We start from the raw sequence: 223,523 nt of genomic DNA on the forward strand, positions 1-223,523 counted from the left end.
GGTTTCTGCGTGGATGAGCCGGCGCAGCTCAACGTCACCAACATATTTCAGCAGGAACATGGTTCGGACTACCTTGCCGAGTTCCTTAAAGGCGAAATACAGCTTGTTCTTTCGGCTGTAAGTACCGAGGCGGCGCAGGATAGCCGATGCTGAAATCTTTCCAAGCTTGATCGAGACAGCCACGCGCAGCATGTCTGGCAGATGGGTTTCGATCATCTGCCAGTTGATGTCGTCGCTGAAAAGACGATCGATATGGACGAACCTCTTGTTACTCTCGGGCCGATGAAACACCAGATCCTTGATGCCACGGATGCGCGGCATCAGCTTAATGCCTAAGAGATGGGAAAGCGCAAACACCGTGTAGCTCTGGGCCTGGGTGTCGCCATGGATGGTATCCGGCCGGACATCTGAGGTGTTGGTCATCAACCCATCGAGGATGTGCGTACCCTCGTAGGTGCCGCAGGAAATGAAGTGACTGAACAGCGCGATGAACTTGTCGGAGACATGGTAGTAGCCGATGCCGCCATAGCCGCCGTAGCGGATGTGGTGCTCGGAAATCAGGTTCTGCTCGTAGAGGTTCCATTTCGTGCCGTCGGCCGAGGCATGCTTGCCTGAACCCCAGTAGCTGGGCAATTCGAACTTGTTATAGGCGTTGATAACCTTGACGATGGCCTTTTCCAGTACCTCTTCCGTGATGTACTTGATGTTGAGCCAGGCAATCTGCTTGCGGCTCATCCCTCGAATTGAACGTGCTGTCTGAGTGGGCCCAAGGTTACAGCCATAACAGAACAAGGTACTGATTACTCTTGGACGCAATTCCTCGATCCGACTCTCTGTTCCCATTAAGGGACGGAATAGCTTGTGCAGTTGCAGCCAGCGCTCCGTGTCGATCAGTACGTCAACAATGCTGATGTTCTCCAGATGCTCAGTGATCAGCAGGTCGATTGTCCTGATGCCAGGCGGTAGTTCGCTGGCTGGTGGCTTCTTCAGGATTAGCCGACCATCGACGATTTCGGCATAGGCGTTGTCCGGAAACTCTGCATCGACGGCTTCGGCGGTCTCCAACAAAGCCGCCTTCAAGGTCTCCGTAAAGGCTCTGGGGTCGGTTTCGACACCGGTCACTTCGCCGTACTGGGCCAACTCAGAATTCAGAGTATCGTCGTCAACCAGTTGCTCCCGGTAGTCGTCGTAGCGCTCGCCATGCTGGATGAACAGATCACCCGATTTCAATTCATCACGGATCGCATACAGGACCGCCAGCTCAAAGTAACGGCGGTTGAGGGCAACGATCTGCCCATCGGCACGTTCAGAGACGACCAGTTTTCGCCAAGCCGTAGGTAGCCATAGGAAATCTTCCTCAGCATTCAGCCCAACTAAGGACAGTGGGACGATTTCATGGCGGGTGCCACGCAGCGCCTGCAACGCTGCCATCATCCGGATCAAGGTGTCATCCTCGCTGCTGCTCTGGGGATTGACGATCTCGATGCAGTTTAGCAACTGGGCACGAACAACCTTATAGGGTTGGACGAGGAACGGCAGATGATTACGCCCCGCATAAGCCATGTGCTCATCACAGATGGCTACCAGGTCATCGACATTGGCTATCAGGCTGCCACCGATGGCCTCCACGCGTTGATGATCCGTACCGTCGATCCGATAGGCCAGCAACATCTCTTTCAATTGCCCGATCAGGCGGTCGGTCCGCTGCTGGTGTTCCTGCTGGTATTCGCCTAGCTTGTTGCGTGCCTGGTTATCCAGGTTCTGAAGCATACGGACGAATAGGTCGGCAGCATCGTCGAGCGTCTGGGCAAATTGCGAACGGATATAGATGACGGCCAGTGCGTAGCGTTTCTGTGGCCTCAGTTCCGCCATTTCCGTCGCATCCAACGACCGGGCGATATAGCGATACTGCTTGAGCTTTGGGACGGGGATATCCGGCTTTGGCAGTTGGTCGACCAGTAGCTGGAGCCGACGGATATGCTGAAGGTAGGAGCGGGTTTCCTTATTGGTCGGTTTCTTCGGTTCCCGCTTGAGTAGGTTCCAGGTGCTGCTGGTATCGCCCGACTTGACCTTGAACAGGCTGTCGATCAAGGCTTTTACCTTGGCATCAAGTTGATCGGTAATACTCGCAAAATGGACATCGTGGATTTTCTCCCGGGCCTGGATGGCTAGCCGATCAAGCGTGGAGAAACCAGGTAATTCGTAGCGATGATGAACCAGTTCTTCAAGCATTACGTTGACGATGTCTGCTACAACATGCCGGCTGTCTGCTGCTGTTTCAGCGATATGCCGCAACCAGGCACGCCCTTGGTCGTCCAGAGGACGAACATTCAGGTAGCGTCGAAGTGCTGCGATCAATGCTGTGCGCGTTGTCGTACGGTCGAACTGTCGGAGTTCGTCAAACCTTGCTGGTCGGTGCCCCGTTTGGGCCACAATATGCTGGCGAATCGCCGCCGGCACATCCTTGATATGGACAAAGTACCCAAGGCGCTGAAACAGTTTCAGGTAGATGAAGACTGCTGCGCGGGCAACGGGCCGCTTTACGGTCTTGTCGATGAAAGCGATTTCATCGGGCGTCAGGGTATAAATCTCGGCGAGATCCTGTGCCGATGGATCAGCTTTCAAGCGGGGATATGCGGTCTCGTGAAGCTGGGTCATGTAGCATCAATCCCAGTGCCTGCCAGTAGCCGGATCGCGGCAGACTACCTCCAGAAAGCACTCACGGGTGTCGGCAATACGATGGAGTTCATCGAGCAATGCGTAGAGATGATCGTCCAGGACATCTGTCGATGGGGTCGGGACGGAGATTTGATATCGATGACCATCCTGGTCCAGCGGTTGCGCCTGAAATCGGGCAAGGCAGGTACTCGCCATGTCCCGTAAGGCATTGGCGACACCGCGTCGACCGCCGTTGAAGGCGGACAGATCGATGGAAACCTCGATCGTTGTGAGGGCGACCTTGGGTAGGCTTGGCAGTTGCGGGGGCAAAACAGGCTGCTTTTCTGGGAGCACCCGATCCAAGCCCTGCTCGAAACGCGCCTTCTGATCGGTGCTGACCCCATCCAGATAGCGCATGGCAGCCTTCACATCACGCCAGCCCACGTAATTCATCAGCTCCCGGAGGTCCCAGCCGCTCATGCCCGCCCACTGGGCGAAGCCACGGCGCAGCGAGTGGCTGCTGAAGGCGTCGGCATCGGCCACACCTGCCTGGCTCAATAACCTTCGAAGTATAGGAATGATGCTGCTCGGGGTCAGTTCGGCCTCGGATAGGTGCCCCCAGCGATCAATCTTGCGGAATAGCGGCCCTGCTATCAGTTGGGACAAGGCCAGCCAGTCTTTGACCGCCTCGACTGGACACAGCCGGGACAAGGCTGGGCAAGAGTAGCTCCGGCCTTCCAGGTTGCGATCCCCCTTGCTGCGGGGCAAAAAGCAGGTCAGCCCCTCACCGGGTTTGATTTCGATGAATTCAATGCGAAGGTTGGCCAGTTCATCGGAGCGGAACCCGCGCCAGAACCCGAGGAGAACCAGGGCCCGATCCCGCATAAGTCGCAGGGTGCCGGCAGTATCTCCTTGGCGGACAGCTGCAGCCGTGGCCGTCGTCAGCCAGTCGGTAACACCGTGGAGGATTTCCAGTTCCAGCGGCTTGGCCCGTTTTTCCTGGGCCGGATGCAGGGTCCGAATGCCCTTCAAGAGTTGCCGAATCTTCGGAGCCTTGGTCGGGTCCGGAAAGCCATGATCCTGGTGCCAGCGGGACAGCGCCGCAAGGCGGTGCTTCAGTGTGTTCAGTGATAGTGATTCGGCATACGCAGCCAGGTAGCGGGCAATCGAGTCGATAGTTGCCGGTAACAAGCCTCCCCACTCAATCTCGAAGTGCTGGATGGCTGATGCATAGCTGCGCCGGGTATTGGCCCGTTCGGCCGCGCCAAGGTAGAGATCGACCTGGCTCATCCCTCTATACCTTGGGGGACTTTAATGCGGTACCGTGTACGCCGGATATGTGATTTCCCGTCGGCTCCACGCCGATTCCTGATTGAGACAGTCCTTCAAGAATCCCGCAAGTTGAGGGGCGATGGTCGTCGGGACAACGGCTGCGCAGCTCAAGAAGCTGCTTTTCCAGCACTTGGAGTTCACCAATTCGACGGACGACATGCCCGATATGCTCATCCAGTAAGCGGTTTACCTCACCACAGTTTTCTTCTGGCGATTCCTTGAAGTGCAGCAGTGTTCGAATCTCATCAAGTGTCATGTCCAAGCCACGACAATGCCGAATGAACGTCAGTCGCTCCAGGTGCATTGACCCATAGATACGGTAATTCCCCTCGCTCCGCCCAGGCTCTGCTAGCAATCCTTCGCGCTCATAGTAGCGGATTGTGTCCACATTACTTCTCGCCAAACGCGCCAGTTCGCCAATTTTCATTGCAGCCTCCCTAGTTCGCCTATCAAGCCCTGCTCGGCTGTAGCGCGATGATAGCCACCGACGATTTCAGCCAGCGCGGTGACGATGAAAAGACTCAATATCTTCAGGAACTCCAACATGCCCTTCTCCTTGGCCCTTTTTATTGTAGCCGCTTGACCTTGTAGTGACTCAAGGGTTTTTAATGGCATCAACAACTAGGAGATTGTCATGCTCACCCATGCCGAAAAACACCGATCCAATGAATCTGAACGTTGCGCATGTTCAGGTAACTGTGCAGCCGGCACGACCTCTATTCAGGATATGTCGGATGTCGCCATATCCACCTCTTTGGGGAATACGCGAGTTTTTCGGATTCCCGCCATGGACTGCCCGAATGAAGAAAACGATATCCGCAAGGTATTAGCAGGAATCGAGGGGATTCGGTCACTACGCTTCGAACTGGAGGCCCGGACCCTGACCATCGACGGAGAGCAGCCTCCCCTGGAAAGCGCCCTACAGGCTATCCGCCAGCTTGGTTTCGAAGTGCAGCCCATCGGAATGGAGCAGAAGACCGAAACACCAACGGGCCTCGGCGAGATCGGTAAGGCGCTCATCGCCTTGGTATTGGCTATCGGTGCCGAGGCGTTGGATTTCTTCGCACCCGATACCCTGCCGTTCAAAGGACTGGGGATGGCGTTGGCCGCGGCTGCCATAGCTTTCTCCGGATTTTCCACCTATCGCAAAGGACTGGCCGCATTGCGCCGGGGGCAATTGAACATGAACGCCCTAATGGGTGTCGCTGTGACCGGTGCATTCCTAATCGGTCAATGGCCGGAGGCTGCCATGGTCATGGCGCTCTACTCTATCGCCGAATTAATTGAGGCCCGTTCCGTTGATCGGGCACGCAACGCCATCACAGGGTTGCTCGCCTTGACCCCGGAAACCGCTGAGATTCGCCAGAGCGACGGCTCCTGGCTGGAAACTCTGGCCGACAAGGTTGTCATCGGAGCGCAGGCGCGGGTAAAGCCTGGTGCCCGCATTCCGCTGGATGGACGGGTAACGGGAGGCAGTAGCGCAGTCAATCAGGCGCCGGTTACCGGCGAAAGCATTCCGGTAGACAAATCCACCGGCGATTCTGTTTTTGCCGGCACCATCAACGAGACCGGCACGCTGGAATTTGAGGTGACGGCTGCCGCCAATAACACAACATTGGCACGCATCATCCATGCCGTGGAGGCAGCTCAGGGCACGCGGGCCCCCACCCAGAGATTTGTTGATCGCTTTGCCGCCATCTATACGCCGACAATCTTTGTGATAGCCGTAGCAGTGGCCACCGGAGGTCCCTGGCTGCTCGACTGGACGTGGACACAGGCGCTCTACAAAGCGCTGGTTCTCCTGGTGATTGCCTGTCCCTGTGCGCTGGTCATCGCTACGCCGGTTACAGTTGTCGGCGGACTAGCCGCAGCCGCTCAGCGCGGTATCCTGATCAAAGGTGGCGTCTATCTGGAAGAGGCCCGCAAACTGCGTGCAATCGCTCTCGACAAGACAGGCACTATCACTGAAGGCAAGCCTCGGCTAGTGGCTAAGGAGGTGCTGACCTCCTCTGAACCGGAGATGAAGGTTCTTTCCTGGGCCGCCAGCTTGGCTGGTCATTCGGATCATCCTGTGTCAAAGGCTATCGCTGCCGGCCTAAAGCTGCCCGAAAATGGCCTTACTGACTTCACAGCTCTTCCCGGGCGCGGCATAGAAGCCCGCCTGGATGGATATACCTTGATACTGGGCAACCACCGTCTTATCGAGGATCGCGGGTTGTGCAGCCCGGAGATTGAGGCGCGTCTAGCCGTTCATGAAAACCAAGGGCGAACGGCTACCCTGCTGGCTACCGAGGATCGGGTCCTGGCCATCTTTGCGGTAGCCGACACCATCAAGGAGAGTTCTCGGGAAGCGATCACTGATCTGCATCGCCTTGGTGTCACATCGGTCATGCTCACCGGCGACAACGTGGCGACTGCGGCCAGTATTGCCCGCCAGGCTGGCATCGATGATGCACGAGGAAATCTGCTTCCGGAAGACAAGCTGGCCGCGATTGAGGAACTGCAGGTCCGCCTTGGGCCGACTGCGATGACCGGCGACGGTATCAACGATGCGCCCGCCTTGGCTCGAGCCGATATCGGTGTTGCCATGGGGGCCGCCGGAACGGATACGGCCATGGAAGCTGCCGACGTGGTGATCATGAATGACGATTTGCGGCGGATTCCGGAAACGATTCGGTTGTCGCGACGTACGCATGCCGTACTCTGGCAGAACATCTCCTTGGCGTTAGGAATCAAGGTTGTATTTCTGGGATTGGCACTCTTTGGAAGTGCAACCATGTGGATGGCTGTGTTTGCCGACATGGGAGCCAGCCTACTGGTCGTTGCGAACGGTTTACGTATGTTACGAACCTCAGTGCCGCAAACCAAAGACTAAAGCCCCTTTGGTGGTCGACAGCGGGATCCCATTAGCAGGCCAGCCGTACGCCTATTTCAGTCTTGCCGTGGGAGGATTCTGCAAAAGCCTTCCCATCATGCATCCGGGCAATTGCGCTAACGATGGAGAGGCCCAGTCCATGATTCTGATGGCCTTGGCTACGCGATGCATCTACGCGGAAAAAACGATCAAAGATATGAGCCAGGCTCATAGCTGGAATTGGCTCACCTCGGTTGATCACCGAGAGCTTGACCTGTCCGTTATTTTCCATAGCAATACGAATCACGATTGAACTTCCGTGATCGGCATGCCGGGCCGCATTATTCAGAAGATTGGATACAACTCGCCGCAGCAGTGCCGTGTCGTACTGTCCTGATGCATCACCTTCGATAGACCATTTGAGGTCGGAATCGAGCAGTACGGCTTCGTAGTAGTCAGCTACTTCGGTGCAGAGTTGGGCAAGGCTTGGAACAGGAACCCGCCGGGCTTTGGCACCCCGGTCGGCATGTGACAGGAATAGCATGTCATTTACGATGCCCGACAGCCTGTGCATTTCTTCGAGATTCGAACCGATGCAATCGCGCAGGTGCTCGTCCTTGTCGTTGCCACGCAAGGCCAACTCGCTACTGGCGATGATGTTCGCCAATGGGGTTCTCAATTCGTGCGCCACATCGGCATTGAACCCTTCAAGCTGTTGATAAGCTTTTTCCAATCGGTTCAGCAAATCGTTGAATTGATCGACGAGGATTTGTAGCTCGGCAGGAATCCCTTCTGTCTCTAGCCGCTTGTCGAGGGAAAGGACCGCGAGGCTGTGCGTTTGCTCAGCCAGCGTCCGAATGGGGGCCAGTCCCAAATAAACGATCAGGTAGCCACCTAGTGTGATTGCGGTACTTCCGATTAATGCAGCACCCCAGAGGATGGCTGCGAGGCGATCCAGAATCGCCTCATCGGGTGCGATATCGAGCGCCAACTCGGCAACAGAGAAATTTGTCCTCTGGGCTTTGTCGGGGAGCGCAAGCGAATAAAAACGAGCTTTTGATGGCCATGCACTCGGCATCGAAATGAAGCGGGCCCCACCCTGCCGATCGATTAACTTGAGATGGGAGTCCCGATTGATTTTCAGAAGGTCTTCTAGGCCGTGCTCAAGCGCCCCTGGTTGCCGGTGTGCCGGTGTTTCTTCAAACAGGTGATGAATCGCCGTACTTAGCTTTTCAAGACGCAGATCCTGTTGTGCTTCAAGGTTGGCTTTGACCGAGAAATAAACGCCGAGGCACAAACATCCCAGGACCCCCAAACTCAGCGAAGCGAGCCAGCGTATGAGGCGACCACTCAGCGTTGGGTTGCTCATCCTTTTAGTCTCATTCGCGTAGTTCGAGGATGTAACCCATGCCGCGTACGGTGTGCAGCAACGGCGTCTCGAAAGGTGTATCCATTTTGGCGCGAAGTCGCTTGATTGAAACTTCGACTACGTTGGTGTTGCTGTCAAAATTCATATCCCAAACCTGCTCGGCAATCTCGGTTCGCGACAGCACCTCGCCTTGTTTCCTGAGAAATAGAGAAAGCAGCAGAAACTCCTTGGCGCTCAGGTCGATACGCTGACCGTTCCTGAGAACCTTACGACGAACCAGGTCCATTTCAAGATCGTGCAATATCAGACGGTTCGACTGGGCGTCCGGCTGCTGCGGCGCAGACCGGCGTAGCAGCCCCTGGATTCGGGCAATCAGCTCAGAAAAGGCAAATGGCTTAACCAGATAATCATCGGCACCGGCCTGCAAACCGGTAACCCGGTCTTCCACTTTACCCAGCGCGGTCAGCATCAAGACCGGTGTTTGTTTCTTGGTGCGTAAAGCGGCCAATATTGAAAGCCCATCCATGCCGGGTAGCATGGAGTCGAGGATGATGGCCGCGTAATCGAACTCTAGACTCATGTGAAGCCCAGTAATGCCATCGTGAGCAAGGTCCACGACGAAGCCGGCGGTACTCAATCCCTTCTGCAGATACTGGGCAAGCTTTTTCTCATCTTCGATAACCAGTAGTTTCATTTCTTCACGAATCGAATGATGTCAATTTTGTAAACTTCCTGTTGGGCTTCTGTCAGAGGTCATTTCATATAGTTGAGCCATGCCAGCTAACTGACTGGCATGGCAAAAATCTATTGAAACGACATTTGGTAAAAGGAGACCTGACATGAAAACCAAACAAGTACTTTCCATCACCATTCTTTGCGCCGGCTTTGGCGCATCGGGAATGGCATCTGCGGAGTCCGTGATCCACAGTGGTGCTGGTGGTTCTACTGCGTTCTACCCGTCGCACAGTGCTGGTGGCCAAGCGACTCAACAAGTCCAGAAGGAACTGGATGAGTTCAAACGCAATCCTGTCAGTGCTGATGGTCAATATCGCTATGTGGGTGGTGAACTGGGGTGGGTGCTTATTCAGCACGAATATGCCTATCGTGATGGTAAATGGCAAGATGTTGATAAATTCGACCACAAGACGCCGAAACCCTCTCTGGAGATGAGCCCGGAAGAGCGGAAGCAGCGTGACGAATTGTATCGCTCTTAAGATTCAGGGCTGTGCTCAAGTGATGGCCAAGAGGCAATCTTATCTTGGCCATCAACTTTTTTAATAGCGCCCTCTGCGCTCGGGCTGGCCATCAAACTCTCTTCGATACTTCGCTTCTGGGGTACTCCCGGTTCTGTTAAGATTTCTTCCATGCGCCGCTGGTTCTCCATCTTTCTCCTGGTGTTCCTACCGCTCCAATTCAGTTGGACGATGGCGGCTTCCTATTGTCTGCATGAAACCGATCAGACCGCTCAGCATTTTGGTCACCATGAGCACAAGCATCAGGCCAATGATGTTGCCAAAGATGCCAAGGGATCGCTTGTCAACGCCGACAATGATTGTGCGGTGTGCCATGCAGGTTGTCTTGCGGCTATGACAAGTACGACCACGGTCGTACCGATAGCTGAGATTGTGACAGAACACCTGCAGCACCTTCATTACCAGGTGTCGCTATACGGCGACCAACCTGAACGTCCCAACTGGTTCTTCCCCGCCTAATCGGCGGGGCTGGGTTGTTGTTGCCCACCTGTCTGTAGCAGCATCAGCTGCTACTTTCGCCATGCCGCTTACCGGATGGCGCCCCGCCGATTCCCTATGTGTCTTTCGTCACTGGAGAATCGGATGTACCCAAGAGTCACAATTACCGCATTACTGGTCCGAGGCCTGTTCGGAGTTATGGTGCTTACTAGCACCCATCTCTGGGCGCAGACGGAGAAATCACCGTCATTGAGTGCCGCCGCGCCAACTCCTCTCAAGGAACCAACAGGTACCTTGAATCTCGCTGCTGCAATTAATCTTGCCCTGGCATTCAATCCCGAATTATCTGCCGCGGCCAACGAATTGCGTGCCGTAGAAGGGACTGTGGTTCAAGCCGGCATACTGCCAAACCCAGATATTTCAACCTTAGTTGAAGATACCCAAAACAAGACAACCCGTACCACTACTGTTCAGATCAATCAATTGATTGAATTAGGTGGCAAGCGTGCAGCTCGAATTGCCTCTGCTGAACGGGGAAGGGATGTGGCGACAGCTGACTTAGCTGCCAAGCGCTTGGATGTCAGAGCGACCGTGGTTGGATCATTCTTTGACGTTTTGGTCGCACAAGAGCGAGTCCGACAAGTTGAGGATTTGCTCAATCTCGCTCAGCGAGCTACTCAGGCTGCATCACGGCGGGTTATCGCTGGGAAAATCTCTCCGGTAGAAGAAACCAAGGCCCGTGTTGCAGAGGCAGCCGCTCGGGTTGAGATGAATCAAGCCAAAGGTGACCTGATCACTGCGCGCAACCGCTTAGCAGCAACATGGGGAAGCACAGCACCGCGCTTTGAGCAGGCTGAAGGGAAAACTGACATCTTGCCGGAAGTATTTCCAGCCGAAGAGATCGGGCAGCGTCTGAATAATTCTCCCGTACTTGTCAGAGCCCGCCATGAGGCTGATCGCTTCGCGGCACTTGCCGACGTTGAGCGATCCCGCCAGATACCCAATGTCACTATTAGCGTGGGCTCAAAGCGAGCTGAAGATCTTGGGCGTGATCAGACTATTGTTGGCGTTTCAATCCCATTCCCGATATTTGATCGCAATCAGGGCAACCTGCTCGAAGCGCTTCGACGAGCCGACAAGGCACGAGACGACCTCAGTGCTACAGAAATCCGCTTAAGCACCGCGATTGCGCAAAACCAGGAGCGTCTAAAGGCACTCGTCGTCGAAGCGCAAACCCTGCAAAGCGAAATCCTACCTGGTGCTCGCAGTGCTTATGAGGCTGCCAGCAAGGGTTTCGAGCTTGGGAAATTTAGCTTTCTGGAAGTCCTGGATGCTCAACGGACCTTTTTCCAGGCGAGAGCTCAGTACCTGAGAAGCTTATCCGAGGCCCACCGGACTGCCGCAGAGCTGGAGCGTGTCCTTGGTTCCACCAATTCAATATCGCCCGTCGTACCTAGCCGTCCGTAGGAGCCAGTTGTGAAGATCAATTTTAAAAAGAACGCGTTGAATATCCCTAAAAAGCAGGGTGTCACCATTGCTGTGATTGTGGCCCTGGGCTTGATTACCGGTGGATGGATCCTGGTATCCGGTCCGTCCAAGCCGGCCGGAGAACAGCATGAGCATAACAACCATGAGGAATCCAAGGGGCATGCCGATGCCGAGCACCATGGTGAAAAGGCTGGCGATAGCCATGACCACGCCAAGGAGCACGGCGATGCAGAACATCATGAAGGCAGCCCAAAAACTGGAGTCCATGGGGGTAAGTTGTTTACCGAGGATGGATTCGGTTTGGAATTGCTATTGGCTGAAGAGGGGGGAGAGCCGCATTTCCGGGTTTGGCTGTTCAAACAAGACAAGCCGTTGGTACCAACTGCCACTAACGTTTCAGTGACTCTGACACGGCCAGATGGGGAAAAGCAGGAGATCACTTTCCAGTCAGAAAAGGACTACCTGAAAAGCACAAGCCCGATCGCAGAACCTCATGTATTTGAGGCAGCAATTGTTGCTAGGCTAGGAAATGCTCCGTTCCGGTTTATGTATACACAGGAAGAAGGAAAAATCGAACTGACGGAAGAGCAGGTTAGATCTGCCGGTATTTCTATTCAGAAGGCAGCCCCTGCAAAAATTAGAACCTCTGCGAAATTGCCGGGAGAGATTCGCTTCAATGAAGATAGGACTGCGCACGTCGTACCGCGGTTAGCCGGTGTTGTAGAGAGCGTTCCTGCCAATCTTGGGCAACCAGTCAAGCGTGGACAAGTGCTAGCCGTAATCGCGAGCACGGGACTCTCCGAGCAACGTAGCGAGTTGTTAGCTGCTCAGAAACGCCTAACTCTGGCTAAGTCCACCTATGAGCGGGAAAAGAAGCTCTGGGAGGAAAAGATTTCGGCGGAGCAAGACTACCTTCAAGCACAGCAAGTACTGCGGGAAGCTGAAATTTCCGTAGCGAACAGCCAGCAGAAGCTGGTTGCCCTGGGAGCCGGCTCAAGCGTATCGGGGAGCCTCAATCGCTATGAAATCCGGGCTCCTTTTGATGGCATGGTCGTCGAGAAGCACATCGCACTCGGCGAGGCCGTCAAGGAAGATGCCAGTATTTTTACGGTCTCTGACCTATCTTCCGTCTGGGCAGAAATCGTGGTTCCGGCCAAGGATCTGAACATAGTTCGTGTTGGTGAAAAGGTCATAGTCAAGGCCACTGCCTTCGACTCAAAAGCCGAAGGCAGCATCTCCTATGTGGGAGCTCTACTTGGGCAGGATACCCGTACAGCCAAGGCGCGTGTGACCCTGTCCAATCCAAATATGGCGTGGCGCCCAGGCCTATTTGTCAATGTGGAAGTCGTTTCAGGTGAGGCGGATGTTCCGGTGAGTGTTCTGGCTGATGCAGTTCAGATGATCGGAGACAAATCCATCATCTTCACCAGAGTTGCGGATGGCTTTATTGCACAACCTGTCACCTTGGGACGCTCTGACGGCAAGTTGGTGGAGGTGCTTAGTGGCCTAAAGGCGGGGACCCCATATGCAGGATCCGGTAGCTTTGTATTGAAGTCTGAACTCGGCAAGGGCAGTGCCGAACATAGCCACTGAGCCGGGAGAAGACAACATGTTTGAACGCATCATTCGACTTGCCATTGAGAACCGGTGGCTGGTCCTCTTAGCCGTGCTTGGGATAGCTGGACTTGGAATCTACAACTATCAGCGTCTCCCAATCGATGCGGTACCGGACATCACCAACGTCCAGGTTCAGATCAACACTTCTGCTCCCGGCTATTCGCCGCTAGAGGTGGAACAACGGGTGACCTACCCGGTCGAGACCGTCATGGCCGGGTTGCCTCATCTGGAGCAGACCCGTTCCATGTCACGTTATGGATTGTCTCAAGTAACCGTGATCTTTAAAGATGGGACGGATATCTATTTTGCCCGCCAACTGGTCAATCAGCGCATTCAAGAGGCCAAGGAGAAGTTGCCGGCTGGAATTGCTCCAGCCATGGGGCCCATCTCAACTGGCCTTGGGGAAATCTATCTTTGGACTGTTGAAGCCGAAGATGCTGCAAAGAAAGCAGATGGCACGCCTTATACGCCGACTGATTTGCGCGAAATCCAAGACTGGATCATCAAGCCGCAATTGCGCAATGTTCCAGGGGTTACCGAAATCAACTCGATTGGCGGTTTTGCCAAGGAATACCAGGTTGCCCCCAGCCCAGAGAAGCTGGCTTCCTATGGGCTGACGTTTCAAGACGTAGTTACAGCTCTTGACCGCAACAACGGCAACGTCGGGGCTGGCTATATAGAGAAGCGTGGTGAGCAATACTTGATTCGAGCACCAGGACAAGTACGAACCATTGAGGATATCCGGAACGTCATTCTCGGCAATGTTCAGGGAGTCCCGATCCGCATTCGTGATGTAGCGGAAGTCGGTATCGGCCGAGAGCTCCGTACAGGTGCTGCAACGGATAACGGCCGGGAAATTGTACTTGGCACCGTATTCATGCTGATTGGTGAGAACAGCCGGACGGTATCACGAGCTGTCGATCAGAAGATGGCTGAAATCAACCGCAGCTTGCCTGAAGGTGTCCATGCAGTAACCGTCTATGACCGGACTGTTCTGGTAGACAAAGCGATTAATACCGTCAAGAAGAACCTTCTGGAGGGAGCAATCCTGGTTATCGCCATCCTGTTCCTGTTCTTGGGGAACATTAGGGCGGCAGTGATCACAGCAATGGTGATTCCGCTCTCCATGCTGTTCACCTTTTCAGGCATGGTGTCCTACCACGTCAGTGCCAATCTGATGAGCCTAGGGGCTCTCGACTTCGGGATCATCATCGATGGCGCAGTTGTGATCGTGGAAAACTGCGTTCGTCGCCTAGCTCATGCACAGGAACGTCACGGGCGGCCGCTAACTCGGACGGAGCGCTTCCATGAGGTCTTTGCCGCATCTCAGGAAGCACGCCGAGCGCTGTTATTTGGCCAGCTCATCATCATGATCGTATATCTGCCGATATTTGCCCTCACCGGTGTCGAAGGAAAGATGTTCCATCCTATGGCGTTCACCGTAGTGACTGCTCTGGTTGGCGCCATGATCCTATCCGTCACATTCATTCCGGCAGCGGTTGCATTGTTCATCGGCACGAAGGTCGCGGAGAAGGAGAACATCCTGATGCGGATGGCCAAGCGTTGGTATGAGCCTGCTCTGGCCTATGTCATGGAAAACAAGCCGGTCGTTTTGGTCTTTACCACCGTAATGGTGATTCTCTCCAGTCTGCTTGCAACCCGCATGGGGAGTGAATTTGTTCCCAGCCTTAATGAAGGCGACTTCGCAATCCAGGCACTACGCATCCCGGGAACCAGCCTATCTCAATCAGTTGCAATGCAGCAGCAACTGGAAAAGCAGCTAAAGACAGACTTCCCGGAAATCGAGCGTGTATTTGCTCGATCCGGGACGGCTGAAATTGCCTCTGACCCAATGCCACCTAATATCTCAGATGGCTACATCATGTTAAAGCCTGAAGCTCAGTGGCCAGAACCTAAAAAAACCAGAGATGAACTGCTGGCCGCCATTCAAAAGAGCGTAGGCCAGTTACCAGGCAATACCTATGAGTTTTCTCAACCCATCCAGTTGCGTTTTAACGAATTAATCTCAGGGGTCCGCAGTGACGTTGCCATCAAGGTCTTTGGTGACGATATGGAGGTCATGAACGATACGGCAGGAAAAATTGCCGCCATCCTCGAAAAGCTTCCCGGTGCCTCCGAAGTCAAGGTTGAGCAGACCACGGGTTTGCCCATGCTGACGGTGAATATTGATCGGGACAAGACCGCTCGCTATGGACTCAACATCGGTGATGTCCAAGATGCGATTTCTACTGCCATAGGTGGTCGAGAAGCCGGAACGATGTTTGAAGGAGATCGTCGCTTCGACATTGTTGTTCGTTTGCCTGACACGCTGCGATCAGACCTCGAGTCGTTGAAACGTCTTCCAATTGCCCTACCGAGAGTGAGTGCCGGTGTAAGTGGAATGGAAGGGCGTACGACGTACATCCCCTTGGGGGAGGTGGCTAGCTTAGATTTAGCACCGGGCCCCAATCAGGTTAGTCGCGAGAATGGCAAGCGCCGTGTGGTCGTCAGCGCCAACGTTCGCGGGCGAGATATCGGCTCATTTGTTTCCGAGGCACAAAGCCGTTTGTCCGAGGTAAAAATACCGGCTGGCTATTGGACCGTTTGGGGTGGAACCTTCGAGCAACTGGAATCGGCCTCCCAACGCCTAAAAATTGTGGTCCCTGTCGCATTGCTGCTGGTTTTCACACTGTTGTTCGCCATGTTTGGCAATGTGAAGGATGGACTACTGGTGTTTACCGGCATTCCATTCGCGCTAACTGGCGGGGTTGTGGCGCTGTGGTTGAGGGATATCCCGCTTTCAATCTCTGCAGGAATCGGCTTCATTGCGCTGTCCGGTGTGGCGGTATTGAACGGCCTAGTGATGATTTCCTTTATTCGAAACCTGCGAGAGGAGGGGCGAACTCTAGATGAAGCAATTCATGAAGGCGCATTGACCCGCTTGCGTCCTGTGTTGATGACAGCCCTGGTTGCCTCTCTTGGCTTTGTTCCAATGGCAATTGCCACAGGAACTGGTGCAGAGGTCCAGCGTCCGCTTGCGACTGTAGTGATTGGTGGAATTCTATCGTCGACTGCTTTGACGCTTCTTGTGTTGCCTCTCCTCTATCGCCTTGTCCATGGAAAAGATGCCGAAGAAATTGACTTCGCATCTGTTCCTGACAGTTCGAAAAATTAACTACTCATTTTAGTGGAATCTGTGTCCAGTTCGTCATGTGGCTAGCTGGACACTATTCCATCTAATCAACCTTTATCTGCAAAGACGTAGTGCTAAAGCATGACTATAAAAAGCGTTTGGCATTTTTCTGAATAGGGCTAGGCTAGTCATAAGATGCTTCATAATTCCCATTCTGAATTATTCCACGACGGCCCTTTAATTTTTGTGGCGTTGGTGCTTTTATTTTTTGTCAGTCGTTTTTTAATAGAGAGGCATCTAGAGAAAAGAAACAAAAGAAAGTCATATGCAAAAAGCCTCCCTAACCGATTGAAAAGGCATCCAAGGAAGCATAGAAATCCTAACAGTAAAAATGAGGCATAACAAAGATGGCTTGTTATGAACATTCCACATTTAGGAGAAATAATTGCATATGGTGGATATTCCAAATTTAAATTCTATTGCACTCCCTCTTAGAGGTACAACTACCAAAGAGGGGAGTAATGAGAAATACAATACTCACCAAAGCTTTTCAAAAATATTAGAGCATTATCACTTAATAAATAATCCTAGTGATACACAAAAATTGAAAAACAACACTCCTGATTCTACGCGCCTTTTAAGCAATAATAACGCACGTGGCGGAAAATCTGACTTTCAGGAGAATATGCTGAGTATACGAGCCTATCGGCAACAATTAATTGCTTCAAACATTGCTAATTCCGATACCCCTGGGTATAAGGCTCAAGATATTGAAATTAATGAGTCAATTGGTGTAATGAATCGCGATTCAATGGCGTTAGCAAAATCAAGCGCTAGCCACATGTCAGGAGTCACCTTAAATAAGGTTAATACTTTTAATTTAAAATATCGCGTTCCATATCAAAGCAGTGCTGATGGCAATACTGTTGAAATGGATATTGAACGACAACACTTTGCTGAAAATGCTGTTATGTACCAATTCACTTTGGATCGTGTCGGAGGTGAGTTCAAGGATATGGCTGAGTTGCTTAGGAATCTGAAATAGTAATTTAGTGAATTTATTTCTGGCGAAAGAGAGTAAATCGATTGCATCGAAGTATTTGTCACATGCTCAACCATATGCGGCAGGATGATGGTTTTTTGCTGATTGTCGTAGGGGTTCTAGCACTGCTCATATTTTTGTTGTTATTGATTTTTGCTACTTGGCGGGAAGAGCGATGGATTCGCATTGTCAAATTTTTTAACTCGCTATTTCGGTTATAAATTTAGTTTTAAAATCTATTTTAGAGTAGCGGGTGAACTTTTTTTGGGGGCGCAGTTAATGATGGCGGATATAGGCTACTCATCAGGGACCTGCACCTGCCATCTGAAGACCACTGATCGGGAGCAATCCTGATGAAGCAGGTCGACATGGGGGGTATCGCCACAGCTCTGATCGCGGCGCTCCTTTTCGGTGCCAGCCCCCCATTGGCCAAGCTGCTGTTGGTCCATACCAACCCCTGGCTACTCGCGGCCCTGCTGTACCTAGGCTCAGGTCTTGGTCTCCTTCTGCTTCGCCGCCTCTGGCGGGTGCCGGCGGTGTCCCTGCCAGGACTCGAGTGGGGCTGGCTAGCCGGAGCCATCCTGGCCGGCGGCGTGGTGGCCCCGGTCTTGCTGCTACTCGGCCTAGCGCGGATGCCGGCCTCCGGTGCTTCCCTGTTGCTCAATGCCGAGGGAGTATTCACCGCCTTCCTGGCCTGGTTTGTCTTCCATGAGAACTTTGACCGTCGGGTTGCCCTTGGTATGGTGACCATCGTTGCCGGCGCCCTGGTCCTGTCCTGGCCAGGGGAGGCCAGCTTCGCCGGCAGCCAGGCCGCCTTGCTGGTCTTGAGTGCCTGCCTGGCCTGGGCGGTGGACAACAACCTGACGCGCAAGGTGTCCCTAGCCGATGCTTCCTTTATCGCCATGACCAAGGGGCTGGCAGCAGGTGCCACCAACCTAGCGCTAGCCCTGGCGCTCCATGCTCCGTGGCCGGCTCCTGGCATTGTTACGGGAGCCCTGTTCCTGGGACTGGCCAGCTACGGCGCCAGCCTCATCTTGTTCGTGGTGGCCCTACGCCACCTGGGGACGGCACGTACTGGTGCCTACTTCTCGGTAGCCCCCTTTCTCGGCACGCTGCTGGCCATCGCCCTGCTGCAGGAGCCTGTCACTCCCCAACTCGCCCTGGCCGGTGCCCTGATGCTGCTGGGGGTATGGCTGCACCTGACCGAGCGCCATGAGCACCCCCATGTGCACAAGTCTGGCAGCCACGAGCACACCCACTACCATGGCGACGATCCCCATCACGACCATCCCCATGACCCGCCTGTGGCGGCCGGTACCCGCCATCGTCACAGCCATGTCCACAGGACACTGCAGCACAGCCACCCGCATTTTCCTGACATGCACCACGAACACCGTCACTGAGCCGGAGTGCATGTGGAGCACCTCGCTCCACAAACTTGCGGTTCCTGTACTTATGATGGTTTTTTGTGTTCAGCCCCGAGGACTTATTGACCTCCTTAAGCAGTCGCAAGTGAGTATTCGCATAAATCTTGCCTCCTAGTGGCGCCAGAAGGCGCATCCCAACATTGCCATTGAATGGCGTATCAGACTGCCAGCGAGCTAGAGAATGAGCATTACAAACTAAGGATAGGTGCGACATATCCATCTCGAACATCGCGAAAAAGTCCGGACCATGAATCCAGGCCTTGCCCTAAACCATCTATGTACTAAATCCCAAATGCGTTTCCTGCACCCAACAACGTAGCCACTCCCAAGATGGCAAAAATGACTGCTGCAATGCCATGAACCAGGCGTACAGGGATTCGATGAGCTACACGGTCTCCCAGGAGTACTGCAGGCACATTCGCTATCATCATCCCAAGGGTCGTTCCAGCCACAACGAGAGCGAGACTCTGGAACTGGGCAGCCAAAGCGACCGTAGCGATCTGGGTTTTATCGCCCATTTCGGCTAAGAAGAAAGCGACAAGGGTAGTGCCAAAGACACTCATCTTGGCCAGTTGGGTTTCTTCCTCATCCAGCTTGTCCGGAATGAGGGTCCAGATTGCCATAGCGATAAACGAGACTCCCAGCACCCAGCGAAGTGCTTGGGGGGGCATCAAAGTGGTAATCCAGGTACCAACCGCGCCGGCAAACGCATGATTGGCGAGGGTTGCCGCCAGAATGCCCAGGACGATAGGGATTGGCCGCCGGAACTTGGCTGCCAGGAGAAATGCGAGAAGTTGGGTTTTGTCGCCGATTTCGGCCAGGGCTACGATGCCCGTTGAGACGAGGAATGCTTCCAAAATGACTCCCTGGCCGGACAAATACCAATGACCACACCGCTCCCGGCCATTCCGAGTCGATGTGGTCAAAGGTCTTGCCAAGTTCAGGAACCGCCCGCACCACGGCCAGAAGACCGAGTCTGTTGATACGGGCCCCTCCAATAGATGGAGGGAGGCTACTCCCCAATGACGGGGGCGATACTAGAATGAAAGACATCATCTGTCTATCTCGGGCATGTTACTTAGTGGTATTGGGGCCTGGAAAGTACTTGTTGGATAGGTGCCAAATATCTCTGGAAAGCACTGAGTAGGCAGGGTGGCTGCCTTGTTGCGTCACTGGGTGGTAGGTTTGGTGAGAATACTCACGCAGGCACAGCCTGAGCTAAGCCACTCGAGAGCGAGGGGGGCTGAATAGCAACTGTTTCCTCTGCTTCGTACGGTTTCCGAGTCATGGTTTCCTAAAAAACACGATCACACCAAATAACAAACCATTATCAATTCATATATTTCGTAAATTTCTCACCTTGCGCCATGGCAATTCAGTATGTACTATCGTATTACGTAATACGGTACGAAATTCGAGGATGCCATGGCCAGAGCCGGAATCTACAAATCAGAAGTCGTCAGAGCGCGTAACAACCTGTTGGCGATGGGGCGTTATCCATCGATTGACGCCATCCGTGGCGAACTGGGCAACACGGGCTCCAAAGGTACGATTCACCGCTACCTCAAGGAGATCGAGGAAGAGGAAAGCGGGAATACCGGTACCCAGGTTGCGGTCAGTGATGCCATTCAAGACCTGTCAGCCAGACTGGCCGAACGTCTGCATTTGGAAGCAGATCAGCGCATGGCGGCGCTGACCGATAAGCACAAGGCGGAAATTTCAGCACTGAACGACACCATCATCGCGTTACGCAATGAAGTCGATTCCTTCCGCAGCCAGTCTGAGCGTCAGGTATTGGAGTTGTCGGCAGAGAAGACCGCCCACAGCGAAACCCGGAGCACGCTTCAGGAAGAGAGAATCGTTCGGGCGCAAATGATGCAGCGTATCGAGGATATGGAGGGGCAACTGGCAAAGGAAGAAACGCACCGCGTATCGCTGGAAGAAAAGCATCAGCATGCCCGGGAGGCGTTGGAGCATTTCCGCACAGCGGCGAAGGAGCAACGTGAGCAGGATCAGCGGCAGTTCGAACAGCAGATTCAGTTCTTGCAGGGCGAACTGCGTGGAGCTAAGGAAACGGTGAATGCGAAACAGCAGGAACTCATCCGCAGCCATGAGGACAATGCCCGTCTTTCCAGCGAGCAGACCCATTTTCGTAGCGAGTTGCATCGCCTGGAAACCGAAATTCGACCGCTACGTACCGCCCGGGAACAATTGGCGGTCTTCGAACTGAAGAATCAACAGCTGGAAGAGCGTCTGGCCCAGAGCACTACCCACCTTGATCAACTGAAAGCGGAAAACCAAAGCTACACAGAGAAATTGCAGGATACACATCAAGCCGGACTCCGCCTGGAGGCTGAACTGACTGCAGCAAAAGCTGTGTTAGCCAGCCAAGAACAAATCCTGCAAAGGATCACTATCAGCCAGCCCCCCGCAACGAAAGGCAGCGGACAGCGCAAGGGAAGTGCAGAGAACCAAGAATCGCTCTTTGAACCGAAAAAGTAATAGGAGGATCAGTTGTCGAGCAGCAGTTTGGCACCTCGTCACATGCTTTCAACGATACTATGCTCATAAGTAAAGCGGACTACAGAGGGTGGCATGGATTCCAACGAGTGCATTCGACCGCCGGGAACCTACTACGACGTCATCGCTCATCCGGTCGATCGGAAGCGTGCCATCGAGGTGGCGATCGTTCAGGACCATCGCTTCGCTTTCTTCTATTGGCTCAAATGGCGAAACAAACAAGCTGATCAGCCCAATCCGCCAGCCTTGATTTCTTTGGATTGGCATCAAGATCTTGTTCCGCCCTGTGACCTCGAATGCGAGTGGCTCAGCGCACTTGATGCAGATGACTATAAGGCTGTCGGTTACTTTTGCTGGGATAAGCTACATGTCTTAAACGATGGTCACATCCTGGCCGCGGCTTACCTCAACTTGATTGGTGACATTCACGTTGTGCAGAAGCAGCGTGATGAATGCCCGGAGGACTTCGTGGATGTCGACGGACGGAAGCACCTGGTCTGCTGCTATGACTCTGTGGAGCAATTAACAGAGGCGGTTTCAGGGCTGAAATATGATTCGGCTATCCTCGATATCGATCTGGATTACTTCACCGAAAGTCCAGACTCATGCGGAGGAGGCGACCAGCTTCAACTGGTCGGCCAAGATGAAATCCAAGCATGCCTTGATCCAACAAGTCCGTTCATGTCGTGGATTTTCCCGCGAATGACGGGAATAACTATTGCGACTGAGCCTGAATTCTGTGGTGGGTTAATGAACTCAAATCAATTGTTCAACGTAGTGTGCGGTACGTTATTTGATCCGCCGCTGTTGAGCCACAGGCCTGGCTGGCGCCACCAGTTGAAGTAGTTGACGCCAAAAATTTCTAAATCAAATCCGTCGGTTAAAAGCGATTTTCGAGGATTTCGTATGAATCCCGGCCGACCCTCTACACCCGCCGGCAGCGCGGCGACGAGCAATTCCTAGCGCGTCAGCGCATGGATTTCCTGCTGATGCTGGAGCAGGGCATGCGCATCGTGATCGAGATCGATGGCCGCCAGCACTATGCCGAACCCGATCCCCTGATGCCGGATCGTTTTATCGCAAATGCGCAGCGCTATGCCGAGATGGTTGCGGAAGATCGTCGGCTGCGACTGGCGGGATATGAGGTCTACCGGTTCGGCGGGCACGAGTTTTTGGACGTCGACTTCGAGCAGCGCAAGATTGGGCCGCTCGCTCAACAATGCGTTGCAGAATTTTTCGACCGACTGCTGTCAATACATGGCGTGCTCAATAGAGAACCCCAGGCACCCTGATGTAGAGAATGCGTTGATGCCCCGAACAACCATGCAGCAGATATTGAAAGACCGCTAACGAGCGGTCCGGTAGCGCGCCCTTGGCGAGTAAAGTGCCCTGCCAATCTCTAGTGCGTCATCCGGGGCAGCGGGTACGGGGCACATAATTTTATAGGCGTCGACGCGGAAGTAGTATCTAGGATCGGCGCGATAGATAGTCATCGGATGGCCCAAAATCAGCTATCGCCTTTACCATCGTATGCGATGCTTTTCTTCCGTTTCTTTGTGCCGCCGGTCATCGTCCACATGAAGGTATTGGCTTGTCGTACTCAACGATTCGTGGCCCAGATTGTCTCGGACCAGGCGCAAGTCGATCTGCTGATCAGCCATATGCGAACCGGCAGTATGACGCAACCAGTGTGCCGATGCGCGCTCAAGTAAATTCGCTCGGACGACATACTCATCACCTCGCTGACGCAAGCGCTCCGCTGCTCCCTCGAAAATCTTCTTGACGATCGAATGCAGCGCCGCCCGGGTCAATGGATCCCGCGATTTTCCAATCGGCAGCAGCAAGGGGGTATCCTCATTAGGGCTAGGGAAGGGCGCCAAGCCTATCTCACGCCGATAACGGGCCAGTTCAACCATCAATTCACTGGTCGCCGGCACCAAGCGTTCCTTGTCGCCTTTGCCCAGAACCTCCAGCCACCAGCGCTCATCGCCCTCGCGGTCGCGCCGGCAAAAGAAACTGCCCATGGTGTTTTCAGCGACTTCCGAGATCCGAAGGCCGCCTAGATAGAGGAGGGTGAATAGCCACCGTACGCGAAAATAGTGGGCCCGTTGGCGATCGGTTTCTCGGGGCATGCTATCAATGAAGACTTTCAATTCCTGCCAAAGGTCTGGGTCGAGATAGCGTGTAATTCGGGGTTTGGCCCGACGTGCCCGGTGCCGCGATAAGGACAAGGGATTGCCGGCCAGGTAGCCAGCATCGACCAACCAGGAAAACATCACATTCAAGATGATCATGGCCTGGCGTTGACTGGCCGTCGAGAGCGGCCCATAGAACGGCCGCCAACGAGGATCATCCCGAGGATGCTTGCGACCACCGCCAGCTACCCATTTTTCACGCGGTTGGGGATCCAAGAGGAATTGCTGGTACACCAGGAAATCCTCATGGGTCAGGGAGGAGAGGGGTTTGCCCAATTGGAGCGTTGACCACAGCAATAAGCGCTCAGCTTCCTTCCGGTAGTTGTCGAACGTCGTCTTGGTTTCGATGAAACGCGCCAACCAGGCGTGAATGGCCTGCAGATCATTGGAGGCGGCAATCTGAGCGACCCAACCAACGGCACGATTACGTCCTTGGCTGCCGTCGAGGTCAGCTGGCAACAGAATCTGCTCAACAGGAATCGGCGCGAGCGCGGTATCAGTCATTTTCGGCCTGAAAACGTGGATTAAGGTCTCAGTATTTCCTCAACGCCATCACGTCGCAATAATTCGACATTATAGTCGTAATGTCAAATAAAATGCCGATTGTGCAATATATACAACGTTATACGTTGTATTATTAAAGATTGGCTGGGTATTGTTGCCTGACGACAGTCATAGGAGTCATCAAGATTAGCACCGAAGCCCAAATCCACGCCGACGTCGAAGCCCTCCGCGAGCGGACGCCTGAAACGCAGGATCTGTACCGCGAAGTGTGCACTGTCCTTTTCTTCCGGTATGGCATCACGCCAACCGCCAACAAACTGTATCAGTATGTCCGGAAGGGCAGCATGTCAGCCCCCGCGGAAGCTCTGGCGAATTTCTGGGAGGACTTGCGCGAGAAAAGCCGAGTTCGCATTGAGCACCCCGATCTGCCTGAGGCCGTGAAAGCAGCCGCCGGCGATCTTGTGGCCAGCCTGTGGACACAGGCCCAAGCGGCTGCCCAGGACGGACTGGCTGGTTTCCGCAACGAAGCGCAAGCCGCGGTCCTAGAAGCCCAAAATGGGAAAGCAGCGGCGGAATCCGACCGGGCTACAGCACTGGCAGAATTAGGGCTGGCTCACCACACGATTCAGGTGGCTACGGAGCGTGCCCTGCAATTGGAACGCGACCTGGCAGCAGAGCAAGCTGGTAAGGCATCTTTGGCGGAACAGTTGGCGGCAGCCGTACGTCAACAAATGGTCCTCGAGGCTGCGCTGGCCGAATCCCGGCGAGATTTTGCGGTGGAACTAGAAAAGCTGCGCCAAGCCCTGCAAAAATCAGAAGAACGTCACGAGGCTGGCGAGAAACGAGCGATGCTGGAGATTGACCGCGAACGAACAGCATCCGCTAAGCTCCAGACGGAATTAGCACAACTCCGTAAAAATCAGATGGAAGCCGCAGAACGGCATCGGAGCGAAGCGGGACTCCTTCAGAAGGAACTCGCAGAAGCCCGTCAAGTTGCAGGAATAGCCGAAGGCACGCTTCAGGAAATGCGGGCGATCTATCAGCGGCAGACCGAGCAGACGCAATCCTTGCAAGCAGCCATGGCAGAAGGCGAAGTCCAGAAGACCTTGATGGAACGAGACCTAAAGGCTTGTCAGGAGAAAGTCAGTTCCCTGGAGAAGGAGCGTCAGCAGTTGAACCCCACACCGGCAGGCGAGAGCGAAGTTGCTAAACCACGTAGAAAAAGCAGGAAACCTCTTGGTGGCTGAGTCTTGTAGGTGAAGCCTTCGTTTCATTAACCCAAGTAGTCAGCAGTGCATATGTACAACAGAGTTAGCAATGAGTCTAAGGGTGGACCGCTGAATACACTAAAGGCTGGCTTCGAATGACCAGACAGACAATGACCGCCACTAATTCTTTGGTGCAGGTGGCCAAGAGCAGTATTATTTTGAAATTCGCTGTTTTCACTAGGAAAGCATCTAGCAATTAGTGGGGCGGACTCCGGTTTCCTTCTCTCCAGGTCAATCTATGAATCGCATAATTTAGGATTCTGTCATGGGGAGTTATCCCCAAATCCTGTGCATAACCCCGGGTCTCCCCGGGGTTTTTTATTGTGCATACAGGGGAAAGTCGGTCGCGCTGAAAAAGCAGGCGCTGGTAACCCGAAACCCATCACAGCAGAACCGCCACAGCGCCCCCCTGGGCTCGCCGGGATACGCCCCACGGACGGGAACCGGGGCCAGTCGATAGGAGAGCGAGTAACACGCCCGCGAGGGCTACCGGCTCGGCCCCTTCGGGGCTACCCCGGGTAGGGGGGAGATGTGCACCGAGGGAACGGACCGGAAAACTCAGGTTTCAAGAGGGAGGTATGCCGGGGGCGCCTGAAAAGCAGGCCGGGCCTGGGGAAACCCGGGGATGCTCCGTTGCCACTACGCGACCCCTTGAGGTTAGAGCGCCTGCACTTCCAGCAATAGCAGAGTTTGACGCTTGGTGTCGGCCTGGGAACGGCCAAGCGGGATGCCGAAGAAGGAACGGCCGCCGCCGGTTTCCTCTTCACTATCCAGGCCGGCCAGGACAACCACATCACCGGGCCGAACCGTCAAGGCAGTCTCCAGCTCGCGCTTGTTCAGCGTCGGGCTGTTGAGCTGGGAAGTCTCAGTGGTCTGGAAGCTACTGATGGTCTGCTTTATCTCCAGATCAACACCACCATCCCGCACCTCGGGCGTGACGTCGAAAATCACCCCGGCAGACCGATAGACAATGGCCTGGGTAGCGCCGCCGACGTTCGTTGTCACACCGCCCAGGGTCGGCACTTCCTGGCCCACGGAGAAGCGGGCATGGCCGCCTGAGCGGACACGCACGGCGGGCCTGGACATGGTGCGGAACCGCGAGTCTGAATCCAGCACCTTAGCCACGGCATCCACCGTGGCATTTTTGAAGGTCACGGCCTGGGCAGACTTGGCCAGGACGCCGCCGGAGAGTTGCAGCCCGAGCTTGATGCCGACCAGGGAGAGCGCCAGATCAACACTGGTGCCGGTGGCCTTGTCGGTGGAAACGTCATAGGCCACGGCGCGGATGTACAGCTGCTGCGCCGGGGTATCCACCAGGGGGAACAACTCCCGGGCGGCGCGGGCCTGGGCCGGGGGCAGACGCAACACCAGGACACCCAGGCCGCCGGCCTTCGTCGTGGCCTGGGGGCGGGTGATGGGTTTGACGGCCTCCCCGCCATTGACGGGCTCAGAATCCTGGGTTTCCGTCGTCACGCCCACAGAATGCCCCGTCATCAACGAGGCAGACGGGAACGCCTGCCTAACCAGTTCGAGCAGATCCGCAACGGGACGATACCGGGGCCGGTAGATCACCAGTTCGTCAGACCGGCGCGGACCGATGAAATAGATCCCGGAATCCTCGCGCACTTCAATGTCCGACGCCTCCAGGACGCGGGCCAGGGTCAGGGCCACGGACGAACGCGGCACATCCTGGAGCTGGACCGAAACCGTTTTTTTAGCGATGCCATCCTCGATCACATAGGGCCGCTGGATCACCTCAGAGAACATGGATTTAGCCAGGGCATCCACACGGACGGAATCAAACCGCAATGACACGTTATCGGCCCAGGCCAGGGGCATGAGCAGGAGCAAGAACAGGGCGCGAATCATCGGCGGACCTCTTTGTGGGGACTGTCGTCAAAATCTCGGAAGTAGCCAGTACGGGCAATGCCAGCGCATAAGTCAGAAGAAACGCTCAAAACAGTGCCTTGGTCCGACCAACAGCGGCACGAATCAGCGAAGACGGCACAACCCACCGGAGCCGGGGCCTTTACCGGAGTCGTGACTTGATCGTAAGCAGGGGCCGTATGCGGCAGGCCAGGAAGGCGGGGAGAACGGGCAGCGAACCAATCCGAGGGCTTGGAGGGGGACGGTTCAGCAGCGGACGGCGAAGAAGCAGCAGCGGGCGCCTGGGTAGGCTTCGGATCGGCCTTGCGCTGAAACCATGTCACCGCAATCCAGACCAGCACCAAGAGCGCCACAGGGCCGAGAATAAGCAAAATGGCGCGAAGCGGAGGGCGGAATTTAACCGTATGAGCCTCGGCGCTTTTGTACCACTTGTAGATATGCTTCGGGAACAGCCAGGGCTTTTGCTGGCTGTTGGCGCGGATGTTCTCCGGATCGTTTTTAACCTGGGTCCATTCATGCACGTTACTGGCCTGGGCACCGAACACGCGGACCATATGAATGTGACGGTTCGTCAGACGGCGAATGTTGGAATCAAGCAGCATGGGATGCTGCGTTATCAGAAAAAAATCTATCCCTTCATGCCGGTGAGTCTCAAATGCAGCCACGTGGTCAGGCACAGCAGATGACGACGACCGAGGCCGGAACACCTTTTGCGCTTCATCCAACAGAATGACGGCACCAACGGGGAACGTAAAACACGGCACAAGAACAGATTCGTCCTCAGGTGACGGACGCTTTTCAGTCCATTGCACAACGGGCGGAACGGCTTGCCAGGGATAGGGGAAATCCTCAGTAAGCGGAACGCCCATCACGAAGAGGGGCCGGTTGTCTTTGCGGCATAGTTCCTCAACGATCTGCAAAGCGCGAAGGGTTTTGCCATTACCAGGCAAACCGGTCAAAAGGGTAATCACTTGACCCGCCCGTAAATAATCTTCATGCCAAGCAGCGAACCAGCTGCCATGTAACCGCTCAGAATGATGTTCACCGCGTCAAAAAGACCAACATACGCGGCGACCTGAATAGCCAAGGCGCCCAGGTTAGAACCGCTACCGCCGCCACCAGACGGCAAACTGGACACGATCAACTGAATGTCGGACACGACAAAGCCGAGAAAAGCCTCAAAGCTTTTCACGCCGATGATGGTCAAACCGAGGCCGGCGAGAATGGTTCCGGCCCGAGTGGCGAAGAACTGGACAAGGCCGGCGACTAGGCCACCAGCAAACGAGGCGCCGATACCGGCGAGAGCGACGGGAATAGGCATTACGTCATCGTCCTTTGAATGATGCGGATCACGATCAGGTAGGCACAGAGGTGGAGAATCAGACGGATGAAGCGCCCGAACTCACACACAGCACCGGAATCCAGCGTTATGGACTGGGAGAAAACCTGGATGGTTTGCAAACCGGGACAAGCAGAGGCGTAATTGAAATAGGCCTGACGATGCTTTTGAAAACTATCGAGAACGTCCCAATCCAGAAGGCCGTCCTTATTAAGCGCCTTATTACCAGCTGCAATGTCCGCAGCCGAACCACCGGGAACAGCGCCATCCATTAGGGCGTCGTACGCCCCCTTCTGGTGGATTTCACCGAGCTTGCAATGAGTGCGCCACGCTTCAAGGGAAATGCCGCATTGCACGGCGTCGCCGCTACAGATGGGAGAAACGCCGCAATCGACGGAGTTGTAACTGCCGGTGCCGGGGTCCGTACCAGTGCCAGTACCAGTGCCGCCAGTGCCAGTACCTCCCGTACCCGGATCAGTACCGCCCCCGCCGTTGTCCGTTCCGGTTCCAGTGCCACCAGTACCCGTACCACCTGTGCCAGTGCCGGTACCGCCAGTGCCCGTACCTGTGCCGCCAGTGCCGGTACCTGTGCCGGTAGAAGGGGCGCAAGTGACTTGTGTTGAGGTCCCCACCGTAATGGAGCCAGCAGTGTAGCCAGCCGGGCAAGAGCAGCTAGAGCCATTGGGAACAGCAGGGGAAAGGCATTGAGTGGCAGAACCAGCGGGCGGGGTTATTTCTTCGGACTCGCAGGTATTGCCCGTATAGCGGGAGCCGTAATTGATGCAGTTGTAATTCCCGGTGCCATCGGGCGGAGTGCAAACGGCGCCGTCATAGCTGAATTCCCACCCACCCACGCAACCAGTGCCGCCGGGCAAATTCTGATTAGACGTTACGCCGCTGTTGTCGCTGCCCAACTCACCAGGGCGACCGTTATCGGCATTACTAGGAACCATGGAACCGGCAGTGGGGGGGGTGTCGGCTACACAGGCACCGGAAGCATCTTTCGACTGACGAAGAGGACATTCAGGAACGCATTTATTTGTAGAAGCATCCACTTTCTGAGTGGGTTTACATTTAGGCGGGGGAGGAACGCATTTGCCAGAGGCATTAGCAATTTCGCCAGCCGGGCAGCTAGACACTTCCACGCACATAGCCATGCCGGAATAAGTCGGATAGCCAGGAATGGACGAAATGAATTTCTTACCCTTGGCAGTACCCCAAGGGGTCCAGTCATAGGCGCTTTGACCACAAGCAGCCCTAGCTGCGTCACCAGTGGTGTATCGACCCTCAAGCACACAGTAATAACCATTGCCGCATTGATCAGGCAGGGCCTGGGCAAAGGTGGAAAAAACAACAAGAACCAGGACGATTAGGGCGCGAAGATGATCCATGCGGCCCCCAGAATTGCGATTAATACCCATAGACCCATGGTCCGACCTCCAGTAAACGAAGCGGGGGGGAGGCAGCCGGGGCGCGTTGCGCTCCCGGCATACCTCCCCCCCTTGCTGTTACAGTGCGCGACGAACCCACTTGTAAACAGCGGCGGTGACCAGGATCACCAGCACAGCACCACCGATGGCGGCAATGGGAGCAGCAGCGCCGGAAATTTCAGTGGTAACGGCGGTCACATCGACGACGGCGTGAGCGGAACCGACGGACAGCAGGGAACCGGCGAGAGCGGACAGAGCAACGAGCTTCTTTTTCATGGTTGAGACTCCTTTTCGGGTTGATGAGAAGAATTGAGCATTCCGGCAAGAATGCGGAACACCCACGCGAGAGCCCACAGAACGAGGATTGCGCCCCCGATCTGAGAACCTTGCTCCGGGGTCAGATTCCAGGGACTAGCCTGGGCACTGACGAATTCAGAGCCAGACATGACAACCAGGGAACAGGCGGTCAGGTCGGCGGGTTGAGTAGCGACCAGCTGAAGCTGGCCGGCTTGATTGAGTTCAACGCAGAGGGCCATTACCGGCGAACCTCGAGAAGTGCGGCAGGGTTGTAGCCAGTACGTTGGCCGGCGGAAGAAATAGGAGCCACGACAAGCCAGTAAAGAAGGCCAGAAAGGGCCACGGCCAAGAGGGCTGGGCGGAGCATTACGCGACCTCGCGGAGGGCCCGGATAGGAGTCACTTCCACGGTGCGGGTCCGCTGCACCAGGGCAACCACGTTGCAGGGGGCGCCAACGTCGATGCCGTACTCCAGCAGCTTGCCGCGTACCCGGTAATAAGTTGCCGTACTCATTTTGGTCCGTAGGTCCTTGCCTTCACGCCACAGAGTGGCCCAGTGCTGCAGCCTGGGCGGAAGGTCATCCCACTCCGTCACCGGGAGAGCTTCCCGGAATACTTGGTCCGCGAACCGTCCGTATACGATCTGTGCCATGTCTTCACCTTTCCACGCGCTCACTTGGTCTAACTTGTGCCGCTTCAAATATTCGCTACCTAGTTGCACCTCGAAGCGGCCTTCCGTCTCGCCGCCATCACTTCGCCGCTTCCCCGCCAGTTCGGCGGTCTTGTCGTAAATCTTTGCCCGCCACCAGTTCGAACGCTTGGCGTCATAGCCCCAAGTGGGGCCGTACTTGCCCAGGATCGGCAGCTTCTGATCAATGCGGCGCACCATGGCGCCATGGCAAAGGGCTGAAAAGTCATCCGTGTGAAAGTTGCCGGCCAGGTCAATGCGGGTAATGAAGGTCCCGCATTCGGCAGGAGTGCCTTGCCGCCAACGGGTGCCAAAGCCGGTCAAATCAAAGCCGCAGACCCGGAGGACTTCGGCCCAGCGTTCCACACACTGGATCACCGTCAGCCCTTCGCGGTTGTCCCGTTGCATGAAGCGCCCGATGTTGGCGGAACCGTACAGGCGCTTGCCGTCACACTTCACGCGGATGCTAGTATCGCTGGAAGGGCAGCGAATTGACTCCCACGACGCAGTTTCCCATTCGATTTGCCCGTCAGGGTCGATCTTCATCACGAGGCCGCCGTTGCGCGGTTCTACCGGCTCCAGGTACTCATGGCGGAAGCTCAACCAGTCGCAGCACACAGAATCGAACATGGGAGATTTTTCTTATCTGTGAGAATTAGTTGCAGTGGTACTAGCACTGCAACTCGAAAACCCCTCGCCCCGTTCCGCATCGTGAAAACGGAAAGCCTCGCTTTCGGGGGTGTAGAACTGGCAGAACTCGCCCAGCTTGCGCACACCGAAAACGAAGCAGGCCAGCGAACCAGCCTTCGGCCCGGATGCGATGATCCGGGAGCTTGAGCAGGTTTCGCAGACGCGGGAGGGGGGGAGGGGAGTCATGCTTAATTTCCGTTACGAGTGACGGAAATTGCCGCCTTCTTCTGGCGGGCACGGTAACGACGTTGGCGCTCGGCGCCGGACAGGGCCTTGCCGGTAGGCGGACGCCCGGGACGCCGGGGAATGCCCGGCAGTTCCAGAGTCAGGCCGTTGTCCTTGCGGGCCATTACGCGGGGGCCTTTTCGACTTCAGAAATAAAGGAGCGAAAGCCAAGAATATGCAAGCCGTTACGTTCCGCGTAATCGGTAAGCACCTTCAAAGCCTTCAGCACTTCATCACGTTGAAGTCGAGCGTTATCCCGCTGCGCCATCATGTTGTCGCGGTCTTGCTCCAACAACTCGATATATGCGCTGTGGTCCATGGTCAGGCCGCAGCCTTTTCAGCCTTGAAGCCGCTGACCAGAACGCGGATGCCGCTACGGCCCGGTTCCTGGATGGTTTCCAGCTCCAGGTGGGCCGGGAACGCCACCCGCGAAAACTTGGAAACGGCAGCAAGCTCCATATCCAGCTTGGCAACCTCGTAGCCATACCCGGCCAGTTGGAAGGTTTCCTTGGCTGTCGGCTCAATCGGCCGCAGGTAAAACAGTTGGGCAAAGTCGTAGGGCTTCTTCGACTCCTTGCCAATACCGGACATCCGGATCACACCGATCGCTTGAACTTTCATGGACACAACCTTTCGGAATCGTGGTAAAAGGCGGAACTATTCCGCCGTTGAGTACTCCTCATGCGAGTAGCACGGCGGAACATACTCCTCAGGTGAGGAGCGTGTAAATATGACTTTTGGGATAGGAGCGCCCGAAATGACCCCGGCAGAGATCATCGACAAGGCTAAAGAAGCGACCGGCGCGCGGTCCTACTACGACCTGGCGCACAAGCTGGAAGTCTCAGAGCAGGCAATCAGTTCTTACCGAAAAGGCGAACGGACGCCCGACTTCTACGCCTGCACGAAGCTGGCAATCAGCCTAGGAATGGACCCGGCGCAGTTGATGGCCGAGTTTGAATTGCAGAAGGAAAAGAATGAGAAGAAACGGGCCTTCTATCGGGATTTCTTGCAGCGTGCGAAGAGAGCCGCCGTAATCACCCTGGTGTGCGGCTGTATCGGTTTCTACTGGAGCGGACTCGCCGCCAGTGGTGGGCCGGATCAAGCGGCTAAGGTCGCCGCAGCACTGGCCGCCTCGGCGGCTTTTTTCCGGTTTCGGAAACTCGCATAATTTGTATTATGTAAAATAATATGTATGAAAGAAAAGAGGCCCGCAGGCCTCTTTCGGGATCAGCCCACCGCGGAGCTGAGGTTGCTGACGGTGATACGGGGACGGCAGTTGCCGATCACCTTCTGCAGACCGAGCCGGGTCTTGACGTTGATCAGCAGCGGTGCGCGCACGTTGGCGCCCAGTTGCTTGGCCGTCTCCTGTTTGAACAGCAGCAGCATCACGGCTACGTCTTCGGGTTGATCGACCTTGAGGGCGACGCGTTCGGCATCGGACAGTTCCAGTTCGTACTGGAAACCGATGGCGGTCGGATCGATGATCTGGAAAGCCACGGAAGGATTGTCCACCGACTGCAGGGTGAAGCTGACCGGCTCCCCTTCTGCTGCCTCATGCACCAGCTTGTAGCGCACGCTGGATTCGAAACCCGTCAGGCCGGCCGGGAAGGAAATGACGGTGTCGGGATCCACTTCGATGGTGCCGAACAGATGGGTTTGTACTTGCATGGGCTCGCTCCTCTTGGAATCGTTGTTGGTTGGCTGAATTGACGGTTGTTCCGACCGATTATGCCATTGGCGCCGGGGCCCGGGTGGCCGAATTGAAGAAGCGGCAAACCTCGGCGGCCGGTACCGGCGGGCTGAACAGATAACCCTGGACTTCGCCGCACTGGTGCAGGGCCAGGTAGTCCAGCTGGGACTGGTTTTCCACCCCTTCGGCAATGACGCCCAGTTCCAGCTTGGCGGCAATGGCGATGATGGCCTGGATGATGGCGGCGTCGCCCGAATCCTTGATCATGTCGCGCACGAAGGACTGGTCGATCTTGATCTTGTCCAGGGGGAAACGCTTCAGGTAGCTGAGGCTGGAATAGCCGGTGCCGAAATCGTCCAGGGACAGACGGATGCCCAGGGACTTCAGTTCGTGCAGCACCTCGACGGCCCGTTCGGTGTCGTCCATGAGCAGGCTTTCGGTGATTTCCAGCTCCAGCTGGGCGGCCGGCAGGCCCGTTTCGGCCAGCACCCGCTGCACCAAGGAGACCAGATTGCGCTGCCGGAACTGCACCGGGGAAAGATTCACTGCCACCGTGGTGGCCGGCTGCCCTGCCCTCTGCCAGGCCATCTGCTGCCGGCAGGCCTCGGCCAGGACCCATTCGCCGATGGGCAGGATCAGGTTGGTTTCCTCGGCGATGGGAATGAAGCGGGCCGGCGGCACCAGGCCCAGTTCGGGATGGCGCCAGCGCAAGAGGGCCTCGAAACCGATGGGATCGCCGCCGCCGACCCGGTATTGGGGCTGGTAGTAGAGCATCAGTTCCTGGCGCGGCAGGGCCTTGCGCAGGCTGTTTTCCAGGGACAGGCGTTCGAATACCCGGGCGTTCATTTCCGGCGTGAAGAACTGGTAGGTATTGCGACCGGCAGCCTTGGCCGAATACATGGCGGCATCGGCGTTCTTCAGCAGGGCGCCGAGATCGGTGCCGTCGTGGGGATACATGCTGATGCCGACGGAGGCTGACAGCACCAGTTCATGCCCGTCCACATTGAAGGGCTGGGCCATGGTTTCCAGCAGGCGCTGGGCGATGCGCCCGATCATGGGGGCGCCGCTGCATTCGGTGAGGAGGATGGCGAATTCGTCGCCGCCGGAACGGCTCAGGGTGTCCGCCGCGTCCAGGGTGTGGCGCAGGCGCTCCGCCGCCAGTTGGAGCAGCTTGTCGCCGACCTCATGGCCGAGGGAATCGTTGATGTTCTTGAAATGGTCCAGATCCAGGAGCAGCAGGGCCATGGGCGCCTGGCTGCCGACCGAGCGGTTGATGGCATCGGCCATGCGGGAACTGAGCAGGCTGCGGTTGGGCAGGTCGGTCAGGGCGTCGTGCTCCGCCAGATGGCGGATGCGGGCTTCGGCTTCCTTGCGCTCCGTGATGTCCCGGGCGATGCCGGCCATGCCGACGACCTCGCCCTCCTCGTTGTGCACCGGCACCCGGATGTAGTCCAGGGTACGCGGCTGCCCTTCCCCATTGGTTACCAGGACTTCGAAGTGGCCCGGCTTGCCGCTGGCCAGCACGGCTTCGTCGTGATTCTGGAAGGTCCGCGCCAGGGCTTCGGGCCAGACCTGGAACACGGTCTTGCCGACGATTTCCTCAGCCGGCTTGCCGCACATGCGGGCGTAGGCCTCGTTGACGGCGTGGAAGCGGAAGGCGTTGTCCTTGATCCAGGCCAGGTCGGGAATGCTGTCCAGCAGGGCCCGGATGCGGGAGGAGCTTTCGTCGTAGGCATTGGTCATGGTGTGGGCCATGGACACCGCCCGCACGTAACTGCGCTGCCACACCAGGATCAGGCCCAGCAGGGCCAGGGCCAGCACCACGGCAGTGGCGCCGTAATAGGTGAGCTTGCGATACCACTCGGACAGCACCTCGTCCCGGGAGAGGCCGACGAAAACCACGAAGGGCAGGTTTTCCAGGCGCCGAAAGCCGAACACGCGGCGAATGCCGTCCTGATGCGAGAGGGCCTCGAAGGCCCCCTTCTCCCGGCTGCGGATGTTGTCGCTGATTTCCGTGTTGAGGATGCTCTTGCCCAGCCGGTTGGGCAGGGGCGGGGTGCGGGCGATGAGGCGCAGTTCGGCGTCGTACAGGGCCACCACGCCACCCTCCCCCACGTTCAGGGTCTGGAAGTGCTGCTGCAGGCTGTCCGCATTGACGGCGGCCTGGACCAGGCCGAGGAAGCGCCCGTCCTTGTCCCGCAGGCTGCGGCTGAGGGTGATGACCCAGTTCTGGGTGATGCGGGCGAAAATCGGCTCGGAAAAGACCAGGCCCGCCTTGGGATCGTTCTTGTTGCGCTGGAAATAGGCCCGGTCGCCGATGCTCTGGCTGGATATCTTGCCGCTGGCGTCGTAGCGGAAGGTGCCGGTGGCGTCGGCCACCCGCAGGCTCTGGGACTCGGGAATGCGGGAGAGCAGCCGGGCCAGTTCCGCATTGACGGCCTGGGGCGAAACGGGGCCCTTGGCCAGGCGCTGCTGCATGGAATACTGGACTTCCAGCAGCACCAGGTCGATCTTCTCCACAGCGCCCCGGGTGCGGCCTTCCAGGCTGTCCGCTAGGTTTTCCACATTGCGCCGGGCAAAGGCCATTTCCGTGTCGTAGGAATGGTTCAGTTCCAGACCCAGCAAGGCGCAAAAGCCCGCCAAGGCCAGCAAGGCGATGACGACATAGACGAACTGTCGCGAGGAAATGCCGTTTTGCTTGGTCAAAAAGGGTGTCTCGGCGTTGGGTTCCGGGGCATGGCAGCCGCCAAGTCCCGCCAGACAAGGAAGAATTGGGGCTGTCGCTGAAAAACCGCGCCAGCATTCATTCTCAGCCCGACAGAACGGGAAAGGTGTCATCTTACCTCAGTTGCGCCGGCACTTATATGCCATATCCCCGAGCGGGCCCCGCTGCCTTGTCTTATGCGGCGGCTTTGGTGCATAGTTCGCCCTCTTTTTCCCCTTTCCCCCGAGTCTCATGCTGCCTCCCATCGAACATCGCATCGCCGAGGAACTGGGCGCCCGCCCGCAACAGGTCATGGCCGCCGTGGCCCTGCTGGACGAAGGCGCCACCGTGCCCTTCATCGCCCGCTACCGGAAGGAAGTCACCGGCGGCCTGGACGACACCCAGCTGCGCAACCTGGAAGAGCGCCTGACCTATCTGCGGGAACTGGAAGACCGCCGCGCCGCCGTCCTCGCCAGCATCGACGAACAGGGCAAGCTGACCCCCGAGCTGAAGGCCGCCGTGGACATGGCGGACACCAAGCAGCGCCTGGAAGACCTCTACCTGCCCTACAAGCAGAAGCGCCGCACCAAGGCCCAGATAGCCCGGGAAGCCGGCCTGCAGCCGCTGGCCGATGCCCTGCTGGCCGATCCGACCCTGGTGCCGGAAAGCGAGGCGGAAAAATACTTCAACGCCGAAGCCGGTTTTGCCGACACCAAGGCCGTGCTGGACGGCGCCCGCCAGATCCTCATGGAGCAGTTCGCCGAGGACGCGGAGCTGCTGGGCAGCCTGCGCACCTACCTGGACGAACATGGCATCCTCAAGTCCACCCTGATCGCTGGCCAGGAAGAAGCCGGCGCCAAGTTCCGCGACTATTTCGAATACTCGGAAGCCATCAGCGACATTCCCTCCCACCGGGCCCTGGCCCTCTTCCGCGGCCGCAACGAGGGCGCCATTTCCCTGGCCCTGGTGCTCGATTCCGAACTGGACGAGGAGAACAAGCCCCTCGGCCCCAATCCCTGCGAACTGCGCATCGCCAAGCGCTTCGGCATCAAGGACCAGGGCCGTCCCGCCGACAAGTGGCTGGCCGACACGGTGCGCTGGGCCTGGCGGGTGAAGATGGCCCTGCACCTGGAAACCGAACTGATGACCGTGTTGCGGGAAAAGGCCGAGGAAGAAGCCATCCGCGTCTTCGGCCGCAACCTGAAGGACCTCCTGCTGGCGGCCCCGGCCGGCCAGAAAGCCACCATGGGCCTGGATCCGGGCCTGCGTACCGGGGTCAAGGTGGCCGTGGTGGACCAGACCGGCAAGCTGCTGGACACCGCCACCATCTATCCCCACGAGCCCCGGCGCGACTGGGAAGGCTCCCTGCACACCCTGGCCGTGCTGGCCCAGAAACACAATGTGAACCTGATCGCCATCGGCAACGGCACCGCTTCCCGGGAAACGGACAAGCTGGCCGCCGACCTGATCCGCATCGCCTCGCCCCACATGGCCCTGGCCAAGGTGGTGGTGTCCGAAGCCGGCGCCTCGGTCTATTCCGCCTCCGAATTCGCGGCCCGGGAATTCCCGGAACTGGACGTTTCCCTGCGCGGCGCCGTCTCCATCGCCCGCCGCCTGCAGGACCCCCTGGCCGAACTGGTAAAAATCGAGCCCAAGTCCATCGGTGTCGGCCAGTACCAGCATGACGTCTCCCAGACCAAGCTGGCCCGGGCCCTGGACGGGGTGGTGGAAGACTGCGTGAACGCCGTCGGCGTCGATGTGAACACCGCCTCCATTCCGCTGCTGGCCCGCATTTCCGGCCTCAACCAGACCCTGGCGGCCAACATCGTCGCCTACCGGGACCAGCACGGCCCCTTCCCCAACCGACTGGCCCTGAAGAACGTGCCCCGCCTGGGCGACAAGACCTTCGAGCAGGCCGCCGGCTTCCTGCGGGTGCCCAGCAGCGACAACCCCCTGGATGCCTCCGCCGTGCACCCGGAAGCCTATCCGGTGGTGGAGCGCATCCTGGCCGACATCAAGAAGGGCATCAAGGAAGTGATCGGCGACGCCCGCCTGGTGAAGAGCCTGCAGCCCGTCAAATACACCGACGAGAAGTTCGGCCTGCCGACGGTGCAGGACATCCTCAAGGAACTGGAAAAGCCGGGCCGGGATCCCCGCCCCGAGTTCAAGACCGCCGTCTTCAAGGACGGTGTCGAGGAAATGCGCGACCTGCAGCCCGGCATGATCTTGGAAGGCGTGGTCACCAACGTGGCCGCCTTCGGCGCCTTCGTGGACATCGGCGTGCACCAGGACGGCCTGGTGCACGTTTCCGCCCTGTCCACCAAGTTCGTCAAGGACCCCCACGAGGTGGTCAAGGCCGGCGACATCGTCAAGGTCAAGGTGCTGGAAGTGGACATGGCCCGCAAGCGCATCGCCCTCACCATGCGGCTGGACGATGCCTTCGGCAAGAGCACCGGCGGCGGCAAGCCGGCCGGCGCCCCCATGACCGCCAAGGCCCGCCAGCGGGAAGATGCCCAGCCCGCCGGCCAGAACGCCATGGCCGCCGCCTTCGCCAAGCTGAAGCGGTAAAATGGCGTTTTGAATTAGGAAGTTGCCATGCTCAAGGTATACGGCATCAAGAACTGCGACACCATGAAGAAGGCCTTCGTCTGGCTGGAAGCCAACGGTGTCGCCTACGAATTCATCGACTACAAGAAGGCCGGCGTGGCGGCAGGCAAGCTGCCCGAGTGGTGCCGCAAGGCCGGCTGGCAGGTCCTGCTCAACACCCGGGGCCTGATGTGGAAGAAACTCAGCGAGGCGCAGCGGGCCGACGTGGATGAGACCAAGGCCATCGCCCTCATGGGTGAGTATCCGAGCCTGATCAAGCGCCCCCTCATCGAACACGGCGACCAGGTCAGCGTGGGTTTCGATGCGGAACGCTTCGCCCAAACCTTCAAGTCATAAGGCCTCCCCGTCCCATGCAAGATTCCGTACAACGCCTGCTTTTCGAAGACCTGGACATCCGCGGCGCCATCGTCCGCCTCGGTCCCTCCTGGCAGGCCATGCAGGCCAGCCGCGGCTATCCGGAGGCGGTGGCCCGCCTGCTGGGCGAGATGACCGCCGTCACCACCATCATTGCGGCCCAGCTGAAGCAGCCGGGCCGGCTGACCTTCCAGCTGCGGGGCGACGGCCCCCTTTCTCTGCTGGTGATCGACTGCAACGAAAACCTGGAATTCCGTGGCATGGCCCGGGCCGACGGCCTGGCAGCCGGCGACCTGCCCCTGGAGCGCCTGTGGGGCCATGGCCAGCTGATGCTGACCCTGGACCTGCCCCAGGCCAAGGACCCGTACCAGAGCTTCGTGCCCCTGGAAGGCAATACCATCGCCGAGGTCTTCGAGCATTACCTGCAGCAGTCCGAACAGCAGCCCTCCCGCCTCTATCTGGCGGCTTCCGAGCAGGGCGTCACCGGCCTCTTCCTGCAAACCCTGCCGGGCGCCCACGACAAGGACGCTGACGGCTGGAACCGCCTGCAGCAGCTGGCCGCCACCCTGCGCCCGGAAGAACTGCTGGGCCTGGAAACGGAAGTGCTGCTGTCCCGGGTCTTTGCCGAGGAAACCCTGCGCCTCTATCCGCCCCGGAGCGTGACCTACTCCTGCCCCGAGGACTGGGAAAAGGTGCGCAGCATGCTGCGGGCCGTCGGACGGGAAGAGGCCGAATCCATCCTGCAGGAGCACGGCGAAATCCTCATCCGGGACGACATCTGCAACCGGGAATACCGCTTCGATGCGGCCGCCGTGGCCGAGCTGTTCTCCGCCAATCCGCCGACGCTGCACTGAGTCTTTGGCGGGGGACGCAATGTCCCCCGTCTTGCCCCGTGCCCCAGTCATATGATCTTGGGCATAGGCCGGGCGGATTTAGCACCTTTGGCCGATTCCAGTGGCTGGTGCGGTGCAGCATAATGGGATTCACCCAAGCCCGGGAGGACTCCCATGCAACCCCATCCCCTCTCTGCCGTTGTCAGCGACATCGACCGTCAATACCTGGCCAACATCCATCACCTGCGGCACAAGATTGCCCGGGTGCAGCACGACCAACGGGAAATAAGCCTATGCCTGGAGCGCATCCGCAGCAGGGTGCGGTTGCTTATCGTGGAAATGCAGCGGGTACGGCCAGCGGCCGGCTACCGTAGCTGAATCAGAGTGAATCAGAGAATTTTTCCCGGATTCATCAGGCCCCGGGGGTCCAGACTGGACTTGATGCAGCGCATCAAATCCAGTCCCACCGGGTCCTTGTAACGCACCAACTCCTCCCGCTTCAACTGGCCGATGCCGTGCTCCGCCGAGATGGAACCGCCCAGGCGGGCCACCAGGTCGTGCACGATGCGGTTGGCCTGGGGCGTGGCGGCGATGAAGGTGTCGTTGTCCTGGCGTTGCGCCTTGGACAGGTTGTAATGCAGGTTGCCGTCCCCGGCATGGCCGAAGGCCACCACCCGCACGCCGGGAAAGGCGGCGGCCAGCGCCGTGCCAGCCAGGTCGAGAAATTCCGGGATGCGGGAGACGGGCACCGAGATGTCGTGCTTGATGCTGAGGCCCTCGATTTTCTGGGCCTCGGAGATATTCTCCCGCAGGGCCCACAACTGCCGCGCCTGGGTTTCGTTCTGGGCCAGCACTCCGTCCTGGACCCGTCCATCCGCCATTTCCCCGCCGATAAAATCTTCCAGGTCGGCCTGCAAGTCCGCCCATGCGCCGCCGTCGGCAAGCTCCAGCAAGACCTGCCAGGGGGCCGGAGCCGCCAGGGGCTGGCGACTGCCGGGAATATGCTGCAGCACCAGATCGAGGGACTGCCGTGAAATCAGCTCGAAGGCCGTCAAACGGGCATCGAAGCGGGCCTGGGCCCGCCCCAGCAGGGCAATGGCGGCGGCCCCGTCGGCCACCGCCAGCCAGGCCGTGACCACCGCCCGGGGACGGGGAAAAAGCTTGAGCACGGCGGCGGTGATGATGCCCAGGGTGCCTTCGGCACCGATGAAAAGGTCCTTCAGGTCGTAACCCGTGTTGTCCTTGCGCAGGGCGGTGAGACCGTTCCACAGGCGCCCGTCGGGCAGCACCACTTCCAGCCCCAGAGTCAGTTCCCGGGTGTTGCCGTAGCGCAGCACCTGGACCCCGCCCGCATTGGTGGAGAGATTGCCGCCGATCTGGCACGAGCCTTCCGAGGCCAGGGCCAGGGGAAAGAGGCGCCCTGCCGCGGCGGCCGCTTCCTGCACCTGGGCCAGGAGGCAGCCGGCTTCCACCGTAATGGCATTGTTGGCGGCATCGATCTGGCGGATGCGGTTGAGACGGGAGAGATTGACCAGCACCGAGCACCCGCCCTGGTCCGGCGTGGCGGCCCCGCACAGGCTGGTGTTGCCGCCCTGGGGCACCATGGGCACGCCGGCGGCGGCGCAGGCCCGCACCACTGCGGCGACCTCGTCCGTCGAGCCGGGCTTGACCAGGGCCAGGGCACGGCCCCGGTAGCGGCCGCGCCAGTCGGTCAGATAGGGCGCCAGCTCGGCCTCTCCGGTCAGTACGTGGACCGGGCCGACGATGGCGGCCAGTTGCTGCTGCAGGTCGTTCATGCCGGCATTTCCAGGACGCTGCGCAACATGGGCAGCATCAGTTCGGTGGCCACCCGGCCTTCGGCGATGGCCTCGTTGGCCCGATGGAAATCCAGCAGGCCCAGATCGGCCACCCGGGGGGAAATCAGGGTGTCGGCGGGTTCGCCGGCAAGCCGGCTGCGGGCGATGCGCACCTGCATGATGTTGATGCTGCTGGCCATGACGTCGAGCATGGACGGGCTGTTGCCGCCCTCCTCCACCCCCAGCCAGCGCTTCAGGGTGCCGCGCCAGCCGTCCACGGAAGGCGGCGTCTCGCCCCGGTTGCGCAGGCGTCGGCCCAGCATGTCGGAGCCCAGGTCCACGGCGATGACGATATCGGCCCCCATGGCCCGGCACAGGGACACCGGCACCGGATTGACCAGTCCCCCATCCACCAGAAAGCCGCCATCCCGGGGTATCGGGGCGAACAGGCCAGGCAGGGCAATGGAGGCCCGTACCGCATGGGCCACGCTGCCTTCCTTGAGCCAGATTTCCCGGCCGCTGCCCAGGTCGGTGGCGACGCAGGCGAAAGGCAGGGGCAGGTCGTGGAAATCCCGGTCGGTGAAGTGCCGGGTGAAGAAATCGAGGAGCTTTTCGCCCTTGATCAGGCCGCCGTTGAGGCCCACGTCGAAGAAGCCCAGGACTTCCTTCCAGGACAGGCTACGCACCCAGTGTTCCAGCTTGTCCAGGTCGCCGCAGGCAGTGGCGGCGCCGACGAAGGCGCCGATGGAGGAACCGCAGATGATGTCGGGCTCGATGCCGGCATCCCGCAGGGCGCGGATGACGCCGATGTGGGCCCAGCCCCGGGCGGAGCCGCTGCCGAGGGCGAGCCCGATCCTAGGTTTCACACCCGCTCGGCGTAAAGGTCGTGGGCGTCGCTGTCCACCACCCGGACCTTGACGAAGTCGCCCGGCTCCACGTCGAAGACGCCGTCCAGATAGACGACGCCGTCGATTTCCGGCGCATCGGCGCTGGAGCGGGCGATGGCGCCCTCCTCGTCCACCGCGTCCACCAGGACCGTGATTTCCTTGTCGATCTTGGCGGCCAGGAGGTCGGCGGAAATGTCTTCCTGCAGCTCCATGACGTAGCGGCGGCGTTCCTCCCGCACCTCGTCCGGCAGGGCGCCGGGCAGGTCGTTGGCGGTGGCACCGTCCACCGGGGAGTAGGCGAAGCAGCCGACCCGGTCCAGACGGGCCTCTTCCAGGAACTGCAGCAGTTCCTCGAATTCGGCCTCGGTCTCGCCGGGGAAGCCGGCGATGAAGGTGGAACGGATGGTGATGTCCGGGCAGATGGCGCGCCAGGCACGGATCCGCTCCAGGTTGTTCTCGGCGCTGGCCGGGCGTTTCATGGCCTTGAGGATGCGCGGGCTGGCGTGCTGGAAGGGCACGTCCAGATAAGGCAGAATCTTGCCCTCGGCCATCAGGGGAATCAGGTCGTCCACGCTGGGATAGGGATAGACGTAGTGCAGGCGCACCCAGATGCCGAACTCGGCCAGGGCCTCGCACAGCTCCTTGAGCCGGGTCTTGACCGGGCGGCCGCCGACGAAGCCGGTGCGGTATTTCAGATCCACGCCGTAGGCGCTGGTGTCCTGGGAAATGACCAGCAGTTCCTTCACCCCGGCCTCGGCCAGGGCCTTGGCTTCCTGCAGCACGTCGCCGATGGGGCGGGAGACCAGGGGGCCGCGCAGGCTGGGAATGATGCAGAAGGTGCAACTGTGGTTGCAGCCTTCGGAAATCTTCAGGTAGGCGAAATGCTGGGGCGTCAGGCGGATGCCGGCCTCCGGCACCAGGTCCATGAAGGGGTCGTGGGGCTTGGGCAGGTGGCTGTGCACATGGCCCATCACCTCCTCCGCCGCATGGGGGCCGGTGACGGCCAGCACGGACGGGTGGGTGCTTTGGACGATGTCGCCCTTGGCGCCCAGGCAACCGGTGACGATGACCTTGCCGTTTTCGGTGAGGGCCTCGCCGATGGCGTCCAGGGATTCCTCCACCGCGGCGTCGATGAAGCCGCAGGTATTGACGATGACCAGGTCGGCGCCGTCGTAGGAGGAGGAGATTTCATAGCCTTCTGCCCGCAGCTGGGTCAGGATGCGCTCCGCATCGGAAGAGGCTTTGGGGCAACCCAGACTGACGAAGCCGACAGTCGGGGTTTGCAGGGGGCTACGGGTGGGAGTATTGCCGGATGACACTTAAGCTTGCTTTCCTTGATCGATTCACTCGCCCTTCCGGTCGTCCGGCTGGGCGCCGGGGAACTGGAAGCCGGTGAACATGTTGCGGGTCTGGCTCTGCAGTTGGTCCTGCATCTGCTGGAACATCTTTTTGCTCTGGTCCACATAGGCGGACATCATGCTTTGCATGGCCGGCCCCTGGAAATTCAGGAACTGGGCCCACAGGTCCGTCTGGGCCTGAACCTGGTTGGCTTCGCCGTAGAGGGAGCGGGACTGCTCCTGCAGCTTGGCCTGCACGTCGGCGAAGGCCTTGATGTTGGTTTCCAGGTACTTGCCCAGCATGCCCTGCATGGCATTGCCGTAGTAACGAATGATCTGGGCCAGCAATTCGGAGGAGAACAGGGGCATGCCGCCGGATTCCTCTTCCAGGATGATCTGCAGCAGGATGCTGCGGGTCAGGTCCTCGCCGCTCTTGGCATCCACCACCTTGAAGTCTTCGAAGCGCAGCACCAGTTCCTTCACATCCGCCAGGGTGATGTAGGCACTGGTTTTGGTGTCGTAGAGTCGGCGGTTGGGATACTTCTTGATGAGGCGGGCTGGTTCCGTCATGGGGCGGGCTCCGGTGCGTTGAGTGCCAAAAAGAGGTCTGGCCGATATTTTTATATTCAACCCGGGCGTCCCGGATCGGCTATCTGGCGGATTATACAGAAAAAACAAGCCCCGCCGGGGCGGGGCTCCAGGTGCAGCCTTGCGGCCAGACGATTACTGGTAGTACAGGCCACCGTTGATGTTGAGGGTGGCACCGGTGACGAAGCCGGCCAGTTCGGAGGTCAGGTACACCACGGCGGCGCCGATTTCCTCGGGCTTGGCCAGGCGCTTCATGGGCACGGAGTCGATGATGCCCTTGAGGATGTCCTCGCGGATGGCGGTCACCATCTTGGTGGCCACGTAGCCCGGGGCGATGGCGTTCACGGTGACGCCCTTGGCGGCGAATTCCTGGGCCAGGGCCTTGGTGAAGCCGATGACGCCGGCCTTGGCGGCGGAATAGTTGGTCTGGCCAGCCTGACCCTTGACGCCATTCACGGAGGAAATGTTCACGATGCGACCCCAGCCCCGCTCGCCCATCTTGGCGGCGACGTGGTGGGTGACGTTGAACAGGCTGTTCAGGTTGGTGTTGATGACCGCATCCCACTGGCCCTTGTCCATCTTGACGAAGAACTTGTCGCGGGTAATGCCGGCGTTGTTCACCAGGATGTCGATGGGGCCGGCCTTGGCTTCGGCTTCGGCGATCATGGCCTTGGCGGACTCATAATCGGAAACGTCGCCCGGCACCAGGACGAAGTCCTTGAAACCGGCTGCTTCCTGCTCGGCCAGCCACTCTTCCTTTTTGTCGAATTCGGGGTGGTAGGCGGCAACGACCTTGTAGCCTTCCTTGGCCAGGGCCTGGCTGATGGCGGTACCCAGGCCGCCCAGGGCGCCGGTGACGAGTGCAACTTTGCTCATAGCTCATCCTTCCTTGTAGTCATGGGGTAAAAGTTGTCAGGACGGGAGCCCCCTCCCCCGCCCCGCTGCATTTCTTGCGGTTGTATCAGATGTAGGTGTCAGGCCGCCTCAGACGGCCTTTTCCTTGACGTAACGGCCGGGGGCCGGTTCCAGCGGCTTGTAGCGGGCATTGCCCAGTTTGCTGCGGGCCGCCACCTCGCCGCCGGCGAACTGCTGCAGCCAGGCGCTCCAGTCGGACCACCAGCTGCCCTTGTGTTCGGTGGCGGCGGCCAGCCAGGAATCTGCATCCAGCTTCTGGTCGCTGCCGCTCCAGAAACTGCGCTTGTTCTTGGCGGCCGGATTGACGACGCCGGCGATATGGCCGGAGGCGCCGAGAACGAAGCGGGACGGGCCGCCCAGCAGGCGGGTGGATTGGTAGGCGGTCTGCCAGGGCACGATGTGGTCTTCCCGGGCTGCCAGGATGTAGCTGGGCATGACCACCCGGCCCAGATCCACGCGCACGCCGCACATTTCCAGCTTGCCCGGGATGCGCAGGCTGTTGTTCTGGTACAGGTTGCGCATGTACCAGCAGGCGAAGGGACCCGGCAGATTGGTGCTGTCGCAGTTCCAGTACAGCAGGTCGAAGGCGTCCGGCTTCTTGCCCTTCAGGTAGTTGTTGGCGACGTAGTTCCACACCAGGTCGTTGGCGCGCAGGGCGGAGAAGGTGGAGGACAGCTCCTTGGCCGACAGCAGGCCGCCCTGGCCGATCTGGCTTTCCTTCAGGGCGAGGAAGTTGTCGTCGATGAGCAGGCCGATCTCGCCCGTGTCGGAAAAATCCAGCAGGGTGGTGAGCAGGGTCAGGCTGGCCACCGGGTCCTCGCCGCGGGCGGCCAGCACCGCCAGGGCGCTGGAGAGGATGGTGCCGCCGACGCAGAAGCCGAGGGCGTTGATCTGATCCACCTTGCAGACGCTGCGCACGACCTCGATGGCGGTGATGGCGGCCTTCTCCAGGTAGTCCTCCCAGGTGTATTTCTCCAGGTCGGCCTTGGGGTTGCGCCAGGAAACGAGGAACACCGTGTTGCCCTGCTCCACCGCATAGCGGACCAGGGAATTCTCCGGCTGCAGGTCGAGGATGTAGAACTTGTTGATGCAGGGCGGCACGATCAGCAGGGGCCGCTTGGCCACCTTGGGCGTCAGGGGCTCGTACTGGATCAGCTGCATCAGCTCGTTTTCAAAGATCACCTGGCCGGCGCTGGTGGCAATGTTCTTGCCGACTTCGAAGACGCTTTCGTCGGTCATGGAGATACGGCCCTTCTCCATGTCGGCGATCAGGTTCTGGATGCCGGCGGTGATGCTCTGGCCCTTGCTTTCCACGGCCTGCTTGATGAATTCCGGATTGGTGGCGGCGAAATTGGCGGGAGAGAGGGCGTCGATGTACTGGCGGGCCATGAAGCGCAGGCGGTTCTTGGCCTTGTCGTCCTCCTCCGGCACCGCTTCGACCACCTGGCGCAGGAAGCTGGAATTGAGCAGGTAGGCCTGGCGGATGTAATCGAACATCGGCGTTTCCGACCACTCGGGGGCATTGAAGCGGCGGTCGCCCGGCTGCGGCTGGACGGCGAAGCCGGGTTCCTGGCCCTGGCGTTTGGCCAGCATGGCGGCCCACAGGGCGGCATGCTGCTTCAGGTATTCCTGGTGCAGGGCCTGCATTTCCTCGGGGCTGGGCAGCTTGAGGGGCGGCAGGGTGCCGGCGGGCGGCGGCGTCATGCCGGGTTGTTTCGCCAGGAAGGCGAAGAAATTCTGGGCCAGGGTCTGTCCGGCAGAAACGAAATTTTGCATCGCAGGAAGGAGGTTTTCCGGCTGGCTGACCATCTTGTATGAAACTCCTGAGGGGCGCGGAATGGCTCGGCGCGCGGAGGACGGGGAAGGAGCGTTTGATTCTGCTTGGCTGCCTGATCCCTGTCAATGACCAGGGGATAGCGAGGATCGCGGGAGGGCTTCCGGGAGAAGTTAAGCCCCCGCGCTGACAGGCGACTTACAGACAGATGAAGGATTGGTTGCAGCGGGCCGGGAAGCGATGGCCGGGCCCGCTATAATGGCGCCCATGTACATCATCGCCATTGGCTGGCTCTACGTCATTTTCATGATGGCCCTCACCGAGGCCAGCATCGTGGCGGGAGTCGCAACCTTCTTTTTCTACGGGCTGCTGCCCACCGCCCTCATCCTCTATCTGGGCGGCTCCAAGGTCAGGCGGCAGCGCCGGGCCTGGCAGGAGTTGCAGGAGGCAAAGCGCCAGGAGGCCCTGGCCGGGCAGCCGTCCGCCTCAGGCGTGGCCGGCGATCAGCTCCCGGGCCAGCCAGATGGAAAGGATGCCCAGGCCGATCAGTGACACCTGCTGCAGGGTGGCCTTGAGTTCGGGCCGCTTGTGCAGGCCGGGAATGAGGTCGGCCACGGCCACATAGAGCATGCTGGCAGCAGCCAGGCCGAGCAGGGACGGCACCCACTCCTGCAGGGACGACAGGGCGAAGTAGGCCAGCAGGGCCCCCACCAGGGTGGCCAGGCTGGACAGCAGGTTGAAGGCCAGGGCCTTGGCCCGGGAATAGCCGGAATGCAGCAGCACCAGGAAATCACCCAGCTCCTGGGGAATTTCGTGGGCGATGATGGCCAGGGCGGTGACGATGCCCAGCTGGGTGTCTTCCAGGAAGGCGGCGGCGATGAGGATGCCGTCCACGAAATTGTGGAAGGTGTCGCCGATCAGGATCAGCAGGCCGGAACGGCCGTGGTCGTGGGCCGGCGGATGGGCGTCGTGGGCTTCGCAGTGATGGTCGTGGCAGTGGCGCCACAGCACCAGTTTTTCCAGGACGAAGAAAATCAGGATGCCGCCCAGGATGGTGGCCGCCATGGTGTGGGGATCGCCATGTTCCAGGGCATGGGGCAGGATTTCCAGGAACACCGCCCCCAGCAGGGCGCCGATGGCGTAGGAAATCAGGTGGGAGACGCTGCCTGCCCCCAGGGTGAAGGTCACCAGACCGGCGGCAATGACGCTGAGGGCGCCGCCGAGGAAGCTGGCGGTGATGATCCAGCCAAGGGTACTCATGGTTTTCCAGGCAAGGGAAGAAGGTGGGGAAAATTCGGGGAGGGGCGGATTATACGCCCTCCCCTCCGCCGAATCTTATTGATACCCCAGATATCGGGGAATGCCGGTGGCCAGTTCGGGAACAAAGGTCACCAGCAGCAGGGCCGAGAGCATGGCGCCCACCATCCACAGCACCCAGGGCACCGTATCCTCGATGCGGATGCCGGCAATGCGGCTGGTGACCATCAGGTTGATGGCCATGGGCGGCGTGAACTGGCCGATGGCCACGTTCATGGTGAGGATGACGCCGAACCACACCGGGTCCCAGCCAAAGTGCAGGATCACCGGCAGCAGGAAGGGCATGAAAATGAAGAGGATGGAAACGGCGTCGAGGAACATGCCGGCGATCAGCAACAACAGGGTCACCGCCAGCAGGATGGCCGTCTCGTTGCCGGAAAGCCCCACCAGCCAGCCGCCCAGGGCCTCGAAGGTGCCCAGGGTGCTGCCGGCCCAGGCGAAGACGCTGGCCAGGGCGATGATGAGCATGACCACGGCGGAAACCTCCGCCGACTCCACCAGCACTTCGTAGATGTTCTTCCAGTTGAGGGTGCGGTAGATCACCAGGCCGACGAACAGGCCGTAGAACACCGCCACAACCGCCGCTTCCGTCGGCGTGAAGGCGCCGGAACGCATGCCGCCGAGAATGATCACCGGGGCCAGCAGGCCCCAGCTGGCCTCCTTCAGGGCCGACCAGAAGGACTGGCGCGCCTCTCCGTCCTGCAGGCCGGCGACGCCGAAGCCGTGGCGCACCGACAGCCACCAGGCCGGCAGCATCAGGGCCAGGCCGGCCAGGAGGCCCGGGATCAGGCCGGCGGCGAAGAGGGCCGGCACCGAGGCCTGGGGCACCAGGACGCTGTAGAGGATGAAGACGATGGAAGGCGGGATGAGAATGGCCGTGGAGCCGGCCGCAGCAATGACGCTGGCGGAAAAGGCGGCCGGGTAGCCGGCCCGGGCCATGCTGGGAATCATCACCGTGGCCACCGCCGCCGCATCCGCCGGGCCGGAGCCGGAAATGCCGCCCAGCACCATGCACACCAGAATGGCGGCCAGGGCCAGGCCGCCGCGCCGCTGGCCCACCAGGGCCACGGCAAAACGCACCAGGCGCAGGGCCACGCCGGAGCGCTCGAAAATCATCCCGGCCAGCACGAAGACCGGAATGGCCAGCAGCGGATATTTGGCGATGCCGGTATAGACGCTGGTGGGCAGGGACATCAGGCCCAGGTCGCCGAAGAACACCACCGCCAGGCCCGCCAGGCCCATGGCCGTGCCCAGGGGCACGCCCAGGAGCATCAGGGCGAAGAAGGAAAGAAAGAGCAGCCAGCTCATGCCCGCCCTCCCCGCCGGCGCCACAGCAATAGGAACAGGCGCAGCACGATCAGGGCCGACAGCAGGGGCAGCCAGGCGCTGTACCACCACTGGGGCAGGCCCAGGCCGGGAGAGGTGACCTCGAATTCGAAATCGTCGTAGGCCATGCCGTAACCCAGCCAGGCCAGGAGGCCGAACATGGCCACATTGGCCAGCCACTCCAGGGCCGAACAAAGCCGGCGTCCGTTGGCGGAAAGTCTGTCCACCAGCAGGGTGATGCGGATGTGGCGGCCGTCGGCGAAGGCGCCGGCCGAACCGAGCAGGGTCAGAACCAGCAGCAGGAAAACGGAAAACTCCTCGGTGAAGGCGAAGGAGGCGTTGGTCAGGTAGCGCACCAGCACATTGGCGAAGGTGATCAGGCACAGCAGGGCCATGCAGCCCGCCGCCAGGGCCCGTTCGATGCGGGCAGTGGGGCGGGAGGGGGGATTCTGTTGGTCATCCATCTTGTTGTTCTCGTCAAAAACAAGATCGCCGGCCCGGGCCGGCGATCTTGCAGGCACAGGGGAAAAGGACCTACTTGCCGGCAGCGATGGCGGCCTCGGCCTTTTTCACCAGATCCTTGCCCACGGTTTCGGCCCACTTGTCGTACACCGGACGGGTCAGGTCCTTGAAGGCCTTGCGCTGCTCGGCCGTCAGCCGGGTGATGGTGACGCCGTTCTTCTCGATGTCCTTGAGCAGGGCATCGTCGCCGGGGCTGACGCCCTTGCGCGCCGCCACCAGGTTCTCCGCCGCCGCCTGTTCCGCCGCCTCGCGCACCGCCTTGCGGTCCGCTTCGCTCCAGTTGTTCCAGACGTTGCGGTTCACCACGAAAATCAGGGGATCCGTCATGTAGCCCCACAGGGTCAGGTGTTGCTGGCCCAGGGTGTGCAGCTTGGCCGCATTGAACACGGAGAGGGGATTTTCCTGGCCGTCCACGGCCTTGGTGGCCAGGGCCGGCTGGGCATCGGCCCAGCTCATCTGGGTGGGATTGGCGCCGAGGGCGGAGAAGGCATCGATGAAAATGGGGGAACCGACGACGCGGATCTTCATGCCCTTCAGGTCCGCCGGGGTACGGATGGGGTGCCGGGAATTGGAAAGCTCGCGGAAGCCATTCTCGCCGTAGGCCAGGGGCACCACGCCCTGCTTTTCCAGCACGGCGAAGAGGTCCTTGCCCACCGGCCCCTTGATCAGGGCATCCAGGCTCTTTTCATCGGGCGTGAGGAACGGCAGGGAGAACAGGTTGAGCTGCTTCACCTGGGGCGACCAGTTGATGGAGGAGCCGATGGCCAGGTCGATGACCCCCTGGCGGATGGCGGAAAACTCCCGGGTCTGGTCGCCGCCCACCAGGCTGGTGCCCGGGTAGAGCTTGATGTTGATGCGGCCTTCGGTCTTCTGCTTGACCAGTTCGGCCCAGCGTTCGCCGGCCTTGCCCCAGGGAAAGGCGGGACCGAGGACGGTGGACAGGCGGTATTCGGACTTGTAATCGGCGGCGTGGGCGACGCTGTGCCCCAGGGGCAGCAGGGCCAGGGCCAGGGATGCGGCGGCGACGAGTTTTTTCATTGTTCCTCCGGTAGTTTTTATGATGATGCAGCGGAGGCAGTGTAGGGAGCGTTGTTCGCCACGGTCAAGGTGCAACGCACCAAGGCCCCCGGCTCAGGGCTCCAGCCAGATGAGGGAGGCCATGCGGCCGCAGACCCGGTCGCGACGGTAGGAAAAGTAGCTGGCGGCGTCGCCGACCGTGCACAGGCCGCCGCCGTGGATCTCACGGACGCCGGCTGCCTGCAGGCGCAGGCGGGCCAGAGCGTAGATGTCGGCCAGATACTTGCCGGTGGAGGCGCCGGGGACGAAGGCCTGGGACGCCCGTGGATCGGCCTTCTCGAAGGCATCCCTCACCTCAGGCCCGACTTCAAAGGCTTGGGGGCCGATGGCCGGCCCGAGCCAGGCCAGGAGCCGCTCCGGGGCCACCCCCATGGCAGCCACCGTGTTTTCCAGGACACCGGCCGCCAGGCCGCGCCAGCCGGCATGGGCAGCGCCCACCACGGTACCGTCCCGGTCGCAGAGCAATACCGGCAGGCAGTCGGCAGTCATGATGGCGCAGACGCTGCCGGGGCGCCGGGCCACCACCCCGTCGGCCTCCCGCCCGGTGGTGGCGCTATCGGCGTCGGCCACCCGGTTGCCGTGCACCTGCTGCAGCCACAGGGGCTCGCCCGGCAGGCCGGCCCGCAGCAGGGCCCGGTTGGCCGCCACATGGGCCGGCGCATCGCCCACGTGATCCCCCAGATTGAGGCTGGCATAGGGAGCCGGACTGACGCCGCCGCTGCGGGTGGTCTGCAGGCTGCGCACCCGGGGCGGGGCTGGCCAGTCGGGAGCGAAGCCGGGCAGGCTATTCGTCGGCTTCGTCATCGAAGTCTTCGTCTTCCAGGAGTTCGGCGCCCTCTGCTTCCAGCACCTCGACCTCCTCCTCGTCCTCCCAGTCGTCGCCCCACTCCTCCGCCCAGGCTTCTTCCTGGCGCTGGCGGCGCAGGGTCTTGATCTCGTCCCATTCGCTGCGCAGCGTCTTGAGCAGGGCTGCCATGTCGTCGGGCACCGGGGCGTCCCACTGCATGGGTTCCCGGGTCAGGGGGTGGATCAGGCCGAGGCGGTAGGCATGGAGCGCCTGGCGGGGGAAACGGACCCCGGCGGTCTTGCCCTTGTTGTAAACCGCATCGCCCACCAGGGGGAAACCCAGGGCCGCCATGTGCACCCGGATCTGGTGGGTGCGGCCCGTCTCCAGGCGGCACTGCACCAGGGTGCAACGCTCGAAATGCTCCAGCACCGTGTAATGGGTGCGGGCCTCCCGGCCATTGTGCTGGACCACGGCCATCTTGGTGCGCTGGGTGGGATGGCGGCCGATGGGCGCATCCACCGTGCCGTTGCGGTTGAGATAGCCGACCAGCAGGGCCCGGTATTCCCGCTTCACGGTGCGGGCCTGGAGCTGGCGCACCAGGTCGGTCTGGGCCTCCAGGGTCTTGGCCACCACCATGAGGCCGGAGGTGTCCTTGTCCAGGCGGTGCACGATGCCGGCCCGGGGCACCTGGGCCAGCTGGGGCGTGTGGTGCAGCAAGGCGTTGAGCAGGGTGCCGCTCCAGTTGCCGCTGCCCGGATGCACCACCAGGCCGGCCGGCTTGTTGATGATGAGGATGGCTTCATCCTCGTACACCACAGGAAAAGGAATGTCTTCCGGCGTCTCGGCCGCCAGCTTCTCGTCCTGGACTTCCTCCAGGTTGAGGAACTCGCCGCCCAGCAGCTTGTGCTTGGGCTCCTGCACCGGCTGCCCGTTGAGGGAGACCCGGCCTTCCCGGATCCAGGTTTGCAGGCGATTGCGCGAATACTGGGGCAGCAGTTCGGCCAGCACCTGGTCCAGGCGGCGGCCGCCGGCATCGAGGGGCACGAATATGGGCGACCCGGCGCCGCAAGCGGGGGATGGAGACGGAGATGACATGGGCTTTGCGCTATAATCGGCCGCACTCATTTCGGCGGGCGCCTCACTTCGGCGCGCCTTGGCTTTCGTTTTTGGACTGTTCATCATGCGTAGTTTACCGGCTTTAGCTCTGATTTTCGCCGCTTTGCTCTCCCTTTCCGGTTGCGGCCTGCTGCCGGAACAAAAGGACGAGACCGCCGGCTGGTCCGCCAACAAGCTCTACACCCAGGCCAAGGAGGCCATGAGCGAGGGGTCGTGGGACAAGGCCGTGAAGTATTTCGAGAAGCTGGAATCCCGCTATCCCTACGGCCGCTACGCCCAGCAGGCCCAGATCGAAGTGGCCTACGCCTACTTCAAGTCCGGCGAAACGGCCTCCGCCATCGCCGCCTGCGACCGCTTCGTCAAGCTGCATCCGGACCACCCCAATGTGGATTACATCTACTACCTGAAAGGCCTGGTCACCTTCAACGAGGACCTGGGCATGATGGGCCACGTCAGCATGCAGGACCAGACGGAGCGCGACCCCAAGGGCATGCGCGAGTCCTTCGACGCCTTCAAGACCCTCTCCAGCCGCTTCCCCGACAGCAAATACACCCCCGATGCGGTGCAGCGCATGAAGTACCTGGTCAGCGCCATGGCCGCCAACGAGGTGCATGTGGCCCGCTACTACATGAAGCGCAAGGCCTATGTGGCCGCTGCCAACCGGGCCCAGAGCGCCATCAAGAACTACCCGGACGCCCCGGCCATCGAGGAGGCCCTCTTCATCATGGTCAAGGCCTACGACGAAATGGGCATGATCGACCTGCGCGACGATGCGGAGCGGGTGATGCGCAAGAACTACCCCAACAGCGTCTATTACACCCGGGGCCTGAACCGGGTCGAACCCTGGTGGAAGCTCTGGTAAGCCATGGCTGAAAACGAAAAGGCCGGGAATTCCCGGCCTTTTTTATTGCCATCCGGGGGGCGCCCCCTTAAATGGACTGCTTGATCGCCAGCAGGGCCTGGTTGCGCAGGGTGCGCAGCAGGGACAGCTCCTTTTCCGGGATGACGATGTCTCCGGCACCGTCCTTGTCGGCATAGATCATGGCCACCGGATTGCCCTTGATGGTCAGGGGGAAGAGGACGAAGGTTTCCGAGGTCAGCACCTTGCGGAACCAGTCCGGGATGCGGGGCTTGATCTTGGGGTCGTTGGTGTCGCTGATGAGGATGTCCACACCCTTGGAAATGGCGGCGTGGAAGATGTCCGGCGAAAAGCTCAGGGGAAAGCGGAACTGCCGGGCGATCTCCGTGGCGTCCGGACCGAAGCCGAAACGGCCCTGCATGGTGTTGTGGCGGGCATCCTTGATGCACAGGATGACCCGCTTGAAGCCCATGGCCCGGTACATGGTTTCCAGGATGATGCGCAGGATGTCGTTCAGCTTGTATTCCTCCACCAGGGTGTTGGAAATGTCCTGAATGCCGGCGGTGAGGATGGCCTGGGCCGTCGCCGAATCCGGCGCCTGCCCCTCGCCCACCACCGCGGCGGGCAGCAGCTCGCCGCCCAGCTGTTCGCTGAGGATGGTGCCGGCCATGCTGGAATCGTCCTCGCCGGCGGCCGAGGCGGCCGGCTTCTCCCCCATCCATTCCCGCAGTTGCCGGCCGAAGGCGGTCTGCTGCAGGTTGAGGCGGATGATGCTGGCGAATTCCTTGACCTGTTCGATGGACTTCTCGATGGTGCTGCGCAGGTCCCGCTCTTCCACCTTGACGCTGTCGCCGAAGCGGGCCGCCAGCTTCTTCAGTTCCCGGGCCCGCTCATCGGGGCCGGCCTGGGCGATGATCAGGCACAGCTCGTTGGCATAGGCCGCCAGCACCCGCAGCTTGTCCTCCGGGGTGCTGGGCAGGCGCACATTGCCGCCAGGCAGCTTGCGCATGCTGTTGACGATCAGGGGCGGGAAGCCCCAGGTACGGGCGACGCCGATGCCCAGTTCCTCGTAGGACATGCCCAGCACCTGCAGGGAGGCGGCCTCCTCGCCGATCTCCTTCTGCCCCATGAGCTTCTTCACTTCCTCGCTTTCCTCGGGGAAGTAGTACTGGCACAGCAGGCGGCCCAGGTTGTGGAACATGGCGCAGATGAAGGCCTGCTCCACATCCCGGGTGCTGGTCAGGGTGCCGATGTCCTTGGCCAGGATGCCGGCCAGATTGGCCCGCAGGAACTCGTCCTTGAGCTGGGCCGCATTGGACTTGTTCTGCAGGTGCTCGAAGAGGAGCACGGTGATGGCAATATTGCGCACCGCATCGAAGCCGAGCACGATCACCGCCCGGGACACGGTGCTAATGTTGCCGCCGCCGGCCTGCCGGTAATAGGCCGAATTGACCAGGCGCAGGATCTTGTTGGTGAGGGCGAAGTCCTTGAGGATGGTCATGGACAGCCGGGCGATGCTCTCCGTCTCGGAAGTGGCGATCTTGTTGATGGCGCTGACCGATTCGGAGAGGGCGGGGAAATCGCTCTTGTGCCGCATGCGCCGCAGCAGGAAATCCAGGGTGCTCTGCTTGCCGCCAGTGGCGGCGCCCTCCTCCTCCACCGGGTCCAGGTAGCTATCCAGGGCCTGCAGGAACTGGGCGACGGATTCGTAGCGGTTGAGGGGATTGCGCGCCGTGGCCTTGTACAGCACGTCCACGATGCGCTCATCCAGGCTGACCTCGCTTGGCAGGCGCAGATCCTCCTGGGTGATGCGCCGCATCACCTGGAAGGGATCGCTGCCCTGGATGGCGCGGCGGCCGGTCAGCAGCTCGTAGAGCACCAGGCCGGCGGCGAAGATGTCGCCCCGCACTCCCACCGTACGCGATTCGATGTACTCGGGCGCCATGTAGGCCGGGGTGCCGGTGAAGTCGCCCTGCTTGCTGTCCAGGTCCTCGATGCGGGCGGCAATGCCGAAGTCCATGACCTGGGGAATGCCGTCCTCGTCCAGGAGGATGTTGGAAGGCTTCAGGTCCCGGTGGATGATGCCCTGTTCGTGGGCACAGGCCACCGCCTCCAGGATGGAGCGCATCAGGGTGACGGCCTTGACCGGAGAGAGGGCCCCCGCATCCTTCAGGTACTGGGCCAGGTTCTTGCCGGGTACATACTGGAAAACCAGGTAAAGATCGCCGTCTTCTTCGCCCGCCTCGAAGATCGGTACGATATTGGCATGTCGCAGCTGGCTGACGGTACGCGCCTCCGCCAGCAGGGCGGCATTCTGGGCCGCGTCGGGGCGGGAAAAGTGCAAGGTTTTGATGGCGATCTCGCGCTCCAGCTGCGGGTCATACGCCAGGTAAACCACACTTTGGGCTCCCCTACCCAGTTCGCGCCGGATTTCGAAACGTCCGATCTTTTGCAGTGCCATGTCGGCCCCCTTGATATTTGTCGGCCATTCTAGCCGCTCCGTTGCCTCCCGGACATGGACTAATTCACTGCGGCGCCCAGCCCGGTCATCCAACTGACGGATTTTTCATTAGAATCCGGCCATGTCCGGGAATTCCCGGTACGACAATAATCATAGGTTACGCCCCCCATGCTCTACGACCTGCACGAATTCCAGCACTCCCTGCTGACCCCCCTGCGCCTGTGGGCCGAAACCACCCAGCAGCTCTTCGCCAACCCCTTCTCCGCCCTCTCCTATCTGCCGGAAAGCGCCCGCATCGCCGCCGGTTCCGAGCTGATGGCGCGCCTCATCCGCCGCTACGACAAGCCCGCCTTCGGCCTCGACCGCACCACGGTGGAGGGCCGGGAGGCGGCCGTCAGCGAAGCGGTGGCCGTGCACAAGCCCTTCTGCAATCTGCTCCATTTCGTCCGCCAGAGCGGCCAGGCGGCGCCCAGGGTGCTGCTCTGCGCGCCCCTTTCCGGCCATTACGCCACCCTGCTGCGGGACACGGTGCGGGCCCTGCTGCCGGACCACGACGTCTATGTCACCGACTGGATCGACGCCCGCCAGGTCTCCCTGGCCCACGGCCCCTTCCGCTTCGACGACTACGTCAGCTATATCCAGGACTTCATCCGCCACCTGGGGCCGGAGGTCCATGTCATCTCCGTCTGCCAGCCCACCGTGCCGGTGCTGGCGGCCATTTCCCTGCTGGCGGCCGACGACGATCCCTGCCAGCCCCGCTCCATGACCATGATGGGCGGCCCCATCGACACCAGCATCAATCCCACGGCGGTGAACGACTACGCCAAGAAGCACACCCGGCTGTGGTTCGAGACCAAGGTCATCACCCGGGTGCCGACCAAGTACCCGGGCGCCCTGCGCCGGGTCTATCCGGGCTTCCTGCAGCACGCCGGCTTCGTTTCCATGAACCAGGACCGGCACGTGGACGCCCACCTGGACTTCTACAACCACCTGATCGAGGGCGACGGCGATTCGGCCGAGGCCCACCGCAAGTTCTACGACGAATACAACGCGGTGATGGACCTGCCGGCCGAGTACTACCTGGAAACCCTGGAACGGGTCTTCCTCAACCACTACCTGCCGGAAGGCCGCCTGGTGGTGCACGGCCGGACGGTGGACCCGGCGGCCATCCGCCGTACCGCCCTGATGACCGTGGAGGGGGAACTGGACGACATTTCCGCCCCCGGCCAGACCCATGCCGCCCACGACCTGTGCGCCTCCCTGGAGGCGGCCCAGCGGGCCCACTTCCTCTGCCCCGGCGTCGGCCACTACGGCATTTTCAGCGGCCGCCGCTGGCGCGAAGTGATCTATCCCCAGGTGCGCGACTTCATCCGCCGCCACCAGGGCTGAGCCAGCCTAGCCCGCCGCTCCGGGCGGGGCCACCTCCCGGCACCACAGCAGTTCCGGGGTGGTGTCCGGGGTGCCGGCATCGCCTTGGGCAACGCCGAACAGGACGGCGTTCTGGCCCATGTGGCGCCCCAGGGCCAGGGCCAGTTCCCGGTCCAAGACCGGCGCCGTGACGAAAAAGCCGGCTTCCGCCGGCCATTGGCCATCGTCGGCCAGGTTTTCCGCCGCCAGGGCCGGCAGGCCCAGGCTGTGCAGCAGCCCGGCCAGGGCCCGCTGCCGGGCCAGATTGGCAGCCTCGCCGAGGGGCTCGGAGGCCGGATTGCTGGCAGTCACCACCATCCAGGCCCGTCCGCCCCGGGCCGCCACATAGGCCGCCAGGGCGGGGCACGCCTCGCCCACCCGCAGATCCACGGCCCCCTCGGGCAGCCAAACCCGGTAGGTGGTGGCCCGATAGGCGGCCTCCAAGGCAGCAGGGACGGGGCTTTCGGCCATGCCTGCCCTACTCCTGGCTATCCTCGGACACTTCCAGGCTCTCCAGCCCGGAAAGCAGGCCGGACGCCTCTCCCGAAGGCAGGGCCTCCACGCTCTTCAATTTGCGCTCGATCTGGCGGGTACGCACTTCGGCGGCGCCGATGCTGTTGGTGGCCTGCTCCAGCTTCTTCTTGGTGGCCGCCAGGGCCTCGCCGAACTTGCCGAACTCGGTCTTCACCGCCCCCAGCACCGACCACACCTCGGAGGAGCGCTTTTCGATGGCCAGGGTGCGGAAGCCCATCTGCAGGCTGTTGAGCATGGCCGTCAGGGTGGTGGGGCCGGAGAGGGAAACCCGGTATTCCCGCTGCAGCATCTCCGCCAGGCCCGGCCGGCGCAGGGCCTCGGCGTAGAGGCCTTCGATGGGCAGGTAGAGCAGGGCGAAATCCGTGGTGTGGGGCGGCTCCACGTATTTCTCGCGGATGCTCTTGGCCTCCAGCTTGAGGCGGTTTTCCAGGGCCTTGGCGGCCTCCTCCACCCCGGCCGCGTCGGCCCGCTCCTGGGCGTCCTGCAGCTTCTGGTAATCCTCGATGGGGAACTTGGCGTCGATGGGCAGCCACACCGGCGCATCGGCCAGACCGTCGCCCTTGCCCGGCAGGCGGATGGCGAACTCCACCCGGTCGTTGCTGCGGGGCCGGGTGATGACGTTGGTGGCGTACTGCTCCGGCGTCAGGATCTGCTCCAGCAGGTTGGACAGCTGCACTTCGCCCCAGGAGCCCCGGGTCTTGACGTTGGTCAGCACCTTTTTCAGGTCGCCGACGCCGGCGGCCAGGGTCTGCATTTCCCCCAGGCCCCGATGCACCTGCTCCAGCCGGTCCGAAACCAGCTTGAAGGATTCGCCCAGGCGCTGTTCCAGGGTGGCGTGGAGCTTTTCGTCCACGGTCTTGCGCATCTCCTCCAGCTTGCCGGCGTTGTCCGCCTGCAGGGCCACCAGCCGCGCTTCCACCACCTGGCGCAGCTGCTCGAAGCGCTGGTCCAGGGCCTGGGAAACCTGGGCCAGCTGCTGGGCGAAGGCTTCCAGGTGCTGGCCCTGGGTCTGGCCGAACTGGCCCACCTGGGCGTTGAGGGATTCGGCCAGGCGGGCCAGGCCCTGGGCCTGGGCCTCCCGCCCCTGGTGGGATTCGGCGGCGGCCTCCTGGCGGCTGCGGGCCAGCTGCTGGGCGAACACTTCCAGCTGCTGGGCCTGCAACTGGCCCAGCTGGCCGACCTGGCTGCCCAGGGCCTGGGTCAGGCGCACCAGGGCCTCGCTCTGTTCCTCCCGGCCACGCCGGGCTTCCAGGGCAGATTCCTGGCGGATGGCCGCCAGTTCCTCGCGCAGGGCCCGCTCCTGCCGGGCCAGGGCACCGTCCACGGCGGCGAACTGGGGCGCCAGGGCCAGGGCGGCATCCTGCCGCTCGCGGCTGCGCAGGAGAAGAAGCACCAGACCGCCGAGAATCAGCAGGGCGAGGACGGTAAGAATCAGCAACAGGGTGTCGGTCATGAAGGTTCCGAAAAAATGCAGACAGGCGGGAATCGCCATTTTACTCGGCCCGGGACCTGGTTCGGGACGAACGTGACGGAATGCGCCCCCCGGAAGCAGGCCAAAGGGATAAAATGCACCACTGATTCCACTCACCCGCCCGGGCCGTACAAAAACAATATGAAAACCCTTGTCGTCGAGGACGCCAAAACCTCACTGGCTGTGGTTTGCCACCATCTGGAAAGACTCGGCAACATTCCGGTTCCGGCGTCCTGCGGCGCCCAGGCCATCGAACTGTTCCAGTCCGAACGCCCCGACCTGGTGCTGCTCGACGTGGTCCTGCCGGACATGGACGGCTACACCGTGGCCCGGCGCATCCGGGACCTGGAAAAGCCGGGCGAATGGACCCCCATCATCTTCCTCACCGCCATGAGCGGCGACGCCGACCTGGAAAAGGGCATCGCCGCCGGCGGTGACGACTACCTGCAGAAGCCGGTCAGCGACGTGGTGCTGCGGGCCAAGATCCGCGCCATGCAGCGCATCGTGCAGATGCGCCACTCCCTGCTGGTGCTGACGCGCAAGCTGGATGCGGCCAACCAGGAGCTGAAGCGCCTCTCCGCCGTGGACGGCCTCACCGGTGTGGCCAACCGCCGCATGTTCGACGAGGCTCTGGAACGGGAATGGCGCCGCTCCATGCGCCAGGGCACGGAGCTGGCCATCGTCATGTGCGACGTGGATTTCTTCAAGAAATTCAACGACACCTACGGCCACCAGGCCGGTGACGAATGCCTGAAGAAGGTGGCTTCGGCCATGGCCAAGGCCATGGAGCGGGGCGGCGACCTCCTGGCCCGCTACGGCGGCGAGGAATTTTCCATCATCCTGCCGGACACCAAGCTGGGCGGCGCCGCCTTCGTCGCCGAGCGCATGCGCCACAGCGTGGCCCAGCTGAAGATGCCCCATGCCGGTTCCCATCACGGCCAGGTGACCATCAGCTGCGGCGTCTCGGCCTTCGTCGCCAGCCCCGAAACCAGCCCGGAAGCCCTGCTCCTGGCTGCCGACCAGGCCCTCTACCAAGCCAAGCAGGCCGGCCGCAACCAGGTCTGCCGCATGTCCACCGCCCCTGCTCCCTGCCCAGCTCCATGAGTCAGCGTCACCCGAAAATTCTCATCGTTGATGACAACGATGTCATGCGCGCCCTGCTGCGCGGCATCCTGCGCAACGAGGACTACCAGGTGGTGGGCGAGGCCCGCAACGGCATCCAGGCCCTGGAAATGGTGGAGCGCATGACGCCCGACGTGGTCTGCCTCGACGTCATCATGCCGGAAATGAATGGCCTGGAAACCCTGAAGACAATCAAGCGGGACTTCCCCCAGGTGTCGGTGATCATGATCACCGGCAACGCCAGCAAGGAAAACGTCCAGGAAGCCCTGGAACTGGGCGCCAACGGCTTCGTGGTCAAGCCCTTCAACGCCGCCAAGGTGCTCGAGGCCCTCAGCCGGGCCTGACCTCCCCCTGACCTGCCGCCGCCCGGCGCAGGGTCAGAAGTGGTTCTTCCACTCCCGCAGGGCGGCAAACACCGCCACTTCATCCGTCAGCGCGTGGCCCGCCTGCCTTTCGGCACTGGCCCGCACTTCCGCCTCGCCGCAGCGCAGGAAGGGATTGGTCGCCAGTTCCTCCGCCAGACAGAGGGGCACGGTGGCCTGCCCGGCCTGGCGCATGGCGGCCACCTTCCGCACCCGCTCGGCCAGGGCCCGGTTGCCCGGTTCCACCGCCAGGGCGAAATCCAGGTTGGCTGCCGTGTATTCGTGGGCGCAGTAGACCGCAGTCTGGGGCGGCAGCACCGCCAGGAGGTCCAGGGAATGGGCCATCTGGGCCGGGGTGCCCTCGAACAGCCGCCCACAGCCGGCGCCGAAGAGGGTGTCGCCACAAAAGAGTACTGGCGCCCCTTCCCACTGGCCGTAATAGGCCAGGTGACCCCGGGTATGACCCGGCACGGCGAGCACCTGCAACTGCAGGCCCAGGTCGGCGAACTCCAGGCGCTCCCCACCCCGCAGCGGCTCGCCGACGCCTGTGATAGACTCCGCCGCCGGTCCCAGGACCCGCACCCCGTCGCCCGCCAGGGCGGCAACGCCGCCGCTGTGGTCGGCATGGTGGTGGGTGAGCAGGATGGCTTCCAGCCGGAGTCCTTCCCGGGCCAGGAATGCCTGCACCGGTGCGGCATCGCCCGGGTCCACCACCAGGGCCCGGTCGCCGCGCTGCAGCAGCCAGATGTAGTTGTCCTTGAAGGCCGGAATGGCCGAGATGCCCCGCAGGGGCGCGCAAGCAGGTAGACTAGTTTCCATACACGCACTATTGGCGGACCGCGTTCCCATGTCAATTCCCGGACTCGATGCCTGGCTGCAATCCCCCCAGGGGAGCTACGTACTCGAATGGGAGCAGACCAAGATCGATGCCCTGGTGGCGGACATCTTCGGCTTCCACGCCCTGCAGCTGGGCCTGCCCCAGGTGGACTACCTGCGGGACAACCGCATTCCCCTGCGCCTGAAGGCCGGCGAGTCCGGCCTGGTGGATGTGCGCTGCGACCTGCGCCAGCTGCCCTTCGCCAGCGCCTCCCTCGATCTGGTGGTTTTGCCCCATGTCCTGGAATTCCTGCCGGACCCGCACCAGATGCTGCGGGAAGTGGAGCGGGTGCTGATTCCCGAAGGGCAGGTGGTCATCGCCGGTTTCAACCCCCTTTCCCTGTGGGGCCTGCGCCGCTACCTGCCGGGCCAGCGGGAGGGTCTCTTCCCCTGGAACGGCAACTATCTCTCGGTGCTGCGCCTGAAGGACTGGCTGGCCCTGCTGGGCTTCGAGGTGGACCGGGGCAATTTCGGCTGCTACGCCCCGCCCTTCGAACAAAGCAAATGGCTGCAGCGCTGCCACTTCATGGAGCCGGCCGGCGACCGCTGGTGGGGCTTTGCTGGCGGCACCTACCTGCTGCGGGCGGTGAAGCGGGTGCCGGGCATGCGCCTGGTGCTGCCGGCCTGGAAAGAACGCAAGGCGCGGGCCAAGGCCCTGGCGCCCATCACTCAGAAGGAAGCGAACGACAATGGCCAATGAGGCAACTGTGGAAATCTATGCCGACGGCGCCTGCAAGGGCAATCCGGGGCCGGGCGGCTGGGGCGTCTTCATGCGCGCCGGCGCCCACGAGAAGGAACTGTGGGGCGGCGAACGGGATACCACCAACAACCGCATGGAGCTGACTGCCGTCATCCGCGCCCTGGAAGCCCTGAAGCGGCCGGTGCCGGTGAAGCTGTACACCGACTCCAAGTACGTGCAGCAGGGCATCAGCGCCTGGATCCACAACTGGAAGCGCAACGGCTGGCGCACCGCCGACAAGAAGCCGGTGAAGAACGCGGACCTGTGGCAGGAGCTGGACGTGCTGGCCAGACAGTTCCAGGTGGAGTGGACCTGGGTAAAGGGCCATGCCGGCAATCCGGGCAACGAACGGGCCGACGAGCTGGCCAACCGGGGCATCGAGGATCTCCGCCAGAGCGCCTGAAGCCCCTTATTCAACGGATTTGATCTAGGCGGCAGATAAACCGGCCGCCCTTGCCTAACATCGGAAACGTCATGCGTCAGATATTTCTAGATACGGAAACCACGGGCCTGGAGCACAAGCAGGGGCACCGCATCATCGAAGTGGCCGGTGTGGAGATGGTCAACCGCCGTCTCACCAACCGCCATTTCCACAAGTACATCAACCCGGAACGGGCCATCGACGAAGGCGCCCAGGCGGTGCACGGCATCAGCCTGGAATTCCTGGCAGACAAGCCCAAGTTCGCCGCCATCGCCGCTGACTTCCTCGACTTCATCCGCGGCGCCGAACTGGTGATCCACAACGCGGCCTTCGACGTGGGCTTCCTCAATGCCGAGCTGGCCCGCCTCAAGCTGCCGCCCGTCGGCGAGGTCTGCTCCGGGGTGGTGGACACCCTGAAGATGGCCAAGGAGATGCACCCGGGCAAGAAGAACAACCTCAACGCCCTGTGCGACCGCTACGAGGTGGACAACTCCCACCGCACCCTGCACGGCGCCTTGCTCGATGCGGAGATTCTGGCCGAAGTCTATGTAGCCATGACCCGGGGTCAGGAAAGCCTGATGATCGACCTGGGCCAGGCACCGGCCGCCGCCGCGGAAATCGCCATGAGCACGGGCCAGCGCCGCCCCACCCGGGTCCTGCGGGCCAGCATCGAAGAACTGGCCGCCCACGAGCAGGTGCTGGCCGGCATCAACAAGGAAAGCAAGGGCAAGTGCCTGTGGGCGCCGCCCCCGGCCGAGCCTCCCGCCGCATGAGATTTCTCCGCCGTTGTCCCTGCCTGTGGCTGGCCGCGCTGCTGCTGGCCGCCACGACCGCGACGGCGGCTCCGCTCCCTCCCCTGCAACCCTGGATCGACGCCACTCCCGCCGGTGGCGTCCTGGTGCCGCCACCGGGCGTCTATGCCGGGCCGGTACGCATCGACAAGCCCCTGCATGTGGATGGGCAGGGCAAGGTGACCATCGACAATGGCGGCCACGGCACCATCCTCAGTCTCAGGGCCAGCGGCGCCAGCCTCAAGGGGTTGCGCCTGGTGGGCAGCGGCGATTCCCACGACCAGCTGGATGCAGCCATCAGCATCGAAGGCCACGGCAACCTGATCGAAGGCAACGTGATCGAGGCCAGCCTCTTCGGCATTTCCCTCAAGCAGTCGGACCACAACATCCTGCGCCGCAACCGCATCCGCTCCTTCAACGTGGATTCGGCCGACCGGGGCGATGCCCTGCGCCTGTGGTATAGCGCCGGCAACCTGATCGAGGATAACGACATCGCCCAGACCCGGGACCTGACCATCACCAACGCCCCGCGCAACCACTTCCGCCGCAACACCATACGGGACAGCCGGCGCGGCATGAACTTCCTCTTCGCCAACCGCAGCCGCATCGAGGACAACGTGCTGGAGCGCAACTCCACCGGCATCGTCATCATGAATTCGGAAGGCGCCATCCTGCGCCGCAACCGGGTCCTGCACGCCATGGACGCCTCCGGCGCCGGCATCGCCCTGAAGGAGACGGCGGCCATCCTGGTGGAAGACAACGACATCATCCATTGCGCCGTCGGCATCATGGCCGACTCCCCTTCCCATCCCCTCAACCGCATCGTCCTGCACCGCAACCGCCTGGCCCACAACGTCACCGGGGTCAATTTCTACGGCGAACGGGGCGGCCACATCGCCATCGCCAACCGCTTCGAGAACAATCTGTGGCAGGTCATGGCCAGCAATGCGGGGGACCAGCAGAACGACTTCTGGCTGGGCAACTACTGGGACGACTATCAGGGTTTCGACCGCAACGGCGACGGCTGGGGCGACACGCCCCACGAGATTTACGCCTACGCCGACCGCATCTGGATGGATACGCCGGCGGCCCGCTTCTTCCGCAATTCGCCGGTGCTGGAGATGCTGGACTTCCTGGAAAGGCTGGCGCCCTTCTCCCACCCCACCCTGATCCTGCAGGACCCGAAACCGCGCATCCTGCGCGGCAAGAGCTGAGGCGCCCTAGAACAGGCTCGCCACCACGTCCTGGTCCCGCTTGGCCAGGCGCTCCAGGCCGTTCAGGACCTCCTTCGAGGCGCCATGGTCCCGGGCGTGGGCGAGAAAGCTCTGCACCGCCTTTTCCAGAGGGTAATCGGAAGTCTGCCAGTCATGGTTGAACTGGCTGGCCAGGAGCCGCTGGGCCGTCAGCTTGCCGCTGCGCATGGGCACCAGGGTCACCTGCTGGCCGTCGTGGCGAATCACCACGGCCATGGTCAGGGCCTGATTGGTGACGATCAATTGAGGTCTTCCTTTTTCGGCAGGGGCAGGCGGAAGACACCGATCCCCTCCTCCTCCAGTTCGGCGAATTCCTCGTCCGAAGCCTGGCCCCGGATGGAGCGCCGGGGTGCTTCCTCGTTGTGCATCTTGCGGGCCTCCTCGGCAAAGGCCGAGCCCACATCGTCGCTGACGCTCATGAGGAAATCCACCACCTGGCGATAGGCAGTCAGAGGCGAAAGGGAGGTCTCCACGGTCGCAGGCGGAGCCTCAGCCGCCGGCGCCGCCACTTCACCGCCCTGGGCCAGGTGGATGCCGGCCGGGATCTTGCGGATCTGGTGGGAATTGCAGTGGGGACAGGTGACCAGGCCCCGTTCCTGCTGGGACTGATAGTCCTCGGCGGATCGGAACCAGCCTTCAAAGCGGTGCTCCTGCTCGCAGGAGAGTTCAAAGATGATCAATTGGGTGCCAGGCGTCGTGGTGCCCGGGACGGGACTTGAACCCGTAAGCCTTGCGGCGGCGGATTTTAAGTCTCTCAGCAAGGGCTAACCCCTCGTTTCCCGGGCTCGATTATTCAAGCAAATCAAGGCGTTCCCTGTGTGGGATTTTTCCCCAATGATTCGACTTCGCACACCTGGATTGCACACATTGCACACGAAGCACAGAAAAACCTTAACTACTTAGTCATAAAAAGAGGGGGCCGAAGCCCCCTACTACTTCCCTCAATTATACCCTCAGCTGAAAGTGCGGATAGTCCTTAAATTTCCAGTCTCCACCCCACTCCAAGCTCTTCTTAAACTTGGCCGCTACATTAGCCAAGGTCCGCCATTCTGAGCTATTAACGTCCCACTCCAAGCCCTTCTTTGTGTTGCTCTGTATCGCAATGTCAAACGCCAAGCTTGCTGGCTTCCCAGCACCGTCCGTTGCATTGTGTTTACTCTGCCCACCTCTTGCTCTGGTGACAATAGACCCAGGCTTAGTTCTTCCCTGAGCGTAAAGCTCGTTCTGCTCTTCCGAGCTTCTGTAGGTGCAAGACACAAAAACGTTAATACCCGCCTCTTTGCAAGCTGCTAAAAAGGACACGCACAGGGGTTGTAAACGGCTGTCTAAATCTTCTATTTTCCGATTCGGCATTAACCTCCATACAAGAACTTAATACCGAGTATAGAGACTGCCGAAGGGGTACTACAGGGAAAATTTGGGTTTCTGGCTACAAAAAATTGGCGCTAAAACCCCCCTGTCTTGCAAATAAAAAAAGGGAGGAGCTTTACGCTACCTCCCCTGAATAATTTGAATCATGTTTAGGCTACAGCAAGCTGCTCCAGAGTGCCGCCTTGCTTCAGGTGTTCTTCAACCCAAGCAGGCTTGCGACCACGCCCCGTCCAAGTCAGAGAAGACTCAGTTGGGTGCCGAAACTTAATCTCGGCAGGACGCCGAGACCCCTTTGCTTGACCCTGAGTCTGGCCCTGACGGGTTTCACGAAACCCCATCAATTCCTTGACGGAAGCACCAGCCTCTTTTGCAATCTCTTCGATGCGGCGCCGTGCATCTTCCTTAGCGGCTTCCCGCTTATCTGCCAGCAGCTTAACAACACCGTCTTCCACCTGTTGCAGTTCTTCAACATCCAGCTTTTCAAGCTGTTTCATAAAGTCGGACAGCTTGAACTTCTTTTCTTGCTCGTTTGCCATGTTGTTACCCTCGTTCGTCATGTTGAGCCTCTATATGAGGTATTAATCAAAAACACCTACGCATAGTATATGGGAGAAAACTTCAATAACAACACCAATTTTAAAAATTTATCCGAAAACAATTGATGCCTCGCTTTGCACAGAAACACTAGCGTGGCTGACAGACTTGCAAATTAGCCGCAATGGCACGGAGCTAAGAACCAGAATCCGCTTAATTCCCCGTAGAAGCTACGCCATGCCTGTCTCGTTCCACAACGAAATAGACAACACCCTAGACGTAAGAGGCACCTTAAAAGCTCTACAGGGCGAAGCCGTGTATCTGCCTTTGTGGGCCTTCTGCAAATTCCCTACCTACGTTGGCAGCATCTACGGAAAAGACCAGAAGCTAGGGGCCTCTAATTGCTTGCGTGTTAGCACTATGAACGAATGGAGCCTAGGGTCCAAGGTTAGCTCCAGCACCTCAGGCGTAAATATTGTCATGCCTGCCTGCAAAGGATTCATCGGAGACATTTCAGAGAAAAACAACATCGAAGGAGAGCTTACTTCCCTTACTCTAAACTTTGATGCAATCAACCACTACGAACAGCCAGAAACGTATCCAGGCCCTATTCTTAAATGGCATCCCTGTATTCGATTTAGGTACTCCCTGTTAGGTTCTGAGAGTGCCAATGAACACAGAAAGCCTGTTGTTCAGTATTACAAGCTAACCTAGTAGTAAAAAAAAGATGGTGCCACAAGCCCCCTCTTTTAACGCCTGCGCTATAACCAAAACTAATTACCGCCATATTTGTCATTAAAAAATATCATAGAAAAAATCCAAAAAAAATGTGCGTTTTAAGAAAATTTTTACCTAGACTTTAAAAACAGAAAAGTTTAGCGGTTCTTAAAAAGAACACTTTCCTTGTTAACTTAACCTTTCAAAAGCCTTGGGGCGGGGGTGTTTGTGTTAATCACACGGATACCTGTGGGGGTCAGTCGTTAACCTATCTCACAGGCTCTATGGCTCTCACATACGTTATTTAGCAACCTTTTCCAGTTAAGTTTTTTACTATTTGGAAAAAAGAAAGGTTGCGTTGTTTTAACTTCTTCCTCTTATCGCTTAATTGCATTTTGCAAGTAACCCCCCCTTAGTTGCATTTCACAAGTAAGTTAGTTGCACTTTGCATTTAAGGTAGAGAGAAACCAAGGAGCAAAAATTTCACCTTCCTTTTTCCAACTCGCCCCCCTCTACTAAAATCTGGCGCCAACGAGTGGCGCCTTTTTTTACCCCTCCCTAAAATATTTTACTTAATTGCATTTTGCACTAAAGCGCTTAAATACTAGGCCTCAGAGCCTTGACAAAAATATTTGAAAAAAAAGTTGAAAATAGTTGTTGACTTTCCAAATTTGTCGCTATATTAAGTAAGAACAAAGAAATTGTGAAGTAACAAAAAAAGGACAACATTATGATCACTTAACTAACCATTTGGAGGTAACACAATGTCCACAATAGCTCAGAAACAAACAACCGTAAACACAACCCTAGTGCTTATCGAAATAGCAGGCAAAGGTGGCGGCAAATTTTACAGCCCCCGCTACTACGGAGTAGCAGAAATTGCAGAGGGCAGCATATACACAAAGTCCGATGCTAAAAACGTTATAAAAGTGCACAACTGGTTCGAGTACAACTACTACGCAGGAAAAGGTGCTAACAGCACAAAGGCTAAGCAAGAGAAAAAGGCACAAGCCCTGTTCGACAGCATCAACTAAAGAACGGTAGCCAAAAAAAAAGGAGAGTTAAGCTCTCCTTTTTCGTCTCTGCCTCCTATACCCGCCTTTTTTCACTGCCACTTTTTTAAGCACCCACCCCTTTTATAGCAACAACAAGGCTCAAGATACTTTTGACAAAAATATTTTGAAATAATTGTCAAAACTACAAATTTGTCGCTATATTAGGTAAGAGCAAATAAATTGAGAAGCAACAACAAGGACAACAATGTGACAACTTAACTTTTCAGGAGGTAACAAAATGACACAATTAATGTATGTAGCAACCATAATCGCAGGTTTCGCAGCAGTAGCTTTTGCGGGCTTCCTGGTTTACGAAGTATCAGCTTTTAAGAAGCGGAAGGGTGCACAAAAGGAACAAGCAGCGCTGGAGCTAGCAGCGCTAAAAGCTGGGGTGGACGAGGTGCTGGCGGTAGATATTAAAAGCGTAATGGCTAAGAATGATTTTGCAGCGGAAGGTATTCTGGTAGCGCGTATAGCACCTGAGCAAAAAGCAAAGCAAGCGGCGGCGGACTCGAAAAAGCAGCGAGACAAGCAGCTTGAAAGAGAGTTGCGCTACGGTAAAAAGAAGGCGGCTTAACCAACAAAAAACCCCGCACTAGGCGGGGTTTCTCTTTGAATAACAGGTGCGTACAAGCCGCACATTGCCCTTTTCTTTTTCGTGGAACATAACGCTTTGCTCATAAAACTCTGCTAATTCTGCAACATCAGCGTCTGTCAGGTACTCTTCAAACTCTCGGAGCTTTAGCGCAACCACGTTTTCAGACTTTTCGGCTTCCTTATCTTTCATTACGCACCCCTTTTAGCTTTACGAAGCAATTAGAAGTTGGCAATTTTACCAGTTTCTTTGTCGATTATGCCGTATTCGCCACCTCGAGCGGGGTCTTTAAAGCATTCTTTATAGTCAGCATCGGATTTCTTGCAGACTACTCTACGAACGATAGGGGCAGATACCAAGGTAGCCTCTCCTGCTTTTTCGGAAGCTTCCGAAATCGGAGGTACCCATACATCTACCACATCGCCTTCTTGCACTGGAATTTCTGAAACGGAAGTTACTTTCATATAGGTAATGTTCATGCGAAAACCTTTGCTGAAAGACTTCATATCAGTGGACACGATAACTCCTTGAGCGGAGTCCATCTTGGAATTCCAAGGGGTTCTTCCCGCCTCGGTTTTATCCACAAAAGAAAGCACCTTGGGGCTATCCTTCAGTTTTGAAGCCGAAACGACTTCTCCACGAAGTTCAGTGTTGGTGTACTTCTTTACGACAGTACCACAACCAGACAAAGAAAAAACTGCTACCGCAGCCAAACCCACCATTAACATCTTTTTGTAGTTCATTTGAAAATTCTCCTTATAATTTATGACCTATGGCGTAACTAAAAAACTAAGCACCTAGTATAGCAAAAAAGGAGGTAGCGCGAAGCTCCTCCTTTTGAATCAGTACACCCTTACTTTTCGCTGTTTACTTCAACGGGGGGGAACTGTTTACGAATCCAGCCCACTAAAAACCCAAGGTAGCAAACGCCAAGGATGAAAAACAGGGTAGGAAACTTAGCTGCGTATTCCATTAAAACTCCTTATCCTTAAAATTGAATGATGTGGTAAGAACAAATCAGTTGCTCTTACTTAATATAGATAAAAATATCCAAAACCAGCCAATTTTTCTAAAATATTTTTAGCATTGTACCTATACCTCTTATATCCATTTTCAAGAGGAGGGTTAATGTTGGAGACAGGAGGAGTTTATGTGGGGATTGACCCAGGCAAATCTGGTGCTATCTGTGCTATTAACAGGGGCAAAGAAGTGGTTCCCATGTTCGATATGCCTCTAAAAGCTAACCCCAACAAAAAAGAGAATGGGAGGAAGAAAATTGACACAGCCATGGTTTTAACCCTTCTTTTCCAACTCGCAAAAGATTACGGGGGCATTCGCTATGCGGCGTTGGAGCGGCCACACGCCATTTTTGGCAAGGCAACTAAGTCAGCTATGTTTACCCGTATCGAACACCGTATTAAACCCTGTATCGAAACTCCTGTATTGGCAACCTGTATAGGTGAATTTCTGTCAAAAATTCTCTAAAACGTAGCTTAATTGCAGAATGCAACTAAGGTGAAGGGAGGGCTTTTAGTCCGCCTTTTTATTTGCCTAACCCCGTATTACACCCCACCTACGCCCCTTCCCTCTTCCCCTTTTCGTCAAATACCCGTCAAGTAAACCAAGCCCCCTAGCTGGACCTTAGCCTTTTCCAAAAACTCTGGCGGTTTCAAGGCCCAAGTGCAACATTTCCGAAGAAGGAGATGCTGCATGAAGCAACATTACGAACACCTGAGTGCGGAAGAGCGGGGTGCCATCATGGCCCTCACTCTGGCCTACTCCCTAGAGGTAGTGTCCACAACTGCTATAGGTGTTTAAGGCTCCTCACCTCGAAAATCTGCTTAACGAGCAGGAGAAGAAGTTTACCCAGCAGACAAGCAACCTGGAACTGCTGAAACGGGAGCTTGAGCTACAGTCCACCAACGGCATTATTAACTCGGAAGAGTACCTAAAACGTTACAACGACGAGCGAGTAAGAACCATTGAGCTACTAAAGGAAACGGTAGCCGCAATGGAAGCCGTGGCTAACGCTGACAACCCTGAGCAGCTGCGCAAGATTCGGGAGACTAAGCTTCAGATTGCAGAGCTAGAGCTAGTTGGAAATGAAGCAGCAAAGAGCCTAGGAGAAGCCTTCTCTAATGCCGCCGTTGATGGCATCGGTAAGCTAATCGAGGGCACTGAGTCTCTGGCCGACGTTCTGCGGAATTTCACAGTAACTGTCCTAAAGGAGCTTCAGAACCAGCTTGCAAAGTCCCTCTCCAGCCAGATTTTCACAGCCATGGGAGGCTCTAGCAGCACTGGCGTTTTCGGCTCTGTGCTGGGCTTCCTAGGCATGCCTGGCTTCGCAACGGGTGGCTATGTTGTTGGACCTGGCACAACTACCAGTGACAGCATTCCCACCCTGCTATCTAACAAGGAATACGTGATTAATGCAGCTATGGTTGATAGGTTTGGGAAGGGCTTCTTCGACACAATCAACTTTGGCGGGCGTATCGACTGGAGCAAGGCCGTGCGCCGTGCTGGAGGAGGCTTGGTAGGCTCTGGTGTTGCTGGTGGCGTCTCCCTGCCAGCCGCTGGCCAGCCCTCTTCCATCACTGTGGTCAACAAGCTTGACGCTGGCGTGTTTGAGGAGTCTTTGCAAACAGAACCAGGGTCCAGGGCCTTACTGGCTGCCGTTAGTAAGAACAAAGCCGCAGTTAGGCAGGCGCTTGGAGTTTAAAGGCGGTGGTATAGTCCACAGGGGTGGCTAAGGCTAGCCACCCCTGCCAGCCCCCAGCTGGGGCCTTTCACAAGGAGCTTAGACATGAGTAAACCTGCCGTCGTAGACGGCTTATCGAACCTGTTTGACAAATTTTCAGGCCCTGCTTTACGTGCGGGCCATACCTCTGAGCGCATTTGCAAGCTTCTCGAAGGCGGTGTATCCCCTTCGGACATTGCAGCGCTGCTACAAGGCAATAGCGCCAAAGGCGCTAAATACACTGAGGCCGAAGTTTTAGCATTCGGCAAACTATACCAAGATGCTCGAAGTAAGGTGGGCATCACCACGGCACAAAGCCGCAAGCTCCTAAAAGAAGCGCAAAAGCAAGAGGCCATTGCGCTAGCCCTTAAGCAGTTTTACAAGGACGTTAAGGAGCAATCCTACAAGCTTCTTAGTAAGGACTTAGCTTAAAACCACTAAGCCCTTACCTACAAACAAAAAAGCCCCCTGCATTGCACAGGGGGCTTTTTCTTGGACCTATTAAACAACTAACTAACTATTTTTCACTAACAAGGAGTAAACACAACGAATCATCACTTTCATTGTATTTAGTATAGCGAACAAATTCTAAAACCAACGACTTTTTTTAAAATATTTTATTTGTAGGTAAAGAACCCATTGCCAACTGAATCTTTTTGACCGTCAATCAGAGGCTGCCCCGTTATGCTGACAGGGGTTGCACCACCGCCAGCAAAGCGGACATTGAAGCGGACAAGCAGCCACAATAGCACGGCAGCACCTACCGCAATGCCGAAGCACTGAAGTGAACCTTCTACGGTTTTAGCAGTAAAACCCGCATAGACAAAGAATGCTTCGACCAGCAGGAAGGGCCAGCCAGCCGCTACAAAGCGTAAAACCTTTTTCATTGCAACTTCTCCTTTTCCAATTCGTAAAAATAAACTTCACTGGCAAGAGAGGCAACCTACTAATCATTCAACTACCAGTATATACCATCTGCATCGAACACACAAGTAGTAAATATTCCGCCATCCTAATTGGAAAAGAGGGGCTAGAAACCCCTCCTCCTGTCTTTTAGCGTTTTCTACGTCCATCCAATTCTTCAGCTTTAGCTACCAAAGCAACAACCAAAGGTAGCGCAGCTTCAGGGCTGCTATTACGTAGCTTCAAAGTCTCTTCTACAGACTCGTCCAGCTTTGCCCTGATGTATTTAGAGGCAGTAGAGTAATTAGCTCTGTTCTTAATGTTCAGCTTGTATTGCTCGTTGTAGTAACCGACAAGCAAGCGAATAGCCTTGTTCCCCAATACCTTAACAATACGCTCGTAGTCTTCTTGTGCAATGTGCACAGAAGAGGAAGGCTGATGCCTGTAAGCGTATAGCTTAATAATACCTGGGTGGCTCTTCATAGGGGTTCGTGTTGCGGCTGTGTCTAGCATAGTAGTCTCTCCAAAATAAGTTAATGACACTTAATATAGATACTTTTTACCAGAAACTAACAAATATTTTCATCCCCGCAAAAATAAATGCTAACTCTCACAAATTGTCTCTATATTAAGTAAGAGGACAACTTTTAACGTACTTTCTAGTAAGAGGACCGTTATGCCTACGCTTAATAGCATTGTTGCAAACAATAGTGCTGCAAAGTTTGCTGAAGTTCTTCCCAAGCTGTATGCGCAAGAGAACCTTGAGAAACAGATTTGCTTCTTAAAGTTCTTCCTGCCTGGGACGGGTTTTACGTGGTACATCATGGAGTTTGACGGAGAAGATACCTTTTTCGGCTATGCGAATCTCGGTGATACGCAATACGCTGAATTGGGCTATTCGTCTCTGTCCGAGCTTTCAGGGCTGCAACACGGTTTCTGCCGTGTTGAGTTGGATAAGCAGTTTGTTCCCGCTTATCTGGCTGACTGCAAAAAACATGAGGAAGACAATTCCCGCCCCCTGACACCTGTGCAGTCGGCGGAATGGGTTGTTCTTTTCACCAAGTAAGCAACTTTTCTGGAGTAGCAAAAATGGTAAACAACGATTTGTTTATGAAAGCTCGTGTGTCTGCTGGTTATACCTGTGGCGCTCTTCGCAATCTGCTTAAAGGCTGCGACGACCCGATTTTGCAGGAGTTGATTAACGGGCACCTGCAACAAGTTCAGGCTGTGGAAGGTGCGCTGAAGCGTATCGCCGTAGCTTTCGGCATGGAGCAGCCTTACGAGGCGAAGCAGCAGAAGCAGCAGGCTTCTAACAACGGCAGCAATGCTGGGGGAGGTAGCGAGGATGGTGCTAACGGCGGGTTCACTGCCCGCAAGCAATTCAACCGCAATAGCAACTGGAAAGGAACAGGCAACCGAAACTAATCATTCATAATTCAAAGGCCCCTTAATCGCAAGATTAGGGGGCCTCTTAATTACGTTAAAACTCTATTCACAAATTACAAATAAGGCACTAAAAACAACGCCTTATAACAAAAAACTCTATTCACACACAGCTTAAAAGGAGCGAGTCTTAACAGGACTTTCTTTTAGCTGTTGCTCAATGGGCTTGTGAGCTTCAGGCTTAATTTCCTGTCCGGCTTCTTTAATAAGGGCTTGCTCCGTCCAAGCACTCAATAGCCGTTCATCGTCCTTTTCTCTCACGCTGTCAATATGCTTCCTCAGCTTCTCTGCCCGAATGTGAGCATACTTGTGCAAAGCCGCTAAAGATAAGTGCCCTGACAGAACCGCAATCTGCGCATCGGACATTTCAGTTTCTTCATACCAACGGCTAATGCGCTCGTGTCTGAAAAGGTGCGGCACAGTAGCAGGGTCCAGCAAGTGCCCTACTTTCTTTTTAATCACCTTCCAAGGTTCAGCATATCTATAAGGCACCCAAATCTTATATTTTCTGTCCAGCCAAGGGAATACAAACTGGCAATCCTTAGGGCGGGAATCTCTTTTAAGCCAGCTAACAAGGTGCTGCATGTCTTGCTCGTTTACAACAATAGTTCTGGCGTTAGTGTTTTTAGTCTTTTCCAGGAAGATTTGGTTCTTTTCAATGTTAATAGCTTCAAGCTTCAATTCTGCTAATTCACCAGGACGACACCCTAAAGCCAGCAACATCCAGTAAAACATGTAGGCTTCTCCGTCGTCGTCTTCAACTTCCTTGGAGTAGTGCGTTAAAACATCAAAAATATAGGCCTCTTGGAGTGGTGTTATACGGGCATTCCTAGACTTGCCCTTAGGCTTCTTAACACCCCGCACAGGGTTAGCTAGGTTGTAGTCCTGATGTTCGTTTAGAAAGTTAAACACAGAGCTAATAAATGCCATGTGCAGCCTTACACTGTCTTCTTTGTAAAAATCTCCCGTCCTAGGGGATTTTCTAGCTAGCATGGTGTCCCTGTATTTGCGCAGGGTGCGGTTGTCCATGCTGTGCACTTCTTCGCCGCCCAGCTCTGCCAAGGGGTGCTTGCTAGCCTTCTTCTCACCTCGCTTCGTATTAGCTGGCTTCTTCTCAAACTGGCGGCTCTCAAAATACAGGGCCGCAGCTTCTCTAAACAAGAGCCTGGGCTTCTCCCCTTCCTCAGCCTCTGCAATCGCCACAGAGGCCTTTTCTACCGCTCTCTTAAGCCGTAGTTGCTCTTCCCTTGCAGTTGCCCAGCTGAGGGCGTCTCTCTGGCTGTCAAAGGTCTTAGATTCGGCTTTAAACCCTGCTACTCGGGCTTGCCCTCTCCATTTGCCTGAGGGGAGTTTTTGCGCTGTAGGCATATGCTAAAATCTCCTTCCTTTTCCAATTCGTCAGGTTTTAGCTTCACCGTGCCCCCATGGTGAAATTGGTAAACACACGAGACTTAAAATCTTGCGCCGCAAGGCTTGCCAGTTCGATTCTGGCTGGGGGCACCACTAGGCGTGTGCAGCACACTACCGGAAAAGTCCGCTGGTGTGCAAGGCAAATTGCACATGACACGCACTAGGACTAGTTGGAAAAGAAGGGCAAAAGCTCAGGGGCAACAAGCACAAGCCTATGATTATTAAGGTTTTTCTGTGCTTATTAAGGTTGCAAAATGACTGTGCGAAGGCACATAAGAAAAGCGGATTTTAAGTCCGCTGTGTATACCAATTTCACCACCCGGGCGGATGCGAAAGGCAGGATTATAGCGGCTTCCCGCCGGGCGGGGCAGCCAGAACGCCAAACGGCGAGGCCTTCAGGCCTGGGTATCGATGATCCTGCCGGTCACCTGCCCTTGCCCGTTGACGACGGGGGACGGCGCTTGGGCCGGGTTCTGACTGCCGCCCTTGTCGCCGGCGACCGGTGCCGCGGGCTGGGAATCCCAATCTGGCGGCCAGATTGGTGCGCGCCACGATGGCGAACATATTGCCGTTGCTGATCGGTTTGATGCCCATGGGAGACTCCCGCCGACGCGTCTACCTAACTGTAGATGATGCAACGGGAAAGTGCGGGAAGAGAATCGGCCCGGGGAAAAGCTGCGGCGGAAGGCTGAATGCAAAAAGGGCAGTGCTTGCGCACTGCCCTTTTCAATTTGGAGCGGGAAAAGAGTCTCGAACTCTCGACCTCAACCTTGGCAAGGTTGCGCTCTACCAACTGAGCTATTCCCGCATGAAGCTTTTTACTGCCGGCCGGACATCGATCCGGCCTTGGTGAAACTGGAGCGGGAGAAGAGTCTCGAACTCTCGACCTCAACCTTGGCAAGGTTGCGCTCTACCAACTGAGCTACTCCCGCGTATTACTTTTCAACCTGGAGGCGCGAGCCGGAGTCGAACCGACCTACACGGATTTGCAATCCGGTGCATAACCGCTTTGCTATCGCGCCAGAAACATTCTTACTGCTGCTGAAGAAAGCGGTCAGCTCTCTCCTGGAATTCTGGAGCGGGAAAAGAGTCTCGAACTCTCGACCTCAACCTTGGCAAGGTTGCGCTCTACCAACTGAGCTATTCCCGCGTCGTGTTGATCAGTGCTGCAATCAACGAGGTCCGCATTATAAGGCCTTTCGCGGGCCTGTCAACAGTTCTGCGACGGCAATTATTTTTCCGCGTGCTGGACGATTTGCGGCCAGGCCATGCGCATGTAGTAACCCATGGACCACAGGGTCAGCACGGCGGCGATATAAATCAACCACGTACCGGCGGCCATGACGTCGATGCCGGCCACCGGCTCCTGCAGCAACAGCAGGGGAATGGCGGCCATCTGGGCTGTGGTCTTGATCTTGCCGATCATGGACACGGCCACGCTTTTCGAGGCGCCGATCTGGGCCATCCACTCGCGCAGGGCGGAAATGGTGATTTCCCGGCCGATGATGACGGCGGCGATGACCGCGTTGGTGCGATCCAGCTGCACCAGCATGATGAGGGCCGTGGCCACCATCAGCTTGTCCGCCACCGGATCGAGGAAGGCGCCGAAAGCCGAGGTCTGGTTGAGGGCCCGGGCCAGGTAGCCGTCGAACCAGTCGGTGAGGCCGGCCACGACGAAGACCAGGGTGGCGATCAGGTTGCGCTCCTGCAGGCTGGCCCAGGATTCGGGCACGTAGTAGATGCCGATCAGCAGGGGGATCAGGACGATGCGCAGCCAGGTGAGAAGGATAGGTATGTTGAAGGGCATTCAGTGCAACGCCGAATAGATTCGTTCCGCCAGATCCCGACTGATGCCAGGCACTTCGGCCAGCCGGTCCACGCTTGCGCCGGCGATGCCCTGGAGTCCGCCGAAATGGGCGATCAGGGCCTTGCGCCGGGTCGGGCCGACCCCGGGGATTTCCTCCAGGGTCGAAGTCCTGCGGGCCTTCCCGCGCTGGGCGCGGTGTCCGGAAACGGCGAAACGGTGGGACTCGTCGCGGATTTCCTGGATCAGGTGCAAGGCCGGGTGTGTCGAGGGCAATTGTAACGGCTTTCGCCCGTCGGGAAAGATCAGTTGTTCCAGCCCGACCTTGCGCTCCACGCCTTTGGCGACGCCGATCATGGGCACATGGGTCAGTCCCAGTTCCTCCAGGGCGCTGTAGGCGACGCCGACCTGACCCTTGCCGCCGTCGATGAGGATCAGGTCCGGACAGACGCCCTCCCCCACCGCCACCTTGTCGTAGCGTCGGGATACGGCCTGGCGCATGGCGGCGTAGTCGTCGCCCTTCTGGATGTCGCGGATGTTGTAGCGCCGGTATTCGGACTTGCGCATGCCGTTGCCCTGGTACACCACGCAGGAGGCCACGGTGGCTTCGCCCTGGGTGTGGCTGATATCGAAGCACTCGATGCGCTGCGGCAGCTCCGCCAGGCCCAGGGCTTCCTGCAGGGCTTCCAGGCGCTGCCCCTGCATGGACAGGGTGGCCCGGCGCGAGGCGATGGCGATGCGGGCGTTCTGCACCGCCATTTCCACCCACATGCGGTGGGCCGTCTGGCGCGGCTCCTGGATCGGCACCGGCCGCTCGGCCAGGGCCGCCAGACTCTCGGCCGCCTCTTCGTCCGCCGGCGGCACATTGACCAGGATGCGGGCGGGAATGGGATGCTCCCGGTAATGCTGGTCGAGGAAGGCGGCGATGGCCTCGGCCGGCTCGCAATCCGCCGCATTCTTGGGAAACAGGGGCTTGTCGCCCAGGTGCTGGCCGCCGCGGATCATGGCCAGGTTGAGGCAGAGCATGCCCGACTCCTGCACCGCCACCACCACGTCCGCATCCTCGTCGCGGCCGCTGTCCACGTACTGTTTTTCCTGGATGCGGCGCAGGCCCTGGATGCGGTCCCGCAGCACGGCGGCCTGTTCGAAGGCCAGGGCCATGGAGGCCTGTTCCATGGCTTCGGTCAGGCGCTGGATCACCTCGTGCTGCTTGCCCTTGAGGAACATGGCGGCCAGCTGCACGTCCTTGGCGTAATCCTCGGCGGAGATAAGGCCGACGCAGGGACCGCTGCAGCGGTGGATCTGGTACAGCAGACAGGGCCGGGAGCGGTTGGCGAAGACCGAATCCTCGCAGGTGCGCAGGTGGAAGGTCTTCTGCAGCAGGTGGATGGAGTCCCGCACCACCGAGGCCGCCGGGAAGGGGCCGTAGTAGTCGGCCTTGCGGTCCGGAGCGCCGCGGAAGAAGGCCAGGCGAGGGAATTGATCCCGGGTCAGCTGCACATAGGGGTAGGACTTGTCGTCCCGGAAGAGGATGTTGAAAGGCGGGTCCAGGCTCTTGATGAGGTTGTTTTCCAGCAGCAGGGCCTCGGCCTCGGAGCGGGTCACGGTGGTGTCGATGCCGCAGATGCGGCTCACCATGAGGGCGATGCGGGGGCTGGAAACGGTGCGCTGGAAATAGGACGAAACGCGCTTCTTCAGGTTCTTCGCCTTGCCGACATAGAGCACCTTGCCCTCGGCGTCGAGCATGCGATAGACCCCCGGCAGGTCCGTCAGGGTCGCCAGGAAGGTCTTGGCGTCGAAGGCCGGCGCTGCCGGCCCGGCCGCCGGGGCCGTTGCTTCCGGAGACTCGCTCATGGCGTCCTCAGCCGAGCCGGTCCAGCGTGTCGCGGATGGCGCCCACCACGGCCTCGAAGCCCTCGGTGGTGAGGCGCCCGGTGCGGGTGTTGTAGCCGCTGCAGTGGTAGCTGGTGAACGTCTCGATGCCGCCGGGCAGCACATGGCGCACGGCATGGCCGAAGGGGTAGTCCTTCACCTTCAGGCCAAAGGTGCGCAGCACCGCCTGGTGGGCCACGGCGCCCAGGATGAGGATGGCCTGCAGGTTGGGCATGCTGGCGATTTCCTGGCCCAGGTAGTCGTTGCACTGGCGGATTTCCACCGGCAGGGGCTTGTTCTGGGGCGGCAGGCAGCGCACCGCGTTGGTAATGCGGCAGTCCTTCAGCTCCAGGCCCGTATTGGCCCAGCCTTCCGCATTGAGGGGCCAGGCCTCGGTGGCGAAGCCGAACTTGTGCAGGGAGGGATAGAGCAGCTCCCCGGCGATGTCGCCGGTAAACGGCCGACCGGTGCGGTTGGCACCCCGCTCCCCGGGGCCCAGGCCCACCACCAGCAGGCGGGATTCCAGGCTGCCGAAGGACGGCACCGGGCGGGCATGCCAGTCCGGGTCCCGCTGGCGGATGGCGGCCAGATGGGCGGCCAGGCGGGGACAATCGGTACAGTCGGTGGAAAAGGTCTGGGTCGGGGCAAGCATGGGGAAAAAGGTCCGTGACAACGAGGCGGAAAGGCTGAAATGGTACCATGCGGCCCCATGGAAGCCCCCGCCCCGGTGCCCCTGGCGCCCGCCCGCCCCAGCCTGTCCTGGGATATTTTCTGCACCGTCGTGGACAACTACGGCGACATCGGCGTCTGCTGGCGCCTGGCCCGGCAACTGGCGGCGGAGCACGGCTTTGCCGTGCGCCTGTGGGTGGACGACCTGGCCAGTTTCGCCCGCCTCTGCCCCGAGTTGCAGGTGGAGCGGGATTGCCAGACGGTGGCCGGCGTCACCGTGCAGCGCTGGGCCGGCGATTTCGCCCAGGTGGAGGCAGCCCAGGTGGTGGTGGAAGCCTTCGCCTGCGAACTGCCGGAAAACTACCTGGCCGCCATGGCCCGGGCGCCCCGGCCGCCGGTGTGGATCAACCTGGAATACCTGACGGCGGAGGACTGGGCCAGCCACTGCCACGGCCTGGCCTCGCCCCACCCGCGCCTGCCCCTGCTCAAGTACTTCTTCTTCCCCGGTTTCGACGTCCGTACCGGCGGCCTGCTGCGGGAACGGGCGCTGATCGGCCAGCGGCAGGACTTCCAGGCCGATCCCCTGGCCCGAAAGGCGCTCTGGCAGCGCCTCGGCGCCACCCCCACGGCGGCGGAACGGGTGGTGTCCCTCTTCTGCTACGGCCACCTCCCCGTGGCAAGCCTGCTGGACGCCTGGGCCCAGGCCCCCTCCCCGACCCTGTGCTTCATGCCCCTTGGGCCGGCCCTGCCGGAAGTGACCGCCTGGAGCGGCGGCCGGCTGACCCGGGCCGGAGACCGGCTGCAGGTGGGCGCCCTGCGCCTGGTGCTGATGGACTTCCTGCCCCAGGCCGACTACGACCGGCTGCTGTGGGCCTGCGACCTCAACTTCGTCCGCGGCGAGGATTCCTTCGTCCGCGCCCAATGGGCCACCCGGCCCCTGGTATGGCAGATCTATCCCCAGGAGGAAAACGCCCACGAGCCCAAGCTGGAGGCCTTCCTCGAAGCCTACAGCGAGGGCCTGGAGACGGCCGCGGCCCAGGCCCTGCGCACCTTCTGGCGCGCCTGGAACGGTCTCGACCCCGCCCAACCCGGAGCCTGCTGGCCCGCATTCGAGCGGCAGCTGCCGGCCTTGCTGGCCCATGGCTGCCAATGGAGCGATTTGCAGGAAAATCGCCCTGACCTGGCGGAATCCTTGGCGCGTTTTTGCCGAAACAAGCTATAATCACGCGCTTTATTTTTGGCTTGGGCTTTCGGGTCGCGTTTTAACTTCTTGCGCCCCCTCGCTTCCTTGGCCAGACCCTCAAATTATTTTCCGCAGGATTGACGATGAAGACCGCCCAAGAACTCCGCTCCGGCAACGTGATCATGGTGGGCCCCGAAGCCCTGGTGATCCAGAAGACCGAATACAACAAGTCCGGCCGCAACGCTGCCGTGGTCAAGATGAAGATGAAGAACCTGCTGACCGGCGCCGCCAGCGAAGCAGTGTACAAGGCCGACGAAAAGTTCGAAGTGGTCCAGCTGGATCGCAAGGAAGTGACCTACTCCTACTTCGCCGATCCCATGTACGTCTTCATGGATGCCGACTACAACCAGTTCGACATCGAAGCCGACAACATGACCGACGCCCTGAAGTACCTGGAAGACGGCCTGGCCTGTGAAGTGGTGTTCTACAACGAGAAGGCCATCTCCGTCGAACTGCCCAACTCCGTGGTGCGCGAAGTGACCTACACCGAACCCGCCGTCAAGGGCGACACCTCCGGCAAGGTGCTGAAGCCCGCCAAGATCGGCACCGGCTTCGAGCTGATGGTTCCCGCCTTCGTGGAAATCGGCGACAAGATCGAAATCGACACCCGCACCGACGAGTACAAGAACCGCGTGAAGTAATCCTTCCCCGGGTTCCAGCAAAAAGGGCTGCCGCGGCAGCCCTTTTTCTTTGCCCTCCGGTTGCGGCCATTTCCCCATGCCGGCCCGGGGCGCCTATTCCAAGCCGCTCTCCGACATGGCATCGCCGCAGCCCCCGCCCCGCCTGCCTGTCAGCCCACCCGGCCTTCAGAAATCCTGCCGCACCCGCCAGTAGCTGGCAAAACGGGGCAGGCCCGTAGCTGTCAGTTCCCGATAGCGGTAGGTAATCAGGGCCCCCACGGGCGGCGGCTGACGCCGCTCTGCGGCGGAAAAGCCGGTGCCCAGGCTGAACCGGCGGCCATCGGGCATCTCCACCCGCAGCGCCCCCAGCATGCCGGCGTAGCGGCCCTTGCCCGGCAAATGGGCCACCACTCGGGCCTCCGCATCGAGCCAGGGTTTCACCTTGAGCAGCACCTCGCTGCGGCCGGTGACATAGGGCGCATCGGCCCGATGCAGCATCAGGCCTTCGCCGCCGCCCCGCCGCACTTCCTCCAGCCGGGCCAGCAACTGAGCCCTGTTCGCCAGGCGGAACTGCTCCACCGTCTGCAGCCAGGGCACCCGGGCGCCGGCCACCAGCGCTTGCAGGCGCTGCAACCGCTCGCTGAAAGCGCCCTCCCCGCCCGGCAGTTCGAACACCATGTAGCGCACCTGCCGCCATTCGGCATCGTCCGGCAGTTCCCGCCGCACCGTGGCCGAGAGCCGCTCGAAATGGCCGCGCCCGGCCCACAATTCCCCATCCAGGGGCGTGGCCGGCAGTGCCGCGACAAACCAGGCCGGCGCCGCCACCGGGCGGCCGCTGCGAAAGCGCAGCACCTGGCCGTCCCAGACCGCCCTGACCCCGTCCAGCTTTTCACTGACCCAGTAGGCGGCCACGTCCTCCTGGCCGGTGTAGGTTTCGGCCAGGAGCAGGGGCGGCGGCGGAACGGTGGGGGACTGGGCCCACAGCGGGCTCCAGCCAAGGGAGAGAAGCAGGAGCAGCAGGCGGCGGATCATGGTGAATGCTCCCGCCTGGCTGCCCGGTTTCAGGCGAGGCGCCCGGCGGCGGCTACGCCGCGCTGGTAGACCGGATCGGCCTGGAGGTCGGCCCAATCCGGAGCAGGCTTTTGAGGCAGCAGGCGCTGCACCCGGGCGGCCCGGACCGGGTCCAGGGACGGCTGCCAGCGCTCCAGCAACTGGCCCACCGCTTCCGGCGCATTGCACACCAGCAGCATGTCGCAGCCGGCGCTCCAGGCGGCCTGGGCCCGGGCCACCACATCACCGGCGACGGAGGCCCCTTCCATGGACAGGTCGTCGCTAAAAACGACGCCGTCAAACTTCAAGTTGTTTCTCAGATAATTAATCCAGTAATTTGAAAAACCTGCGGATTTTTGATCAACTACCGGGTAAATCACGTGGGCCGGCATGACCGCATCCAGGGCCAGGCGACGGAAGGGTTCCATGTCGGCCAGGAGCTTGTCCCAGTCCCGCTCATCCACCGGAATGGCCACGTGGGAGTCGGCCTGGACCCAGCCGTGGCCGGGGAAGTGCTTGCCGCAGCAACCCATGCCGGCCAGTTGGAGACCCTGGATCAGGGCGCCGGCCAGTTGCACCACGGCTTCCGGCTGGCGGTGGAAGGAACGGCTGCCGATCACCGTGCTGCGGCCGTAGTCCAGGTCCAGCACCGGAGTGAAGGAGAAATCCACGCCCCGGGCCCGCAGCTCGGCGGCCAGCACATAGCCCAGGTCCTGGGCCGCAGCGATGGCCTCGCCAGGCGCCGCATCCCACAAGGCGCCCAGCTTGCCCATGGCGGGAATGGCCGTGAATCCTGGCCGACAGCGCTGCACCCGGCCGCCTTCGTGGTCGATGGCAATCAGCAACTGGGGACTGCGCAGGGCCTTGACCTCGGCGCAGAGGGCACTGAGCTGCTCCGGGCTTTCGTAATTGCGGCTGAACAGGATGAGGCCGCCCACCAGGGGGTGGGTCAGGCGTTCCCGGTCCAGATCGGTCAGGGCCAGGCCCTGGATGTCGATCATCACCGGGCCCGGGGGCAGTTGTCGGGGAGCGTTCATGGCTGGGTCTGTTCCAGAATGACGAAGGCGACGGCGTAGTCCTGCTCGTCGCTGAGGGAAAGATGGGCCACCAGCCGGCGCTCGGCCAGCAGGGCGGCAACGGCCGGGGCCAGTTCCAGGACCGGCTTGCCCAGGGCATCGTGGCCGACGCCGATGGCCGGCAGCAGCACCGGGGCCCGGATGCCGGTACCCAGGGCCTTGCCGAAGGCTTCCTTGGCGGCGAAGCGCTTGGCCAGGAAACGGGTCTGGCCGGCCTCGGGCAGACGGGCGAATTCCTCCCGCTCCGCCGGAGTCAGCAGTTTGTCCAGACTGCGCTCCCCGTGGCGGGCGTAGAACTCGCCGAGACGGGAGACAGCGACGATGTCGGTGCCGATGCCGTGGATCATGTATTTTTAGCCACAGAGGACACAGAGATCACCGAGAAAAACGAAAGCACATAGTTTATTGACCTGAATGCTGAGACCTGAGCGATGAGTCGTCCCGCCGGGTTTGCGCCGGAGACGGTTCACCCTCTGTGTTCTCTGTGCCCTCTGTGGCTTCGCCTTTACCGCCCCGCCGCACCGAGCAGCAGCTGCTTCATCTCCCGCACCGCTTCCCGCAGGCCGACGAAGACGGCGCGGCTGACGATGGCGTGGCCGATGTGCAGCTCCTTGATGCCTGGCAGGGCGGCGATGGGCTGGACGTTGTAGTAGTTGAGGGCGTGGCCGGCGTTGAAGCGCATGCCGAGGCCCCGGATGGCTTCGCCGGCCGCCCGCACCTTGGCCAGCTCGGCCAGCACGGCCGGGCTTTCCTCGTCCCGCCCCTGGTTGTAGAAGGCGTGGGCGTAGGGGCCGGTGTGGATTTCGCAGACCTTGGCGCCGATGCGGGCGGCCGCTTCCACCTGGGGCAGTTCGGCATCGATGAAGACGCTGGTGACGATGCCGGCATCGGCCAGGCGGGCCACCACGTCCTTCAGGCGGGCTTCCTGGCCGGCCACATCGAGACCGCCTTCGGTGGTCACCTCGTGGCGGCCTTCGGGCACCAGCATGGCCATTTCGGGCTTGAGGCGGCAGGCGATGCCCACCATTTCGTCGGTGGCCGCCATTTCCAGGTTGAGCTTGATCTGGGTGGTGAGCTTGAGGCGCTCCACGTCCTGGTCGCAGATGTGGCGGCGGTCTTCCCGCAGGTGCACGGTGATGCCGTCGGCCCCGCCCAGCTGGGCTTCCACGGCGGCCCACACCGGGTCCGGTTCGTAGGTGCGGCGGGCCTGGCGGATGGTGGCCACGTGGTCGATATTGACGCCGAGTTCGATGCTCATGGTGTTAAACCTCAATATTCCTGCTGCAAAGTGTCGACTTCAGGGTAGCCGCCGAGAAGCGTCTGCCTCAGAGTTCCTGCAACTCCCGGAAAATCTTCCGGGTCTCCAACTGCTTGCCGTCCAGGTAATGGGCCATCAAAGCCCGCATCAGCTGCTTGGCCTCGGCCAGGGAACGGGTATCGGAAAAATCCTCGTGGGCCAGGTCCAGCAGGGTCTTGCCCGACACCGAGAGGGTCGAATCCCCGGGCCGGGACAACCGTACCGGCCCCCGCTCGATCTGGTAGGCATAGTGGCCGGCGCTTTCCACCGCCCTGCCCTCCGCATCCGTGGCCAGGGTCAGGCCATAGCCCAGTTCCTGCAACAGGGATTTTTCGAAGCGGCGCAGGTCCGCCTCCTGCACGCCGTCGGCAAAGCAGCGCAGGGTTTCGGCATAGGCGGCGTAGAGGGCTTCGTGGGCGTCTTCCCGGGGCAGCAGGTGCAGCAGCAGCTCGTTCAGATAATAGCCGCAAAAAAGGGCGTGGCCGGCCAGCAGCGGCTGGCCGCCCTGCCATTCGGCCTTCATCAGGGTCAGCACTTCGCCCTTGCCTGCCCAGGAGACCTCCAGGGGCTGGAAACCCAGCAGCAGGCCGCGGATGGCGGAACGAGGCCGTCGGGCGCCCCGGGCCAGCAGGGCCACCCGGCCGAAATCCCGGGTGAAGGCCTCGACGATGAGGCTGGTTTCCCGAAAGGGATAGGTATGGAGGACGTAGGCGGGCTGGCCGTCTACCTTTTGCCGTTGCATGGCGAAAGCCCGAAGGGGAGGAAAAGACGCTTACTCGTAGCCCAGGCTGCGCAGCAGGCGCTCGTCGTCGTTCCAGCCGGACTTCACCTTGACCCACACTTCCAGGTAGACCTTGCCGTCGAACAGCTTTTCCATGTCCTGGCGGGCCTCGGTGGCGATGCGCTTGATGGTCTCGCCACCTTTGCCAATGACGATGGCCTTGTGGCCGTCCCGGTCCACCACGATGGCGGCGTAGATGCGGCGCAGGTTGCCCTCCACCTCGAACTTCTCGATTTCCACCGTGGTGGAATACGGCAGTTCGTCGCCCAGCAGGCGGAACAGCTTTTCCCGGATGTATTCGGAAGCCAGGAACCGCTCGCTGCGGTCGGTCAGCTCATCCTCGGCAAACAGCAGTTCTTCATGGGGCAGATACTGGCGGGCTTCGGCCAGCAGTTGCTCCAGCTGCTTGCCCTTGGTGGCGGAAACCGGCACCACGGCGGTGAAACTGCGCTCGGCGGTGACTGCGGCCAGGAAAGGCAGCAGCTTTTCCTTCTCGGCGATCTTGTCCACCTTGTTCACCACCAGGATCACCGGCCTGTCTTCCGGCAGCAGCTTGAGCACAGCCTTGTCCTTGGCGTCGAAACGGCCGGCCTCGACCACGAACAGCACCACGTCCACATCCGCCAGGGTCTGGGTCACGCCCCGGTTCATGGCCCGGTTGAGGGCGTTGGTGTGTTCGGTCTGGAAGCCCGGGGTGTCGACGAAGACGAACTGGGCATCGTCGTTGGTGAGGATGCCGGTGATGCGGTGGCGGGTGGTCTGGGCCTTGCGGGAGACGATGGAAATCTTCTCCCCCACCAGGCGGTTGAGCAGGGTGGACTTGCCCACGTTGGGGCGGCCGACAATGGCCACGTAGCCGGAACGGATTTGCTTTTCGGTATTCATGCTTTGAGTTTCTCCAGAGCCCGCGAGGCGGCCTCCTGTTCGGCAGCGCGGCGACTGCTGCCCTGACCTTCGGTTTGCAGGGCGGCAGAGGCAACCTCGCACAGCACCCTGAACTGCTGCAGGTGGGCCTGGCCGTCGGTGGCCGCCAGGGTATAGACCGGCAAGGGCTGGCGCCGCGCCTGCAGGTATTCCTGCAGACGGGTCTTGGGGTCCTTGATCGGCTGATCGGGAGCGATGGCGTCCAGCTTGGCCGTAAACAGGTTGCCCACCACGACCTTGGCACGGTCGAAGCCCGCATCCAGGTAAACGGCGCCAAACAGGGCTTCCAGGGCATCGGCCAGGATCGACGGGCGGGTATGGCCGCCGCTCTTCAACTCCCCTTCTCCGAGCCGCAACTGTTCCCCCAGATCCAGCCCCAGGGCCAGTTCGTGGAGGGTATCCTTCTTCACCAGATTGGCCCGCAGCCGGGACAGGTCGCCCTCGGGCAACAGGGGGAAACGCTCGAACAGGAGGTGGGCGACGACGCAGTTGAGGATGCTGTCGCCGAGGAATTCCAGGCGCTCGTTATGGGGCGAACTGTGGCTGCGGTGGGTCAGCGCCGTGCGCAGCAGGGAGGGATCGGCAAATTCATGGCCCAGGCGACGGGAAAACGCGGCCTGGGGAGCCGTCAAACGGATTTTTTCAGCCACCCTTGCCCTTGCTGCTGCCCTGAAAATCGATATACAAGCTCACCGGACCTGCCAGGGGGATTTTTTTGGCATAGGCGAAGGAAATGACGAGATCGCTGCCGTCCTTGCTGATGTCGAGATCGGATCCTTTGATGACGTCGATGTAGCCGACCTCGGCCCGCTTGTCGAAAGCCTTGCGGATATCGCTCACCGTGGCGCCGGCCAGCTGGCTGTCGGCGGTCATCGCCTTGATGTTCTTGACGATCGACACATACTCGATCACCGGCGGCACCACCTTCATGCCGGTGATCAGGACGAGAACGATGATCACACTCCACATCAGCAACCCGGAAAGACTCACCCCCCGTTGATGCTTACTCAGCATTGCGCTCTCCCGTAACTCAGTTGAAACGGCCGATGCGGCTCAGGTCGTTGAAATTGAACCAGATGAAAAAAGCCTTGCCGACGATGTTCTCGTCGGGGACGAAACCCCAGGCCCGGCTATCCCGGCTGTTGTCCCGGTTGTCGCCCATGACGAAGTAGTGTCCCGGCGGCACCGTACAGATAACGCCCGCGTTATTGTAAATACAATTCTCCCGGCCCGGAAACTGGGAGGCGTCGCGGATGAAGGCCGGCGCATCGTCGTCGTTGAGGAAGCGGTGGTCCACGGCCCCCAGGACTTCGCTGTACTGCTTGGAGTAGTACAGCCGCTCCGAATGCAGGAAATCGTCCTGGGGCTGGATGTCCAGGGGCTTGCCGTTGATGGACAGGCGCTTGTTCTGATAAGCCACCTTGTCGCCCGGCACCCCGACCACCCGCTTGATGTAATCCAGGGACGGATCCTCAGGGAAACGGAACACCATGACTTCGCCGCGCTGGGGCTGGCTTACCTCGATGATCTTCTTGTTGATCACCGGCAGGCGGATGCCGTAGGTGTATTTGTTCACCAGGATGAAATCGCCCACCAGCAGGGTCGGAATCATGGAGCCCGAGGGAATCTTGAAGGGCTCGACCACGAAGGAGCGCAGGCCGAACACCACCAGGATCACCGGGAAAAAGCCGGCACCGTATTCCACCCACCAGGGGTCCTTGGCTCCGGCCGGGCGCCGCTTGGCCAGCCACAGGGAATCCACGGCCCAGATGGCGCCGCTGGCCAGCAGCAGCAGGAAGAGGATCAGAGCGAAATTCAAGACGATGTCCTTTACTTGCTATCGACGCGCAGCACGGCGAGGAAGGCTTCCTGGGGAATCTCCACGCTGCCCACCTGCTTCATGCGCTTCTTGCCGGCCTTCTGCTTCTCCAGCAGCTTCTTCTTCCGCGTGATGTCGCCGCCGTAACACTTGGCCAGCACGTCCTTGCGCATGGCCTTGACGTTTTCCCGGGCAATGATGTTGGAGCCGATGGCGGCCTGGATGGCCACTTCGTACATCTGGCGCGGAATCAGCTCGCGCATCTTGGCTGCCAGTTCCCGGCCCCGGTAGGGGGCGTTGGCCCGGTGCACGATGATGGACAGGGCATCCACCTTTTCGCTGTTGATGAGGATGTCCACCTTGACCACGTCGGCAGCCCGGTATTCCTTGAACTCGTAGTCCAGGGAGGCATAACCCCGGGAGACGGACTTCAGCTTGTCGAAGAAATCCATCACCACTTCGGCCATGGGCATTTCATAGACCAGCTTCACCTGGCGGCCGTGGTAGTGCATGTCCACCTGGTTGCCGCGCTTGGCGTTGCACAGGGTGATGACGCTGCCCAGATAGTCCTGGGGCACAAAAATGGTGGCCGTGATGATGGGTTCGCGGATTTCATCGAACTTGCCCACTTCCGGCAGCTTGGAGGGGTTCTCCACCTGGACCACGGAACCGTCCCGCATCACCACTTCATAAACCACGGTGGGCGCGGTGGTGATCAGGTCCTGGTCGAATTCCCGCTCCAGGCGCTCCTGCACGATTTCCATGTGCAGCAGGCCGAGGAAGCCGCAGCGGAAGCCGAAGCCCAGGGCCTGGGAGACTTCCGGCTCAAACTGCAGGGAAGCATCGTTGAGGCGCAGCTTCTCCAGGGAGTCGCGCAACTGGTCGTACTGGTTGGATTCCACCGGGTAGAGGCCGGCAAACACCTGGGGCTTGATTTCCTTGAAGCCGGGCAGCGCCTCGGCGGCGGGACGCTCCACCAGGGTGACCGTATCGCCCACCTTGGCGGCATGCAGCTCCTTGATGCCGGAAATGATGAAACCCACCTGCCCTGCCCGCAATTCGTTGCGCGCCAGGGACTTGGGGGTGAACACGCCGACCTGTTCGCACAGATGCACGGCACCGGTAGACATCAGGCGAATCTTGTCCTTGGGCTTGAGCACCCCGTCCACGACACGGACCAGCATCACCACGCCGACGTAGTTGTCGAACCAGGAGTCGATCAGCAGGGCCTTCAGCGGCGCCTCGGGGTCGCCGACGGGAGGCGGGATCTTGGCGATCACCGCTTCCAGGATATCCTCCACCCCCAGGCCGGTCTTGGCCGAAGCCAGGACGGCGTCCGTGGCGTCGATGCCGATAACGTCCTCGATTTCCTGGCGGGCACCATCCGGGTTGGCCGACGGCAGGTCGATCTTGTTCAGCACCGGCACCACCTCCACCCCCAGGTCCAGGGCCGTATAGCAGTTGGCCACGGTCTGGGCTTCCACGCCCTGGGAGGCATCCACCACCAGCAGGGCGCCTTCGCAGGCGGAGAGGGAGCGGGAGACTTCATAGGAGAAGTCCACGTGCCCCGGGGTGTCGATCAGGTTCAGGTTATAGACCTGGCCGTCCCGCGCCTTGTAACTGAGGGCGGCCGTCTGGGCCTTGATGGTGATGCCACGCTCCCGCTCCAAGTCCATGGAGTCGAGCACCTGGGCTTCCATTTCCCGGTCGGAAAGGCCGCCACAGAGGTGGATGATGCGGTCGGCCAGGGTGGATTTGCCGTGGTCGATGTGGGCGATGATGGAAAAATTGCGGATGTGTTGCATATGGTAAAAAGGGTGCTGTGCAGCACCCTTTTGAATTTGGCCGGAAAGCGCGGATTCTAGCGGATTTTGGCCAAAACTTCACGGACTGCTGCCTCGTCCAGGAAGTAGTGGCAAATCTCTTCGCCGCCATGCAGCAACACGGGCACCAGTTCGCCCCAGCGCTGCTCCAGGGACTCGTCCTCGTCCACATCGATCACCTCGACGGCGGCGCCGTATTCATCGGCAATCGGTGCCAGGGCCGCCTCCATGTCATGGCACAGATGGCAATAGACCCGCCCCAGGAGCTGCAGGACAGGCCTGGTCTGCAGCATCGGCTCAGTTGCCACCATTGAGCCCCTTGACCGTGACGAAGGTCTGCATGTCGCCCCGGCGGATGAGCAAGGTCACGTTGGCACCCTTGTCGAACTGGGCCAACAGCCGGTTGAACTGCTCCGTCGAACGCAGTTCGCTGGTAACTCCCTTGCTGATGACGGCCAGGATGATGTCCCCGGGCCGCAGCTCGGAGCGGGCCGCAGCACCCCGCACGTCCTCGACCAGCAGGCCGCCGGCCACCTTCAGCTCACGCCGCTGCTCGGCCGACAGCTCGGACACCACCAGACCCAGGCGATTCACCTGGGGCTCGACAGCCTTGCCTTTCTTGGCCGCCTTGCCATCGGCTTTGTCGTCCGCCGGCATTTCGGCCACGGTCAAGGTCAGGTCCCGGGCTGCGCCCTTGCGCCAGACCTGCAGGGACACCCGGGAACCGGGTCGGGTGGCGCCCACCAATCGCGGCAGGTCGCTGGAAGCGCCCACGGCCTTGCCGTCGAAACGGAGGATCACATCGCCCGCCTCGACCCCGGCCTTTTCCGCCGGACCACCCGGTTCCACCGCATTGACGATGGCGCCGGCGGGCTTGGCCAGGCCGAAGGAATCGGCCAGTTCCTTGGTCACTTCCTGGATCACCACACCGATACGCCCCCGGCTGACCTTGCCCGAAGCCCGCAGCTGGCCCTGGATGTCCATGGCCACATCGATGGGAATGGCGAAGGCAATTCCCTGGTAACCGCCGGAGCGGCTGTAGATCTGGGAATTGATGCCCACCACCTCGCCCTTCATGTTGAACAGGGGGCCGCCCGAATTGCCGGGATTGATGGCCACGTCGGTCTGGATGAAGGGAACGTAGTTCTCCTGGGGCAGGGAGCGCCCCTTGGCGCTGACGATGCCGGCCGTCACCGAATTGTCAAAGCCGAAAGGGGAACCGATGGCCACCACCCACTCCCCTACCCTCAGCCCGGCCGGATCACCGAAGCGGACCGCGGGCAGGTTGCTGGCCTCGATCTTGATCAGGGCCACGTCGGTGCGCTTGTCGGCGCCGATCACCTTGGCCCGGAATTCCCGCTTGTCGGTCAGGCGCACGGTGATTTCGTCGGCCTGATCCACCACATGGGCATTGGTCAGCACGTAGCCGTCGCCGCTGATGATGAAGCCGGAACCCAGGGACTTGCTCTCGAATTCCCGGGGCACGGCGCCGCCGGGCTGCCCCTGGCCGAAGGGGCCGGAAGGACCGAAGCGGCGGAAGAAATCGAACAGGGGGTCGTCCTCGTCGAAGGGGAACGGCATGGCTCCCCGCTTCTGCCGCACTACCTGGGTGGTGCTGATATTGACCACCGTATTGCCGTACTTTTCCACCAGGTCGGCGAAGTCCGGCAAGCCGCGGCTATCGGCGGCCTGGGCGACTGCTGCAAGGCAGCAGAGATACAGGAGGACGACAAGACGTTTCATGGCAGAGCGGCTCCTGGACATGGGGATACCTCAGAGACGTTGGCGGATGACTGGCTGAAAACGGGGAGACTGGGCATCCCTGGCCTGCAGGCGACGCGCCAGGAACCAGGCCAGGAACCCTCCGAACAGGGCGCCTGCGGCAGCAGCCGCGTCCCGGGCCCCGGGCATGAGCGCGGCGCCGGCCACGGCGCCGAGCACCAGCAACGCCAGGGGCAGCAGGTAGAGCACCAGGACGCTGTGGGAGACGGCACCGTCCGGCACCCCCACCACGACCTTCTCGCCCACCTTCACGCCCAGCGGATTGAGTACGCGAAAGTGGCGCGGCCCGTGACAGAAAAGCTGGGAGGCATTGTTGCCGCCGCAACCGCCCTGCTCATGGCAGCGCCCGCAACCGCCCTGACTGGCCTCCACCAGGGCATAGTCGCCTTCCAGCGCAGTCACGGTTGCTTGGGTTTCAATCATGGGGAAAGCTCAAACATGTGGGAAAAGGAATTTTGCCCGCCTTTGCACCAGGCCATCACGGCTGACGAAGTCCCGGACCGGAGAAGGAATCCGGCGGCGGCAGCGCGACAGCCTACCAGCGCCGGTCGGGAGTGGTGTCGAGCAGGGGACGCAGCTTGGTCGCCACCGCCTCCCGGGCCCGGAAGATGCGGGAACGGATGGTGCCGATGGGACAATCCATGATCTTGGCGATTTCTTCGTAGCTCAGGCCTTCAAGCTCCCGCAGCATGATGGCGGTACGCAATTCTTCCGGCAGGGCATCCATGGCCGCATTCACCGTCTCGCCGATCTGCTTGGAGAGCAGCAGGTTCTCCGGCGTGTTGATGTCCCGCAGCTGCTCGCCGTCATCGAAGGTTTCCGCCTCTTCGGAGTCGAACTCGGTGGAAGTGGGCGCCCGGCGGCCCTGGGCCACCAGATAGTTCTTGGCCGTATTGATGCCGATACGGTACAGCCAGGTGTAGAACGCGCTGTCGCCGCGGAAGGAAGGCAAGGCCCGGTAAGCCTTGATGAAGGCTTCCTGGGCCACGTCTTCCACCTCGGCCGGGTCACGGATGAATCGGGACAGGAGGCGGCCCAGCTTGCGCTGGTACTTGGCCACCAGCAGCTCGAAGGCCTTTTTGTCGCCGGATTGCGCCCGCTCGACCAGCTTTTGGTCAATCTCGCGTTCGCTCATGCTGTATGAATACCTTTGTAAGGATTAGGGGTGATGGCGGAAAAGCACCTCATCGCGCTCCATCGCACACCACAGGCAGCCGAAGTATAACGCAAGCCACGCCGGGCCACGACCCACCCGCCCCGTGGGGAAATCCCGTAAGCCGCCGCGAGCCGCCAGCCCGGATGCGGCAACGGCCGGCCTACAAGCCCCGGCGCCCCTCTCGTGCTATAGTTGTCAGCCCTACGGTCCCCGCGGTCCAGTTCGGTCGCGGATGCAAGCCGCACACCAAGAAAGCGCATCGTGGTCCAGCATTTTGACGTACTCATCATCGGCAGCGGCCTGGCAGGACAGTCCGCCGCCCTTCGCCTGGCGGACACCCACAAGGTCGGCCTCATCAGCAAGCGCAGCCTGGAAGACAGTGCCAGCGCCTGGGCCCAGGGCGGCATTGCCGCCGTGCTGGACAGCCAGGATTCCATCGAAGCCCACATCCGCGACACCTTCGAAGCCGGCGGCCACCTCAACGGCGCCAAGGCCACCCGCTACGTCGTCGAAAACGGGCGGCGGGCCATCGACTGGCTGATCGAGCAGGGCGTCCCCTTCACCAAGGACGAAAAGGGCTACCACCTGACCCGGGAAGGCGGCCACAGCACCCGCCGGGTCATCCACGTGGCCGATGCCACCGGCCTGGCGGTACAGGACACCCTGACGCGCAAGGTGCGCCAGCATCCCAACATCACGGTGCTGGAACAGCACATCGCCATCGACCTCATCACCGGCGCCAAGCTGGGCCTGGCTGAGCAGCGCTGCTACGGCGCCTATGCCCTGGACACCCGCAGCGGCGAAGTCAGCACCATCGGCGCCCAGGCCACCATGATTGCCACCGGCGGCGCCGGCAAGGTCTACCTCTACACCACCAATCCGGACACCTCCACCGGCGACGGCATTGCCATGGCCTGGCGGGCCGGATGCCGGGTGGCCAACATGGAATTCATCCAGTTCCATCCCACCTGCCTTTACCACCCTCAGGCCAAATCCTTCCTCATTTCCGAGGCGGTACGGGGCGAGGGCGGCATTCTGCGCCTGCCGGACGGCACCCGCTTCATGCCCGACCATGACCCGCGGGCGGAACTGGCGCCGCGGGACGTGGTGGCCCGGGCCATCGACTTCGAGATGAAAAAGCGGGGCCTGGATTGCGTTTTCCTGGACATTTCCCACAAGCCCAAGGAATTCCTGCTGGAGCACTTCCCCAACATCCACGCCCGTTGCCTGGAACTGGGCATCGACATCAGCAAGGACCCGATCCCGGTGGTGCCGGCCGCCCACTACACCTGCGGCGGCATCATCACCGACCTCAAGGCCCGCACCGACATCGCCGGCCTCTACGCCGCCGGCGAAGCCTCCTGCTCCGGCCTGCACGGCGCAAACCGTCTCGCCTCCAACTCCCTGCTGGAATGCGTGGTCTTCTCCGAAGCGGCCGTGGCCGACATCAAGGCCCAGCCCAAGGTCGCCATCCCTGCCCTGCCCCAGTGGGATGAAAGCCGGGTTTCCGACCCGGATGAGGAAATCGTCATTTCCCACAACTGGGATGAACTGCGCCGCTTCATGTGGGACTACGTCGGCATCGTGCGCACCACCAAGCGCCTGCAGCGGGCCCAGCACCGCATCCGCCTGCTGATGCGGGAAATCAACGAGTTCTACACCCACTTCCGGGTCAGCCACGACCTCATTGAACTGCGCAATCTGGTGGTGACGGCCGACCTGATCGTCCGCTGCGCCCTCAAACGTAAGGAAAGCCGCGGCCTGCACTTCAGCCGCGACTACCCCGGACTGCTGCCCAAGCCGCGCAACACCATCCTCAGAAAATCCCGTCGTCCCTGATTTTGGCCCGCCAGCCCAGCCACACCCGCAACTGGCGGAACGACGCCTCGTCGGCCAGGCTGTCCGCCAGCAGGCACACGGCATGGGGACGGGACCAGGTCCCGTCCTCCTGCTCCAGGCGATAGCGCAGCACTACCAGATGACGCCAGCAAGTCCCCGGCAGCAACCGCAGCCGGGGACTTTCCTTTTCCCCCTGACCCCAGGCCAGCTCCCCCTTCTGCCCCAGGCGTACCCAGGCCGGATGCCGCCCATAGTGGCGCCGCAGGGCGAAGGCCAGGGAAACGAGCAGCAAGGCCAGCAGGCCAAGCGTCGCCCATATATTCCAGCCCAAAATGAAAACGCCGCCAGAAGCGGCGGCGTGCAAGGCAACGAGCAGCATTGCCAGGCGGCGGGAGGGTTGTAGTTGCAGAAGCAGCGGCAACCTCATCCCGTTGGTCTCGCTCAGATGCGCTTGAACACCAGGGAACCGTTGGTGCCGCCGAAGCCGAAGTTGTTCTTCAGGGCCACGTCGATCTTCATTTCCCGAGCCGTGTTGGCACAGTAGTCCAGATCACATTCCGGATCCTGCTCGAAAATGTTGATGGTGGGCGGGGAAACCTGGTGATGGACCGCCAGGACGCTGAAGATGGACTCGATGCCGCCGGCGCCGCCCAGCAGGTGGCCGGTCATGGACTTGGTGGAATTCACCACCAGGCCCTTGGCGGCATCGCCGAAGGCCAGCTTGATGGCATCGGTTTCGTTCTTGTCGCCCAGGGGCGTGGAAGTACCATGGGCATTCAGGTACTGCACCTGGTCAGGGTTCACGCCGGCATTGCGCAGGGCATTGAGCATGGAACGCTTCGGACCATCAGTGCTGGGAGCGGTCATGTGGTAAGCATCGCCGCTCATGCCGTAGCCTGCCAGCTCCGCATAAATGCGGGCGCCCCGGGCCTTGGCGTGCTCATACTCTTCCAGCACCATGGCGCCGCCACCCTCGCCCAGCACGAAGCCGTCACGATCCTTGTCCCAGGGCCGGCTGGCGGTGGTGGGATCGTCATTGCGGGTGGACAGGGCCCGGGCAGCGCAGAAGCCACCCATGCCCAGGGGGGTCACGGTGGACTCGGCACCGCCGGCAATCATCACGTCGGCATCGCCGTACTCGATGAGGCGGGCAGCTTCGCCGATGTTGTGGGTGCCGGTGGTGCAGGCGGTCACCACGGCGATATTGGGACCCTTGTAGCCATACAGGATGGACAGGTTGCCGGAGATCATGTTGATGATCGAACCGGGAACGAAGAAGGGGGAAATCTTGCGCACACCGCCGGCGATGTAATCGTCCTTGGTGTTCTCGATCAGGGGCAGGCCACCGATGCCGGAACCGATCGCCACGCCGATGCGCTCCGCATCGACCGGATTGGCTTCAAGCCCGGCATCCTTGATGGCCTGGATGCCGGCCGCCATGCCGTAATGGATGAAGGTATCCATGCGGCGGGCGTCCTTGGCGGAAATGTAGGTGCCGATATCGAAGTTCTTCACTTCCCCGGCAATGCGGGTGGGGAAAGTGGATGCATCGAACTTGGTGATGGCAGTAATACCGGAGCGACCGGCCAGGAGGTTTTGCCAAGCTTCTTCAACGCTGTTACCGACCGGGGAAACAAGCCCCAGCCCGGTGATGACGACGCGACGACGTGCCAACTTTAGCTCCGGAAAGAATGAGGGGAGAGGTGATACAGAATACTGCAGAAGGGCGGGCTCCCTGCATCAATGCTGGACCGGCGCCACGAAGGCGCCGGTTGGCAGGGAAGTCCCGTACCCGGGTGATTACTTCTTGTGGGACAGAACGTAATCGATGGCTTGTTGCACGGTGGTGATCTTCTCGGCGTCTTCGTCGGGGATCTCGGTCTCGAATTCTTCTTCGAGGGCCATCACCAGCTCGACGGTATCCAGAGAGTCGGCACCCAGGTCATCCACAAAGGAGGACTCGGTCTTGATGTCGGCTTCGTTGACGCCCAGTTGCTCGGCAACGATCTTCTTAACGCGCTGTTCCAGGTTTTCCATTCAGGACTCCTTCCCTGTTATCGGGTATCAGACAAACTTGCTTATTTTACCAAAACGCCCCGCGCTTACAAAACGCGGGATCCTCAGGCGGAAAACCGCCATTAATCCATATACATACCGCCGTTGACATGGATGGTGCTGCCGGTCACGTAGCCTGCGGCCGGGGAGGCCAGGAAGGCTACGGCGGCGGCGATGTCCTCCGGGCTGCCGAGGCGGCCCAGGGGAATGTTACCCAGCAAACCTTCTTTCTGCTTGTCGTCCAGAGCCTTGGTCATGTCGGTATCGATGAAGCCAGGGGCGACACAGTTGACCGTGATGTTGCGGCTGCCCAGCTCCCGGGCCAGGGAACGGGTCATGCCGGAAACGCCGGCCTTGGCCGCGCAGTAATTGGCCTGCCCCGGATTGCCGGCATGGCCGACCACGGAAGTGATATTGATGATGCGGCCGGCGCGGGCCTTCATCATGCCGCGCATGACGGCCTTGGAAAGGCGGAAGACGGCCTTCAGGTTGGTGTCGATGACCGCATCCCACTCGTCGTCCTTCATGCGCATGGCCAGGTTGTCCCGGGTGATGCCGGCATTGTTGACGAGAATGGAGACTGCGCCAAACTCCTTTTCCAGAGCAGCGATCAGGGCATCCACCTGGGCTTGGTCACGCACTTCGAGGAGCGCACCGCGCCCCTTGGCGCCGGCCTCGGCGAGGTAGGCGGAAATCTTGCCGGCACCGTCTTCGCTGGTGGCGGTGCCAACCACGGTGGCGCCCAGGCGGGCCAGTTCCAGAGCCACTGCCTTGCCGATACCCCGGGAAGCGCCGGTAACGAGGGCAATTTGTCCTTGCAGCATGGTTTTACTCCAGGTTGATATTGGCTTCGATGGCAGCCAGGTCGGCCAGGGCCACACCATTGACGCCATCGGCACAGCGCTTGGTCAGGCCGGCCAGCACCTTGCCGGGACCGCATTCTGCCACCACGGTGACGCCCATGGCAGCCATTTTCTGGATCGTCTCGACCCAGCGCACCGGATTATAGGCCTGACGCACCAGGGCATCGCGAATACGGGCCGGATCGCTTTCCACGGCCACATCCACGTTATTGACCACGGGAATACGGGGCGCCTGCAATTCCAGTTCAGCCAGACGCAGGGCCAGCTTGTCAGCCGCCGGGCGGATCAGGGAGGAATGGAACGGGGCGGACACCGGCAGGGCCACGGCGCGCTTGGCGCCCTTGGTCTTGCACACTTCCATGGCCCGTTCCACGGCGGCCTTGTGGCCGGCGATGACGGTCTGGCCGGCAGCGTTGAAATTCACCGGCTCCACCACCTCGCCCTGGGCCGCTTCGGCACAGGCGGCGCGGATGCCGTCGTCGTCCAGGCCGAGAATGGCGGCCATGGCGCCGGTGCCAAGAGGCACGGCCTCCTGCATGGCAGCAGCCCGCAGCCGCACCAGGGGCACGGCGTCCTTGAACTGCAGGACGCCGGCAGCCACCAGGGCGGAATACTCACCCAGACTGTGGCCGGCGACAACGGCCGGCATCTTGCCACCCTTGTTCAGCCACAGGCGCCAGGCAGCGATGCCGGCGGTCAGCATGACAGGCTGGGTATTCACCGTCTGGGACAGCACTTCGGCCGGACCTTCGGCCACCATCTGCCACAGGTCTTCGCCCAAGGCGGCGGATGCTTCATCGAACGTGGCACGGACCACGGCGGAGTCGCCGTAGGCCGCCATCATGCCGACTGCCTGGGAACCTTGACCGGGAAATACGAACGCAAAAGCCATGGGAATTAACCTCTGAGAGCTTGAATGCAGTTAGAACTGGAACAGCACGGCGCCCCAGGTGAAGCCGCCGCCGACGCCTTCCAGCAGCACCTTCTGTCCGCGCTGGATGCGTCCGTCGCGCACTGCCGTATCCAGCGCCAGGGGTACGGATGCAGCGGAAGTATTGCCGTGGCGGTCCACGGTCACCACCACCTTGTCGCTGGGGATGCCCAGCTTCTTGCCGGTGGAATCGATGATGCGCAGATTGGCCTGGTGCGGCACCAGCCAATCCACATCGGAAGTCGCCACCCCGGCGGCCGCGCAGGTCTCGGCCGCCACGTCGGCAAGGACGCGCACGGCGAACTTGAACACGGCCTGGCCATCCATGCGCAGGAAGGGATCGCCGATCACCGCACCGCCGGCCACATTGCCGGGCACCGAAAGAATGCCATGGTGGCTGCCGTCCGCATGCAGGGCGGTGGCAAGGATGCCGGGTGCATCGGAGGCTTCCAGCACCACGGCACCGGCGCCGTCGCCGAAGAGCACGCAGGTACCCCGGTCGTTCCAGTCCAGGATGCGGGAGAAAACTTCGGCGCCAACCACCAGTGCCTTCTTGTGGGAGCCCGAACGGACGAACTTTTCCGCAATGCTCAGTGCATAGACAAAGCCGGCGCAGACGGCCTGCACGTCGAAGCAGGTTGCCCCCTTGTTGCCCAGTTTGCTCTGCAGCAAACAGGCGGTGCTGGGGAAGATGAAATCGGGAGTGGAGGTGGCGACGATGATCAGGTCCAGCTCGGCCGCATCCACGCCGGCCATCTCCATGGCCCGGCGAGCCGCTTCGAAGCCGAGATCGCTGGAGGTCTGGCCGGGTTCCGCCAGGTGCCGATTACGAATACCGGTACGGGTGGCAATCCATTCGTCGCTGGTATCGACCCCGCGGGCCACCAGATCGTCGTTGCTCACGGCCTGGGCCGGCAGATAGCTGCCGACCCCGGTAATCTTGGCATACATATTAGGCAGACTCCTGGGCCGCTACGGCAGCCGCTTGAGAGGAACTGGAAACGTGACGGGCAACCTGGTCGGCAATACGGCTCAACACCTGCCCCCTTGCTTCCTCGGCAGCCCGTTCGATGGCATGGCGGAAACCGTAGGCATCGGCCGAGCCATGGCTCTTGACGACGATGCCCTTGAGCCCGAGCAGGCTGGCGCCGTTGTAGCGACGATGATCGACGCGGCGCTTGAAGCCCTTGAGCACCGGTAGCGCCAGAAGGGCAACCAGCTTGGTAAAGAGGTTGCGTCCAAACTCCTGCCGCAGGAAGGTGGACAACATCTGGGCCAGGCCTTCGGACGTCTTGAGGGCCACGTTCCCGACAAAGCCGTCACAAACCACGACTTCGGCCTCACCCTTGTACACGCCATCACCTTCGACGTTACCGATGAAGTTGAGACCCGAATTGCGCAGCAACTCGGCGGCCTGCTTGACCACCTCATTGCCCTTGATGTCTTCTTCGCCAATGTTGAGAATGCCCACCGTCGGTTGCTCGCGGTGATCCACGGCGGCCACCAGCATGGCCCCCATGATGCCGAACTGCAGCAGGTGCTCCGGCGAGCAGTCCACGTTGGCCCCCATGTCCAGCACATGGACATGGCCCTTGACCGTGGGCAGCACGGCGCAGATGGCCGGCCGGTCGATACCGGGCAACATTTTCAGGACGAAACGGGAAATGGCCATCAGAGCCCCCGTATTGCCGGCGGAAATACAGGCGTCCGCCTCCCCTTCCTTGACCAGGTTGATGGCAACCCGCATGGAAGAGTCTTTTTTGTTGCGCAGGGCCAGGGCTGGCGGCTCGTCCATGGCCACCACTTCGGACGCATGGCGGATGGCGACCCGTTCCGGCACGGGAGCAGGCAGGATCGCCCGGAGTTTTTCCTCCAGGCCGACCAAAATGACACGGGCGTCCGCGTTGCGGCTCAAGAAGTCGAGCGCAGCCGGCACGGTGACGTTGGGACCGTGGTCCCCGCCCATGCAATCGATAGCAATGGTGATTCCCATCCGAGAACTCGAATTGGGTAAAAGAAAAGGCAGGCAGTCCTCCCCTCGCGGGGAACTGCCTGCCTCGTCTAAGGGGATTACTCGCCCTTAGCCTTGGTGACCTTCTTGCCGCGGTAGAAACCGTTGGGGCTGATGTGGTGACGCAGGTGCACTTCGCCGGTGGTGGGTTCAACGGCGGTAGCGGGGGTGGTCAGGAAGTCGTGGGAACGATGCATGCCACGCTTGGACGGGGACTTTTTGTTCTGTTGAACGGCCATAACTAGCTCCTAAAAAATCATTAAGCCTTACCCTTGAGGCCGGCAAGCACGGCGAAGGGAGATTCCTTCACCGATTTCTCGCCGCCTCCGGGGAGGCTGCAACTATCGTGACGCGGCACCACCGGCAGGGCGAGAATGACCTCGTCCTCGATCAGCGCCAGTACATCGAGTTTCTTTTCCGCCGGGAGAAAGTCCCTGGAATCATCTTCCAGATCCTCCTGGGTCAGATCGGCCTCACTTTCCACCAACTCGAGTATGGACTCGACGTGAAGCGGAAAATCCAGGCGCTCCATGCAGCGCTGACAACGCAGCGGCACGAAGCCATCCAACTGCAGCAGCAACTGGGACTTGCCCAGCGCGCCGATCCGGCCGGTAAGCCGGTAGTGCACACTACCGCTGACTTCCGTCAGCAGATCATGCACCCGGGGCATGTCGACCATGGCGAGATCACCTTCCAAACGACGGGCGTCACGCGCAAAAGCCAGACTATCGATCACAACCTGTTGCGACATAAGGCGCGGATGATATTATTTTCGGCTTTGCATGTCAAAGAAAAACGCGGGCCGAAATTAGGGTTTCAACAACAAAGGCAAAGACTTATCCGCGTTTTTTACCGCACCGCCTCATTCCCCCTCATGGGCAGCGCTTTTCTGCCCGAATTCACCTCTCCATTTCTAATGCCCACTCTGCCCCAGCCCGCCCTGATTCTGGCTTCCACCTCCCCTTTTCGCCGGGAACTCCTGGCCCGCCTGCGCCTGCCCTTTGCCACGGAAAACCCAGCAGTAGACGAAACCCCGCTCGCAGGCGAGAGCCCGGAACAGACCGCACTGCGCCTTTCCGAAGCCAAGGCCAGGGCCGTGGCTGCCCAACACCCCGATGCACTGATCATCGGCAGCGACCAGGTGGCCTGCCTGGATGGGCAGGTTTTCGGCAAACCGGGCAACCATGAGCGTGCCGTGGCACAACTGCAGCAGATGCGGGGACGCACGGTTAATTTCTATACCGGCCTGTGCCTCTACAACAGCAGCACCGGTCGCACCCAGATCCGAGGCATCCCGACCCTGGTCACCTTCCGCCAGCTGAGCGACGGCGAGATCGAGCGCTACCTGCGCGCCGAGACTCCCTACAACTGCGCCGGCAGCGCCAAGGCCGAAGGGCTAGGCATCAGCCTCATCGCCAAAATGGAGGGGGACGATCCCAACGCCCTCATCGGACTGCCCCTGATCGCCCTCTGCGACATGCTGAGAGCCGAAGCCTTCCCTATTCTTTAAGGACGCATCGCCATGAGCGCCCCCCAACCCCTCCCTCGCGGCACCCTCTTCCTGATTCCGGTGCCTCTGGGCCCCACCCCTCCCGCTGCGGTTCTGCCCGCCCCCGTCTGCGAACAGGCCAGGCAGCTGCGGCACTTCATTGCCGAGAACGCCAAAAGTGCCCGGGCATTTCTCAAAAGCCTGGAGATTTCGGTCCCCCTGCAGGAAATCCAGATTCAGGAATTGAACGAGCACACCCGGGCCAATGCCCTGGAAGGGCTGCTGCAACCATTACGCCAGGGATTTGACGTGGGCCTGGTATCGGAAGCGGGGTGCCCGGGCGTTGCCGACCCGGGCGCCGACCTGATTCGCCTGGCCCAGCAGGAAGGCATCACCGTCGTGCCGCTGATCGGCCCCTCTTCCCTGCTGTTGGCCCTGATGGGGTCCGGCCTGTGCGGCCAGCGCTTCGCCTTTCACGGCTACCTGCCGGCCAAGGAAGATGAGCGCGGCAAGCGCCTGAAGGCGCTGGAGCAGGAATCCCGGCGCCAGAATCAGACCCAGATGTTCATCGAGACGCCCTATCGCAACACCCAGATGCTCAACAGCCTGCTGCAACACCTGGCGCCCTCCACCCTGCTCTGCCTGGCCAGCAGCCTGACCCTGCCCCAACAGCGCCTACGCACCCTGAACGTGGCCCAGTGGCGCAAGGAAGAAGATCCCGTCGCCAAGGAGCCGACGGTTTTCCTCTTCCTTTCCGCCTAGGATCGGGACTTAACGGGCCTGGGGCTGGCTGGCCTGCCCCAGGGCCTTGACCGCCCCTTGCACCATGTCGGCGCCAAAACGTTTGGCAAAGCGCTCGGCGATGTTTTCCTTCTGGGTGTAGTCCATCACCTTTTCGGCCTTGATTACATCCCTGGCCACACTGCTCACCGTGCCGAAGTCATCGGCCAAACCCAACTCGATGCTGCGGGCCCCGGTCCACACCAGGCCGGAGAACATGTCCGGGGTTTCCTTGAGACGCTGGCCACGCCCCTTCTTGACCACATCGATGAACTGCTTGTGGATTTCGCCGAGCATGGCCTGGGCCATCAGCTTCTGCTTCGGGTCCTGGGGCGAAAAGGGATCGAGGAAGCCCTTGTTTTCGCCGGCAGTCAGCAGGCGCCGCTCCACGCCAAGCTTGTCCATGGTCCCGGTAAAGCCGAAACCGTCCATCAACACACCGATGGAACCCACCAGACTGGCCTTGTCCACGAAAATCTTGTCGGCCGCGGCAGCCACGTAATAGCCGCCGGAAGCACAAACATCCTCAACCACGACGTACAGGGGAATATCAGGGTACTTGCCGCGCAGGCGGCGGATTTCATCGTTGATGATGCCGGACTGGACCGGACTGCCGCCGGGGCTGTTGATGCGCAGGATGACGCCGGCCGTACCCTTGTCCTCGAAAGCAGAACGCAAGGCGGAATTGATCTTGTCCGCGCTGGCCTCGCCACTGGAATCAATGACCCCCTTCAGTTGCACCAGAGCGGTATGGCGGCCATCAGCCAGTTTTTCCGTATCACCCCAGTCAAACGCCAGCGCCAGAACGACCGTCAGATAAGCGAAACCCAGCAGCTTGAAGAAGATGCCCCAGCGACGCCGGGTCTTCTGCTCGGCCAGGGAGGCAAACGCCAGCTTTTCCAGGGTCTTCCGCTCCCAGGCTGCATCATTGCCGTGCTTGGGGCCAAAATCGGGAGGGGGCAAGGTCGGGGTATCCACGTTGGGTCAATCCGATTCAAGAAAATAAACAAGGCCATCCTGCTCAGTCACGGCCACCGGCGTCAGCCCCCGGCCATTGCAACGGCCGCCAAGGCAGGCGCCGGATTCCGGCGCGTAAAGAGCGCCATGGGTGGCGCAAACCAAGTATAGCTTCGAGTGATCGAAAAATTCGCCCGGCTGCCAATCCAGCTCGATGGGCACATGGGCGCAGCGGTTGAGATAGGCCCGCACCACACCGTCAAAGCGCACCGCAAATGCAGGAACATCACCGCCCGCGCGCGGCACGCTGAAACGCACGCCGGCGCCACCTTCGAGCAGATCGCCGGAGGCGCAAATCAGGCGTGGTGACGTAGCCATGCCGCCAGGTCTTCCAGCCGGGAGAAGGTTTCCAGGGGGCCATGGGCCAGCAGCACCTCGGGCTCATGGGCACCATAGCTGACCGCCAGGGCATCCACTCCCGCATTGCGCGCCATCTGCAAGTCATGGGTGGTGTCGCCGATCATGACCGTGCGCTCCGGGGCGACGGCCAGTTCCGCCATCAGTTCTTCCAGCATCTGGGGATGGGGCTTGGAGAAGCACTCGTCGGCACAGCGGCTGGAGTGAAAATGGGGGCCCAGGCCGCTGACCTTGAGGGCACGATCCAGTCCCAACCGGCTCTTGCCGGTTGCCACGGCCAGCAGATGCCCGACCGCCTCCAGTTCCCGCACCAGTTCCACGGCACCGGCAAACAGGGCCAGTTCGTGGTCCCGGGACAGATAATGATGGCGGTAGCGCTCCACCATCAGCGGATACTGGGCCGGCTCCAGGTCCGGCACGGCGCTGCGCAAGGCGTCCGACAGGCCCAGGCCGATCACATGGCGCGCCTGGGCATCGCTGGGCACCGGCAGCCCCAGATCGACACAGGCCGCCTGGATGGCGCTGACGATGGCTGCGGCGGAGTCGAGCAGGGTGCCATCCCAGTCGAAGACAACTAGATCAAAACGCTTCGCCATAATCCTGAACTTCACTTTCGGACAGATGATGCAGGAAACTGGCCAGGGCCGGCGGCAAGGGCGCCTCCAGGCTCATGGCTTCCTTGGTCAGGGGATGGGGAAAGCGCATCCTCCAGGCGTGAAGGAACATGCGTTTCAACCCCTCCCGCTGCAATTCCCGGTTCAGGGCGAAATCCCCATATTTGTCATCACCCAGGATGGGATATCCCAGGTGCGCCAGATGCACCCGTATCTGATGGGTGCGACCGCTCTTCAGTTCCGCTTCCAGCAGACTGAAACGCTGCCATCGGGCCACCAGGCGGAAAACCGTATGGGACGGCTTGCCCTCCGGATCGACCCGCACCCGGCGCTCGCCGTTGTCCAACAGATATTTGTGAAGCGCCTGCCGGCAATGGCGCAGAGGGTCCATCCAGCGCCCCTGCACCACCACCAGATAGCGCTTGTCGGCGCCCCGCCCTGCCCCGCCTTCACGGAACATGTCGTGCAGGGCCGTCAGGGCCGAGCGCTTCTTCGCCACCAGAAGTATCCCGGAGGTTTCCCGGTCGAGACGGTGGGCCAGCTCCAGCAACTTGGCCTGGGGCCGCTGATGGCGCAGGGCCTCGATGACGCCGAAGGACACACCGCTCCCCCCATGGACCGCGATGCCGGCCGGCTTGTTTACAGCCAACAGGGCATCGTCCTCATACAAAAGGGGCAAATCGGCCTTCACCGCCTGGCCGGCCACTGCGGCGGCCGCCACCTCATCCGGCCGCGCAGCAACCCGGATCGGCGGAATGCGCAGGATGTCGCCAGCCTGGATGCGATAGGCCGCATCGGCACGCTTGCTGTTAACGCGGACCTCGCCACTGCGGAGAATGCGGTAGATGTGGCTCTTGGGAACCCCCTTGCACACCCGCAGGAGGTAGTTGTCCAGGCGCTGGCCCTGCTCGTCTTCGCCGATGGTGGCCCGTGTTACGGAATTTTTGCTAACGTCGGGCATTTTGAATATACTGAAACGGATTTTCGTCTCGGCCTGAAAGAGGCGCTGCGCCGTGAGACCAGAAGGTTTCTCCCAGCCGCAACATGATTGCGCGGCATGCAAAATGGGAAACCATGAAATCCGGCAGGCCTTAAGCGGCCTCAACCCGTACCAACCTGTATGGGATCAAGCCAACGCAAATCGGAACTGGTTAAGTTCGCTCACCAAAAGTAGCGATACTACTTGATTTGCGCGCCCTAAGCACGCATCGGTACCCCCGAGCAGATTTCCCGGCCCCGGTTATTTCCGGGCCCGCCGAAAGATTTTTCAGCGAATTCAGGAACACATTTTCCTTTCACCATTAGTTGCACGCCCACAATGCGGACTCAAAAAGTACACCCCAACTAATCGTGTCGCTGCCTGCGCCGGGACTCCGTTCGTGCGAAAAGTGCGGGAGCCCAATAAATGAAACGCATGCTTTTCAATGCGACACAGGCTGAAGAACTCCGTGTCGCCATTGTCGATGGCCAGAAACTGATTGACCTCGACATTGAGTCAGCCGCCAAGGAACAACGCAAGAGCAACATCTACAAGGGTGTCATCACCCGCATCGAACCCAGCCTCGAGGCCTGTTTCGTCAATTACGGCGAAGAGCGTCACGGCTTTCTCCCGTTCAAGGAAGTTTCTCGCTCCTATTTCCAGCCCGGCGTAGACAATCGCGCCAGCATCAAGGAAGCCCTCAAGGAAGGCCAGGAAGTCATCGTCCAGGTCGAGAAGGACGAGCGCGGCAACAAGGGCGCCGCCCTTACCACCTTCGTGTCCCTGGCCGGCCGCTACCTGGTCCTGATGCCCAACAATCCCCGCGGCGGCGGCGTCTCCCGCCGTGTCGAAGGTGACGAACGGGCCGAACTGCGCGACGTTATGGACCAGTTGCAGGTCCCCGGCGGCATGAGCCTCATCGCCCGTACCGCCGCCATCGGCCGCAACGCCGAAGAACTGCAGTGGGACCTCAACTACCTGCTGAAGCTGTGGGAAGCCATCGAAGGCGCCGCCACCAGCCAGTCCGGCCCCTTCCTGATCTACCTGGAAGGCAGCCTGGTCATCCGCGCCATCCGCGACTATTTTCAGCCCGACATCGGTGAAATCCTCATCGATACGGACGAGATTTTCGAGCAGGCCCGTTCCTTCATGGGCACGGTCATGCCGGCCAACGAGAACCGGGTCAAGCTCTACCGGGACGACGTCCCCCTCTTCTCCCGCTTCCAGATCGAACACCAGATCGAATCGGCCTACTCCCGTCAGGTGAACCTGCCGTCCGGCGGCGCCATCGTCATCGACCACACGGAAGCCCTGGTGTCGGTGGACGTGAACTCCGGCCGTTCCACCCGCGGCCAGGACATCGAGGAAACCGCGCTTAAGACCAATCAGGAAGCGGCCGACGAAATCGCCCGCCAACTGCGCCTGCGCGACCTGGGCGGCCTCATTGTCATCGACTTCATCGACATGGAGAGCCAGAAAAACCAGCGCGAGGTGGAAAACCGCCTGCGCGACGCCCTCCGCCATGACCGGGCCCGGGTGCAGATGGGCAAGATCAGCCGCTTCGGCCTGATGGAACTGTCCCGCCAGCGCCTGCGTCCCGCCCTGGCCGAGACCAGCTACATCCCCTGCCCCCGCTGTACCGGCACCGGCCACATCCGCTCCACCGAATCGGCCGCCCTGCACATCCTGCGCATCCTCGAAGAGGAAGCAATGAAGGACAACACCGCCGCCGTGCATACCCAGGTGCCGGTGGACGTGGCCACCTTCCTGCTCAACGAGAAGCGCCCCGACATCCAGGCCATCGAGTTGCGCCACAAGGTCACCATCCTGCTGATCCCCAATGTGCACCTGGAAACTCCGGCCCACACCATTCAGCGCCTGCGCCACGACGACCTCAACAACGAGGATGTGCAACAGCCGTCCTACCGCATGATGGAAATGCCGGCGGAAGAAGTGAAGCAACTGGCCAATGCCCAGAGCGAAGCCCGCCAGCCGCGCCAGGAAGCCGCTATCAAGCACATCACGCCGGAGCAGCCCGCTCCCGTGGTGGCCGAGAAATCGGCTGCCGCCCCTGCCGCCAAGAGCGAAGGCATCATCGGCAAGATTTTCTCCTGGTTCCGCGGCAACAAGACCGTCGAGCCCACTCCCGAACCGGCAGCCACCCCGCGCAAGGGCCGTGGCCAGCGCAGTGAAGGCCAGGGCCGCGGCGAGCAGCGCGGCCGTGGTCGTGGCGAACAGCGTGGCCGTGGCCGCGGTGAAGGCGCCGAAGGCCGCAACGGCGGCGAGCGGAGCGAACGCCCCGCCCGCGGCGAAACCCAGGGTGACAATGCCCGCGAGCAGCAGCCTCGCGAAGGTCGTCGCCAACGGGGCGAACGGGGTGACCGCAACGGCGAGCGCAACAATGCCGTCCAGGCCGACAACGAGCGCGGCGAACAGCAGAACGAGCAGCGCAAGGAACGGCGCGAACGCCAGCCCCGCCGCGAACGCAACAGCGAGGACAAGGCCCAGCAGGCAGTAGCCGCCCAGGCCGATGCACTCAACACCCAGGCTGCCGGCACTGCTCCAGAGCAAGCCGCGCCCCAGGGCGATGAAGAGGGTGGTCGGGGCCGTCGCGGTCGTCGCAACAACCGTCGCGACCGGGGCGAGCGCCGCCAGGAAAATGGCGCTGAAGGCGAAGTGCAGCAAAATGCTGCCACCGAGGTAAGCCAAGAACAGGCGCCGGTCATTGCCGCCGCCGTTATGGAAGTGGCAAACCCGGTCGAGCCCGTGGTAGTCGCCGCAGTGGAAACTGTGGCGCCGACCGTTGCCGTGGTTGAGTCTGCAGCGGAAGTCGCGCCGGCAGTAGAGGAAGCCCCGGCAGCTGCAGTTGAAGCAGCCCCGCAGGTTGAAGCAGCAGTCCCCGAAGCCGCCCCGGTCGTGGCCGTCGAAGAGGTCGTTGCACCGGAGGAGGAACAGGTTATTCCGACCCCGCCCCGCGCCGTCGAACCCATTGCCGTGCCCCCGGCCGAAATCAAGCCCGTGGTCGCCAACATCGACCAGGCCCTGGAAGCCAGCGGCCTGGTGATGGTGGAAACCAGCGCGGACAAGGCCCGTCAGGTCCAGGCTGCAGTGGTGGAGAACGAAGCTCCCCGCCCCCGGCGTACCCGGCCGGCACCGGTGGTGATCAGCGACGAGCCTCTGGTGCTGGTGGAAACCCGCAACAAGTAAGGCAAAGCGTCAGCACCAGGAAAAAGCCAGCTCCGTGGAGCTGGCTTTTTTTCACCCTGAATTCGGGCAGGCACAATCCCAGGGGAAGTCAGGCCCGCTCAACGCTCCGGATACCGCCCCTGCCGGTGCCAAGCGGTTCTTCGCAGCCCAGTTCGCGCTTGAGGGATTCGATAAGGCCGAGGGAGGCATCCTCCACCATGTCTAGCACCACATCGAAACCGTAGCCGAGTCCATAGTAGGGATCCGGCACCTCGTCCTCGTCGAAATTGCGGGCGTAGTGCATGAACAGCTTGAGACGGTGCTGACGCTCCGGCGGGCAGATAGCCCGCAGGCCTTCCAGATTGCGCCGGTCCATGGCCAGGATCAGGTCGAAATATTCCATGTCGTCGGGCGCCACTTTGCGCGCCCGCAGTTCGGACAGGTCGTAACCCCGCTCGGCAGCTGCCCTCTGGGTACGGGGATCCGGCGATTCGCCGACGTGGTAGCCGTGGGTGCCGGCCGAATCCACCTGGACCCGGGACTCCAGATTGTGCAGCTGCAGGTGCTTGCGGAAAACGCCTTCTGCCGTGGGGGAGCGGCAGATATTGCCCATGCAGACGAAAAGAACCTTGATCATGTCTCATCCCTGTCATGCACTGCCGCCCCGAAGGCCTGCTGCTTGAGGCGGAACAATTCATCCCGGGCCGCCGCTGCCTTTTCGAACTCCAGGTTCTTGGCTGACTCGAGCATCTGTTTTTCCAGCCGCTTGATTTCCTTGGCCAGATTCTTTTCGGACATTGTTTCATAAACCGCCTGTTGCTGGGCAGCCTTGAGTTCCTTCTGCGCCGCGTCGGGGTCGTAGACGCCGTCGATGATGTCCTTGATGCGCTTGGAGACCCCCTTGGGCGTGATGCCGTGGGCCTCGTTATGGGCCATCTGCTTGGCCCGGCGCCGCTCGGTCTCGTCTATGGCACGCCGCATGGAGTCCGTCACCCGGTCGGCATAGAGAATGGCCGTCCCGTTGAGGTGGCGGGCGGCCCGGCCGATGGTCTGGATCAGGGAACGCTCCGAACGCAGGAAGCCCTCCTTGTCCGCATCGAGAATGGCCACCAGGGACACCTCGGGGATGTCCAAACCTTCCCGCAGCAGGTTGATGCCCACCAGCACGTCGAATTCCCCCAGGCGCAGGTCGCGGATGATCTCCACCCGCTCCACGGTGTCGATATCCGAGTGCACATAGCGCACCTTGATGCCGTTTTCCCTTAAGTAATCGGTCAGGTCCTCGGCCATGCGTTTGGTCAGGGTGGTTACCAGCACCCGCTCGGAAACGGCGATGCGCTTGCGGATTTCGGAGAGCAGGTCGTCCACCTGGGTCATGGCCGGACGCACCAGCACCACCGGGTCGATCAGGCCGGTGGGGCGCACCACCTGCTCCACCACCTGGCCCTGGTGCTGCTTTTCATAATCAGAAGGCGTGGCCGAAACGAAGATGGTCTGGCGCATCAGGCGCTCGAATTCCTCGAACTTGAGGGGACGGTTGTCCAGGGCCGACGGCAGGCGAAAACCGTAATCCACCAGGTTTTCCTTACGCGAACGGTCACCCTTGTACATGGCGCCCACCTGGCCGATGGCCACGTGGGATTCGTCGATGAACATCAGGGCATCGGGCGGCAGGTAATCCAGCAGGGTTGGCGGTGCTTCACCCGGCTTGCGTCCGGACAGGTGGCGCGAGTAGTTTTCGATGCCTTTGCAAAAGCCCAGTTCGTTGAGCATCTCCAGATCGAAGCGGGTGCGCTGCTCAATGCGCTGGGCTTCCACCAGCCGCTGTTCCTTGTGGAAGAACTCCAGCCGCTTGCGCAACTCCTCCTTGATGCCCTCCACGGCCCGCAGCACCGTGGCCCGGGGTGTGACGTAATGACTGGAGGGATAGATGGTGAAACGGGGCAGCTTGTGCAGCAGGTGGCCGGTCAGGGGATCGAACAGTTGCAGGGTCTCGATCTCGTCGTCGAAAAGGCAGACCCGGATGGCGTGTTCCGCGTGCTCCGCGGGGAAGATGTCGATGACGTCGCCGCGGACGCGGAAGGTGCCGCGCTGGAAATCCACCTCGTTGCGCTCGTACTGCATTTCCGAGAGGCGCTTAATGATGTCCCGCTGGCCGGCTTTGTCGCCCTGGCGCAGGTGCAGGATCATGTTGTGGTAGTCGTCCTTGTCGCCGATGCCGTAGATGCAGGAGACGGTGGCCACGATCACCACATCGCGCCGCTCCAGCAGGCTCTTGGTGGCGGACAGCCGCATCTGCTCGATGTGGTCGTTGATGGACGAATCCTTCTCGATGAACAGGTCCCGGGAGGGCACGTAGGCCTCGGGCTGGTAGTAATCGTAGTAGGAGACGAAATACTCCACCGCGTTCTCCGGCAGGAATTCCCGGAACTCGGCGTAGAGCTGGGCCGCCAGGGTCTTGTTGGGCGCCAGGATGAGGGCGGGCCGGCCGGTGCGGGCAATGACGTTGGCCATGGTGTACGTCTTGCCGGAGCCGGTCACGCCGAGCAGGGTCTGATAGGACAGGCCGTCTTCCAGGCCCTCCACCAGCAGGCGGATGGCCTCCGGCTGATCCCCCGCGGGAGGGAAAGGCTGGTGCAGGCGATAGGGACTGCCGGGAAAGGTGACGACTTCCGCGGTTTGCGGGCTGCTGGGGTATGTGCTCATGTTAGAATTATCCGTTGCGCCTGTTGCTTCTGCTTTCGCTGCAGTGAATCATCGGCAGAACAACTTGTAAGCGCACATTATTCACCAACTCGCGGCATGGCGCATGGCGCAGCGCCGCATGACTGGCACAACAGGAGCAACGCATGAGTTCGTCGATCTTTGCTTCCGTGGAGATGGCTCCGCGGGACCCGATTCTTGGTCTGACCGAGGCGTTCAACGCCGACACCCGCGCTACCAAGGTTAACCTGGGCGTTGGCGTCTATTACGACGACAACGGCAAGATTCCCCTCCTCGCTGCCGTCAAGGCCGCCGAGAAGGCCCGCCTGGAAACCATGCCGCCCCGCGGCTACCAGCCCATCGAGGGCCTCAACGCCTACAACCAGGCCGTGCAGAACCTGCTCTTCGGTGCCGGTTCCGAGCTGCTGGCCGCCGGCCGCGTCATCACCGCCGAAGCCCTGGGTGGCACCGGCGCCCTGAAGATCGGCGCCGATTTCCTCAAGCGCATCTCCCCCAACGCCAAGGTTTACATCAGCGATCCCTCCTGGGAAAACCACCGGGCCCTGTTCGAGTCCGCCGGTTTCGTGGTGGAAAACTATCCCTACTACGACGCCGCCACCCGCGGTGTGAACTTCGCCGGCATGAAGTCCTTCCTGGAAGGCCTGGCTGCCGGTTCCATCATCATCCTGCACGCCTGTTGCCACAACCCCACCGGTGCCGACCTCTCCGACGCCCAGTGGGAGGAAGTGGTGGACGTGTGCAAGGCCAAGGGTCTGGTGCCCTTCCTGGACATGGCCTACCAGGGCTTCGCCGACGGCATCGACGCCGATGCCGTAGCCGTGCGCGCCTTCTCCGCCTCCGGCCTGCAGTTCTTCGTTTCCAGCTCCTTCTCCAAGAGCTTCTCCCTCTATGGCGAGCGCGTCGGCGCCCTGTCCGTCGTCACCGCCAGCAAGGAAGAGTCCGCCCGCGTCCTGTCCCAGGTGAAGCGCGTCATCCGCACCAACTACTCCAACCCGCCCACCCATGGCGGTGCCGTGGTGGCCGCCGTGCTGTCCACTCCCGAACTGCGCCAGATGTGGGAAGACGAACTGGCCGGCATGCGCGACCGCATCCGCGCCATGCGCGTGGCCCTGGTGGACAAGCTGAAGGCCAAGGGCGTGGCCCAGGACTTCTCCTTCGTGGTGAAGCAGCGCGGCATGTTCTCCTACACCGGCCTCACCTCCGCCCAGGTAGATGTACTGCGCAACGAGTTCGGCATCTACGCCGTGGGTACCGGCCGCATCTGTCTGGCCGCCCTCAATAGCAAGAACATCGACGCCGTGGTCGATGCCATTGCCGCCGTGCTGAAGGCCTGACAGCCAGCTGCAACTGCAACTGCATGAAAAAGGGCGAGGTTTCCACCTCGCCCTTTTTTTCGTCCTATCTCTCGATTCAGCGGCGCCCGCCGCGCAACACCGGAGCCTCCAGAGTACCGCCCAGGGTCAGGGGCATGCGCAGCACGTTACCCTTGCCACCCACCTGGACATCCAGGCTGCCTCCCAGGCTGCCATCGACATTCACCGCAGCGACACCGGAAGCACGCAGCAGGCCGGCAGTCAGCTGCAGGTCGTAGAAGCGCTTGCCCTGCAGGTCCACCCGGACCTTGCCGCCCAGTTGTTCAAAGCGGGTCTCACCGCCGCGCAGCGGCTCGCTCGATGCCCGCCGCACGGCCTCTGCCAGATCCACCGGCAGCAGCCCCCGGTTCACCACAAAACTGCCCTCTCCCTGGGCCAGGCTCAGGGGACGCGACCAGTCGGCCGCCCGGCCGCTCAGGCGCAGGGAGGCATCGACCTGCCCCTCGCCCTTCGCCCCTCCCAGCAGCAGTTGATTAAGCCGGGCCAGGGAAAGATGCTTGAGCACCAGATCCGTTTCCAGGCGCACTCCGCCGTTCCAGTTGAGGGAAAGGGAGCCGCTCACCTGCCCCTCCAGGGTCCGGCTGTCGATACTGGACAGGCGCAGCCCGTCCCGGGTCAGAAGCCCCTGGGCATTGAGGGAATCAAAACGGAGATGACTGTCCTTCACCGGCTCCCAGCCAAGTCCTTCCAGGCTCAACTGCATCCCCCCCGGGGCCTGGGTCAGGTCCAGGGACAAGGTGCGGGCCTCGTCATGCAAGGACAGGCGCAGGGGCATGGCTGCCCCTTCCGGCACCAGGGTACCCGCGAGGGGACCAAGGGACTGGCCGCCCAACTGGAGCGTGATCTCACCCAATTCGATGGCGGGAAAAACCACCGCCGCCGCCCGCGCCCCCTGGACCCATTCAGCGACACTGGCAAGGACCGGCAGAGGCAGGCTCACGCCACGCACCTCCACCTGCTTCAGGGTCCGCCAATGTCCCAATTGGGGCAGGAAACGCACGCTGCCGATGGCAATCCCCTCCCCCTGGCCCACGTGCACGCCTTCCAGCACCAGCCCGGGATGGGGCAGGAAGGTGGCGTGCAGCCGGGCCGCCTTCACCGGCTGCTGCAACATGCGGGTCAGCACCGCCTCCACCTCCGGCCGATGGTTGTCATAGGGATACAGCAGCAGCGCCGCAAGAGCCAACCCCAGGGCTGCGCACACACCCCACAGCGCCTTGCCCAACGGCCCCAGGGGAGCACGTCCCCCGCGACGGATGGGACGGATGCCCGTCTCTTCGCCTGCCGGCGCCTTCTTCGGCCGCGACGCCTTGCCGCCCTCGGCCGACGCTTCCGTCTGGGTGGACCAGCCGGCCAGCCAGGCGACCGTAGGCGGCTTGTCAGCAGGTGCCGAGCCAGCCTGTGGCGCCGTCTCGGCCGGGGACGCCACCGCTGCCACAGCCTCCTGCGCTGCCGGTGCGACCTGGACCTCTTCCTGGCGGGAATTGCCGCCGAAGGCGGAAAGCTGGCCCAGGGCCACTTCCTTGACCTTCTGCACCACCGCCGTGCCCTTGTCCCAGACCGACGGCTGCTCCAGCACGGGGGCAATAAAGCCGTCCTTTTCCAGTTCGCTGAGGGCGCTCTCCACCAGCTGCTCATTGCCCACCTTTTCCCCCAGGTCAGCAACGCTGGTTCGCCCATCCACCAGGATCAGCACCATGCGCAAATGACGCTGCACGAGACGGGTGCGTTGGCGCATTGCCTCCTCACCCGCGGCGGTCTTTTCGTAGATCAGATTCGTATCCATATTTTTTTAATGATCCGATTGACGACGTTAATTTTGAAAACTATAATTCGCGCCTCTTCTGTTCCCCGATAGCTCAGTTGGTAGAGCGCCGGACTGTTAATCCGTAGGTCCCTGGTTCGAGCCCAGGTCGGGGAGCCAAGAATTCAGAAGGCAGCCGCGAGGCTGTTTTGCAGCAAGTTTAGTTGTAGTAGTTCCTCGATAGCTCAGTCGGTAGAGCGCCGGACTGTTAATCCGTAGGTCCCTGGTTCGAGCCCAGGTCGGGGAGCCAAATTCAAACGGCCCGCATTCGTGCGGGCCGTTTCCGTTTACCGCGACGAAACCTTGTTCCCCGGCCATCCGGCTAGGCCGCACTTCCACTCTACGCGCAAGCCCCAGTGCCCGCCAAGGCTCCCGCATCACTGCAGATCCCCGGTCACCGCCGCGTGCCGCAAACGGCGGGCATGGGAGTGACGGGCCTGCAGGCGCGGATCATTCACCACCTGCCCCACGGTTTCCCCCAGGACCATCACCACACCGAGCAGGGGCAGCACCAGCATGAGGCCGGAAATTCCCGCCACGGCACCGCCGACGAAAATCATGATCACCGTCAGCAGCGGATGCAGGTGCAGACTGCGCCCCACCGTCATGGGCATGAAGAAGAAGTCATCGAGCAGGCGCACCAGGATGAAGAGGCCAATGGCGCCATAGGCCATACCGGGATTGCCGGGAAAATCGGTGGCTGCCACCAGCACCACCAGGCCGCAGCCGAGGATGGAACCCACATAGGGAACCCAGGCCAGGACGGCCGTCACCAGTCCCAGCAGGAGGGGCGCAGAAATCCCCAAGGACCACAGCCCCAGGGCCAGGGTCAGGGTATCGAGCAGGGTCAGCTTGAGCAGGCCGGTAAAGTACATGCGGGCGGTGCGATCCACTTCGTCGAGCAGGTACAGGGTGCGCTCGAGAAAGGCATTGGGCACGGCATGGATGATGAATTTCTTGAAACGCCGCCCGTCCCGCAGGAAAAAGAAGGCAAGGAAAGGCGCCAGCAACAGGGAAGGAAGCCAAGCCGCCGCCAGCATCACCGCGCCGGCCAGGTTGCGGGAGACGAAATTGGCGGAAAAATCGGAGATGCCCTTGCGCACGCTATCCGTGAGATGGGCCTGGGCCAGGAACTCAAAACTGTTTTCCAGGGAGGACAGACTCCCCAGAACGAAGCCCACGCCGCCGGCAAGATAGCGCCCGCCCCACTCGTTCCAGCTCACCGCATGGGCGGCAATCCAGGGCGCCGCCAGGCCCAGGGCGCCGCCCAGGAGAAGGAAGGCACCAAAGCAAACCAACGAGGCGCCGGCAGTGACGGAATAGCCCGCCAGCACCAGTCGCAAGACAGCGGGCAGGAGGGCGTAATAGATGATCAGGGCCAGAATGAAGGGCACCACCAGCCACAGGATTTTCTGGAAGAGGAACAACAGCAGGCAGGTCGTGCCGAGGATGCAGGCCCACACCAGGGGGCCCGCCGCACGGGGCTGGCGGGGGAAGGGGCGGACCACAGGGCTCACGCCACCACCTCCTGGGGCTGAGGCTGGGGCAGGCTGATGCTGCGCAACCGCTGCCCCAGATGGCGGGCCAGCTGCAGGGAAATCTTGGAGGCGATGAGGGCATGGGTCTGCAACAGGCCGACGAACTCGCCGCGGAACATCACCGCCAGGGTGCTATCGTCCAGGGCCCGGGCCTGGGCCATGCGGGGGCTGTCGTCGAGCAGGGCCAGTTCGCCGAAAAAGCTGCCGCCACCCAGTTCGGCCAGAGGCGTATTGCTGTGGCCCGGATGGAAGATGCCGATGCGGCCGTCCAGGGTGAAATAGATGCCCTGCCCGTCCTCCCCCGCATCGAAGACCACCTCGCCGGCCAGATAGCGGCGTTCATGCAGCAGCAGGTCCACAATCACCAGCTCCCGGACGCTGAGGTCCTGGAACAGGGAAATGGAGCGAAGGCGCTTGAGCCGGGGCGATTCCTTGGTGGCGAAGCGGAACATGGCAGACGGACCGGGCTGTGGAGATAGGGCATCATAAGCCATGTATGACGTATGGCACACCCCGGAGGTAAAACCACCGACGGCCTTGGCGACGAAAAACGGATTTGACCCATATCATGGGCGCCCCGGATAAAACCAATGAAGCTCGATCTGGTCCAACCGCCATCCCCGACAGCCAAGTAATCATGCAGAACGACAGCCTGCCGCCCCGCTCCGGCCTCCTCGCCTTCCCCCCGGACAATGCCGCAGCCATTGCCCTGCCGCCGGGCGCCGGCCCGCTGCAGGACGGCCACGGGCGCCGCATCAGCTATCTGCGCCTGTCCCTCACCGACCGCTGCGACTTCCGCTGTACCTACTGCATGGCCGAGGACATGACCTTCCTGCCCCGGCACCAGGTGATGAGCCTGGAAGAGTCCCTGCGTCTGTCCCGTCTTTTCGTCGGCCTGGGCGTCACCAAGCTGCGCATCACCGGCGGCGAACCCCTGGTCCGGCGGGACGCCCTGTGGCTGCTGGAGCGGCTGGCCGCCCTGGAGGGCCTGAAGGAACTGGTGCTGACCACCAACGGCTCCCAGCTGGAACGCTTTGCCGCGCCCCTGGCCCGGGCCGGCGTACAGCGCCTCAACATCAGCCTGGACAGCCTGCGCCCGGAGCGTTTCCGCGCCATCACCCGCATCGGCGACCTGCACCAGGTGCTGCGGGGCATCGCCGCGGCCCAGGCCGCCGGCTTCCGGCGCATCAAGCTGAACACGGTGATGATGCGCGGCACCAACGACGATGAACTGGCGGACCTGGTGGCCTACTGCATGGCCGAAGGGCTGGACATCGCCTTCATCGAGGAAATGCCCCTGGGAGACCTGGGCCACGGTCGCAGCGGCACCTACTTCTCCTCCGACGAAGCCCTGCTGCGCCTGCAGGAACGCTTTCCCCTGCAGGCCAGCGACGAGAGCAGCGGCGGCCCGGCCCGCTACTGGCGCATTGCCGGCAGCGAGACCCGGGTCGGCTTCATCTCGCCCCACTCCCACAATTTCTGCGACACCTGCAACCGGGTGCGGGTCACCGCCACCGGCGAGCTTTATCCCTGCCTCGGGCAGAACGACGCCACCCCCCTGTTGCCCCTGCTGCGCCGCCACCCGGAAGACGACGAACCGGCGCGCCAGGCCATCCTGCGCACCCTGGGCATGAAGGCCCTGGGCCACGATTTCACCCGCCAGCTGGATGCGCCCCAGGTGGTGCGCTTCATGTCCGCCACCGGCGGCTAGGCAGCGCCCTCCGCTTTAGCCCAGGCTGGCCAGCTGGGAGGCCGCCAGCAGGGGAATGAGGGCGCCGCCGGAAGCGCTGTCGCCGATGAAGGCCTGGGGCACCAGGCTGCCCAGCCGGCCCCGGGCCGGATGCACGTCGGCCGCGGTGACGGAGCGGATGTCCAGCACCCGGTCCACGCCCAGGGCGGTGCGCTGGCCCGAGTCATTGAGGATCAGGGCCAGGGGCCGCTTCAAAGTAGGCACCAGGGCAATGACCGTATCGAACAGCGCCAGCAGTTCCGCCAGCACGCCCTGCCGGGCTGCCTCCAGGGCTGCCAGGGCCTCCTCCCGCCGACCGGCCGCCACCTGGCCGAGCAGCACTTCGGCCAGGCCATGGACCAGGGCGTGGGGATGCTCGAACTGGGACAGCAGCAGGGCCAGCCGCCGATCCTCGGTGCGGAAGGCGTAGAACCACTGGCCGAAGGCGCACTCCCGGGGACTGTGGGCCTTGGTGAAAGGAATGCCGTGACGCAGGGACTGCTCCAGGGCGGCCATCCAGTCCAGATGGTCCTGCCGCCGCCGGGGCAGGGTCTGGGCCAGCTCGTCGAATTCGCGGAACACGCTGGGTTCCCCCAGGGGTTCCCACAGGGGCCGCCAGGGAATGGCCTGGCCCTGGAACAGGATCATGCCGCCCTCGGCGGAAATGCCCTGCCGGCCTTCCTCGCCACCGAGGGAAAGAATGTGCTCCACCTCCTGCAATGGCAGGGCCAGGGTTTTCCTGCCGACCTGGAATATGACCAGCGACTGCTCATCGGCCATGGGGTTGCTCCTTTAACTTGCCTTGTCCGGATGCAGAATAAGCCAAAAGTAGTAGATAGGGATGGCAAGATGGCGCCAGACGCTCTAACCTTGACGATACTGCGGCCGCCCGCCGCCGGAAAACCGTTCCGGCCGGCGGGGCGCTCCGCCCAACCCGGCCCAGACCGTAGACCAGACTGAGTCCATGCCCCAGATCCTGCCCCTCATCCTCGGCACTGCCGACAGCACCCCGCCCCAGGGCGTCGGGCTGCACCGCAGCTGGCACTCCTGGCCGCCCCTGCTGTTGCTGGCCGCCTGCATCAGTGCCGGCCTGGCGGCGGTGTATGTGGAGCAGCCCTGGCTGTCCTGGCTCACCTTCCTCGCCTGCGGCGTTGCCGCCGTCTGCAGCGTGCGGGAAATCGTCATCCTGCGCCGTGCCGCCCGGGCCTACGAACTGGCCATGGAAGGGGCCCACGACGGCATGTGGACCTGGAACCCCCTGAGCAAGGAGCTGACGGCCGGCCAGCGCCTCCACGCCATTCTCGGCTACGGCGAAAACTTCCTGATGAATACCCACGCCTGGCTGACCCTGGTGCATCCGGAAGACACGGCCCGCTACAACCGGGCTGTGTCCGAGCACCTCAAGGGGCTGACCCCCCACTTCTATTGCGAGTACCGGGTGCGGGCCAAGAGCGGCGAGTACCGCTGGATCGCCTCCCGCGGCATCGCCGTGCGGGACGCCCGGGGCGTTGCCACCCTGATGGCCGGCTCCGTCACCGACATCACCGAGCGCAAGCTGCATGAGGAGCGCATGCGCTACCTGGCCCACCACGACCAGCTGACGGGCCTGCCCAACCGGCTGCTGCTGGCGGACCGCCTGCCCCAGGCCCTGACCCGGGCCAAACGCCAGCAGAGCCGGGCCGCCGTGCTGTTCGTGGACCTGGACCGTTTCAAGAACATCAACGATTCCCTCGGCCACAACCAGGGCGACCGGCTGCTGCAGAGCGTGGCCCGCCGCCTGCAGGAATGCCTGCGCCAGTCCGACACCATCGTGCGCCAGGGCGGCGACGAATTCATCGTCATCCTGGAAGACCTGCAGCTGCCGGAACAGGCCGGCCAGATCGGCGCCAAGCTGCTGGAAACCCTGGCCAGCCCCTACCGGGAGGATGGCTACGACTTCTTCCTCACCGCCAGCATCGGCATCGCCCTCTATCCCGAGGACGGCGACGACGCCGACACCCTGCTGCGCAATGCCGACACCGCCATGTACGAGGGCAAGTCCAGCGGCGGCAACACCGTGCGCTTCTACACCGGCCGCATGAACGAGCGCCTGCAGTCCCGGGTCAGCCTGGAGAACGGCCTGCGCCGGGCCCTGGAGCGCGACGAGCTGCAACTCCACTACCAGCCCCAGATCGACCTGGCCAGCGGCCGCCTGCTGGGGGCCGAAGCCCTGCTGCGCTGGAACGACGGCGGCCGCCTGATCCCGCCGGACCAGTTCATCCCGGTGGCCGAGGAAACCGGCCTCATCGTTCCCATCGGCCTCTGGGTGCTGGACACGGCCATCGCCCGGGCCGCCGCCTGGCGCCGCCACTGGCAGCTGCGGCAAGGCATGGGGGCCACGCCGCCGCGCATCGCCATCAATCTCTCGGCGCGCCAGTTCTGGGGCGGCGGCATCGCCGAGCACGTGCTGCTGCGCCTGGAACGGGAGGGCCTGCCGCCCTCCACCATCGAACTGGAAGTGACCGAATCCGTACTGCTGCGGCAGGAGGCCGACTGCCTGGAGGAACTGCGGCGCCTGCGGGAGGCCGGCGTCGGCCTGGCCCTGGACGACTTCGGCACCGGCTACTCCTCCCTCTCCTACCTGCGCCTGCTGCCCATCGACACCCTGAAGATCGACAAGTCCTTCATCTTCCCCCTGGACGAGGATCAGGACGGGGAAGCGGCCGCCATCGTGCGCGCCATCCTGGCCATGGCCCACACCCTGGGGCACAAGGTGGTGGCCGAAGGCGTGGAGCGGCAGACCCAGCTGGAATTGCTGCGGACCATGGGCTGCGACAGTTTCCAGGGCTACCTGGAAAGCCGCCCCCTGCCGCCGGAGGCCTTTCTCCAGCGCTATTGCCCCTGAGGGGCCGGTACGGGCATTGACCAGACTTCCGGACGGAAGTCAGTAATAGACGCGGCAGAAGCCGCTGGCGGTGACAGGCTTGGCCACGGTGCCGAGCCAGAAGAAGAAAAGACAAAGGGCGGCCACGAAGGCCGCCCAGCGCACCGCCCGCCGGTGCCGGGCAAGGAATGCGCGACAGGGCAGGCAGCGGTTCAGCATGAGGCTCAGGCGTCGGAACGGGCCGCGCGCTTGCGGTCGTTCTCGGAGAGGTGACGCTTGCGGATGCGGATGGACTTGGGCGTGATTTCCACCAGTTCGTCGTCGTCGATGAATTCGACGGCGGACTCCAGGGTCAGCTTGATCGGGGTGGTCAGACGCACGGCCTCGTCGGTGCCGGAGGCACGCACGTTGGTCAGCTTCTTGCCCTTGATGGGGTTCACCACCAGATCGTTTTCCCGGCTGTGGATGCCGATGATCATGCCTTCGTACAGCTTGTCGCCGGGGCTGACGAACATGCGGCCCCGATCTTCCAGGTTCCACAGGGCGTAGGCCACGGCCTCGCCGTTTTCCTGGGAGATCAGCACGCCGTTGTGGCGGCCGGGCAGGTCCGGCTTGACGGGCTTGTAGTCGTCGAAGATGTGGCTCATCAGACCGGTGCCGCGGGTCATGGTCATGAAGTCGGACTGGAAGCCGATCAGGCCCCGGGCGGGAATGTGGTATTCCAGGCGGGTGCGGCCCTGACCGTCGGATTCCATATTGGTCAGCTCGCCGCGGCGACGGCCCAGTTCTTCCATGACGGCGCCCTGGTGGGAATCTTCCAGGTCGATGGTCAGGTTTTCGTAGGGTTCGCACTTCTCGCCGTCGATGTCCTTGAAGACGACGCGGGGCTTGGCCACGGCGATTTCAAAACCTTCGCGGCGCATGTTTTCCAGCAGGATGGTCAGGTGCAGCTCGCCCCGGCCGGAAACGCGGAAGACGTCGGAGTCGGCGGTGTCTTCGACGCGCAGGGCCACGTTGGTCAGCAGTTCCTTGGTCAGGCGGTCGCGGATCTGGCGGCTGGTGACGAACTTGCCTTCGGTGCCGGCCAGAGGGGAGGAGTTCACCATGAAGTCCATGGTCAGGGTGGGCTCATCCACGGTCAGCATGGGCAGGCCGACGGGGTTGTCCTTGTCGGCGATGGTCAGGCCGATACCGATTTCCTCGATGCCGGAGATGATGACGATGTCGCCGGCCTCGGCCAGTTCCACCGGCACCCGGTCCAGGCCCTGGAAGCCCAGCACCTGGTTGATGCGGCCGGAAGCCACCTGGTCGCCGTGGTTCATCACGGCCACGGCCTGGCCGGGCTTGATGCGGCCGTTGAGCACGCGACCGACGCCGAGACGGCCGGTATAGGTGGAGTAGTCCAGGGCGGCAATCTGCAGCTGCAGGGGAGCCTCGGGATCGCCGGCGGGGGTGGGCACGTGGGACAGCACGGTCTCGAACAGGGGACGCATGTCGCTGGACTCTTCTTCCAGGGACAGCTTGGCGAAGCCGTTGAGGCCGGAGGCGTAGATGATGGGGAAGTCCAGCTGCTCGTCGGTGGCGCCCAGCTTGTCGAACAGGTCGAAGGTCTGGTCCACCACCCAGTCGGGACGGGCACCGGGACGGTCCACCTTGTTGATCACGACGATGGGACGCAGACCCAGGCCCAGGGCCTTCTTGGTGACGAAGCGGGTTTGCGGCATGGGGCCTTCGACGGCATCCACTAGCAGCACCACGCCATCCACCATGCCCAGCACCCGTTCCACTTCGCCGCCGAAGTCGGCGTGCCCCGGGGTGTCCACGATGTTGATGTGGGTGCCTTCGTATTCGATGGCGGTGTTCTTGGCCAGAATGGTGATGCCCCGTTCCTTTTCCAGGTCGTTGGAGTCCATCACCCGCTCGTCCACCTGCTGGTTTTCGCGGAAGGTGCCGGATTGGCGGAGGAGCTGGTCCACGAGGGTGGTCTTGCCGTGGTCCACGTGGGCAATGATGGCGATGTTACGGATCGGACGGGACATGAAGATTCGCTAAAAAAAGAATTCGGTGGGGAAGATGGGGCGTTGGCGGTCGACAGCGGCCAACCCTTTTTTGGAAGGCCGTGATGATAGCACAATCAGCCCCTTGTTTTTGCAGCGCAATATGGTTTTTTACGGGCCATCACGGACAGGGGCGCCAGTACTGCCCCTCCGCCCAGGCCATGCCGGAAGGCCCGTCCCGCCTGCCCCGGCGGGCAGACACCGGGCGCCGGGAGGTCCCGACACCCCGGCGATGCTGCCGGCGGGGACGCCCTAGCCTTCCCGGTTGCGCATGAAATCGGCGGTGTTGTAGAAATTGACGCCCAGCTTGAGGCGCAGGGCTTCCTCCACCCCCACCTCCTCCATGGCCCGCACCATGCACTTGACCCACTGGTCCCGGGACTCGGTGCCGATGGAAAAGGGCATGTGCCGGGCCCGCAGCCGCGGATGGCCGAACTGCTGCACGAACAGGTCGGGGCCGCCGAGCCAGCCGGAGAGGAACATGAACAGCTTGTCCCGGGAGCCGTCCAGGGTGGGCGGATGCATGGCCCGCAGTTCGGCGAACTCTGGCTCCAGGTCCATCAGGTCATAAAACCGGTCCACCAGTTCCCGCAGGGATTGGGGGCCGCCCAGCATTTCATAGGGGGTACGCTCTTGCATATGACTTTTGGTCTAGAATGTTGAGAACTTTGTCCAGGAACTTCATTTTGAACAGTTATTGCATCCCGACCATCATTGGCGAGTCGGGATATGCCGAAATAATCGCCGCCCTGGAGCCGGCGCAAAACGGGGAGCCTGCCGGCAGCCGCATCGGCCGTTTCGGCGATGTGGCCATTTCCAGCCATTTCCAGCCCATTTTCAGCCTTTCCCACCGGCGCATCGTCGGCCACGAGGCCCTGATGCGGGGCCACGGCCCGGGGCAGACGCCCATCTCCCCCCTGGACCTGCTGGGGCGGGCGAACCGGGATTATCCCACGTTGTTGCACCTGGACCGTCTGGCCCGGGCCACCCACCTGCACAATTTCGCGGCCCAGCCGGAGGCCGACGGCTGGCTGTTCATCAACATGTCGCCGGAAGTCTTCCTCAACGGCCCCAACCTCAAGGCCGACGAACTGGTCAGCGCCCTGCTGCGGGACACGGGCCTGGCGCCCCAGCGCCTGGTGATCGAGGTGCTGGAGGAGGCGGTGCAGGACAACAGCCGCTTCCAGGCCGCCGTGGAGTTCTTCCGCAGCCTGGGCTTCCTCATCGCCCTGGACGACTTCGGCGCCGGCCATTCCAACTTCGACCGGGTGTGGAGCATCCGCCCCGAGATCGTCAAGCTGGACCGTTCCATCATCGTCCAGGCCGCCGCCGACCCCAAGATCCGCCGCACCCTGCCCCAGATCGTCTCCCTCTTGCACGAAGCCGGGGCCATGGTGCTGATGGAGGGGGTGGAGACCGCCGACGAAGCCTACATCGCCCTGGAATCCGACGTTGATTTCGTCCAGGGCTACTATTTCGGCCGCCCTGCCCCCCGGGTCAGCACCGACGCCAGCGCCGGCCTTGCGGTGAACGACCTGTGGCAGACCTTTGATGCCCGCTGGCTGCGGGACAAGCGCAGCTACCACGAGAACATCGCGCCCTATTTCAACGCCCTGGGCTACGCCTCGGTGCTGCTCTCCGCCGGCCGCTCCCTGGAGGAGGCCTGCGCCTCCTTCCTGGAACTGGAAAATGCCGCCTTCTGCTACCTGCTCGACGCCCAGGGTCAGCAGATCGGCACCAACCTGTGGAGCAGCGACGCCTCGCCCAACCAGGACGCCCGCTTCGCCCCCCTGGCCAAGACCAAGGGCGCCCGCTGGGCCCGCCGGCCCTACTTCCGCCGGGCCGTGGAGAATTTCGGCAAGGTCCAGGTGACCCGGCCCTACCTCTCCATCTCCAGCGCCAGCCTGTGCGTCACCCTCTCCTGCAGCTTCAAGGTGAACGGGGAACTGCAGGTTATTTGCGGCGACGTCCGCTGGGAGCAGCGCTAGGCTTGGCTCCCGGACGGGGCGTGCCGCGAGGGCCCGCCCCTTCTGCCTGGCGTCGTGCCTGGCATGAAGAGCCGCGTCCTGCCTGGCCCCCAGCCTTGCCTGCTGCCGGCTTCCGAGTGCCGCCCTGGGGCCGGCCCGCAGCGCCGTCCCGCGCCTCCCGGGCGTCCCGCCGCACCATGGCCTCGGCCTTCATGCCGGTGCCCGGGGGCTGGAAGATGGGAATCAGGTGCCGCTTGCCGTTGCCGATGAGGTCGGAGCGGCCCATCTCCTTCAGGGCCTCCCGCAGCAGGGGCCAGTTCTCCGGATCGTGGTAGCGCAGGAAAGCCTTGTGCAGCTTGCGCTGGCGCCCGGCCCGGGCCGTCTCCACCACTTCCGAGCCGCGCCCCACCTTCTTCAGCGGATTCCTGCGGCTGTGCCACATGGTCGTCGCCAGGGCCATGGGCGTGGGCAGGAAGGTCTGCACCTGGTCCAGGCGGAAGTTGTTGTGCTTCAGCCACAGGGCCAGGTTGAGCATGTCCTCGTCGGTGGTGCCCGGGTGGGCGGCGATGAAGTAGGGAATCAGGTACTGCTCCTTGCCCGCCTCCTTCGAGAACTTCTCGAACATCTGCTTGAAGCGTTCGTAGGTGCCGATGCCCGGCTTCATCATCTTGTTGAGGGGCCCCTCCTCCGTGTGCTCCGGGGCGATCTTCAGGTAGCCGCCGACGTGGTGGGTCACCAGTTCCTTGACGTACTCGGGGGACTGCACCGCCAGGTCGTAGCGCAGGCCCGAACCGATGAGCACCCTTTTGACCCCGGGAATGGCCCGGGCCTTGCGGTACAGGCTGATCAGGTGGGAATGGTCGGTGCCCAGGTTCTCGCAGATGCCGGGGAAGACGCAGGAGAGGCGGCGACAGGAGGACTCGATCTTCTTGTCCTTGCAGGCCAGGCGGTACATGTTGGCGGTGGGGCCGCCCAGGTCCGAGATGGTGCCGGTGAAGCCCGGAGTCTTGTCCCGGATTTCCTCGATCTCGTGCAGGATGGAATCTTCCGAACGGCTCTGGATGATGCGCCCCTCGTGCTCGGTGATGGAGCAGAAGGTGCAGCCGCCGAAGCAGCCGCGCATGATGTTGATGGAGAAGCGGATCATCTCCCAGGCCGGGATTTTCGCATCGCCGTAGGACGGGTGCGGCGCCCGGGCGTAGGGCAGGCCGTAGACGTGGTCCATCTCCGGCGTGGTCAGGGGAATGGGCGGCGGGTTGAGCCACACATCCCGCTCGCCGTGGGCCTGGACCAGGGCCCGGGCGTTGCCGGGGTTGGATTCCAGGTGGAAGGTGCGGGAGGCGTGGGCATACAGCACCGAATCCTCCACCACCTGCTCGTAGGAAGGCAGGCGCACCACGGTCTTGGACCGCTGCTCCTTGCGCGCCGCCACCCGCTCGGCGGCGGGGACGAACTTGAGGGGCAGCACCGCCACCTCGCCGCCCTGCTCCGCCGCCTGGGCCTGGGCGGCAAAGGGCGGGGCGCTGCGGGGGCCGCTGTCACCCATTGAATAAGGATCGGGATGGGCATCCACCTTGCCGGGAATGTCCACGCTGGTGGAATCCACCGCGCCCCAATCCTCGCCGGGCAGCCAGCCCTTGGGCACCATGAAGGCAGTGCCGCGCAGGTCGCGGATGTCGCCGATTTTCTCGCCCCGGGCCAGGCGGTGGGTCAGTTCCACCAGGGCCCGTTCCGCATTGCCGAAAATCAGCAGGTCGGCCTTGGAGTCGGGCAGCACGGAACGCCGCACCTTGTCGCTCCAGTAGTCGTAATGGGCGATGCGGCGCAGGGAGGCCTCGATGGAACCGAGCACCACCGGCGTCCCCGGATAGGCTTCCTTGGCCCGCTGGGCATAGACGGTGACGGCCCGGTCGGGGCGCTTGTTGGGCTCGGCATTGGGGGTGTAGGCGTCGTCGGAGCGGATTTTCCGGTCCGAGGTGTAGCGGTTCACCATGGAATCCATGTTGCCGGCGGTGATGCCGAAGAACAGGTTGGGTTTGCCCAGGCGCTTGAAGTCTTGCGCCGAATGCCAGTCCGGCTGGCTGATGATGCCGACGCGGAAGCCCTGGGCCTCCAGCAGGCGGCCGACCAGGGCCATGCCGAAGCTGGGGTGGTCGATATAGGCATCGCCGGTGACCAGGATCACGTCGCAGGAATCCCAGCCCAGCTTGTCCATCTCCTCCCGGCTCATGGGCAGGAAGGGGGCGGTGCCGAAGCGCTGGGCCCAGTATTTGCGGTAGGAGGTAAGAGGCTTAGGCGATTCCATGGTGGCGACGAGAGGGGCTAATGAGGGCCAAGGCCCGCCGCCGCCCGCGGGCAACGGCAAATGAAAGGGGCCGGGGCGCCGCCAGGGCTCCCCGGAACATCAGATTGCTTCGGCTCCGGCAGCCAGCAACTCGGGCACCTGGAGCGCCGGCACCGGCCGGCTGCAGAGGAAGCCCTGGAATTCGTGACACTGGTGCAGCCGCAGGAAGTCGAGCTGCTCGTTGGTTTCCACGCCTTCGGCAATGACCTTGCGTTCAAGTTCCCCGGCCATGGCGATGACCATGCGCACGATGGCCGCGTCGCCCTGGCTGCTCACCACATCGCGGATGAAGGAGCGGTCGATCTTGATCTTGTCGATGGGGAAACGCTTGAGATAGGACAGGCTGGAATAGCCGGTGCCGAAGTCGTCGATGGAAAGCCGCACGCCCAGGCACTTCAGCTCTTCCAGGATGCCCACCATGCGTTCCGGCTCCTGCATGATGACGCTCTCGGTGATCTCCAGCTCCAGCCAGCGGGGCGCCAGGCCGGAGGTCATGAGGGCGGCGGAAACCATGGCCACCAGATCGTTTTCCTGGAACTGCAGGGCGGAAAGGTTGACCGCCACCACCATGGGCGGCAGGCCCTGGTCCTGCCACTGGCGGTTCTGCCGGCAGGCCTCCTTCAGGACCCAGGCGCCGATGGGCAGAATCAGCCGGGTTTCCTCCGCCAGGGGGATGAAGTCCGCCGGCGAGACCATGCCCAGTTCCGGATAATTCCAGCGCAGCAGGGCCTCGAAGCCGTTGATCTGGCCGCTGCCGATCTCCACCTGGGGCTGGTAGTGCAGTTCCAGCTGGTCCAGCTGCAGGGCCAGGCGCAGTTCGCTTTCCAGGCGCAGGCGCTCCACCACCCGCTGGTTCATTTCCGGCGCGAAGAAGTGGTAGGAATTGAGGTTGCTGTTCTTGGCGTGGTGCATGGCCGTATCCACGTTGCGCAGCAGCAGGGCCACATCGTTGCCGTCCTGGGGGAACAGGGTGATGCCGGCGCAGGCGGTGGTCACCACGTCGCTGCCCTGCATCTGGATCGGATGGGCCAGGATGTCCAGCAGATGGCGCACCACGGTGGCCACGGAACGGCTGTCGTCGCGGCCGTCGATGAGGATGCCGAACTGGTCGCCCCCCAGGCGTCCCAGGATGTCGTGGGGCCGCAGGCCCTTGCGCAGCCGCTCGCCCACCCGGCGCAGCAGCTCGTCGCCGGCGGCATGGCCGAAGGCGTCGTTCACCCGGCTCAGCTGGTCCAGATCCAGCAGCACCAGGGCGCCCTGGCAGCCCTCCTGCAGCCACTCGCCGAGGATGCGGGAGAACCACTGCCGGTTGGGCAGGGTGGTCAGCTGATCCACGTTGGAGAGGGTTTCGATCTGGGCCTGGGCCGCCTTCTTTTCCGACAGGTCGGTGACGAAGGCCACCTTGTTCACGATGGCGCCCTGCTCATTGACGATGGCACCGATGTTGCACCACACCGGGCAGTCGCTGCCGTCCTTGCGCCGGGCGATGGCCTCGCCCAGCCAGTTCTCGCCCCGGTCCAGGGTGGCGCGGATCTGGGCACGGAAGTCGGGTTCGTTGCAGGGCGAGGCGAGGAAATCCGGCTGCTGGCCGGCGCTCTCCTCCACCGTATAGCCGGACAGCTCGGCAAAGGCGTTGTTGAAGGTGACGATATGGCCGGTGGCATCCAGGATCAGGATGGCCTCGATGCTGTGGTCGAAAACGTGGGTGATGAGGCGGCGCCGCTCCTCCGCCTCGTAGCGGGAGGAAATGTCCCAGGCGACGCCCGCCAGGGCCCGCACCTGGCCGGCGGCGTCGAACACCGGCGCCCGCAGGAACTCGAAGGGCACCCGGCCCCGGGGCAGGTCCAGCCACACCTCTTCCCGCATGGGGCTGCGGGCCTCGATCACCCGCAGGCGGCCTTCCGTCATGCGGCGGGTTTCCTCCTCCGAGAACAGGTCTTCCACCCTGTGGCCGATGACCTCTTCCATGGGGCGGCCGGCATAGCGGCAGAAGGCCTCGTTCACCGACAGATAGGTGCCTTGCGTATCCAGCAGCCAGGCCGGATCGGGAATGGCATCGAGCAGGGCCAGGCTTTCCCGGTTCTTCTCCTCGGCCGCCCGGCTCATGCGCTGGGCCAGGGCCGTGGCCGCCGAGAAGCGGCGGTGCCAGACCAGCACGGTGAAGGCCAGGGCCACGGTCAGCACCAGGCCGAGGCAGGCATAGATCAGGGCCCGATGCCGCCAGGAAGCGAGGACGTCGTCGATGGCATAGCCGACGGTAACGAGGAAATCGTGCTCCGGCAGGGCGCGGAAGACGAACAGGCGGTCCATGCCGTCCAGCTCGCCGGTGCGGATGAAGGAGCCGCTGGTCTCACCCCGCTGGAGGAAGTCCTGGGTCGGGCTGTTCGCCACCGGCTGCCCCATGCGCGCTTCCAGGTGGGGCCAGCGGGCCATCAGGCGCATGTCCCGGGTCCACAGGGCGATGGTGTCCCGGGGGCCCAGGTTGAGGGTGCCGAACAGGGATTCGAAATACTTCACCCGCAGGGAGGCCAGCACCACGCCCTGGAAGGTGCCCCCTTCATCCTGCAGGCGGCGGGCCGCCACCAGCACCCAGTCGCCGGTGACCCGGGACTGCATCGGCCCCGACACCACCAGGCCGGCACCGGGCTGGTCCTGGAGCAGGCGGAAATAATCCCGGTCGGCGATATTGACGTTGCTGGCCAGGACGCCGGAAGCGTCGTAGATGTAGCGCCCCTGGGTGTCGGCGACGCGGAAACTCAAGGCCTCGGGGAACATGCCGAGGGAGCGGTTCAGTTCCGGCTCCAGTTCCTCCCGGGGGCGTCCTGCCGCCACCGCATATTGATGGCGGCGGACGAACTCCTGCAGGCGCAGGTCCACCTTCTGGATGGAGCCCTGCAGGCTGCTCTCCAGCACCCGGGCGAGGGCCTCGCCCTGGCGCCGGGCCGCATCCATGGCCATTTCCCGGGATTGCAGCACGTCCATGGAAATCCATACGACCAGCCCCAACCAGAGCAGCCCGACCAGCGTCGCCAGCAGATAGGTGGAGCGCCGCAAGGGCATCCGGAGTTCCTTGAAAAATAGGGAGTTTGAAGCGGGGATTGTACGCCGCAGGCCGCGGCGAACCAAGCAGGACGGGGCTTCGGGCCGACCCGAAGCCCCCGCGGGGATTGGCGTTCCGCCCGCCCCCGTTTAGCCCCGGTTGCCCAGGGTCACCGTGTGTTCCCGGGTGGCGTGGAACTGCACGCTGGGGTAGCGCTCCTGGGTCAGGTCCAGATTGACCCGGGTCGGCGCCAGATAGGCCAGGCTGCCGGAGGCATCCGTGGCCAGGTTGCCCATGTTCTCCCGCTCGAAGCGGTTGAAGTCCTCGGCCTTGTCGCAGGTCACCCAGCGGGCTCCGAAGAGGGACTTGTTCTCCAGCAGGATTTCCACCCCGTACTCGGCGGCCAGGCGGTGGGCCACCACCTCGAACTGCAGCACGCCCACGGCCCCCAGCACCACTTCGTAGCCGGAAAGGGGCTTGAACACCTGGATGGCGCCCTCCTCCCCCAGCTGCTCCAGACCCTTCTGGAATTGCTTGATCTTGGAGGGGTTCTTGGGCCGGGCGGCGCGGAACATTTCCGGCGCAAAGTAAGGAATGCCGGTGAAGTGCAGGTTCTCGCCCTCGGTGAAGGAATCGCCGATTTCGATACTGCCGTGGTTGAACATGCCGATGATGTCGCCCGGGTAGGCGTCGTCAATGGTGGCGCGGCGCTGGGAGAGGAACGCAACGACTTGAGTCGCCCGGATTTCCTTGCCGGTACGCACCTGCCACAGCTTCATGCCCCGCTCGAAACGGCCCGAACAGACCCGCAGGAAGGCCACCCGGTCCCGGTGGGCCGGGTCCATGTTGGCCTGGATCTTGAAGATGAAGCCGGAGAACTTGCCCTCTTCCGGCGCCACGGCCCGCTCGGCCGATTCCCGGGTCTTGGGCGGCGGCGCGTTGGCCACCAGGGCATCCAGGATTTCCCGCACGCCGAAGTTGTTGATGGCGGAGCCGAAGAACACCGGCGTCAGCTTGCCGGAGAGGAAAGGCTCGGCCTCGAACTGATGGGCGGCGGCCAGCAGCTCCAGGTCTTCCTTCAGCTTGGAAATTTCCATGGAGAAGCCGGCCAGGGACGGATGATCCAGGCCCTTCACCACTTCCGCATCCTTGCCTTCGCCGGGAGTGAACAGGGCCACGGAATCGCTGGCCAGGTGATACACGCCCCGGAAGGTCTTGCCCATGCCGATGGGCCAGGTCACCGGCGCGCACTGGATTTTCAGCACCGATTCCACCTCATCCAGCAGCTCGAAGGGGTCGCGCACTTCCCGGTCCAGCTTGTTGATGAAAGTGAGAATGGGCGTGTCGCGCATGCGGCACACGTCCAGCAGCTTGATGGTCTGGGGCTCCACGCCCTTGGCCCCGTCGATCACCATGAGGGCCGAGTCCACGGCGGAAAGCACGCGATACGTATCTTCCGAAAAGTCCTGGTGGCCCGGGGTATCGAGCAGGTTGATGACGCAGTCCCGATAGTCGAACTGCATCACCGAGCTGGCGACGGAAATGCCCCGCTGCTTTTCGATCTCCATCCAGTCGGAAGTGGCATGGCGGCCGCTCTTGCGGGCCTTCACCGTACCGGCAGCCTGAATGGCGCCGCCGAACAGCAGCAGCTTTTCGGTCAGGGTCGTCTTACCCGCATCCGGGTGCGAAATGATGGCAAAGGTCCGCCGCCGCTGGGCTTCCGCGGCAATGGCCTGGAGTTCTGCGCTCATGGAAAAACTTTCAGGGGAATCAAGGTAACTGCGAAGGTAACTGCGCAAGGCCGGCGGCAAGCGAAAACGCCCCCGACCGGCTGGTCAAGGGGCGGGATTGTACCACTGAGAGGGGTGCCGAAAACGACGGCTAATGCTTGAGATTAGGTACGCAAGACGGCAATGACAAATGTTATTAACACAAAAATTCCAATCATAGTCAGGCCTCGTCGGAATTCTTTTTTCATAAGCGCTATTAATCCAATCAGAAGCCCCCACCCTGGAATTATAACACTAAGAACTATATCGCTTTTTGTTGCACTTTCCAATCTCATAAACCATCCCTGTTGCCAAGCAATACTAAATTAATTCTCACATTTGAAGGCTATCTCTAGCGATCCAATTTATTCAAAATTTCGATAACGCTCCATAACTGCAAATCTCTCCAAATCTTCAGCAATATATTCTGGAGTGGAAGTACCCTCCAATTTCATTCTGCGAAGCAGAAGCGCCTCAAAAATAAGCTGCTCCTTTTCTGTCAAAAAACCATTCTCTTTCAATACCGATTGAATTTGAGCAATACGAAAAAGAACCTCTCCCATTCCCATATAAGAACAAACTCTATTTGCCTCTTTAACCTTCTCAAACTTAATTCTTTGATTGTCGCGCTTCAGGTACACATAAACAAATATACCAAGACCTATAAGTATGTAAAGCTCCATCTTTCTCACCTAAAAACTCAAGTTAAATTGGAATTTTTCAAATACCTTACGGTGGAGCTTAAGGTATTTATTTTTAAGTCCCTCGAAGAGACTGCTGCGACACCACTAAGATGGCCAAAAATTACATGCCCATCATTCAGGTGGCTATCCGAAGAACTTGACACAAAATCCAATTATGAGCATGGGCCATAGCTTAGAAGTAAGCGGCCCGCGCAGCATTTTTTGAAGCTCATTCAACTACTAAGTTGAGCATCACTGAGATGTATAGTCGGAGAAGTTGCTTGATTCTAGATTGGGCCTCATTCTTGAAGAATCCATCCGCGAGACTCCATGCATCTGTCGTAGAACTCTTGACGCAACCCCCCTCCCATAAGTCCACCACCAAAATTTGACTGACGCGCGTCCTTTTCGCATTGATAACTATCACTACGAAGATCAGCGTGTGATGCTCCTTGCTTTTGCCAAAACTTTGTACTTGAACAGCTAGAAACCAGTACAGTCAAGGTGAGCACAACAAAACTTCTGCCAATAGATTTATACATGCATTTCTCTAGAAATTGATACCATTACACCCCCCCATCGGGCAATCTTATTTATTAAATACAAGTCAATAATTGAAAGAAAAAATAAATTCCAGCCAGATCTAGTTTTTAGTACTTATGTAAATATTTTTACATAAGTACTATCATCGTAGATAGTAAGAAAATATATACAACGATTCATTACCTCACACCCGGCTAGTAACAGAGGATAAAAGTGCCCGATAAGCTAGATAACAGAGCACTCACCGAGGGTAAAATCATACGTCATACCTAAACCATACCCAAGCCCCCCCCAACCCGCCTCACCCCCCCACTCTTAACGCCTCCATCGGCGGCGCCCGCAGCAGGCGGGAGGCGGCCAGCCAGCCGGCCAGGGTCACGGCCAAAGCAGCGCCGACGATGGCCGCCGGGAAGACCCACGGCGCAAACTGATACTCCAGATTGAAGACCTTGGCGGCCAGGAGCCAGCCGACGCCCTGGCTGCCAGCGGCGGCGATCAGGCCCGACAGAGCGCCGACGGCGGCGAATTCGGCCAGGAGGGCGCCCCGCAACTGCTGGCGGCCGGCGCCCAGGGCGCGCAGCACCGAGAGTTCGTAGCGCCGCTCGTCGTGGGAGGCGGCCAGGGCGCCGTAGAGGACGATGATCCCGGCGGCCAGGGTGAACAGGAAGACGAACTGCACGGCCCGGGAGACCTGATCCAGCACCGATTGCAACTGGCGCACGATGGCAGCCACGTCCACCACCGTCAGGTTGGGGAAGCGTTTGACCAGTTCCCCCACCCGGTTGGCGGCATCGTCGGGCAGGTGGAAGCTGGTGATGTAGCTGGCCGGATACGGTTCCAGCACGCCGGGCGGGGCGAGGACGAAGAAATTGACCCGCATGGAATCCCAGTTGAGCTTGCGCAGGCTGGTGACAGTGAGTTGCACCGGCTCGCCGGCCACGGTGAAGGTCAGCTCGTCTCCCACTTTCACGCCCAGGGTTTCGGCCAGGCCCTTTTCCACCGAGGCGCTGCCTTTGCCATCCTTCCCCTGTTCGCCGGGGGCAAACCAGCGGCCCTGGGTCACCGTGTTGCCGGGAGGCAGGTCGGCGGCCCAGGAGAGGTTGAATTCCCGCTCCACCAGGCGCTTGGCCCGGTCGTCTTCATAGTCCGCCGGGGTCACGGGGCGGCCGTCGATGCCGGTGAGGCGGCCCCGCACCATGGGCAGGAGTTCGGCGCGGATGCCCATGCGCCCCAGGGCCTCCCCCACTTCCTGGCGCTGCTCGGGCTGGATGTTGATGACGAAGCGGTTGGGCGCGTCCGGCGGCGAGGCCTGGCGCCAGGCCTGCATCAGGTCGCCCCGGGTGACGGTGAGCAGCAGCAGGGCCATCAGGCCCAGGGACAGGGCGACGATCTGGGCCACGCTGGACAGGGAGCGCCGCTCCAAACCGGCCAGCCCGTAGCGCCAGCCGAAGCCCACCGCCGGCCCGACCCGGCGCAGGGGCTTGAGCAGGGCCAGGGCCAGACGGGCGATCAGGGCGGTGAGGCCCAGGGCGGCGGTGAAGCCGCCGGCGGCGTAGGCCCCCAGCTTGGGCTCGCCGGCGGCCCAGAAAAGCAGGCCGGCCAGGGCCGCCAGGCCAATGCCGTAGGTGGCGAGGATGGAGGCGTCCGGCTCCCCCAGTTCCCGCCGCAGCACCCGCAGGGTGGGCACCTTGCGCAGTTGCAGGAGGGGCGGCAGGGCGAAGCCGAAGAGCAGCACCAGTCCGGCCACCAGCCCCTGCAGGGCGGGCCACAGGCTGGGTGCCGGCAGGGGCGCGGCCAGCAGGTTGGCCAGCCAGGCGTGGAGCACGAAATGGGCGCCGAAGCCGATGGCCAGCCCCACTGCCGAAGCGGCCAGGCCGAGAATGAGGAACTGGCCCAGGTACAGCCCCAGCACCTGGCCCTGGGGCGCCCCCAGGCAGCGCATCACGGCGCAGGGATCGAGATGGCGCTGCAGGTAGCGACGGATGGCCAGGGCCACCCCGGCGGCGGCCAGCACCACGGCCAGCAGGGCGGAAAGACCGAGGAACTGCTGGGCCCGGTCCACCGCGGTGCGGATTTCCGGGCGGGCGTTGCTGGCGTCCTCCACCCGCTCGCCCCGGGTCAGGCGGGGCTCGGCCCAGCGGCGGTAGTCGGCCACCGCCCGGTCCGGGCCGGCCAGCAGCAGGCGGTAGGCGACCCGGCTGCCAGGCTGGATCAGCCGGGTGGCGGGCAGGTCGGCCAGGTTCATCATCAGGCGGGGGGCGACGCTGAAGAAATTGACGCCCCGGTCCGGCTCCAGGGTCAGCACCCCGGCCACGGTGAAGGGGGCCTGGCCCAGGTTGAGGCTCTGCCCCGGCCCGCTGCCGAACTGGGTGGCCAGGCGCTCGTCCAGCCATACAGTGCCGGCCTGGGGCCCGCCCTGGATCTCGCTGTCGGGCGCCCCCAGGCCAGGAGCCAGGCGCAGCTTGCCCCGCAGGGGATAGTCGCTGGAGACGGCCTTGATATCTGCCAGCTGGGCCCCCTCCTCCCCCGTCACCATGCTCGGGAAAACCTGGGTCTGGGCCATCTGCAGGCCCCGCCGCGCCGCCTCGGCGGCAAATTCCGGGGCCAGGGGATGGTCGGAGGTCAGCAGCAGGTCCGCCCCCAGCAACTGGCGGGATTCCCGCTCCAGAGCCTGGCGCACCCGGTCGGTGAAAAATCCGACGGAACTGATACTGGCCACCGCCACCACCAGGGCCAGGGCCAGCAGGCGCAATTCACCGGCCGAGAAATCCCGGCGCAGGAGGCGGAATGCGAGTGAAAACATGGACAACTCCGGCGAAACGAGCCGCAACGGCACCGGACAACCCCACGGAGAGCCGCGCCAGGCTTGAATCTACAAAAAAAGGTAAAGAAACGTTCAAGTCATTGAAAAAAATGACGTTATGGCAGATAGAGCGAGAAATGCGACCGCCAATATATTTCGGAGACTATCATGCCCAACGACATCACCGCCCCCCAGGGGCCGAGCCAGCAGACCGCCAGCGCCAACAGCGGCAATTCCCGTGTTTATCCCCAGGAGGAGCATCGGGCGTTGAAGGTCGATACGGCCACCAAGCAGTTCAAGGTCGGCATTCTGGAATCCGCCCTGCAGGTTTCGATCCAGGCCGGCAACGACTCCCAGGCCCTGCTCTTCCGCACCGCCATCGACCGCATCAACGAGGTGCTGGGCATATCCGAGGGCCCCGACGCGCTGCAAAAGGCCGCCAGCCAAGACAACTCCCCGGAGGCCACCGCCGCCCGCATCCTCTCCTTCACCACCGGTCTTTACGCCGCCTATGCCGCCAAGCGGCCCGACGACGATCCGGAACAGGTGGCATCCGACTTCGTGGACGTGATCCGCAGCGGCTTTGAGAAGGGTTTCAACGAGGCCAAGGACATCCTCAAGGGCCTCAACGTTCTCAACGGCGAGGTGGAAGCCGGTATCAACAAGACCTACCAGCTGGTGCAGAAGGGCATGGACGACTTCCTCGCCCAGTTGCGCAAGCCGAAGGAAGAAACCCCGGCAGCGACGGCAACCACGCCCAGCGCCACAGCCTGAACCCGGCGGCCACGCCGCCCTCCCCATGCAAAACGGCGGCCCCTGGCCGCCGTTTTCTTTGCTGCGTCAGCGGACGCTGCTGCGCCCGGGGCCCGCCCTACTCCCAGTCCCGCAGCCGCTCCACCGCCTGTTCGATGCGGCTCACCGCCACCACCTCCAGCCCGGGAATGGGCTGGCGCGGCTTGTTGGCCTCGGGCACCAGGGCCCGGGTGAAGCCCAGCTTGGCCGCTTCCTTGAGCCGTTCCTGGCCCCGGGGCGCCGGGCGGATCTCGCCGGCCAGGCCCACTTCGCCGAAGACCACCAGCTTTTCCGGCAGGGGCCGGTTCTTCAGGGAGGAAATGATGGCCAGCAGCACCGGCAGATCCGCCGCCGGTTCGCTGATCTTGACCCCGCCCACCGCATTGACGAAGACGTCCTGGTCGAAGCAGCCGATGCCGGCGTGGCGGTGCAGCACCGCCAGCAGCATGGCCAGCCGGTTCTGCTCCAGGCCGACGGAAAGGCGCCGCGGGCTGCCGCCCATGGTGGTATCCACCAGGGCCTGGATTTCCACCAGCAGGGGCCGGGTGCCTTCCTGGGTCACCAGGACGCAGGAGCCGGCCACTTCCTGGCCGTGCTGGGAAAGGAACAGGGCCGAAGGGTTGGAGACGCCCTTGAGACCCTTGTCGGTCATGCCGAAGACGCCCAGTTCATTGACCGCGCCGTAGCGGTTCTTCACCGCCCGGATGAGGCGGAAGGAGGAATGGGTGTCGCCCTCGAAGTACAGCACCGTATCGACGATGTGTTCCAGCACCCGGGGCCCGGCCAGGGCCCCTTCCTTGGTCACGTGGCCCACCAGGATCACGGTGACGCCGGTCTGCTTGGCCAGCCGGGTCAGCTGGGCGGCGCATTCGCGCACCTGGGCCACGGAGCCGGGAGCCGAGGTGAGCTGGTCGGACCACAGGGTCTGGATGGAGTCGATCACCGCCACCTGGGGCTTTTCCGTCTGCACCACGCCGAGGATGCGTTCCAGGTTGATTTCCGCCAGCAGGGGCAGGCGCTCCACGTCCAGCTGCAGGCGCCGGGCCCGCAGGGCCACCTGCTGCCCCGACTCTTCGCCGCTGACGTAGAGCACCTTGTGCTGGGGCGCCAGGGCGGCCAGGGCCTGCAAAAGCAGGGTGCTCTTGCCGATGCCCGGGTCGCCGCCGATGAGCACCACGCCGCCGGCCACCAGGCCGCCGCCCAGGGCCCGGTCAAATTCGGACAGACCCGTGGGCAGGCGCGCCGCCTCCCGGGTCTCGATCTCGGAGAGGGCCTGCAGCTTGGGCGTGCCGGGGGCCAGGGATTCGAAACGGTGGCCGCTGCCCTTGCCGCCGGCCTCGGCCACGGTTTCCACCAGGGTGTTCCAGGCATTGCAGGCGGAACACTGGCCCTGCCATTTGGGGGACTGGGCACCGCATTCGGTGCAGGTATAGATGCTTTTCGTCTTCGCCATGATGGGCGGGAGGATACACCAGGGCGGCGGCGATCAGGATTCCGGGGCCGGCTGGGGCGGCCGGGCCAGCACCCAGCGGTTCTTGCCGGCCCGCTTGGCCTCGTACATGGCGCCGTCGGCGGCCTGCACCAGCATGTCGGGGCTGGCGTAGGCCTGGTGGAACAGGGCCACGCCGATGCTGGCGCTGACCTGGCAGCGCTGGCCCAGGATGTCGAAGGGCTGCACCAGGGCCTCCAGCACCTTGTTGGCGGCGGTCACCGCATCCTCATCCTGGCGCACTCCGTGCAGCAGCACGGTGAATTCGTCGCCGCCCATGCGCGCCGCCGTGTCGGACTGGCGCAGGGTCTGTTTCAGGCGGTAGGCGAAGGCCGCCAGCAGCAGGTCGCCGGCCTGGTGGCCCTGGCTGTCGTTCACCGCCTTGAAGCCGTCCAGATCCAGCACCAGCACCGCCAGGCCTTCCTGGTAGCGCTGGGCGCGGAAGAAGGCCTGCTGCAGGCGGTCGAAGAACAGGGTGCGGTTGGGCAGGTCGGTGAGCAGGTCGAAGTGGGCCAGGTGTTCCAGGCGCTGCTCGATGCGCTTGCGTTCGGAAATATCGTGCTTGATGGCGACGTAGCGCACCACGGCACCCTGCTCGTTCTTCACCGGGGCGATGGTGAGCAGCTCGTGGTAGAGCATGCCGTCCTTGCGCCGGTTCACCACCTCGCCGCGCCAGGGGTTGCCGGAGGTGATGGTGCCCCACAGCTGGCGGTAGAAATCCGCATCGTGCACGCCGCTCTTGAAGCGGGAGGTGCGCTGGCCGAGGACCTCCTCCAGGCTGTAGCCGGTCATGTCGCAGAAGGCCGGGTTGGCGTATTCCACCACGCCGTTGGCATCGGTGATGATGACCCCTTCCGCCGCCGCATCCACGGCCACGCTGCGGGACTGCAGTTCCTGGCGCAGTTTGCGCTCGGCGGTGATGTCCCGGGTGATGCCGAGCAGGCCGGTGAGGTGCCCCTCGTCGTCCCGCAGCACATTGACGATGGCGTCGGTCCATACGGTGGAGCCGTCCTTGCAGGGCTGTTCCAGCTCCCAGTGGTGCTTCAGCACCTGACCGGTGCGCAGCAGGTAGGCAAAGCCCTCCGCCGCCTGGGACATGGAATCCGGCGTCAGGGCCTCGGCCATGGACTGTTGCAGCACCTCCTCCGGGGTGTAGCCCCGCAGCCGTTCCACCGAGGGGCTGATGTAGGTGAAGCGGCCGTTGAGGTCCATGGTCCAGATGACGTCGTAGGCCGACTCGGCCAGGGTGCGGAAACGCTGCTCGCTCAGGCCCAGGGCCATCTCGGTACGCTTGCGCTGGGTGATGTCGTGGAAGGAGAGGACGATGGCCTCCCGCCCCTCGAAGTCGATGCAGGCAGCCGACATCAGCACCCATACCGGCTTGCCCTCCAGGCCCTGCAGCTGCACCTCGAAGCCCAGCCAGCGGCCGCCGCGGCGGTGCAGTTCATCAATCATCTGCTGGCGCTGCTCCGGGTTGCGCCAGAAACCCTGGGCCGGCCGGCCGACGACGTCGTGGCGGGAGACGCCGTAATACTCCTCGGCGCAGCGGTTGATGTAGAGCAGTTCACCGTCGGCTTCGGGGCGGGTCACCGCCACCGGGAAAGGCGCTTCCTCCATCAGCCCCAGGCAGTTCCTGGCGCTGCGGCGCAGGCGGCGCATGTAGCGGCGCACCAGCACCACCACCAGGGCGGCCGCGGCCAGGGCGCCCATGCCAGCGGCGAACCACAGGCTGGACTGGCTACCGCTGCCAGCGTTGCCGCCCTCGCCCGCATAGAGCAGGTCTTCCAGAGACAGATCCCGGGGCAACAGGCCCAAATCGGCGTAGGTGTCGGCCATATGGCGCCAGCGCCCAGCGTGGAAATAGCCCGGTTCCACCAGCTGGGCCTGGATCAGGGGCACCATCTGCACCGCCTCGAAGGCCAGGTGGTCCCGGCTATGGCGCCTGCCGTAATGCTTGAGGATGTAGTCGATGACCTCCTGGGGATGGGCCATGGCGTAGCTCCAGCCCTTGAGGCTGGCGGCGCGGAAGGCCTTGAGCCGCTCCGGATGCTGGCGCAGTTCGGCCTGGGTGGAGAACAGGTTGTCGCCGTAGAAATCCAGGCCGCTCGATTCGGGCGTGAACACCACCACCCGCTCGCCCTGCTTGCGCAGTTCGTAGAGTTCGTCGGTGCGGTAGATGGAAAGGGCGTCCACCCGGCCGTCCAGCAGGTCCTGCACGGTCTGGCTGTGGGGCTCCAGGGCCAGGCTGTCCGTATCCACCCGCTCCCGGCCCAGGTAGCCGAGCAGTTCGTTGGCCCCCGGCTCGATCATCACCTTCTTGCCGTTGAGGTCGTGGATGTTGCGGATGCCGGCGGCCCGGCGGGCGGCGATGGCCAGGGGCGAATGCTGGAAGATCACCGCCAGCACCAGCACCGGGGCGCCCCGGTGGTAATGCACCAGCAGGTCGCTGGTGCCGACGCCGTACTGGGCCTTGCCCTCCAGCACCGCCTGCACCGCATCCTGGCCCGGCTCCGCTTCCCGTATATCCACCGCCAGGCCGGCCTCCCGGTAGTAACCCTGCATCTGGGCGGCGTAGTAGCCGGCGAACTGGAACTGGTGGCGCCAGCGCAGTTGCAGCGTCACATTCTCCAGGGCCTGGGCCGGCGCGGCCGGCAGGATGAGGAGCAGAAACGCCAGACAGGCGGAAAGATGCCGGCATAGCGGCAAGAGCGGACGGCTGGACGGCGAATGGCGCAAGACGGCTCCCCAGGGGCGGGCCGGAAAAAAGGGCCCGGATCAACCCAAAATTCTAGGCTGGGAGCGGAAAAATGAGCGTGACACAGGTCGCACCGGGGCAAAAAAGCCGCCGGCGCTTGCCTGGCCTAGTTGCCGATCCAGCGCACCGGCACCCGGGGCGCCAGGGCGCAGAAAAGCTCGTAGCTGATGGTACCGGCGGCGGCGGCCACCGCGTCAGCCGGCATGCCCTTGCCCCACAGGGTAACGGGGGAGCCGACACCGGCCTGGGGCAGATCGGTGAGATCGCAGAACAGCATGTCCATGGAAACGCGCCCTGCCGTCACCGTGGGCCGGCCATCCACCAGGATCGGCGTGCCGGGCGGCGCATGGCGCGGGTAGCCGTCGGCATAGCCGCAGGCGACGATGCCGATGCGGCTGGGCCGGGTCGCCTCGAAGATGCCGCCGTAGCCCACCCGCTCCCCGGGGGCCACGTCCTGCACCGCCAGGATTTCGCTTTCCAGGGTCATCACCGGCTTCAGGCCCAGCTCCTCGGCGCTGACCTCGGCAAAGGGACTGCCGCCGTAGAGCAGGATGCCGGGGCGGGCCCAGCCCTGCACCGCCTCCTTGTGCCGCAGCAGGGCCGCCGAATTGGCCAGAGACACCTCGCCCTGCCAGCCGGCGGTCCAGGCGCGGAAGCGCTCCAGCTGCCAGTCCACGCCCCGGGCCCCGTCGGCCTCGGCGAAGTGGGTCATGTAGGTCACCGGGCCGATGGCCCGGCTGCGGGCGAGAAAGGCCTGGGCAGCCGGCCAGGTCTGCGCGGTGAAGCCGAGGCGGTGCATGCCGGTATTGAACTTGATGAACACCGGCAGCTTCACCGGCAGGCCGGCGGCCTCGATGGCTTCCAGCTGCTCCAGGCGGTGCACCGCGGGAATGATGCCCAGCTCCGCTACCGCCTCCAGGTCTTCCGGCTGGAAGAAGCCTTCCAGCAGCAGGATCGGTTCCCGGATGCCGGCTTCCCGCAATTTCGCCGCCTCGCTCAGGTCCAGCAGGGCAAAGCCGTCGGTGAGACCGGCCAGGGCCTGGGCCACCGGCAGCATGCCGTGGCCGTAGGCATTGGCCTTGATCACGGCGAACAGGCGGGCGGGACCGGCAACACCCTGATCGGCATGTTGGCGGGCCACGGCGAGATTGTGCTTGAGCGCCCCCAGATCGATGGTGGCGCAGATGGGACGGGGCATGGGCGGGAACGGTGATGGATGAAGAAGATGGCGCGCCGCGGGCGGGCGCAGGCGGCCATATTACGCCAAGGCGGCGCCGGAGGGAAAAGACGCCGCCGGGCGCCCCCCTGCCGGCACCGCCTCAGGCGGCGTATTCCTGCAGCTTGCGGCGGGCGAAATCGACGAAGGAAGTGACCAGCTTGGAGCGGAACTTCTCCTTCGGCGTCACCAGGGACAGGGGCCGGGTCAGCCGGGGCGAGAGGGGAATGGCCACCAGATGCTGCAGCTGCAGTTCCTTGTGGAAACTGGCCCGGGAGACGATGGCCACGCCCAGGCCGGTGCTGACCACGCCCTTGAGGGCCTCGGGGCTGCCCAGTTCCATCAGCACCTTGAGGCTGGCCGGGTCCACCCCGGCCTGGCGGAAGTAGTTGTCGGTCACCTCCCGGGTGCCCGAACCCGGTTCCCGGGCGATGAAGGCGTGGTCCCGCAGCATGGCCGGGGTGATGGCCGACTCCCGGGCCAGGGGATGGCTGGGGGAGCAGATCACCTGCAACTCGTCGTCGCAACAGGTTTCGGCCTGCAGCTGGGGCAGGTGCTCGATGGCCTCGGTGATGCCCAGGTCCAGGGAATGCTCGGCCACCCGGTTCTCGATGGTTTCCGAATTGCCCACCACCAGCCGGGCCCGTACGTTGGGATAGAGGGCATTGAACTCCCCCAGCACCCGGGGCAGCATGAATTCGGCGATGGTAATGCTGGCCCCCACCAGCAGAGGGCCTCGCATCTGGCCGGTCATTTCCGCCAGGCGGGCCTCCAGGTCGGCGTATTCGCCGAGGATGCGGTCGGCGTACTCCAGGGCCAGCTCGCCGGCGGGGGTGAGGGAAATGCGGCCGTGGCCCCGGTCGAAGAGGCGGGTGTTGAAATGCTCTTCCAGCTGCTTGATCTGGAAGGTGACCGCGGGCTGGGTCATGTAAAGGGTCTCTGCCGCCTTGGTAAAGCTCAGTTGCTTGGCAACGGCATGGAACACCTGCAGGCGGCGATCGGCCATAAGTGGGGAACCTCCCTGAATTTATGGAGCTTATTCAAACATAAAGCCCGTTCCGGCGAAAGCCGCAGAAGGCCCGCCCCACGGGCATTCGCCCCACTTTCATCACAAAGTTAAGCCTTTCGTGGTATAAACCTTCGCCCAACAAGACCAATTCGACGCGAGACATTCCATCGCCCGCTGCCCGGGGCGACCTACCTGATGCAGATCGGCTTTTACATCATCATGGCGGCGCAGTTTTTCTCTGCGCTGGCCGACAATGCCCTGCTCATCGCCGCCATCTACGCCCTGCGCGAGATGCAGGCGCCTGATGCCTATGCACCGCTGCTGAAGCTGTTTTTCACCGTCTCCTACGTCCTCCTGGCCGCCTTCGTCGGCGCCTTCGCCGACTCCATGCCCAAGTGGCGGGTGATGTTCATCAGCAACGGCATCAAGATCTTCGGCTGCGCCCTCATGTTCTTCCACGTCCATCCCCTGGCGGCCTACGCCGTGGTGGGCCTGGGCGCCGCCGCCTACTCGCCGGCCAAGTACGGCATCCTCACCGAGTACCTGCCCCACCGCCTGCTGGTCCTGGCCAACGGCTGGATCGAAGGCCTCACCGTGGGCGCCATCATCCTCGGCACGGTCCTCGGCGGCGCCCTGATCCAGCCCAAGATATCGGCCATGCTGCTCGGCTTCGACCTGCCCTTCGTCGACACCCCCATCGACACGGTGGTGGAAATGGCCCTCTGCGTGGTGGGCCTGCTCTACCTGATTGCCGCCGTCTTCAATCTCTACATCCCGGACACCGGGGTCGATCACAAGCCTCTGAAAAAGAATCCCTGGTACCTGCTGCACGAGTTCGGCCACTGTCTGGCCCTCTTGTGGCGGGACCGCCTGGGGCAGATTTCCCTGGCCGTCACCACCCTCTTCTGGGGCGCCGGCGCCACCCTGCAATTCATCGTCATCAAGTGGGCCGAGGCGGCCCTGCACCTGGACCTGTCCAAGTCCTCCATGCTGCAGGGCGTGGTGGCCCTGGGCGTGGCCGTGGGCGCCGCCGTGGCCGCCAAGTTCATCACCCTGCGCAAGTCGATCCGGGTCATTCCCCTGGGCATCGCCATGGGCATCATCGTCATCGGCATGAATTTCGTGCGGGACTTCTGGGTCGCCGTGCCCCTGCTGATCCTCATCGGCGCCCTCTCCGGCTTCTTCGTGGTGCCCATGAACGCCCTGCTGCAGCACCGGGGCCACATCCTCATGGGGGCCGGCCATTCCATCGCCGTGCAGAACTTCAACGAGAACCTCTCCATCCTCATCATGACCGGCCTCTACGCCGCCATGATCAAGGCCGACTTCTCCATCTACACCGTCATCACCCTGTTCGGCCTCTTCGTCGCCGCCGCCATGTGGCTGGTGCGCCGGCGCCACCAGGCCAACCAGCGGGAACGGGACGACGTCATCCACCTGGACGACTGCAACGCCCACTGACCCCGGACGCCGCCCTCAGAGCATCAGGGGCGCGTCGGGTAGTTCGTTGGGATTGGCCCGCAGGGCCGGGAAGTGCCGTTGCAGCACCGCCGTGATGTCGTCGATGGCCGCCAGACAGCCGGCCTCGAATTCTCCCCGGGCGAAAGCCGCCTCCATCCTGTGGCACACCTCCTCCCAGAAATGGGCCTCCACCCGGGCGTTAATGCCTCGGTCGGCGACGATTTCCACCTGCCGGTCGAGCAGATCCAGATAGATCAGCACGCCGCTGTTATGTACCGTGTCCCACACCCGCAGGTCGGAAAAGAGGGCCAGGGCGCGGGCCCGGCAGCCCTCGGGCCGCAGGGCATAGCCCAGGGGCAGGCAGCCTTCCAGGACGAAGCGCAGTTCGCCCTCATGGCGCTGTTCGGAGGCAGCAATGGCGGCCTCGATACGGGCCAGGGACTCCCGCGGGAAAGGACGCCGGGCCAGCCATTCGGGCACCAGCAGATAGCGCAGGAAGCGCCCCAGATCGGATGCTTGCATCACCATCTCCCGGAGGCGCCACCGCCTCCAAAACCGCCGCCACCGCCGGAGAATCCCCCGCCGCCGCCCCAGCCCCCACCTCCGCCGCCGCCGACAAAGCCGCTGCCGCCCACGAGGATGAAGAGGAACACCACGATGCCGATGCCGGCCACGCCGAACAGGCTGGCGCCCATGAAGCCGGCCACCACGGCCGCCACGCCGCCGCAGGCGCCGGCCGCCAGCAGACGCCCGAAGAGGGCCCGCAGCACATTGCCGGCCACCACGGCGACCATGAAAATGGGGAAGAGCAGGTCCACGTTGAGGTCGCCGCCGCCATGGTCGGCCGTCGGCGCCGGCAGGGGCTCGCCGCCGATCACCGCCAGCAGCCGCTCCACCCCGGCCCCGATGCCGCCGGCCATGTCGCCGGCCCGGAAGCGCGGCACGATGGTCTCTTCGATGATGCGCTTGGCCACCACGTCCGGCACTGTGCCTTCCAGGCCGTAACCCACCTCGATGCGCACTTCCCGGTCGTTCTTGGCCACCAGCAGGATGAGGCCGTCGTCCACACCCTTGCGCCCCAGTTTCCAGGCTTCGGCGACGCGGATGCCGTACTGCTCGATGCTCTCCGGCCGCACCGTGGGCACCAGCAAGACGCCGACCTGGGCGCCCTTTTCCCGCTCGAAGGCGGCCAGGCGGTTTTCCAGGGACTGGCGCTGGGCTTCGCTGAGGGTGCCGGTGAGGTCGGTCACCCGGGCCTTCAGGGCCGGCACCGGCACCTGGGCCCAGGCCGCCGTCAGGCCGCCCAGGCAAAGGAGCAGCAGCAACCGGCGGAACCAGCGCAGGAAGGCCATGACCGGAGCGGCTTACTTGGCCGGGGCGGCGCCGAAATCCACCTTGGGCGCGGTGGAGATGGCCTGTTCGTTTTCCACCGAGAAATTGGCCTTGGGCTGGTAGCCGAAAGCCATGGCGGTGAGGTTGTTGGGGAAGCTGCGCACCGCCACGTTGTACTCCTGGATGGCCTTGATGTAACGGTTACGGGCCACGGCGATGCGGTTCTCGGTGCCTTCCAGCTGGGCCTGGAGGTCGCGGAAACCAGCGTCGGCCTTCAGCTGGGGATAGTTCTCACTGACCACCAGCAGGCGCGACAGGGCCGAGGACAGTTCCCCCTGGGCCTGCTGGAAGCGGGCCAGGGCCTGGGGATCGTTGGCCAGTTCCGGCGTCGCCTGGATGCTGCCCACCTTGGCCCGGGCGGCGGTGACTTCGGTCAGCACCTTTTCCTCGTGGGCGGCGTAGCCCTTCACCGTGCTCACCAGATTGGGCACCAGATCGGCACGGCGCTGGTATTGGTTGAGCACTTCGGACCAGGCGGCCTTGGACTGCTCGTCCAGGGACTGGAAGGTGTTGTAGCCGCAACCGCTGAGCAGGGCGGCAACCAGGGAAATAAGGGCTAGCAGGCGCAGGGACATGGGGACTCTCCTCGATTTGGCGGGATCAGCGCATGAAGATGGGGCATGGTAACGCAAAGCACAAGGGCATGGCCGGCGCCGCCAAAGCAACGGCCGGTCACAACGGGCATGCCCTGGAAGGCAGAAGGGACGCACATCTCCAGCATGCCATGGCGGAGAATGGCGCCCCTATTGGCTTCCAGGCCTCCGGATGGGCGGGATCAGCCCCCGGCCTGGCGCCGGGCGTCGGCCAGCAGGCGCCGGGCGAAGCACAGGTCTTCCCAGGCCCGGGCCTTGTCCGTGAGGTTGCGCAGCAGATAGGCCGGATGGTAGGTCACCACCACCGGGATCGGCCGGCCGTTGAGCAGGTATTCGTGGGGCCGGCCCCGCAGGGAGGCCAGGGGCCGTTCCTGGGCCAGCACGCTGTGCACCGCGGCGCGGCCGAGGAGGACGATCAGCTTGGGTTGCAGCAGCTCGATCTGGCGCTGTAGATAAGGACGGCAGGTATCCATCTCCGCCGCCTCCGGCGTGCGGTTGCCCGGCGGCCGGCACTTCACCGCATTGCCGATGTAGACGCCCCGGCCCCGCTGCAGGTCGATGGCGGCCAGCATGGCGTCGAGCAGCTTGCCGGCCTGGCCGACGAAAGGCTCTCCCTGCTCGTCCTCGTCCGCCCCCGGGCCTTCGCCGATGAACATCCAGTCCGGCTGCTGCCGGTCGCCGACGCCGAGCACCGCCTGCTTGCGCTGCTGGCACAGGGCGCAGGCCTGACAGGCGGCGACCGCGTCCTGCAGCTCGTCCCAGCCCATATTGCCCAGGCTGCCGGCCGGCAGGGGCGTCCGGGGCGCCGGCGCCGCACCGGAGAAGGCCGCGGCAGCGGCCGGCGGCAAAATCAGGGACGGCCGCGGCGAACGGGGAGCTTCGGCCACAGGTGCTGCGGCAGCGGCGGACTCGGGCAGGGCGACGGCATCCATCGCCTCAGCCCCCTCCTCCGCCTGGCCGCGCAGGACCCACAGGGGGGTCAGCCCCATTTCATGCAGGATTTCCAGATTGCCCATGGCCCCCTCGCCGTTATGGTTCATGCCGCGATCTCCCCCAGCTCCCGGCGCAGCACCAGGGCATCCTCCCGCCCCTCGACGGCCGGGTAATAACCCTTGCGCCGGCCGATCACCTGGAAACCGTAGTTTTCATAGAGGGCCAGGGCCTTGGCGTTGGAGGGACGCACCTCCAGCAGCATGGTGACGGCGCCGCCGTGGCGCGACACCTCCATGGCGAAGCGCAGCAGCCGGGCGCCGTAGCCCCGGCCCTGGCGCTCGGCGGCGACGCTGATGTTGAGCAGGTGGGTCTCGTCCAGGGACGGCATGAGCACCATGTAGCCCACCAGGGCGCCGCCCTCCCGGGCCACCCAGCAGCTGTAGCCGGCCTTCATGGAGTCGGCGAAATTGCCCTGGGTCCAGGGATGGGAATAGACCCGGTTTTCGATTTCCATGATCTGGGCCAGGTCCTTGCCGTTCATGGGTAGGAACTCCAGGGGAGCCAGTTCGGCGGCCAGGGCGGAAAGGGAGCGCATGGGTCAGGCCCTGCCGCCCTGGGCCAGGCGCTCGGCCACGGTCAGGGCGACCTTGTCGCGGATGTAGAGGGGAGCCGCCAGGGCCGGGTCCAGGCCTTCGCCCCGGGCCAGCCGGGGCGCCGCCAGCCGGGCCACCGCCGCTGCCGTCGGCACCCGTTGCCCGCCCAGGGGCCAGGCGGCCAGGCGTTGGCTCAGGGCCGGGTAGGCCGGTACGCCGTTGCCGCACACCGCCCAGTCTCCGGCAGCAGGCAGGGGCGCCTCCGCCGGCGGGCAGACGGTGATGGCGCCCTGCAGTTCCAGGACCTCGCCCACCCGGCGGTAGGCGCCGCAATAGACTTCGTTCATGCGGGCATCCAGATAGACCGCCACCTGGGGGCTGCCGTCGGCATAGGCCATGGCCTCCAGGGTGACCACCGGCAGTACCGGCCGGTCGAGGGCCACCGCCAGGCCCTGGGCCACGCCGCAGGCCACCCGCAGGCCGGTGAAGGCGCCCGGGCCGGCACCGAAGGCGATGCCGTCCAGGTCCGCCATGGCCAGGCCGGCTTCGGCCATCATGGCGCGCACCAGGGGCAAGAGGGTCAGGGAGCTTTGCTCACCGGCGGGACATTCCCGGGAGAGGAGGACGCCGTCGCGCCAGAGGGCGACGGACCCCTGGTCGGTGGCGGTTTCGAGGGCCAGCAGATTCATGGGGAGCGATTTTAACCCAGGCCCGGCCCTTCCCCGCCCCGGGATTGGGGTCGGCAAAAAAAAGGCAAAAAAAAGCGTGTCAAGACTTGACTTATGCACAAACAGCCCGCCCCTTGGCCCGGGGAGCCGCTTTCCGGCCACGATGACAGGCGGGAGCCAGCACCGACGTTGTATCTATCTGTTTTTATTGAAATTACCGGCAAAGCCGTTTTTTTGGGCAGAGTAAGAAAAATCCTTATCCCCGGGCTACTTAGGCCATCTGTCCGGCAATAACCCACAAAGTTATCCACAGCTTGTGTGAACAAGTCCGCAAGTACCGGGTGGATCAGGATTTTTTATCGACGACGGGCTCACAACCCGTCCCGCGGCCGGATGGCCGCTCAGGGATGACGGGGAGAGCGGGGCGCCGGCGGCAGCCCTTCCGGGTACAGGGGACGGCGCTCTTCCCGGGGGTAGAACTCCCGGCCGGCCTCGTGCACATCCCGCCGCAGGCGCTGCCGTTCTTCCGGCGACAGGCGCCGCCGCTCCTCGCCCGGCGCAAAACCGGGAGGCCCCTCCTCCCGCTCGGCCTGGCGGGAATTGAGCCACTGGCGCCGGGCTTCCCGCCGCTCTTCCTTGCTCAGGCGGGCGTGGGGGTCCTCCGCCCGCTCCATGCGCAGGCCGCCTTCGGCCTGGGCCAGCAGGCGCGGCTCCTCCGGCCGGGCCCAGAGGGAGGCGGCAGAGAGCAGCAGGAGAGCGGAGAGGAACAGTCGTTTCATATGCACCACATGGAATCACTACAACCGGCAACGTCGCCGTGACGGCGGGAAAACCCGCGCACCCCCGGAGCCCGGGCCGGCGACGGCGCACAGTGTGCCCAAATTGCCGGGCCGCTTCCAGAGCGGCAACCACGACGCCATCCTAACGCCTGGATGCAAGCCCGGCCCCGTCTGGATGTAAGGCCGGCCCACGGCTTTGTAAATAATTGTTTCCCCAGCCCCGGTCAGCAACGCGGCGTAACGACTTGGCCCCCGCCGGGCCCGGCGGAGCCCTGTTGCCGGGGCACGGAACCGGTTAGCATTGCCAGCCATGAGCGAAAACAAACAACGCATTCTCGTCGTGGACGACGACCAGCGCCTGCGGGACCTGCTGCTGCGCTACCTGGGCGAGCAGGGCTTCGTCGTCAAGACGGCGGAAAACGCCCCGGCCATGGACAAGCTGCTGGCCCGGGAGACCTTCGACCTGCTGGTGCTGGACCTGATGCTGCCCGGCGAGGACGGCCTCTCCATCTGCCGCCGCCTGCGGGCCGCCGACCCGCACCAGGCGGTGCTCATGCTCACCGCCAAGGGCGACGAGATCGACCGCATCGTCGGCCTGGAAATGGGCGCCGACGACTACCTGCCCAAGCCCTTCAACCCCCGCGAGCTGGTGGCCCGCATCCATGCGGTGCTGCGCCGCCGCGCGCTGCCGCCGCCGGGCTCCCCGGTGGAGGCCGAAGGCACGGTACAGGTGGGCGAGATCAGCATCGACCTGGCCACCCGCCGCCTCACCCGGGGCGCCGAGGGCGAGGCGGTGATGCTCACCACCGGGGAATTCGCCGTGCTCAAGGTGCTGCTGCAGCACCCGCGCCAGCCCCTTTCCCGGGACCGCCTGATGAGCCTGGCCCGGGGCCGGGAACAGGGCCCCTTCGACCGGGCCATCGACGTGCAGATTTCCCGCCTGCGCAAGCTGATCGAGCCGGACCCCCAGACCCCGCGCTACATCCAGACCGTCTGGGGCTTCGGCTACGTGTTCGTGCCGGACGGCCAGGGCACCGCTGCCTGAGCCCCCGCCGGCCATGAAACTGCCGCGCGCCCTGCAGCGCCTGCTGCCCCGCACCCTGCTGGTGCGGGCCTTCATCCTGGTGGCGGTGCTGCTGCTGGTGTCCGTCTCGGTCTGGGTCGCCCTGTTCCGGGCCGCCGAGCGGGAACCCCGGGCCCGCCAGCTGGCCCAGCTCACCGCCAGCGTCGCCAACATCACCCGGGCCGCCCTGCTCAGCGCCGACCCGGTACTGCGCCGCGACCTGCTGCGGGAACTGTCGGAACGGGAAGGCCTGCGCCTCTACCCGGCGGAGGAGCAGGACCGGGTCACGCCCCTGCCCGACCGGGAATTTTTCACCATCTTCCAGCGCGAAGCCTTCCAGCTGATGGGGCCCCAGGCCAGCTTCGCCATCGCCGTAAACGACCAGCCCGGCTTCTGGATCCGCTTTTCCATGGAGGAAGGGGACGATTACTGGCTGGTGCTGCCGCGGGAGCGCACCGAGCGCAACCCGACCTGGCAGTGGCTGGGCTGGGGCGCCGTCTCCCTGGTGCTGTCCCTGGTGGTGGCCTGGCTCATCGTCGCCCGCATCGCCCGCCCCCTGAAGATCATGGCCCGGGCCGCCCGGGCCGTGGGCCGTGGCGAGCGGCCGCCCACCCTGGCCGAAGAAGGGGCCGAGGAAGTACGCCTGCTGGCCCGGGCCATGAACCAGATGTCCGCCGACCTGGCCCGCCTGGAAAGCGAACGGGCCCTGGTGCTGGCCGGCATCTCCCACGATCTGCGCACCCCCCTGGCGCGCATGCGCCTGGCGGCGGAAATGGGGGTGGAGGACGAAAGCCTGCGGGCCGGCATGAACGACGACATCACCCAGATGGACGGCATCATCGGCCAGTTCCTCGACTACGCCCGGGGCGAGGAGCAGGAGCCGGAAGAAAGCGCCGATCCCAACCAGTTGCTGGCCACCCTGGCCCGCCGCTGCCAGGAGCGGCAGGAACCGGTGCAACTGCAGACATCGCCCCTGCCGCCCCTGCGGCTGCGCCCCCGGGCCCTGGAACGGGCCCTGACCAATCTCATCGGCAACGCCCGCAAATACGGCGGCGGCGACATCACCCTGACCTCCGGCATCGCCGACGGCCAGGCCTTCCTCGCCGTGCTGGACCGGGGACCGGGCATCCCCCCCGCCGAAGTGGAACGGCTGAAGCGCCCCTTCACCCGCCTCGAGGCCGCCCGTAGCGACACCACCGGCACCGGCCTGGGCCTGGCCATCGTCGAACGCATCGCCCGCCTGCACGGCGGCCGCCTGGAGTTGTCGCCCCGGGAGGGCGGCGGCCTGGCCGCCCGCCTGCTGCTGCCCCTGCCCCCCGCCTGAGTCCATGGGACGCCTTTCTCCACGGCCCCTGGCCGGGCGAGCCCTGGGCACGGCCCTCTTCGGCATGGCCTGCCTGACAGCCTTGTGGTTGCTGGCTCCCCAGGGCATCCCGGCCTGGGACCGGGCCCTGCTCGACCTTTTCGCCCAGATCCGCAGCCCCCTGCTGGACCGGGCCATGGGCAGCCTCACCTGGCTCGGTTCCCTCTGGCTGCTGCTGCCGGCCAGCCTGTTGCTGGGCCTCCTGGCGCACCGCCGTCGGCCCCGGGCCTGGCTGCCGGCCGCCGCCCTGGGCCTTGCCATCGGCATCGGCTACCTGGCCAAGAGCCTGATCCAGCGCCCCCGGCCCGACCTCCACCCGGCCCTGGACGGCCTCGCCACCCACGCCTCCTTCCCCAGCCTGCACAGCGCCCAGGCCCTGGCCTTCGGCATCGCCCTCGGCCTCCTGCTGCAACGCTCCTGGGTCCTGGCGGCGGCAGCCGTGCTGGGGCTGGCAGTGGGTGTCTCCCGCCTCTACCTGCAGGTGCATTTCCCCAGCGACGTGCTGGCCGGCACCCTCCTCGGCGGCCTCACCGCCCTGGTCCTGGACCGACTGTGGCACCCGGCGGCGGCGCCGACGACCCGCACCGGGCAAGACGACGGCATACAAATCCGGTAGCCTGCAGGCCTGCGGGAACGCCCGTTCCCTCACCGATCAAGTTATTGCAGGAGCTTGCCCCGATGTACAACGACGAGGATCTGGCGGCCGCCGTGCGCGACGGCGTGCTCAGCCAGGAGGCGGTGGATGCCTTCCAGGCCTATATGGTGCAGGGCCGGCCCCTGCCGGTGGTGGATGAGGAGCACTTCCGCCTGGTCAGCGGCTTCAACGACATTTTCGTGGTCATCGCCTGCCTGCTGCTCCTGGCCGCCCTCGGCTGGCTCGGCAGCCGCGTCCATGACGGCGCCGGCCCCCTGCTGGTGGCCGCCACGGCCTGGGGCCTGGCCGAGTTCTTCACCCGCCAGCGGCGCCTGGCCCTGCCCTCCATCGTGCTTCTGCTGGCTTTCGTCGGCGGTCTGGTAGGCATGACCGTGGCCGTGCTGCGGCCCCTGGACAGCGTTTCCCTGCCCCTGGCGGGGCTCCTCGGCGGCCTCGGCGCCTGGCTGCACTGGCGGCGTTTCCGCGTGCCCATCACCGTCGCCGCCGGCGCCGCCGCGGTGGCCGGCACCCTGCTGGCCATGCTCTTCCTCAAATCAACGCTGGCCCGGGAATGGTATGCCCCCATCACCTTCGTCGCCGGCACGGCGGTGTTCGCCCTGGCCATGGCCTGGGACACGGCCGATCCGCAGCGCAAGACCCGCCGCGCCGACGTGGCCTTCTGGCTGCACCTGCTGGCGGCGCCCCTGCTGGTTCATCCCATTTTCACGTCGCTGCAGATGTTCTCCCGGGAGGCCACCCTGGTTCAGGCCGCCGCGGCGCTTCTCATCTACGCCCTGCTGGGACTGCTGTCCCTGGCCATCGACCGGCGCGCCCTGATGGTGTCGGCCCTGGCCTATCTGCTCTACGCCTTCACCGCCCTGCTGAAGAACCTGGGCATGGTCAGCCTCAGCTTCGCCTTCACCGCCCTCTGCATCGGCGCCGCCCTGCTCCTGCTCTCGGCCTTCTGGCACACCTGCCGCAGCCGCGTCGTCAGCGTCCTGCCAGCCCCCTGGCAAGAGCGTCTGCCGCCGCTGCACTGAGGGCGGCCTGAGTGGCGGCTGCGGCCTACAGATCGCAGCCGTGGGGGCAGACGTAGCCCGCCAGCTGCTCCACGTCCTTCACCTGCAGGCGGTTGCCCTCCTGGGTGATGAGGCCCCGTTCGGTCAGGTCCCGCAGGGCCCGGGAGAGATGGGTCTGGCTGATGCTGAGGCGGGAGGCCAGGTTCTTCTTCGGCACCGGGATGGCCAGGCTGAGGGAATCCTTGAGGGTCAGGCGGGAGGTCTCGAAGCCGCAGATCAGGTAGCAGGCCAGGCGCTGCACGGCGGTCTTGGAATAGAAGGTGACCACGTCGGCGTAGAGCAGGCAGATGCGCTCGGACACCAGTTCCAGGAAGCGTTGGGCGAAAGGCCAGGATTCGTCCATCCAGGCCAGCACCTCGGCCGGGGGAATGCGCAGCATCACCGTCGGCGTCAGGCTGCGGGCCCAGTAGTTGATGGCTTTCTGGTCGCTGACGGTCTCTTCCGCCAGGGTTTCCCCCGACTTGATGAAGTGCAGCACCTTCTCTTCCCCTTCGGCGTTGCAGAAGAAGATTTCGACGGAGCCGTGCACCAGGATGTAGAGCCCCGGGGAGCGGGTGCCCCGCTCCAGGAAGCAGCAGTCCTCCGGCACCTGCAGCCGGTTCTCGGGACGGTTCAGGATATCGTTGAAGCGCTCGCTCTCCTCCAGTCCGGCAAAGAGGCGGGAGGACTTGAGCAGGGCGATTTCATGGGGAGTGAAGGACACAGGGGAGTCCAGACCGACGGTGGGTGACTCCCCTAAGCTACGCCGCCCCCGGCGGCGAATCCTTGATTTTGGCTAAACCCGGGGGCATAAGCGCCCCGGGTGCGGCGGCCCTTCAGATGTTGAGGGCGGTGCACACATCCTCGAACTGGTCTTCCACCGTCGCCAGCATCTGCTTGAAACGGCCCCAGTCGATGCCGAGCCGGTTCCAGGCCACGGCGGAGAGGGGCGGCACCAGTTCATCCTCCCGGGGACACAGGTCCAGGGCATGGGCCATGACGTCGGCCACATGGACGACACCGGCCAGGGAATCGGCGGTGGCCTCCTCCGGGGCGTGGTGATGGGCCACCGCCGCCTGGATGGAAGGGGCGAAGTGCCAGCGTTCGGCCAGGGCCTGGCCCACCTGGGCATGGTCCAGGCCCAGCACGTCCCGTTCGGCGGTGAGGAGGAAGCAGTCGTGCTTCTTCTGGTAGGCCAGGGCCTCCCGGTACTCGTCGGGGAAACAGGTGACCAGCACCAGGCGGCCGATATCGTGCAGCAGGCCGGCGGTGAAGGCACCGTCCTCGGAGACGCCGGCCTCCGCCGCCAGGGTGCGGGCGCACAGGGCGACACCGACGCAGTGCTGCCAGAACAGGCGCTGGTCGAACCAGCTGTGGCGGGACTGGGCAAAGGCGCCGGTGACGGCGGCGGCGGCCACCAGGGAGCGGATCTGGCGCAGGCCCAGGATCACGGTGGCATCCTGGATGCTGGCCACCTTGCTCTGCAGGCCGTAGAAGGGGGAATTGGCCACCTTCAGGGCCTTGGCCGCCAGGGCCTGGTCCAGGGCGATCTTGTTGGCCAGCTCGTCCGCATTGACGTCGTCCTTGTCGGCCGACTGCAGCAGTTCGATCACCACCGCCGGCAGGGACGGCAGCTGACGCACCGCCTCCACCACCTGTTGCGCTTGCAGGGTCTTCATTGGGGGCGCTCCTGGCGGTATTCCAGCATCAGGCGCAGCAACTCCTGGGAGGCCGGGTCGCCGGCCTGGCGGAACAGATGCTGCAGGCGCAGCCGGGAAGCCTCCCGGCGGGCCATGAGGGCGCCCTCGTCCACCGGCGCCTCGATGCGGATGGTCAGGGTTTCGATGCCGCGCCGGGCCAGGGAGCGCAGGCTGGACTCGGCCAGTTCGGAGCCCCTGGGCAGCAGGACCTGACCGGCGGCGTCCCGCAGGTCGTCCCCCAGCAGCATGCCCGGCTGGGCTTCCTCCAGGGGTATTTGTTTGATGGTGCTCATTGTTTCTTTTCCATGGGTGCTACAGGGGCAACAGCAACAGCAGGTGTCCCCGGGTCTTGGCATCGTTGCCGAAAGGCTGGCACAGGGCGCGGCAACGGCCGCCTTGGTTCAAGGTGACTTCCCGGCTGCCGCCGCCCGCCTGCAGCAGCGCCAGCAGCTCCGGCGGCAGCAGGTCGGCGCTCTCGTTGCCGATCAGACCGCAGGCCGGCCACAACCGTTCCGCCGCCCCATTGGCGTAGGCCACCATGCCGCTGGCGTCCACCCCCAGCACTGCCGCAGGCAGCTCCTGCAGCACCTCGTGGGCGATACCGGTAGCCTGCTGGGGCCGTATTTCCTGACGGGCGTGGCTGGCCAGGAGGGACTCCAGCTCCTGGCCGAGGCGGGACAGCTCCAGGCCGGCGCTATGGACCTCCTGGGTCAGGCGCTGGTTCTCCAGCAGCAGACTGTGCTGGCGCAGGGCTTCGAGGACGCCGGCGACCAGCACTTCCGTGCCCACGTCCCGGGACAAGAGATGGCCCGCCAGATGGGGCGGCAGTTCGGCGGCGGCCGCCGCCATGTTGTCGGCGGAGGACAGCAGCAGGAAGCCGGCCTCCGGCTGCAACTGGCCCGCCCGTTCGAGGAAGGCCTGGCCGGCACTGTCGGTGAGCCCGGCATCGGCGACGATGGCGTCCACCCGCTGGCAGGCCAGGGCCGCCAGCCCCTCTTCGCCGCCGCCGGCCAGCAGCACCCGCAGGTTGGCCTCCTCCAGGGCCCGGCCGAGGGTCAGGCGCAGGGCCGGCGCCGTCAGCACCAGCAGGACCGTCGGCACCTGCGCCCCCCGGGCCCGCAGGCGGCCCGGCAGCACCCGCCCCTTGTCGAGCAGGGCCAGGGCCTCCGGCGCCGGCACCGGACGGCTGAAGTAGTAGCCCTGCATCTCATCGCAGTGGTTGGCCACCAGCAGGGCGATCTGGCCCTCGGTCTCCACCCCTTCGGCCACCACCTTGAGGCGCAGGTTGTGGGCCATGGTGATGACGGCCCGGGTGATGGAGGCATCCCCCGGATCGGCGGTGATGTCCTGGACGAAGGCCCGGTCCACCTTGACCGTGTCCAGGGGCAGGCGCTTCAGATAGGCCAGGCTGGAATAGCCGGTGCCGAAATCGTCCACCGACAGCTGCACGCCCATGGCCTTGAGCCGGTTGAGCAACGCGATGTTGTCCTCGACGTGGCTCATCAGCAGGCTCTCGGTCAGCTCCAGCTCCAGGGCCTGGGGCGGCAGGCCGGAATCTTCCAGGGCCTGGCGCACGTCCTGCACCAGGGCCTCGGACTGCAGCTGGCGGGCCGACAGGTTCACCGCCACCGTCAGCTGCCCGTGACCGGCCAGGTGCCAGGCCGCCGCCTGCTGACAGGCCTGCTGCAGCACCCAGGTGCCGACGGGCACGATGAGCCCGGTTTCTTCCAGCAGGGGAATGAATTCCATGGGCGAGACCAGGCCCCGCACCGGATGCTGCCAGCGCAGCAGGGCCTCGAAGCCGGTGATGCCGCCGTGGCTGCAACTGACCTTGGGCTGGAAGTGGAGAATGAATTCCTGGCGCTGCACCGCCCGCCGCAGGTCCGTCTCCAGTTGCAGCTGTTCCTTGACCCGGGCGTTCATGGCGGCGGTGAAGAACTGGAAGTTGTTGCGGCCCAGCTCCTTGGCCCGGTACATGGCCGTGTCGGCGTTGCGGATGAGCTTTTCCAGGTCGTCGCAATCGTCCGGGTAGAGGGTGATGCCAATGGAGGCGGAGACGAACAGCTCCTGCCCTTCCAGGGTGATGGGCTGAGCCAGGGTGTCCACCAGGCGGCGGGCCACCACGGTGACGTCGTACTCCCGCTCCGGGTCCGGCACCAGCACGGCGAACTCGTCGCCGCCCAGGCGCCCCACCGTGTCGCTGGCCCGCAGGCAGCCGCCGATGCGGGCGGCCACCTGCTGCAACAGGACGTCGCCGGCCAGGTGGCCCAGGGTGTCGTTGACCACCTTGAAACGGTCCAGGTCGATGAACATCACCGCCAGCCGGCCGCCCTGGCGCTGCACCATGGCCAGGGCCGCCTTCAGGCGCTCGCGGAAGAGCAGGCGGTTGGGCAGGCCGGTGAGGCTGTCGAAGTGGGCCAGATGGGTCAGGCGCTGCTGGGCTTCCACCGTCTCGGTGACGTTGAGGTGCATCACCACCGCGCCCCGGTTGCCCCGGGCTTCCAGGGGCGTCACCAGAACACGGAACCAGCGCTTCTCGGTGGGCGAATGACAGGCATAGACCAGGGAAAACTCGTGCTGCAGACCGTCGATCACGGCACGGATGCCGACGGCGATGTCCTGGGCCTCTTCCGCCGATTCGCCCCAGGACCTCTCGCAGACCCGGATATAGTTGCAGCCCACGCCGGCGCTGCTCGGATCATGGCTGTTCTCGGCGGCGAAGCGGCTCCAGGGCTCGTTCACCGCGACGATGACGCCCTCGGCGTCGAGGATCGCGATATGGGCCGGCAGGGCGTCCAGCACGCCCTTCTGCACCGCCTCGCTGGCCCGCAGGGCTTCCCGCTGCAGCACCAGGTCGGTGATGTCGGTGCCGACACCGCCGACGCTGTGGGCATTGCCCTGCTCGTCCTTCATGTCGAAGCTGCGGATGTGCAGCCAGCGCTCGCCGCCGTTGGGATGGACGATGCGCACCACCTCGTTGACCCCGCCCCGGGGATTGCGCCGCACCGCCTCCCGCATGCGGTCCAGGTCGTCCGGGTGGATGAAGCGCAGCCAGTCGAAGCGGTTGCGGTAGAGGTCTTCCACCGAGCCGCCCCAGTGAGTGGCGTAGGCCGGATTGGCATAGACCACGCGGCGGGCGGCGATGTCGATCAGCCAGAAGCTTTCCGGGATGTTGTCCGCCAGCTGGACGAAGCGGTTCTCGCCCTGCCGCAGGCGGGTCAGCACATTCTCGATGCCGCGGGTTTCGCGGGGAGCGGGCGGTGGCTTGGGCATGCTTCAGGAAAGGAAACGATTGACGTCGATGCCCCACTTCAGGGGGGATTCATGGGTGACGATGCGGTCGCCGCCGCCATGGCCGAAGGGGCGGGAGAGGTCCACATCCTGGGGCGGCAGGTAGTACTGGCGCTTGGCGTCGTAGATGACCCGCACCAGGGGCTGCAGCAGATTTTTCTCCCGCTGTTCCACCACCACGCCAAGGCGCTCGCTCTCCAGGCGCACCAGGGTGCCCACCGGGTAGATGCCGATGCTCTTGACGAAAATCTGGAACAGGGCCGGATCAAAGTGGTACTTGCTCCAGTCGAAAAGCTTGCGCATGGCTTCCCCCGGATTGACGCCCCGATGATAAACCCGGTCGGTGGTGATGGCGTCATACACATCGACGATGGCCGCCATGCGTCCCACCTGGGAAATCTCCTCGCCCTTGAGGCCCCGGGGATAGCCGCTGCCGTCGAAACGCTCGTGGTGGTGCTCCATGATGTCGAAGGCCAGCTGGGGAATGCCCGCCGTCTGGTGCAGGATGTCGGAACCCTGGACCACGTGGGATTTCACGTGCAGGTATTCCTCGTCGGTCAGCTTACCCGGCTTGGCCAGAATCTCGGCATGGATGCGCACATAGCCGATGTCGTGCAGCAGGCCGCCCAGGGCCACCTGGTGGATGGTCGCCAGGTCCATGTCCATGGCCTTGGCGAAGGCCGCCAGCATGGCGCAGACGCCCACCGAGTGCTGGTAGGTGTAGTCGTCCCGCTGCTGCAGGCGGCGCAGGGTGAACATGGCGTTGCTGTTGCGGATGACGGAGTTGGTGATCTTCTCCACCGCCAGCTTCACCGATTCCATCTCGATCTGGCGCCCCAGGCGGGCGTTGTCCATGACGCTGCGCACCAGGCGGGCCCCCTCGTTGAAGGCCCCCTTGGCCTTGGCCAGCTCCTCCGCCAGGCTGGTGCGGGGCGGCGGCGCCTTGTTTTCCGGCGCCTCGGCCATCCTTTCCAGATCCTGCTGGCTGCTCCGTGCCGCCTCCTGGGCCGTGGGCACGTCGTCCACATCCAGCCCCTTGGCGGTGTCGATGAAGACCTCCCGGATGCCGGCACGGCGGATCTTCAGCACCTGCTCCTGGTCTTCCAGCAGCAGGCTGTTGCGCAGGAAGGGATGATCCATCCAGCCCGCATTGACGTCGCTGACATACATGCCGACCCGGATCTGGGCCACGGGAATCTTCTTGATCATGCCGAGCCCTCCACCGGCCAGCGGGCCAGGGTCTCGTAGGCGGCACCGCCGGCATGGCGGCGGGAGCGCAGCAGGGCGAAATCCGTGGCGCGCCAGGACAGGGGCAAGGCCTCCTCCCGGCAGGGCGGCGCCACGGGGGCGCGGCGCACCAGGGTCACGTGGGGCACGAAGGGACGGGATTCCAGGGCAAAGCCCAGCTCGCCCACGGCCGCCGCCAGGGCGCCAGCGAGGCCGTGCAGGGCAGCGACGGGAGTGCGGCAGCCGATCCAGGCGAGGTGGTTGTGCTGCCAGTAGCCAAAATGATCCAGGGAAAACTCCAGGGGGAATACGTGGTGCATGACTTGTTGCCGGGCCACCAAGTGGCCGGCTTCCTGCAGGGCCGGCAGGGTTTCGAGGGGAACGTCGCCGAGAAAGGCCAGGGTCAGGTGCAGGGTCTCCCGGGCCATGGCGCGGCCGCCCACGGCCGCCGCCTGGGCTTCGGCCAGGGCCGCCAGGCGCTCAGCCAGGGCCGCCTCGGGCCAGAGGGCGAAAAACACCCGGGCCCGTTCTGGGGACGCTGTCTGACCGGACAAAGTCACTCCCGTTCAATGAGGACGGCGGCCTGGGCTTCCATGCCCTCCTCCCGGCCGGAAAAACCGAGCCGTTCGCAGGTCTTGGCCTTGACGTTGACCCGCTCGGCGGCCAGACCCAGATCGGCGGCGATATTGGCCACCATGGCCGGAATGTGGGCCGCCAGCTTGGGCCGCTGGGCCACCACCGTGGCGTCCACATTGACCACGCGCCAGCCCGCCTGCTGCAGCAGGCTGAGGGTGTGGCGCAGCAGCACCCGGCTGTCGGCCCCCTTCCAGCGCGGATCGGAATCGGGGAAATGGCGGCCGATGTCGCCCAGGGCGGCAGCGCCGAGCAGGGCGTCGGTAATGGCGTGCAGCAGGGCGTCGGCATCGGAATGGCCGAGCAGCCCCAGTTCGTGGGGAATGGTGACGCCGCCCAGGATCAGGGCCCGTCCCGGCACCAGGGCGTGCACATCCCAGCCCTGGCCGACGCGAATTTCCTTGTGACTCATGCCAATGCTCCAAGGGCGGCCCGGGGGCCGAGGCGGCTGCGCAGGATGGCCTCCGCCAGGGACAGGTCCGCCGGATAGGTAACCTTGAGATTGCTGGCGTCGCCCTTCACCAGCCGGGGCTTGAGGCCCAGGGCCTCGATGGCGCCGGCCTCGTCGGTGACGTCCGGGTTGGCTGCCAGGGCCCGGCACAGGGTGCCGTAGCGGAACATCTGGGGCGTCTGGGCCTGCCACAGGCCGTCCCGGGGCACGGTGGCCGCGGCCCGCTGCTGCACATCGGCCCGCTTCAGGGTGTCGGCCACGGGCACCGCCAGGATGCCGCCCACCGGATCGTCCGCCAGTTCCGCCACCAGGGCATCGATCATGGCGGCGGCCAGGCAGGGCCGGGCCGCATCGTGCACCAGCACCCAGTCGTCCTCGGCAGCCGCCATCTGGGCCGCCCTGAGGCCGCTGGCCACGCTCTGGGCCCGGGTGGCGCCGCCGTGGAAAACGGTTTCCAGCTTGGGCCCGAGGGCGCTCCAGTCGTATTCCCGCCACCATTCGTCCCCCGGCGACAGCACCACCCACACCCGGTCGATGGCCGGATGGCGGCACAGGGCCGCCAGGGTGTGGTGGATGAGGGGTTGTCCCGCCAGGGGAAGATACTGTTTGGGAGTGTCGCTGCCGAAGCGGGAACCGCTGCCGGCAGCGGGAACGATTGCGTAGTGTCGGGCCATGCATTAATTTTAACAGGAGGGGCCTCGTCATAACCGGCCGGCCGGGGGACTTTTCCGCCATTTTTGCCCCCCATCAAAAACCAGGCGAAATAAGAAAAAACCATGGAAAACAACTTCCTCACCGAAACCGGGCTGGAATTCGCCCAGGCCTTTCTCCTCAGTCTGGGGGTGGGCCTGCTCATGGGCCTGGAGCGGGAACGGCATTCCTCCTCCCGGGCCGGCCTGCGCACCTTCGCCCTGACCGCCCTGCTCGGCACCATCGCCGGCCTGCTGGGGGAAAAGAGCGGTTCCGAGTGGGTGCTGGCCGCCGGCCTCCTGATGGTGGGCCTGATGATGGTGGCCGCCTACCATTCCCGCCCCGACGCCCAGGACCCGGGCACCACCTCGGTGGTGGCCCTGCTCCTGGCCTACACCTTCGGCGCCATGATCTGGTACCAGGAGCAGACCCTGGCGGTGATGCTGGCCATCCTCACCACCGTGCTGCTCTACTTCAAGACCGAGCTGCACCTGCTGAGCGAGAAGCTGACGCGCAAGGACCTCATTTCCATGCTGCAGTTCGGCGTCCTCTCCCTGGTCATCCTGCCCATCCTGCCGGACCAGGGCTTCGGCCCCTACCTGGCCCTCAACCCCTACCAGGTGTGGTGGATGGTGGTGCTCATCTCCGGCATGAGCCTGGCCGGCTATGCCGCCCTGCGCCTCTTCGGCCAGCAGCACGGCGCCCCCCTGATCGGCCTCATGGGCGGCCTTGCCTCCTCCACCGCCATCACCCTGGTGTACTCCCGCCACGTCAAGGCCACCCCCAACCTGCTGCGCCTGTCCATGGTGGTGATCCTCACCGCCAACGTGGTGGTGCTGGTGCGTCTCTCCCTCCTGGCCGCCATGCTGCAACCCGAGCTGCTGCCGCAACTGCTGCCGGCCCTGGGCGGCGGCCTGCTGCTGGGCCTGGTGGTGATCGGCTGGCTGTGGCGCATCCTCGGCGACCAGAGCGGCCAGCCGGAAACGCCCCTCAACCTGCACAACCCGGCGGAAATCCGCACCGCCCTCACCTTCGGCTGCATTTACGCCGTGGTGCTGCTGCTGGCCGCCTGGCTCTCCGATGTGGCTGGTTCCGAGGGCCTCTACGCCATTTCCCTGATTTCCGGCTTCACCGACGTGGATGCCATCGCCTTGTCCTCCCTGCGCCTGTTCGGCATGGGCAAGCTGCCCATGCATGAGGCGGTGAACTCCATCGTCATCGCCTTCCTCGCCAACCTAGTGTTCAAGCTGGGCATCGTCTTCTCCGTCGCCGGCCCCAGCCTGGGACGCCGCATCGGCCTGGGCTTCCTGGCCCTGGCCGCGGGCACCATCGGCGGCTGGATATTCATGCACCTGTAGCGTCACCTTCCGGGGAGCGAGCCATGCCCAGCCTTCGTCCCGCCGCCGTCGCCGGCCTCTTCTACCCGGCCGATCCCGCCCAGTTGGCCGCCGACATCGACGCCTACCTGGCCCAGGCCCGGCCACCCACTGCCGCAGGGCCGATCAAGGCCCTCATCGTGCCCCACGCCGGCTACGTCTATTCCGCCCCCATCGCGGCGACCGCCTATGCCGCCCTGGCGCCCCAGGCCGGGCGCATCCGCCGCGTCATCCTGCTCGGCCCCACCCACCGGGTGGCGGTGCGGGGCCTGGCCGTGCCCACCGTGGACAGTTTCGCCACGCCCCTAGGTTCGGTGCCTCTCGACGCCGAGGCCCGGCAGCGTATCGCCGACCTGCCCCAGGTGGTGGCCGACGACGGGGCCCACGCCCTGGAGCATTCCCTGGAAGTGCAACTGCCTTTCCTGCAACGCCTGCTGGGCCCCTTCACCCTGCTGCCCCTGGCCGTGGGCGCCGCCTCCGGCGAGGCCGTGGCCCAGGTACTGGAACGTCTGTGGGACGGCGAGGAAACCCTGATCCTGGTCAGTTCCGACCTTTCCCACTACCAGCCCTACGCCGAGGCCGAACGCCTGGACCAGGCCACCTGCGCCCGCATCGCCGCCGCCCGGGCCGACCTGGCGCCCCGGGAAGCCTGCGGCGCCATTCCCATCAACGGCCTGCTGCTGGCGGCAGCCCGCCACGGCCTGCGGCCCCGCCTCCTGGACCGGCGCAATTCCGGCGATACCGCCGGCGACCGGGAGCGGGTGGTGGGCTACGCCGCCTTCGCCCTGGAGCCGGACCATGGTCCCCACTGAGCCCCTCGCCAACGGGCCGCCCGACGCCGCCCTGGGCCGCCTGCTGCTGGCCCTGGCCCGCCACGCCATCGCCCGGGAACTGGGCCTGGCCGACCCACCGCCCAATCTGGGGACGCCGCCGCCCCGGGCCCTGGAAAAGCCCGCCGCCACCTTCGTCACCCTGACCCGGGACGGCCGCCTGCGGGGCTGCATCGGCACCCTGGAAGCCCGCCGCCCCCTGGGCGAGGACGTGGCCGCCAATGCCCGGGCCGCCGCCTTCCGCGATCCCCGCTTCGCCCCGGTGAGCGTCGAGGAATGGCCCCTGCTGGACCTGGAAGTGTCCCTGCTGCAAACGCCCCGGCCCCTGGCCGCCGCCAGCGAGGCGGACGCCCTGGCGGCCCTGGTGCCAGGCGAGGACGGCCTGATCCTGCGCCACGGCGCCCACTGCGCCACCTTCCTGCCCCAGGTCTGGGAAGCCCTGCCCGAGCCGTCACGCTTTCTTGCCGAGCTCAAGGCCAAGGCCGGCCTGCCCCGGGATTTCTGGTCGCCCCAGGTAGAACTGGCCACCTACCGGGTGCACAAGTGGCACCAGAACAGAGGAGAACGGCCATGAATCCCGACCACACCCCCGCCGTGGCCGAGAGCGCCCACCCGGGCCGCTGGTGGCATGCTCTGGAAGACGGCCGCCTGCAATGCGACCTCTGTCCCCGGGACTGCCGTCTGCACGAAGGCCAGCGCGGCGCCTGCTTCGTGCGCCAGGCCCGGGACGGGGCCATGATCCTCACCACCTACGGCCGCTCCTCCGGCTTCTGCCTGGACCCGGTGGAAAAGAAGCCCCTCAACCACTTCCACCCGGGCACCCCCATCCTTTCCTTCGGCACCGCCGGCTGCAATCTGGCCTGCAAGTTCTGCCAGAACTGGGACATCTCCAAGTCCCGGGACATGGACCGGCTGATGGACGCCGCCAGCCCGGCCGCCATCGCCGCCGCTGCCCTCCGCCTGGAGGCCCCGGCCGTGGCCTTCACCTACAACGACCCGGTGATCTTCGCCGAATACGCCATGGACACGGCCCTGGCCTGCCGCGAGGCCGGCATCCGCAGCGTCGCCGTCACCGCCGGCTACATCCACGCCGAACCGCGGCGGGAGTTCTTCGCCCTGATGGATGCCGCCAACGTGGACCTCAAGGCCTTCACCGAGGACTTCTACGTCAAGCTGTGCGGCGGCCACCTGCAGCCGGTGCTCGACACCCTGGCCCACATCCACCACCTCACCGACTGCTGGCTGGAAATAACCACCCTGCTCATTCCCGGCCACAACGACAGCGACCGGGAAATCGCCCAGCTGGCCGGCTGGATCGAACGGGAACTGGGGCCCGAAGTGCCCCTGCACTTCAGCGCCTACCACCCGGACTGGAAATTCCTCGAGGCGCCGGAGACGCCGCCGGCCACCCTCAGCCGGGCCCGCCGCATCGCCCGGGATGCCGGCCTGCACTTCGTCTACACCGGCAACGTGCACGACACCGCGGGCGGCACCACCGACTGCCCCCGCTGCCACGCGCCCCTGATCGTGCGCGACTGGTACACCCTCAAGCAATATCGCCTCACCGCCAGCGGCGCCTGCCCCGACTGCGGCCACCAGCTGGCCGGCCGCTTCGGCCCGGGGCCCGGCGACTTCGGCGCCCGCCGCCAGCCGGTGCGGCTCGGCACCTGACGAGCGGGAACATCGAAAAGCGGCATGGCCTGCAGGCCAGGAGGGACGGGTATCTTCGACATAGGCCAGCCGCAAGCCGCACCCCGCAAGGCGCTGCGGCCATGACCCTGAGGCAATCCTCCCCGGCGGCGCTACCGCGCCAGCCCGGCCCCGGTGTCGGCAAACGGCAGCGCCCCGGCCGGGCCATCGCCCCTGGGCTATAATCCTGCCTCCCCCGCCTGCCTGATTTACCTCCTCGTGTCCGCCTCCACCTCGCCCGCCCTGCCCGAACTGCCTCCCGAAATTTCCCGCGCCCTGGCCCAGCTGCCGCGCAGCGGCGAACGCCTGCACCTGCCGCCCCTGGCCGGTTCCGCCGACGCCCTGGCCCTGGCCCGGCTGGGCAGCCAGGCCCGCAGCCAGAAGCGCCTGCTGGCCGTACTCACCGCCAGCCCGGCGGACGCCCAGCGCCTGCTGGAGGAAATCCCCTGGTTCGCGCCGGACCTGAAGGTGCGCCTGCTGCCGGACTGGGAAACCCTGCCCTACGACAATTTCTCGCCCCACCACGACCTGGTCTCCGAACGCCTGGCCACCCTCTACGCCGTCAGCCGGGGCGAGTGCGAAGTGCTGCTGGTGCCGGCCACCACCGCCGTCTACCGCCTGACCCCGCCCAGCTACCTGGCGGCCTACACCTTCTTCCTGAAAAAGGGCGAGAAGCTGGACGCCGAGCAGTTCCGCAACCAGCTCACCCTGGCCGGCTACACCCACGTCACCCAGGTGGTGTCGCCGGGGGAATACTCCATCCGCGGCGGCCTGGTGGACCTGTTCCCCATGGGCTCGGCCCTGCCCTACCGCATCGACCTCTTCGACGAAGAGATCGAGACCCTGCGCACCTTCGACGCCGACACCCAGCGCAGCCTCTACCCGGTGCCGGAAATCCGCCTGCTGCCGGCCCGGGAATTCCCCCTGGACGACGGCGGCCGCACCCGCTTCCGCCAGCGCTTCCGCGAAGTCTTCGAAGGCGATCCGGCCAAGTCCGGCATCTACAAGGACGTCTCCAACGGCGTTCCTTCCGCCGGCATCGAATACTGGCTGCCCCTCTTCTTCGAGGAAACCGCCACCTTCTTCGACTACCTGCCCAAGGACGCCGTGCTCTGCCAGCACCGGGACGTGGCGCTTGCCCTGCAGGACTTCTGGCGCGACACCCAGTCTCGCTACAACATGCTGGCCGGCGACAAGGCCCGGCCCCTGCTGCCCCCGGCCGAGCTGTTCCTCTCCGAGGAGCAGTTCTTCGTCGCCGCCAAGGATTACGCCAAGCTGATCCTGGGCACCCCGGCGGAAGGCACGCCGCCCCTGGCCACCGCCGTCCCCGCCGTGGCGGTGGAACGGCGGGCCGAGGACCCGCTGACCGCCCTCAAGCAGTTCATCGCCGGCCGCCAGGGGCGCCGCACCCTGCTCCTGGCCGAATCCGCCGGCCGCCGCGAAACCCTGCAGCAACTGCTGCTGGAACACGGCCTCAAGCCCGCCGCCAGCGCCGACTTTGCCGCCTTCCTCGGCGGCGACGCGCCCCTGGCCCTGGGCGTGGCCCCCCTGCAAAGCGGCTTCTGCCTCGACGGCCTGGCCATCATCACCGAAACCGAGCTGTACGCCGGCAGCCCCAACCGCCGCAGCCGCCAGAACGCCCAGCGCCGGGCCTCCATGGACAACTGGCTGCGGGACCTGACCGAGCTCAAGGTGGGCGACCCGGTGGTGCACGAATCCCACGGCATCGGTCGCTACATGGGCCTGCTACACCTGGACCTGGGCGAAGGCGACACCGAATTCCTGGAGCTGCACTACGCCAACGAGGCCAAGCTGTACGTGCCCGTTTCCCAGCTCCACGTCATCTCCCGCTACTCAGGCAACGAGCCCGATGCGGCGCCCCTGCACAGCCTGGGCTCGGGCCAGTGGGAAAAGGCCAAGAAAAAGGCCGCCGAACAGGCCCGGGACACCGCCGCCGAACTGCTGGCCCTCTACGCCGCCCGGGCGGCGCGCCAGGGCCATGCCTTCGCCTTCACCGAAAACGACTACGAGGCCTTCGCCGACGGCTTCGGCTTCGAGGAGACGGAAGACCAGGCCACCGCCATCGCCGCGGTGATCGAGGACATGAAGTCGGGCAAGCCCATGGACCGCCTGGTGTGCGGCGACGTGGGCTTCGGCAAGACCGAGGTGGCCCTGCGCGCCGCCTTCGTCGCCGTCGCCGGCGGCAAGCAGGTGGCGGTGCTGTGCCCCACCACCCTGCTCTGCGAACAGCACTACCAGACCTTCAAGGACCGCTTCGCCGACTGGCCGGTGCAGATCGCCGAACTGTCCCGCTTCAAGACCGCCAAGGAAACCGCCCAGGCCATGAAGGACCTGGAGGCGGGCAAGATCGACATCGTCATCGGCACCCACAAGCTGCTCTCCAAGGAGATGAAGTTCGACCGCCTGGGCCTGGTCATGATCGACGAGGAACACCGCTTCGGCGTGCGCCAGAAGGAAGCCCTGAAGGCCCTGCGGGCCGAGGTGGACGTGCTGACCCTGACCGCCACCCCCATCCCCCGCACCCTGGCCATGAGCCTGGAAGGCCTGCGGGACTTCTCGGTGATCGCCACGGCGCCCCAGAAGCGGCTGGCCATCAAGACCTTCGTCGCCAAGTTCTCCGACGGCATTATCCGCGAGGCGGTGCTGCGGGAACTGAAGCGGGGCGGCCAGGTGTACTTCCTGCACAACGAGGTGGACACCATCGACAACATGCGGGAGAAGCTCCAGTCCCTGGTGCCCGAGGCCCGCATCGTGGTCGGCCACGGCCAGATGAACGAGCGGGAGCTGGAGCGGGTGATGCGGGACTTCACCCAGCAGCGGGCCAACCTGCTGCTATGCACCACCATCATCGAGACCGGCATCGACAATCCCCACGCCAACACCATCCTCATCAACCGGGCCGAAAAATTCGGCCTGGCCCAGCTGCACCAGCTGCGGGGACGGGTCGGCCGCTCCCACCACCAGGCCTACTCCTACCTCCTGGTGCAGGATGAAAAGGCCCTGACCAAGCAGGCCAAGCAGCGCCTGGAGGCCATCCAGCACATGGAAGAGCTGGGGGCCGGTTTTTATCTCGCCATGCACGACCTGGAAATCCGCGGCGCCGGCGAGGTACTGGGGGAAAACCAGTCCGGCGAAATGCAGGAGGTGGGCTTCAACCTGTACACCGAGATGCTCAACCGGGCGGTGGCCGCCCTCAAGCAGGGCAGGGAGCCGGACCTGACCCAGCCCCTGGGCGTCACCACGGAAATCAATCTGCACGCCCCGGCCCTGCTGCCCGACGCCTACGCCCCCGACGTGCACGAGCGCCTGACCCTCTACAAGCGCCTCTCCAACTGCGAGACGGAGGAGGACATCAACGCCCTGCAGGAAGAGCTGATCGACCGCTTCGGCGAACTGCCGCCCCAGGGCCAGTGCCTGCTGGCCACCCACCGCCTGCGCCTGCTGGCCAGGCCCCTGGGCATCGTCAAGCTGGACGCCACTGCCAGCCAGCTGACCGTGCAGTTCTGCCCCAATCCGCCCATCGAGCCCATCCGCATCATCGAACTGATTCAGAAAAACCGTCACTTCAAGCTGGCCGGGCAGGATAAACTGGCAGTCGTTCGTCATATGCCGACCCTCAAGGAACGGGTCGATGCAGTGAAGGATCTGTTCCGGCAACTGGGCGCCTGACCACCCCGGGCCTGCGTTGCCGGAAAACCCAATTCCGGAGGACAACGCAATGGCAAAGACTGCACTGATCATCGGGGGCGGCGCCCCCAACGCCACCCTCATGGCCGGCGCCCTGGTGGCCTTCGAGGAGGCCGGCGTCGAATTCGACGTGGTTTCCACCGCCGGGGCCGGCGCCCTCATCGGCCTGCTCTACCTGGCACCCCAGGGCGGCGATTCCCTGAAGGCCCTGCGCAGCACCGTGGACATGGGCATCGCCGACGCCCTCTACCAGCGCTATCCGGTCAATTTCAAGGTATTCCAGAAATCCGGCTCCATCGCCGAGGCCTACCGGGCCCTGCTGCAGGCCAATCCCCTGGTCCAGGCCATGGAGCAGCAGCTGGGCGGCCACGAGGCGACGCGGCTGCAGGCCGACCTGATCAAGCTGATGTTCGCCGTGGCCTGCCCCACCGACCTCAATGCCGACAGCCTGGGTCTCTGCGCGCCGGTGCCCTTCCTCGAGCAGGTGGTGGATTTTTCCGCCCTGCAGCAGCGCCACGAGCGTTTCTACGTGAACGCCTACAACATCAACGACCGGCGCATGCAGAATTTCAGCAGCGCCAAGGGCCAGATCAGCGGCGACGCCCTGCGCGCCGCCCTGGCCTTCCCCTTCCTCTACCCGCCGCACCAGATGGTGGACCCGGAGGACGGCCAGCCCAAGTACTACTACGAAGGCGCCGCCCACGACTGCCTCAACTACGAGGCCCTGGTCAGCCACGAACCGGAGGTGAAGGACATCGTGGTCTTCGACGTGCTGGGTGCCGAGAAGCTGATGCGCACGCCGCGGGACCTCTACGACGCCTGGCTGCTCTCCATCATCGTGCCCCTGGTGGAAATCGCCCGGGACGACACCAAGATCTTCGAAGCCAAGTACAACCGGGACGGCAAGTGGAACCTGCTCAAGGTGCCCTTCGACATCCCGGCGGACAAATGGGAAACCTCCCTCGACTGGTCCCGTTCCAACCTGGAGACCCTGTTCCAGGTGGGCTACGACTCCGGCCGCCAGTTCCTCGCCGGGGCCGGCAGCCACCTGCCCCGCCGCGGCCAGGCCGCCAAACCTAGCGCGCCAGCAAAGGGCAAGCGCTCGCCGAAAGGGGGCTGAAGGCCTGTTCCCCGGGGATGGTGCGCAATACCCGCAGGTAGTCCCAGGGTTCCCGGATGTCCCCGGGCTTCTTCACTTCCAGCAGGTAGATGTCGTGCACCATGCGCCCGTCCTCCCGCAGGCGGGCGTTGCGCACGATGGGGTCGCGGATGGGGATTTCCCGCATCCTGGCCACCACCGTGGTCCCCTTGTCGCTGTCGCTGGCGGCCGCGGCCTTGAAGTAGTGGATGAGGGAGGAATAGACGCCGGCCTGCAGGTCGCTGGGCATGGCGCCGGTGCGCTCGAAGAAGCGCTGGGACCAGGCCCGGGCCTCCGGGTCCTGATTCCAGTAGAAGGAATGGGAAAGCTTGAGGCCCTGGGCCAGCTGGGGCTTCATCACATGGACGTCGTTGAGGGCGGTAGCCACCGCCGCCAGCACCGTCTTGCCCTTGCTCACCCGCAGCAGGTCGAAGCTCTGCCGCACCGCCCGGATCATGTCCTGGCCCGCATCCACCAGGGCGATCACCTGGGCCCCGGACTCGGCCGCCTGGCGCAGTTTGACGAACAGCTGCCGCTCCCCCAGGCCGTGATAGGTACGCCCCAGCACCTGGCCGCCGTTGGCCTCGATTACCGCCGCCAGCTCCTTTTCCGTATTGCGGCCGAAGGCATTGTCCAGGGTGATGAAATACCAGGTCCTGGCGCCGCCCCGGGTCAGTTCCCGGCCCAGGGCGGTGGTGTAGGCCTGGCTGTCGTACATCCAGTGCACCCCGGTGGCGGCGCAGCGGCTGCCGGTGATTTCCGTACTCATGACGCCGTTGTAGAAGACCACCGCCCCCTTGGGCCGGTTAATTTCCTGCACCGCCAGGGCGATGGGGGAACTGGCCACGTCGGCAATGACATCTACCCCCTCCTCGAACAGCCAGCGCTTGGCCACCGCCGAGCCCTGGGCCACGCTGTTGCCGTGGTCGGCGAAAAAGAGGCGGATGGGCTTGCCGTTGATCTTGCCGCCCACGTCCTCGATGGCCATGCGCGCCGCTGCCACGGAACCGCTGCCGGTGATGTGGGCATAGGTCGATTGCATATCCACGAGCAGGCCGACGCGGATTTCCCCGTCGGAAAAATCGGCCCGGGCGGCCAGGCTCATGGCCGCCAGAAGCAAGGCCAGGAGCGGCTTTCCAAGCCATGCCCGGAGGCCGGCGGCAGTCCGCAGTGAGCGGCGGGTGGGGAACAGCTTGTCCATTGGCAGCATCTCAGTGGAAAATGCCAAACATCATAAAAGCGAGAAGCGGCGGTCACAACCGCTGATTTCCATTCGGGGACCCAATCCGTGCCGCCACGACCCAGAGCCTCCCAGCGACTCCCCTTCGTCATCTACGGCTTTGCCATCCTGGCGGGACTCATCCTGGTGCTCGGCTTCGCCCGTTTCAACACCCTGCACGAAGTTTTCCTCGACGCCAATTTCGACAGCGTCCACGGCGCCCGCACCCTGCTCAAGGCGCGCTACTTCATCGGCCAGAGCCAGGAGCTGCTGGAGCGGGCCGCCGATTCCCCCGATGCGCGGCGCAAGCACGTGGCCGCCGCCTGGGAAGCCCTGGCCCTGGCCGAGAACTACAGCGCCGAAGGCCGGGACAGCAATCCGGAAATGCGCGCCCGGCTCTCCGAGCGCATCCGCAACCTGAAGCTGAAGACCAACCAGTACCTGGAAGGCAGCGGCACGCCCGCCGCCGACCTGCCCCATCTGGTGCAGGAGTCCCGCCTCCTGGCCGACGACCTGGAAGCGGCGGAACTGGACCGCTGGGGCATGCTCTCTTCCATGAACGCGGCCCTGGCCGAGCGCATGGAGCAGATGCGCCTGTTCATCGCTGCCATCGTGGTCGGTTTCATCGCCCTCATGTCCATGCTGGGCTGGGCCCTGACCCGGGCCAGCCGGGCCGAGAGCGCCCTGCTGCGGGCCAAGGAGGAAGTGGAGGCGATCCAGCAGACCACCCTGGACGCCTCGGCCATCGGCATCGCCTACCTGGACACCAGCAACCACGAAGACAGGCACGTGGTCCTGGCCAACCGGCAGATGGCAGCCATGTTCGGCTACGGCTCCCAGGAGGTGATCGGCCTGCGGGCCGAGGAGCTGTACCCGAGCCGGGAAAGCTTCGTCAGCGCCACCCAGGACATCATGCCCATACTGGAACAGGGCCAGGTGATGCGCCAGGAGCTGATCATGCGGCGGCGCAACGGCGAGTGCTTCTGGTGCGCCGTGTCGGGCAAGGCCATCAATCCGGACGACCTCAGCCGCGGCGTGGTATGGACCTTCGAGGACGTCACCGAACGCAAGGCGGCGGAAAGCGAACTGCGCCACGCCCGGGAAAAGGCGGAGGCGGCGAACCGGGCCAAGAGCGAATTCCTGGCCAACATGAGCCACGAAATCCGCACCCCCTTCACCGGCATCCTGGGGGTGCTGGACCTGCTCCTGCACACGCCCCTCAACGAAAAGCAGGAGCGCTACATCCGCCTGGCCTACGGCAGCACCAAGCAGCTGCTGGCCATCCTCAACGACATCCTGGACATTTCCAAGATCGAGGCCGGCAAGCTGGTGATCCATCCGGAGGAGGTGGACCTGGTGCTGCTGCTGGGCGAACTGACCGAGGTCCAGGCCGCCGCCGCCGCCCAGAAGGGGCTGGAGTTCCGCTATCACATCAAGGGCATCATCCCGCCCAAGATCCATGGCGATCCGGTACGCCTGCGCCAGATCATGGCCAACCTGCTCAACAACGCCATCAAATTCACCAACAGCGGCTGGGTCGAGCTGGACATCGAATGCACCCGCATCGCCCCCGGCCGCCAGCACCTGCGGGTCGAGGTGCGGGACTCGGGCATCGGCGTGCCGCCGGAACTGCAGGAAACCATCTTCGACAAATTCACCCAGGCCGATTCCTCCACCACCCGCCTCTTCGGCGGCACCGGCCTGGGCCTGACCATCTGCAAGCAGCTGGTGGAACTGATGCACGGCAGCATCGGCGTCAGCAGCAACAGCGGCGAAGGCAGCTGCTTCTGGTTCGACATCGAACTGCCGGAGAGCGACCCCACGGTGAGTCCGGTGCCCGTGCTGCCGGCGGGCAGCCCCATCACCGCCCTGCCCCGGGACACCCGCATCCTGCTGGTGGACGACACCGAGGCCAACCGGGAAGTGCTGGCCGAATACCTGGCCCAGGCCCACTGCCAGGTGCGCCAGGCGGCCAACGGCCTGGAGGCGGTGACCCTGGCGGAAAGCTGGCAGCCGGACGCCATCCTCATGGACTGCCAGATGGCCGGCATGGACGGCTACGAGGCCACCCGCCAGATCCGCATCCAGGAAGGCCAGCGGCGGCGCACGCCGATCATCGCCCTGACCGCCTTCGTCATGCGCGGCGACCGGGAAAAATGCCTGGCCGCCGGCATGGACGACTACCTGCCCAAGCCGGTGGACGCCCAGACCCTCATCGCCACCATCGGCAAATGGCTGGAAGGCCGCGAGACCAATCCGGCCCGGACGCCCCGCTTCAGCGGCCGCATCCTGCTGGTGGACGACAACCCGGAAATCCGGGAAGCCAGCACCTGCCTGCTGGAAGCCCTGGGCTGCCAGGTACAGAGCGCGTCTTCCGGCGAAGAGGCCCTGCAACTGGTCCCCGAGGCCGACTTCGACCTGGTGCTGATGGACTGCCGCATGCCCGGGCTCGACGGCTGCGCCACCACCCGGGCCTGGCGGGCCCGGGAACGGGGCACGCCGACGGCCATCATCGCCCTCACCGCCGGCGACCCGGACGAGAGCCGGGCCCAGTGCCGGGAGGCGGGCATGAACGACTTCCTCGCCAAGCCCTTCTCGGAGCAGGAACTGGTCACCCTGCTGCGCCGCTGGCTGGCTCCGCAATAAGCGCCGGCTATCGCGGCATTAGGGTGCGCAAGGGACGGCGGAAGGGTTAAACTCCCATCCTCGGCTTGGCGGCGTCCGTTCCGGTGGGCGCCGGCTCCTCCCGATTGCAACCGGAACCAGTGCTGCCCATAACGACCATGACCACCCCCGACATCGACAACATCAATATCGCCGCCTTCGACCCCATGCCGACCCCGGCGGCAATGCTGGCCAGCCAGCCCCTCTCCGAGAAGGCCGCCGCCGTGGTGCGCCAGGGCCGGCAGGACCTGAAGAACATCCTGGACCGCAAGGACCACCGCCTCTTCGTGGTGGTGGGCCCCTGTTCCATCCACGACCCCGTCGCCGGCCTGGACTACGCCCGCCGCCTCAAGGCCCTGGCCGACGAGGTCTCCGACACCCTGCTGCTGGTGATGCGCGTCTACTTCGAGAAGCCCCGCACCACCGTTGGCTGGAAGGGCTATATCAACGACCCCTTCATGGACGACTCCTTCCGCGTGGACGTGGGCATGGCCAAGGCCCGGGAGTTCCTCCTGCAGGTCAATGAAATCGGCCTGCCCGCCGGCACCGAGGCCCTGGACCCGAATTCTCCCCAGTACTACGGCGACCTCATTTCCTGGACCGCCATCGGCGCCCGCACCACCGAATCCCAGACCCACCGGGAAATGTCTTCCGGCCTGTCCACCCCGGTGGGCTTCAAGAACGGCACCGACGGCAACACCGAGATCGCCATCAACGCCATTCTCTCCGCCTCCAAGCCCCACAGCTTCCTCGGTCTCAACGACCAGGGCCAGGTGGCCATCGTGCGCACCACCGGCAATGCCTACGGCCACATCGTGCTGCGCGGCGGCGGCGGCCGGCCCAACTACGACACGGTCTCCGTCTCCGTGGCCGAGCAGGCCATGGTCAAGGCCAAGCTGATCCCCAACGTGGTGGTGGACTGTTCCCACGCCAACAGCCTGAAGAAGCCCGAACTGCAGCCCCTGGTGATGTCCGACGTGGTGAACCAGATCCGTCTGGGCAACAAGTCCATGGTGGGGGTGATGATCGAGTCCAACATCGAGGCCGGCAACCAGTCCATCCCCGCCGACCTGTCCCAGCTCAAGTACGGCTGCTCCGTCACCGACGGCTGCGTGGACTGGGCCACCACGGAAAAGATGATCCGCGACGCCGCCACCCTGCTGCGCGACGTGCTGCCGGAACGGCAGGCCGGCTAAGCCTTTCCCGGCCCTGCCCATGCTCCTCAGCCCCTACCTGGACACTTTTCCGTCCGTCGGCGAGTCCTGCTACCTCCACCCCTCGGCCCAGCTCATCGGCGACGTGCGGCTGGGGCGGGACTCGTCGGTGTGGTGCAACGCCGTCCTGCGGGGCGACGTGAACCGCATCGAGATCGGCGCCTGCAGCAACATCCAGGATTTCTCCATGGGCCACGTCTCCCACAAGAATGCCGCCAAGCCGGAGGGCTCGCCCCTGCTGATCGGCGACCACGTCACCGTGGGCCATGGCGCCATCCTGCACGGCTGCCGCATCGGCGACGAATGCCTGATCGGCATGGGTTCCATGGTCATGGACGATGCGGTGATCCAGCCCCGGGTCATGCTCGGCGCCGGCAGCCTGGTGTCCCCGGGCAAGACCCTGGAGAGCGGCTACCTCTACGTGGGCCGCCCGGCCGTCCGGGTGCGGCCCCTCACGCCTGACGAAATCGCCTACCTGCGCTATTCCGCCGAACACTATGTGCGGGTGAAAAACAATTACCTGTCGTCGCCCCAGACGACCTGAGTTCCACCCCGATCACCGCTCACCACCATGAATCTCATCATCCAGAACGGCGCCCTGCCGACCTTTCTCCTCGACCGCATTGCCGCCGCCACCCAGGCCGCTGCCGTGGAACCCCGGCCGCCCCGGGTGGTGTGCTTCCGCAACGCCAGCCGCACAGCCGAATTCGACGCCCTGCTGCCCCTGATCGAAGCCGAAAAGCTGGACTGGGCCTTCGTCCCCGCCGGCCGCAAGCTGGCCGACTACGGCCTCATCTGCTTCGACATGGACTCGACCCTCATCACCATCGAGTGCATTGACGAACTGGCCGACTTCGCCGGCAAGAAGGCGGAAGTCTCCGCCGTCACCGAATCGGCCATGCGCGGCGAAATCGACTACCGGGAAAGCCTGCGCCGCCGCCTGGCCCTGCTGGCCGGGCTGGACGCCCGGGTCCTGGCCCGGGTCTATGGCGAACGCCTGCTGCTCTCCGAGGGCGCCCGAGAACTGCTGGAAGCGGCCCAGACGGCCGGCCTGCGCACCGCCATCCTCTCCGGCGGCTTCACCTATTTCACCGAACGCCTGCGCATCGAACTGGGCTTCGACTTCGCCACCTCCAACGAACTGGAAATCTCCGGCGGCAAGCTCACCGGCAAGGTGCTGGGCGACATCGTGGACGCCCAGGCCAAGGCCCACCACCTGAACCGGCTGCGGGACGAACTGGGCCTGGAACGGGAGCAGGTGATCGCCGTCGGCGACGGCGCCAACGACCTCTTGATGATGGCCGAAGCCGGCCTTTCCGTGGCCTTCCACGCCAAGCCCGCAACCCGGGCCAAGGCCTCGGTGGCCATCAGCCACGGCGGCCTGGACAGCCTGCTCAACCTGTTCGAAGCCTGAAGCGTCCCGGCTCCGACAGCAAAACAAAAGCCCCGCAGTGCGGGGCTTTTGTTTGGGCGGGAAATGCTTTCCCGGGACTACAAGCCGGCCAGGGATTCTTCCCGCTTGCGGCGCAGGCCTTCGGGCATGCGCAGGGTCTGGCGGTCCCAGCCCTCCAGGTCGAGCACCCGGTCCAGGCACTCTTCCAGTTCCGCATGGGCGGTGTTGGTGGAGGCGGCGATGAGCTGATGCACCGGCCGCTCGCTGCTCGGCGCCTCCAGACAGTCCTGCTGGTAGCGATAGAGCCCGCGCAGGTCGCGGATGGCCGCCGCCACCTGGGCCGGACAGGCACACATGTAGATGGTTGCCTCGTCGATGATCCGTTCCAGTTGCTGGTCGCTGAAGCGCTGTTCCATGGTCGTGCCTTCCCTGTCCTGATTGCTTCGTTCCACCTCGGCTGCGAGCGGAGTCAATTCACCCGCATCACCCGAATTACTCGGCCTCTTCGATCCAGGCGCCCTGGATGGCTTCCAGGATTTTCTCGCCGCAGTGCTTGGGATCGTCGTTGAATCCGGGCAGGGCCATGACCCAGTTCATCAGGTCCACGAAATTGATCTTGGTGGGGTCCACGTCCGGATGGGCGTCGGCGAGTTCGATGGCAATATCGTTGATGTCGGTCCATTTCATGGCGCTCTCCTCAGTGCTTGCCTTCCTTGGCCATGTTGATGGTGTACTTGGGGATTTCCACCACCAGGGGCGTGGCCTTGACGATGGCCTGGCAGGACAGGCGGGAATTGGGCTCCAGGCCCCAGGCCTTGTCCAGCATGTCCTCTTCCAGATCCTCGGCCGGTTCCAGGGAATTGAAGCCTTCCCGGATCACCACGTGGCAGGTGGTACAGGCACAGGACTTCTCGCAGGCATGCTCGATTTCGATATCGTGCTGCAACAGGGCATCGCAGACGCTGGTGCCCGGTTCGGCCTCGATCACGGCGCCCTCGGGGCACAGCTCCTCATGGGGCAGGACGATGATCTGGGTCATTCTTCTTCTCCGATTTTCACGTCGTCCACACGCTTCCCGGCCAGGGCTCGCTTGATGCTCTGGTCCATGCGGCGGGCGGCAAATTCATTGGTTTCCAGGGCCAGCAGGTCCATGCCGTGGTTGATGGCATGGCGGTCCTCGCCCTGAATGACGGTGCGCAGCTTTTCCAGGGCCACATCGACCCGGGCCCGTTCGCCCGCATCCAGCAGGTGGGGGTCTTCCTTGAGAGCCGCTTCGGTGGCTTCGAGCAGGCGGTCGGCCTCGACCCGGGCTTCCTGCAGGGCGCGGCGGAAGGCGTCGTCCTTGGCGTGCTCCAGGGAAGATTGCAGCATGCCGGTGATTTCGTCGTCGGTGAGGCCGTAGGACGGCTTCACGGCCACGGAGGCCTCCACGCCGGAGGTCTGTTCCCGGGCGGTGACGGAGAGCAGGCCATCCGCATCCACCTGGAAGGTGACGCGGATGCGCGGCGCCCCGGCCACCATGGGGGGAATGCCCCGCAGTTCGAAGCGGGCCAGGGAACGACAGTCGGACACCAGCTCCCGCTCGCCCTGAACCACGTGGATGGCCATGGCGGTCTGGCCGTCCTTGAAGGTGGTGAATTCCTGGGCTCGGGCCACGGGGATGGTGGAATTGCGCGGGATGACCTTCTCGGTCAGGCCGCCCATGGTCTCCAGGCCGAGGGACAGGGGAATCACGTCCAGCAGCAGCCAGTCGTCGCCGGGATTACGGTTGCCGGCCAGCAGGTTGGCCTGGGTGGCGGCGCCGATGGCCACCACCTTGTCCGGGTCCAGGTTGGTCAGGGGCTCCTGGCGGAAGAACTCGCCCACGGCCTTCTGGATGGCGGGAATGCGGGTGGCGCCGCCCACCATGACCACGCCCTTGACGTCGGTGGGACGCAGGCCCGCATCCCGCAGGGCCTTCTTGCAAGGCTGCAGGGTCTTGGCCACCAGGGTCTGGGTGATGTCGTTGAAGACTTCGGCGGAAAGCTTGAGGTTCACCAGTTCGCCGCTGGTGAGCTTGGCGGTGATCGGCGCCTCGTTGTGTCCGGTCAGGTATTCCTTGGCTTCCCGGGCCTTGGTCAGCAGCAGGCGGGCGTCCATGGCGGCCAGGGGCGCCAGCTTGGCGGTCTCGCTGATCCAGCAGAGGATGCGCTGGTCGAAATCGTCGCCGCCCAGGGCCGAATCGCCGCCGGTGGACATGACTTCGAAAACGCCCTTGGAGAGGCGCAGGATGGAAATGTCGAAGGTGCCGCCGCCCAGATCGTACACGGCGTAGATGCCCTCGGAGCCGTTGTCCAGGCCGTAGGCGATGGCAGCGGCGGTGGGTTCGTTGAGCAGGCGCAGGACGTTGAGGCCGGCCAGGCGGGCCGCATCCTTGGTGGCCTGGCGCTGGGCGTCGTCGAAGTAGGCGGGCACGGTGATGACGGCGCCCACCAGTTCGCCGCCCAGGGCGGCTTCGGCCCGGGTGCGCAGCACCTTGAGGATGTCGGCGGAAACCTCCACCGGGCTCTTCACCCCGGCCCGGGTCTTCAGCCGCACCATGCCTGGCGCCACCTGGAAATCGTAGGGGGCGGATTCCACGTGGCCGATGTCTTCCAGGCCCCGGCCCATGAAACGCTTGACGGAGACGATGGTGTTCTTCGGGTCCCGGGCCTGCTCGGCCTGGGCTTCGATGCCCACCACCACCTCCCCTTCCGGGGTGTAGCGCACCACGGAAGGCAGCAGGGCGCGGCCGTCCTCGTCGTTGAGGACCACGGCCATGCCGCTGCGCACGGTGGCGACCAGGGAATTGGTGGTACCCAGGTCGATGCCCACCGCCAGCTTGTGTTCGTGGGGCAGTTCGGACTGGCCGGGTTCGGCGATTTGCAGTAGGGCCATTATTGGTCTTCCAGGGCCACCAGGGCCTCGTCAATATCGTGTTGCAGCTTTTCCAGGAACATCAGGCGGCGGGTCAGGTCGGCCGCCGCCGGGTAGTCGACCTGCTGGTCGAACAGGGCGCCCAGTTCCGCATAGCGATCGGCAATCTGGTCCCGCAGGCGGAAATGCAGGTCTTCCAGTTCATCCACCTGGCCGGCCTGCCGCGCCTCTTGCACGGCTTCGCGCCATTCCATCTGCTCCATGAGGAAATCCACGGGCATGGCGGTGTTGTTTTCGGCGCCCACGTCCTGGCCCGCCAGATGCAGCAGGTACTGGGCCCGCGGCAGGGGTTTCTTCAGGGCCTGGTAGGCCTCGTTGACCCGGGTCGCCCATTGCATGGACAGGCGCCGGTCCGCTTCGGAAGCGTCGGCGAACTTGTCCGGATGCACCTGGGCCTGGGCCTCGCGGAAGCGGGCATCGAGCACGCCCAGGTCCACATTGAAGACCCGGGGCAGCCCGAAAAGGGTGAAATGATCAGCGTTGAAATCCATGGCGGCCCCGATTGTATTGTTTTTTGGGCGGATCAGGCTCCACCCGCGGGCAAAGCGCAGCCAGGGCTAGGCGCGCCCCAAGAAGATGTCCCCAGGGAATCCCTGCGGGACAGTGCGAGCAGCACGGCAAGCCCGGGCAATGACGCCCAGGCAAGCCGCCTCAGACCTTGAAGCTTTCGCCGCAGCCGCACTGATCCTTGACATTGGGGTTGTTGAACTTGAACCCCTCGTTCAGGCCTTCACGGGCATAGTCCAGCTCGGTGCCGTCCAGGTAGGGCAGGCTCTTCGGATCCACCAGCACCTTGACGCCGTGGCACTCGAAAATCTGATCGTCTTCGGCCAGTTCGTCAGCGAACTCGAGCTTGTAGGCCATGCCGGAGCAGCCGCTGGTGCGGACGCCCAGGCGCAGGCCGATGCCCTTGCCGCGTTTGGTGATGTAGTTGGCCACGTGCTTGGCCGCCTGCTCGGTCAGTGTAACCGCCATGATGTGTTCCCCTTGGAAAACTGGACAATAAAGCTCAGTTGTCTCCGTGCTTCTTCTTGTAGTCGGCCACCGCCGCCTTGATGGCATCTTCCGCCAGGATGGAGCAGTGAATCTTCACCGGCGGCAGGGCCAGTTCTTCGGCGATGTCCGTGTTCTTGATCTCCAGGGCCTGATCCAGGCTCTTGCCCTTGACCCACTCGGTCACCAGGCTGGAGGAGGCAATGGCGGAACCGCAGCCGTAGGTCTTGAACTTGGCGTCCTCGATGACGCCTTCCTTGTTGACCTTGATCTGCAGCTTCATGACGTCGCCGCAGGCGGGGGCGCCCACCATGCCGGTGCCGACGCCGCCCTCTTCCTCCTTGGTGAAGGAACCGACGTTGCGGGGATTTTCGTAGTGGTCCAGGACCTTGACGCTGTATGCCATGATGATTGCTCCTTAATTCAGGTTCAGTGGGCAGCCCACTGGACGGTATTCAGATCGATGCCTTCCTTGAACATGTCCCACAGGGGGGACAGTTCGCGCAGCTTGCCCACCTTGCTGTGCAGCAGCTTGACCACGAAATCCACCTCTTCCTCGGTGGTGAAGCGGCCGATGGAGAAGCGGATGGAACTGTGGGCCAGTTCGTCTTCCCGCCCTAAGGCACGCAGAACGTAGGAAGGTTCCAGGCTGGCGGAGGTGCAGGCGGAACCGGAGGAAACGGCCACGTCCTTGATCGCCATCAGCAGGGACTCGCCTTCCACGTAGGCAAAGCTCATGTTCAGGTTGTGGGCGACGCGGTGCTCCAGATCCCCGTTCACGTAGACCGCTTCCATGTCGGAAAGTCCCTTCAGCAGCTTGTCGCGCAGGGCGGCGATGCGCTTATTTTCCTCGACCATCTCTTCCTTGGCCAGACGGAAGGCTTCACCCATGCCGACGATCTGGTGGGTGGCCAGGGTGCCGGAGCGGAAACCGCGCTCGTGGCCGCCGCCGTGCATCTGGGCTTCCAGGCGGACGCGGGGCTTGCGGCGGATGTAGAGGGCGCCGATTCCCTTGGGGCCGTAGGTCTTGTGGGCGGAGAAGCTCATCAGGTCCACCTTGAGCTTGTCCAGGTCGATATCCACCTTGCCGGTGGCCTGGGCCGCATCGACGTGAAAGATGATGCCCTTCTCGCGACAGATCTCGCCGATCTCGGCGATGGGCTGGACCACGCCGATTTCGTTATTCACGAACATCACCGATACCAGCACGGTGTCGGGACGGATAGCGGCCTTCAGCACTTCCAGGTCGATCAGGCCGTTTTCCTGCACGTCCAGGTAGGTGGCGGAGAAGCCCTGGCGCTCCATTTCGCGCACGGTGTCGAGCACGGCCTTGTGCTCGGTCTTGACGGTGATGATGTGCTTGCCCTTGCCGGCGTAGAAATTGGCGGCGCCCTTGATGGCCAGGTTGTTGGATTCGGTGGCGCCGGAGGTCCACACGATTTCCTTGGGGTCCGCATTCACCAGGGCGGCGACCTGCTCCCGGGCCTCTTCCACGGCGGCCTCGGCTTCCCAGCCGTAGCTGTGGGAGCGGGAGGCGGGGTTGCCGAACTTCTCCACCAGGAAGGGGATCATCTTTTCCGCCACGCGCGGATCCACAGGCGTGGTGGCCGAGTAGTCGAGGTAGATGGGCAGTTTCATGTTCTCGTCGCTCCAAAAAGGTTTTGCACGTTCTTGTTGTCCGTTACGACGCCATGGCCGTGAGGCTGGTCAGGCGTTCCAGGGTGCCCTTCAGCACCCCGAGAAATTCTTCAATCTGGGCCGCCGTACTGGTGGCCCCCAGGCTCACCCGCACCGCGCCCCGGGCCAGTTCCGGCGCCACGCCCATGGCCATGAGGACCCGGGAAGGCTCCGGATTGGCCGAGGAACAGGCCGCACCGCTGGCCACCGCAAAACCGGCCCGGTCCAGGTAGCCCACCAGGGTTTCGCCATCCACACCGGGAAAGGCAAAGTAGCTGGTGTTGGGCAGGCGCTCGGCGCCGGCACCGAAAATCCTGGCACCCTGGTGATGCAGACCGGCTTCCAGTTGCTGTCGCAAATCCGCCAGCCGGCGTCGGTTTTCCTTCACGTTACGGGCCGCCAGGGCACAGGCTGCACCGAACCCGACAATGGCGGGGACGTTTTCCGTACCGGAACGCAAGTTCCGTTCCTGTCCGCCGCCGGCGATCAGGGGCTGCAGCTCGACCCGCTTGTCCAGGACCAGGGCCGCGGCACCCTTGGGGCCGCCGATCTTGTGGCTGGAAACGCTGAGGGCGTGGACGCCGGCCCCGTTGAGGGCGCGAAAATCCAGCTCCAGCTTGCCCAGCACCTGCACCGCATCGCTGTGGAACCAGGCGCCGGTGGGCCGGGCCGCCTGGGCCAGGGCGACCACATCCTGCAGCACGCCGGTTTCGTTGTTGGCCAGCATCACCGACACCAGGGCCGGACGCCGGGCCAGAAGTTCAGCATAGGCGCCCTGCTCCACCCTGCCCTCGCCATCAACGGCCAGGGTAGCCACTTCCCAGCCCTGGCGGGCCAGCTGCTCCGCCGGACGGGCGATACAGGGGTGTTCCACGGCGGAGACCGCCAGCAGGCCGGGCCGCAGGCTGGCCGCGGCGCCCTTGAGGAACAGGTTGTTGCTTTCGGAACCGCCGCTGGTGAACACCACCTCGGTGGCATGGGCGCCGGTGGCCGCCGCCACCTGCTGCCGGGCCTCGTCCACCGCCCGCCGCGCCGCCCGGCCGTACTCGTGGCGGCTCGAGGCATTGCCGTACTGCTCGCGCAGATAGGGCAGCATGGCCTCCAGCACCTCGGGATGCAGCGGGGTGGTGGCGTTATGGTCCAGATAGACCGGGGCGAACATGGCGGCGATCCAGCTTTCAGGCGCGGACCAGGACTTCCTTGACCCGGGGCCGGGGACCAAGGCGCTGCCCCGTGAGCAGGGCCACCTTGTCCTGCTGCTTGCTCACCAGGTCGTGCAAGCTCACCGAGGCCAGGTATTCATACATCTTGGCATTGAGGGTGGACCACAGGTCGTGGGTCATGCAGCGGTGTTCTTCGTGGCAGTTTTCCTTGCCGCCGCACTGGGTGGCGTCCAGGGGCTCATCCACGGCGCGGATGATGTCGGCCACCGTCACCTGCTCCAGGGGCCGGGCGATACAGTAGCCGCCGCCGGGGCCGCGCACGCTTTCCACCAGGTTGTGGCGGCGCAGCTTGCCGAACAGCTGTTCCAGGTAAGACAGGGAAATCTTCTGCCGTTCGCTGATGCCAGCCAGGGTCACCGGACCCTCACCGCCACGGATGGCGAGGTCGATCATGGCGGTAACGGCGAAACGTCCTTTGGTGGTCAAGCGCATTTTTAGGCCCTCCAGGAAATACCTGAGAATTTAAGTCAACTATACTGATACCCGGATTTATTAGTCAACTATTTTGCTCAAGTATTTGGGATCGAAACGGTCGGCCACCGCCAACTCGTCCTCCACCCGCACGCCGGCCTGTTCCAGCTTGTGCAGCAGGGTTTCGATGCGCCGGTCGGTTTCCACCGCGTGGTCGAGCAGGCCGTGGATGGCCTTGGCCAGGGGGTCGTCCTGGTTCTGCTGGGCCACGGCGTAGGCGGAAAAGCCCATTTTCACGGCCTTCTCCTCCCGCTTCTGCTCCTGCTCGCCCTGGATGATGCGGGCCGGATTGCCGACGGCGGTGGCGCCGCCGGGCACATCCCGCACCACCACGGCGTTGGAACCCACCTTGGCGCCGGCACCCATGGTGATGGGCCCCAGCACCTTGGCCCCGGCGCCAATGACGACGCCGTTCTCCAGGGTGGGATGGCGCTTGCCCTTGTTCCAGGAAGTGCCGCCCAGGGTGACACCGTGATAGAGGGTGACGTCGTCGCCGATGACGGCCGTCTCGCCGATCACCACCCCCATGCCGTGGTCGATGAAGAAACGGCGGCCGATGGTGGCCCCCGGATGAATCTCGATGCCGGTCAGGAAGCGGGAGATGTGGGCGACGAAACGGGCCAGCCAGCGCAGGCGATGCCCCCACAGCCAGTGGGCCAGCCGGTGCAGGGTGATGGCATGGATGCCCGGATAACAGGTGAGCACCTCCAGCACGGACCGGGCCGCGGGATCGCGGTCGAAAACCGAGTGGATGTCTTCACGCAGGCGGGCAAACATGGATCAATACTCCTTGGATTTGTGGGGTTATCTTAAAATATCCCACTATTTTTATCAACTATTGTCCCGATTAATCTTGGCCCCGGGCAGGGGTTTCTCCGCCGCCGCCAGGATGCCGCGCAGGATGTTGATCTCGTCCTTCTCCAGGGCCGCCCGTCCGAACAGGCGGCGCAGCTTGGGCATGAGGCGGCGCGGGCTGTTGGGATTGAGGAAGCCGGTGGCCGTCATCAGGCGCTCCAGGTGGGCGTAGAAACCTTCCACCTCCTCGTGACTGGCCGGCGGCGTGGCAAAGGGTGTGGCCAGGGAACTGACCGGGGGCGCCCCGTCGAAGGCTGCCTGGCGCACCTCGTAGCACAGCACCTGGACGGCGGCCCCCAGGTTGAGGGAGCCGTAATCCGGGTTCACCGGCACCGTCACCAGCCGCTGGCACTGTTCCACCTCCGCATTGGTGAGGCCGGAAGTCTCGCCGCCGAAGACCAGGGCAATGTCGCCCTGGGCCGTCCACTGCAGCAGCTCGGGCACGGCCTGGCGCGCCGGCCGGGGAATGGGCCCCAGGTCCCGCTGCCGGGCCGACAGGGCCGCTGCCAGGACGGTGCCCTGCAAGGCCTCTTCCAAACTGGTGCAGATGCGGGCGTGCTCCAGCACGTCGGCAGCGCCGGAGGCCCGGGCGGTGGCTTCGTCATCGGGAAACTGTTTCGGATTGACCAGGGTCAGGCGGGACAGGCCCATGGTTTTCATGGCCCGGGCGGCGGCGCCGATGTTGCCGGGATGGCTGGTGTTGCACAGCACGACGCGGATGCGTCCGAGCATCTCAATGGGGCTAATGGGGTTCATGGTGTAAAATGCCGGTTTATCCAAATGCTTAGGGCAGTCGCCGGCCGGGTCTACAAGACCGGAAGCCCGGAAACTGCCCCTTCGAGTTCTTTACAAAAGCCATGCATCCAACCCTGAACATCGCCGTCAAGGCCGCCCGTCGCGCCGGCCAGATCATCAACCGCGCCTCCAACGACATCGACCTGCTCAAGGTCGTTGCCAAGCAGCAGAGCGACTTTGTCACCGAAGTGGATCGGGCTGCCGAAGCCGCCATTATCGAAACCCTGCGCGAGGCTTACCCGAATCACGGGATTCTAGCAGAGGAGAGCGGCGCCTCCGTCGGACGGGATGAGGAATACCAGTGGATCATCGATCCCCTGGACGGCACCACCAATTTCATCCATGGCTTTCCCCAGTACGCCATTTCCATCGCCCTGGCCCACCGCGGCCAGGTGACCCAGGCCGTGGTCTACGACCCCATCCGCAACGAGATGTTCACCGCCACCAAGGGTGCCGGCGCCTTCCTCGACGACCGCCGCATCCGCGTCGGCAAGCGGGCCAAGCTGCAGGACGCCCTGATCGGCACCGGTTTCCCCTACCGCAGCTTCGACCACGTGGATGCCTATCTCAACATCTTCAAGGAACTGACCCAGACCTGCGCCGGCATCCGCCGCCCGGGCGCCGCCGCCCTGGACCTGGCCTGGGTGGCCTGCGGCCGTCTAGACGGTTTCTGGGAATTCGGCCTTTCCCCCTGGGACATGGCAGCCGGCACCCTGCTCATCACCGAGGCCGGCGGCCTGGCTACTGACCTGGCCGGCGAACCCGGCTATCTGGACAGCGGCAACGTGGTGGCGGGCAGCCCGAAAATCTTCGCCCAGCTGCTGCAGACCGTGCAGTCCAACAGGGGCAGCAACCTGCCGCGCTGAGACGCCAAAGCACACCTCGCCCGCTACGGGTATGAAAAAACGGCGCCTGCGGGCGCCGTTTCTCTTTTCCGCGATCGTTTTGCCTCAGCTTTCCGGCATGGGGACGCCGCCCCGTAGCGGCACCGGCACATAGGCGGCAACCCAGGCCTGGAATTCCTCCGCCGGCACCGGCCGGCAGAAGTGGTAACCCTGGGCGATGTCGCAGCCCATGGCGTTGAGGATCAGCAGTTCGGCCTCGTGCTCCACCCCCTCGGCCACCACCTTCAGCCCCAGGCTGTGGCCCAGGGAGACGACGGCGTGCACGATGGCCAGGTCGGCCGAATCGTTGACGATGTCCCGGACGAAGGAAGCATCGATCTTCAGCTTGTCCAGGGGGAAGCGCTTCAGGTAGGACAGGCTGGAATAGCCGGTGCCGAAGTCGTCGATGGACAGGCGCAGGCCGGCCTGCTTCAGTTCGGCCAGGACAGCGCCCACCTGCTCCGGCTCCTCCATGACGATGCTTTCCGTCAGTTCCAGTTCGATGCGCCCGGCGGGCAGAGGATAGTCGCCGACGATGTCGAGCAGGTTTTCCTTGAAGTGCTTCTGGCGGAACTGCAGGGAAGACAGATTCACCGCCACCGGCACCGGTTTCAGGCCCATGGCCGGCCACTGCTGGTCCCACTGCACCTGCTGGCGGCAGGCTTCGGCCAGGACCCAGTCGCCGATTTCCAGGATGGTGCCGGTCTCCTCGGCCAGGGGAATGAAGTCGGCCGGCGAAACGAAGCCCGAGTCGCCCCGCCGCCAGCGGATCAGGGCCTCGGCCCCCACCAGGCGGCCGCTGCGGATCTCCACCTGGGGCTGGTAGAAAAGCACGAATTCCTTGCGCTGCACCGCCCCCCGCAGGGAGTTCTCCAGGGCCAGGCGCTCCCCGGCCCGGGCGTTCATTTCCGGGCGGAAGAACTGGTAGTTGTTGCGCCCCCGTTCCTTGGCATGGAACATGGCCGTGTCCGCATTCTTGATCAGCCCCTCCTCGTCCTCGCCGTCGGCAGGGAAGACGCTGATGCCGATGGAGGCCGTCACCCGCAGCTCCTTGCCGGCGATGTTGAAGGGCGCCGTCAGCTGGGCCAGGACGGCGTCGGCCACATGGGCCGCGTCCTCGGAGCGGCGGATGCGGTGCAGGACGACAATGAACTCGTCGCCCCCCAGGCGGGACACCGTATCCGATTCCCGCACCGCGTCCTGCAGGCGCTTGGTGACGCCCTTGATCAGCTCGTCGCCGACGGAATGGCCGAGGGAATCGTTGATGGTCTTGAAGCGGTCCAGGTCGATGAACAGCACCCCCACCTCATGCCCCTCCCGGGCGGCGGCGGCAATGGCCACGGTGAGCCGGTCCTGCAGCAGCATGCGGTTGGGCAGGCCGGTGAGAGGATCGTGCTGGGCCAGGAACTGGATGCGGTCCTGGGCCGCCTTGTGCTCCGTGAGGTCGGAGTAGATGGCGATGTAGTTGCTGACCGTCCCGGCGGCATCGGCCACGGCGCTGATGGCGGCCCACTGGGGATGGATGCGGCCATCCTTGGCCCGGTCCCAGATTTCCCCCTGCCAATGGCCGGTCTCTTTCAGGCTGCGCCACAGATTGGCGTAGAACGCCTGGTCGTGGCGGCCGGACTGGAGGAAACGGGGCGTCCGCCCCCGCGCCTCTTCCAGGGTGTAGCCGGTGACGGCGACGAAGGCCCGGTTCACCAGCAGGATGCGGTTTTCCGCATCGGTGACGAAGACCGCTTCCCGGCTCTGTTCCAGCACGCTGGCCCACAAGCGCAGCTGGTCCTCCCGGCTGCGGATGGTATGGGCCATGTCCTGCAGGGAATCGAAAAGGCTGGCGAACTCGACGCTGCCCGGCGCCTGCCCGGCGATACCGTCGTACTGGCCGGTCTTGACCCGTTCCACGCTGGCCAGCAGGTTCAGTACCGGCCGGGAGATGCCCCGGTTGGCCAGGGCCTGGCTGAGGGGCACCACCAGGGCCCCGGCCAGCAGCAGCACCAGCAGCAACACCCCCAGGGTTTCCCGCACCTGCTTGTTTACGCCCTCCTTTTCCAGGACCAGGAGCGGATAGGCCTGTTCGTTGCCCAGCAGGGGCAGGGAAAACAGCATGAGGAAGTGCCGGGGCGTCTCCTGCCAGCCGCTCAGGGGATTGCCGGCATTTTTCAGGAGCGGCGCCGCCCGGCTCAGATCGACCTCGGAAGCCAGGGCCTGGATGTCCCCCACCACCTGCCCCTGGGCGAAGAGCAGGCCAAAGTGCAGCGGCGTGTAGCGGGTCACCTGTTCCAGGAAGCCCTGGCCCAGGGTCTGGGCCACCACCACCCGCCCGACCGTGAGAGGCTCGCCCCGGGGAAAGTGGCGGATCACCGGGGCGCTGGCCAGCAGCATCAGCCCGTCGGGCGAGCGGACCATGGCCTGGGTCGGCGGCGCATTGCGGGCCAGGCCGGCGAGGAACTCCACCTCCACCGGCGTGCGTCCGGCGTGCCACTGGTTGGGCGAGAGGGAGTCCTGTTGCCAGGCCAGGGGGGCACCCGCATTGTCGAAGGCCAGGAAGCCCGCCTCCTGGCCGTTTTTCTCCACCCGGCCGAAAGCCACCCACTGGCCCCGGCTGTCCACCACCACCAGGGACAGGTGGTCGGTGGCGCTGGAAAGACGGGCCAGGTCCCCGGCCAGGCGTTTCTTCTCCCCGTCGAACACCAGGGGATCGTAGTGCAGGGGATCGGAATAGCGGGACACCAGGTTGAGGCTGGCCACCAGGGCCTCGTCCGCCGCCAGGCGCCCGGCCATCTGCAGCAGGAAGGTCTGGCGGGCCCGGATTTCGGCACTGAGGGCCCGCTGGGCGGTAGCAAAGACCTCCCGGGTTTCCTCCCGGTGGAAGCGCTCCACCCCGACGGAAAGCAGGGTGCCCACCACCGTCAGCACCAGAAAGATGCTGAGCAGGAGCAGGGCCAGCAGCTTGGCCTTGATGCTGGGGAGCCAGTTGGGGGCGGACATCTAGAAAACCGGCTCCTGGCGGGCGCTGCCCTGCCGCGTCACCAGCTGGCTGGGCACCACCACCCGCCGCGGCACAGGGCGTCCGGCGAGAATGTCCCGCACCACCCGGGCCGTCGCTTCGGTACTCAGGGGATAGGTGAAGGAGGCCCGCTGCTCGCCGTCAGCGATGGCCTGGCGCGCCTCCCGGATGTAGTCGATGCCGACGATGACCAGCCGGCCCGGATCGATGCCGTGCTTGCGCAAGGCCAGGCGGGCGCCGCTGGCCATGCTGTCGGACTGGGCGTAGATGGCATCGAAGGGACGCCCTTCCTCCAGCGCCTCCTCCACGGCCTTGACCGCGTCGGCCCGCAGGTAATTGGCCGGGCGAATGCTGTGCAGGCGCAGGCCGGGGTGGCGGCGCAAGGCTTCGACAAAGGCGGCGGTGCGCATCTGGGAGGTGCTGGCGCCGGGAATGCCCTGCAGCACCAGCACCGTGCCCCGGCCCTGCAATTCGGCGGCGATGAAGGCAGCGGCAGCGGCACCGATCTGCCCGTCGTCGGGCCCCACCCAGGTGGTATAGGCGTCCCCCTCCACCCGGCGCATCAGCAGCACCACCGGGATACCCTGGCGGTAAGCCTTGGCCAGCACGGGCGCCAGGGCCTGGGAATCCCGGGGACTGACGATCAGCACATCGACGCCACGGGCGACGAAATCCTCCACGTCGGCCACCTGCCGGGCCGTCTCGCCCTGGGCATCGGAAAAGACGAAATTGACGCCGGGCTGGCGATTGAACGCCTCCACCAGGGCCCGCACCTGGGCCAGGCGGTAGTCGTTGGCCAGGGTGTCCTGGGCGAAGGCCACCAGGCGGGGGCGCTCGCCCCCCTGGGCTCCCCCTGCGGCAGCCAGGCACCAAAGCAGCAGGGCCGGGAACAACCAGGCCCTCATTTTGTGATTCGGAAACATCCCACTCGCTCCCTGCCGACGGGCATTGCCGATGGTATTTTTTTCTATGACAAAAATACTAGCATGACCCGGGGCTGGCTGCGGCGGTGCACCAAAAAAAGAGCCGATGGTAGGCGCCCCCGCCTACCATCGGCTTACACAAGCACCCGGAAACCGGGCGCGGCTCAAAGGGATTCGGCTCGGCGTCAGCGACGCTTGGACAGCTCGTTGCCCACCAGGCCGCCGGCAGCGGCGCCGGCCACGGTACCCGCCGTGCTGCCGCCAGTCAGGGCGGAGCCGACGACACCGCCGACGACGGCGCCGGTGGCCACCCCGACCTGCTGCCGGGTGGGATTGCCGCTACAGGCGGACAGGGTCATGGCCAGGACGGCAGCGGCGACGAGGGCGAAGGATTTTGCGGTTTTCATGTTGTTCTCCACGGGGTTGGGATGGGTTCAGGGAATGGCGCTGACGTTGCCGTTCACCACCTTCACCTTGTCGCCGGCGGCCACGGCGGGCACGTGGGACTGGGAAATGGTGCGGTAGGCGCCGTCATCCATGCGCACGGTGATGCGGTAGGCGGTCTGGCGATTCATGTTCTTTTCGATGCTGTTGCCGGCATAGGCCCCGCCGGCAGCGCCGATCAGGGTCATGGCCGTATTGCCGCCGCCCCGGCCGAACTGGTTGCCCACCAGGGCGCCGGTGACGCCGCCGGCCACAGCCCCCAGGCCGCTGGCATTGCCTTCCAGCTGCACCATGCGCACCGTTTCCACCACGCCGCAGTTGGCACAAGTGGACTTGGCGCTGGCGGCCCCCTTGGCGGCGGGCTTGCCGCCCTCCTCCGCCTTGGCGGCGTCCTTATCGGCCCCCTTCTCCTGCAGCTGGGAAGACGCCGAGGGAATGAGACCGGTAATGGCACCGATGCCCAGCAGGCTGAAGACGGTGAGAGAGACGGCGGCCGCCGTCAGCAGGGGATGCAGGCGACGGGCCCGCACCGGGGCCGGGGTCGGGGAATGGCCGATTTCGAAAGTGGAATCCATGGTCGCTCCTTGGCAGGGGGAACTGGCTTACCAGTCGTGGCGGTCGTGGTGGTGACGGTGACGATGCTTGTAGTGGCCGCGGTGGTAACCCCGGTCGTGACGGTCGTCGTAGTAGCCGCGGCGGCGGCCATCGTCGTAACGGGAACGGGTATTCAGGGAAACGCCGGCAGCCGCGCCGAGGGCGCCACCGACCATGGCCATGTCGCGGCCGCCGATAGCCGAACCGACGGCGGCGCCGGCCGCACCGCCAAGGGCGCCGCCAACCACGGCATCGCCGTCAATGCCACCGTGGGCATGGGCCGCATTGAACAGACCGGTGCTACCGATCAGCAGGGCCAGCATGACAACTTTCCTGAACTTCATTTTTATTCTCCTGGGCAAAAAGCGCCGCCTTGGGAGTGCGGCTTGCAACCGTTATTGCAACGGCCGTGCCAGGAATAAAACTTCCTTGAAGATCAGTCGGTTAGGAGAAAACAAAAAGAACGGGCCGGCCCCGGAATTTCGGGGCGGCCCGACAGGGGCTGCCATCCTTGATCGCAGCCAATTGATTTAAAACGGATTTATTTTGTCGGGCCAGCCCGACGCCCCTCAGGCGCTGTCGCCGGCCCCGGGCTTGAACTGCTTGGCATCCAGCTGATGCCGTTCCAGCAGCTTGTAGAACTCAGTGCGGTTGCGCTGGGCCAGACGGGCCGCCTGGGTGACGCTGCCTTCGGTGAGGCGCAGCAGGCGCACCAGGTAATCCCGCTCGAACACCTTCTTCGCCTCGTCCAGGGAAGTGAAGGCGCTATCACCGGAGCGCAGGGCACCCTGGATCAGGGCCGCCGGCACCAGGCCGCCGCTCACCGGGGAGAGGGCCACCGCCTGCTCCACCACATTCTGCAACTGCCGCACATTGCCCGGCCAGGGCGCCGTCACCAGGGCTTCCATGGCATCCGGGGCGAAGGCGGTGACGGGTTTGCCGTAGCGGCTGGCCGTGCGCTGCAGGAAATGGTTGGCCAGCAGGGGAATGTCCTCCCGCCGCTCCGCCAATAGGGGCAGAGCCAGGGAGACCACATTGAGGCGGTAGTAGAGGTCTTCGCGGAACTGGCCGCTTTTCAGGAGTTCGTCCAGGTCCCGGTGGGTGGCCGAAACCACCCGCACATCAACCGGCACCGCCTGGGTGGCGCCCACGGGGCGCACCTGGCGCTCCTGCAGCACCCGCAGCAGCTTGGCCTGGAGGGACAGGGGCATGTCGCCGATCTCGTCGAGGAAGACCGTGCCGCCGTCCGCCTCCAGGAACAGGCCCTTGTGGTTGTAGGTGGCGCCGGTGAAGGCGCCCTTGCGGTGGCCGAAGAGTTCGGACTCCAGCAGGTTTTCCGGGATGGCGGCGCAGTTGATGGCGACGAAAGGCTTATCCGCCCGGGGGCTGGCCAGGTGGATGGCCCGGGCCAGCAGTTCCTTGCCGGTGCCGCTGGCGCCGGCGATGAAGACGCTGGCATCGGAGGCCGCCACCAGGCGGGCCCGCTCCAGCAGTTCCTGCATGGCCGGGCTGCCGCCCACCAGATCGGCGCGCCAGGGCTCGTTCTCGCCGCCGCCCTGGGCGGCGGGGGACGCCAGGCGCAGGGCCTGCTCCACCTGCTCCAGCAGGGCCTTGCCGTCGAAGGGTTTGGTGAGGAAACCGAAGACGCCGCGGCGGGTGGCATCCACCGCCTCGGGAATGGTGCCGTGGGCGGTGAGCACAATCACCGGCAGGGTCGGGGCCCGGCGCTGGATCTCGTCGAACAGGGCGAGGCCGTCCATGCCGCCCATCTTCAGGTCGGTGATGACCAGCTGGGGCCGCTGGGCCTGGAACATGACCAGGGCCTGCTCGCCGCTGTCGGCGGTGCGCACCCGGTGGCCGGCGGTGGCCAGGCGCAGGGCCAGCAGTTTGAGGATGTCGGCGTCGTCATCCACCAGCAGCAGTTCGGCCATGGCTATTGCCTCCCCTTGCGGCTGCGTTCGATGAGCTGGCGCTCGATGGACTTGAGTTCGTCCAGCTGTTCCTTCAGCTGCTGGGCCCGGCGCCCTTCCTTCAGGCGCTCGTTGAGCTGGCCCTGGACCAGGGTCGCCAGCTGGCCGGCGGGACCGGCATGGCCGGCCAGGGGTTCAAGCAGGGCCAGGGCCCGGGACTTGTCCTCCAGGGCCGGCTGGGGCAAGGCCAGCAGCACTCCCAGGCGCAGGCGGTTGCCCAGGCTGCGTTCCCGGTTGTAGGCCTGCTGGGCGGACGCCAGCTCCCGCTTCTGTTCCTCGGCGTTGGCGGCGGCAGTTTTCTGGGCCAGGGCCAGGGTATCGAGCACCAGGCGGCTTTCGTCCACCGGCGCCGGTGGCACATGACTGCAGGCCCCCAGGAAGAGGCAGAGGCTCAGCAGCAGGGATGGGAATTTCATGGGTATGCGGTAAGACAAGGCAGTTCGGCTAGGGAGGGTTCAGCGCCCGGCGGCAGCGAGGGGCAGGCTGAGACGGAAACAGGCCCCGGGAGGGCCTTCGGGCAGCATTTCGAGCCGGCCCCGGTGGGCCTGGGCCAGTTCCCGGGCGATGGCGAGGCCGAGGCCGCTGCCGGGGACGCTGGCGGCGGCGGGGCGGCTGCCGCCCAGGTAGAACCAGTCGAAAATGCGTTCCCGGTCGTTGGGGGCGACGCCGGGGCCCTGGTCACGCACGTCCAGGCAGGCAAGGCCGTCTTCGGACTTCAGGGCGACGGCGATCATACCACCCTCGGGAGAGTACTTGACCGCGTTGGAGAGCAGGTTGTCGAGGACCGTGGCCAGCTTGTCCCGGTCGCCCCGCACCGTCAGGGGCTCGCATTCGGCCTGGAAACGCAGGCCCCGGGCCTGGGCTGCCAGACGGTGGTCGTCCAGCCCCCGGCCCACCAGCCGGGCCAGGTCCACCGGCACGAATTCGAGGCGTCCCAGTTCATCCAGGGCCCGCTGGGCATTGAGCAGGCGCTCGATCATGGTCTGCAGCTGGCGGCTCTTGCCCTGGAGGATGGCGACGATCTCCCGCTGGCCTTCGGAGAGGGAGCCGGCGGCGCCGTCGGCCAGCAGTTCCGCCCCTTCGCGCAGGGCGGTCAGGGGCGTCTTCAGTTCATGGGAGACATGGCGCAGGAAGCGCACCTTCTGGGCCTCCAGCTCGTTCAGCTGCTGGCGCAGCCATTCCAGGCGCTGGCCCAGGCGCTCCAGGTCGGCCGGGCCGTGCACTGCCACCGGCGCCTGCAGGTCGCCACCGCCGAGGCGGGAGACGGCGGCCTCCAGTTCCCGCACCGGCCGGGCGATGAGGGCGGCGGCCAGGGCCGACACCACCAGGCCCAGCACCAGCATGGCCAGCAGCTGCTTCCACAGGCGCTGTTCCGCCTCCCCGGCCAGTTCGCCGAGGCGGCTCATTTCCCGGTCGGTGAGGGCGTCGCTGATGCGCTGCACGCCCCGGGCCAGGTCGGAAAGGGCGGCATAGTCTTCGGCCAGGCGGGCCTTGCCGCCCTGGATCTTCTCCAGGCGCTCGCGCAGGGCGGCCTCGGTGTCGATGGTGCGGTTCAGTTCCAGCAGCTGGGCTTCATCCAGGGGCAGCAGGGACAGCTCGCTGAAGGTGGTGCGAAAGCCAGCCCGCAGGGTGTCGTAGTCCGCCAGCAGGGACGGCTCTCCCAGCACCAGGTACTGGCGGGCGGAGCGTTCCAGGGCCACGGTCTGTTCCAGCAGCTGGCGGCTGGCCCGGGCCGCCTGGGCGGTCTGGCCCACGGCCTGGCGGCTCTGCTGCACCAGCAGGTTCACCTCCATGGCCGTCTGCACCAGGGCCACCACCAGAGGCAGGGCCGCGGCGAGAAAGGCCAGGGAGAGCAGCTTGAGAAAGGACTTGGGATAGAAGCGGGGAGACACGACGGGCCGACGCGATATCTGGGGAGGCCCATTCTAAAGGCAAAAAGGCCCGCCGATGCGCCTTGCATCGGCGGGCCCGGAGGCAGCCTCGGGGAGGCTTATTCCTTGATGGCTTCGACGGCGATGCTCAGGGTGACGTCGTCGCCCACATAGGGAGCGTACTTGCCGGCGTTGAATTCGCTGCGCTTGATGACGGCGGTGGCGTTGGCGCCGCAGGCGTCCTTCTTCAGCATGGGATGGGGCATGCACTGGAAGGAGGTGACGCTGAGGGTGACCGGCTTGGTGATGCCCTTGATGGTCAGGTTGCCATCCACGGACACCACCTTGTCGCCGTCAAAGTTCACCTTGGTGGACTTGTAGGTGGCGGTGGGGAACTTGGCGGTGTCGAGGAAATCCTCGCCCTGGATGTGGCCGTTGAACAGGGCGGAGCCGGTATTGACGGACTTCATGTCGATGGTCACGTCCACGCTGCCGCTCTTGGCGGCCTTGTCGATGACGATCTTGCCGCTGGTCTTGTCGAAATGGGAGAGCTGGGTGGAATAGCCGAAGTGGCTGTAGGAGAAGCGGGGGAAGGTGTGGCTGCCGTCCATCACATAGGTTTCGGGAGCGGCCACGGCGGCGAAGGAGGAAGCGGTGATGGCGACGGCGACGAGTTGCTTGATCATGGTGAATCTCCTGTAAGGGGTTTTCTAAGATTTCTCTGGGTACGACTTGGGGTTGGGGCGATACAGCGGTACGGCTTACTTCTTGGCCGCAGCGGCAGCCGCCGCCACGACGTGGAACTTGATCTGGATTTCATTGGCCACGGTGCCGAAGTCGGCCCACATGCCTTCGCCGATGGCGTAGTCGGCCCGCTTCAGCACGAAGGCGCCGTCGAAGACGCCGTTGGTGCCCTCCTGCTTGAAGGTGAAGGGGGCGGTGGCGTCCAGGGTCTTGCCCTTGATGCTCAGCTTGCCGGCGACCTCGAAACGGTTGTTGCCGAGGGCCTTGACGCTGCTGGAGACGAAGGTGGCCTTGGGGAAGGCCTTGGTGTTGAACCACAGCTTGCTTGCCACTTCGTCATTGGCCTCCTGGGAGCCGGCATCGATGCTGGCCAGATCGATCTCCAGGCTGGCCTTGGCGGCCTGGGGCTTGGCCGGATCAAAGGCGATGCTGGCGGCACTCTTCCTGAACTTGCCGTCGATGGGCACGTTCATCTGCTTGTAGGTGAAGGCGATCTGGGTCTTGTCGGCCTGCACCGCGTTGAACTCGACGGCCTGGGCCGGCAAGGCGAAGACGGCGGCGGCCAGGGCGGCGGCGCCGAGGGTTTGTTTGATCATGGTGTTATCTCCGTGACGATGGGGTTGGCGTACGTTTTTCTTGGTGCGACTCAGGAGCGGCCCGGCAGCATGCGGCGCAGGGTGGCGTCCCGGTCCAGGAAGTGGTGCTTCAGGGCGGCGCCGGCATGGGCGGCCACCAGGGCCAGCAGCAGGAAGTTGAGGCTCATATGCACGGTCTTCAGCAGGTTGCCCAGGTCCGGGTCCTTGCCGATCAGGTCGGGGATGGGCAGCACGCCGAAATAGACGGTCTGGAAGCCCTTCGCCGAACTCATCAGCCAGCCCGTGAGGGGGATGGCGAACATCAGCAGATACAGCAGGTGATGCACGCCCTCGGCGGCGAGGCGCTGCCAGGCCGGCATGGGCACGGGAGCCGGCGGCCGGTGGCTAAGGCGCCAGGCAAAGCGCAGCAGCATCAGCAGGAACAGGCTGACGCCGGCCCACTTGTGCCAGGAGTAGATCTGCAGCTTCTGCGGCGACAGGGGCAGGCCGGTCATGTAGAAGCCGACGCCCAGGGCGCCGAAGAGGCCCAGGGCCATCAGCCAGTGCAGGGCCTTGGCGGTGCTGCTGTAACGGTCGGTGCTGTGGTTCATGGTGATTCCTCGCTTCAGTGGGCAGCTACCGCGGCGGACACCGGGGTAGACGCGGAATGGTCGATTTGGTTTGCGTCCCCGGCGGTGACGCCGAAGGCATAGCTGTCCATGCCGATCACGCCATAGACCAGGCCCCCTTCCAGGCGGCGGACGGCGGCCCAGTCCTCGCCGGCGGCACCGATGGCCACCAGCAGAGGCTGCAGGTGTTCGTCGGTGGGATGGGCGCGCACCGCGTGGGGGGCCCGGCGGCGCAGGTCCAGCAGGGCATCCAGGTCGCCGGCGGCGATGGTGTCAGCCACCCACTCCATGAACTCCCGGGCATAGGCCGCTTCGCCGCCGCCCAGGCGGAAGTCCATCAGGTTGTGGGTGATGCTGCCGGAGGCCAGCACCAGCACGCCCTGCTGCCGCAGGGGCGCCAGGGCCCGACCCAGGGCCAGCAGCACCTGGGGCGAACCGGTCATGGGCAGGGACAGCTGCACCACCGGCACGTCGGCTTGCGGGTAGAGGTGCATGAGAGGCACCCAGGCGCCGTGGTCCAGGCCCCGGTGGGGATTGCTGCGGCCGGGGAAGCCGGCCCGGGCCAAGGCCTCCAGGACCTCGGCCGCCACCTCGGGGGCACCAGCGGCCGGGTAGCGCAACTGGTACAGGGCCTCCGGGAAGCCGCCGAAGTCGTGGATGGTCTCGGGCCGGGGGCTGGTGGCCACTTCCAGGCCGGCGGTGATCCAGTGGGGGGACACCACCACCACCGCCCGGGGCTTGGGCAGTTGCCGCCCCAGGGCCGTCAGCCGGGGGCCGATGATGCCGGGCTCCAGGGCAAAGGTCGGCGCGCCGTGGGAAATGAACAGGGTGGGCAGGGTCATGGTGCGGTCCCTCTAAAGTGGGCGGCAACAGGTGTGGCCGCGATGGAACGTACTTTATTGAACCGACGATTGAAGATAAATATACAATCCTGTGACTAACTGTTTTGATATTCGGAACAAAATGGACAGATTCCGGGAAATGGAAGCCTTCGTTGCCGTGGTGGACAGCGGCAGCTTCGTCAAGGCGGCGGACCAGCTGCGCAGTTCCAAGGCCGCCGTATCGCGCCTGGTGCAGGACCTGGAAAGCCGCCTGGGCGCCCGCCTCCTGCATCGCACCACCCGCCGCCTGTCCCTCACCGAGGCCGGCCGCCTCTACCTGGAACGCAGCAAGCAGATCCTGGAAGAACTGGAGGACGCGGACAGCGCCGTGGGCCTCACCACCAACCGGGCCGTGGGCCAGCTCAAGGTCAATGCCCCCCTCTCCTTTGGCGTGCTGCACCTGGCGCCGCTGTGGGGCGCCTTTCTCGCCACCCATCCGGAAGTGAGCCTGGACGTGAGCCTCAACGACCGGGTGGTGGATCTGGTGGAGGAAGGCTACGACCTGGCGGTGCGCATCACCCGCCTGCCCGACTCCTCCCTGGTTTCCCGGCGCCTGGCCAGCACCCGCATCCTGCTCTGCGCCTCGCCCCAGTACCTGGCGGCCCACGGCACGCCCCTGACCCTGGCCGACCTGGCCCGGCACCAGTTCATCGGCTACAGCTATTCCCCCAGCGGCGACACCCTGGAACTGGAAGGCCCCCACGGCATGGAAAGTGTCAATCTCCGCCCCCGCTTCCACGCCAACAACGGCGACACCTGCCGCGCCGCAGCCCTGGACCACCAGGGCATCGTTTTCCAGCCCACCTTCCTCTGCCACCAGGACCTGGCCAGCGGCCGCCTGGTGCCCATCCTGCCCCAGTACAAGCAGCGGGAACTGGGCATCTACGCCGTCTATCCCTCACGCAAGCACCTCTCGGGAAAGGTGCGGGCCCTGGTCAATTTCCTGGCGACGGCCTTCGAGCAGGCGCCCTGGGAGAACTAGCCCCCGTCAGCTGCGGGAAAGCAGCCCCAGGAAAGGCACCATGAGGATCAGGAACTGCAGCAGCGGTACGGCAATGACCAGTACCAGCAGCACCCGCGCCACCTTGCCCCAAACCGGCCGGGCGGTATTGTCGCTGCAACGCCAGACCAGGACCGTCACGCTCAAAAGCAGCGTCCACACAAAACCGACGGTCAATGGAAACACGAACATGGACAGCAGCACCTGGGTCTTTCCGTCCAGGTTCCCGATGAGGACATTGACGACAAGGCTGGCGAGGAAGGGCTCCGGAACATAGACAAGCCAGAAGGCCTTCCACAACGGCAGGCGCCCCTGCAGCAGGTCGGCCACGAAGCCGCTTCCTGTATCCGTCGGCTCCGGTTCCCTGGGCTGCGCTGGACGGCGCATTTCCCGGAACAGCAGCAGCAAGGACAGGCCGCTCGAGAGCATAAGCAGGGACAGGCCCCATACTGCCAGGGTGATTCCGCTTTGACGGAAATCGACCGCTGCATGCAGCAAACTGAGGGCCAGTTGCCGCAGGATGCCGACATCGTTCAATTGGCCGATATCGGCCGCCATGCCCTCGGTAATCGCCCCGGTGCCAGCCATGGAAAGAAACCAGTAGAGATAAAAGGCTGCCAGGCCGGTGAAGAAGGACCAGGTATTGAGCAACAACAAGGCGAGGCGGGCGGAAGGATACATGGGGTGGCGCGACATTTTCCGGACCATGACATGTGCAAGACCAGGACCATAACCTGCCGCCCCTTACAACGACAAGGGGCATCCGGGACGCCCGCCCCGGGGAACATCGCCGCCACCCCGCTCACCCGGCTTCGGCAAACACCTCCTGCGCCGCAAACAGGCCGTTGAGGGCCGCCGGAAAGCCGGCATAGACGGCCATCTGCATGATGGTCTCCACCACTTCTTGACGGCTCACACCCACGTTGAGGGCGCCCTGGATGTGCACCTTGAGCTGGGGCGCCGCATTGCCCAGGGCCGTCAGGGCCGCCACCACGGCGATTTCCCGGGAGCGCAGGTCCAGGCCCGGGCGGCTGTAGATGTCACCGAAGGGAAATTCGATCAGGTAGCGGGCGAAATCCGGGGCAATGCCGGCCAGGCTGGCCACCACCTTTTCCCCGGCCTGGCCGTCAATCTCCTGCAGCTTTGCCAGGCCTCTGGCGTAACGCTCGTTTTGCATCGCTTCGGACTTTTCCATGGGAGGCTCCTTTTGCCTTGGGTTGGATGGATGAAGCCTCCAGCTGCCGGTAATGCTCGACCTTGCCGGCCAGCACCGCCGCCGTTTCCTCCAGCTGGCGGATGTTCCGCCGCACGCCCTCCAGGTGCCGCTCCAGCATTTCCCGGCGCGCCCCGGCGGTGGCTTCGCCCCGGCGGCGCAGCTCGGCGAATTCCTGCATCTGCCGCACCGGCATGCCGGTACTGCGCAAGCGCAACAGGAAGGCCAGCCAGGCCATGTCGTCAGGCACGTAGCGGCGCTGTCCTCCCGGCCCCCGGGGCACCGTGCCGATGAGGCCGATGCGCTCGTAGTAGCGCAGGGTGTCGGGACTCAGGCCGGTGCTGGCGGCCGCTTTCTGGATGGAGAGATAGGGCTTCATGGCAGGCATCCTAAAAGCTGGAGCGCACTCCAGGTCAAGGGATAAAAAGGCGGGGAAACAGTCCTTGCGGCGAGCCCCGCGTCATAGGCCACACTCCCCTCCTTCTCCCATCATCCCAAACCCATAACAGGAGATTTCCCCATGCAACTGCGCCGCTCACTGCTCGCCCTTTCCGCCGCCCTCCTTTTCCTCGCGCCCCTGGCCCGGGCCGAAGCGCCCCAGGTGCAGACCCAGGTCCCCGGCTACTACCGCACCCAGCTGGGCGACTTCGAGGTGACCGCCCTCTACGACGGCGCCATCGAGCTGGAGACCAAGCTGCTGAAGAACGCCCGGCCCCAGGACCTGAACGCCCTGCTGGCCCGCATGTTCGTCGGCAACCCGAAGATGCAGACGGCGGTGAACGCCTACCTGATCAACACCGGCAAGAACCTGGTGCTGGTGGATACGGGCGCCGCCAAGCTGTTCGGCCCCTCCCTCGGCAACATCGCCGCCAACCTGAAGGCGGCCGGCTACAGCCTGGAGCAGGTGGATACGGTGGTGCTGACCCACCTCCACGCCGACCACATGGGCGGCCTCAACGACGCCGGCGGCCAGCCCATCTTCCCCAAGGCCCGCATCCTGGCGGCCCAGGAAGACAATGATTTCTGGCTCTCGGAAAAGGTGGCCGCCGCCGCGCCGGAAGGCATGCAGCCCTTCTTCAAGCTGTCCCGGGACAGCGCCGCCCCCTACCTGGCCAAGGGCCAATGGGCCACCTTCGCCGCCGGCAGCGAGCTGGTGCCAGGCATCCGGGCGGTCAAGGCCAACGGCCACACCCCCGGCCACACTGCCTTCGCCGTGGAGTCCAAAGGCCAGAAGCTGCTCATCTGGGGCGACCTGGTCCATGCCCACGCCGTGCAGTTCGCCAAGCCCGGCGTCTCCATCGAGTTCGACGTGGACCAGAAGCAGGCCATCGCCACGCGCAAGGCCATCATGAAGGAAGCCGCCGCCAGCAAGGTCCTGGTGGGCGGCATGCACCTGCCCTTCCCCGGCCTCGGCCACGTCCGCGCCGAAGGCAAGGGCAGCTACGCCTGGGTGCCGGTGGAGTTTGCGCCCCTGCCGGCCCGTCCCTAACTTCCGGCCCGCCCCCACGACAACGGGAATGGAGCGATCCATTCCCGTTTTTCATGGCACCTACCCTGAAAGCGGCACCAGTCCTTTATCTTCAGCATGCCATCGCCGGGATCGGCCAGGGGCGCGGCTTGCAGCCGAGGTGCCGGGCGCAGTGTGAAAGGGCTTCGGCATTTCCGGCATTGCAGCATAGAATCAGCACGGCCCGTAACGCCGGCAAAGGCGAAAAGGCCGCGTCTCCGTCCCCGGCCGGGGACGGCGCCACAACAAACCATAAACATCAAAGGAGAACGCAACATGCAGCAAACCCTTACCCGCATCGCCATCGTCACGGCCCGCCTGGCCGGCACCGCCGCCCTCATTCTCGGCATCCTGCTCTGGCTCGGCCAGGGCGGCGCCCTGCTCCACGCCCACATGGGCACCGGCGCCCTGCTGGTGCTGTCCCTGTGGCTGCTGTCCCTGCTCGGCCTCAAGGCCGCCCCGGCCCTGGCCATCCTCGGCGCCACCTGGGGCGTCGTGGTGCTGGCCCTGGGCGTGTTCCAGACCGCCCTGCTGCCCGGCAACTACCACTGGCTGGTCCAGGCCGCCCACCTGCTGATCGGCATCAGCGCCATGGTGCAGACCGAGCGCCTCGCCGCCGCCATCGGCCGCGCCAACGCCGGCTGAGGACGAACGCCCCACACCCCAGGGCGGCCCGCGGGCCGCCCTTTTTGTTGCCCGGCGTTTTGCTCCGGCGGCGGCCCTCCCACTCTGCGAGGCAGGGCAACGTCCGACAGACACGCCACGCCCGCCCGGGGTGGCCGTGACATAGGTGGCCACATTTCCGGAACGTTCGGCCGGCGGCGGACTCAGTACCCATGTCCCTCCCCTTTTCCGGAGCCGTCATGACCACCGATTCCTTTTCCACCCTGCAGCCCCTGGCCACCGCCCGGGGGCCCATCGACCTCTTCCACTCCCTGCCCGCCCTGGAGGCCACCGGCATCGGCCCCGTCTCCCGCCTGCCGGTGTCCCTGCGCATCGTCCTCGAAGCCCTGCTGCGCCACTGCGACGGCCGCCGGGTGACGCCCCGGCACGTGCACCAGCTGGCCAACTGGCAGCCCCGGGCGGAACGCACCGAGGAGATTCCCTTCGTCGTCGCCCGGGTGGTGCTGCAGGACTTCACCGGCGTGCCCCTGCTCTGCGACCTGGCCGCAATGCGCGATGCGGCGGCGGCCCAGGGCACGGACCCCAAGCGCATCGAGCCCCTGGTGCCGGTGGACCTGGTGGTGGACCACTCGGTACAGGTGGACGAGTACGGCACCCCCACGGCCCTGCGCCGCAACATGGAGCTGGAGTTCCAGCGCAACGCCGAGCGCTACCAGTTCATGAAATGGGGCATGCAGGCCTTCGACACCTTCAAGGTGGTGCCGCCGGGCATCGGCATCGTGCACCAGGTGAACCTGGAATACCTGTTCCGCGGCGTGCGCCGCCAGGGCGAACTGCTGTTCCCGGACACCCTGGTGGGCACCGACTCCCACACCACCATGATCAACGGCGTCGGCGTCGTCGGCTGGGGCGTCGGCGGTATCGAAGCGGAGGCGGCCATGCTCGGCCAGCCGGTGTATTTCCTCACTCCCGACGTGGTCGGCGTGGAACTGCGCGGCCGCCTCAACGAGGGCGTCACCGCCACCGACCTGGTGCTCACCGTCACCGAACTGCTGCGCCGGGAAAAGGTGGTGGGCAAGTTCGTCGAATTCTTCGGCCCCGGCACCACCAGCCTGTCCCTCACCGACCGGGCCACCATCGCCAACATGGCGCCCGAGTACGGCGCCACCCTGGGCTTTTTCCCGGTGGACGAGAAGACCGTGGACTACCTGCGCCAGACCGGCCGCAACGAGGCCGAGGTGGAAGCCTTTGAGGCCTACTTCCGCGCCCAGGGCCTGTTCGGCGCCCCCCGGGCCGGCGACATCGACTACAGCACCCAGCTGAGCCTGGACCTGGCCACCATCGTGCCCTCCCTGGCCGGCCCCAAGCGGCCCCAGGACCGCATCGATCTGTCCGACATGGGCCGCAGTTTCGACACCCTGTTCAGCCAGCCCACCAGCGCCAACGGCTTCGGCAAGCCGGCCGAACAACTGCCGCAGCGCCAGCCCACGGCCCGGGCGGGCGTGGATCTGGGCCACGGCGACGTGCTCATCGCCGCCATCACCTCCTGCACCAACACCTCCAACCCGGCGGTGCTGATCGCCGCCGGCCTGCTGGCGAAAAAGGCGGTGGACAAGGGTCTCTCGGTGCAGCCCCACATCAAGACCTCCCTCGCCCCCGGTTCCCGGGTGGTCACCGACTATCTGGAAAAGGCCGGCCTGCTGGCGCCCCTGGCCCGACTGGGCTTCGCCCTGGCCGGCTACGGCTGCACCACCTGCATCGGCAATGCGGGGGACCTGGCGCCCGAATTCAACCAGGCCATCGCCGAGCGGGACCTGGTGGTGGCCGCCGTGCTCTCCGGCAACCGCAATTTCGAGGCCCGCATCCATCCCGCCATCCGCGCCAACTACCTGGCCTCACCGCCCCTGGTGGTGGCCTTCGCCATCGCCGGCCGGGTCAATGTGGATCTCACCACCACGCCCCTGGGCACGGGCCGCGACGGCCAACCGGTGTACCTGCGGGAGATCTGGCCCAGTTCGGAGGAAATCGCCGCCGTGCTGCCCTTCGCCCAGGACCCGGCCACCTACCGCCGCCTCTACGCCGACTTCACCCGGGACCATGACCTGTGGAACGCGGTGCCGGCGCCGGAGGGACAAATCTACGACTGGCCGCCCTCCACCTATATCGCCCGGCCGCCCTTCTTCGACGGCTTCACTGTCGAGCCGCCGCCCCTGGCGCCCATCAACGGTGCCCGGGCCCTGCTGGTGCTGGGAGACTCGGTCACCACCGACCACATTTCCCCCGCCGGTTCCTTCAAGGCGGCCACCCCGGCGGGCCAGTGGCTCACCGCCCAGGGCGTGAAGTCCCTGGACTTCAACTCCTACGGCTCCCGCCGCGGCCACCACGAGGTCATGGTGCGCGGCACCTTCGCCAACGTGCGGGTGAAGAACCTGATGCTGCCGCCCAAGGCAGACGGCAGCCCGGTGGAAGGCGGCTACACCCTGCTCGACGGGCAGCAGGTGACGGTGTTCGAGGCTGCCAGCGCCTACCAGCAGCGGGGCATTCCCACCCTGGTCTTCGCCGGTGAGGAATACGGCACCGGCTCCTCCCGGGACTGGGCCGCCAAGGGCACCCGGCTCCTCGGCGTGCGGGCCGTGGTGGCCCGCAGCTTCGAGCGCATCCACCGGGCCAACCTGGTGGGCATGGGGGTGCTGCCCCTGCAGTTCAAGGCCGGCACCAGCGCCGCCAGCCTGGGCCTGGACGGCAGCGAGCGCTTCGACCTGCCCGGCGCCGACGGTCCCCTGCAAGCCCAGCAGGACCTGATGCTGCGCATCACCCGCAGCGACGGACGGGTGGAGCAAGTGCCCCTGCTGTGTCGCATCGATACCCCCATCGAGGTGGAATACTTCCGCCACGGCGGCATCCTGCCCTACGTGCTGCGCCAGTTGCTGAGCTAGGCGGCAAGCCGGATAACAAGGCCTCCGCCTGTTTTTTAGGCGGAGGCCAAAAACCCTGGCGGGTGACGCACTTAGGTGATTTGCCCACTGCTTTTCCACAGGCTTGTTCCCCTAAAAGGTGGATAAAGGCGTTTTATCCACCGGCGGAACCCCGCGCCAATGCTCGATCTGCGGCCCATCCCCCGGTTTTGCCCCAATTGCCGTTTTTTTAGGCGGAGAGCAAAAACACCTAGGAATCAGGGGGGTGGCGCGCTTATCCCCGGCCTATCCACAGACTTGCTCCGGTGAATCGGGGATAAGATTTACCTCCCCGACTGCCAACTTTTGACAGCTTTCCACCCGGGCGAGGGACGTAAAATAACGGGTTACAACAACCCACAATAAAATCCCCGACCCATGGTTTTTGGCAAACTCATCGGCCGTCTCACCGGCCAGGACGACACCCCGCTCCAGCCCCTGCCCCTTTCCGCCCTGGTGACGACGCCCGTCGTCGATCCGGCCGTGGCGGCCCAACAACGGCAACGCGCCGCCGCCGAAGCCATGCTGCGGCGTGAAGAAATCATCGACAGCCGCAACCGTCTCTGCGGCTACCGCTTTTCCACCGCCGGCAGCGCCGCCGGACAAACGTCACCCCAGGCCGACGCGCCGGCGGAAAGCGCTTTCCTCTCTGCCCTGGCAGAGATCGACCTGCCCGCCTTCGCCACCCGCCGCCTGGCCCTGGTGCCGATCTCCCGCGCCGCCCTGGCCGCTGGCGGCCACCTGCCCCTGCGGGCCGCCCGCAGCACCTTGCTGCTGGATGTGGAAGGTTCGGACGTGGAGGCCTGGCTGCCCCTGTTGCAGCAGGCCAAGGCAGATGGCTGCCGCCTCGCCCTGCGCGGCCTCACCCTGCTGCCGGAACACGCGCCCCTGCTGGCCCTGGCGGACCTGGCCCTGCTCCGCCTGGACGACTACGACCTCACCGATTTCCAGCGCCTGGCCCGGGGCCTGAAGGCGGCTGCGCCCCAGCTGGAGCTGGCCGCCGACGGCGTGCCCGGCTGGCCGGAACGCCGCATGTGCGCGGCCTGGGGTTTCGACTACTGCCTCGGCCCCTTCACCGTGCTGGCCGATTGCGAGGAACCCGAAGGCAAGCTGGACAACTCCCGGGTCGTGCTCATGGAAATGCTCAACCTGATCCGGGCCGAGGCCGACCTGGCGGACCTGGGCGCCGTGGCCAAGAAGGACCCGGGCATCGCCCTCAAGGTGCTGGCCCTGGCCAACTCCCCGGCAGCCGGCCTGTCGGCGCCGGTGGCCAGCCTGGAACAGGCCATCATGGTCCTGGGCCGGCAGCGCCTGTACCGCTGGCTCACCGTCGCCATGTTCCGCGTCGGCACGCCCCGGGACCGGGACGAGGCCCTGCTGGAAGTGGCCATGACCCGGGCCCGCTTCCTCGAAACCGTGGCCGACGGCGTGCTGGCCAAGAAGGATTGCGACGAGCTGTTCCTGGTGGGTCTGCTCTCCCTCTTCGACGTGCTGCTGGCCATGCCCCTGACCAAGGTGCTGCAGCTGATCAATCTGGCGGACGAGGTGACGGCCGTCCTGTTGCGCAGCGAGGGGCCCTACGCCCGCTTCCTGCAGCTGGCCCTGGCCGTGGAGCACGGCCGCAGCGCCCAGGCGGCGGACATCGCCGGCGAACTGGGCATCGATCCGGCGGGCCTCGGCAACACCAGCCAGCTGGCCCTGGCCTGGGCCGAAGAAGCCCTGGGCATCAGCGCCCCCGACCTCTAGCCTCGGTCGATTGGTCAACTGCCAATCCGGCAGGCCGCAAGACAAAGGGCCGGCAACGCAAGTTGCCGGCCCTTTGTCTTGTGTGTCGCCGCACTCAGCCAACGCGGGAGCAGTCCCGCCCGGCCACTGCCTCCTGGGCGCTTAGGCCTCCTCGGCCACCAGCTGGATGGTCTCGCCGCCGAACTGCACCTTCTGCCCGGGGCGCAGCTTGGCCCGCTTGCGCGTTTCCACCTTGCCGTCCACCTTCACCTGGCCCTCGTCCACCATGATGTGGGCCTCGCCGCCGGAAGACACCAGGCTGGCCGCCTTGAGCAGTTGATCGAGCTGGATGTATTCGCCGCGCACGGGAAAAACAATGGCCATGAAAAATCCTTCAGAAAATGACGGCCGCTAAAGCCAAGGGCCGCATTGTCCCAGACTCAACCGGCAGCCACCACCGGCTCGGGCGAAATATTTTTGGTAAGCCCACCAAATCTTGGTAGAGTTACCAAACAGTATTCACCCACGGCATCCACTGACCATGAGCGTCAAGCAACGGCTCCTCGCCGCCGGCGTCACCCTGCTCCACGAACAGGGCCTGGCGGCCCTCACCCAGCCCCGCATCGCCAAGGCGGCCGGGGTCAGCCAGAGCCATCTCACCTATTACTTCCCCACCCGCAACGAACTGCTGCTGGCCATCGCCGAACAGTCGGTGAATGACGCCCTGACACGCCAGCTGGGCAGCCCGGAGGCCGACCCGGCCCAGGCCCTGGCCGCCGCCATGCGCTTCCTGCCCCGGGTGCGCATGCTGCTGGGCCTGGTGGCCGCCGCCGATCAGGAACCGTCCCTGCGGGAAGCGGTGAGCCGCCTGGTGGACCACGTGCGCCAATCCATCGCCCAATTGCTGAGCCACCTGGGCTACGCGCCGGAGGCGCCCCAGGTACTGGTCTTCCACGCCGCCATCGTCGGCCTGGCGGTGATGAACCTGGGCCGCCAGAGCCCCCAATCCGAAGCGGAGCTGGCCGTGGGCCTGCGCCAGCTTCTGGCCCTCCTGCCCCATCCCACCGCCCCGGGGAGTCCCGCACCATGAAAACCGCCACCCTGCCCCTGCTGCTCGCCGCCGCCCTGCCCCTGCTGGCTGCCTGCGGCCGCGATGCCGCCCCCGTCTACCCGGGTTACGTGGAAGGCGAATACCTCTACCTGGCGGCCCCCCAGGCCGGCTACCTTAAGTCCCTGGAGACGCCCCGGGGCAGCCGGGTGAGCGAGGGCCAGGCCCTTTTCGCCGTGGCGGCGGACCCGGACGCCCAGGCCCTGGCCGAGGCCGAGGCCCGCATCGCCGCCGCCCGGGAAAAGGCGGAAAACCTCAAGGAACCGCGCCGGGCGCCGGAGATCGCCGGGCTGGAAGCCAATCTGCGGGCGGCCGAAGCGGGCCGCCGCCTGGCCCGCACCCGCCTCGACCAGCAGCAGGCCCTGGCGCGGCAGAACTTCGTCGCCCAGGCCAAGCTGGACGAAGCCCAGAGCGCCTTCGACCAGGCCGTGGCCCAGGAGGAGGCGGCCCGCCAGCAGCTGGCCACCTACCGCAGCACCCTGGGCCGCCAGGCCGAGGTCAAAGGCGCCGAGGCCGACCTGCAGGCCGCCGCCGCCCTGGCGGCCCAGAAGCGCTGGGTGGTGGAGCGGAAGGCCGTCAGCGCCCCCGCCGCCGGCGAGGTGACGGAGACCTACTACCGTCCCGGCGAATGGGTGCCCGCCGGCGCCGCCGTGGCCAGCCTGCTGCCGGACAACCGCCGCAAGCTGCGCTTCTACGTGCCGGAAACGGCCCTGGCCGGGCTCAAGCCGGGACAGGCGGTGGAAGCGGCCTGCGACGGCTGCGCCCAGCCCATCCGCGCCAGCATCGACTTCATCGCGCCCCAGGCCGAATACACGCCGCCGGTGATCTACAGCCGGGGCAGCCGGGAAAAGCTGGTCTTCCGTATCGAGGCGGCGCCGGTCCCGGAACAGGCGGCCAGCCTGCGTCCCGGCCTGCCGGTGGATGTGCGCCTGCTGGAGCGCTGAGATGGAAGCCGGGATGAACGACTCCCCGCTGGTCATCGACGTCACCGGCATCAACAAGCACTTCGGCGACAAGCACGTGGTGAAGGACCTGGCGCTGCAGGTGCGGCAGGGGGAAATCTTCGGCTTCCTCGGCCCCAACGGCAGCGGCAAGACCACCTCCATCCGCATGCTGTGCGGCCTGCTGACGCCGGACAGCGGCCAGGGCACCTGCCTGGGTCTGGACGTGTTGCGGGAGAGCGCCGCCATCAAGCGCCAGGTGGGCTACATGACCCAGAAGTTCTCCCTGTGGGACGACCTCACCATCGGCGAGAACCTGGATTTCGTCGCCCGCATGTTCGGCATGGAGCGGCGCCGGGAGGCGGTGGACCGGGCCCTGGAGGAACTGGGCCTGGCCGGCCGCCGCAGCCAGCTGGCCGGCACCCTTTCCGGCGGCTGGAAGCAGCGCCTGGCCCTGGCCTCCTGCCTGCTGCACCGGCCCCGGCTCTTGCTCCTGGACGAACCCACCGCCGGGGTGGATCCCAAGGCCCGGCGCGACTTCTGGGAGGAAATCCACCGCCTCTCCGCCGCCGGCATCACGGTGCTCGTATCCACCCATTACATGGACGAGGCCGAGCGCTGCCACCGTCTCGCCTACATCGCCTACGGCACCCTGCTGGCCTCGGGCACGGCGGAGCAGGTGGTGGCGGCCCAGGGCCTGCACACCCGGGAAATCAGCGGCGCCAGCCTGCACGGCCTGGGGGAGGCACTGCGCGGCCTGCCCGGGGTGGATCTGGTGGCCAGCTTCGGCAACGTGCTCCACGTCAGCGGCCGCGACGAGGCCAGGCTGCAAGCCAGTCTGGAAGCCTTCCTCCAGGGCAAGCCCATGGAGATGGCCGTCGTTCCTGCCTCTCTGGAGGATGCCTTCATCCACCTCATGCAGGGCAGTCCGGATCCGTTCCAGGGGTGATGCCATGAAACAGCGTCTGCAGAATTTCTCCCAAGCCTTCTCCTTCACCTTCTCCTTTTCCCGCTGGTTCGGCATCCTGCTCAAGGAGTTCATCCAGCTGAAGCGGGACCGGCTCACCTTCGGCATGATCGTCGGCATTCCCATCATCCAGCTGCTGCTGTTCGGCTTCGCCATCAACTCCGACCCCAAGCACCTGCCCACCGCCATTGTCATGGCCGACCCGGGCCCTTTCGCCCGCTCCTATGTGGCGGCGATGCAGAACAGCGACTACTTCAAGATCGTCGGCAGCGTGGACGAAAAAGATGCCAACGCCCTGCTGGACCGCAGCCAGGTGCAGTTCGTCGTCACCTTCCCACCCGGCTTCCACCGGGACCTGGTGCGGGGCAAGGCGCCGACCCTGCTGGTGGAGGCGGACGCCACCGATCCCATGGCCGCCGGCGGCGCCATTTCGGTGCTCAACAGACTGGGACTGGAAGTTTTCGCCCCCGACCTGCCGGGGCTGGAAAAGACCGCGACGCCGCCCCTGGACCTGCGGGTGCACCGCCGCTACAACCCGGAAGGGCTCACCTCCTACAACGTGGTGCCGGGCCTCCTGGGGGTGATCCTGACCATGACCATGGTGCTGATGACCGGCCTGGCCATGACCCGGGAACGGGAACGGGGCACCTTCGAGAACCTGCTGGCGACGCCGGCCACCCCGGTGGAGGTGATGACCGGCAAGATCGTGCCCTACATCCTCATCGGCCTGATCCAGGTGACCCTGATCCTGCTCGCCGCCCGCTTCATTTTCGACGTGCCCATGCACGGCAACCTGCTGCTGCTCTACGCCGTGGTACTGCTCTTCATCTGCGCCAACCTGACCCTGGGCATCACCTTCAGCTCCATCGCCCGCAACCAGCTGCAGGCCATGCAGATGACCTTCTTTTTCTTCCTGCCCTCCATGCTGCTCTCGGGCTTCATGTTCCCCTTCCGCGGCATGCCGGAGTGGGCCCAGGTGGTGGGCAATGTCCTGCCCCTCACCCATTTCCTGGTGCTGGTGCGGGGCATCCTGCTCAAGGGCAACGGCATCGACATGGTGTGGAGCAGCGTCTGGCCGATCCTGGCCTTCATCGCCGTGGTGCTGGGTATCGGCCTGCGCACCTTCCGCCGTACCCTGGACTAAAAACCTAGCCCCGGGCGGCGATGACGTCGCCCAGTTCCTCCAGCAGTTCCGGGTACAGCTCTTCCAGTTCGCCGTCGTCGAAACCCAGGTAGGCAAAAGCCTGCTCGCCCCACAGCTGCCACTCGGACTCCTCCGCCACGCCCAGGTAGCGGGCGGCCAGGTGCTCGGCCAGCAGGGACAGGGCGATCAGGGTGCGCACCTCGGCCGGCTCCCGCTCGTCCTCCAGCAGGGTCAGGTCGTGGTGGCCGCGGATGGCGCGGACGATCTTCTCCGGCAACTGCCAATTGTGGGCCAGCATGGCGCCCACCATGACGTGGCTGGTGGCATGGCGCTCGAACTCCACCTCGGGCACCGGCAGGCTGGAATGGTTGGCGGCCATGAGGGTTTCCTTGTAGTCGGGGAAACGCTGCATGAGGATGGGAATGCCGCAGTCGTGGAAGAGGCCGAAGGTGTAGGCATCTTCCACCGAGGTGCCGGGCAGGCGCCGGGCCAGGCAACCGCAGATGGCGGCGTGCAGGTTGGAGCGTTCCCAGAAGCGCTCCATGCTGACCCCGCCGCCCTTGCCCAGGCTGCGCTGCAGCTCCAGGCCGGTGACCACCTTGAGGATGTTCTTCAGGCCCAGCACGGCCACCGCCTGCTGCACCGACTGCACCTTGGAGCGCAGGGCGAAGAAGGGGGAATTGGCAGTCTTCATCATGGACGCCGCCAGGCTGACGTCGCCGCTGATGAGACGGTTGATGCGCTGGAAATCCACGTCGTCCTGGCGCGCCTCCTCCATCAGGGAAAGGACCACGCTGGGGCACGGCGGAATGGTGACGGTACTGAGGATGCCGTTGACGGTTTCCAGCTCGATGCTGGCTGCCATGGCAAGGGGAGCGGACGCCCCCGGGGAAAGCTCCGGAACTTCAGCAAACATGACCAACCTCCCAAACTCAATGGTTAGAGGGAATACACGTGGATTGCGCCGAAGTCTCCTCGCAACCGGCCCGGGATGGCACGTTGCTTATGGCAGTCCCGCCGTCATGGAGCGCCCTTGCCGACGCCCGGTAGACCGGTGACTTTGCGCCCCCGCCTTTCGTACGGGTTTGCCTTTATCAATGGCGCCAACATTAGCACCGGGGCCGGCGGGGGGTCAATCGGGAGCGGCCCGCCAGCGCCGCGGCAAGGGTCTCAGGCAGGGTCCGCCAGGGGCGGCAAACCGTGCTTCTGCCGGGCCCGGGCGCAGGCCTCGTCGGTGATGCCCAGTTCTGCCAGGGGATTGAATTCGCGGCAGGGCGAGGGACGCTGGGCGTAACGGCTGCAGGAGACGGCCACCCCCACCTCGCCGCTGAGGGCGACGCAGCGGGGCGGGCTGGCATCTGTGCCGGCCATGCGCACCAGATGGGGCGTCACGGGCACCGTCAGGGCCAGGGGAATGCCGCCCTCCCAGGCGAAATTCCCGCCCTCCAGCTCGGCCGGATGGAAATCGACGCGGTAGGCGGCGCAGCAGGCGCCGCAGGACTGACAGACCATGACATGACTCGGATCAGAAGGGCCGCAACCGGGCCCGGGGAACGCGCCGCAAGGGTTTGCGGGCGCCCATCATACCCAAGCCCGGGCCGCTTGAAAGCAGGAACATTGGGGCAAAAAACACCGCCGGCAGCGGCCGTCCTCTCCCCCTAGGAATCACCCTAGGTAGTTTTTTTTGAAAAAAACATTTAATTTCATGGCTATGCTGCCGATATCTTGAGAAACAGCTTGAAGCATGGGGTCAATTGGGAAACAATCCGCCCCCCAAAGTCTTCTCAGCCAAGCCGAAATTCGTGCCCAGCCAGGAAGCCGCACCCTGCTGAACCGCCAAGCCATCCGGGCCGCGGTTAACTGACTGATAAAACTTTTACGACCGTTCGCGACCGATGCTGCCGACCCCCACCGTCCGGATCGAAGTCCCCAAACCCCTGTGGCACCGCGTGCTGCAGAAGCTGGCCATGGCCGGCGGCGTACTGCTGGCCTTGGCCCTGGCCTTCCGCGCCGGTCAGCATTTCCCCCTGCCTCCGGCAGCGGAGCCGGTCCCGGTGGCCATGGCCGTGCCGGCACCGCCGGAGCCCGCCGTGGCGGCAGCTCCCGCACCCCTGCCCCCGGTAGCGCCGGATGCCTCCCCGGCCGAGCAGGACGGACTGGAACTGAAGGCCTTTAGCGTGGCCCAGGACCCGGCACTGCCGGGCCAGTTGCGTTACCGCCTGACCCTGGCCAATAGCGGCCGCAAATTCAACGGCACCCTGCAATTCGTAGTGGCCGGAGAACAAGAGGGCAAACCGGCGACCTGGCGCTATCCCGCCGCCGGCGATGCCCCGGACCCGAAGTTGAAAGTGGAAGTCAGCCGTTTCCTCAGAACTGCAGGTGTCATCCCCCTACCGGACGGCTTCACGCCGCGCAACGTCACGGTAGATCTTCTCGAACCCAGCGGGGTTCGCTTGAGCCAACAGACAAGGATGGGACGTACATCATGAAAAATTCCAAACCCCTGCGCTTCGGCGCCAACGGTCTGCCCGACGTCGCCATGAAGGGCGTCATCCCCACCGGTACCACGGTCCACGGCGAAGTCGATTTCTGCGGCGGCCTGTGGGTGGACGGCAACGTGCGCGGCGACCTGCGCGGCAAGGAAGGCGAGACCCCGGTCATCGTGGTTAACCAGCAGGCCTTCGTCAAAGGCCACCTGCTGGCCGACCACGTGGTGGTCTATGGCACCGTCAGCGGCAATATCGAGGCCCGGGAAACCCTCTTCCTCGGCCCCACCGCCAAGGTCAAGGGCGGCCACGTGCGCTACGGCGAGCTGACCATCAGCGAGGGCGCCACCCTCACCGGGCATCTGGTGTGCAACAGGGTGGCCGAGGTCCAGGTCGAGCAGGACGAAGCGGCTCCCTGCCGCGTCACCAAGGTGCGCTCCACGGGCTGAGCGCCCATGGCTGGCGCCGGACCTCGGCCTCAGGCCACCGGCGCGGGCAGGATGCCGGCGGCAGCCAGGCCGGCCTCCACCGCGGCGCAGTCCCGGGCGGGGCGGATGCGCTGATACAGGGCTTCGGCTTCGGGCCAGGTCCGCCGCAGCAATCCCAGCCACAGCTTGATGCGCCCCGGACAATGCCGGGGTTCCAGTTTGGCGGTGACCCGCCGCCAGAAGTCGGCCAGGACCGGCTCCACCACCGCCCAGGCCTCGGCACCGGCAATCGCCTCTCCCTTGATGCGCCGCGCCAGCAGCGGATCGGCCACCGCGCCGCGGCCGAGCATGACGTCGGCACAGCCCGAAACCTCCCGGATTTCCTCCCAGTCGGCCACGCTCCACACCTCGCCGTTGGCCACCACCGGCACCGCCACCGCCTCGGCGATGCGGGCGATCCAGTGCCAGTGGGCCGGCGGCGTGTAGCCCTCTTCCTTGGTCCGGGCATGCACCACCAACTCGGCGGCGCCGCCCGTGGCCAGGGCCAGGGCGCAGTCCAGGGTGCGGGCTGTGTCCTTCACCCCCAGGCGCATCTTCGCTGTCAGCGGCACTTGCGGCGGCATGGCCCGGCGCACCGTGGCGACGATGGTATGCAGCAGTTCCGGATCGTTGAGCAGGATGGCGCCGCCGCCGTGGCGATTGACCATGGGCGCCGGACAGCCGAAGTTGAGGTCCACCGCCAGGGGGCCGAACTCTGCCGCCCGGGCGGCGTTCTCGGCCAGGCAGACGGGATCGGAACCGAGCAGCTGGATCGCCACCGGCGTGCCGGCGCCGGTGCGGCCGGCGTTGTCCAGTTCCGGCGCCATGCGGCGGAAGGCGCGGGCGGGCAGGAGGGCATCGGTGACGCGGATGAACTCGGTGACGCACCAGTCGTAACCGCCGATGGCCGTCAGCACCTCCCGCATCACGTCGTCTGCCAGGCCCTGCATGGGGGCCAGCGCCAGTCTTGCCATGTCGCTGATTTACCGGAAAAAAGAGGGCGTATTCTACCCAAGGCGCAGCCGCCCGGCGCAGGAAATGTCCGGAATCTCCGCGGCGCCACGCGCCAGGGACACGCCAATGGATTATCCTTGCGCGGTTTGCCCCCGTTTTTACGAGATCACCATGGCCGTCATCGAAGTCCAGCATCCCCTGGTCCAGCACAAAATCGGTCTCATGCGCGCCGCCGACATGAGCACCAAGAAATTCCGCGAACTCACCGCCGAACTGGCCCGCCTCCTCACCTACGAAACCTGTCGCGACTTCGAAGTGGAAAGCGTCACCATCGACGGCTGGGCCGGACCGGTGGAAGTGCAGCGCCTGAAGGGCAAGAAGGTCACCGTGGTGCCCATCCTGCGGGCCGGCCTGGGCATGCTGGACGGGGTCCTGGACCTCATTCCCAGCGCCAAGGTGAGCGTGGTGGGCATCGCCCGCAATGAGGAAACCCTCATGCCGGAACCTTATTTCGAGCGCTTCGTCGGCTCCCTGGACGAACGCCTGGCCCTCATCATCGACCCCATGCTGGCCACCGGCGGCTCCCTCATCGCCACCATCGACATGTTGAAGCGCAAGGGCTGCGGCCACGTCCGCGCCATCTGCCTGGTGGCGGCGCCGGAAGGCATCGCCAAGCTGCAGGCCGCCCACCCCGATGTGGACGTCTATGTGGCGGCCATCGACAGCCACCTCAACGAGCACGGCTACATCATCCCGGGCCTGGGGGATGCGGGCGACAAGATTTTCGGCACCAAGTAAGGCGGCGACCATGACCCAGAAACCCGATCCGACCTGGCGCACCGCCCTTTCCGGCGCCCAGATTCTCTTCGTCGCCTTCGGCGCCACCGTGCTGGTGCCCCTGCTCACCGGCCTCAACCCCAGCCTGGCCCTGCTCGGCGCCGGCGTCGGCACCCTCATCTTCCAGATCTGCACCAGGCGCCAGGTGCCCATCTACCTGGGTTCCTCCTTTGCCTTCATCGCCCCGGTGATCTATTCGGTGCAGACCTGGGGCATGCCCGCCACCCTGGGCGCCCTGGCCTCCGCCTCCTTCTTCTACTACGTCGCCGCCGCCCTGGTGAAGTGGCGCGGCGTCGGCCTCATCCACCGCCTGCTGCCGCCGGTGGTGATCGGTCCCGTGGTCATGGTGATCGGCCTGGGCCTGGCCCAGGTGGCGGTGAACATGGCCACCGGCAAGGCCGGCGAGCAGCAGGTGGTGCCCTACGACACGGCCCTGGCGGTAGCCGCCATCGCCCTGGTGGCCACCATGCTCACCGCCATCCGCGCCAGGGGCCTGCTCAAGCTGGTGCCCATCCTGGTGGGCGTGGCCGTGGGCTATGTGGCCGCCTTCTTCTTCGGCATCGTCGATTTCACCAAGGTGCATGAGGCCGCCTGGCTGGCCGTGCCCCAGTTCGGCAGCCCCGAGTTCAACCTGGCCGCCATCCTCTTCATGATTCCCGTGGCCATCGCCCCCATCGTCGAGCACGTGGGTGGCATCCTGGCGGTGGGCTCGGTGGTGGGCAAGGACTACACCCAATCCCCCGGCCTGCATCGCACCCTGCTGGGGGACGGCCTGGCGGTCAATGTGGTGGGCCTCTTCGGCGGCCCTCCGGTGACCACCTACGGCGAGGTCACGGGCGCCGTCATGCTGACCCGCAACTACAACCCGGTGATCATGACCTGGGCCGCCGGCTTCGCCATCCTCATGGCCTTCGTCGGCAAGTTCGGCGCCCTGCTGCAGACCATTCCCATGCCGGTCATGGGCGGCATCATGGTGCTGCTGTTCGGCTCCATCGCCGGCATCGGCCTGAAGACCCTGATGGATGCCCGCACCGACCTGATGAATCCGCGCAACCTGTGCATCGTCTCCGTCACCCTGGTCACCGGCATCGGCGGCCTGAGCGTCACCATCGGCAGTTTCAGCCTGCAGGGCATCAGCCTGTGCGGCGTGCTGGCGGTGCTGCTCAACCTGATCCTGCCCCAGGCGCCGGAAGGCACCGATCCGGCCATCTGATCCCTCCCAACCGTCCTGCCATCCGCACAAGGAAAGCCATGGGTCATCCGTCAAAACCTGCCGTCCCGACCTCCTGCCGCCCCTTTCAGCCTCTCCGCCTCGTCCTCCTGGGGCTGGGCCTGGGTTGGGGCCTCGCCGCCCAGGCGGCGCCGCCGGCCCTGCCCGCCACCTACATCGGGGAAATGCCCTGCGCCAATTGTGTCGGCGTGGATTGGCAGCTGGACCTGGAGGCGGACCACAGCTTCCAGCTGAGCCAGGCCTACCGGGGCAAGGGCGTCACCGCTGCGGTGCGCCGCAACGGCCGCTGGAGCCTGGATGCCAAGGGCGACGTCATGACCCTGGAAGCCCCCGGTAGCGACAGCACCCGCCTTTCCGTGCAAAACCCGGAACGCCTGCGTCTGCTCGACGGCGAGAGCCGCTCCATCGCCAGCCGCCACAACTACGAACTGGTGCGTCTGCCCCAGGCCCTGCCGGCCCGGGTCTCGGGCACCCTCACCGGCCTCTACAGCCGCCAGGGCAAGGAAGGCAGCATCCGCCTCTGCGCTCCGGGCTCGCCCCAGTTCCCCGTCGCCGCCGAAGCGGCCTACGGGGTCCTGGAGTCGGCGGCCGGCAAGCTCGGCCGGGAGGTGGGAGAAGACCAGCTGGTGCGCTTCGCCGGCCACCTGGCAAGCCGTCGCGACGGCCAGGTCAAGGTGGTGGTGGACCGTTTCTACGGCGTCTGGCCCCAGGCCGGCTGCCCCGGCAGCGACGCCGTGGCAGCAGCCCGGCCGGCCGCCTCCCCGGCGACGGCCAAGGCAGGTGCCGGCGGCACCGCCAGCCCGGCGGCAGCGTCGGCGCCCCTGCCCCTGGTCGGCACCACCTGGCGCCTGGTACAGCTGGACGGCAAGCCCCTCAGCCGCCACCGGGGCAACCTGGCGCCCCACCTGCTGCTCCAGGCCGACGGCCGGGTCAGCGGCGCCGGCGGCTGCAACAGGATTCTCGGCAGCTACGAACTGAAGGGCCAGCGCATCGGCTTTTCCCAGATGGGCGGCACCCTGATGGCCTGCATGCACCACATGGACGAGGAGCAGGCCTTCCTCAACGCCCTGGGCTGGGCGCAAAGCTGGCAGATCAGCGACCGCCACCTGCTGCTGCGGGACGGCGACGGCAAGGCCATTGCCGTGTTCCAGGCCGGCAGCGTCGGCAAGTAAAAGCGGCAGGCAAAAGAAAAGGCGGCGGGGAGTCAGACTCCCCGCCGCCTTTTTTTACGACCGCAGCCCGGCTGCGCTCAGGCCATGGCGACCGCGGCTCAGTAGGTGTAGAAGCCCTTGCCGGTCTTGCGGCCCAGGTAACCGGCTTCCACCATTTCCACCAGCAGGGGGGCGGGGCGGTACTTGGGATCCTTGGTGCCTTCGAACAGCACCTGCATCACGGCCAGTTCCACATCCAGGCCGATCATGTCGCACAGGGCCAGGGGGCCGATGGGGTGGTTGCAGCCCAGCTTCATGGCGTCGTCGATGGCGGCCGCATCGGCCAGGCCTTCGCCCAGGGCGAAGATGGCTTCGTTGATCATGGGGCAGAGCAGGCGGTTCACCACGAAGCCCGGGCTGTTCTTCACTTCCACCGGGGTCTTGCCGATGGCCTTGGACAGGGTTTCCACGGCGGCGTAGGTGGCATCGGAGGTCTGCAGGCCGCGGATCACTTCCACCAGGGCCATCATCGGCACCGGGTTGAAGAAGTGCATGCCGATGACCTGGGCGGGACGCTTGGTGGTGGCGGCCAGCTTGGTGATGGAGATGGAGGAGGTGTTGGAGGCGATGATGGCCTCGGGCTTGGCCAGCTCGTCCAGCTGCTTGAAGATCTTGGTCTTCAGTTCGAAGTTCTCGGTGGCGGCCTCGATGATCAGGTCCACACCCTTCAGGGCGGCCACGTCGGTGGCGGTCTGGATCTTGGCCAGGGCGGCGGCCTTCTGCTCGGCCGTCATCTTTTCCTTCTTGATCAGGCGGTCCAGGCTGCCGGAAATGGTGGCCACGCCCTTCTGCACGGCGGCCTCGGAAATGTCGGTCAGGATGACGTCAAAGCCGGAGACGGCGAAAGCCTGGGCGATGCCGTTGCCCATGGTGCCGGCGCCAACGATACCGATAGTTTTCAGTTCCATGTATGTCCCTCTGCAAGCGTTGTGGGTAATTTCCATACCGTGACGTATGGCGAACCGCTACTCTACCGCAGTGCACCGCAGCAATCCAGCCCTCGGCTAGAATCCGCCGATCCAGTGACAGAAAGCGGGCGATGACGGAACGGACGGGAGCGGTGGTGATCGGCGCCGGGGTGGTGGGCCTGGCCTGCGCCCGGGAACTGGCGCGGCGCGGCATCGACACGGTGATGGTGGAAAAGAACGCCGCTTTCGGCCAGGAGACCAGCGCCCGCAACAGCGAAGTCATCCACTCCGGCCTCTACTACCCGAGCGGCTCCCATAAGGCGGCCCTGTGCCTGCGGGGGCGGGAACTGCTCTACGAATTCTGCTGCACCCACCAGGTGGCCCACCGGGCCTGCGGCAAGCTCATCGTCGCCACCTCGGCGACCCAGGAAGCCGACCTCGACGCCCTACAGCGCCAGGGCGAGGCCAACGGCGTGACGGACCTGTGCCGTCTCGACGCCGCCCAGGCCCGGGCCCTGGAACCGGCCCTGCGCTGCAGCGCCGCCCTGCTCTCTCCCGCCACCGGCATCGTGGACAGCCACGGCTTCATGCTGGCCCTGCTGGGCGAAGCCGAAAGCGCCGGCGCCGCCCTGGCCCTGCGCAGCCCCTTTCAGAGAGCCCGGCGCCACGGCGGCCTCTGGCGGATCAGCATCGGCGGCGAAGCGCCCCTGGAACTGGACGCGGCCATCCTGATCAACGCCGCCGGCCTGCACGCCACCCAGGTGGCGGCCGGCATCGAAGGGCTGGCCCCGACGGCCATTCCCCCGGCCCATTACGCCAAGGGCAACTACTACGCCCTGGCCGGCCGCGCCCCCTTTTCCCGCCTGGTCTATCCCCTGCCCGAGCCCGGCGGCCTGGGCGTGCACCTGACCCTGGACCTGGGCGGCCAGGCCCGCTTCGGCCCGGATGTGGAATGGCTGGCGACCCGGGACCCGCAAGCCCTGGACTACCGGGTCGATCCCCGCCGCGCCGACGCCTTCTATGCCGAAGTGCGGCGCTACTGGCCGCAGCTGCCCGACAACGCCCTGCAGCCGGCCTACAGCGGCGTGCGCCCGAAAATCAGCGGCCCCGGTGCGGCGGCGGCGGACTTCTGTCTGCAGGGGCCGGAGCAGCACGGACTGGCCGGCCTGATCAACCTGTTCGGCATCGAATCCCCGGGTCTCACCGCCTCCCTGGCCATCGCCGAAGCCGTCGCCGCCGAACTGCCCGGGCTTCACTGAAACGCCGTCGAAACGTCACAAGACCGTCATTTTCGGCCGGCACACTTGCGTCCAACCATGCCGCAAGTACGAGCCATCTTCATCTCCGACATCCACCTGGGCACCCGGGCGTGCCAGGCGGACCGCCTCCTCGATTTCCTGCGCGAACACCCCTCCGAATATCTGTACATGGTGGGCGACATCATCGACTTCTGGTCCATGAGCCGCGGCGTGTACTGGACCACGGCCCAGAACACGGTGGTGCAGAAGGTGCTGCGCCGGGCCCGCCACGGCGACAAGGTGGTGCTGATCCCCGGCAACCACGACGAGGCCCTGCGGGAGCACGACGGCACCGACTTCGGCGGCATCCAGGTACGCAACGAGCACATCCACACCACCGCCGCCGGCCAGCGCTTCCTGCTCATCCACGGCGACGAGTTCGACCAGGTGACCCGCTACCACCGCTGGGTCGCCGTCCTCGGCGACATGGCCTACAACACCCTGGTGCGCATCAACACCAGCCTCTCCTGGATCCGGCGCCGGCTCGGCATGAGCGGCTACTGGTCCCTCGCCGGCTACGCCAAGCGCAAGGTCAAGACCGCCATCAACTTCATCTTCGACTTCGAGGACTCGGTCATCCGCGCCGTGCGCGAACGGGGCCTGGACGGCGTCATCTGCGGCCACATCCACTGGGCCGCCCTGCGCCCCATGGACAGCGTCACCTACATCAACTGCGGCGACTGGGTGGATTCCTGCACCGCCATCGTCGAACACCTGGATGGCAGCCTGGAGCTGGTGGAATGGGGCAATGCCCGTCCCGCCCAGGCCCGCCAGCCCCTGCTCGACGGCTTGGAGGGCAAGCCGGAAGGCACGCC

217 protein-coding genes, 8 tRNA genes and 2 riboswitches (2 of these 227 only partly in view) are annotated in these 223,523 nt (G+C 63.7%); of the genes, 79 read left to right on the top strand and 146 right to left on the bottom strand.

What is annotated here, in order from left to right:
* The 4 genes in view from ACLSSQ_RS09030 to ACLSSQ_RS09045 are tightly spaced (at most 6 nt apart) and all read right to left on the bottom strand, a layout consistent with a single transcriptional unit that may run on beyond the window.
* Positions 1-2,658, bottom strand: the 5' portion of a protein-coding gene (locus ACLSSQ_RS09030; protein ID WP_109041812.1) for a Tn3 family transposase. 345 nt of this gene lie to the left of the window's left edge; 2,658 of the gene's 3,003 nt are visible here — the first part of the coding sequence; the start codon lies at positions 2,656-2,658; its stop codon lies beyond the left edge, outside the window.
* Between the two features lie 6 nt (positions 2,659-2,664).
* The gene (locus tag ACLSSQ_RS09035; protein WP_416244270.1) at positions 2,665-3,948 is read right to left on the bottom strand and encodes a site-specific integrase; all 1,284 of its coding nucleotides are present in this window, start codon (positions 3,946-3,948) and stop codon (positions 2,665-2,667) included.
* A gap of 4 nt (positions 3,949-3,952) precedes the next feature.
* Positions 3,953-4,417 (bottom strand): Cd(II)/Pb(II)-responsive transcriptional regulator, encoded by a 465-nt coding sequence (gene cadR / locus ACLSSQ_RS09040; protein WP_205230656.1) that lies wholly within the window; start codon positions 4,415-4,417, stop codon positions 3,953-3,955.
* Complete coding sequence (locus tag ACLSSQ_RS09045; RefSeq protein WP_275888327.1) at positions 4,414-4,536, bottom strand: hypothetical protein; 123 nt, start codon at positions 4,534-4,536, stop codon at positions 4,414-4,416. Before ACLSSQ_RS09045 ends, cadR begins: the two co-directional genes overlap by 4 nt.
* Positions 4,537-4,624: 88 nt before the next feature.
* Between ACLSSQ_RS09045 and ACLSSQ_RS09050 the strand changes: the two genes are divergently transcribed.
* Positions 4,625-6,865, top strand: coding sequence for a heavy metal translocating P-type ATPase (locus ACLSSQ_RS09050; RefSeq protein WP_416244271.1), 2,241 nt, complete (start codon positions 4,625-4,627; stop codon positions 6,863-6,865).
* A gap of 31 nt (positions 6,866-6,896) precedes the next feature.
* Here ACLSSQ_RS09050 and ACLSSQ_RS09055 read toward each other — a convergent pair whose 3' ends face one another.
* Positions 6,897-8,213, bottom strand: coding sequence for a heavy metal sensor histidine kinase (locus ACLSSQ_RS09055; protein ID WP_152089175.1), 1,317 nt, complete (start codon positions 8,211-8,213; stop codon positions 6,897-6,899).
* 10 nt (positions 8,214-8,223) lie between these two features.
* On the bottom strand, positions 8,224-8,907 hold the full coding sequence (locus tag ACLSSQ_RS09060; protein ID WP_152089176.1) for a heavy metal response regulator transcription factor: 684 nt from the start codon (positions 8,905-8,907) through the stop codon (positions 8,224-8,226).
* A gap of 145 nt (positions 8,908-9,052) precedes the next feature.
* Here ACLSSQ_RS09060 and ACLSSQ_RS09065 point away from each other — a divergent pair, with 145 nt between their 5' ends.
* The 7 genes from ACLSSQ_RS09065 to ACLSSQ_RS09095 all read left to right on the top strand — a co-directional run bounded on the left by ACLSSQ_RS09065 (position 9,053) and on the right by ACLSSQ_RS09095 (position 18,587).
* Positions 9,053-9,427, top strand: coding sequence for a hypothetical protein (locus ACLSSQ_RS09065; RefSeq protein WP_152089177.1), 375 nt, complete (start codon positions 9,053-9,055; stop codon positions 9,425-9,427).
* Positions 9,428-9,577: 150 nt separating this feature from the next.
* Complete coding sequence (gene czcI, locus ACLSSQ_RS09070) at positions 9,578-9,925, top strand: cation efflux protein, CzcI family (RefSeq protein ID WP_152089178.1); 348 nt, start codon at positions 9,578-9,580, stop codon at positions 9,923-9,925.
* 180 nt (positions 9,926-10,105) lie between these two features.
* Positions 10,106-11,371, top strand: a complete 1,266-nt coding sequence (locus ACLSSQ_RS09075) for a TolC family protein (protein ID WP_416242513.1) — start codon at positions 10,106-10,108, stop codon at positions 11,369-11,371.
* 9 nt (positions 11,372-11,380) lie between these two features.
* A complete protein-coding gene (locus ACLSSQ_RS09080) occupies positions 11,381-12,985 on the top strand; it encodes an efflux RND transporter periplasmic adaptor subunit (protein ID WP_314624382.1) in 1,605 nt (534 codons plus the stop codon).
* A gap of 16 nt (positions 12,986-13,001) precedes the next feature.
* Entirely contained in the window at positions 13,002-16,184 is a 3,183-nt protein-coding gene (locus ACLSSQ_RS09085; protein WP_152089180.1) for a CusA/CzcA family heavy metal efflux RND transporter, read from the top strand.
* Between the two features lie 409 nt (positions 16,185-16,593).
* Positions 16,594-17,187, top strand: coding sequence for a flagellar basal body rod protein FlgB (gene flgB, locus ACLSSQ_RS09090; protein WP_416244289.1), 594 nt, complete (start codon positions 16,594-16,596; stop codon positions 17,185-17,187).
* A gap of 350 nt (positions 17,188-17,537) precedes the next feature.
* Positions 17,538-18,587, top strand: coding sequence for a DMT family transporter (locus ACLSSQ_RS09095; RefSeq protein WP_152089181.1), 1,050 nt, complete (start codon positions 17,538-17,540; stop codon positions 18,585-18,587).
* A gap of 305 nt (positions 18,588-18,892) precedes the next feature.
* On the opposite strand, the gene ACLSSQ_RS09100 is transcribed toward ACLSSQ_RS09095, so the two are convergent.
* Positions 18,893-19,468, bottom strand: coding sequence for a TMEM165/GDT1 family protein (locus tag ACLSSQ_RS09100; RefSeq protein ID WP_152089182.1), 576 nt, complete (start codon positions 19,466-19,468; stop codon positions 18,893-18,895).
* 3 nt (positions 19,469-19,471) lie between these two features.
* Positions 19,472-19,644, bottom strand: a riboswitch (yybP-ykoY riboswitch).
* A 392-nt stretch (positions 19,645-20,036) separates the two neighbouring features.
* Between ACLSSQ_RS09100 and ACLSSQ_RS09105 the strand changes: the two genes are divergently transcribed.
* The 3 genes from ACLSSQ_RS09105 to ACLSSQ_RS09115 all read left to right on the top strand — a co-directional run bounded on the left by ACLSSQ_RS09105 (position 20,037) and on the right by ACLSSQ_RS09115 (position 22,423).
* The gene (locus ACLSSQ_RS09105; RefSeq protein WP_416242514.1) at positions 20,037-21,113 is read left to right on the top strand and encodes a DNA-binding protein; all 1,077 of its coding nucleotides are present in this window, start codon (positions 20,037-20,039) and stop codon (positions 21,111-21,113) included.
* A gap of 93 nt (positions 21,114-21,206) precedes the next feature.
* Complete coding sequence (locus ACLSSQ_RS09110; protein WP_416242515.1) at positions 21,207-21,977, top strand: hypothetical protein; 771 nt, start codon at positions 21,207-21,209, stop codon at positions 21,975-21,977.
* Positions 21,978-22,105: 128 nt separating this feature from the next.
* Positions 22,106-22,423, top strand: a complete 318-nt coding sequence (locus ACLSSQ_RS09115; protein WP_043798269.1) for a hypothetical protein — start codon at positions 22,106-22,108, stop codon at positions 22,421-22,423.
* A 228-nt stretch (positions 22,424-22,651) separates the two neighbouring features.
* On the opposite strand, the gene ACLSSQ_RS09120 is transcribed toward ACLSSQ_RS09115, so the two are convergent.
* Positions 22,652-23,830 (bottom strand): tyrosine-type recombinase/integrase, encoded by a 1,179-nt coding sequence (locus ACLSSQ_RS09120; RefSeq protein WP_014237655.1) that lies wholly within the window; start codon positions 23,828-23,830, stop codon positions 22,652-22,654.
* Positions 23,831-24,096: 266 nt separating this feature from the next.
* On the opposite strand from ACLSSQ_RS09120, the gene ACLSSQ_RS09125 reads away from it, so the two are divergent.
* Positions 24,097-25,077 carry a DNA-binding protein gene (locus ACLSSQ_RS09125; protein ID WP_157870638.1) on the top strand — a complete coding sequence of 327 codons (981 nt, stop codon included), beginning with the start codon at positions 24,097-24,099 and terminating at the stop codon, positions 25,075-25,077.
* Between the two features lie 678 nt (positions 25,078-25,755).
* On the opposite strand, the gene ACLSSQ_RS09130 is transcribed toward ACLSSQ_RS09125, so the two are convergent.
* The 10 genes from ACLSSQ_RS09130 to ACLSSQ_RS09175 form a co-directional block, all read right to left on the bottom strand.
* Positions 25,756-26,967: a type II secretion system protein GspD gene (locus ACLSSQ_RS09130; protein ID WP_416242516.1), complete on the bottom strand. Its 1,212-nt coding sequence runs from the start codon at positions 26,965-26,967 to the stop codon at positions 25,756-25,758.
* Entirely contained in the window at positions 26,964-27,956 is a 993-nt protein-coding gene (locus tag ACLSSQ_RS09135) for a zonular occludens toxin domain-containing protein (RefSeq protein WP_416242517.1), read from the bottom strand. Before ACLSSQ_RS09135 ends, ACLSSQ_RS09130 begins: the two co-directional genes overlap by 4 nt.
* A complete protein-coding gene (locus ACLSSQ_RS09140; protein WP_014237591.1) occupies positions 27,953-28,306 on the bottom strand; it encodes a DUF2523 family protein in 354 nt (117 codons plus the stop codon). Before ACLSSQ_RS09140 ends, ACLSSQ_RS09135 begins: the two co-directional genes overlap by 4 nt.
* The gene (locus tag ACLSSQ_RS09145; RefSeq protein WP_416242518.1) at positions 28,306-29,715 is read right to left on the bottom strand and encodes a hypothetical protein; all 1,410 of its coding nucleotides are present in this window, start codon (positions 29,713-29,715) and stop codon (positions 28,306-28,308) included. The genes ACLSSQ_RS09140 and ACLSSQ_RS09145 overlap by 1 nt, the downstream gene beginning before the upstream one ends.
* Before the next feature lie 117 nt (positions 29,716-29,832).
* The gene (locus tag ACLSSQ_RS09150) at positions 29,833-30,030 is read right to left on the bottom strand and encodes a major capsid protein (RefSeq protein ID WP_416242519.1); all 198 of its coding nucleotides are present in this window, start codon (positions 30,028-30,030) and stop codon (positions 29,833-29,835) included.
* Entirely contained in the window at positions 30,027-30,290 is a 264-nt protein-coding gene (locus tag ACLSSQ_RS09155) for a hypothetical protein (protein ID WP_014237588.1), read from the bottom strand. Before ACLSSQ_RS09155 ends, ACLSSQ_RS09150 begins: the two co-directional genes overlap by 4 nt.
* Before the next feature lie 127 nt (positions 30,291-30,417).
* Positions 30,418-31,368 (bottom strand): phage/plasmid replication domain-containing protein, encoded by a 951-nt coding sequence (locus ACLSSQ_RS09160; RefSeq protein WP_416242520.1) that lies wholly within the window; start codon positions 31,366-31,368, stop codon positions 30,418-30,420.
* 248 nt (positions 31,369-31,616) lie between these two features.
* A complete protein-coding gene (locus ACLSSQ_RS09165; protein WP_416242521.1) occupies positions 31,617-31,778 on the bottom strand; it encodes a hypothetical protein in 162 nt (53 codons plus the stop codon).
* The gene (locus tag ACLSSQ_RS09170) at positions 31,778-31,972 is read right to left on the bottom strand and encodes a hypothetical protein (RefSeq protein WP_416242522.1); all 195 of its coding nucleotides are present in this window, start codon (positions 31,970-31,972) and stop codon (positions 31,778-31,780) included. Before ACLSSQ_RS09170 ends, ACLSSQ_RS09165 begins: the two co-directional genes overlap by 1 nt.
* Positions 31,973-31,974: 2 nt before the next feature.
* Positions 31,975-32,274 carry a hypothetical protein gene (locus ACLSSQ_RS09175; RefSeq protein WP_416242523.1) on the bottom strand — a complete coding sequence of 100 codons (300 nt, stop codon included), beginning with the start codon at positions 32,272-32,274 and terminating at the stop codon, positions 31,975-31,977.
* A gap of 136 nt (positions 32,275-32,410) precedes the next feature.
* On the opposite strand from ACLSSQ_RS09175, the gene ACLSSQ_RS09180 reads away from it, so the two are divergent.
* Positions 32,411-32,821: a helix-turn-helix domain-containing protein gene (locus ACLSSQ_RS09180; RefSeq protein ID WP_416242524.1), complete on the top strand. Its 411-nt coding sequence runs from the start codon at positions 32,411-32,413 to the stop codon at positions 32,819-32,821.
* Between the two features lie 59 nt (positions 32,822-32,880).
* Here the strand turns inward: ACLSSQ_RS09180 and fliW are convergent, their stop codons facing one another.
* Together fliW and ACLSSQ_RS09190 are read right to left on the bottom strand one after the other, a co-directional pair.
* Positions 32,881-33,321 (bottom strand): flagellar assembly protein FliW, encoded by a 441-nt coding sequence (gene fliW, locus ACLSSQ_RS09185; RefSeq protein ID WP_014237582.1) that lies wholly within the window; start codon positions 33,319-33,321, stop codon positions 32,881-32,883.
* A gap of 58 nt (positions 33,322-33,379) precedes the next feature.
* Complete coding sequence (locus ACLSSQ_RS09190; protein WP_014237581.1) at positions 33,380-36,049, bottom strand: EAL domain-containing protein; 2,670 nt, start codon at positions 36,047-36,049, stop codon at positions 33,380-33,382.
* 250 nt (positions 36,050-36,299) lie between these two features.
* Between ACLSSQ_RS09190 and ACLSSQ_RS09195 the strand changes: the two genes are divergently transcribed.
* The 4 genes from ACLSSQ_RS09195 to ACLSSQ_RS09210 all read left to right on the top strand — a co-directional run bounded on the left by ACLSSQ_RS09195 (position 36,300) and on the right by ACLSSQ_RS09210 (position 40,219).
* Positions 36,300-38,615, top strand: a complete 2,316-nt coding sequence (locus ACLSSQ_RS09195; protein ID WP_014237580.1) for a Tex family protein — start codon at positions 36,300-36,302, stop codon at positions 38,613-38,615.
* Positions 38,616-38,642: 27 nt separating this feature from the next.
* Entirely contained in the window at positions 38,643-38,990 is a 348-nt protein-coding gene (locus ACLSSQ_RS09200) for an arsenate reductase (RefSeq protein ID WP_014237579.1), read from the top strand.
* A 14-nt stretch (positions 38,991-39,004) separates the two neighbouring features.
* Positions 39,005-39,862 (top strand): Hsp33 family molecular chaperone HslO, encoded by an 858-nt coding sequence (locus ACLSSQ_RS09205; protein ID WP_014237578.1) that lies wholly within the window; start codon positions 39,005-39,007, stop codon positions 39,860-39,862.
* 153 nt (positions 39,863-40,015) lie between these two features.
* Entirely contained in the window at positions 40,016-40,219 is a 204-nt protein-coding gene (locus tag ACLSSQ_RS09210; protein ID WP_014237577.1) for a hypothetical protein, read from the top strand.
* Between the two features lie 11 nt (positions 40,220-40,230).
* Here the strand turns inward: ACLSSQ_RS09210 and ACLSSQ_RS09215 are convergent, their stop codons facing one another.
* From ACLSSQ_RS09215 to phaC, 6 genes are all read right to left on the bottom strand, one after another.
* The gene (locus ACLSSQ_RS09215; protein ID WP_014237576.1) at positions 40,231-41,637 is read right to left on the bottom strand and encodes an FAD-binding oxidoreductase; all 1,407 of its coding nucleotides are present in this window, start codon (positions 41,635-41,637) and stop codon (positions 40,231-40,233) included.
* Entirely contained in the window at positions 41,634-42,503 is an 870-nt protein-coding gene (rssA, locus tag ACLSSQ_RS09220; RefSeq protein WP_014237575.1) for a patatin-like phospholipase RssA, read from the bottom strand. Before rssA ends, ACLSSQ_RS09215 begins: the two co-directional genes overlap by 4 nt.
* Positions 42,500-43,843: a 30S ribosomal protein S12 methylthiotransferase RimO gene (gene rimO, locus ACLSSQ_RS09225; protein WP_014237574.1), complete on the bottom strand. Its 1,344-nt coding sequence runs from the start codon at positions 43,841-43,843 to the stop codon at positions 42,500-42,502. Before rimO ends, rssA begins: the two co-directional genes overlap by 4 nt.
* A gap of 24 nt (positions 43,844-43,867) precedes the next feature.
* Positions 43,868-44,431 carry a polyhydroxyalkanoate synthesis repressor PhaR gene (gene phaR, locus ACLSSQ_RS09230; RefSeq protein WP_014237573.1) on the bottom strand — a complete coding sequence of 188 codons (564 nt, stop codon included), beginning with the start codon at positions 44,429-44,431 and terminating at the stop codon, positions 43,868-43,870.
* Between the two features lie 153 nt (positions 44,432-44,584).
* Positions 44,585-45,325 carry a beta-ketoacyl-ACP reductase gene (locus ACLSSQ_RS09235; protein ID WP_014237572.1) on the bottom strand — a complete coding sequence of 247 codons (741 nt, stop codon included), beginning with the start codon at positions 45,323-45,325 and terminating at the stop codon, positions 44,585-44,587.
* A gap of 108 nt (positions 45,326-45,433) precedes the next feature.
* On the bottom strand, positions 45,434-47,173 hold the full coding sequence (gene phaC / locus ACLSSQ_RS09240) for a class I poly(R)-hydroxyalkanoic acid synthase (RefSeq protein WP_014237571.1): 1,740 nt from the start codon (positions 47,171-47,173) through the stop codon (positions 45,434-45,436).
* 223 nt (positions 47,174-47,396) lie between these two features.
* On the opposite strand from phaC, the gene ACLSSQ_RS09245 reads away from it, so the two are divergent.
* Positions 47,397-47,690 carry a hypothetical protein gene (locus ACLSSQ_RS09245; RefSeq protein WP_202946033.1) on the top strand — a complete coding sequence of 98 codons (294 nt, stop codon included), beginning with the start codon at positions 47,397-47,399 and terminating at the stop codon, positions 47,688-47,690.
* Here the strand turns inward: ACLSSQ_RS09245 and ACLSSQ_RS09250 are convergent.
* The 6 genes from ACLSSQ_RS09250 to rluD all read right to left on the bottom strand — a co-directional run bounded on the left by ACLSSQ_RS09250 (position 47,625) and on the right by rluD (position 53,211).
* Positions 47,625-48,398: a ZIP family metal transporter gene (locus ACLSSQ_RS09250; RefSeq protein WP_014237569.1), complete on the bottom strand. Its 774-nt coding sequence runs from the start codon at positions 48,396-48,398 to the stop codon at positions 47,625-47,627. The genes ACLSSQ_RS09245 and ACLSSQ_RS09250 overlap by 66 nt on opposite strands.
* A 75-nt stretch (positions 48,399-48,473) precedes the next feature.
* Positions 48,474-49,763 carry a TRAP transporter large permease gene (locus ACLSSQ_RS09255; RefSeq protein ID WP_014237568.1) on the bottom strand — a complete coding sequence of 430 codons (1,290 nt, stop codon included), beginning with the start codon at positions 49,761-49,763 and terminating at the stop codon, positions 48,474-48,476.
* Positions 49,760-50,245, bottom strand: a complete 486-nt coding sequence (locus ACLSSQ_RS09260; protein WP_014237567.1) for a TRAP transporter small permease — start codon at positions 50,243-50,245, stop codon at positions 49,760-49,762. The genes ACLSSQ_RS09255 and ACLSSQ_RS09260 overlap by 4 nt, the downstream gene beginning before the upstream one ends.
* A 70-nt stretch (positions 50,246-50,315) precedes the next feature.
* Positions 50,316-51,341: a DctP family TRAP transporter solute-binding subunit gene (locus ACLSSQ_RS09265; RefSeq protein ID WP_014237566.1), complete on the bottom strand. Its 1,026-nt coding sequence runs from the start codon at positions 51,339-51,341 to the stop codon at positions 50,316-50,318.
* Between the two features lie 93 nt (positions 51,342-51,434).
* Entirely contained in the window at positions 51,435-52,184 is a 750-nt protein-coding gene (gene pgeF, locus ACLSSQ_RS09270) for a peptidoglycan editing factor PgeF (RefSeq protein WP_014237565.1), read from the bottom strand.
* Positions 52,165-53,211 (bottom strand): 23S rRNA pseudouridine(1911/1915/1917) synthase RluD, encoded by a 1,047-nt coding sequence (gene rluD / locus ACLSSQ_RS09275; protein ID WP_412784070.1) that lies wholly within the window; start codon positions 53,209-53,211, stop codon positions 52,165-52,167. The genes pgeF and rluD overlap by 20 nt, the downstream gene beginning before the upstream one ends.
* A 136-nt stretch (positions 53,212-53,347) precedes the next feature.
* Between rluD and ACLSSQ_RS09280 the strand changes: the two genes are divergently transcribed.
* Entirely contained in the window at positions 53,348-54,145 is a 798-nt protein-coding gene (locus ACLSSQ_RS09280) for an outer membrane protein assembly factor BamD (RefSeq protein ID WP_014237563.1), read from the top strand.
* A 67-nt stretch (positions 54,146-54,212) separates the two neighbouring features.
* Here the strand turns inward: ACLSSQ_RS09280 and ACLSSQ_RS09285 are convergent, their stop codons facing one another.
* Positions 54,213-56,603 carry a serine/threonine protein kinase gene (locus ACLSSQ_RS09285; protein WP_287875851.1) on the bottom strand — a complete coding sequence of 797 codons (2,391 nt, stop codon included), beginning with the start codon at positions 56,601-56,603 and terminating at the stop codon, positions 54,213-54,215.
* A 168-nt stretch (positions 56,604-56,771) separates the two neighbouring features.
* On the opposite strand from ACLSSQ_RS09285, the gene ACLSSQ_RS09290 reads away from it, so the two are divergent.
* Positions 56,772-57,992 carry a polyhydroxyalkanoate depolymerase gene (locus ACLSSQ_RS09290; RefSeq protein ID WP_014237536.1) on the top strand — a complete coding sequence of 407 codons (1,221 nt, stop codon included), beginning with the start codon at positions 56,772-56,774 and terminating at the stop codon, positions 57,990-57,992.
* A 6-nt stretch (positions 57,993-57,998) separates the two neighbouring features.
* On the opposite strand, the gene ACLSSQ_RS09295 is transcribed toward ACLSSQ_RS09290, so the two are convergent.
* Together ACLSSQ_RS09295 and rmuC are read right to left on the bottom strand one after the other, a co-directional pair.
* Entirely contained in the window at positions 57,999-58,481 is a 483-nt protein-coding gene (locus ACLSSQ_RS09295; RefSeq protein ID WP_014237535.1) for a DUF3293 domain-containing protein, read from the bottom strand.
* A gap of 7 nt (positions 58,482-58,488) precedes the next feature.
* Positions 58,489-59,997: a DNA recombination protein RmuC gene (gene rmuC, locus ACLSSQ_RS09300; RefSeq protein WP_014237534.1), complete on the bottom strand. Its 1,509-nt coding sequence runs from the start codon at positions 59,995-59,997 to the stop codon at positions 58,489-58,491.
* Between the two features lie 159 nt (positions 59,998-60,156).
* On the opposite strand from rmuC, the gene ACLSSQ_RS09305 reads away from it, so the two are divergent.
* Together ACLSSQ_RS09305 and ACLSSQ_RS09310 are read left to right on the top strand one after the other, a co-directional pair.
* Positions 60,157-61,119: a diguanylate cyclase domain-containing protein gene (locus tag ACLSSQ_RS09305; RefSeq protein ID WP_014237533.1), complete on the top strand. Its 963-nt coding sequence runs from the start codon at positions 60,157-60,159 to the stop codon at positions 61,117-61,119.
* Entirely contained in the window at positions 61,116-61,481 is a 366-nt protein-coding gene (locus tag ACLSSQ_RS09310; RefSeq protein ID WP_014237532.1) for a response regulator transcription factor, read from the top strand. Before ACLSSQ_RS09305 ends, ACLSSQ_RS09310 begins: the two co-directional genes overlap by 4 nt.
* A gap of 33 nt (positions 61,482-61,514) precedes the next feature.
* On the opposite strand, the gene gloB is transcribed toward ACLSSQ_RS09310, so the two are convergent.
* A complete protein-coding gene (gene gloB / locus ACLSSQ_RS09315) occupies positions 61,515-62,318 on the bottom strand; it encodes a hydroxyacylglutathione hydrolase (RefSeq protein WP_014237531.1) in 804 nt (267 codons plus the stop codon).
* A gap of 28 nt (positions 62,319-62,346) precedes the next feature.
* Between gloB and ACLSSQ_RS09320 the strand changes: the two genes are divergently transcribed.
* The 4 genes from ACLSSQ_RS09320 to nosD all read left to right on the top strand — a co-directional run bounded on the left by ACLSSQ_RS09320 (position 62,347) and on the right by nosD (position 65,540).
* Positions 62,347-63,075, top strand: coding sequence for a class I SAM-dependent methyltransferase (locus ACLSSQ_RS09320; protein WP_014237530.1), 729 nt, complete (start codon positions 62,347-62,349; stop codon positions 63,073-63,075).
* Complete coding sequence (rnhA, locus tag ACLSSQ_RS09325) at positions 63,065-63,517, top strand: ribonuclease HI (protein ID WP_014237529.1); 453 nt, start codon at positions 63,065-63,067, stop codon at positions 63,515-63,517. Before ACLSSQ_RS09320 ends, rnhA begins: the two co-directional genes overlap by 11 nt.
* A 71-nt stretch (positions 63,518-63,588) precedes the next feature.
* A complete protein-coding gene (gene dnaQ, locus ACLSSQ_RS09330; RefSeq protein ID WP_014237528.1) occupies positions 63,589-64,308 on the top strand; it encodes a DNA polymerase III subunit epsilon in 720 nt (239 codons plus the stop codon).
* Positions 64,305-65,540 (top strand): nitrous oxide reductase family maturation protein NosD, encoded by a 1,236-nt coding sequence (gene nosD / locus ACLSSQ_RS09335; protein ID WP_014237527.1) that lies wholly within the window; start codon positions 64,305-64,307, stop codon positions 65,538-65,540. Before dnaQ ends, nosD begins: the two co-directional genes overlap by 4 nt.
* Positions 65,541-65,546: 6 nt before the next feature.
* Here nosD and ACLSSQ_RS09340 read toward each other — a convergent pair whose 3' ends face one another.
* The 5 genes from ACLSSQ_RS09340 to ACLSSQ_RS09360 all read right to left on the bottom strand — a co-directional run bounded on the left by ACLSSQ_RS09340 (position 65,547) and on the right by ACLSSQ_RS09360 (position 67,486).
* Positions 65,547-65,822 (bottom strand): DUF2795 domain-containing protein, encoded by a 276-nt coding sequence (locus tag ACLSSQ_RS09340; protein WP_014237526.1) that lies wholly within the window; start codon positions 65,820-65,822, stop codon positions 65,547-65,549.
* Complete coding sequence (locus ACLSSQ_RS09345) at positions 65,819-66,259, bottom strand: DUF1178 family protein (RefSeq protein ID WP_014237525.1); 441 nt, start codon at positions 66,257-66,259, stop codon at positions 65,819-65,821. The genes ACLSSQ_RS09340 and ACLSSQ_RS09345 overlap by 4 nt, the downstream gene beginning before the upstream one ends.
* Before the next feature lie 17 nt (positions 66,260-66,276).
* Positions 66,277-66,364: transfer RNA gene (locus ACLSSQ_RS09350), tRNA-OTHER, on the bottom strand.
* Between the two features lie 160 nt (positions 66,365-66,524).
* Positions 66,525-66,932, bottom strand: coding sequence for a M15 family metallopeptidase (locus tag ACLSSQ_RS09355; RefSeq protein WP_416242525.1), 408 nt, complete (start codon positions 66,930-66,932; stop codon positions 66,525-66,527).
* A 167-nt stretch (positions 66,933-67,099) separates the two neighbouring features.
* Entirely contained in the window at positions 67,100-67,486 is a 387-nt protein-coding gene (locus ACLSSQ_RS09360) for an H-NS family nucleoid-associated regulatory protein (protein ID WP_416242526.1), read from the bottom strand.
* 1,479 nt (positions 67,487-68,965) lie between these two features.
* On the opposite strand from ACLSSQ_RS09360, the gene ACLSSQ_RS09365 reads away from it, so the two are divergent.
* A complete protein-coding gene (locus ACLSSQ_RS09365) occupies positions 68,966-69,235 on the top strand; it encodes a hypothetical protein (RefSeq protein ID WP_416242527.1) in 270 nt (89 codons plus the stop codon).
* Positions 69,236-69,494: 259 nt separating this feature from the next.
* The gene (locus ACLSSQ_RS09370) at positions 69,495-69,833 is read left to right on the top strand and encodes a hypothetical protein (RefSeq protein ID WP_416242528.1); all 339 of its coding nucleotides are present in this window, start codon (positions 69,495-69,497) and stop codon (positions 69,831-69,833) included.
* A gap of 18 nt (positions 69,834-69,851) precedes the next feature.
* On the opposite strand, the gene ACLSSQ_RS09375 is transcribed toward ACLSSQ_RS09370, so the two are convergent.
* On the bottom strand, positions 69,852-70,043 hold the full coding sequence (locus tag ACLSSQ_RS09375; RefSeq protein ID WP_416242529.1) for a hypothetical protein: 192 nt from the start codon (positions 70,041-70,043) through the stop codon (positions 69,852-69,854).
* 29 nt (positions 70,044-70,072) lie between these two features.
* Positions 70,073-70,594, bottom strand: coding sequence for a hypothetical protein (locus ACLSSQ_RS09380; protein ID WP_416242530.1), 522 nt, complete (start codon positions 70,592-70,594; stop codon positions 70,073-70,075).
* A gap of 385 nt (positions 70,595-70,979) precedes the next feature.
* Between ACLSSQ_RS09380 and ACLSSQ_RS09385 the strand changes: the two genes are divergently transcribed.
* The 3 genes from ACLSSQ_RS09385 (at position 70,980) to ACLSSQ_RS09395 (ending at position 73,020) form a co-directional block, all read left to right on the top strand.
* Entirely contained in the window at positions 70,980-71,336 is a 357-nt protein-coding gene (locus ACLSSQ_RS09385; RefSeq protein ID WP_416242531.1) for a hypothetical protein, read from the top strand.
* A 325-nt stretch (positions 71,337-71,661) separates the two neighbouring features.
* Positions 71,662-72,570, top strand: coding sequence for a hypothetical protein (locus ACLSSQ_RS09390; RefSeq protein ID WP_416242532.1), 909 nt, complete (start codon positions 71,662-71,664; stop codon positions 72,568-72,570).
* An 84-nt stretch (positions 72,571-72,654) separates the two neighbouring features.
* A complete protein-coding gene (locus ACLSSQ_RS09395; RefSeq protein WP_416242533.1) occupies positions 72,655-73,020 on the top strand; it encodes a hypothetical protein in 366 nt (121 codons plus the stop codon).
* Between the two features lie 185 nt (positions 73,021-73,205).
* On the opposite strand, the gene ACLSSQ_RS09400 is transcribed toward ACLSSQ_RS09395, so the two are convergent.
* Together ACLSSQ_RS09400 and ACLSSQ_RS09405 are read right to left on the bottom strand one after the other, a co-directional pair.
* Positions 73,206-73,475: a hypothetical protein gene (locus ACLSSQ_RS09400; protein WP_416242534.1), complete on the bottom strand. Its 270-nt coding sequence runs from the start codon at positions 73,473-73,475 to the stop codon at positions 73,206-73,208.
* Positions 73,476-73,641: 166 nt separating this feature from the next.
* Positions 73,642-73,974, bottom strand: a complete 333-nt coding sequence (locus tag ACLSSQ_RS09405) for a hypothetical protein (protein ID WP_416242535.1) — start codon at positions 73,972-73,974, stop codon at positions 73,642-73,644.
* A 193-nt stretch (positions 73,975-74,167) separates the two neighbouring features.
* Between ACLSSQ_RS09405 and ACLSSQ_RS09410 the strand changes: the two genes are divergently transcribed.
* Positions 74,168-74,557, top strand: coding sequence for a DUF2958 domain-containing protein (locus tag ACLSSQ_RS09410; RefSeq protein ID WP_416242536.1), 390 nt, complete (start codon positions 74,168-74,170; stop codon positions 74,555-74,557).
* Positions 74,558-74,580: 23 nt separating this feature from the next.
* Complete coding sequence (locus tag ACLSSQ_RS09415) at positions 74,581-74,916, top strand: hypothetical protein (protein ID WP_416242537.1); 336 nt, start codon at positions 74,581-74,583, stop codon at positions 74,914-74,916.
* A 132-nt stretch (positions 74,917-75,048) separates the two neighbouring features.
* On the opposite strand, the gene ACLSSQ_RS09420 is transcribed toward ACLSSQ_RS09415, so the two are convergent.
* The gene (locus ACLSSQ_RS09420; protein ID WP_416242538.1) at positions 75,049-76,302 is read right to left on the bottom strand and encodes a tyrosine-type recombinase/integrase; all 1,254 of its coding nucleotides are present in this window, start codon (positions 76,300-76,302) and stop codon (positions 75,049-75,051) included.
* Between the two features lie 50 nt (positions 76,303-76,352).
* On the opposite strand from ACLSSQ_RS09420, the gene ACLSSQ_RS09425 reads away from it, so the two are divergent.
* Positions 76,353-76,437, top strand: a tRNA-Leu gene (locus ACLSSQ_RS09425).
* A 639-nt stretch (positions 76,438-77,076) separates the two neighbouring features.
* Here ACLSSQ_RS09425 and ACLSSQ_RS09430 read toward each other — a convergent pair.
* The 7 genes from ACLSSQ_RS09430 to ACLSSQ_RS09460 form a co-directional block, all read right to left on the bottom strand.
* Positions 77,077-77,152: transfer RNA gene (locus ACLSSQ_RS09430), tRNA-Gly, on the bottom strand.
* Positions 77,153-77,200: 48 nt separating this feature from the next.
* Positions 77,201-77,276, bottom strand: a tRNA-Gly gene (locus ACLSSQ_RS09435).
* Between the two features lie 16 nt (positions 77,277-77,292).
* Positions 77,293-77,366 (bottom strand) — tRNA-Cys (locus ACLSSQ_RS09440).
* Between the two features lie 52 nt (positions 77,367-77,418).
* Positions 77,419-77,494, bottom strand: a tRNA-Gly gene (locus ACLSSQ_RS09445).
* A gap of 81 nt (positions 77,495-77,575) precedes the next feature.
* Positions 77,576-78,151 (bottom strand): CDP-diacylglycerol--glycerol-3-phosphate 3-phosphatidyltransferase, encoded by a 576-nt coding sequence (pgsA, locus tag ACLSSQ_RS09450; protein ID WP_014237523.1) that lies wholly within the window; start codon positions 78,149-78,151, stop codon positions 77,576-77,578.
* On the bottom strand, positions 78,152-80,002 hold the full coding sequence (gene uvrC / locus ACLSSQ_RS09455; protein WP_130458497.1) for an excinuclease ABC subunit UvrC: 1,851 nt from the start codon (positions 80,000-80,002) through the stop codon (positions 78,152-78,154). It abuts the gene before it with no gap.
* A gap of 7 nt (positions 80,003-80,009) precedes the next feature.
* Positions 80,010-80,672: a uracil-DNA glycosylase gene (locus ACLSSQ_RS09460; RefSeq protein WP_416242539.1), complete on the bottom strand. Its 663-nt coding sequence runs from the start codon at positions 80,670-80,672 to the stop codon at positions 80,010-80,012.
* A gap of 57 nt (positions 80,673-80,729) precedes the next feature.
* On the opposite strand from ACLSSQ_RS09460, the gene earP reads away from it, so the two are divergent.
* Positions 80,730-81,911, top strand: coding sequence for an elongation factor P maturation arginine rhamnosyltransferase EarP (gene earP, locus ACLSSQ_RS09465; protein WP_416242540.1), 1,182 nt, complete (start codon positions 80,730-80,732; stop codon positions 81,909-81,911).
* Positions 81,912-82,015: 104 nt separating this feature from the next.
* Positions 82,016-82,573 carry an elongation factor P gene (efp, locus tag ACLSSQ_RS09470; RefSeq protein WP_014237519.1) on the top strand — a complete coding sequence of 186 codons (558 nt, stop codon included), beginning with the start codon at positions 82,016-82,018 and terminating at the stop codon, positions 82,571-82,573.
* Positions 82,574-82,738: 165 nt separating this feature from the next.
* Here the strand turns inward: efp and ACLSSQ_RS09475 are convergent, their stop codons facing one another.
* The 14 genes from ACLSSQ_RS09475 to rpoE form a co-directional block, all read right to left on the bottom strand.
* On the bottom strand, positions 82,739-83,584 hold the full coding sequence (locus tag ACLSSQ_RS09475) for a DNA ligase (protein WP_014237518.1): 846 nt from the start codon (positions 83,582-83,584) through the stop codon (positions 82,739-82,741).
* Positions 83,585-83,613: 29 nt separating this feature from the next.
* Positions 83,614-84,639, bottom strand: a complete 1,026-nt coding sequence (nagZ, locus tag ACLSSQ_RS09480) for a beta-N-acetylhexosaminidase (protein ID WP_014237517.1) — start codon at positions 84,637-84,639, stop codon at positions 83,614-83,616.
* Positions 84,636-85,025 carry a holo-ACP synthase gene (gene acpS, locus ACLSSQ_RS09485; RefSeq protein ID WP_014237516.1) on the bottom strand — a complete coding sequence of 130 codons (390 nt, stop codon included), beginning with the start codon at positions 85,023-85,025 and terminating at the stop codon, positions 84,636-84,638. Before acpS ends, nagZ begins: the two co-directional genes overlap by 4 nt.
* A 158-nt stretch (positions 85,026-85,183) precedes the next feature.
* Positions 85,184-85,936 (bottom strand): pyridoxine 5'-phosphate synthase, encoded by a 753-nt coding sequence (locus tag ACLSSQ_RS09490; protein WP_014237515.1) that lies wholly within the window; start codon positions 85,934-85,936, stop codon positions 85,184-85,186.
* Positions 85,937-86,003: 67 nt separating this feature from the next.
* A complete protein-coding gene (gene recO / locus ACLSSQ_RS09495) occupies positions 86,004-86,717 on the bottom strand; it encodes a DNA repair protein RecO (RefSeq protein WP_014237514.1) in 714 nt (237 codons plus the stop codon).
* A gap of 30 nt (positions 86,718-86,747) precedes the next feature.
* Positions 86,748-87,641: a GTPase Era gene (gene era, locus ACLSSQ_RS09500; RefSeq protein ID WP_014237513.1), complete on the bottom strand. Its 894-nt coding sequence runs from the start codon at positions 87,639-87,641 to the stop codon at positions 86,748-86,750.
* Positions 87,638-88,312 carry a ribonuclease III gene (gene rnc, locus ACLSSQ_RS09505; protein WP_043798169.1) on the bottom strand — a complete coding sequence of 225 codons (675 nt, stop codon included), beginning with the start codon at positions 88,310-88,312 and terminating at the stop codon, positions 87,638-87,640. Before rnc ends, era begins: the two co-directional genes overlap by 4 nt.
* Before the next feature lie 10 nt (positions 88,313-88,322).
* Positions 88,323-88,694, bottom strand: a complete 372-nt coding sequence (locus ACLSSQ_RS09510; protein WP_014237511.1) for a DUF4845 domain-containing protein — start codon at positions 88,692-88,694, stop codon at positions 88,323-88,325.
* Between the two features lie 16 nt (positions 88,695-88,710).
* The gene (gene lepB, locus ACLSSQ_RS09515) at positions 88,711-89,499 is read right to left on the bottom strand and encodes a signal peptidase I (RefSeq protein WP_014237510.1); all 789 of its coding nucleotides are present in this window, start codon (positions 89,497-89,499) and stop codon (positions 88,711-88,713) included.
* An 11-nt stretch (positions 89,500-89,510) separates the two neighbouring features.
* A complete protein-coding gene (gene lepA, locus ACLSSQ_RS09520; RefSeq protein WP_014237509.1) occupies positions 89,511-91,304 on the bottom strand; it encodes a translation elongation factor 4 in 1,794 nt (597 codons plus the stop codon).
* Between the two features lie 56 nt (positions 91,305-91,360).
* Positions 91,361-91,615, bottom strand: coding sequence for a glutaredoxin family protein (locus tag ACLSSQ_RS09525; RefSeq protein ID WP_043798165.1), 255 nt, complete (start codon positions 91,613-91,615; stop codon positions 91,361-91,363).
* Positions 91,616-91,619: 4 nt separating this feature from the next.
* Positions 91,620-93,065, bottom strand: a complete 1,446-nt coding sequence (locus tag ACLSSQ_RS09530) for a DegQ family serine endoprotease (RefSeq protein WP_014237507.1) — start codon at positions 93,063-93,065, stop codon at positions 91,620-91,622.
* 30 nt (positions 93,066-93,095) lie between these two features.
* Entirely contained in the window at positions 93,096-93,527 is a 432-nt protein-coding gene (locus tag ACLSSQ_RS09535; protein ID WP_014237506.1) for a SoxR reducing system RseC family protein, read from the bottom strand.
* A 112-nt stretch (positions 93,528-93,639) separates the two neighbouring features.
* Complete coding sequence (gene rpoE / locus ACLSSQ_RS09540) at positions 93,640-94,239, bottom strand: RNA polymerase sigma factor RpoE (RefSeq protein WP_014237505.1); 600 nt, start codon at positions 94,237-94,239, stop codon at positions 93,640-93,642.
* Between the two features lie 282 nt (positions 94,240-94,521).
* Here rpoE and nadB point away from each other — a divergent pair, with 282 nt between their 5' ends.
* Positions 94,522-96,099, top strand: coding sequence for an L-aspartate oxidase (nadB, locus tag ACLSSQ_RS09545; RefSeq protein WP_014237504.1), 1,578 nt, complete (start codon positions 94,522-94,524; stop codon positions 96,097-96,099).
* Here nadB and ACLSSQ_RS09550 read toward each other — a convergent pair.
* From ACLSSQ_RS09550 to ACLSSQ_RS09590, 9 genes are all read right to left on the bottom strand, one after another.
* Positions 96,077-96,478, bottom strand: a complete 402-nt coding sequence (locus ACLSSQ_RS09550; RefSeq protein WP_014237503.1) for a protein YgfX — start codon at positions 96,476-96,478, stop codon at positions 96,077-96,079. The genes nadB and ACLSSQ_RS09550 overlap by 23 nt on opposite strands.
* A 62-nt stretch (positions 96,479-96,540) precedes the next feature.
* Positions 96,541-97,773 (bottom strand): beta-ketoacyl-ACP synthase II, encoded by a 1,233-nt coding sequence (gene fabF, locus ACLSSQ_RS09555; protein WP_014237502.1) that lies wholly within the window; start codon positions 97,771-97,773, stop codon positions 96,541-96,543.
* 126 nt (positions 97,774-97,899) lie between these two features.
* A complete protein-coding gene (gene acpP / locus ACLSSQ_RS09560) occupies positions 97,900-98,136 on the bottom strand; it encodes an acyl carrier protein (RefSeq protein ID WP_014237501.1) in 237 nt (78 codons plus the stop codon).
* A 101-nt stretch (positions 98,137-98,237) separates the two neighbouring features.
* Positions 98,238-98,978 (bottom strand): 3-oxoacyl-ACP reductase FabG, encoded by a 741-nt coding sequence (gene fabG, locus ACLSSQ_RS09565; protein ID WP_130458482.1) that lies wholly within the window; start codon positions 98,976-98,978, stop codon positions 98,238-98,240.
* 4 nt (positions 98,979-98,982) lie between these two features.
* A complete protein-coding gene (gene fabD / locus ACLSSQ_RS09570; protein WP_416242541.1) occupies positions 98,983-99,909 on the bottom strand; it encodes an ACP S-malonyltransferase in 927 nt (308 codons plus the stop codon).
* Positions 99,910-99,939: 30 nt separating this feature from the next.
* Complete coding sequence (locus tag ACLSSQ_RS09575) at positions 99,940-100,899, bottom strand: beta-ketoacyl-ACP synthase III (protein ID WP_205229999.1); 960 nt, start codon at positions 100,897-100,899, stop codon at positions 99,940-99,942.
* A 1-nt stretch (position 100,900) separates the two neighbouring features.
* The gene (gene plsX, locus ACLSSQ_RS09580; protein ID WP_130458480.1) at positions 100,901-101,941 is read right to left on the bottom strand and encodes a phosphate acyltransferase PlsX; all 1,041 of its coding nucleotides are present in this window, start codon (positions 101,939-101,941) and stop codon (positions 100,901-100,903) included.
* A 77-nt stretch (positions 101,942-102,018) separates the two neighbouring features.
* Entirely contained in the window at positions 102,019-102,198 is a 180-nt protein-coding gene (rpmF, locus tag ACLSSQ_RS09585; protein ID WP_014237496.1) for a 50S ribosomal protein L32, read from the bottom strand.
* Between the two features lie 20 nt (positions 102,199-102,218).
* Entirely contained in the window at positions 102,219-102,695 is a 477-nt protein-coding gene (locus ACLSSQ_RS09590) for a YceD family protein (RefSeq protein ID WP_416242542.1), read from the bottom strand.
* Between the two features lie 180 nt (positions 102,696-102,875).
* On the opposite strand from ACLSSQ_RS09590, the gene ACLSSQ_RS09595 reads away from it, so the two are divergent.
* Positions 102,876-103,469 carry a Maf family nucleotide pyrophosphatase gene (locus ACLSSQ_RS09595; RefSeq protein WP_014237494.1) on the top strand — a complete coding sequence of 198 codons (594 nt, stop codon included), beginning with the start codon at positions 102,876-102,878 and terminating at the stop codon, positions 103,467-103,469.
* A 12-nt stretch (positions 103,470-103,481) separates the two neighbouring features.
* Positions 103,482-104,210 carry an SAM-dependent methyltransferase gene (locus ACLSSQ_RS09600; RefSeq protein ID WP_416242543.1) on the top strand — a complete coding sequence of 243 codons (729 nt, stop codon included), beginning with the start codon at positions 103,482-103,484 and terminating at the stop codon, positions 104,208-104,210.
* Between the two features lie 9 nt (positions 104,211-104,219).
* Here the strand turns inward: ACLSSQ_RS09600 and ACLSSQ_RS09605 are convergent, their stop codons facing one another.
* From ACLSSQ_RS09605 to ACLSSQ_RS09620, 4 genes are read right to left on the bottom strand one after another with little or no spacing between them, the layout of a single operon-like run.
* On the bottom strand, positions 104,220-105,206 hold the full coding sequence (locus ACLSSQ_RS09605) for a S49 family peptidase (protein WP_416242544.1): 987 nt from the start codon (positions 105,204-105,206) through the stop codon (positions 104,220-104,222).
* A 6-nt stretch (positions 105,207-105,212) separates the two neighbouring features.
* Positions 105,213-105,563, bottom strand: coding sequence for a Rieske (2Fe-2S) protein (locus tag ACLSSQ_RS09610; RefSeq protein ID WP_014237491.1), 351 nt, complete (start codon positions 105,561-105,563; stop codon positions 105,213-105,215).
* Positions 105,542-106,198 carry an HAD-IA family hydrolase gene (locus tag ACLSSQ_RS09615; protein WP_416242545.1) on the bottom strand — a complete coding sequence of 219 codons (657 nt, stop codon included), beginning with the start codon at positions 106,196-106,198 and terminating at the stop codon, positions 105,542-105,544. Before ACLSSQ_RS09615 ends, ACLSSQ_RS09610 begins: the two co-directional genes overlap by 22 nt.
* Positions 106,182-107,177: an RluA family pseudouridine synthase gene (locus ACLSSQ_RS09620; protein WP_416242546.1), complete on the bottom strand. Its 996-nt coding sequence runs from the start codon at positions 107,175-107,177 to the stop codon at positions 106,182-106,184. Before ACLSSQ_RS09620 ends, ACLSSQ_RS09615 begins: the two co-directional genes overlap by 17 nt.
* 444 nt (positions 107,178-107,621) lie before the next feature.
* Between ACLSSQ_RS09620 and ACLSSQ_RS09625 the strand changes: the two genes are divergently transcribed.
* The gene (locus ACLSSQ_RS09625) at positions 107,622-110,402 is read left to right on the top strand and encodes an Rne/Rng family ribonuclease (protein WP_416242547.1); all 2,781 of its coding nucleotides are present in this window, start codon (positions 107,622-107,624) and stop codon (positions 110,400-110,402) included.
* Positions 110,403-110,490: 88 nt separating this feature from the next.
* Here the strand turns inward: ACLSSQ_RS09625 and ACLSSQ_RS09630 are convergent, their stop codons facing one another.
* Positions 110,491-111,018 (bottom strand): low molecular weight protein-tyrosine-phosphatase, encoded by a 528-nt coding sequence (locus ACLSSQ_RS09630; protein ID WP_130458474.1) that lies wholly within the window; start codon positions 111,016-111,018, stop codon positions 110,491-110,493.
* Positions 111,015-113,087: an excinuclease ABC subunit UvrB gene (gene uvrB / locus ACLSSQ_RS09635; protein ID WP_416242548.1), complete on the bottom strand. Its 2,073-nt coding sequence runs from the start codon at positions 113,085-113,087 to the stop codon at positions 111,015-111,017. Before uvrB ends, ACLSSQ_RS09630 begins: the two co-directional genes overlap by 4 nt.
* A gap of 143 nt (positions 113,088-113,230) precedes the next feature.
* On the opposite strand from uvrB, the gene ACLSSQ_RS09640 reads away from it, so the two are divergent.
* Complete coding sequence (locus ACLSSQ_RS09640) at positions 113,231-114,439, top strand: amino acid aminotransferase (RefSeq protein ID WP_416242549.1); 1,209 nt, start codon at positions 113,231-113,233, stop codon at positions 114,437-114,439.
* A gap of 76 nt (positions 114,440-114,515) precedes the next feature.
* On the opposite strand, the gene ACLSSQ_RS09645 is transcribed toward ACLSSQ_RS09640, so the two are convergent.
* Positions 114,516-116,264, bottom strand: coding sequence for a hypothetical protein (locus ACLSSQ_RS09645; RefSeq protein WP_416242550.1), 1,749 nt, complete (start codon positions 116,262-116,264; stop codon positions 114,516-114,518).
* A gap of 62 nt (positions 116,265-116,326) precedes the next feature.
* Between ACLSSQ_RS09645 and ACLSSQ_RS09650 the strand changes: the two genes are divergently transcribed.
* Together ACLSSQ_RS09650 and ACLSSQ_RS09655 are read left to right on the top strand one after the other, a co-directional pair.
* Positions 116,327-116,402 (top strand) — tRNA-Asn (locus tag ACLSSQ_RS09650).
* Positions 116,403-116,456: 54 nt separating this feature from the next.
* Positions 116,457-116,532, top strand: a tRNA-Asn gene (locus ACLSSQ_RS09655).
* 127 nt (positions 116,533-116,659) lie between these two features.
* Here the strand turns inward: ACLSSQ_RS09655 and ACLSSQ_RS09660 are convergent.
* Together ACLSSQ_RS09660 and ACLSSQ_RS09665 are read right to left on the bottom strand one after the other, a co-directional pair.
* Positions 116,660-117,799 (bottom strand): AI-2E family transporter, encoded by a 1,140-nt coding sequence (locus ACLSSQ_RS09660; RefSeq protein WP_416242551.1) that lies wholly within the window; start codon positions 117,797-117,799, stop codon positions 116,660-116,662.
* On the bottom strand, positions 117,796-118,272 hold the full coding sequence (locus tag ACLSSQ_RS09665) for a cyclic nucleotide-binding domain-containing protein (protein ID WP_130458471.1): 477 nt from the start codon (positions 118,270-118,272) through the stop codon (positions 117,796-117,798). Before ACLSSQ_RS09665 ends, ACLSSQ_RS09660 begins: the two co-directional genes overlap by 4 nt.
* A 185-nt stretch (positions 118,273-118,457) precedes the next feature.
* On the opposite strand from ACLSSQ_RS09665, the gene moaA reads away from it, so the two are divergent.
* Positions 118,458-119,531 (top strand): GTP 3',8-cyclase MoaA, encoded by a 1,074-nt coding sequence (gene moaA, locus ACLSSQ_RS09670; protein ID WP_205230006.1) that lies wholly within the window; start codon positions 118,458-118,460, stop codon positions 119,529-119,531.
* A gap of 15 nt (positions 119,532-119,546) precedes the next feature.
* Here moaA and ACLSSQ_RS09675 read toward each other — a convergent pair whose 3' ends face one another.
* Positions 119,547-120,329, bottom strand: coding sequence for a CZB domain-containing protein (locus tag ACLSSQ_RS09675; protein WP_416242552.1), 783 nt, complete (start codon positions 120,327-120,329; stop codon positions 119,547-119,549).
* A gap of 184 nt (positions 120,330-120,513) precedes the next feature.
* Here ACLSSQ_RS09675 and ACLSSQ_RS09680 point away from each other — a divergent pair, with 184 nt between their 5' ends.
* Positions 120,514-122,433, top strand: coding sequence for a putative bifunctional diguanylate cyclase/phosphodiesterase (locus ACLSSQ_RS09680; protein WP_416242553.1), 1,920 nt, complete (start codon positions 120,514-120,516; stop codon positions 122,431-122,433).
* 39 nt (positions 122,434-122,472) lie between these two features.
* Here the strand turns inward: ACLSSQ_RS09680 and ACLSSQ_RS09685 are convergent, their stop codons facing one another.
* From ACLSSQ_RS09685 to ACLSSQ_RS09695, 3 genes are all read right to left on the bottom strand, one after another.
* The gene (locus ACLSSQ_RS09685) at positions 122,473-122,631 is read right to left on the bottom strand and encodes a hypothetical protein (RefSeq protein WP_165397441.1); all 159 of its coding nucleotides are present in this window, start codon (positions 122,629-122,631) and stop codon (positions 122,473-122,475) included.
* A 5-nt stretch (positions 122,632-122,636) separates the two neighbouring features.
* On the bottom strand, positions 122,637-124,451 hold the full coding sequence (gene typA, locus ACLSSQ_RS09690; protein ID WP_014237477.1) for a translational GTPase TypA: 1,815 nt from the start codon (positions 124,449-124,451) through the stop codon (positions 122,637-122,639).
* A 270-nt stretch (positions 124,452-124,721) separates the two neighbouring features.
* Complete coding sequence (locus ACLSSQ_RS09695; protein ID WP_014237476.1) at positions 124,722-125,108, bottom strand: group II truncated hemoglobin; 387 nt, start codon at positions 125,106-125,108, stop codon at positions 124,722-124,724.
* Between the two features lie 47 nt (positions 125,109-125,155).
* Between ACLSSQ_RS09695 and ACLSSQ_RS09700 the strand changes: the two genes are divergently transcribed.
* Positions 125,156-126,457: an EAL domain-containing protein gene (locus ACLSSQ_RS09700; protein WP_014237475.1), complete on the top strand. Its 1,302-nt coding sequence runs from the start codon at positions 125,156-125,158 to the stop codon at positions 126,455-126,457.
* Here the strand turns inward: ACLSSQ_RS09700 and ACLSSQ_RS09705 are convergent.
* From ACLSSQ_RS09705 to ACLSSQ_RS09725, 5 genes are all read right to left on the bottom strand, one after another.
* Positions 126,423-128,666: a YgiQ family radical SAM protein gene (locus ACLSSQ_RS09705; RefSeq protein WP_416244290.1), complete on the bottom strand. Its 2,244-nt coding sequence runs from the start codon at positions 128,664-128,666 to the stop codon at positions 126,423-126,425. The two genes, ACLSSQ_RS09700 and ACLSSQ_RS09705, sit on opposite strands and share 35 nt — an antisense overlap.
* Before the next feature lie 174 nt (positions 128,667-128,840).
* The gene (locus tag ACLSSQ_RS09710; protein ID WP_416242554.1) at positions 128,841-131,840 is read right to left on the bottom strand and encodes an EAL domain-containing protein; all 3,000 of its coding nucleotides are present in this window, start codon (positions 131,838-131,840) and stop codon (positions 128,841-128,843) included.
* Between the two features lie 129 nt (positions 131,841-131,969).
* Complete coding sequence (locus ACLSSQ_RS09715) at positions 131,970-133,571, bottom strand: peptide chain release factor 3 (protein ID WP_416242555.1); 1,602 nt, start codon at positions 133,569-133,571, stop codon at positions 131,970-131,972.
* Positions 133,572-133,954: 383 nt separating this feature from the next.
* A complete protein-coding gene (locus ACLSSQ_RS09720) occupies positions 133,955-134,272 on the bottom strand; it encodes a hypothetical protein (RefSeq protein WP_416242556.1) in 318 nt (105 codons plus the stop codon).
* 844 nt (positions 134,273-135,116) lie between these two features.
* Positions 135,117-137,618 carry an ABC transporter permease gene (locus ACLSSQ_RS09725; protein ID WP_416242557.1) on the bottom strand — a complete coding sequence of 834 codons (2,502 nt, stop codon included), beginning with the start codon at positions 137,616-137,618 and terminating at the stop codon, positions 135,117-135,119.
* A gap of 168 nt (positions 137,619-137,786) precedes the next feature.
* Between ACLSSQ_RS09725 and ACLSSQ_RS09730 the strand changes: the two genes are divergently transcribed.
* Positions 137,787-138,392 (top strand): DUF5610 domain-containing protein, encoded by a 606-nt coding sequence (locus ACLSSQ_RS09730; protein WP_416242558.1) that lies wholly within the window; start codon positions 137,787-137,789, stop codon positions 138,390-138,392.
* Positions 138,393-138,489: 97 nt separating this feature from the next.
* Here the strand turns inward: ACLSSQ_RS09730 and radA are convergent, their stop codons facing one another.
* From radA to ACLSSQ_RS09750, 4 genes are all read right to left on the bottom strand, one after another.
* Positions 138,490-139,863, bottom strand: a complete 1,374-nt coding sequence (gene radA / locus ACLSSQ_RS09735) for a DNA repair protein RadA (RefSeq protein ID WP_130458463.1) — start codon at positions 139,861-139,863, stop codon at positions 138,490-138,492.
* 33 nt (positions 139,864-139,896) lie between these two features.
* Positions 139,897-142,521, bottom strand: coding sequence for a PAS domain S-box protein (locus ACLSSQ_RS09740; protein ID WP_416242559.1), 2,625 nt, complete (start codon positions 142,519-142,521; stop codon positions 139,897-139,899).
* Positions 142,522-142,760: 239 nt separating this feature from the next.
* A complete protein-coding gene (gene alr / locus ACLSSQ_RS09745; RefSeq protein ID WP_416242560.1) occupies positions 142,761-143,852 on the bottom strand; it encodes an alanine racemase in 1,092 nt (363 codons plus the stop codon).
* Between the two features lie 121 nt (positions 143,853-143,973).
* On the bottom strand, positions 143,974-144,876 hold the full coding sequence (locus ACLSSQ_RS09750) for a LysR family transcriptional regulator (RefSeq protein ID WP_130458460.1): 903 nt from the start codon (positions 144,874-144,876) through the stop codon (positions 143,974-143,976).
* Between the two features lie 198 nt (positions 144,877-145,074).
* Between ACLSSQ_RS09750 and lplT the strand changes: the two genes are divergently transcribed.
* Positions 145,075-146,340, top strand: coding sequence for a lysophospholipid transporter LplT (lplT, locus tag ACLSSQ_RS09755; RefSeq protein ID WP_130458459.1), 1,266 nt, complete (start codon positions 145,075-145,077; stop codon positions 146,338-146,340).
* A gap of 15 nt (positions 146,341-146,355) precedes the next feature.
* On the opposite strand, the gene ACLSSQ_RS09760 is transcribed toward lplT, so the two are convergent.
* The 7 genes from ACLSSQ_RS09760 to ACLSSQ_RS09790 form a co-directional block, all read right to left on the bottom strand.
* Positions 146,356-146,862: a TPM domain-containing protein gene (locus ACLSSQ_RS09760; protein ID WP_416242561.1), complete on the bottom strand. Its 507-nt coding sequence runs from the start codon at positions 146,860-146,862 to the stop codon at positions 146,356-146,358.
* On the bottom strand, positions 146,862-147,692 hold the full coding sequence (locus ACLSSQ_RS09765; protein ID WP_416242562.1) for a TPM domain-containing protein: 831 nt from the start codon (positions 147,690-147,692) through the stop codon (positions 146,862-146,864). Before ACLSSQ_RS09765 ends, ACLSSQ_RS09760 begins: the two co-directional genes overlap by 1 nt.
* A 12-nt stretch (positions 147,693-147,704) precedes the next feature.
* Positions 147,705-148,307, bottom strand: coding sequence for a LemA family protein (locus ACLSSQ_RS09770; RefSeq protein WP_416242563.1), 603 nt, complete (start codon positions 148,305-148,307; stop codon positions 147,705-147,707).
* Positions 148,308-148,507: 200 nt separating this feature from the next.
* Positions 148,508-149,365: a uracil-DNA glycosylase gene (locus ACLSSQ_RS09775; protein ID WP_416242564.1), complete on the bottom strand. Its 858-nt coding sequence runs from the start codon at positions 149,363-149,365 to the stop codon at positions 148,508-148,510.
* Positions 149,362-149,853 (bottom strand): ribosomal protein S18-alanine N-acetyltransferase, encoded by a 492-nt coding sequence (gene rimI / locus ACLSSQ_RS09780; RefSeq protein WP_014237458.1) that lies wholly within the window; start codon positions 149,851-149,853, stop codon positions 149,362-149,364. Before rimI ends, ACLSSQ_RS09775 begins: the two co-directional genes overlap by 4 nt.
* 3 nt (positions 149,854-149,856) lie before the next feature.
* Positions 149,857-150,540: a tRNA (adenosine(37)-N6)-threonylcarbamoyltransferase complex dimerization subunit type 1 TsaB gene (tsaB, locus tag ACLSSQ_RS09785; protein ID WP_014237457.1), complete on the bottom strand. Its 684-nt coding sequence runs from the start codon at positions 150,538-150,540 to the stop codon at positions 149,857-149,859.
* 380 nt (positions 150,541-150,920) lie between these two features.
* On the bottom strand, positions 150,921-151,298 hold the full coding sequence (locus tag ACLSSQ_RS09790; RefSeq protein ID WP_043798145.1) for a hypothetical protein: 378 nt from the start codon (positions 151,296-151,298) through the stop codon (positions 150,921-150,923).
* A gap of 310 nt (positions 151,299-151,608) precedes the next feature.
* Here ACLSSQ_RS09790 and ompR point away from each other — a divergent pair, with 310 nt between their 5' ends.
* The 4 genes from ompR (at position 151,609) to ACLSSQ_RS09810 (ending at position 155,398) form a co-directional block, all read left to right on the top strand.
* Positions 151,609-152,343 carry a two-component system response regulator OmpR gene (ompR, locus tag ACLSSQ_RS09795; protein WP_152089242.1) on the top strand — a complete coding sequence of 245 codons (735 nt, stop codon included), beginning with the start codon at positions 151,609-151,611 and terminating at the stop codon, positions 152,341-152,343.
* A 13-nt stretch (positions 152,344-152,356) separates the two neighbouring features.
* Positions 152,357-153,685, top strand: coding sequence for an ATP-binding protein (locus ACLSSQ_RS09800; RefSeq protein WP_416242565.1), 1,329 nt, complete (start codon positions 152,357-152,359; stop codon positions 153,683-153,685).
* 4 nt (positions 153,686-153,689) lie between these two features.
* On the top strand, positions 153,690-154,340 hold the full coding sequence (locus ACLSSQ_RS09805) for a phosphatase PAP2 family protein (protein WP_416242566.1): 651 nt from the start codon (positions 153,690-153,692) through the stop codon (positions 154,338-154,340).
* Positions 154,341-154,402: 62 nt separating this feature from the next.
* Positions 154,403-155,398 (top strand): hypothetical protein, encoded by a 996-nt coding sequence (locus ACLSSQ_RS09810; protein ID WP_152089245.1) that lies wholly within the window; start codon positions 154,403-154,405, stop codon positions 155,396-155,398.
* A gap of 25 nt (positions 155,399-155,423) precedes the next feature.
* Here ACLSSQ_RS09810 and ACLSSQ_RS09815 read toward each other — a convergent pair whose 3' ends face one another.
* The 8 genes from ACLSSQ_RS09815 to ispD form a co-directional block, all read right to left on the bottom strand.
* A complete protein-coding gene (locus ACLSSQ_RS09815; protein ID WP_152089246.1) occupies positions 155,424-156,140 on the bottom strand; it encodes a Crp/Fnr family transcriptional regulator in 717 nt (238 codons plus the stop codon).
* A gap of 112 nt (positions 156,141-156,252) precedes the next feature.
* On the bottom strand, positions 156,253-157,095 hold the full coding sequence (locus ACLSSQ_RS09820) for an HDOD domain-containing protein (protein WP_130458448.1): 843 nt from the start codon (positions 157,093-157,095) through the stop codon (positions 156,253-156,255).
* The gene (locus ACLSSQ_RS09825; protein WP_014237449.1) at positions 157,092-157,409 is read right to left on the bottom strand and encodes a hypothetical protein; all 318 of its coding nucleotides are present in this window, start codon (positions 157,407-157,409) and stop codon (positions 157,092-157,094) included. The genes ACLSSQ_RS09820 and ACLSSQ_RS09825 overlap by 4 nt, the downstream gene beginning before the upstream one ends.
* Before the next feature lie 19 nt (positions 157,410-157,428).
* Entirely contained in the window at positions 157,429-160,389 is a 2,961-nt protein-coding gene (locus tag ACLSSQ_RS09830; protein WP_416242567.1) for an EAL domain-containing protein, read from the bottom strand.
* Between the two features lie 3 nt (positions 160,390-160,392).
* Positions 160,393-161,616 carry an HD-GYP domain-containing protein gene (locus ACLSSQ_RS09835; protein ID WP_014237447.1) on the bottom strand — a complete coding sequence of 408 codons (1,224 nt, stop codon included), beginning with the start codon at positions 161,614-161,616 and terminating at the stop codon, positions 160,393-160,395.
* A complete protein-coding gene (thpR, locus tag ACLSSQ_RS09840) occupies positions 161,613-162,152 on the bottom strand; it encodes an RNA 2',3'-cyclic phosphodiesterase (protein WP_416242568.1) in 540 nt (179 codons plus the stop codon). Before thpR ends, ACLSSQ_RS09835 begins: the two co-directional genes overlap by 4 nt.
* Before the next feature lie 38 nt (positions 162,153-162,190).
* Positions 162,191-162,679: a 2-C-methyl-D-erythritol 2,4-cyclodiphosphate synthase gene (ispF, locus tag ACLSSQ_RS09845; protein WP_416242569.1), complete on the bottom strand. Its 489-nt coding sequence runs from the start codon at positions 162,677-162,679 to the stop codon at positions 162,191-162,193.
* A complete protein-coding gene (gene ispD, locus ACLSSQ_RS09850; protein WP_130458444.1) occupies positions 162,676-163,392 on the bottom strand; it encodes a 2-C-methyl-D-erythritol 4-phosphate cytidylyltransferase in 717 nt (238 codons plus the stop codon). Before ispD ends, ispF begins: the two co-directional genes overlap by 4 nt.
* Positions 163,393-163,494: 102 nt before the next feature.
* On the opposite strand from ispD, the gene ACLSSQ_RS09855 reads away from it, so the two are divergent.
* The 6 genes from ACLSSQ_RS09855 (at position 163,495) to ACLSSQ_RS09880 (ending at position 172,131) form a co-directional block, all read left to right on the top strand.
* Positions 163,495-164,766, top strand: a complete 1,272-nt coding sequence (locus ACLSSQ_RS09855; RefSeq protein WP_014237443.1) for an MgtC/SapB family protein — start codon at positions 163,495-163,497, stop codon at positions 164,764-164,766.
* Positions 164,767-164,789: 23 nt separating this feature from the next.
* Positions 164,790-165,596 carry an AmmeMemoRadiSam system protein B gene (gene amrB / locus ACLSSQ_RS09860; protein ID WP_416242570.1) on the top strand — a complete coding sequence of 269 codons (807 nt, stop codon included), beginning with the start codon at positions 164,790-164,792 and terminating at the stop codon, positions 165,594-165,596.
* Entirely contained in the window at positions 165,583-166,188 is a 606-nt protein-coding gene (amrA, locus tag ACLSSQ_RS09865; protein WP_416242571.1) for an AmmeMemoRadiSam system protein A, read from the top strand. The genes amrB and amrA overlap by 14 nt, the downstream gene beginning before the upstream one ends.
* Positions 166,185-167,285, top strand: a complete 1,101-nt coding sequence (amrS, locus tag ACLSSQ_RS09870) for an AmmeMemoRadiSam system radical SAM enzyme (protein WP_416242572.1) — start codon at positions 166,185-166,187, stop codon at positions 167,283-167,285. Before amrA ends, amrS begins: the two co-directional genes overlap by 4 nt.
* A 237-nt stretch (positions 167,286-167,522) precedes the next feature.
* Complete coding sequence (gene mfd / locus ACLSSQ_RS09875; protein WP_416242573.1) at positions 167,523-170,993, top strand: transcription-repair coupling factor; 3,471 nt, start codon at positions 167,523-167,525, stop codon at positions 170,991-170,993.
* 49 nt (positions 170,994-171,042) lie between these two features.
* Entirely contained in the window at positions 171,043-172,131 is a 1,089-nt protein-coding gene (locus ACLSSQ_RS09880; protein WP_014237438.1) for a patatin-like phospholipase family protein, read from the top strand.
* Here ACLSSQ_RS09880 and ACLSSQ_RS09885 read toward each other — a convergent pair.
* Entirely contained in the window at positions 172,088-173,350 is a 1,263-nt protein-coding gene (locus ACLSSQ_RS09885) for an ABC transporter substrate-binding protein (RefSeq protein ID WP_416242574.1), read from the bottom strand. The genes ACLSSQ_RS09880 and ACLSSQ_RS09885 overlap by 44 nt on opposite strands.
* A gap of 87 nt (positions 173,351-173,437) precedes the next feature.
* On the opposite strand from ACLSSQ_RS09885, the gene ACLSSQ_RS09890 reads away from it, so the two are divergent.
* From ACLSSQ_RS09890 to serB, 4 genes are all read left to right on the top strand, one after another.
* Positions 173,438-176,014, top strand: coding sequence for a response regulator (locus ACLSSQ_RS09890; protein WP_416242575.1), 2,577 nt, complete (start codon positions 173,438-173,440; stop codon positions 176,012-176,014).
* Positions 176,015-176,151: 137 nt separating this feature from the next.
* On the top strand, positions 176,152-177,228 hold the full coding sequence (locus tag ACLSSQ_RS09895; RefSeq protein WP_130458438.1) for a 3-deoxy-7-phosphoheptulonate synthase: 1,077 nt from the start codon (positions 176,152-176,154) through the stop codon (positions 177,226-177,228).
* 19 nt (positions 177,229-177,247) lie between these two features.
* The gene (locus tag ACLSSQ_RS09900; protein WP_287875452.1) at positions 177,248-177,790 is read left to right on the top strand and encodes a gamma carbonic anhydrase family protein; all 543 of its coding nucleotides are present in this window, start codon (positions 177,248-177,250) and stop codon (positions 177,788-177,790) included.
* 27 nt (positions 177,791-177,817) lie between these two features.
* A complete protein-coding gene (serB, locus tag ACLSSQ_RS09905; RefSeq protein ID WP_416242576.1) occupies positions 177,818-178,660 on the top strand; it encodes a phosphoserine phosphatase SerB in 843 nt (280 codons plus the stop codon).
* Positions 178,661-178,737: 77 nt separating this feature from the next.
* Here serB and ACLSSQ_RS09910 read toward each other — a convergent pair whose 3' ends face one another.
* From ACLSSQ_RS09910 to ACLSSQ_RS09965, 12 genes are all read right to left on the bottom strand, one after another.
* Positions 178,738-179,055 (bottom strand): hypothetical protein, encoded by a 318-nt coding sequence (locus tag ACLSSQ_RS09910; protein WP_014237432.1) that lies wholly within the window; start codon positions 179,053-179,055, stop codon positions 178,738-178,740.
* Between the two features lie 76 nt (positions 179,056-179,131).
* On the bottom strand, positions 179,132-179,326 hold the full coding sequence (gene iscX / locus ACLSSQ_RS09915) for a Fe-S cluster assembly protein IscX (protein WP_014237431.1): 195 nt from the start codon (positions 179,324-179,326) through the stop codon (positions 179,132-179,134).
* Between the two features lie 10 nt (positions 179,327-179,336).
* Positions 179,337-179,678: an ISC system 2Fe-2S type ferredoxin gene (gene fdx / locus ACLSSQ_RS09920; protein ID WP_014237430.1), complete on the bottom strand. Its 342-nt coding sequence runs from the start codon at positions 179,676-179,678 to the stop codon at positions 179,337-179,339.
* Positions 179,675-181,555: a Fe-S protein assembly chaperone HscA gene (gene hscA / locus ACLSSQ_RS09925; RefSeq protein WP_014237429.1), complete on the bottom strand. Its 1,881-nt coding sequence runs from the start codon at positions 181,553-181,555 to the stop codon at positions 179,675-179,677. The genes fdx and hscA overlap by 4 nt, the downstream gene beginning before the upstream one ends.
* Complete coding sequence (gene hscB, locus ACLSSQ_RS09930) at positions 181,555-182,085, bottom strand: Fe-S protein assembly co-chaperone HscB (RefSeq protein ID WP_416242577.1); 531 nt, start codon at positions 182,083-182,085, stop codon at positions 181,555-181,557. The genes hscA and hscB overlap by 1 nt, the downstream gene beginning before the upstream one ends.
* 160 nt (positions 182,086-182,245) lie before the next feature.
* Positions 182,246-182,569, bottom strand: coding sequence for an iron-sulfur cluster assembly protein IscA (iscA, locus tag ACLSSQ_RS09935; RefSeq protein ID WP_014237427.1), 324 nt, complete (start codon positions 182,567-182,569; stop codon positions 182,246-182,248).
* Between the two features lie 34 nt (positions 182,570-182,603).
* Positions 182,604-182,993 carry a Fe-S cluster assembly scaffold IscU gene (gene iscU / locus ACLSSQ_RS09940; protein WP_014237426.1) on the bottom strand — a complete coding sequence of 130 codons (390 nt, stop codon included), beginning with the start codon at positions 182,991-182,993 and terminating at the stop codon, positions 182,604-182,606.
* Between the two features lie 23 nt (positions 182,994-183,016).
* Positions 183,017-184,225, bottom strand: a complete 1,209-nt coding sequence (locus tag ACLSSQ_RS09945) for an IscS subfamily cysteine desulfurase (protein ID WP_130458434.1) — start codon at positions 184,223-184,225, stop codon at positions 183,017-183,019.
* A 43-nt stretch (positions 184,226-184,268) separates the two neighbouring features.
* Complete coding sequence (locus tag ACLSSQ_RS09950) at positions 184,269-185,426, bottom strand: cysteine desulfurase family protein (RefSeq protein ID WP_130458433.1); 1,158 nt, start codon at positions 185,424-185,426, stop codon at positions 184,269-184,271.
* Positions 185,427-185,442: 16 nt separating this feature from the next.
* Entirely contained in the window at positions 185,443-185,919 is a 477-nt protein-coding gene (gene iscR / locus ACLSSQ_RS09955) for a Fe-S cluster assembly transcriptional regulator IscR (protein ID WP_014237423.1), read from the bottom strand.
* 60 nt (positions 185,920-185,979) lie between these two features.
* The gene (gene cysE / locus ACLSSQ_RS09960) at positions 185,980-186,735 is read right to left on the bottom strand and encodes a serine O-acetyltransferase (RefSeq protein WP_130458432.1); all 756 of its coding nucleotides are present in this window, start codon (positions 186,733-186,735) and stop codon (positions 185,980-185,982) included.
* 54 nt (positions 186,736-186,789) lie between these two features.
* Positions 186,790-187,569 (bottom strand): RNA methyltransferase, encoded by a 780-nt coding sequence (locus tag ACLSSQ_RS09965; protein WP_130458431.1) that lies wholly within the window; start codon positions 187,567-187,569, stop codon positions 186,790-186,792.
* Positions 187,570-187,670: 101 nt separating this feature from the next.
* Between ACLSSQ_RS09965 and ACLSSQ_RS09970 the strand changes: the two genes are divergently transcribed.
* On the top strand, positions 187,671-188,474 hold the full coding sequence (locus tag ACLSSQ_RS09970; RefSeq protein ID WP_014237420.1) for an inositol monophosphatase family protein: 804 nt from the start codon (positions 187,671-187,673) through the stop codon (positions 188,472-188,474).
* 84 nt (positions 188,475-188,558) lie between these two features.
* Here ACLSSQ_RS09970 and ACLSSQ_RS09975 read toward each other — a convergent pair whose 3' ends face one another.
* The 12 genes from ACLSSQ_RS09975 to ACLSSQ_RS10030 all read right to left on the bottom strand — a co-directional run bounded on the left by ACLSSQ_RS09975 (position 188,559) and on the right by ACLSSQ_RS10030 (position 200,094).
* Complete coding sequence (locus ACLSSQ_RS09975; RefSeq protein WP_416242578.1) at positions 188,559-191,483, bottom strand: putative bifunctional diguanylate cyclase/phosphodiesterase; 2,925 nt, start codon at positions 191,481-191,483, stop codon at positions 188,559-188,561.
* Positions 191,484-192,407: a substrate-binding domain-containing protein gene (locus ACLSSQ_RS09980; RefSeq protein WP_416242579.1), complete on the bottom strand. Its 924-nt coding sequence runs from the start codon at positions 192,405-192,407 to the stop codon at positions 191,484-191,486. It abuts the gene before it with no gap.
* Positions 192,408-192,610: 203 nt separating this feature from the next.
* Positions 192,611-192,832, bottom strand: coding sequence for a glycine zipper 2TM domain-containing protein (locus tag ACLSSQ_RS09985; protein WP_130458429.1), 222 nt, complete (start codon positions 192,830-192,832; stop codon positions 192,611-192,613).
* 27 nt (positions 192,833-192,859) lie between these two features.
* Positions 192,860-193,444 (bottom strand): glycine zipper 2TM domain-containing protein, encoded by a 585-nt coding sequence (locus ACLSSQ_RS09990; protein WP_014237416.1) that lies wholly within the window; start codon positions 193,442-193,444, stop codon positions 192,860-192,862.
* A 27-nt stretch (positions 193,445-193,471) separates the two neighbouring features.
* Positions 193,472-193,807, bottom strand: a complete 336-nt coding sequence (locus tag ACLSSQ_RS09995; protein ID WP_014237415.1) for a hypothetical protein — start codon at positions 193,805-193,807, stop codon at positions 193,472-193,474.
* Between the two features lie 225 nt (positions 193,808-194,032).
* Positions 194,033-195,394, bottom strand: coding sequence for a sigma 54-interacting transcriptional regulator (locus ACLSSQ_RS10000; RefSeq protein WP_416242580.1), 1,362 nt, complete (start codon positions 195,392-195,394; stop codon positions 194,033-194,035).
* Between the two features lie 2 nt (positions 195,395-195,396).
* The gene (locus ACLSSQ_RS10005; RefSeq protein WP_287875473.1) at positions 195,397-195,849 is read right to left on the bottom strand and encodes a hypothetical protein; all 453 of its coding nucleotides are present in this window, start codon (positions 195,847-195,849) and stop codon (positions 195,397-195,399) included.
* 39 nt (positions 195,850-195,888) lie between these two features.
* Positions 195,889-197,325, bottom strand: a complete 1,437-nt coding sequence (locus ACLSSQ_RS10010) for an ATP-binding protein (protein WP_416242581.1) — start codon at positions 197,323-197,325, stop codon at positions 195,889-195,891.
* A gap of 98 nt (positions 197,326-197,423) precedes the next feature.
* On the bottom strand, positions 197,424-197,990 hold the full coding sequence (locus ACLSSQ_RS10015) for a YceI family protein (RefSeq protein WP_416242582.1): 567 nt from the start codon (positions 197,988-197,990) through the stop codon (positions 197,424-197,426).
* A 75-nt stretch (positions 197,991-198,065) separates the two neighbouring features.
* Positions 198,066-198,644 (bottom strand): YceI family protein, encoded by a 579-nt coding sequence (locus ACLSSQ_RS10020; protein WP_416242583.1) that lies wholly within the window; start codon positions 198,642-198,644, stop codon positions 198,066-198,068.
* A 50-nt stretch (positions 198,645-198,694) separates the two neighbouring features.
* Positions 198,695-199,234, bottom strand: a complete 540-nt coding sequence (locus ACLSSQ_RS10025; protein ID WP_416242584.1) for a cytochrome b — start codon at positions 199,232-199,234, stop codon at positions 198,695-198,697.
* A 14-nt stretch (positions 199,235-199,248) separates the two neighbouring features.
* Positions 199,249-200,094 (bottom strand): DODA-type extradiol aromatic ring-opening family dioxygenase, encoded by an 846-nt coding sequence (locus tag ACLSSQ_RS10030; RefSeq protein WP_416242585.1) that lies wholly within the window; start codon positions 200,092-200,094, stop codon positions 199,249-199,251.
* A 139-nt stretch (positions 200,095-200,233) separates the two neighbouring features.
* On the opposite strand from ACLSSQ_RS10030, the gene ACLSSQ_RS10035 reads away from it, so the two are divergent.
* On the top strand, positions 200,234-201,115 hold the full coding sequence (locus ACLSSQ_RS10035) for a LysR substrate-binding domain-containing protein (protein WP_416242586.1): 882 nt from the start codon (positions 200,234-200,236) through the stop codon (positions 201,113-201,115).
* Between the two features lie 6 nt (positions 201,116-201,121).
* Here the strand turns inward: ACLSSQ_RS10035 and ACLSSQ_RS10040 are convergent, their stop codons facing one another.
* From ACLSSQ_RS10040 to ACLSSQ_RS10050, 3 genes are all read right to left on the bottom strand, one after another.
* On the bottom strand, positions 201,122-201,829 hold the full coding sequence (locus tag ACLSSQ_RS10040) for a hypothetical protein (protein ID WP_416242587.1): 708 nt from the start codon (positions 201,827-201,829) through the stop codon (positions 201,122-201,124).
* A gap of 106 nt (positions 201,830-201,935) precedes the next feature.
* Positions 201,936-202,328, bottom strand: coding sequence for a carboxymuconolactone decarboxylase family protein (locus ACLSSQ_RS10045; RefSeq protein WP_287875486.1), 393 nt, complete (start codon positions 202,326-202,328; stop codon positions 201,936-201,938).
* Positions 202,261-202,725: a MerR family transcriptional regulator gene (locus ACLSSQ_RS10050; protein ID WP_416242588.1), complete on the bottom strand. Its 465-nt coding sequence runs from the start codon at positions 202,723-202,725 to the stop codon at positions 202,261-202,263. The genes ACLSSQ_RS10045 and ACLSSQ_RS10050 overlap by 68 nt, the downstream gene beginning before the upstream one ends.
* A gap of 141 nt (positions 202,726-202,866) precedes the next feature.
* Between ACLSSQ_RS10050 and ACLSSQ_RS10055 the strand changes: the two genes are divergently transcribed.
* The 4 genes from ACLSSQ_RS10055 (at position 202,867) to ACLSSQ_RS10070 (ending at position 209,177) form a co-directional block, all read left to right on the top strand.
* Positions 202,867-203,835: an MBL fold metallo-hydrolase gene (locus tag ACLSSQ_RS10055; protein WP_130458420.1), complete on the top strand. Its 969-nt coding sequence runs from the start codon at positions 202,867-202,869 to the stop codon at positions 203,833-203,835.
* A gap of 294 nt (positions 203,836-204,129) precedes the next feature.
* Complete coding sequence (locus ACLSSQ_RS10060; protein ID WP_416242589.1) at positions 204,130-204,498, top strand: hypothetical protein; 369 nt, start codon at positions 204,130-204,132, stop codon at positions 204,496-204,498.
* 218 nt (positions 204,499-204,716) lie between these two features.
* Positions 204,717-207,413 carry an aconitate hydratase AcnA gene (gene acnA / locus ACLSSQ_RS10065; RefSeq protein WP_416242590.1) on the top strand — a complete coding sequence of 899 codons (2,697 nt, stop codon included), beginning with the start codon at positions 204,717-204,719 and terminating at the stop codon, positions 207,411-207,413.
* Between the two features lie 396 nt (positions 207,414-207,809).
* The gene (locus ACLSSQ_RS10070; RefSeq protein WP_416242591.1) at positions 207,810-209,177 is read left to right on the top strand and encodes an EAL and HDOD domain-containing protein; all 1,368 of its coding nucleotides are present in this window, start codon (positions 207,810-207,812) and stop codon (positions 209,175-209,177) included.
* Between the two features lie 141 nt (positions 209,178-209,318).
* Here the strand turns inward: ACLSSQ_RS10070 and ACLSSQ_RS10075 are convergent, their stop codons facing one another.
* The gene (locus ACLSSQ_RS10075) at positions 209,319-209,540 is read right to left on the bottom strand and encodes an RNA-binding S4 domain-containing protein (RefSeq protein ID WP_014237398.1); all 222 of its coding nucleotides are present in this window, start codon (positions 209,538-209,540) and stop codon (positions 209,319-209,321) included.
* Positions 209,541-209,697: 157 nt separating this feature from the next.
* On the opposite strand from ACLSSQ_RS10075, the gene ACLSSQ_RS10080 reads away from it, so the two are divergent.
* The 4 genes from ACLSSQ_RS10080 to ACLSSQ_RS10095 are packed head-to-tail and all read left to right on the top strand — an operon-like array spanning position 209,698 to position 213,316.
* A complete protein-coding gene (locus ACLSSQ_RS10080) occupies positions 209,698-210,246 on the top strand; it encodes a TetR/AcrR family transcriptional regulator (protein WP_130458415.1) in 549 nt (182 codons plus the stop codon).
* Positions 210,243-211,208: an HlyD family secretion protein gene (locus ACLSSQ_RS10085; protein WP_416242592.1), complete on the top strand. Its 966-nt coding sequence runs from the start codon at positions 210,243-210,245 to the stop codon at positions 211,206-211,208. The genes ACLSSQ_RS10080 and ACLSSQ_RS10085 overlap by 4 nt, the downstream gene beginning before the upstream one ends.
* A 13-nt stretch (positions 211,209-211,221) precedes the next feature.
* Positions 211,222-212,154 (top strand): ABC transporter ATP-binding protein, encoded by a 933-nt coding sequence (locus ACLSSQ_RS10090; RefSeq protein WP_416242593.1) that lies wholly within the window; start codon positions 211,222-211,224, stop codon positions 212,152-212,154.
* 4 nt (positions 212,155-212,158) lie between these two features.
* Positions 212,159-213,316 carry an ABC transporter permease gene (locus ACLSSQ_RS10095; protein ID WP_416242594.1) on the top strand — a complete coding sequence of 386 codons (1,158 nt, stop codon included), beginning with the start codon at positions 212,159-212,161 and terminating at the stop codon, positions 213,314-213,316.
* Positions 213,317-213,320: 4 nt separating this feature from the next.
* On the opposite strand, the gene ACLSSQ_RS10100 is transcribed toward ACLSSQ_RS10095, so the two are convergent.
* Complete coding sequence (locus ACLSSQ_RS10100) at positions 213,321-214,232, bottom strand: HDOD domain-containing protein (RefSeq protein WP_014237393.1); 912 nt, start codon at positions 214,230-214,232, stop codon at positions 213,321-213,323.
* An 88-nt stretch (positions 214,233-214,320) separates the two neighbouring features.
* A riboswitch (cyclic di-GMP riboswitch) is annotated at positions 214,321-214,416 on the bottom strand.
* Positions 214,417-214,486: 70 nt separating this feature from the next.
* On the bottom strand, positions 214,487-214,828 hold the full coding sequence (locus ACLSSQ_RS10105) for a YkgJ family cysteine cluster protein (protein WP_130458410.1): 342 nt from the start codon (positions 214,826-214,828) through the stop codon (positions 214,487-214,489).
* Positions 214,829-215,211: 383 nt separating this feature from the next.
* Between ACLSSQ_RS10105 and ACLSSQ_RS10110 the strand changes: the two genes are divergently transcribed.
* Together ACLSSQ_RS10110 and ACLSSQ_RS10115 are read left to right on the top strand one after the other, a co-directional pair.
* A complete protein-coding gene (locus ACLSSQ_RS10110) occupies positions 215,212-215,805 on the top strand; it encodes a DUF6776 family protein (protein WP_416242595.1) in 594 nt (197 codons plus the stop codon).
* Complete coding sequence (locus tag ACLSSQ_RS10115) at positions 215,802-216,251, top strand: bactofilin family protein (protein ID WP_416242596.1); 450 nt, start codon at positions 215,802-215,804, stop codon at positions 216,249-216,251. The genes ACLSSQ_RS10110 and ACLSSQ_RS10115 overlap by 4 nt, the downstream gene beginning before the upstream one ends.
* A gap of 29 nt (positions 216,252-216,280) precedes the next feature.
* Here ACLSSQ_RS10115 and ACLSSQ_RS10120 read toward each other — a convergent pair whose 3' ends face one another.
* Positions 216,281-217,243: a tRNA dihydrouridine synthase gene (locus tag ACLSSQ_RS10120; RefSeq protein ID WP_416242597.1), complete on the bottom strand. Its 963-nt coding sequence runs from the start codon at positions 217,241-217,243 to the stop codon at positions 216,281-216,283.
* Positions 217,244-217,394: 151 nt separating this feature from the next.
* On the opposite strand from ACLSSQ_RS10120, the gene upp reads away from it, so the two are divergent.
* From upp to ACLSSQ_RS10135, 3 genes are read left to right on the top strand one after another with little or no spacing between them, the layout of a single operon-like run.
* On the top strand, positions 217,395-218,021 hold the full coding sequence (gene upp / locus ACLSSQ_RS10125; RefSeq protein WP_152089282.1) for a uracil phosphoribosyltransferase: 627 nt from the start codon (positions 217,395-217,397) through the stop codon (positions 218,019-218,021).
* Positions 218,022-218,031: 10 nt separating this feature from the next.
* The gene (locus ACLSSQ_RS10130; RefSeq protein WP_130458407.1) at positions 218,032-219,273 is read left to right on the top strand and encodes a uracil-xanthine permease family protein; all 1,242 of its coding nucleotides are present in this window, start codon (positions 218,032-218,034) and stop codon (positions 219,271-219,273) included.
* 38 nt (positions 219,274-219,311) lie between these two features.
* A complete protein-coding gene (locus ACLSSQ_RS10135; protein WP_416242598.1) occupies positions 219,312-220,463 on the top strand; it encodes an META domain-containing protein in 1,152 nt (383 codons plus the stop codon).
* Between the two features lie 98 nt (positions 220,464-220,561).
* Here ACLSSQ_RS10135 and ACLSSQ_RS10140 read toward each other — a convergent pair whose 3' ends face one another.
* Complete coding sequence (locus ACLSSQ_RS10140) at positions 220,562-221,410, bottom strand: 3-hydroxybutyryl-CoA dehydrogenase (RefSeq protein ID WP_416242599.1); 849 nt, start codon at positions 221,408-221,410, stop codon at positions 220,562-220,564.
* Between the two features lie 131 nt (positions 221,411-221,541).
* On the opposite strand from ACLSSQ_RS10140, the gene ACLSSQ_RS10145 reads away from it, so the two are divergent.
* On the top strand, positions 221,542-222,669 hold the full coding sequence (locus tag ACLSSQ_RS10145; protein ID WP_416242600.1) for an NAD(P)/FAD-dependent oxidoreductase: 1,128 nt from the start codon (positions 221,542-221,544) through the stop codon (positions 222,667-222,669).
* A 57-nt stretch (positions 222,670-222,726) separates the two neighbouring features.
* Positions 222,727-223,523, top strand: the 5' portion of a protein-coding gene (locus tag ACLSSQ_RS10150) for a UDP-2,3-diacylglucosamine diphosphatase (protein WP_416242601.1). Its footprint extends 61 nt past the window's final position; only the first 797 of its 858 coding nucleotides appear in the window; its start codon is at positions 222,727-222,729; its stop codon lies beyond the right edge, outside the window.

This window comes from Azospira sp. APE16 (genome assembly GCF_047901315.1).
Taxonomy (GTDB): Bacteria; Pseudomonadota; Gammaproteobacteria; order Burkholderiales; family Rhodocyclaceae; genus Azospira; species Azospira oryzae.

Bases quoted from the DNA above. Each gene is read 5' to 3' on its own strand.
- cadR (WP_205230656.1), bottom strand. From the start codon at position 4,417: ATGAAAATTGGCGAACTGGCGCGTTTGGCGAGAAGTAATGTGGACACA.
- ACLSSQ_RS09725 (WP_416242557.1), bottom strand. From the start codon at position 137,618: ATGTTTTCACTCGCATTCCGCCTCCTGCGCCGGGATTTCTCGGCCGGT.
- dnaQ (WP_014237528.1), top strand. From the start codon at position 63,589: ATGCGTCAGATATTTCTAGATACGGAAACCACGGGCCTGGAGCACAAG.
- plsX (WP_130458480.1), bottom strand. From the start codon at position 101,941: ATGGGAATCACCATTGCTATCGATTGCATGGGCGGGGACCACGGTCCC.
- uvrB (WP_416242548.1), bottom strand. From the start codon at position 113,087: ATGAGCACATACCCCAGCAGCCCGCAAACCGCGGAAGTCGTCACCTTT.
- ACLSSQ_RS09045 (WP_275888327.1), bottom strand. From the start codon at position 4,536: ATGTTGGAGTTCCTGAAGATATTGAGTCTTTTCATCGTCACCGCGCTG.
- nosD (WP_014237527.1), top strand. From the start codon at position 64,305: ATGAGATTTCTCCGCCGTTGTCCCTGCCTGTGGCTGGCCGCGCTGCTG.
- ACLSSQ_RS09800 (WP_416242565.1), top strand. From the start codon at position 152,357: ATGAAACTGCCGCGCGCCCTGCAGCGCCTGCTGCCCCGCACCCTGCTG.
- ompR (WP_152089242.1), top strand. From the start codon at position 151,609: ATGAGCGAAAACAAACAACGCATTCTCGTCGTGGACGACGACCAGCGC.
- ACLSSQ_RS10060 (WP_416242589.1), top strand. From the start codon at position 204,130: ATGCAGCAAACCCTTACCCGCATCGCCATCGTCACGGCCCGCCTGGCC.
- ACLSSQ_RS09730 (WP_416242558.1), top strand. From the start codon at position 137,787: ATGCCCAACGACATCACCGCCCCCCAGGGGCCGAGCCAGCAGACCGCC.
- ACLSSQ_RS10050 (WP_416242588.1), bottom strand. From the start codon at position 202,725: ATGAAGCCCTATCTCTCCATCCAGAAAGCGGCCGCCAGCACCGGCCTG.
- ACLSSQ_RS09410 (WP_416242536.1), top strand. From the start codon at position 74,168: ATGCCTACGCTTAATAGCATTGTTGCAAACAATAGTGCTGCAAAGTTT.
- ACLSSQ_RS10045 (WP_287875486.1), bottom strand. From the start codon at position 202,328: ATGGAAAAGTCCGAAGCGATGCAAAACGAGCGTTACGCCAGAGGCCTG.
- ACLSSQ_RS09140 (WP_014237591.1), bottom strand. From the start codon at position 28,306: ATGCCTATTCCCGTCGCTCTCGCCGGTATCGGCGCCTCGTTTGCTGGT.
- ACLSSQ_RS09535 (WP_014237506.1), bottom strand. From the start codon at position 93,527: ATGATTGAAACCCAAGCAACCGTGACTGCGCTGGAAGGCGACTATGCC.
- lepA (WP_014237509.1), bottom strand. From the start codon at position 91,304: ATGCAACACATCCGCAATTTTTCCATCATCGCCCACATCGACCACGGC.
- ACLSSQ_RS09990 (WP_014237416.1), bottom strand. From the start codon at position 193,444: ATGGATTCCACTTTCGAAATCGGCCATTCCCCGACCCCGGCCCCGGTG.
- earP (WP_416242540.1), top strand. From the start codon at position 80,730: ATGGAAGCCCCCGCCCCGGTGCCCCTGGCGCCCGCCCGCCCCAGCCTG.
- fabD (WP_416242541.1), bottom strand. From the start codon at position 99,909: ATGGCTTTTGCGTTCGTATTTCCCGGTCAAGGTTCCCAGGCAGTCGGC.
- rnhA (WP_014237529.1), top strand. From the start codon at position 63,065: ATGGCCAATGAGGCAACTGTGGAAATCTATGCCGACGGCGCCTGCAAG.
- ACLSSQ_RS09490 (WP_014237515.1), bottom strand. From the start codon at position 85,936: ATGAGCATCGAACTCGGCGTCAATATCGACCACGTGGCCACCATCCGC.
- recO (WP_014237514.1), bottom strand. From the start codon at position 86,717: ATGCAACGGCAAAAGGTAGACGGCCAGCCCGCCTACGTCCTCCATACC.
- ACLSSQ_RS10015 (WP_416242582.1), bottom strand. From the start codon at position 197,990: ATGATCAAGCAACTCGTCGCCGTCGCCATCACCGCTTCCTCCTTCGCC.
- phaR (WP_014237573.1), bottom strand. From the start codon at position 44,431: ATGACGGAACCAGCCCGCCTCATCAAGAAGTATCCCAACCGCCGACTC.
- amrS (WP_416242572.1), top strand. From the start codon at position 166,185: ATGAATCCCGACCACACCCCCGCCGTGGCCGAGAGCGCCCACCCGGGC.
- amrB (WP_416242570.1), top strand. From the start codon at position 164,790: ATGCCCAGCCTTCGTCCCGCCGCCGTCGCCGGCCTCTTCTACCCGGCC.
- pgsA (WP_014237523.1), bottom strand. From the start codon at position 78,151: ATGCCCTTCAACATACCTATCCTTCTCACCTGGCTGCGCATCGTCCTG.
- ACLSSQ_RS09970 (WP_014237420.1), top strand. From the start codon at position 187,671: ATGCATCCAACCCTGAACATCGCCGTCAAGGCCGCCCGTCGCGCCGGC.
- ACLSSQ_RS09130 (WP_416242516.1), bottom strand. From the start codon at position 26,967: ATGATTCGCGCCCTGTTCTTGCTCCTGCTCATGCCCCTGGCCTGGGCC.
- upp (WP_152089282.1), top strand. From the start codon at position 217,395: ATGGCCGTCATCGAAGTCCAGCATCCCCTGGTCCAGCACAAAATCGGT.
- ACLSSQ_RS09985 (WP_130458429.1), bottom strand. From the start codon at position 192,832: ATGAAAACCGCAAAATCCTTCGCCCTCGTCGCCGCTGCCGTCCTGGCC.
- ACLSSQ_RS09950 (WP_130458433.1), bottom strand. From the start codon at position 185,426: ATGTTCGCCCCGGTCTATCTGGACCATAACGCCACCACCCCGCTGCAT.
- iscR (WP_014237423.1), bottom strand. From the start codon at position 185,919: ATGCGCTTGACCACCAAAGGACGTTTCGCCGTTACCGCCATGATCGAC.
- ACLSSQ_RS09775 (WP_416242564.1), bottom strand. From the start codon at position 149,365: ATGAACCATAACGGCGAGGGGGCCATGGGCAATCTGGAAATCCTGCAT.
- ACLSSQ_RS09615 (WP_416242545.1), bottom strand. From the start codon at position 106,198: ATGGCGAAGCGTTTTGATCTAGTTGTCTTCGACTGGGATGGCACCCTG.
- ACLSSQ_RS09720 (WP_416242556.1), bottom strand. From the start codon at position 134,272: ATGGAGCTTTACATACTTATAGGTCTTGGTATATTTGTTTATGTGTAC.
- tsaB (WP_014237457.1), bottom strand. From the start codon at position 150,540: ATGAATCTGCTGGCCCTCGAAACCGCCACCGACCAGGGGTCCGTCGCC.
- iscA (WP_014237427.1), bottom strand. From the start codon at position 182,569: ATGGCGGTTACACTGACCGAGCAGGCGGCCAAGCACGTGGCCAACTAC.
- ACLSSQ_RS09115 (WP_043798269.1), top strand. From the start codon at position 22,106: ATGGATTTCCTGCTGATGCTGGAGCAGGGCATGCGCATCGTGATCGAG.
- ACLSSQ_RS09105 (WP_416242514.1), top strand. From the start codon at position 20,037: ATGGCCAGAGCCGGAATCTACAAATCAGAAGTCGTCAGAGCGCGTAAC.
- ACLSSQ_RS09160 (WP_416242520.1), bottom strand. From the start codon at position 31,368: ATGTTCGATTCTGTGTGCTGCGACTGGTTGAGCTTCCGCCATGAGTAC.
- ACLSSQ_RS09415 (WP_416242537.1), top strand. From the start codon at position 74,581: ATGGTAAACAACGATTTGTTTATGAAAGCTCGTGTGTCTGCTGGTTAT.
- gloB (WP_014237531.1), bottom strand. From the start codon at position 62,318: ATGGAAACTAGTCTACCTGCTTGCGCGCCCCTGCGGGGCATCTCGGCC.
- ACLSSQ_RS09680 (WP_416242553.1), top strand. From the start codon at position 120,514: ATGCCCCAGATCCTGCCCCTCATCCTCGGCACTGCCGACAGCACCCCG.
- ACLSSQ_RS09575 (WP_205229999.1), bottom strand. From the start codon at position 100,899: ATGTATGCCAAGATTACCGGGGTCGGCAGCTATCTGCCGGCCCAGGCC.
- ACLSSQ_RS09805 (WP_416242566.1), top strand. From the start codon at position 153,690: ATGGGACGCCTTTCTCCACGGCCCCTGGCCGGGCGAGCCCTGGGCACG.
- phaC (WP_014237571.1), bottom strand. From the start codon at position 47,173: ATGGTCAGCCAGCCGGAAAACCTCCTTCCTGCGATGCAAAATTTCGTT.
- ACLSSQ_RS09750 (WP_130458460.1), bottom strand. From the start codon at position 144,876: ATGGCCGATCGCCGCCTGCAGGTGTTCCATGCCGTTGCCAAGCAACTG.
- flgB (WP_416244289.1), top strand. From the start codon at position 16,594: ATGGTGGATATTCCAAATTTAAATTCTATTGCACTCCCTCTTAGAGGT.
- ACLSSQ_RS09260 (WP_014237567.1), bottom strand. From the start codon at position 50,245: ATGGATGACCAACAGAATCCCCCCTCCCGCCCCACTGCCCGCATCGAA.
- ACLSSQ_RS09205 (WP_014237578.1), top strand. From the start codon at position 39,005: ATGCAAGATTCCGTACAACGCCTGCTTTTCGAAGACCTGGACATCCGC.
- cysE (WP_130458432.1), bottom strand. From the start codon at position 186,735: ATGTTTGCCCGCCTGCGTGAAGACATCCACTCGGTTTTCGACCGCGAT.
- ACLSSQ_RS09400 (WP_416242534.1), bottom strand. From the start codon at position 73,475: ATGAAAAAGGTTTTACGCTTTGTAGCGGCTGGCTGGCCCTTCCTGCTG.
- ACLSSQ_RS09120 (WP_014237655.1), bottom strand. From the start codon at position 23,830: ATGACTGATACCGCGCTCGCGCCGATTCCTGTTGAGCAGATTCTGTTG.
- hscA (WP_014237429.1), bottom strand. From the start codon at position 181,555: ATGGCCCTACTGCAAATCGCCGAACCCGGCCAGTCCGAACTGCCCCAC.
- ACLSSQ_RS09880 (WP_014237438.1), top strand. From the start codon at position 171,043: ATGGCAAAGACTGCACTGATCATCGGGGGCGGCGCCCCCAACGCCACC.
- ACLSSQ_RS10115 (WP_416242596.1), top strand. From the start codon at position 215,802: ATGAAAAATTCCAAACCCCTGCGCTTCGGCGCCAACGGTCTGCCCGAC.
- ACLSSQ_RS09375 (WP_416242529.1), bottom strand. From the start codon at position 70,043: ATGAAAGATAAGGAAGCCGAAAAGTCTGAAAACGTGGTTGCGCTAAAG.
- era (WP_014237513.1), bottom strand. From the start codon at position 87,641: ATGAATACCGAAAAGCAAATCCGTTCCGGCTACGTGGCCATTGTCGGC.
- ACLSSQ_RS09710 (WP_416242554.1), bottom strand. From the start codon at position 131,840: ATGCCCTTGCGGCGCTCCACCTATCTGCTGGCGACGCTGGTCGGGCTG.
- ACLSSQ_RS09065 (WP_152089177.1), top strand. From the start codon at position 9,053: ATGAAAACCAAACAAGTACTTTCCATCACCATTCTTTGCGCCGGCTTT.
- ACLSSQ_RS09825 (WP_014237449.1), bottom strand. From the start codon at position 157,409: ATGAGCACCATCAAACAAATACCCCTGGAGGAAGCCCAGCCGGGCATG.
- ACLSSQ_RS09235 (WP_014237572.1), bottom strand. From the start codon at position 45,325: ATGAGCAAAGTTGCACTCGTCACCGGCGCCCTGGGCGGCCTGGGTACC.
- ACLSSQ_RS09855 (WP_014237443.1), top strand. From the start codon at position 163,495: ATGGAAAACAACTTCCTCACCGAAACCGGGCTGGAATTCGCCCAGGCC.
- ACLSSQ_RS09320 (WP_014237530.1), top strand. From the start codon at position 62,347: ATGTCAATTCCCGGACTCGATGCCTGGCTGCAATCCCCCCAGGGGAGC.
- ACLSSQ_RS10080 (WP_130458415.1), top strand. From the start codon at position 209,698: ATGAGCGTCAAGCAACGGCTCCTCGCCGCCGGCGTCACCCTGCTCCAC.
- nagZ (WP_014237517.1), bottom strand. From the start codon at position 84,639: ATGAACGCTCCCCGACAACTGCCCCCGGGCCCGGTGATGATCGACATC.
- ACLSSQ_RS10135 (WP_416242598.1), top strand. From the start codon at position 219,312: ATGGGTCATCCGTCAAAACCTGCCGTCCCGACCTCCTGCCGCCCCTTT.
- ACLSSQ_RS09995 (WP_014237415.1), bottom strand. From the start codon at position 193,807: ATGAAGTTCAGGAAAGTTGTCATGCTGGCCCTGCTGATCGGTAGCACC.
- ACLSSQ_RS10085 (WP_416242592.1), top strand. From the start codon at position 210,243: ATGAAAACCGCCACCCTGCCCCTGCTGCTCGCCGCCGCCCTGCCCCTG.
- ACLSSQ_RS10110 (WP_416242595.1), top strand. From the start codon at position 215,212: ATGCTGCCGACCCCCACCGTCCGGATCGAAGTCCCCAAACCCCTGTGG.
- ACLSSQ_RS09245 (WP_202946033.1), top strand. From the start codon at position 47,397: ATGGCGCCCATGTACATCATCGCCATTGGCTGGCTCTACGTCATTTTC.
- ACLSSQ_RS09900 (WP_287875452.1), top strand. From the start codon at position 177,248: ATGCTCCTCAGCCCCTACCTGGACACTTTTCCGTCCGTCGGCGAGTCC.
- ACLSSQ_RS09715 (WP_416242555.1), bottom strand. From the start codon at position 133,571: ATGAGCGCAGAACTCCAGGCCATTGCCGCGGAAGCCCAGCGGCGGCGG.
- ACLSSQ_RS09210 (WP_014237577.1), top strand. From the start codon at position 40,016: ATGCAACCCCATCCCCTCTCTGCCGTTGTCAGCGACATCGACCGTCAA.
- ACLSSQ_RS09295 (WP_014237535.1), bottom strand. From the start codon at position 58,481: ATGGCCGAAAGCCCCGTCCCTGCTGCCTTGGAGGCCGCCTATCGGGCC.
- ACLSSQ_RS09885 (WP_416242574.1), bottom strand. From the start codon at position 173,350: ATGGACAAGCTGTTCCCCACCCGCCGCTCACTGCGGACTGCCGCCGGC.
- ACLSSQ_RS10005 (WP_287875473.1), bottom strand. From the start codon at position 195,849: ATGAAATTCCCATCCCTGCTGCTGAGCCTCTGCCTCTTCCTGGGGGCC.
- ACLSSQ_RS10070 (WP_416242591.1), top strand. From the start codon at position 207,810: ATGGTTTTTGGCAAACTCATCGGCCGTCTCACCGGCCAGGACGACACC.
- ACLSSQ_RS09965 (WP_130458431.1), bottom strand. From the start codon at position 187,569: ATGAACCCCATTAGCCCCATTGAGATGCTCGGACGCATCCGCGTCGTG.
- ACLSSQ_RS09280 (WP_014237563.1), top strand. From the start codon at position 53,348: ATGCGTAGTTTACCGGCTTTAGCTCTGATTTTCGCCGCTTTGCTCTCC.
- ACLSSQ_RS09665 (WP_130458471.1), bottom strand. From the start codon at position 118,272: ATGTTCCGCTTCGCCACCAAGGAATCGCCCCGGCTCAAGCGCCTTCGC.
- radA (WP_130458463.1), bottom strand. From the start codon at position 139,863: ATGGCGAAGACGAAAAGCATCTATACCTGCACCGAATGCGGTGCCCAG.
- ACLSSQ_RS09355 (WP_416242525.1), bottom strand. From the start codon at position 66,932: ATGCCGAATCGGAAAATAGAAGATTTAGACAGCCGTTTACAACCCCTG.
- ACLSSQ_RS09910 (WP_014237432.1), bottom strand. From the start codon at position 179,055: ATGGAACAGCGCTTCAGCGACCAGCAACTGGAACGGATCATCGACGAG.
- acpS (WP_014237516.1), bottom strand. From the start codon at position 85,025: ATGATCCACGGCATCGGCACCGACATCGTCGCTGTCTCCCGTCTCGGC.
- ACLSSQ_RS09285 (WP_287875851.1), bottom strand. From the start codon at position 56,603: ATGGCACTGCAAAAGATCGGACGTTTCGAAATCCGGCGCGAACTGGGT.
- amrA (WP_416242571.1), top strand. From the start codon at position 165,583: ATGGTCCCCACTGAGCCCCTCGCCAACGGGCCGCCCGACGCCGCCCTG.
- ACLSSQ_RS09170 (WP_416242522.1), bottom strand. From the start codon at position 31,972: ATGGACCACAGCGCATATATCGAGTTGTTGGAGCAAGACCGCGACAAC.
- ACLSSQ_RS09645 (WP_416242550.1), bottom strand. From the start codon at position 116,264: ATGGATACGAATCTGATCTACGAAAAGACCGCCGCGGGTGAGGAGGCA.
- fliW (WP_014237582.1), bottom strand. From the start codon at position 33,321: ATGCAAGTACAAACCCATCTGTTCGGCACCATCGAAGTGGATCCCGAC.
- ACLSSQ_RS09600 (WP_416242543.1), top strand. From the start codon at position 103,482: ATGAGCGCCCCCCAACCCCTCCCTCGCGGCACCCTCTTCCTGATTCCG.
- ACLSSQ_RS09200 (WP_014237579.1), top strand. From the start codon at position 38,643: ATGCTCAAGGTATACGGCATCAAGAACTGCGACACCATGAAGAAGGCC.
- ACLSSQ_RS10000 (WP_416242580.1), bottom strand. From the start codon at position 195,394: ATGGCCGAACTGCTGCTGGTGGATGACGACGCCGACATCCTCAAACTG.
- ACLSSQ_RS09630 (WP_130458474.1), bottom strand. From the start codon at position 111,018: ATGATCAAGGTTCTTTTCGTCTGCATGGGCAATATCTGCCGCTCCCCC.
- ACLSSQ_RS09475 (WP_014237518.1), bottom strand. From the start codon at position 83,584: ATGATCCGCCGCCTGCTGCTCCTGCTTCTCTCCCTTGGCTGGAGCCCG.
- ACLSSQ_RS09150 (WP_416242519.1), bottom strand. From the start codon at position 30,030: ATGAAAAAGAAGCTCGTTGCTCTGTCCGCTCTCGCCGGTTCCCTGCTG.
- ACLSSQ_RS09820 (WP_130458448.1), bottom strand. From the start codon at position 157,095: ATGAAGACCCTGCAAGCGCAACAGGTGGTGGAGGCGGTGCGTCAGCTG.
- rpmF (WP_014237496.1), bottom strand. From the start codon at position 102,198: ATGGCCGTTCAACAGAACAAAAAGTCCCCGTCCAAGCGTGGCATGCAT.
- ACLSSQ_RS09810 (WP_152089245.1), top strand. From the start codon at position 154,403: ATGTACAACGACGAGGATCTGGCGGCCGCCGTGCGCGACGGCGTGCTC.
- hscB (WP_416242577.1), bottom strand. From the start codon at position 182,085: ATGGATTTCAACGCTGATCATTTCACCCTTTTCGGGCTGCCCCGGGTC.
- ACLSSQ_RS09685 (WP_165397441.1), bottom strand. From the start codon at position 122,631: ATGCTGAACCGCTGCCTGCCCTGTCGCGCATTCCTTGCCCGGCACCGG.
- ACLSSQ_RS09420 (WP_416242538.1), bottom strand. From the start codon at position 76,302: ATGCCTACAGCGCAAAAACTCCCCTCAGGCAAATGGAGAGGGCAAGCC.
- ACLSSQ_RS10055 (WP_130458420.1), top strand. From the start codon at position 202,867: ATGCAACTGCGCCGCTCACTGCTCGCCCTTTCCGCCGCCCTCCTTTTC.
- ACLSSQ_RS10095 (WP_416242594.1), top strand. From the start codon at position 212,159: ATGAAACAGCGTCTGCAGAATTTCTCCCAAGCCTTCTCCTTCACCTTC.
- ACLSSQ_RS09640 (WP_416242549.1), top strand. From the start codon at position 113,231: ATGAGTTCGTCGATCTTTGCTTCCGTGGAGATGGCTCCGCGGGACCCG.
- ACLSSQ_RS10020 (WP_416242583.1), bottom strand. From the start codon at position 198,644: ATGATCAAACAAACCCTCGGCGCCGCCGCCCTGGCCGCCGCCGTCTTC.
- iscU (WP_014237426.1), bottom strand. From the start codon at position 182,993: ATGGCATACAGCGTCAAGGTCCTGGACCACTACGAAAATCCCCGCAAC.
- ACLSSQ_RS09055 (WP_152089175.1), bottom strand. From the start codon at position 8,213: ATGAGCAACCCAACGCTGAGTGGTCGCCTCATACGCTGGCTCGCTTCG.
- fabG (WP_130458482.1), bottom strand. From the start codon at position 98,978: ATGCTGCAAGGACAAATTGCCCTCGTTACCGGCGCTTCCCGGGGTATC.
- ACLSSQ_RS09310 (WP_014237532.1), top strand. From the start codon at position 61,116: ATGAGTCAGCGTCACCCGAAAATTCTCATCGTTGATGACAACGATGTC.
- czcI (WP_152089178.1), top strand. From the start codon at position 9,578: ATGCGCCGCTGGTTCTCCATCTTTCTCCTGGTGTTCCTACCGCTCCAA.
- ACLSSQ_RS09060 (WP_152089176.1), bottom strand. From the start codon at position 8,907: ATGAAACTACTGGTTATCGAAGATGAGAAAAAGCTTGCCCAGTATCTG.
- ACLSSQ_RS09625 (WP_416242547.1), top strand. From the start codon at position 107,622: ATGAAACGCATGCTTTTCAATGCGACACAGGCTGAAGAACTCCGTGTC.
- ACLSSQ_RS09895 (WP_130458438.1), top strand. From the start codon at position 176,152: ATGACCACCCCCGACATCGACAACATCAATATCGCCGCCTTCGACCCC.
- ACLSSQ_RS09035 (WP_416244270.1), bottom strand. From the start codon at position 3,948: ATGAGCCAGGTCGATCTCTACCTTGGCGCGGCCGAACGGGCCAATACC.
- rmuC (WP_014237534.1), bottom strand. From the start codon at position 59,997: ATGACCGACACCCTGTTGCTGATTCTTACCGTCCTCGCCCTGCTGATT.
- ACLSSQ_RS09255 (WP_014237568.1), bottom strand. From the start codon at position 49,763: ATGAGCTGGCTGCTCTTTCTTTCCTTCTTCGCCCTGATGCTCCTGGGC.
- ACLSSQ_RS09195 (WP_014237580.1), top strand. From the start codon at position 36,300: ATGCTGCCTCCCATCGAACATCGCATCGCCGAGGAACTGGGCGCCCGC.
- acnA (WP_416242590.1), top strand. From the start codon at position 204,717: ATGACCACCGATTCCTTTTCCACCCTGCAGCCCCTGGCCACCGCCCGG.
- ACLSSQ_RS09290 (WP_014237536.1), top strand. From the start codon at position 56,772: ATGCTCTACGACCTGCACGAATTCCAGCACTCCCTGCTGACCCCCCTG.
- pgeF (WP_014237565.1), bottom strand. From the start codon at position 52,184: ATGACGAAGCCGACGAATAGCCTGCCCGGCTTCGCTCCCGACTGGCCA.
- rimI (WP_014237458.1), bottom strand. From the start codon at position 149,853: ATGCGCTCCCTTTCCGCCCTGGCCGCCGAACTGGCTCCCCTGGAGTTC.
- ACLSSQ_RS10040 (WP_416242587.1), bottom strand. From the start codon at position 201,829: ATGTCGCGCCACCCCATGTATCCTTCCGCCCGCCTCGCCTTGTTGTTG.
- alr (WP_416242560.1), bottom strand. From the start codon at position 143,852: ATGCCCCGTCCCATCTGCGCCACCATCGATCTGGGGGCGCTCAAGCAC.
- ACLSSQ_RS09370 (WP_416242528.1), top strand. From the start codon at position 69,495: ATGACACAATTAATGTATGTAGCAACCATAATCGCAGGTTTCGCAGCA.
- ACLSSQ_RS09050 (WP_416244271.1), top strand. From the start codon at position 4,625: ATGCTCACCCATGCCGAAAAACACCGATCCAATGAATCTGAACGTTGC.
- ACLSSQ_RS09550 (WP_014237503.1), bottom strand. From the start codon at position 96,478: ATGCTGCTCGTTGCCTTGCACGCCGCCGCTTCTGGCGGCGTTTTCATT.
- ACLSSQ_RS09525 (WP_043798165.1), bottom strand. From the start codon at position 91,615: ATGCTGCAGACCAGGCCTGTCCTGCAGCTCCTGGGGCGGGTCTATTGC.
- ACLSSQ_RS09215 (WP_014237576.1), bottom strand. From the start codon at position 41,637: ATGAACGACCTGCAGCAGCAACTGGCCGCCATCGTCGGCCCGGTCCAC.
- ACLSSQ_RS09510 (WP_014237511.1), bottom strand. From the start codon at position 88,694: ATGCTGAGTAAGCATCAACGGGGGGTGAGTCTTTCCGGGTTGCTGATG.
- ACLSSQ_RS09175 (WP_416242523.1), bottom strand. From the start codon at position 32,274: ATGAAAGTTCAAGCGATCGGTGTGATCCGGATGTCCGGTATTGGCAAG.
- ACLSSQ_RS09095 (WP_152089181.1), top strand. From the start codon at position 17,538: ATGAAGCAGGTCGACATGGGGGGTATCGCCACAGCTCTGATCGCGGCG.
- ACLSSQ_RS09305 (WP_014237533.1), top strand. From the start codon at position 60,157: ATGAAAACCCTTGTCGTCGAGGACGCCAAAACCTCACTGGCTGTGGTT.
- ACLSSQ_RS09145 (WP_416242518.1), bottom strand. From the start codon at position 29,715: ATGGATCATCTTCGCGCCCTAATCGTCCTGGTTCTTGTTGTTTTTTCC.
- typA (WP_014237477.1), bottom strand. From the start codon at position 124,451: ATGTCCCGTCCGATCCGTAACATCGCCATCATTGCCCACGTGGACCAC.
- ACLSSQ_RS10075 (WP_014237398.1), bottom strand. From the start codon at position 209,540: ATGGCCATTGTTTTTCCCGTGCGCGGCGAATACATCCAGCTCGATCAA.
- ACLSSQ_RS09695 (WP_014237476.1), bottom strand. From the start codon at position 125,108: ATGCAAGAGCGTACCCCCTATGAAATGCTGGGCGGCCCCCAATCCCTG.
- ACLSSQ_RS09610 (WP_014237491.1), bottom strand. From the start codon at position 105,563: ATGGCTACGTCACCACGCCTGATTTGCGCCTCCGGCGATCTGCTCGAA.
- ACLSSQ_RS09620 (WP_416242546.1), bottom strand. From the start codon at position 107,177: ATGCCCGACGTTAGCAAAAATTCCGTAACACGGGCCACCATCGGCGAA.
- ACLSSQ_RS09180 (WP_416242524.1), top strand. From the start codon at position 32,411: ATGACCCCGGCAGAGATCATCGACAAGGCTAAAGAAGCGACCGGCGCG.
- ACLSSQ_RS10130 (WP_130458407.1), top strand. From the start codon at position 218,032: ATGACCCAGAAACCCGATCCGACCTGGCGCACCGCCCTTTCCGGCGCC.
- ACLSSQ_RS09530 (WP_014237507.1), bottom strand. From the start codon at position 93,065: ATGAAACGTCTTGTCGTCCTCCTGTATCTCTGCTGCCTTGCAGCAGTC.
- ACLSSQ_RS10035 (WP_416242586.1), top strand. From the start codon at position 200,234: ATGGAAGCCTTCGTTGCCGTGGTGGACAGCGGCAGCTTCGTCAAGGCG.
- fdx (WP_014237430.1), bottom strand. From the start codon at position 179,678: ATGACCCAGATCATCGTCCTGCCCCATGAGGAGCTGTGCCCCGAGGGC.
- ACLSSQ_RS09675 (WP_416242552.1), bottom strand. From the start codon at position 120,329: ATGGCCGATGAGCAGTCGCTGGTCATATTCCAGGTCGGCAGGAAAACC.
- efp (WP_014237519.1), top strand. From the start codon at position 82,016: ATGAAGACCGCCCAAGAACTCCGCTCCGGCAACGTGATCATGGTGGGC.
- ACLSSQ_RS09265 (WP_014237566.1), bottom strand. From the start codon at position 51,341: ATGAAAAAACTCGTCGCCGCCGCATCCCTGGCCCTGGCCCTGCTGCCC.
- ACLSSQ_RS09385 (WP_416242531.1), top strand. From the start codon at position 70,980: ATGTTGGAGACAGGAGGAGTTTATGTGGGGATTGACCCAGGCAAATCT.
- ACLSSQ_RS09770 (WP_416242563.1), bottom strand. From the start codon at position 148,307: ATGTCCCTGCGCCTGCTAGCCCTTATTTCCCTGGTTGCCGCCCTGCTC.
- ACLSSQ_RS09165 (WP_416242521.1), bottom strand. From the start codon at position 31,778: ATGGCCCGCAAGGACAACGGCCTGACTCTGGAACTGCCGGGCATTCCC.
- ACLSSQ_RS09085 (WP_152089180.1), top strand. From the start codon at position 13,002: ATGTTTGAACGCATCATTCGACTTGCCATTGAGAACCGGTGGCTGGTC.
- ACLSSQ_RS09365 (WP_416242527.1), top strand. From the start codon at position 68,966: ATGTCCACAATAGCTCAGAAACAAACAACCGTAAACACAACCCTAGTG.
- ispD (WP_130458444.1), bottom strand. From the start codon at position 163,392: ATGGCCCGACACTACGCAATCGTTCCCGCTGCCGGCAGCGGTTCCCGC.
- ACLSSQ_RS09980 (WP_416242579.1), bottom strand. From the start codon at position 192,407: ATGAGGGCCTGGTTGTTCCCGGCCCTGCTGCTTTGGTGCCTGGCTGCC.
- ACLSSQ_RS09110 (WP_416242515.1), top strand. From the start codon at position 21,207: ATGGATTCCAACGAGTGCATTCGACCGCCGGGAACCTACTACGACGTC.
- uvrC (WP_130458497.1), bottom strand. From the start codon at position 80,002: ATGAGCGAGTCTCCGGAAGCAACGGCCCCGGCGGCCGGGCCGGCAGCG.
- ACLSSQ_RS10120 (WP_416242597.1), bottom strand. From the start codon at position 217,243: ATGGCAAGACTGGCGCTGGCCCCCATGCAGGGCCTGGCAGACGACGTG.
- ACLSSQ_RS10090 (WP_416242593.1), top strand. From the start codon at position 211,222: ATGAACGACTCCCCGCTGGTCATCGACGTCACCGGCATCAACAAGCAC.
- ACLSSQ_RS09460 (WP_416242539.1), bottom strand. From the start codon at position 80,672: ATGCTTGCCCCGACCCAGACCTTTTCCACCGACTGTACCGATTGTCCC.
- ACLSSQ_RS10145 (WP_416242600.1), top strand. From the start codon at position 221,542: ATGACGGAACGGACGGGAGCGGTGGTGATCGGCGCCGGGGTGGTGGGC.
- ACLSSQ_RS09705 (WP_416244290.1), bottom strand. From the start codon at position 128,666: ATGAGCCGGGAGGAGATGGACAAGCTGGGCTGGGATTCCTGCGACGTG.
- ACLSSQ_RS09155 (WP_014237588.1), bottom strand. From the start codon at position 30,290: ATGGCCCTCTGCGTTGAACTCAATCAAGCCGGCCAGCTTCAGCTGGTC.
- ACLSSQ_RS09790 (WP_043798145.1), bottom strand. From the start codon at position 151,298: ATGAAACGACTGTTCCTCTCCGCTCTCCTGCTGCTCTCTGCCGCCTCC.
- ACLSSQ_RS10030 (WP_416242585.1), bottom strand. From the start codon at position 200,094: ATGACCCTGCCCACCCTGTTCATTTCCCACGGCGCGCCGACCTTTGCC.
- acpP (WP_014237501.1), bottom strand. From the start codon at position 98,136: ATGGAAAACCTGGAACAGCGCGTTAAGAAGATCGTTGCCGAGCAACTG.
- ACLSSQ_RS09405 (WP_416242535.1), bottom strand. From the start codon at position 73,974: ATGAAGAGCCACCCAGGTATTATTAAGCTATACGCTTACAGGCATCAG.
- ACLSSQ_RS10105 (WP_130458410.1), bottom strand. From the start codon at position 214,828: ATGGTCTGTCAGTCCTGCGGCGCCTGCTGCGCCGCCTACCGCGTCGAT.
- moaA (WP_205230006.1), top strand. From the start codon at position 118,458: ATGCAGAACGACAGCCTGCCGCCCCGCTCCGGCCTCCTCGCCTTCCCC.
- rpoE (WP_014237505.1), bottom strand. From the start codon at position 94,239: ATGAGCGAACGCGAGATTGACCAAAAGCTGGTCGAGCGGGCGCAATCC.
- ACLSSQ_RS09835 (WP_014237447.1), bottom strand. From the start codon at position 161,616: ATGATCAAGAAGATTCCCGTGGCCCAGATCCGGGTCGGCATGTATGTC.
- ACLSSQ_RS09360 (WP_416242526.1), bottom strand. From the start codon at position 67,486: ATGGCAAACGAGCAAGAAAAGAAGTTCAAGCTGTCCGACTTTATGAAA.
- ACLSSQ_RS09395 (WP_416242533.1), top strand. From the start codon at position 72,655: ATGAGTAAACCTGCCGTCGTAGACGGCTTATCGAACCTGTTTGACAAA.
- serB (WP_416242576.1), top strand. From the start codon at position 177,818: ATGAATCTCATCATCCAGAACGGCGCCCTGCCGACCTTTCTCCTCGAC.
- ispF (WP_416242569.1), bottom strand. From the start codon at position 162,679: ATGAGTCACAAGGAAATTCGCGTCGGCCAGGGCTGGGATGTGCACGCC.
- ACLSSQ_RS09830 (WP_416242567.1), bottom strand. From the start codon at position 160,389: ATGCCCAAGCCACCGCCCGCTCCCCGCGAAACCCGCGGCATCGAGAAT.
- ACLSSQ_RS09380 (WP_416242530.1), bottom strand. From the start codon at position 70,594: ATGAACTACAAAAAGATGTTAATGGTGGGTTTGGCTGCGGTAGCAGTT.
- ACLSSQ_RS09595 (WP_014237494.1), top strand. From the start codon at position 102,876: ATGCCCACTCTGCCCCAGCCCGCCCTGATTCTGGCTTCCACCTCCCCT.
- ACLSSQ_RS09975 (WP_416242578.1), bottom strand. From the start codon at position 191,483: ATGTCCGCCCCCAACTGGCTCCCCAGCATCAAGGCCAAGCTGCTGGCC.
- ACLSSQ_RS10100 (WP_014237393.1), bottom strand. From the start codon at position 214,232: ATGTTTGCTGAAGTTCCGGAGCTTTCCCCGGGGGCGTCCGCTCCCCTT.
- ACLSSQ_RS09945 (WP_130458434.1), bottom strand. From the start codon at position 184,225: ATGAAACTGCCCATCTACCTCGACTACTCGGCCACCACGCCTGTGGAT.
- iscX (WP_014237431.1), bottom strand. From the start codon at position 179,326: ATGAAATGGACCGACATCAACGATATTGCCATCGAACTCGCCGACGCC.
- lplT (WP_130458459.1), top strand. From the start codon at position 145,075: ATGCAGATCGGCTTTTACATCATCATGGCGGCGCAGTTTTTCTCTGCG.
- ACLSSQ_RS09765 (WP_416242562.1), bottom strand. From the start codon at position 147,692: ATGGCCTTCCTGCGCTGGTTCCGCCGGTTGCTGCTGCTCCTTTGCCTG.
- ACLSSQ_RS10140 (WP_416242599.1), bottom strand. From the start codon at position 221,410: ATGGAACTGAAAACTATCGGTATCGTTGGCGCCGGCACCATGGGCAAC.
- ACLSSQ_RS09250 (WP_014237569.1), bottom strand. From the start codon at position 48,398: ATGAGTACCCTTGGCTGGATCATCACCGCCAGCTTCCTCGGCGGCGCC.
- ACLSSQ_RS09760 (WP_416242561.1), bottom strand. From the start codon at position 146,862: ATGCAAGCATCCGATCTGGGGCGCTTCCTGCGCTATCTGCTGGTGCCC.
- ACLSSQ_RS10025 (WP_416242584.1), bottom strand. From the start codon at position 199,234: ATGAACCACAGCACCGACCGTTACAGCAGCACCGCCAAGGCCCTGCAC.